Annotated in this window: 161 protein-coding genes, 4 tRNA genes, 1 rRNA gene and 1 pseudogene (1 of these 167 only partly in view); 86 read left to right on the plus strand and 81 right to left on the minus strand. The window is 30.0% G+C overall.

Annotation, left to right across the window (positions count from 1 at the left end):
* Positions 1-3,967 carry the 3' portion of an MBG domain-containing protein gene (locus tag C4S75_RS00890; RefSeq protein WP_105296429.1) on the plus strand. The gene continues 3,536 nt to the left of window position 1, outside the view, so 3,967 of the gene's 7,503 nt are visible here — the last part of the coding sequence; its start codon lies beyond the left edge, outside the window; its stop codon occupies positions 3,965-3,967.
* Between the two features lie 38 nt (positions 3,968-4,005).
* On the opposite strand, the gene lpxB is transcribed toward C4S75_RS00890, so the two are convergent.
* Positions 4,006-5,124, minus strand: coding sequence for a lipid-A-disaccharide synthase (gene lpxB, locus C4S75_RS00895; protein WP_105296430.1), 1,119 nt, complete (start codon positions 5,122-5,124; stop codon positions 4,006-4,008).
* Positions 5,125-5,323: 199 nt separating this feature from the next.
* Positions 5,324-6,103 carry an alpha/beta fold hydrolase gene (locus tag C4S75_RS00900; protein WP_105296431.1) on the minus strand — a complete coding sequence of 260 codons (780 nt, stop codon included), beginning with the start codon at positions 6,101-6,103 and terminating at the stop codon, positions 5,324-5,326.
* Positions 6,104-6,274: 171 nt separating this feature from the next.
* On the opposite strand from C4S75_RS00900, the gene cycA reads away from it, so the two are divergent.
* From cycA to glpC, 5 genes are all read left to right on the plus strand, one after another.
* Complete coding sequence (gene cycA / locus C4S75_RS00905; RefSeq protein WP_105296432.1) at positions 6,275-7,666, plus strand: D-serine/D-alanine/glycine transporter; 1,392 nt, start codon at positions 6,275-6,277, stop codon at positions 7,664-7,666.
* Positions 7,667-7,912: 246 nt separating this feature from the next.
* Positions 7,913-8,731 (plus strand): 1,4-dihydroxy-2-naphthoyl-CoA synthase, encoded by an 819-nt coding sequence (gene menB / locus C4S75_RS00910; RefSeq protein ID WP_105296433.1) that lies wholly within the window; start codon positions 7,913-7,915, stop codon positions 8,729-8,731.
* 583 nt (positions 8,732-9,314) lie between these two features.
* Entirely contained in the window at positions 9,315-10,976 is a 1,662-nt protein-coding gene (gene glpA / locus C4S75_RS00915) for an anaerobic glycerol-3-phosphate dehydrogenase subunit A (protein ID WP_105296434.1), read from the plus strand.
* On the plus strand, positions 10,966-12,246 hold the full coding sequence (gene glpB, locus C4S75_RS00920) for a glycerol-3-phosphate dehydrogenase subunit GlpB (RefSeq protein ID WP_105296435.1): 1,281 nt from the start codon (positions 10,966-10,968) through the stop codon (positions 12,244-12,246). The genes glpA and glpB overlap by 11 nt, the downstream gene beginning before the upstream one ends.
* Positions 12,227-13,441, plus strand: a complete 1,215-nt coding sequence (gene glpC / locus C4S75_RS00925) for an anaerobic glycerol-3-phosphate dehydrogenase subunit GlpC (RefSeq protein WP_105296436.1) — start codon at positions 12,227-12,229, stop codon at positions 13,439-13,441. Before glpB ends, glpC begins: the two co-directional genes overlap by 20 nt.
* Positions 13,442-13,508: 67 nt before the next feature.
* Here the strand turns inward: glpC and C4S75_RS00930 are convergent, their stop codons facing one another.
* A complete protein-coding gene (locus tag C4S75_RS00930) occupies positions 13,509-14,276 on the minus strand; it encodes a DeoR/GlpR family DNA-binding transcription regulator (protein WP_105296437.1) in 768 nt (255 codons plus the stop codon).
* A gap of 289 nt (positions 14,277-14,565) precedes the next feature.
* Here C4S75_RS00930 and C4S75_RS00935 point away from each other — a divergent pair, with 289 nt between their 5' ends.
* The 8 genes from C4S75_RS00935 to C4S75_RS00970 all read left to right on the plus strand — a co-directional run bounded on the left by C4S75_RS00935 (position 14,566) and on the right by C4S75_RS00970 (position 27,131).
* Positions 14,566-16,140, plus strand: a complete 1,575-nt coding sequence (locus C4S75_RS00935) for a glycerol-3-phosphate dehydrogenase/oxidase (RefSeq protein WP_105296438.1) — start codon at positions 14,566-14,568, stop codon at positions 16,138-16,140.
* A gap of 61 nt (positions 16,141-16,201) precedes the next feature.
* On the plus strand, positions 16,202-17,560 hold the full coding sequence (gene pgtP / locus C4S75_RS00940; protein WP_105296439.1) for a phosphoglycerate transporter protein PgtP: 1,359 nt from the start codon (positions 16,202-16,204) through the stop codon (positions 17,558-17,560).
* A gap of 320 nt (positions 17,561-17,880) precedes the next feature.
* Positions 17,881-19,107: a glycerophosphodiester phosphodiesterase family protein gene (locus C4S75_RS00945; RefSeq protein WP_105296440.1), complete on the plus strand. Its 1,227-nt coding sequence runs from the start codon at positions 17,881-17,883 to the stop codon at positions 19,105-19,107.
* A gap of 323 nt (positions 19,108-19,430) precedes the next feature.
* Positions 19,431-20,294, plus strand: a complete 864-nt coding sequence (locus C4S75_RS00950) for a hypothetical protein (RefSeq protein WP_105296441.1) — start codon at positions 19,431-19,433, stop codon at positions 20,292-20,294.
* Positions 20,295-20,414: 120 nt separating this feature from the next.
* Positions 20,415-21,722: a hypothetical protein gene (locus tag C4S75_RS00955; RefSeq protein WP_105296442.1), complete on the plus strand. Its 1,308-nt coding sequence runs from the start codon at positions 20,415-20,417 to the stop codon at positions 21,720-21,722.
* 128 nt (positions 21,723-21,850) lie between these two features.
* Positions 21,851-23,356 carry a glycerol kinase GlpK gene (glpK, locus tag C4S75_RS00960; protein WP_105296443.1) on the plus strand — a complete coding sequence of 502 codons (1,506 nt, stop codon included), beginning with the start codon at positions 21,851-21,853 and terminating at the stop codon, positions 23,354-23,356.
* 472 nt (positions 23,357-23,828) lie between these two features.
* The gene (locus C4S75_RS00965) at positions 23,829-24,578 is read left to right on the plus strand and encodes a hypothetical protein (protein WP_105296444.1); all 750 of its coding nucleotides are present in this window, start codon (positions 23,829-23,831) and stop codon (positions 24,576-24,578) included.
* Between the two features lie 177 nt (positions 24,579-24,755).
* Positions 24,756-27,131 (plus strand): hypothetical protein, encoded by a 2,376-nt coding sequence (locus tag C4S75_RS00970; protein WP_105296445.1) that lies wholly within the window; start codon positions 24,756-24,758, stop codon positions 27,129-27,131.
* A gap of 67 nt (positions 27,132-27,198) precedes the next feature.
* On the opposite strand, the gene C4S75_RS00975 is transcribed toward C4S75_RS00970, so the two are convergent.
* From C4S75_RS00975 to C4S75_RS00985, 3 genes are all read right to left on the minus strand, one after another.
* Positions 27,199-28,173, minus strand: a complete 975-nt coding sequence (locus C4S75_RS00975) for a D-glycerate dehydrogenase (protein WP_105296446.1) — start codon at positions 28,171-28,173, stop codon at positions 27,199-27,201.
* 67 nt (positions 28,174-28,240) lie between these two features.
* Positions 28,241-28,960, minus strand: coding sequence for a 3-ketoacyl-ACP reductase (locus C4S75_RS00980; protein ID WP_105296447.1), 720 nt, complete (start codon positions 28,958-28,960; stop codon positions 28,241-28,243).
* 19 nt (positions 28,961-28,979) lie between these two features.
* Entirely contained in the window at positions 28,980-29,963 is a 984-nt protein-coding gene (locus tag C4S75_RS00985; protein WP_105296448.1) for an aldo/keto reductase, read from the minus strand.
* A 581-nt stretch (positions 29,964-30,544) separates the two neighbouring features.
* Between C4S75_RS00985 and C4S75_RS00990 the strand changes: the two genes are divergently transcribed.
* Together C4S75_RS00990 and C4S75_RS00995 are read left to right on the plus strand one after the other, a co-directional pair.
* Positions 30,545-32,737: a glutamine synthetase III gene (locus C4S75_RS00990; RefSeq protein WP_105296449.1), complete on the plus strand. Its 2,193-nt coding sequence runs from the start codon at positions 30,545-30,547 to the stop codon at positions 32,735-32,737.
* 257 nt (positions 32,738-32,994) lie between these two features.
* Positions 32,995-34,632 carry a fumarate hydratase gene (locus C4S75_RS00995; RefSeq protein WP_105296450.1) on the plus strand — a complete coding sequence of 546 codons (1,638 nt, stop codon included), beginning with the start codon at positions 32,995-32,997 and terminating at the stop codon, positions 34,630-34,632.
* A gap of 80 nt (positions 34,633-34,712) precedes the next feature.
* Here the strand turns inward: C4S75_RS00995 and C4S75_RS01000 are convergent, their stop codons facing one another.
* The 4 genes from C4S75_RS01000 to C4S75_RS01015 form a co-directional block, all read right to left on the minus strand.
* Positions 34,713-35,657: a carbohydrate kinase gene (locus tag C4S75_RS01000; protein WP_105296451.1), complete on the minus strand. Its 945-nt coding sequence runs from the start codon at positions 35,655-35,657 to the stop codon at positions 34,713-34,715.
* 11 nt (positions 35,658-35,668) lie between these two features.
* Complete coding sequence (locus tag C4S75_RS01005; RefSeq protein WP_105296452.1) at positions 35,669-36,679, minus strand: LacI family DNA-binding transcriptional regulator; 1,011 nt, start codon at positions 36,677-36,679, stop codon at positions 35,669-35,671.
* A 19-nt stretch (positions 36,680-36,698) separates the two neighbouring features.
* A complete protein-coding gene (locus tag C4S75_RS01010) occupies positions 36,699-38,042 on the minus strand; it encodes a sugar porter family MFS transporter (protein WP_105296453.1) in 1,344 nt (447 codons plus the stop codon).
* Positions 38,043-38,502: 460 nt separating this feature from the next.
* The gene (locus tag C4S75_RS01015; protein WP_158254191.1) at positions 38,503-39,081 is read right to left on the minus strand and encodes a DUF4136 domain-containing protein; all 579 of its coding nucleotides are present in this window, start codon (positions 39,079-39,081) and stop codon (positions 38,503-38,505) included.
* A gap of 176 nt (positions 39,082-39,257) precedes the next feature.
* Here C4S75_RS01015 and C4S75_RS01020 point away from each other — a divergent pair, with 176 nt between their 5' ends.
* Positions 39,258-40,031 carry a threonine/serine exporter ThrE family protein gene (locus C4S75_RS01020; protein ID WP_105296455.1) on the plus strand — a complete coding sequence of 258 codons (774 nt, stop codon included), beginning with the start codon at positions 39,258-39,260 and terminating at the stop codon, positions 40,029-40,031.
* Positions 40,018-40,578, plus strand: coding sequence for a threonine/serine exporter family protein (locus tag C4S75_RS01025; RefSeq protein WP_105296456.1), 561 nt, complete (start codon positions 40,018-40,020; stop codon positions 40,576-40,578). The genes C4S75_RS01020 and C4S75_RS01025 overlap by 14 nt, the downstream gene beginning before the upstream one ends.
* Before the next feature lie 231 nt (positions 40,579-40,809).
* Here C4S75_RS01025 and C4S75_RS01030 read toward each other — a convergent pair whose 3' ends face one another.
* Positions 40,810-41,808: an acyltransferase family protein gene (locus C4S75_RS01030; RefSeq protein ID WP_105296457.1), complete on the minus strand. Its 999-nt coding sequence runs from the start codon at positions 41,806-41,808 to the stop codon at positions 40,810-40,812.
* Between the two features lie 522 nt (positions 41,809-42,330).
* On the opposite strand from C4S75_RS01030, the gene C4S75_RS01035 reads away from it, so the two are divergent.
* From C4S75_RS01035 to C4S75_RS01050, 4 genes are all read left to right on the plus strand, one after another.
* Positions 42,331-42,870: a hypothetical protein gene (locus tag C4S75_RS01035; protein ID WP_105296458.1), complete on the plus strand. Its 540-nt coding sequence runs from the start codon at positions 42,331-42,333 to the stop codon at positions 42,868-42,870.
* A 7-nt stretch (positions 42,871-42,877) separates the two neighbouring features.
* A complete protein-coding gene (locus C4S75_RS01040) occupies positions 42,878-43,222 on the plus strand; it encodes a hypothetical protein (RefSeq protein ID WP_105296459.1) in 345 nt (114 codons plus the stop codon).
* 46 nt (positions 43,223-43,268) lie between these two features.
* Positions 43,269-43,613 carry a hypothetical protein gene (locus C4S75_RS01045; RefSeq protein ID WP_105296460.1) on the plus strand — a complete coding sequence of 115 codons (345 nt, stop codon included), beginning with the start codon at positions 43,269-43,271 and terminating at the stop codon, positions 43,611-43,613.
* Between the two features lie 71 nt (positions 43,614-43,684).
* Positions 43,685-44,047 (plus strand): hypothetical protein, encoded by a 363-nt coding sequence (locus tag C4S75_RS01050; RefSeq protein ID WP_146105539.1) that lies wholly within the window; start codon positions 43,685-43,687, stop codon positions 44,045-44,047.
* Positions 44,048-44,366: 319 nt separating this feature from the next.
* Here the strand turns inward: C4S75_RS01050 and C4S75_RS01055 are convergent.
* The 10 genes from C4S75_RS01055 to C4S75_RS01100 form a co-directional block, all read right to left on the minus strand.
* Positions 44,367-44,440: transfer RNA gene (locus C4S75_RS01055), tRNA-Met, on the minus strand.
* 71 nt (positions 44,441-44,511) lie between these two features.
* Positions 44,512-45,456: a citrulline utilization hydrolase CtlX gene (gene ctlX / locus C4S75_RS01060; protein ID WP_221404041.1), complete on the minus strand. Its 945-nt coding sequence runs from the start codon at positions 45,454-45,456 to the stop codon at positions 44,512-44,514.
* Positions 45,449-46,369: a dimethylarginine dimethylaminohydrolase family protein gene (locus tag C4S75_RS01065; RefSeq protein ID WP_105296462.1), complete on the minus strand. Its 921-nt coding sequence runs from the start codon at positions 46,367-46,369 to the stop codon at positions 45,449-45,451. Before C4S75_RS01065 ends, ctlX begins: the two co-directional genes overlap by 8 nt.
* A gap of 109 nt (positions 46,370-46,478) precedes the next feature.
* Entirely contained in the window at positions 46,479-47,549 is a 1,071-nt protein-coding gene (locus C4S75_RS01070; protein ID WP_105296463.1) for a glycosyltransferase, read from the minus strand.
* Positions 47,550-48,098, minus strand: a complete 549-nt coding sequence (locus tag C4S75_RS01075; RefSeq protein ID WP_105296464.1) for a serine acetyltransferase — start codon at positions 48,096-48,098, stop codon at positions 47,550-47,552.
* A 1-nt stretch (position 48,099) separates the two neighbouring features.
* On the minus strand, positions 48,100-49,251 hold the full coding sequence (locus C4S75_RS01080; RefSeq protein WP_105296465.1) for a glycosyltransferase: 1,152 nt from the start codon (positions 49,249-49,251) through the stop codon (positions 48,100-48,102).
* The gene (locus C4S75_RS10220) at positions 49,248-50,270 is read right to left on the minus strand and encodes an acyltransferase (RefSeq protein WP_105296466.1); all 1,023 of its coding nucleotides are present in this window, start codon (positions 50,268-50,270) and stop codon (positions 49,248-49,250) included. Before C4S75_RS10220 ends, C4S75_RS01080 begins: the two co-directional genes overlap by 4 nt.
* Before the next feature lie 11 nt (positions 50,271-50,281).
* The gene (locus C4S75_RS01090; protein WP_105296467.1) at positions 50,282-51,418 is read right to left on the minus strand and encodes a glycosyltransferase; all 1,137 of its coding nucleotides are present in this window, start codon (positions 51,416-51,418) and stop codon (positions 50,282-50,284) included.
* Positions 51,419-51,431: 13 nt separating this feature from the next.
* The gene (locus C4S75_RS01095; RefSeq protein ID WP_105296468.1) at positions 51,432-52,358 is read right to left on the minus strand and encodes a glycosyltransferase family A protein; all 927 of its coding nucleotides are present in this window, start codon (positions 52,356-52,358) and stop codon (positions 51,432-51,434) included.
* 12 nt (positions 52,359-52,370) lie between these two features.
* Positions 52,371-53,537: a glycosyltransferase gene (locus C4S75_RS01100; RefSeq protein WP_105296469.1), complete on the minus strand. Its 1,167-nt coding sequence runs from the start codon at positions 53,535-53,537 to the stop codon at positions 52,371-52,373.
* Positions 53,538-53,797: 260 nt separating this feature from the next.
* On the opposite strand from C4S75_RS01100, the gene C4S75_RS01105 reads away from it, so the two are divergent.
* The 4 genes from C4S75_RS01105 to C4S75_RS01120 all read left to right on the plus strand — a co-directional run bounded on the left by C4S75_RS01105 (position 53,798) and on the right by C4S75_RS01120 (position 59,500).
* Entirely contained in the window at positions 53,798-56,035 is a 2,238-nt protein-coding gene (locus C4S75_RS01105; RefSeq protein ID WP_105296470.1) for a patatin-like phospholipase family protein, read from the plus strand.
* A 231-nt stretch (positions 56,036-56,266) separates the two neighbouring features.
* The gene (gene ybeY / locus C4S75_RS01110; RefSeq protein ID WP_105296471.1) at positions 56,267-56,683 is read left to right on the plus strand and encodes an rRNA maturation RNase YbeY; all 417 of its coding nucleotides are present in this window, start codon (positions 56,267-56,269) and stop codon (positions 56,681-56,683) included.
* Positions 56,684-56,729: 46 nt separating this feature from the next.
* Positions 56,730-58,598, plus strand: coding sequence for a tRNA uridine-5-carboxymethylaminomethyl(34) synthesis enzyme MnmG (mnmG, locus tag C4S75_RS01115; protein ID WP_105296472.1), 1,869 nt, complete (start codon positions 56,730-56,732; stop codon positions 58,596-58,598).
* 89 nt (positions 58,599-58,687) lie between these two features.
* A complete protein-coding gene (locus C4S75_RS01120) occupies positions 58,688-59,500 on the plus strand; it encodes a class I SAM-dependent methyltransferase (protein ID WP_105296473.1) in 813 nt (270 codons plus the stop codon).
* Positions 59,501-59,834: 334 nt separating this feature from the next.
* Here C4S75_RS01120 and pgk read toward each other — a convergent pair whose 3' ends face one another.
* From pgk to C4S75_RS01135, 3 genes are all read right to left on the minus strand, one after another.
* Positions 59,835-61,028, minus strand: coding sequence for a phosphoglycerate kinase (gene pgk / locus C4S75_RS01125; protein WP_105296474.1), 1,194 nt, complete (start codon positions 61,026-61,028; stop codon positions 59,835-59,837).
* Between the two features lie 1,203 nt (positions 61,029-62,231).
* Complete coding sequence (locus C4S75_RS01130; protein ID WP_105296475.1) at positions 62,232-64,055, minus strand: lysophospholipid acyltransferase family protein; 1,824 nt, start codon at positions 64,053-64,055, stop codon at positions 62,232-62,234.
* A 4-nt stretch (positions 64,056-64,059) separates the two neighbouring features.
* Positions 64,060-65,307 (minus strand): aspartate kinase, encoded by a 1,248-nt coding sequence (locus C4S75_RS01135; RefSeq protein WP_105296476.1) that lies wholly within the window; start codon positions 65,305-65,307, stop codon positions 64,060-64,062.
* A 255-nt stretch (positions 65,308-65,562) separates the two neighbouring features.
* Here C4S75_RS01135 and fbp point away from each other — a divergent pair, with 255 nt between their 5' ends.
* Together fbp and C4S75_RS01145 are read left to right on the plus strand one after the other, a co-directional pair.
* Entirely contained in the window at positions 65,563-66,573 is a 1,011-nt protein-coding gene (gene fbp / locus C4S75_RS01140; RefSeq protein WP_105296477.1) for a class 1 fructose-bisphosphatase, read from the plus strand.
* Complete coding sequence (locus tag C4S75_RS01145; RefSeq protein WP_105296478.1) at positions 66,560-67,030, plus strand: GNAT family N-acetyltransferase; 471 nt, start codon at positions 66,560-66,562, stop codon at positions 67,028-67,030. Before fbp ends, C4S75_RS01145 begins: the two co-directional genes overlap by 14 nt.
* Positions 67,031-67,109: 79 nt before the next feature.
* On the opposite strand, the gene C4S75_RS01150 is transcribed toward C4S75_RS01145, so the two are convergent.
* Positions 67,110-69,653: a TonB-dependent receptor domain-containing protein gene (locus C4S75_RS01150; RefSeq protein WP_105296479.1), complete on the minus strand. Its 2,544-nt coding sequence runs from the start codon at positions 69,651-69,653 to the stop codon at positions 67,110-67,112.
* Positions 69,654-70,001: 348 nt separating this feature from the next.
* The gene (locus tag C4S75_RS01155; RefSeq protein ID WP_105296480.1) at positions 70,002-70,496 is read right to left on the minus strand and encodes a metallophosphoesterase; all 495 of its coding nucleotides are present in this window, start codon (positions 70,494-70,496) and stop codon (positions 70,002-70,004) included.
* Positions 70,497-70,523: 27 nt separating this feature from the next.
* On the opposite strand from C4S75_RS01155, the gene truA reads away from it, so the two are divergent.
* From truA to C4S75_RS01175, 4 genes are all read left to right on the plus strand, one after another.
* Positions 70,524-71,273, plus strand: coding sequence for a tRNA pseudouridine(38-40) synthase TruA (gene truA / locus C4S75_RS01160; protein ID WP_105296481.1), 750 nt, complete (start codon positions 70,524-70,526; stop codon positions 71,271-71,273).
* Positions 71,263-73,026: an ABC transporter ATP-binding protein gene (locus tag C4S75_RS01165; RefSeq protein WP_185116729.1), complete on the plus strand. Its 1,764-nt coding sequence runs from the start codon at positions 71,263-71,265 to the stop codon at positions 73,024-73,026. The genes truA and C4S75_RS01165 overlap by 11 nt, the downstream gene beginning before the upstream one ends.
* A 200-nt stretch (positions 73,027-73,226) precedes the next feature.
* Positions 73,227-74,045: a 2,3,4,5-tetrahydropyridine-2,6-dicarboxylate N-succinyltransferase gene (locus C4S75_RS01170; protein WP_105296482.1), complete on the plus strand. Its 819-nt coding sequence runs from the start codon at positions 73,227-73,229 to the stop codon at positions 74,043-74,045.
* 14 nt (positions 74,046-74,059) lie between these two features.
* Positions 74,060-75,142, plus strand: a complete 1,083-nt coding sequence (locus C4S75_RS01175; protein ID WP_158254192.1) for a glycosyltransferase family 9 protein — start codon at positions 74,060-74,062, stop codon at positions 75,140-75,142.
* Here the strand turns inward: C4S75_RS01175 and C4S75_RS01180 are convergent.
* From C4S75_RS01180 to C4S75_RS01190, 3 genes are all read right to left on the minus strand, one after another.
* Positions 75,116-75,499 (minus strand): DUF423 domain-containing protein, encoded by a 384-nt coding sequence (locus C4S75_RS01180; RefSeq protein ID WP_105296484.1) that lies wholly within the window; start codon positions 75,497-75,499, stop codon positions 75,116-75,118. The two genes, C4S75_RS01175 and C4S75_RS01180, sit on opposite strands and share 27 nt — an antisense overlap.
* Positions 75,500-75,511: 12 nt before the next feature.
* The gene (nth, locus tag C4S75_RS01185) at positions 75,512-76,135 is read right to left on the minus strand and encodes an endonuclease III (protein ID WP_105296485.1); all 624 of its coding nucleotides are present in this window, start codon (positions 76,133-76,135) and stop codon (positions 75,512-75,514) included.
* Between the two features lie 268 nt (positions 76,136-76,403).
* The gene (locus tag C4S75_RS01190) at positions 76,404-77,273 is read right to left on the minus strand and encodes an AraC family transcriptional regulator (protein ID WP_105296486.1); all 870 of its coding nucleotides are present in this window, start codon (positions 77,271-77,273) and stop codon (positions 76,404-76,406) included.
* A gap of 171 nt (positions 77,274-77,444) precedes the next feature.
* Between C4S75_RS01190 and hemA the strand changes: the two genes are divergently transcribed.
* Positions 77,445-78,698, plus strand: a complete 1,254-nt coding sequence (gene hemA, locus C4S75_RS01195) for a glutamyl-tRNA reductase (protein WP_105296487.1) — start codon at positions 77,445-77,447, stop codon at positions 78,696-78,698.
* Between the two features lie 7 nt (positions 78,699-78,705).
* Entirely contained in the window at positions 78,706-79,623 is a 918-nt protein-coding gene (gene hemC, locus C4S75_RS01200) for a hydroxymethylbilane synthase (RefSeq protein WP_105296488.1), read from the plus strand.
* Between the two features lie 9 nt (positions 79,624-79,632).
* Here the strand turns inward: hemC and ribH are convergent, their stop codons facing one another.
* The 5 genes from ribH to C4S75_RS01225 all read right to left on the minus strand — a co-directional run bounded on the left by ribH (position 79,633) and on the right by C4S75_RS01225 (position 82,944).
* Positions 79,633-80,112: a 6,7-dimethyl-8-ribityllumazine synthase gene (gene ribH / locus C4S75_RS01205; protein ID WP_105296489.1), complete on the minus strand. Its 480-nt coding sequence runs from the start codon at positions 80,110-80,112 to the stop codon at positions 79,633-79,635.
* Positions 80,112-80,819, minus strand: coding sequence for a tetratricopeptide repeat protein (locus C4S75_RS01210; protein WP_105296490.1), 708 nt, complete (start codon positions 80,817-80,819; stop codon positions 80,112-80,114). The genes ribH and C4S75_RS01210 overlap by 1 nt, the downstream gene beginning before the upstream one ends.
* A gap of 37 nt (positions 80,820-80,856) precedes the next feature.
* The gene (aat, locus tag C4S75_RS01215; RefSeq protein ID WP_105296491.1) at positions 80,857-81,519 is read right to left on the minus strand and encodes a leucyl/phenylalanyl-tRNA--protein transferase; all 663 of its coding nucleotides are present in this window, start codon (positions 81,517-81,519) and stop codon (positions 80,857-80,859) included.
* 64 nt (positions 81,520-81,583) lie between these two features.
* Entirely contained in the window at positions 81,584-81,973 is a 390-nt protein-coding gene (locus tag C4S75_RS01220; protein ID WP_105296492.1) for a DUF3127 domain-containing protein, read from the minus strand.
* Positions 81,974-82,107: 134 nt separating this feature from the next.
* Positions 82,108-82,944 carry a flagellar motor protein MotB gene (locus C4S75_RS01225; RefSeq protein ID WP_105296493.1) on the minus strand — a complete coding sequence of 279 codons (837 nt, stop codon included), beginning with the start codon at positions 82,942-82,944 and terminating at the stop codon, positions 82,108-82,110.
* A 215-nt stretch (positions 82,945-83,159) separates the two neighbouring features.
* On the opposite strand from C4S75_RS01225, the gene C4S75_RS01230 reads away from it, so the two are divergent.
* The gene (locus tag C4S75_RS01230) at positions 83,160-83,927 is read left to right on the plus strand and encodes an alpha/beta fold hydrolase (protein ID WP_105296494.1); all 768 of its coding nucleotides are present in this window, start codon (positions 83,160-83,162) and stop codon (positions 83,925-83,927) included.
* Positions 83,928-84,023: 96 nt separating this feature from the next.
* The gene (locus tag C4S75_RS01235; protein WP_105296495.1) at positions 84,024-84,353 is read left to right on the plus strand and encodes an iron-sulfur cluster assembly accessory protein; all 330 of its coding nucleotides are present in this window, start codon (positions 84,024-84,026) and stop codon (positions 84,351-84,353) included.
* Between the two features lie 71 nt (positions 84,354-84,424).
* On the opposite strand, the gene C4S75_RS01240 is transcribed toward C4S75_RS01235, so the two are convergent.
* Positions 84,425-84,850, minus strand: coding sequence for a hypothetical protein (locus C4S75_RS01240; protein ID WP_105296496.1), 426 nt, complete (start codon positions 84,848-84,850; stop codon positions 84,425-84,427).
* Between the two features lie 393 nt (positions 84,851-85,243).
* On the opposite strand from C4S75_RS01240, the gene sufB reads away from it, so the two are divergent.
* The gene (gene sufB, locus C4S75_RS01245; RefSeq protein WP_105296497.1) at positions 85,244-86,698 is read left to right on the plus strand and encodes a Fe-S cluster assembly protein SufB; all 1,455 of its coding nucleotides are present in this window, start codon (positions 85,244-85,246) and stop codon (positions 86,696-86,698) included.
* Positions 86,699-86,783: 85 nt separating this feature from the next.
* On the opposite strand, the gene C4S75_RS01250 is transcribed toward sufB, so the two are convergent.
* From C4S75_RS01250 to C4S75_RS01260, 3 genes are read right to left on the minus strand one after another with little or no spacing between them, the layout of a single operon-like run.
* A complete protein-coding gene (locus C4S75_RS01250) occupies positions 86,784-87,692 on the minus strand; it encodes a ferric siderophore ABC transporter substrate-binding protein (RefSeq protein ID WP_105296498.1) in 909 nt (302 codons plus the stop codon).
* A gap of 3 nt (positions 87,693-87,695) precedes the next feature.
* Positions 87,696-88,100, minus strand: coding sequence for a biopolymer transporter ExbD (locus C4S75_RS01255; protein ID WP_105296499.1), 405 nt, complete (start codon positions 88,098-88,100; stop codon positions 87,696-87,698).
* Between the two features lie 3 nt (positions 88,101-88,103).
* Complete coding sequence (locus C4S75_RS01260; protein WP_105296500.1) at positions 88,104-88,799, minus strand: MotA/TolQ/ExbB proton channel family protein; 696 nt, start codon at positions 88,797-88,799, stop codon at positions 88,104-88,106.
* 134 nt (positions 88,800-88,933) lie between these two features.
* Between C4S75_RS01260 and hisE the strand changes: the two genes are divergently transcribed.
* On the plus strand, positions 88,934-89,503 hold the full coding sequence (hisE, locus tag C4S75_RS01265; RefSeq protein WP_105296501.1) for a phosphoribosyl-ATP diphosphatase: 570 nt from the start codon (positions 88,934-88,936) through the stop codon (positions 89,501-89,503).
* On the opposite strand, the gene C4S75_RS01270 is transcribed toward hisE, so the two are convergent.
* Positions 89,500-89,919: a dCMP deaminase family protein gene (locus C4S75_RS01270; RefSeq protein WP_105296502.1), complete on the minus strand. Its 420-nt coding sequence runs from the start codon at positions 89,917-89,919 to the stop codon at positions 89,500-89,502. The genes hisE and C4S75_RS01270 overlap by 4 nt on opposite strands.
* A 208-nt stretch (positions 89,920-90,127) precedes the next feature.
* On the opposite strand from C4S75_RS01270, the gene C4S75_RS01275 reads away from it, so the two are divergent.
* The 11 genes from C4S75_RS01275 to C4S75_RS10225 all read left to right on the plus strand — a co-directional run bounded on the left by C4S75_RS01275 (position 90,128) and on the right by C4S75_RS10225 (position 100,719).
* Complete coding sequence (locus tag C4S75_RS01275) at positions 90,128-91,444, plus strand: OmpA family protein (RefSeq protein ID WP_105296503.1); 1,317 nt, start codon at positions 90,128-90,130, stop codon at positions 91,442-91,444.
* A 554-nt stretch (positions 91,445-91,998) separates the two neighbouring features.
* Complete coding sequence (gene trpB, locus C4S75_RS01280; RefSeq protein ID WP_105296504.1) at positions 91,999-93,195, plus strand: tryptophan synthase subunit beta; 1,197 nt, start codon at positions 91,999-92,001, stop codon at positions 93,193-93,195.
* Positions 93,196-93,198: 3 nt separating this feature from the next.
* Entirely contained in the window at positions 93,199-94,590 is a 1,392-nt protein-coding gene (locus tag C4S75_RS01285) for an anthranilate synthase component I family protein (RefSeq protein ID WP_105296505.1), read from the plus strand.
* A gap of 6 nt (positions 94,591-94,596) precedes the next feature.
* Positions 94,597-95,148, plus strand: coding sequence for a cysteine hydrolase family protein (locus C4S75_RS01290; protein ID WP_105296506.1), 552 nt, complete (start codon positions 94,597-94,599; stop codon positions 95,146-95,148).
* Between the two features lie 7 nt (positions 95,149-95,155).
* Entirely contained in the window at positions 95,156-95,722 is a 567-nt protein-coding gene (locus C4S75_RS01295) for an aminodeoxychorismate/anthranilate synthase component II (RefSeq protein ID WP_105296507.1), read from the plus strand.
* A gap of 6 nt (positions 95,723-95,728) precedes the next feature.
* Positions 95,729-96,727, plus strand: coding sequence for an anthranilate phosphoribosyltransferase (trpD, locus tag C4S75_RS01300; RefSeq protein WP_105296508.1), 999 nt, complete (start codon positions 95,729-95,731; stop codon positions 96,725-96,727).
* A gap of 19 nt (positions 96,728-96,746) precedes the next feature.
* Positions 96,747-97,178, plus strand: a complete 432-nt coding sequence (locus C4S75_RS01305) for a hypothetical protein (RefSeq protein WP_105296509.1) — start codon at positions 96,747-96,749, stop codon at positions 97,176-97,178.
* Positions 97,179-97,187: 9 nt separating this feature from the next.
* Positions 97,188-97,970: an indole-3-glycerol phosphate synthase TrpC gene (trpC, locus tag C4S75_RS01310; protein WP_105296510.1), complete on the plus strand. Its 783-nt coding sequence runs from the start codon at positions 97,188-97,190 to the stop codon at positions 97,968-97,970.
* Positions 97,971-97,986: 16 nt separating this feature from the next.
* Positions 97,987-98,616, plus strand: coding sequence for a phosphoribosylanthranilate isomerase (locus C4S75_RS01315; RefSeq protein WP_105296511.1), 630 nt, complete (start codon positions 97,987-97,989; stop codon positions 98,614-98,616).
* On the plus strand, positions 98,609-99,382 hold the full coding sequence (gene trpA / locus C4S75_RS01320) for a tryptophan synthase subunit alpha (RefSeq protein ID WP_105296512.1): 774 nt from the start codon (positions 98,609-98,611) through the stop codon (positions 99,380-99,382). Before C4S75_RS01315 ends, trpA begins: the two co-directional genes overlap by 8 nt.
* Before the next feature lie 296 nt (positions 99,383-99,678).
* Positions 99,679-100,719, plus strand: coding sequence for a bifunctional transcriptional activator/DNA repair enzyme AdaA (locus tag C4S75_RS10225; protein ID WP_105296513.1), 1,041 nt, complete (start codon positions 99,679-99,681; stop codon positions 100,717-100,719).
* A gap of 51 nt (positions 100,720-100,770) precedes the next feature.
* Here the strand turns inward: C4S75_RS10225 and rnr are convergent, their stop codons facing one another.
* The 12 genes from rnr to C4S75_RS01385 form a co-directional block, all read right to left on the minus strand.
* Positions 100,771-102,924, minus strand: coding sequence for a ribonuclease R (gene rnr / locus C4S75_RS01330; protein WP_105296514.1), 2,154 nt, complete (start codon positions 102,922-102,924; stop codon positions 100,771-100,773).
* Between the two features lie 112 nt (positions 102,925-103,036).
* Positions 103,037-103,750 (minus strand): LrgB family protein, encoded by a 714-nt coding sequence (locus C4S75_RS01335; protein ID WP_105296515.1) that lies wholly within the window; start codon positions 103,748-103,750, stop codon positions 103,037-103,039.
* Positions 103,747-104,085: a CidA/LrgA family protein gene (locus tag C4S75_RS01340; RefSeq protein ID WP_105296516.1), complete on the minus strand. Its 339-nt coding sequence runs from the start codon at positions 104,083-104,085 to the stop codon at positions 103,747-103,749. Before C4S75_RS01340 ends, C4S75_RS01335 begins: the two co-directional genes overlap by 4 nt.
* A 180-nt stretch (positions 104,086-104,265) precedes the next feature.
* Positions 104,266-105,237, minus strand: coding sequence for a Gfo/Idh/MocA family protein (locus C4S75_RS01345; protein WP_105296517.1), 972 nt, complete (start codon positions 105,235-105,237; stop codon positions 104,266-104,268).
* Positions 105,218-105,985: a hypothetical protein gene (locus C4S75_RS01350; RefSeq protein WP_146105540.1), complete on the minus strand. Its 768-nt coding sequence runs from the start codon at positions 105,983-105,985 to the stop codon at positions 105,218-105,220. Before C4S75_RS01350 ends, C4S75_RS01345 begins: the two co-directional genes overlap by 20 nt.
* Positions 105,986-106,271: 286 nt before the next feature.
* Entirely contained in the window at positions 106,272-107,939 is a 1,668-nt protein-coding gene (locus tag C4S75_RS01355; RefSeq protein ID WP_105296519.1) for a hypothetical protein, read from the minus strand.
* A 601-nt stretch (positions 107,940-108,540) separates the two neighbouring features.
* Positions 108,541-110,676 (minus strand): S9 family peptidase, encoded by a 2,136-nt coding sequence (locus C4S75_RS01360; protein ID WP_105296520.1) that lies wholly within the window; start codon positions 110,674-110,676, stop codon positions 108,541-108,543.
* Positions 110,677-110,762: 86 nt separating this feature from the next.
* Positions 110,763-111,245, minus strand: coding sequence for a thioredoxin family protein (locus tag C4S75_RS01365; protein ID WP_105296521.1), 483 nt, complete (start codon positions 111,243-111,245; stop codon positions 110,763-110,765).
* 5 nt (positions 111,246-111,250) lie between these two features.
* Complete coding sequence (locus tag C4S75_RS01370) at positions 111,251-111,619, minus strand: DUF4296 domain-containing protein (RefSeq protein WP_105296522.1); 369 nt, start codon at positions 111,617-111,619, stop codon at positions 111,251-111,253.
* The gene (locus C4S75_RS01375) at positions 111,616-112,341 is read right to left on the minus strand and encodes a polyprenol monophosphomannose synthase (RefSeq protein ID WP_105296523.1); all 726 of its coding nucleotides are present in this window, start codon (positions 112,339-112,341) and stop codon (positions 111,616-111,618) included. The genes C4S75_RS01370 and C4S75_RS01375 overlap by 4 nt, the downstream gene beginning before the upstream one ends.
* A gap of 73 nt (positions 112,342-112,414) precedes the next feature.
* Positions 112,415-112,690: a barstar family protein gene (locus C4S75_RS01380; RefSeq protein ID WP_105296524.1), complete on the minus strand. Its 276-nt coding sequence runs from the start codon at positions 112,688-112,690 to the stop codon at positions 112,415-112,417.
* On the minus strand, positions 112,687-113,133 hold the full coding sequence (locus tag C4S75_RS01385) for a ribonuclease domain-containing protein (RefSeq protein ID WP_105296525.1): 447 nt from the start codon (positions 113,131-113,133) through the stop codon (positions 112,687-112,689). The genes C4S75_RS01380 and C4S75_RS01385 overlap by 4 nt, the downstream gene beginning before the upstream one ends.
* 80 nt (positions 113,134-113,213) lie before the next feature.
* On the opposite strand from C4S75_RS01385, the gene C4S75_RS01390 reads away from it, so the two are divergent.
* Positions 113,214-114,008 carry an RNA methyltransferase gene (locus tag C4S75_RS01390; protein ID WP_105296526.1) on the plus strand — a complete coding sequence of 265 codons (795 nt, stop codon included), beginning with the start codon at positions 113,214-113,216 and terminating at the stop codon, positions 114,006-114,008.
* 211 nt (positions 114,009-114,219) lie between these two features.
* Entirely contained in the window at positions 114,220-114,546 is a 327-nt protein-coding gene (locus C4S75_RS01395) for a YegP family protein (protein ID WP_055425503.1), read from the plus strand.
* Positions 114,547-114,650: 104 nt separating this feature from the next.
* On the opposite strand, the gene C4S75_RS01400 is transcribed toward C4S75_RS01395, so the two are convergent.
* A complete protein-coding gene (locus tag C4S75_RS01400; protein ID WP_105296527.1) occupies positions 114,651-115,835 on the minus strand; it encodes a pyridoxal phosphate-dependent aminotransferase in 1,185 nt (394 codons plus the stop codon).
* Between the two features lie 180 nt (positions 115,836-116,015).
* On the opposite strand from C4S75_RS01400, the gene rlmD reads away from it, so the two are divergent.
* The 15 genes from rlmD to C4S75_RS01475 all read left to right on the plus strand — a co-directional run bounded on the left by rlmD (position 116,016) and on the right by C4S75_RS01475 (position 129,817).
* Positions 116,016-117,422 carry a 23S rRNA (uracil(1939)-C(5))-methyltransferase RlmD gene (gene rlmD, locus C4S75_RS01405; protein WP_105296528.1) on the plus strand — a complete coding sequence of 469 codons (1,407 nt, stop codon included), beginning with the start codon at positions 116,016-116,018 and terminating at the stop codon, positions 117,420-117,422.
* A gap of 2 nt (positions 117,423-117,424) precedes the next feature.
* Positions 117,425-117,907: a DUF6452 family protein gene (locus C4S75_RS01410; RefSeq protein WP_105296529.1), complete on the plus strand. Its 483-nt coding sequence runs from the start codon at positions 117,425-117,427 to the stop codon at positions 117,905-117,907.
* Positions 117,873-118,553, plus strand: coding sequence for a DUF6048 family protein (locus C4S75_RS01415; RefSeq protein ID WP_146105541.1), 681 nt, complete (start codon positions 117,873-117,875; stop codon positions 118,551-118,553). Before C4S75_RS01410 ends, C4S75_RS01415 begins: the two co-directional genes overlap by 35 nt.
* A gap of 82 nt (positions 118,554-118,635) precedes the next feature.
* Positions 118,636-119,946, plus strand: coding sequence for a UDP-glucose/GDP-mannose dehydrogenase family protein (locus C4S75_RS01420; RefSeq protein WP_105296531.1), 1,311 nt, complete (start codon positions 118,636-118,638; stop codon positions 119,944-119,946).
* A gap of 14 nt (positions 119,947-119,960) precedes the next feature.
* Entirely contained in the window at positions 119,961-121,013 is a 1,053-nt protein-coding gene (rfbB, locus tag C4S75_RS01425) for a dTDP-glucose 4,6-dehydratase (RefSeq protein WP_105296532.1), read from the plus strand.
* Positions 121,014-121,021: 8 nt separating this feature from the next.
* A complete protein-coding gene (locus tag C4S75_RS01430) occupies positions 121,022-121,546 on the plus strand; it encodes a hypothetical protein (protein ID WP_105296533.1) in 525 nt (174 codons plus the stop codon).
* A 4-nt stretch (positions 121,547-121,550) separates the two neighbouring features.
* Positions 121,551-122,420 (plus strand): glucose-1-phosphate thymidylyltransferase RfbA, encoded by an 870-nt coding sequence (gene rfbA, locus C4S75_RS01435; RefSeq protein WP_105296534.1) that lies wholly within the window; start codon positions 121,551-121,553, stop codon positions 122,418-122,420.
* 13 nt (positions 122,421-122,433) lie between these two features.
* A complete protein-coding gene (locus C4S75_RS01440; RefSeq protein WP_105296535.1) occupies positions 122,434-123,294 on the plus strand; it encodes an ABC transporter permease in 861 nt (286 codons plus the stop codon).
* A 63-nt stretch (positions 123,295-123,357) separates the two neighbouring features.
* Entirely contained in the window at positions 123,358-124,623 is a 1,266-nt protein-coding gene (locus C4S75_RS01445; protein WP_105296536.1) for a polysaccharide ABC transporter ATP-binding protein, read from the plus strand.
* Positions 124,624-124,647: 24 nt separating this feature from the next.
* Positions 124,648-125,049 carry an FdtA/QdtA family cupin domain-containing protein gene (locus tag C4S75_RS01450; RefSeq protein WP_105296537.1) on the plus strand — a complete coding sequence of 134 codons (402 nt, stop codon included), beginning with the start codon at positions 124,648-124,650 and terminating at the stop codon, positions 125,047-125,049.
* Positions 125,046-125,531, plus strand: coding sequence for an acyltransferase (locus C4S75_RS01455; protein WP_105296538.1), 486 nt, complete (start codon positions 125,046-125,048; stop codon positions 125,529-125,531). Before C4S75_RS01450 ends, C4S75_RS01455 begins: the two co-directional genes overlap by 4 nt.
* Positions 125,528-126,634, plus strand: a complete 1,107-nt coding sequence (locus tag C4S75_RS01460; RefSeq protein ID WP_105296539.1) for a DegT/DnrJ/EryC1/StrS aminotransferase family protein — start codon at positions 125,528-125,530, stop codon at positions 126,632-126,634. Before C4S75_RS01455 ends, C4S75_RS01460 begins: the two co-directional genes overlap by 4 nt.
* Positions 126,635-126,648: 14 nt before the next feature.
* Positions 126,649-127,629, plus strand: a complete 981-nt coding sequence (locus tag C4S75_RS01465; protein ID WP_158254193.1) for a glycosyltransferase — start codon at positions 126,649-126,651, stop codon at positions 127,627-127,629.
* 307 nt (positions 127,630-127,936) lie between these two features.
* Positions 127,937-128,818 carry a glycosyltransferase gene (locus C4S75_RS01470; protein WP_105296541.1) on the plus strand — a complete coding sequence of 294 codons (882 nt, stop codon included), beginning with the start codon at positions 127,937-127,939 and terminating at the stop codon, positions 128,816-128,818.
* 66 nt (positions 128,819-128,884) lie between these two features.
* Positions 128,885-129,817, plus strand: a complete 933-nt coding sequence (locus C4S75_RS01475) for a glycosyltransferase family 2 protein (RefSeq protein WP_158254194.1) — start codon at positions 128,885-128,887, stop codon at positions 129,815-129,817.
* A 69-nt stretch (positions 129,818-129,886) separates the two neighbouring features.
* On the opposite strand, the gene C4S75_RS01480 is transcribed toward C4S75_RS01475, so the two are convergent.
* Positions 129,887-132,592 carry a leucine-rich repeat protein gene (locus C4S75_RS01480; RefSeq protein WP_105296543.1) on the minus strand — a complete coding sequence of 902 codons (2,706 nt, stop codon included), beginning with the start codon at positions 132,590-132,592 and terminating at the stop codon, positions 129,887-129,889.
* Between the two features lie 707 nt (positions 132,593-133,299).
* Between C4S75_RS01480 and C4S75_RS01485 the strand changes: the two genes are divergently transcribed.
* Positions 133,300-134,346 carry a glycosyltransferase gene (locus tag C4S75_RS01485; protein ID WP_105296544.1) on the plus strand — a complete coding sequence of 349 codons (1,047 nt, stop codon included), beginning with the start codon at positions 133,300-133,302 and terminating at the stop codon, positions 134,344-134,346.
* Positions 134,347-134,351: 5 nt separating this feature from the next.
* Here C4S75_RS01485 and C4S75_RS01490 read toward each other — a convergent pair whose 3' ends face one another.
* Genes C4S75_RS01490 through C4S75_RS01500 form a run of 3 tightly spaced genes read right to left on the minus strand, consistent with a single transcriptional unit; the run spans position 134,352 to position 137,736 of the window.
* Positions 134,352-135,350, minus strand: coding sequence for a glycosyltransferase family 2 protein (locus tag C4S75_RS01490; RefSeq protein ID WP_105296545.1), 999 nt, complete (start codon positions 135,348-135,350; stop codon positions 134,352-134,354).
* 9 nt (positions 135,351-135,359) lie between these two features.
* Complete coding sequence (locus C4S75_RS01495; RefSeq protein ID WP_105296604.1) at positions 135,360-136,667, minus strand: nucleotide sugar dehydrogenase; 1,308 nt, start codon at positions 136,665-136,667, stop codon at positions 135,360-135,362.
* 16 nt (positions 136,668-136,683) lie between these two features.
* Complete coding sequence (locus C4S75_RS01500; RefSeq protein ID WP_105296546.1) at positions 136,684-137,736, minus strand: NAD-dependent epimerase; 1,053 nt, start codon at positions 137,734-137,736, stop codon at positions 136,684-136,686.
* A 622-nt stretch (positions 137,737-138,358) separates the two neighbouring features.
* Between C4S75_RS01500 and C4S75_RS01505 the strand changes: the two genes are divergently transcribed.
* Positions 138,359-138,931, plus strand: coding sequence for a 5'-nucleotidase (locus C4S75_RS01505; RefSeq protein WP_158254195.1), 573 nt, complete (start codon positions 138,359-138,361; stop codon positions 138,929-138,931).
* 11 nt (positions 138,932-138,942) lie between these two features.
* Positions 138,943-139,875, plus strand: a complete 933-nt coding sequence (locus C4S75_RS01510) for a bifunctional UDP-sugar hydrolase/5'-nucleotidase (protein WP_105296548.1) — start codon at positions 138,943-138,945, stop codon at positions 139,873-139,875.
* Here C4S75_RS01510 and C4S75_RS01515 read toward each other — a convergent pair.
* Positions 139,863-140,522, minus strand: a complete 660-nt coding sequence (locus C4S75_RS01515; RefSeq protein WP_105296549.1) for a YggS family pyridoxal phosphate-dependent enzyme — start codon at positions 140,520-140,522, stop codon at positions 139,863-139,865. The genes C4S75_RS01510 and C4S75_RS01515 overlap by 13 nt on opposite strands.
* Positions 140,523-140,672: 150 nt before the next feature.
* On the minus strand, positions 140,673-143,138 hold the full coding sequence (locus tag C4S75_RS01520) for a glycoside hydrolase family 3 protein (protein WP_255410555.1): 2,466 nt from the start codon (positions 143,136-143,138) through the stop codon (positions 140,673-140,675).
* Between the two features lie 281 nt (positions 143,139-143,419).
* On the opposite strand from C4S75_RS01520, the gene C4S75_RS01525 reads away from it, so the two are divergent.
* Positions 143,420-143,719 carry a DUF3817 domain-containing protein gene (locus tag C4S75_RS01525; RefSeq protein WP_105296551.1) on the plus strand — a complete coding sequence of 100 codons (300 nt, stop codon included), beginning with the start codon at positions 143,420-143,422 and terminating at the stop codon, positions 143,717-143,719.
* A 157-nt stretch (positions 143,720-143,876) separates the two neighbouring features.
* Here C4S75_RS01525 and C4S75_RS01530 read toward each other — a convergent pair whose 3' ends face one another.
* Together C4S75_RS01530 and nadE are read right to left on the minus strand one after the other, a co-directional pair.
* Positions 143,877-144,620 carry a YebC/PmpR family DNA-binding transcriptional regulator gene (locus C4S75_RS01530; RefSeq protein WP_105296552.1) on the minus strand — a complete coding sequence of 248 codons (744 nt, stop codon included), beginning with the start codon at positions 144,618-144,620 and terminating at the stop codon, positions 143,877-143,879.
* Positions 144,621-144,812: 192 nt separating this feature from the next.
* Positions 144,813-145,601, minus strand: a complete 789-nt coding sequence (gene nadE, locus C4S75_RS01535; RefSeq protein ID WP_105296553.1) for an NAD(+) synthase — start codon at positions 145,599-145,601, stop codon at positions 144,813-144,815.
* A gap of 54 nt (positions 145,602-145,655) precedes the next feature.
* On the opposite strand from nadE, the gene C4S75_RS01540 reads away from it, so the two are divergent.
* The 3 genes from C4S75_RS01540 to hemB all read left to right on the plus strand — a co-directional run bounded on the left by C4S75_RS01540 (position 145,656) and on the right by hemB (position 148,121).
* Positions 145,656-146,672, plus strand: a complete 1,017-nt coding sequence (locus tag C4S75_RS01540) for a gliding motility protein GldB (protein ID WP_105296554.1) — start codon at positions 145,656-145,658, stop codon at positions 146,670-146,672.
* Positions 146,673-146,714: 42 nt separating this feature from the next.
* A complete protein-coding gene (gene gldC, locus C4S75_RS01545) occupies positions 146,715-147,041 on the plus strand; it encodes a gliding motility protein GldC (protein WP_105296555.1) in 327 nt (108 codons plus the stop codon).
* 102 nt (positions 147,042-147,143) lie between these two features.
* Positions 147,144-148,121: a porphobilinogen synthase gene (gene hemB, locus C4S75_RS01550; RefSeq protein ID WP_105296556.1), complete on the plus strand. Its 978-nt coding sequence runs from the start codon at positions 147,144-147,146 to the stop codon at positions 148,119-148,121.
* 168 nt (positions 148,122-148,289) lie between these two features.
* On the opposite strand, the gene C4S75_RS01555 is transcribed toward hemB, so the two are convergent.
* The 7 genes from C4S75_RS01555 to recJ form a co-directional block, all read right to left on the minus strand.
* Positions 148,290-150,464: a SurA N-terminal domain-containing protein gene (locus C4S75_RS01555; RefSeq protein ID WP_105296557.1), complete on the minus strand. Its 2,175-nt coding sequence runs from the start codon at positions 150,462-150,464 to the stop codon at positions 148,290-148,292.
* 154 nt (positions 150,465-150,618) lie between these two features.
* Complete coding sequence (locus tag C4S75_RS01560; protein WP_105296558.1) at positions 150,619-150,876, minus strand: hypothetical protein; 258 nt, start codon at positions 150,874-150,876, stop codon at positions 150,619-150,621.
* Positions 150,857-151,171 (minus strand): co-chaperone YbbN, encoded by a 315-nt coding sequence (locus C4S75_RS01565; RefSeq protein WP_105296559.1) that lies wholly within the window; start codon positions 151,169-151,171, stop codon positions 150,857-150,859. The genes C4S75_RS01560 and C4S75_RS01565 overlap by 20 nt, the downstream gene beginning before the upstream one ends.
* Before the next feature lie 24 nt (positions 151,172-151,195).
* A complete protein-coding gene (locus tag C4S75_RS01570; RefSeq protein ID WP_105296560.1) occupies positions 151,196-151,834 on the minus strand; it encodes a peroxiredoxin in 639 nt (212 codons plus the stop codon).
* Positions 151,835-152,201: 367 nt separating this feature from the next.
* Positions 152,202-152,831, minus strand: coding sequence for a 7-carboxy-7-deazaguanine synthase QueE (locus C4S75_RS01575; RefSeq protein ID WP_105296561.1), 630 nt, complete (start codon positions 152,829-152,831; stop codon positions 152,202-152,204).
* 50 nt (positions 152,832-152,881) lie between these two features.
* Positions 152,882-153,457 carry a nicotinate (nicotinamide) nucleotide adenylyltransferase gene (gene nadD / locus C4S75_RS01580; RefSeq protein WP_105296562.1) on the minus strand — a complete coding sequence of 192 codons (576 nt, stop codon included), beginning with the start codon at positions 153,455-153,457 and terminating at the stop codon, positions 152,882-152,884.
* A 9-nt stretch (positions 153,458-153,466) separates the two neighbouring features.
* The gene (gene recJ, locus C4S75_RS01585) at positions 153,467-155,179 is read right to left on the minus strand and encodes a single-stranded-DNA-specific exonuclease RecJ (RefSeq protein WP_105296563.1); all 1,713 of its coding nucleotides are present in this window, start codon (positions 155,177-155,179) and stop codon (positions 153,467-153,469) included.
* A 121-nt stretch (positions 155,180-155,300) separates the two neighbouring features.
* Between recJ and C4S75_RS01590 the strand changes: the two genes are divergently transcribed.
* The 4 genes from C4S75_RS01590 to C4S75_RS01605 all read left to right on the plus strand — a co-directional run bounded on the left by C4S75_RS01590 (position 155,301) and on the right by C4S75_RS01605 (position 158,657).
* Positions 155,301-155,792 carry a hypothetical protein gene (locus C4S75_RS01590; RefSeq protein ID WP_105296564.1) on the plus strand — a complete coding sequence of 164 codons (492 nt, stop codon included), beginning with the start codon at positions 155,301-155,303 and terminating at the stop codon, positions 155,790-155,792.
* A 121-nt stretch (positions 155,793-155,913) separates the two neighbouring features.
* On the plus strand, positions 155,914-157,272 hold the full coding sequence (gene pyrF, locus C4S75_RS01595) for an orotidine-5'-phosphate decarboxylase (protein WP_105296565.1): 1,359 nt from the start codon (positions 155,914-155,916) through the stop codon (positions 157,270-157,272).
* Positions 157,273-157,289: 17 nt separating this feature from the next.
* Entirely contained in the window at positions 157,290-157,856 is a 567-nt protein-coding gene (gene ruvC, locus C4S75_RS01600; protein ID WP_105296566.1) for a crossover junction endodeoxyribonuclease RuvC, read from the plus strand.
* Positions 157,857-157,868: 12 nt separating this feature from the next.
* Positions 157,869-158,657, plus strand: coding sequence for a hypothetical protein (locus C4S75_RS01605; protein ID WP_146105542.1), 789 nt, complete (start codon positions 157,869-157,871; stop codon positions 158,655-158,657).
* 41 nt (positions 158,658-158,698) lie between these two features.
* Here the strand turns inward: C4S75_RS01605 and C4S75_RS01610 are convergent, their stop codons facing one another.
* Positions 158,699-159,187 (minus strand): DUF4293 family protein, encoded by a 489-nt coding sequence (locus C4S75_RS01610; RefSeq protein WP_105296568.1) that lies wholly within the window; start codon positions 159,185-159,187, stop codon positions 158,699-158,701.
* A gap of 90 nt (positions 159,188-159,277) precedes the next feature.
* Here C4S75_RS01610 and rho point away from each other — a divergent pair, with 90 nt between their 5' ends.
* On the plus strand, positions 159,278-160,951 hold the full coding sequence (rho, locus tag C4S75_RS01615; protein WP_105296569.1) for a transcription termination factor Rho: 1,674 nt from the start codon (positions 159,278-159,280) through the stop codon (positions 160,949-160,951).
* Between the two features lie 146 nt (positions 160,952-161,097).
* Here the strand turns inward: rho and C4S75_RS01620 are convergent, their stop codons facing one another.
* The 3 genes from C4S75_RS01620 to C4S75_RS01630 form a co-directional block, all read right to left on the minus strand.
* Positions 161,098-161,670: a hypothetical protein gene (locus tag C4S75_RS01620; RefSeq protein WP_105296570.1), complete on the minus strand. Its 573-nt coding sequence runs from the start codon at positions 161,668-161,670 to the stop codon at positions 161,098-161,100.
* 131 nt (positions 161,671-161,801) lie between these two features.
* On the minus strand, positions 161,802-162,692 hold the full coding sequence (era, locus tag C4S75_RS01625) for a GTPase Era (protein WP_105296571.1): 891 nt from the start codon (positions 162,690-162,692) through the stop codon (positions 161,802-161,804).
* 29 nt (positions 162,693-162,721) lie between these two features.
* The gene (locus tag C4S75_RS01630) at positions 162,722-163,645 is read right to left on the minus strand and encodes an N-acetylmuramoyl-L-alanine amidase (RefSeq protein WP_105296572.1); all 924 of its coding nucleotides are present in this window, start codon (positions 163,643-163,645) and stop codon (positions 162,722-162,724) included.
* A gap of 135 nt (positions 163,646-163,780) precedes the next feature.
* Between C4S75_RS01630 and C4S75_RS01635 the strand changes: the two genes are divergently transcribed.
* The 3 genes from C4S75_RS01635 to C4S75_RS01645 all read left to right on the plus strand — a co-directional run bounded on the left by C4S75_RS01635 (position 163,781) and on the right by C4S75_RS01645 (position 164,051).
* A tRNA-Ser gene (locus C4S75_RS01635) sits at positions 163,781-163,865 on the plus strand.
* Between the two features lie 21 nt (positions 163,866-163,886).
* Positions 163,887-163,959: transfer RNA gene (locus C4S75_RS01640), tRNA-Pro, on the plus strand.
* An 18-nt stretch (positions 163,960-163,977) separates the two neighbouring features.
* Positions 163,978-164,051 (plus strand) — tRNA-Arg (locus tag C4S75_RS01645).
* Positions 164,052-165,266: 1,215 nt separating this feature from the next.
* Here C4S75_RS01645 and C4S75_RS01650 read toward each other — a convergent pair.
* From C4S75_RS01650 to C4S75_RS01665, 4 genes and pseudogenes are all read right to left on the minus strand, one after another.
* Positions 165,267-165,773, minus strand: a complete 507-nt coding sequence (locus C4S75_RS01650; protein WP_105296573.1) for a hypothetical protein — start codon at positions 165,771-165,773, stop codon at positions 165,267-165,269.
* Positions 165,774-165,930: 157 nt separating this feature from the next.
* A pseudogene (locus C4S75_RS10165) lies at positions 165,931-166,173 on the minus strand (JAB domain-containing protein); the annotation flags it as partial.
* Between the two features lie 208 nt (positions 166,174-166,381).
* Entirely contained in the window at positions 166,382-166,723 is a 342-nt protein-coding gene (locus tag C4S75_RS01660) for a hypothetical protein (protein ID WP_105296574.1), read from the minus strand.
* A 94-nt stretch (positions 166,724-166,817) separates the two neighbouring features.
* On the minus strand, positions 166,818-167,135 hold the full coding sequence (locus C4S75_RS01665) for a hypothetical protein (RefSeq protein WP_105296575.1): 318 nt from the start codon (positions 167,133-167,135) through the stop codon (positions 166,818-166,820).
* Positions 167,136-167,484: 349 nt separating this feature from the next.
* Here C4S75_RS01665 and C4S75_RS01670 point away from each other — a divergent pair, with 349 nt between their 5' ends.
* Positions 167,485-170,436, plus strand: a complete 2,952-nt coding sequence (locus C4S75_RS01670; RefSeq protein WP_105296576.1) for a class I SAM-dependent DNA methyltransferase — start codon at positions 167,485-167,487, stop codon at positions 170,434-170,436.
* A 1-nt stretch (position 170,437) separates the two neighbouring features.
* Positions 170,438-171,148: a hypothetical protein gene (locus C4S75_RS01675; protein ID WP_146105543.1), complete on the plus strand. Its 711-nt coding sequence runs from the start codon at positions 170,438-170,440 to the stop codon at positions 171,146-171,148.
* 20 nt (positions 171,149-171,168) lie between these two features.
* Here the strand turns inward: C4S75_RS01675 and C4S75_RS01680 are convergent, their stop codons facing one another.
* The 5 genes from C4S75_RS01680 to C4S75_RS01705 all read right to left on the minus strand — a co-directional run bounded on the left by C4S75_RS01680 (position 171,169) and on the right by C4S75_RS01705 (position 177,307).
* Positions 171,169-172,071: a PoNe immunity protein domain-containing protein gene (locus C4S75_RS01680; protein WP_105296578.1), complete on the minus strand. Its 903-nt coding sequence runs from the start codon at positions 172,069-172,071 to the stop codon at positions 171,169-171,171.
* 10 nt (positions 172,072-172,081) lie between these two features.
* Positions 172,082-172,870 carry a hypothetical protein gene (locus C4S75_RS01685; RefSeq protein WP_105296579.1) on the minus strand — a complete coding sequence of 263 codons (789 nt, stop codon included), beginning with the start codon at positions 172,868-172,870 and terminating at the stop codon, positions 172,082-172,084.
* Between the two features lie 16 nt (positions 172,871-172,886).
* On the minus strand, positions 172,887-174,218 hold the full coding sequence (locus C4S75_RS01690; RefSeq protein WP_105296580.1) for a PAAR-like protein: 1,332 nt from the start codon (positions 174,216-174,218) through the stop codon (positions 172,887-172,889).
* Positions 174,206-174,871, minus strand: a complete 666-nt coding sequence (locus C4S75_RS01695) for a hypothetical protein (RefSeq protein ID WP_105296581.1) — start codon at positions 174,869-174,871, stop codon at positions 174,206-174,208. Before C4S75_RS01695 ends, C4S75_RS01690 begins: the two co-directional genes overlap by 13 nt.
* Before the next feature lie 1,530 nt (positions 174,872-176,401).
* The gene (locus tag C4S75_RS01705; RefSeq protein ID WP_105296583.1) at positions 176,402-177,307 is read right to left on the minus strand and encodes a DUF5655 domain-containing protein; all 906 of its coding nucleotides are present in this window, start codon (positions 177,305-177,307) and stop codon (positions 176,402-176,404) included.
* A 594-nt stretch (positions 177,308-177,901) separates the two neighbouring features.
* Here C4S75_RS01705 and C4S75_RS01710 point away from each other — a divergent pair.
* A complete protein-coding gene (locus C4S75_RS01710; RefSeq protein WP_105296584.1) occupies positions 177,902-178,600 on the plus strand; it encodes an OmpA family protein in 699 nt (232 codons plus the stop codon).
* A 27-nt stretch (positions 178,601-178,627) separates the two neighbouring features.
* Here C4S75_RS01710 and C4S75_RS01715 read toward each other — a convergent pair whose 3' ends face one another.
* Positions 178,628-180,799, minus strand: a complete 2,172-nt coding sequence (locus tag C4S75_RS01715) for a helix-turn-helix domain-containing protein (RefSeq protein WP_105296585.1) — start codon at positions 180,797-180,799, stop codon at positions 178,628-178,630.
* A 301-nt stretch (positions 180,800-181,100) separates the two neighbouring features.
* Here C4S75_RS01715 and C4S75_RS01720 point away from each other — a divergent pair, with 301 nt between their 5' ends.
* A complete protein-coding gene (locus tag C4S75_RS01720) occupies positions 181,101-182,432 on the plus strand; it encodes a hydroxymethylglutaryl-CoA reductase, degradative (protein ID WP_105296586.1) in 1,332 nt (443 codons plus the stop codon).
* A 536-nt stretch (positions 182,433-182,968) separates the two neighbouring features.
* Positions 182,969-183,048, plus strand: a 16S ribosomal RNA gene (locus C4S75_RS01725); the annotation flags it as partial.

Raw genomic sequence — 183,048 nt, forward strand, 5'->3', positions numbered from 1 at the left:
AAATTTTAACGGTATTAAACTTAATGAGAAAGTTACTACTTACAATGGTGATAAACATAATAATGTTATCACTGTTTCAGATAAACTTCCCAACAATACCGAAATAAAATATGAATACGAAGGAGTTAAACATACTTCATATCCTAAAAATACAGAAGAACCGATCAATTCCGGTACATACAAGGTGACAGCCACTATAACAAACAGTAATTATAATACACTGATTCTAAACAACAGCCTTATAATAAACAAAGCTGAAGCAATTATTATAGCTGAAGACGAACAAAGTTTTATTTATGATGGTAATGAGAAAAATATAAGTGCCACTCTTAATCATTCGGAAAGCCAACTTCAATATTTCCCTAACAATACATATATTAATGCAGGAGACTATGAAATAAAAATTGAAGCTCCGGAATCAGATAATTACCAAAAGGCCAGTAAGAAAGTAATATTAAAAATTAAAAGGGCAAAAACTGTAATTACAGCCCAAAGTATACAAATATATACATATGATGGCAAGGAAAAAACTGTTACCGGCTCTATTAATCATAAGGAAACCACCATTGATTTTCATCCCCAAAAAGGATATATTAATGCCGGAGAATATTCAATAACATTAAAAACAAGACAAACCAATAATTATGAAGCAGCATCATTAGATGTAAAATTGATTATTGAAAAAGCACAATCCATAATTTCTGCCGATGATATACAAACATTTTTCTATAATGGTAAACAAAGAAACATTTCTGCAACTTTAAACCATAATGAGGCAGATTTAACCTTTAGCCCTCAAAAAGGCTTTACTGAATCAGGTTCTTATGATATTGTTATAAATGCACCCGCTTCAACAAATTATGAATCCGGTTCAAAGAAAGTTAAACTTATTATTAAAAAAGCGGAGGCTTTAATCACCGGTAACGAAATTCAAACATATACTTTTGATGGGACAGTAAAAAATGTAGTTGCTCAATTAAACCATGACGAAGCCACACTTACCTATTCTCCACAAAAAGGATATACAGATGCTGGCTCCTATAAAATTATCGTTAGTGCTCCTTCTACTTCTAATTATGAAGCTGTTACTAAATCCATAACTTTAAATATTAATAAAGCTGTTTCTTATCCATCAACGATTAAATTAGAAAGTAAAACATTTACTTATGATGGAAATCCACATAGTTTATTGGTTGAAGGTTATCCGGAAGGCACACAAATTAATTATGAAAATAATGATAAAATTAAAAGTGGAACATATACAGTTACCGCCACTTTGATACATAAAAATTACAAAGACGTTCAATTATTCGCTCAATTAATTATTAATAAAGCTCCTTCAATTATATCCGCTGAAGATTTACAAATTTTCACTTATGATGGTAAAGAAAAAGTTGTAACGGCTTCTCTAAATCATAATGAGACATCCTTATCTTATTTTCCACAACAAGGATACAGTCAGGCGGGTAAATATACAATTATCGCTAAAGCTGCCGAGTCTAATAATTATAAACATTCTTCAAAACAAATCGTTTTAAACATTGAAAAAGCTAATGCTGAAATTACGGCCGATGAGGTACAAACATTTACTTATGATGGAAATTTAAAAAAGATATCAGCTACACTTAATCATAATGAAACCGAATTAACCTTTTCACCGGTAAACGGATTTACAAATGCCGGAGAATATACAATTACCATTTCCGCTAAAGCAACTAATAATTATAAATCTGTTACTAAAACTGTAATTTTAAGAATTGAAAAAGCAGAGGCTTCCATTATTGCTGATGATACGCAAATATTTACATATGATGGTTCTGTTAAAAATGTAAAGGCTATTTTAAATCATAAAGAAGCTCATGTAACATATAGTCCTAAACAAGGATATACTGAAGTAGGATCCTATGCTATTACAGCTAATGCTCCTGAAACATCTAATTATAAAAAAGTTTCTAAGGAAATTACACTGAAAATTAATTATCCTAATAAATTCCCGGCTTCTGTGAAGTTAGAAAATAAATCTTTCACATACAACGGAGAACCTCATAGCTTAGTAATTTCCGGAATACCGGAATCTACCCAAGTTTCATATCTAAATAATGAACATATAAAGGCGGGCACATACTTGGTTACAGCGATATTAACTCATCCTAATTATGGTAAAGCAGAGTATACCGCAACCCTAACCATTAATAAGGCTAAGGCAATTATTTTCGCTGATGATGTACAATCATTTATCTATGATGGTTTAGTTAAGAATGTGACAGCTACCCTTAATCATACGGAAACTGATTTAATTTATTCACAAGGTTATATTAATGCCGGGGAATATACTATAACAGTGAGTGCGTCTGAATCTGATAATTATAAAGAAGCTTCTAAAATAATCACTTTAAAAATTGAAAAAGCTACTACATTAATTTCAACCGAAGAGATACAAACTGCCACCTATGATGGAACAGTTAAAAAAGTTAATGCTTACCTAAATCACAACGAAACAGCAATCAATTTTGTCCCTAATGAAGGAGGCTATATCAATGCAGGAACTTATAAAATTACCATTGAAGCTCCAGCCACTCAAAATTATAAGGCAGCATCCAAAACTGTAACATTAAAAATTAATAAGGCTGATGCTGAAATTATGGCTCCAGAATTTCAAACATATGATTATGATGGAACCGTGAAAAAAGTCACTGCCAGACTTAATCATGACGAAGCTGTAATTTCCTATGCACCTCAACAAGGATATACAGATATAGGAATTTATATAATTACGGCCAGTGCTCCTGAAACAACTAATTACAATAAAGTTTCAAAAGATATTAAATTAAAAATTGTCGCAACTAATTCATTCCCGGCTTCTGTCTTATTGGAAAGTAAATCGTTTATATATGATGGCAAACCACATAGTTTATCGGTTACAGGTATACCGGAATCAACTCAAGTTTCTTATGAAAACAATGGTCATACAAATGCTGGTTCTTACTTAGTTAAAGCTAAATTAAATCACCCTAATTATGGTTCTGCGGAATATACGGCTACTCTCACCATCGATAAAGCTCCGTCCATTATTTCCGGTTCTGATACGCAAACATTAACTTATGATGGTTCTGTAAAAAATGTGACAGCTACCCTGAACCATACAGAATCTAAATTAATTTATAGTCCAAAAGAAATTAGAAATGCAGGAGAATATGTTATTACCGTTTTTGCTCCGGGGTCTGATAATTACAAAGAGGCATCCAAACAAATAACTCTAATAATTAAAAAAGCAGTGGCAAACATTTCTGCTGATGAAACTCAAAAATTTACTTATGACGGTTCTGTAAAAAATGTAACAGCTAATTTGAATCATACGGAAACTAATTTAATTTATACACCACAGAGCTTTATTAATGCAGGTATACATAAAGTAACCGTAAGTGCTCCTGAAACTCAAAATTATTTGGAAGTATCTAAACAAATATCTTTAATAATTGAAAAGGCTAAGTCTGTTATTTCTGCTGATGACACACAAACTTTCATTTATGACGGTTCGGTGAAAAATGTTCAAGCCAATTTAAATCATACAGAAACTAATTTAATTTATTCCCCTCAACAAGGATATATTGAAGAAGGTTCTTATGATATTACCATTACCGCTAATGAAAGTTCAAATTATTTAGCTTCATCTAAAAATGTAAAACTAGTTATAAACAAAAATTCACTGGGTGTAGATGATATTACGGTAGAAAATGAAGAAATCAAAATAGCTCCGAATCCGGTTTCAACTATTTTAAAAATAGCTTTCTCAAAACCACTGGTTAAAAAAGAAGTAATAAGCATCTATGATCTAATGGGTAGATTAATTATGGAAACCAACATTGCTCCGGGAGAAAAAATTAAAGAAGTAGATTTTAACGGTTATTATTCCGGTGTTTATATTTTAAAATATAAAAACAAAGTATTCAAAATCGTTAAAGAGTAAAATAGTTTTCAAATAATTACAAAAAAAGGATTCCTAAATTAGGAATCCTTTTTTAATTCTTCAACTATCAGTTTAGCCGTTCGAGAAGAAGCTCCGGAGTCTCCCAACTTATGCCTGAGCTCTAAATAGTTCTTTTTAATTTTTGCTGCATTTTCAGGCTCCAATATTTTAGTTAATTCACTCTTTAAATTATTGTAATTTAAATCATCTTGGATAAGCTCGGTTACTACTTTTCGATCCATGATTAGATTAACTAAAGAAATATACTGTATATGCTTTATTAATCTTTTGGCTATTTCATAAGAAATTCTACTGCCTTTATAACAAACCACTTCAGGCACGTTCAGTAAAGCAGTTTCCAGGGTAGCTGTTCCGGAGGTAACTAAAGCAGCTTGAGATATCCTCAATAAATTATACGTTTGATTGGAAACGATCTTTACATGTGAATTCAAAAATTGTTGATAAAACTCTATTTCAATAGAGGGTGCACCTGCAATGACAAACTCATAAGATAAAAAATCTTTTTCCACCGATAACATTTGAGATAACATTTTTTTAATCTCTTGTTTTCTACTACCCGGTAGTAATGCTATTATGGGCTTATCCGAGAGACCATGCTCTTTTCTGAACTTATTTTGATCTAGTTCAGGTAATGAATTTAAAGCATCTAATAAAGGATGTCCCACAAAATCCACCGGATAATTATATTTAGCATAAAAATCTTTCTCAAAAGGAAGAATTACAAACATTCGATCAATATATTTTTTGATAATCTTTACCCTTCCGGATTTCCATGCCCATAATTGAGGAGATATATAATAAAATGTTTTTATCCCTAATTTTTTCACACTTTTACATATGCGAAGATTGAATCCGGGATAATCAATAAAGATCACACAATCCGGTTTATATGCTATTATATCTTTTTTACACAAGTTAATATTACCCAGTATTGTACCTAAATTGGCCACTACTTCAAGAAAGCCCATAAAAGATAAATCCTTATAATGTTTAACCATTATTCCACCTTGGGCTTGCATTAAATCTCCTCCCCAAAAACGAAATTCTGCGTTTTGATCCTCTTTTTTAATTTCTTTCATGAGGTTAGAACCATGTAAATCTCCTGAGGCCTCTCCTGCAATTATGTAGTATTTCATATTATTTAAAATTTAAGGTAGAAAATGTTCGAACCTTCCTTCTTACTCTTGTAAAGATACGTTCTTCTCCTTTCCAATAATCAATCTGCCTCCAACGTATTTTAAATTTCTCTTATACTAATTTTTAAAATCCTTAGATTAGAATGTACGTGTTAACAATTTCTTCTTATAACTTAAAAGCGGATAAAATCTTTATAAATTAAGATTGAAGAAAAGTGGTTACAGTTTCATAAAAAACCGTAGGATTATCTACTTGAACCCAATGCCCGGCATTAGGGATAACAACTGTTTTTTCATTTGGAAATTGTTGACGTATCGAAAATTCATCTTCCTTCAAAATATAATTAGAATTTTCTCCGGCAATAAATAAAGTAGGACCTTCATATTTTCCAAATGAAATTGTATTATTTATTAACTGATTGTATTTCTCTTTTAAGGTTTTTAAATTAAAACGAAAGTCGAAACGGTTATCTTCCGTTCTGTAAACATTTTTCATTAAAAACATTAGTATTCCGGCATCACTTATATGCTGAGATAACATATTTTCAACATCTTTTTTTTCATTTGCCTTTGAAAAATCAACGCTTTCCAATGCCTTGAAAATTTGCTGATGATGTGGAGGATACGCTTTAGGTGCCATATCAACAACTATTAATTTTTCAACAAGATCAGGGTGTTTAACAGCGCATTCCATTACAGCCTTTCCCCCTAAAGAATGCCCTAATAAAATGGCTTTATCTAATGAATAATGTTTCATGTAATTAACAATATCATCAGACATGGTTGTGTAGCTCATTTCATCTGAATGAAAACTCCTACCGTGATTACGTAAATCGATAAGGTGTACTTCATTTGTTTCAGAAAATTTTTTTCCTAAAGTCCCCCAATTGTCCAACATTCCAAATAAACCGTGAAAAATCAATAAGGGCATTTTTCCGGGATTTTCAAATATTTTTGAATTTAAGACGCGATTTTCCATTGAATTATCTTTTTTACAAAAATATGGATATTCTTAATATACTTAATTTCTAAATAGAAGTACAAATACATTGTAATTTATATGTGAAACTTCATAAAAAAATGTAATTTTATACTATATTTTATTAATAAAACAATCAATTATTACATAACTAAGAAAAAAATTGAATACATGAATAATTCCAACAATCAGTTAAAAAGGAGTTTAACTAACAGGCACATACAGCTCATTGCAATTGGAGGAGCTATCGGAACGGGATTATTTATGGGATCGGGAAAAACCATAAACTTGGCAGGTCCATCAATTTTATTGGTGTACATCATTATAGGTTTTATTTTGTTTTTTGTCATGAGAGCCATGGGCGAATTGCTCCTTTCCAATCTTAACTATAAATCTTTTGTCGATTTTACTACCGATCTATTAGGCCCTATGGCGGGTTTTTTTATGGGTTGGACTTATTGGTTTTGCTGGATAGTTACCGGAAGTGCTGATTTAATCGCTATTTCCGGATATGTAGAATATCTTTTTCCGAATATGGTTGCACCCTGGATTCCAGCCTTAGCTTGTATAATATTATTCTTATGCTTAAATCTGTTAACGGTTAAGCTTTTTGGAGAAACAGAATTTTGGTTTGCCATAATTAAAATTATTGCCATAATTTCCCTTATTGCAATCGGTATACTATTCATAATTAATCATTTCAAATCTCCATCTGGAGTAACAACCTCGCTTTCCAATATATGGAATGATGGCGGATTTTTCCCTACCGGTTTTACCGGATTTGTTGCGGGATTTCAAATCGCCGCTTTTGCATTTGTTGGAGTAGAATTGGTAGGAACGACTGCTGCTGAGACTAAAGATCCGGAAAAAACTCTTCCCAGAGCTATTAATGCCATCCCTGTTCGAGTTATTCTATTTTATGTACTTTCGTTAGCCGTAATCATGTCGGTAATGCCTTGGAGAACTATAGACCCCGACAAAAGTCCTTTTGTTGTTTTATTTTCTTTTGCCGGAATAACTGCTGCATTCAGTATTACTTATTTTGTAGTACTTACTTCCGCTGCTTCTTCTGCTAACAGCGGGATATTTTCAACCAGTAGAATGTTATATGGTCTTTCGTTAAGTAAAAAAGCACCTGTTTATTTCCGAAAACTTTCCAAAGCTTCTGTTCCTTCCTATGGGTTAACGTTCTCCTGCATCTGTTTGCTCCCTGCCGTACTGATTCTTTGTTATGGAAACGAAAATATAATGTATGCCTTTACATTGGTAACTACAGTTGCTACTGTACTTTTTATTTTTATTTGGTCTATGATCCTCATATCCTATATTTCATTTCGAAAGAGAAAACCCGAACTTCACAGAAAATCAAATTATAAAGTTCCCGGAGGTCTTTTATCCATTTATTTATCCTTATTGTTTTTCTTATTTCTCATTGTGGCTTTTTGGTTTAAAGAAGACACAAGACAGGCTCTCATTTTTACTCCTTTATGGTTTATATTATTGGGAATTTGCTACTCAATAATTCCAAAGCAAATAAAAAACCAGTGGAAAGCACATTTTTAGAATTTTATACCTTTCAGTAAGTAAAAAAGATTTTCTAAAATCAATCAGTTCAAACAATAATTGATCTTTACTAATCATTTAAGATTTTAAATTGTTTGTAGAGTTAAATTAAAAAGCGTTGTCCGTTATCCTCAAAATTGCCATAGTTTGGTGGTAAAACACAAGCAGCCTTAGTACTCATACTTTTATAATAGGTATTAAATACCTAAATTTGAAAAATATCAACGAAAATAAATCTAATACAATATGGCTAGAAATTGGGAAACCATAAAAGAATACTCTGATATTTTATTTGAATACTGGAACGGAATTGCAAAAATAACTATTAACCGACCGGAAGTTTATAATGCTTTCCGACCGGAAACCAATTTTCAAATGATTGAAGCAATGGAATATTGTCGAGAGCATCCCGAAATTGATGTAATTATTCTAACCGGAGCTGGAGATAAAGCTTTTTGCAGCGGAGGTGATCAAAATGTGAAAGGTGTTGGCGGCTACGTAGGAGAAGATGGAGTACCTAGATTAAATGTATTGGAATTACATAAAAAAATAAGGGAAATTCCTAAGCCGGTAATTGCTATGGTAAACGGATATGCTATCGGAGGAGGACATGTGCTTCATGTCGTTTGTGATTTAACAATAGCTTCCGAAAATGCTAAATTTGGACAAACCGGTCCGAAAGTTGGAAGCTTTGACGGTGGTTTTGGTTCATCGTACCTTGCCAGAAGTATTGGTCAAAAAAAGACAAGAGAAATATGGTTCCTATGTCAACAATATACCGCGGAAGAAGCTAGAGAAATGGGAATGGTAAATAAAGTTGTTCCTTTGGAACAACTTGAAGACGCCACCATAGAATGGTGTGAAATCATGCAACAACGAAGCCCAATGGCATTACGCATGATAAAACGTTGTTTAAATGCTGAGCTTGACGGTCAGCATGGTCTAATGCAATTAGCAGGAGATGCTACCCTTATGTATTATTTAATGGATGAAGCCCAAGAAGGTAAAAAAGCTTTCTTGGAAAAACGTAAACCCGATTTTAAAAAATTTCCTAAATTTCCTTAATAATTTTAAAAAAGTTCCTTGATTAAGGAACTTTTTTTATTTGAATATGAAAATTCTTCGTTTTATATCGTTCATTCAACACAATGTCATTTTAAAACTACAAGAATAATTTTTACTATTCGAAACCTTATTTTAAATGATGAAATAATTTCATTGATCTTCAAGTCTGTTAGTTCAATATGCTCTTATCTTTCATTTTATAATTGGTAAAGATATATACAAAAAAATACAGAGCTTTAAATCTATTTTATTTACCATCGTTAAAAAATCACTATTTCTCCCTTATAAAATTTTACCATTACTTACGTTTTAAAACCGCTTTTTCAGATAAAAACAAAAGTAATATTAGGCCATATTAGAAAATTTTTCTAAAAATTTTCATCATAATAATTCGTAAATAAATTTTAATTAATTAAAACTTTTACAATTAATTAAGTAATAATTAATCTAATTCACCAATCATATATTGATAAGAAAAAATTATCTTATCTGTTTTTTAAAAAAATGATTAATATCAGAATAGTAACTCCATATTGTTTCGTTTTCTTTCGTAATTTTGCTACTAAAATAAAACCAAACATTTGTGAAAACAGAATTATCTAATTCTAGTAAAACTAACACTTGGGATGTAATTGTTATCGGAGGAGGTGCGACCGGTGCCGGAACTGCCCGAGATTGTGCAAGGAGAGGATTGCGTACGCTTATGTTAGAGCGTCACGATATAGCTACAGGAGCTACGGGAAGAAATCACGGATTATTACATAGCGGCAGCCGTTATGCGGTTACTGATAGAGAATCCGCTGAAGAATGTATCAAAGAAAATATGATCTTAAAACGTATCGCCGGCCATTGTGTTGAAAAAACAGACGGTCTTTTTTTAACCTTACCGGAAGACGATATTGCTTTTCAATCTAAATTTATAGAAGCTTGTCATACTGCAGGAATTGATGCTAAGGCCATCGACCCTAAAGAGGCATTACGATTAGAACCATCTGCAAATCCATCCATAATCGGTGCTGTAATTGTACCGGATGGAACTGTAGATCCGTTCCGTTTAACTCTTTCTAATATAGTAGATGCTAAACAACATGGAGCAACTATTGAAACCTACCATGAAGTTTTAGGATTAATTAAAGAGCAGAACAGAGTCATCGGAGTAAAAGTTTATGATCATATAACCAAACAAGAAAAAAATTTATATGCTTCTGTGGTAGTAAATGCCGGAGGGATATGGGGGCAAAAAATTGCAGAATATGCTGATTTAAAAATAAAAATGTTTCCTGCTAAAGGATCGCTTCTTATTTTTGGACACAGAGTTAACAATATGGTATTAAACCGTTGTCGTAAACCTGCAGATTCTGATATCCTCGTACCCGGAGACACCATTTGTTTAATAGGTACAACTTCCACCCATGTTCCTTACGAAGAGATTGACAATATGTATGTTACTCCTGAAGAAGTAGACATCTTAATCCGTGAAGGAGGAAAACTATCCCCTACCCTGCTTCAAACCCGTATATTACGTGGGTATGCAGGAGTGCGACCATTAGTAGCTTCCGATGATGATCCTTCAGGACGTAATGTTAGCCGAGGCATCGTTTTATTAGACCATGCTACAAGAGATGGCCTGGAAGGTTTTATCACCATTACCGGTGGTAAATTAATGACGTACCGATTAATGGCTGAATGGGCTACAGACTTAGTATGTAAAAAATTAAATAATACAACTCCTTGTTCAACCGCAGAATCCAATCTTCCGGGATCTCAACAAAGTACTGAAGAAATAAATCAAAAAATGACTTCAGTACCAACTACCATACGTAAATCTGCAATTTACAGATTGGGAGATATGGCAGAGAATTTAAAAGCAAACAAGGTTACGGAAAATAGTTTAGTTTGTGAATGTGAGGAAGTATCTGTCGGAGAAGTTGAGTATGCTATTAATGAATTGCATGTTAACAATCTAATTGATCTTCGTAGAAGAACTCGTGTTGGCATGGGAACCTGTCAAGGAGAACTTTGTGCCTGTAGAGCAGCCGGATTAATGAACCATTATCAAGTTTTAAGCCCGGATAAATCTAAAGAAGATTTAACCATTTTCCTTAATGAAAGATGGAAAGGTATACGTCCTATTGCCTGGGGCGATACTTTAAGAGAAAGTGAATTTACCAGTTGGGTTTATGAAGGAGTATGCGGATTAGATATGACACAAGAACAAATTAAAAAAGCAAAAGATGAAATTTGATACAGTAATAGTAGGAGGTGGTTTAACCGGATTGGTTAGTGGAATTAGATTAATGCAGAAAGGGCAAAAATGTGCTATTATCTCTTCCGGACAAAGTGCTTTACATTTTTTTTCAGGTTCTTTCGATTTGTTAAACAATCTTCCTGACGGAACGCCTGTTAATAACCCGGAAGCTTCCCTATTAGAACTTTCTAAACAAGCGCCGAATCATCCATATACCAAAATGGGCGAATCTAAATTTAAAGAATTAGCCCAAGAAGCTAAAAATTTTCTAAATGGAATTGGAATAAAAATCCAAGGGTCTTCAACTAAAAATCATTATCGAATTACCCCTATGGGTATGATAAAACCCACTTGGTTAACCATGCCAAATTTTGCTTTTTTTGAAGATGGAAAATTTCCGATTAAAAAAGCGGCAATTATAAATGTTGAGGGATTTTTAGATTTTAATCCTGATTTTATTTCCGAAGCACTTGAAAAAATAGGAGTGGAAACTACCATCAACTATTTCAACTTACCGGAATTAAATACAATCAGAAAAAATCCAAGCGAATTTAGATCTACCAACCTGTCCTTTGTATTTGACAAAGAAGCTAACCAAAATCTCCTGGCTAAAATTCTCACTGAAAAAAGTCAAGGATGCGATGCTATTATTTTCCCTGATTGTATTGGTTTTAGAAATGCGGATGTATTACCTAAACTCATTCAAAAGATAGGAAAACCTATATATTTAATACCGACCTTCCCTCCTTCCCTAGTGGGTGTTAGTACTCAATTATATCTAAAAGATTATTTCACAAAATTGGGCGGTATTTTTATGCTGGGAGACAGCGTAACCCATGCCAACATTGAAGGAAATCAAGTTACCGAATTATATACACTCAACCACGGAAATATTCCATTTTCTGCCAAAAATGTAATACTTTCTTCCGGAAGCTTTTTTAGTCAAGGATTATTAGCTGATAGTAAACAAGTATATGAACCTGTATTTGACCTTGATACGGATTATTTACAAGATCGAGCAGATTGGTATAATAGTAATTTATTTGAAAAGCAAAATTATCAACAGTTTGGTGTTAAAACTGACGAAAATTTTCACGCTATAAAAAACGATATGCCTATCGATAATCTATATGTGGCAGGTGCCATTCTTAGTGGATTCAATCCATTAAAAGAAGGATGCGGTGCAGGTGTTTCCTTTTTATCCGCATTATATGTAGCTGAACAAATTTTAATCAAAGAAAAGACCTATGAACCTATTGCTCAATAAAAGTGAAAATAATTTCGAACAATGCATTAAATGTACGATCTGTACAGTGTATTGTCCCGTATCCAAAGTAAATCCCGATTATCCGGGGCCAAAACATTCCGGCCCTGATGGAGAAAGATTACGTTTAAAAGACCCTGAATTTTATGACGAATCTTTAAAATATTGTATTAACTGCAAAAGATGTGAAGTTGCTTGTCCATCTAACGTTAAGATTGGAGATATAATACAGATGGCTCGTATTAAATACAGCAAGAAAAAACCTATTTTAAGGGATGTAATTCTTGCTCACACGGACTTTATGGGTACACTGGCTACCCCATTTGCTCCTATTGTGAATGCAATGACTTCTTTCAATCCGGTTAAAAGCTTAATTGAGCCTATCTTAAAAATAGATAAGAGAAGAAGCCTTCCTAAATATTCATTCGGTACGTTCAGAAGTTGGTACAAAAATGTTGCTGAAGAACAAAAAAAATATCCAACACAAGTATCTTATTTTCACGGTTGTTATGTAAATTATAATAATCCGCAGCTTGGAAAGGATATGATCAAAGTTCTTAACTCATTGAACATAGGGATTCAACTTCTTGAAAAAGAAAGATGTTGCGGTATTGCTTTGATTTCAAACGGTTTTATAGATAAAGCTAAGAAAAACGCGACAATCGATGAAGCTGAAATTCGCAAATCCGTAATAGACAAAAAACTTCCGGTAATCACTACTTCTTCTTCCTGTACGTTTACTGTACGTGATGAACATTCTCATCTTTTGGGAGTAGATAATAGTTCCGTTAAAGATCAAGTAGAATTAGCTACTCGATATATTTACCGATTACTGAGTTCTTCTGACACTAAACTTAAGTTTAAAAATAAACCTTTAAAAATTGCGTATCATACCCCTTGTCACATGGCAAAATTAGGATGGACGTATTATTCCGTTGAATTGTTAAAACTTATACCAAATGTAGAAGTAACCGTTTTAGAATCTAATTGTTGCGGAATTGCCGGAACTTTTGGATTTAAAAAAGAAAATCACGAAGTTTCTAAAAAAATTGGAGATCCATTATTTAATCAAATTGAAACGGGAGGTTTCGATCTTGTTGCAACCGATTGCGAAACTTGTAAATGGCAAATTGAAATGTTTACCACTAAAAAATGTGAACATCCCCTTAGTATAATTGCCAATGCATTAGAGGGTTGATATTATATTTTCAGTAAAAAACCCTTATGAAAAATCATAAGGGTTTTTTTTATAAACAAATCAAAATTTATTTGGCAACAATTACTTCAATTCCGTTATCTTCTAAAGTGGTAAGATCTTTTTCCGTAATATCATTATCTGTAATTAAAACATCTACTTTATCCAGAGAACAAATCTGACCAAACCCTCTTTTATTTATTTTGGTTGAATCTGCCAATACTATGACTTTCTCCGATTGCTCTATCATTACTTTATTAAGATGGGCTTCTGTTGAATTGGAGGTTGAAAGACCAAAGTCCAGGTCTATGCCATCTATCCCCAAAAACAATTTATTACATGAAAATTTTTTTAATTCGGATTCCGCTAAAGATCCTATTACGGAAATGGAGCTTTTCCTTAGATTTCCTCCCAGCTGAATTACATCAATAAAAGAATCCTTACTCAATTCCATTGATACACTTAACGAAGAGGTAATGATCGTTAATTTTTCATACCCTGAAATGATTTTTGCTAAATAATATACCGTAGTTCCTGAAGCTAAAATAATAAAATCCTGATCGTTAACGAACTTAAGTGCAGCTTTCGCTATTTTTTGTTTTTGCATTACCTGCACGAATTCTTTTTCGTTAATATTTTTTTCGAAAGCATATAGAGGTTGCTTACTTGCTCCACCATGTGTTCTATATAAAAGACCGGTATTTTCCAAATATTGAAGATCCTTTCTGATAGTAACCGCCGAAACATTTAATTTTTCACAAAGCTCATTAACTTTAGTGAAATTATGCTCATCTAATTCATCGATAATAAGTTGCTGTCTTCTATTAAGCTTAATCATGATCAGAAATTTTTGAAAGTTTAAAGTTAAGAATAAAATCTAAATCTTTATTGCATTTTATCAATATGCCAATTAAATTATCATTAACAACTATATAGTCAATAAATTATTTTATTTTTATTCCATTAATTAACAGCCTGTACCTTTATTTTATCAAATTTTTAACTAAAATTTATAGGAATTTCAACAGAAAATTGTATATTAAAAAATTTCATACTGTTTCGTATTGTTTTTTTTGTAATTTTACCGACAACAGAAAAGAAGCAAAAAACAATTAAATTAAAACAAAATGAAACGAAGTGATCAATTATCAAAACTAAATACAAATTCTGAATGGGATGTAATTATAATTGGTGGCGGTTCAAGTGGTTTGGGAGCAGCTGTAGATGCAGCTACAAGAGGATATAAAACCGTTTTATTTGAAGCTCATGATTTTGCAAAAGCAACATCAAGTCGTTCTACAAAATTACTTCATGGAGGTGTTCGATATTTAGCACAAGGAGATATTGCCTTAGTAAAAGAGGCACTAAGAGAAAGAGGTCTTTTGGAAAGAAATGCCAGTCACCTTGCAAAAAAACAAGTTTTTGTTATACCTAACTATAAATGGATTGATGGTCCTTTTTACACCATTGGGCTAAAAATATATGATATGCTTTCGAAAAAACTTAGCTTAGGAAAATCCGAGCATATCAGTAAAAGCAAAGCGCTGGAAATGTTACCTACTGTGGAACCAAATGGTCTACATGGAGGGGTAATATATTACGATGGACAGTTTGACGATTCTCGTATGGCTGTAAATCTTGCCCAAACTGCTGTAGAAAACGGGGGAGCCATTTTAAACTATATGAAAGTAACCGGTTTAATCAAAGATGATAAAAACCAAATTACAGGTGTAAAAGTTAAAGACGAAATTAACGGTACCGAATACGAAGTAAAAGGAAAGGTAGTATTAAATGCCACCGGTGTATTTACTAATGATATTCTTAATATGAATGATCCTAATCATAAAAAAACAGTTGTTCCAAGTCAAGGAATCCACTTAGTATTAGACAAATCATTCTTACCGGGAGATAATGCTTTGATGATTCCTAAAACCAGCGACGGAAGGGTATTATTTGCCGTTCCATGGCATAACAGACTAGTGGTAGGTACCACAGATGTATTAGTTGATCATCCAAGTTTAGAGCCTAGAGCTTTGGAACAAGAAATTGAATTTGTACTTAATACTGCTTCTCAATATCTTGTTAAAAAACCTACTCGAAAAGACGTATTATCCATCTTTGCGGGACAAAGGCCATTAGCGGCTCCTGACAAAGAAGGAGGAAGCACTAAAGAAGTATCTAGAAATCATAAAATTTTAGTTTCAGAAACCGGATTATTAAGTATAATCGGTGGAAAATGGACTACCTTCCGACAAATGGCAGAAGACTTTATAGATAAAGCCATAGAGACCGGAAAAATTGACCGTAAAGCTTGTAAAACAGTTAATCTTTCCATTCACGGGAATATGCCGGCAGATCAAGTAGACAGAACCAATCATTTATATGTTTATGGTTCGGATATACCGGCTATCAAAAAACTTCAGCAAGAAAATCCTGAATATGCAGAAAAAATCCATCCAAACCATGACTATACAAAAGCTGAAATTGTATGGGCTGTTAGACAAGAGATGGCGCAAAAAGTTGAAGATATATTAGCCCGAAGAGTTCGACTATTATTTGTTGATGCGCGCGCTGCTATAGATGCAGCTGAATCGGTAGCAAAAATTATAGCTAACGAATTAGGATATGATGACAATTGGGTTGCTAAAGAAACTAAAGAGTTCCAAGATTTAGCCAAAGGTTATTTATTAGTTAATTACTAAAATAAGTTGTCTATCATTTTTTCATTAAAAAAATAATTAACTCTATTATAAATTTAAAAAAATGTCAAATTTTTTAGCTCCACCTAAGCCTATTGAACGTAAGCCGGAATCGGAAGTTAAATCTTCCTATACGCAATTGAGGCTTCAGGTCTTCATAGGAATATTTATAGGATATGCCGCCTATTATCTTGTTAGAAAAAACTTTTCATTGGCTATGCCTTATTTAGTTGAAATGGGTTTTTCTAAATCAGACCTCGGAATTGCCTTTTCATTCAATGCTACTGCGTATGGTTTATCTAAGTTCATTATGGGTGGTATTTCAGATAGAAGTAATGCAAGAAAATTCCTTCCTTTAGGATTAATTCTAGCTGCGGTTTCAACCATTATAGCTGGAACTTCCATAGGAATGTATAATATTACCGTAATGGCCGTTTTCCAATTTTTAGTGGGTTGGTTCGGGGGTATGGGTTGGCCTCCCTGCGGACGAGTGATGACTCATTGGTTTTCTGTTAAAGAAAGGGGAACAAAAATGGCTATATGGAATTTAGCTCACAATGTTGGTGGTGGATTATTAGGTCAGGTAACCAAATGGGGAATTCTTTTCGCTTCATCTCTTAGTATGAGTGTTCTAAGCTGGAAAGTAGGAATGTTTTGGTTTCCTGCAGGAATTGCCATCCTAATCGCTATAATTTCTTATATTCTTATTCGTGACAATCCTCAAGCATGCGGCTTGCCGAGCATTGAAGAATATAAAAATGACTTCCCTCCTAATTATTCTAAAGATTCCGAAAAAGTATTATCAACTAAAGAAATATTTTTCAAATACGTTTTAAATAACAAAATGCTTTGGTTCGTTGCATTCGCAAACGCCTTTGTTTACTTTATCCGATACGGAGTACAAGACTGGGCTCCTACCTATCTTTCAGAAGTAAAAGGATATTCCCAAAGTGATATCAGCAATGCCTATACCTATTATGAATTGGCTGCTATACCGGGAACCTTATTATGTGGTTGGGTTAGTGATAAGATATTTAAAGGGAAAAGAGCCATGACTACCATTATATTTATGTTATTGGTAATTGTATCAATAGTTGTGTATTGGCAAAATCCGGACAGTAAAATAGTTGATTTAATAGCGTTAACTTCAATTGGATTCTTTATCTATGGTCCGGTGATGTTAATAGGTGTTCAAGCATTAGATTTAGCTCCTAAAAATGCAGCAGGAACTGCTGCAGGTCTTACCGGTTTCTTCGGTTATTTTATCGGTACTTCATTACTTGCTAATATAGTTATGGGAAAAGTTGTTGAAACCCTTGGGTGGTCGGCAAGCTTCCAATTGTTAATTGGCAGCGGCATTTTATCCATTATATTTATGGCTTTCACTTACAAAAAAGAACAAGAATTGGATAAAAATAAATAACAATATAAAAATACATTCTTTTTCTGTTTTTAATAAGTTTTGATTGTGATAAAATTTTTTGGAATGGATTACAAATGGATGTATAAATCCATTACTGAATAAAAGCTCTGATTTAATTGAAAATTATTTGAAAAAATAATGATTGGTAAAAGATAAAACATGAGTTAGTTAAAAATTCTGTTTTTAAATATGATGTAAATAGAGCCACCAATAAAATTTTTCACAATCAAAACCTATTAGCATTGAAAAGAAATACTATCAAGTAGCAAGATATCTCAAAAATTAAATTCAAACTAAATTCACTTTTTTATAATAGTTATATGAGAAATAATAAGCTGGTTACATTAGCATGTTTAAGTATGATAGCTTTATCATGTAGTAGCGATGATAACGCATCCACAAACAGTAAAGAAGAAGTTCTTCATTTATCTCCTGAAATGCAAAAAGTAAGGGATTATGTTCCTGAAAATGCCGTAATAGGTCACAGAGGAACCTCTTATTGGGCACCGGAGTCTACAGAGTCCGCATATAGATGGGCACGAAATATGGGAGCCGATTATTTGGAAGCTGATCTTCAAATTACCAAAGACAGCGTAATTTTAGTAGTGCATGACAATGTACTGACCCGAACGTCCAACATAAAAGATATCTATCCGGACAGAGCAACTCAACCTGCCTCTACCTTTACTTATGAAGAATTATTAAAGTTGGATGCCGGTACTTGGTTTAACCATGATAAAAATACATCACCCGACAGAGCAAGACCAAGCTTCTCCTCTCAAAAACAATATATCAGCACCTTGGAAGACTTACTAATGTTTGCACAAGGAAAACGTTTAAAAAGAGATGCTAACGGAGAAAGAATTTGGAAAAAAACAAACGGAAAATATACTTTTGAATATGAAGATGACCCGGCAGATAATGGAAACAGACCCGGAATTTATATTGAAACTAAAGAGCCCAGCTTAAATCCCGGAATAGAGCGTGCATTAGTAAAGGAATTGAATCGACATGGATGGAACATTATTGAAAAACCGGCTACAGAAACCGCCCATTTCAAAAACGGTAAAGTAAATGTCGGAAATACCAATGGAAAAGTTGTATTACAGACTTTTTCTCATAATAGCTTACTGATTTTAAAAGATTTATTTAAAGGAAAAATTCCAACCGCTTTATTATTTTGGAAAGGTACCGGGCCGGATGATATACACGATGATCAACAAGCCACTTATATAAAACATATTAATTTCGGAATTGAAAATTTAGCACAGTTTATTGGTCCTTCTATTGCCGGAGGAACTCCACCCGACAATTGGCCGGAATTATTAAATCCTTGGCAAGCAGAATTAATACACCAATCAGGTATGAAAATACATCCTTATTCCTTTGATAATGAGGGACAAATGATTAAATATTTTTCTTTTTATGATGGAATGTTTACCAATCAATCGGATCTAACAATTCGTTTCTATCATGAAAAGCAACTCAGAGAAGGAGGACCGGCTTATCAAGATGCTAAAACTATATTGACAGATTTAGGCTACTAAACAAAAAAATTATAGGTTATTTTCAATTTTATTACTTCGATACAGTTTAAAAATTGTTTTCTTAAGAAGCTTAACAAAATTGAAAATAACCCTTTCATCAAACAGTAAAAAACTACTTATCAAAATTTTGCCTAATTAAAATTTTAAAATTAGATACGCGTCAATTGTTTACTATTACATTTCATTTTTTAATTAGATCCTACTAATAAAAATAATCTTATAAAAAAACACGAAGTAAAAAATCTAGCCATTAGTTAATCAATAAAAAATAAATAAGTCAAAACGAAAAATAAAATAAATATTAACATTACAAAAAAAAGATCATGAAAAAACTAATACTTGCACTATTAGTAGTTGGATTCACTTCCATGAATGCTCAAAAATTAGCAAAATCAGGGAGTAGCTACAAACTAAAAAAAGTTATTCCTGTTGAAGGAAGACAAGGTATTGCTATAGACAAAGATTACTACTATGTATCAAGCAGCACCGCTTTATTCAAATACGATAAAAATGGGAATCTAATTACAAAAAACGATAAACCATTTACCAAATTTGAAAAACAAGTAAATCATTTCGGAGATATCGATATTTATAATGGAGAAGTTTATACCGGAGTAGAATTTTTTGATTCAGGAGTTGTACGTAACATTCAAATTGCCGTTTACGATGCTGAAACTTTAGATTATAAATATTCTATAGACTTTGGAGAAATTGAACAACCGGAAGTTAGTGGTATTACCATTGACAGAAAGAACAACATTGCTTGGATGTCTGATTGGACTTCAGGATGGTATGTATACAAATATGATTTAAAAACTAGAAAATATATTGGTAAAGTTCATTTACAACCCTCTCCGCAATGGCAACAAGGGGTTTATCATATTGATGGAAAACTTTTAATAACTTCTGATGACGGGGATTCCGATATTCCGGAAGCAGATAATGTTTATATTGCTGACGTAAGCGATCCGAACCAAACTCGTGCTGTAGTTTCTTTATTTAGATCAATTCCTGAATTTAAAAGAGCCGGAGAAATTGAAGGTCTTTCAATTGATCCTGTAACCAATGACCTTGTTATCCTTAATAATAGAGGAGCAATCATTAAAATGGGTATGCCGTCCGGATTCTACCCCGGCTATGACAGAGAAATTCACGAATTGTATATTTTTGAAAAAACTAAAAAATAATTCTCTTTCGTTCCACTTATTAACATAATAAGATAAGGCAAAGCATTAAATACTAAATCTTTGCCTTATTTCAACAACTACATTACGAAGCAAATTAATTACTAAACAAAAACAACTAACATGAAATTTAAACGCAGTTTATCTCTTTTCTTTACGGCAGCATTTATTTTAGGCTATGGCCAAAAAGCCTCCCTGGATAAATTCCAACAAGACAGCGATTCTATTAAAAAAAGACCTTCACTTGTGGAACGTATGAACAGCGATAGCTCCCAGCTTTCTCAAGGTATTAAGTTAAATTTTATTAAAGAATTAACGGGAGGAGATGAAAATAGCTTTACTCCTACACTGAAATACGGAATCGGTATGGTTCTGGAAACTATTTACCAACAAGTTCCTAGTGAAAAAGGACCTCATAAAGAGGCAAATTCAAGCTATAATTTTCAACCGGCTGCATTCAAAATAGGATTCTTACATACAGATATGGCTATATCTCCTAAATTGAGCGCCAGCATAACTTGGAACCTACACGCAAGCAAAATTTCTGATGCTTTCATTAAATATAATTTCCATCCGTTGCTTAATTTACAGTTAGGACGTTTTAAAGGAGCCGGAAACAGAGCTGCTAATGAAACATCTGCTTATGACTTAGATTTAGCCGACTTTACTTATACATCTGAAAATCAAAGTGCAGCTCAAGGAGCACCTGATTTAAGACATTATGGTATTAACGTTTCAGGTAACGTTAAAAATTTTGTACGATATGCCTTCTTTTTGCATAATAGCGACAGCAATCGAGACAGATATTGGTCTTCATTCAACGATGGTCCATCGGAAGGACAAGGAAACCACGGTTTAGAATTTAAAAGCTGGGATGCATCCCTACGTTTTTTCCCTGTAAAAAATGTTGAATTCGGTGGTCATATGGGTGCTGTTAATCTTCCTGGAATGGGCTTTAAACAAGCTTGGGCTTATTCAGGGTTTTTATATTATATAAATCCTAACAAATACAAATTTAAATTTGATTACGGTACTTACAAAAATGTACGATTTACAAGCGTTGATGAAAATGGAAATACTATATTTGTAACCCCTAACAATATGGATTATACTAAACATGATTTTGTTAAAGTTAATAAGTTAGGTTACTCTTTATTAGCAGGATTTAATATTACTCCAAAAATTGAACCTGTTGCAAGATTTGAATATTTCAATCAAGGAAATAAAGATATTTCCGGATTTGACTATGAAAAGCTTTACTTATATACTGCCGGGGTGAATTTTTATTTATACCCTAACAGTCCAAGAATGGCAAAAATAACAGCGTTCTATCAGCATAGAGCGGAAACCGGTGGACCAAGCATTGCTAATGATTGGTTCGGGTTGAGTTACCAAATCGTATTATACAATAATACGAAAGGAGTTTTTTAACATAATAAAAAACATATAAAATTTAAAATACATTTAAAAAAAGATCTTTAAATTACTAATCATCCTATTTTAAATGTATTTTTTGTTTTATTTTATACGGACAAATTAAATAACTAAAATCAATAAAGATGAAAGAAAAATTCATTTTAGCTTTAGATCAGGGAACTACATCTTCCAGAGCTATTTTATTTAATCATGGAGGAGAAATAGTATCGGTTGCACAAAAAGATTATACCCAATACTTTCCAAAACCGGGATTAGTGGAACATCACCCTGAAGAAATTTGGTCTTCGCAAATGTCTGTTGCTGCCGAAGCAATAGCTAAAAAAGGTATATCCGGATTGGATATAGCTGCGATTGGTATTACCAACCAAAGGGAAACCACAATTGTATGGGACAGAGAAACCAGTGAAACCATTTACAATGCTATCGTTTGGCAAGACAGAAGAACTTCCAAATATTGTGATGAACTTAAAGAGCAAGGTTTAACTGATATGATCCGTGAAAAAACCGGTTTAATACTGGATGCTTATTTCTCAGGAACTAAATTAAAATGGATATTGGACAACGTTCCGGGTGCAAGAGAAAAGGCTGAGCAAGGAAAACTTTGTTTTGGTACAGTTGATACTTGGTTGGTCTGGAAACTTACCAGAGGAAAAATGCATGTTACCGACGTTTCTAATGCTTCTCGTACCTTATTGTTTAATATTCATACTTTGGAATGGGATGAAGATTTATTAAAATTATTTAACATTCCTAAATCTATGCTTCCTGAGGTTAAACAAAGCAGTGAAGTGTATGGTGAAACCTCCACTACTCTATTCTCAACAAAAATTCCTATTTCAGGTATTGCCGGAGATCAACAAGCTGCTTTATTCGGCCAATTGTGTACCAATAAAGGAATGGCTAAGAATACATACGGTACAGGGTGTTTCTTATTAATGAATACAGGTGAAAAACCGGTTTTATCTAAAAATAATTTATTAACTACTATTGCGTGGAAAATTAACGGTAAAACTTATTATGCGCTTGAAGGTAGTGTTTTCGTTGGTGGAGCGGTAGTTCAGTGGTTAAGAGACGGAGCTAAAATTGTTAAAACCTCTGCTGACACTGAAAATTTAGCTAAAACTGTTCCTGATAATGGAGGGGTATATTTTGTTCCTGCATTAACCGGTTTAGGTGCTCCGTACTGGGATCCCTATGCTCGTGGAGGAATTTTAGGGATTACCAGAGGTACTACCGATGGACACATTGCCAGAGCTACTTTAGAAGGAATTGCATACCAAGTGTATGATTTAATAAAAGCTATGGAAGCAGACTCCGGCGTTCATGAAATAGAACTTCGAGTTGATGGGGGTGCTTGTGCTAACAATTTAATGATGCAATTCCAATCTGATATTTTCGGATTTAATGTAATTAGACCTAAAACATTGGAAACAACCGCTCTAGGTGCTGCTTATTTAGCCGGATTAGCTGTTGGTTATTGGAAAAGCATTGATGAACTTCAAGCTCAACGATCTGTAGACCGTGTATTCACTCCTGAAATGGATAAAGATAAAGCCGAACATTATTTAAAAGGTTGGAAAAGAGCGGTAAGCAGAGTACTTAATTGGGTTGATGATGAAGACAAATAAAGTTTTCAGGCAAAAACTTTCATTTACTATAAAATTATAAAGAAGTAATTATATTAATTGCTTCAACAAGTTCTTAGCGTTGGTTTTTGTGATTTTTTGTAAAACTAATTACAATTAGAAACAGTAACTAACAATATAGTTTCTATGGATTGATTAATCATACCCGTAGCATATATAGATGGTTTTACTGATGCTAATTCTGAACCTAAATTTCAAATTTCTGGAGAATTCGGCATCTGTAAATCTATCTAAAAAATATATTATAATATTCAGAAAAGATTATTATCAGCTTTATAATAATCTCTAAAATATTTGTACTAGATATCCTATTTTTTTAATTTAATTGATACAAAAGTTTCAATATGTTTCCGAATAATTAGCAAGAAATTATATATTCCGATAGAATATTTATATTTTTACACTCAAATTTCAATGCTGATTTAAAATAAAAAACAAACTAAAATCCATTAATATGAAAAAAATTCTTATTTTACTTACACTTCTTATATCTTCCATTTCATTATATAGTCAAGAAATAGAAAGATTAGATTTCAATCTTAGTTTACGATCCAACCACTTTTGGAGAGGTATAACTGTTACAGACGGTGCTATGGCCGACGTTGACATAAATTATGCTTTAGATCATAAAAAATATCTAAAATTGGGAGTTTGGGGCGGTATAGGTCTCGGGGATACAAACGGACAACACTATCATGAAATTAATTATTATTTACACTATAGTACGGGAAAATGGGGTGTCGGTGTATGGGATGTATTCAATTCTACCGGAAGATTAAAAGATGCTAAAGATAATGACATTTGGAATTATGATCACAAAACAACCGGACATCGATTTGATTTCAGAGGATATTTTGTTTTCTGTGACAGCTTTCCTTTAAAACTGGATTATGGAACTTCTTTTTACGGAGCAGACAGAAATGAAAAAGGAGATCAAAGATGGTCTACTTATACCGGACTAAATTATCCTATTATAAAAGGTAAAGTGGTGGATCTAGATATATTCTGCGGTGCTGCTTTTGGTCTTGCAGGAAAATCTAGCTTTTATGGTAATGAAAAACACGATTTCGACATTGTAAATGCAGGAATTACAGCTTCTAAAGATGTTACGGTTCTTGGATATAAATTACCTGTTTCTGCCACAGCCATGTGGAATCCTTCTCGCAAAGAAGCAAGAGTCCAAATCGCCACTTCTTTATTTTAATAAATATTTTTAATTCAGATATAAAAAAAGCCGGTTTATAATAAATCGGCTTTTTTAGTTATTAAAATACTTTAAACCATTTTTGTATAAAAAATAATTTTATAAATTTACGTTTTCAGTACAAGCTAAAAATTCGGATTTTTTAATCAATTGAAGCAAAAAAGATTATTTCTATAAATGCAAACATCTATAAGAAGCAACTTAGTTCTATTATTTTTTCTCTTTTATTCTCAACATCTTTTCTGTCAAATACACATTAAAATTGTAAATATTGAAACCAATCTACCTGTTGAAAAAGCTTTTATTTTCAATGAATCAAATCGCCTGTTAGGGTTTACCAATGCAGAAGGAATGATTACTTTAGATAGTAATATAAATAAAATAATCATTCGTGTTGATGGTTATTTGCCTAAAATTGAAATGATTGGCAAACTGGATAAAACTATTTATTTATTTAAAAAAATTAAAAAAAAGAATGATCCTAAGGCTGTATCTATACTAAAAAAAGTATGGGAAAACAGCAGTAAAAATAATGCAGATCATCTCAATGCATATAAGTTTGATTCGTATGTGAAATTTACTTTAGACATGCCTTCTGATTCCGTTACTTATATTAATCATCCTAAAAGAAAACTGGATACTTTAAACAATAAATTAAAAGGATTTTTAGAAAAAAGCATGGTTTTTATTGGTGAAAGAACTATGCTTTATGAATATGATAAAAAATATGGTAAAAAAGCCATTGTAACAGCTTATAAAGCAGGAGGATTTAGTAATCCGCAATTTTTTAATTTTTCCATTGCAAAATCAATGGTTAATGATTATCCTGAAATGCTTAAGCCCAGGGAAACGCAAGGAACAATATCCCGATTGGTAGACAGTGTCTATATTAACAACAGAAAAACATATGTTATCTATACCTATTCTCATGGAAAAAGTGAAGCTCAATTTTACAAAAATCTAACTGTATTTGTAGATTCTGAATCGTATGCGCTCGTAAAATTAATTGGCAATAATTCTAAAATCTCCAATATATACTACGAAATAACTTATGCTCCCTATGAAGGAATTTGGTATACAGAAGATGAATATATGAAGACAGAAATTTTAAGCAGTAATTTTATCAAAAAAATAAATAAACTACTGCCTAAGGGATTGCATTCTATAACTCGATTAACTACTACGGCAACCATAGATTCTCATGTAACTAATTTCACCAACGATGTTTCTTATACTGCTAACGACTTCAAAGGATATGAATATGTTATCTCAAAAGAAGTTTCCCACAATGCAGATGAAAAAATTTCAGCACTGCGAGATGATTCTTTAACTCATCGAGAAGCTACAACTTATAATGAATTATACCGAATATCAAAAGAATACAAACTGGAACCTAAATTACGATTTTTAAGAAAACTTACCGAGGGGGATCTGGAACTGGGATTTTTTAATTTTGATGTATACAGTATATTCAGTCATAACCTGTATGAGTCTTTCCGTTATCAACTAGGAGGACATACTAATCATAAATTCAGTAAAAACGCTCGAATTGGAGGATATATAGCTAAAGGGACACGAGATGAGGAAGTTAAAGGAGGTGCAGATGTAACATTTTTTGTTAATAAGCACCAAGGTGGAGAATTATCCATTAAAGCAGAAACCGATGTGCTGCCGGTGGGAAGAACCAAAATTAAGTATTTAACTCCAAAAGATGAGCTTACGGCTAAAACCAATAATATTTATAACGGTGATTATTTTAGCTATAGGAAAGTAGAATTATCATATCAACAAGATTTTTTAAAAAATATTGATATTACTTTTGCGGTTGATTTCCAAAGACAACGGGTGAATTTTCATTATAAATTTAAAGATTACGATGAAAGTACTTGGTTTAACTATGTAAATACGGCCATACGTTTACGATATGCTCCCAATGTAAAATATATCGAATCGAATAATGGAAAATATACATTACAAGATAAGCCTCCTTATTATTATTTTACTTATGCTAAATCTTGGAAATTATTTGAAAACAGTACAGGTATTCATCGTTTATACCTCTCGGCTTTATATACTTTTTTGTCCAAATTAGGTAAAACTGAAATTATCGGGAATATAGGAGCCACTTTCGGAGATACTCCTATTATGAATTCTTTCGAGGGCAACGGGGTTGCGAAACACGGAAACAGTATTTGGGGTAGATTTGCTTTTAAAGGCTTTCAAAGTTTTGAAACTATGAGACCTTCCTCCTTTTTTTCAGATAGATTTATTTCTTTTCAATTTACCCACCATTTCCGTCCTTTACGCGTAAGTGAATTTAAATCTTTACATTTTGCCGTATTATACAATGGTCTTATAGGATGGATGCCGAATAAAGACGTTCATTCGCTTTTTGAATTCGATGTTCCTAAAGATTATTACCAGGAAGTTGGTTTTGAAGCAAATAAGCTATTATTAGGCCTGGTAGGTGTTGGCGTATATGCTCGTTTAGGTGCTTATAAAGTTGGAAATTTAGATCAAAATATGTCTATCAAGTTAACTATGGAATTATAAATTTTCAAATAAATACATATTGATTTTACAAGCTCATATACTACTATAAATCAATATAATATTTTAATTATTTATATACTTCGGGATTAACAACGCATGGTAATTTTTCTCCTTTTAAACCGGCAATAATATTTTTAGCACACAAAGCCGACATCGCATTTCGTGCTTCTATAGTTGCTGATCCGATATGAGGCGTAACCGCTACATTTTCCATGCATAATAAAGGGTTATCTGCTTTCATGGGTTCGGGATCTGTTACATCTAATCCGGCTCCCCAGATTTGACCTTCTTGAATCGCCTGTATTAAATCTTTTTCATTAACTATAGGACCTCTGGCCGTATTTATTAAAATAGATGTTTTCTTCATTTTTTTAAATGCTGAGGCATTAAAAATACCTTTATTTTCATCTGTTAAAGGCGCATGTAAACTTATTACATCCGATTGTTCCAATAATTCCTCAAAAGAAACATAATGCGCTCCTAATTCTTTTTCGGCTTCTTCTTGTTTATGCCTATTATTATAAAGTATATTCATTTCATATGCATTTTTACATTTTTGAGCCATTTTGATTCCTATACGTCCCATTCCAAATATGCCTAAGGTCTTTCCATTCAATTCTTGCCCTAAATATTCTACTGATAAAAAACCGGGCTTCCAATTTCCTTCGATTATTCTTCGATAATTAAAAAAAGCTTTTCTGGAAACATTCAACAGTAATAAGAAAGCAATGTCTGCCGTTGCATTACTGAGAACATCCGGGGTATTTCCCACAGGTATGCCCAAATGTGTGGCTGCTTGGATATCGATATGATTATAACCAACTGAAAATGTGGAAATAACTTTCAAATTTGTAACTTCTTTAAAAAAACTTTCCGGCACAGGAGACATCACATTTATATATGCGTCGGATTGTTTACATTTATCTATTAATTGTGCAAGGGTAATAGGTTCCGAATTTGTCCACATTTCGACCTCATAACCTGCCTTTTTCAGCATGTCTACTCCTACTTCCGGTATTTTGCCGGATATAAATATTTTCATCTATTTTTAATGTTAAAATAATAAAGTCCGGTACTATTAGCCGGACTTTATCTATGGATTTATAATTTTAAGGATTGGTTGACCATAAAGATGCATTTGCCAACAAGGCTCGTTTATTTAACTTAAGAATATCAACCACTAATTCTGCAAAATCTTCCGGCTGTAAAACTTTTTCCGGATTTCCATCCGTAATTTTTAATAATTTTACAGACATGTCTGATGCAATGGTACTTGGTGTAAGAGTTGTAACTCTTATGTTGTGCTTCCTCATCTCATACATCAATGATTCCGACAAGGATATTAAACCGGCTTTTGAAACACTATAGGCTGAAGTGTTTGCTCCTCCTTTTAAACCTGCCGTGGATGAAACATTAATGATATCTCCTCCTTTTTTTTCAATCATTGCTGGCAAAACTGCTCTTGACATGAAATAAGGTCCGAAGAGATTGGTTTGTACAATATTTTGCCACTGATCAACAGGCATATCTAAAAAACTTTGAAATGCTGAAATTCCCGCATTGTTGATCAAAATATCAAAGGATCCGAAACTGTTTTGTAATTTTTCCATTTCCTTTTCAACTTCTTTTTGATTGGAAACATCAAAAATTGAATATGCAGCTTGTATTCCTTTTCCTTCTAATTCCTTTACAGTTTCCTTAACTGTTTTTTCATCTCTTCCTGTAATAGCTACATCTACCCCTTCAGCAGCCAGAGCTAAAGCCACTGCTTTTCCTAATCCTCTGTTTCCACCTGTAACTATTGCTTTTTTACCTGTCAGTTTTTCCATAATAATTCTTTATATGATTTTATAATTTTGCTAATTCAGAATCGATAAAATCCATTTGTTCTTTGCTGATTTTTACTTCAGCAGCTTTTGCATTTTGTTTTGCTTGTTCTGCATTTCTTGCTCCGGCCAAGGCTATGGTAATACCCGGTTGTTCAGCAGTCCATTTTAGTACTAACTGAGCCAGGGTTGCTCCTTGATCATCCGCAATATGTTTAATTTTAGCCAAGAAATCATCAATTCTTTTAATACTATCCGGTTGGTACATCTTCATGTCCCTTCTAGCATCTCCTTCTTCAAATTTATGATCCGGTTTAATTTTTCCGGTTAATAATCCTCTTTCCATTGGACTATAAGCTAAGATAGACTTTTTATTTTTAATACAGTAAGGAACTATATCTTTTTCTATTTTACGGTTTAACATGCTATAAGGTACTTGATCGGAAAGTATTTTGCATGCTTTATTTGCTGCTTCAATTTGAGATGTGGAGCAATTACAAACGGATGCATGACGTACTTTTCCTTGCTCGATTAATTTTGCAACTGCTTCAAACGTTTCTTCAATGGGTGTAACGGTTTCCGGCCAGTGCAGTTGATATAGATCTATATAATCGGTTCCTAAACGTTTTAAACTTTGTTCGCATTCATAGATAACACTTTCCTTTCCTGCATATTTATATATATCGATATCTTTTCCTGAATTGTCTTTACTATGCATGGCTAAATCTCCTTTAGCTAAATCCCAACGCATTCCAAATTTAGTTAAAATTTGAACTTTATCTCTAGGAATTCCTTTAATAGCTTCTCCTACTATAGATTCACTGGTTCCTTGTCCATATATAGGAGCTGTATCGATAGATGTTATTCCTGCATCGTGAGCTGATTTGATTGCTTCAACGGCAACTTTTCTTTCTGTTCCTCCCCACATCCAGCCTCCGGCAGCCCAAGCTCCAAAAGTTATTACCGATAAAGATAAATCTGAATCGCCTATTTTTCTATGTTCCATGTTTTTTAGGTTTTTGATTAATTTTAATTATTGTTGTTATTTTTATCTTTTTAATCTTATCTTTTATAAGATTTATTTAAAATTATTAATGAAAATATTATACCAACGCAAGATTTTATAAACAAAAATTTTACAATTATCCAGTTTTTATAATTATTTTAAATATTCTATCTTTTCAATTCTGTTTCTCTAATTTTATTTCATATAAAAACCGTATTAAAATATTTTATCCACAATACAGTGAAAAATTTATCCATTCGTAACATATTACAAGTTAACTATTTATTCATAAATTATTTTTCTTTCTTTTATTATTCTTAATAGAGCCCGATAAATAATAAATGAATATAAAATAATTTATTTTTTTTATACATTTTGTTTTTATGACATTCTCATATTAAAATACTTATTACTTGTTTATTTTATTTTATTTATTAAAATTGAAGTTTTTTTTTGATAATATGTTAAGAATTCAATGAATGATTTTTAATAAAATTCTTTTAATTGTATGTAAAAAATGAGGGTTATTTGATTTATTTTAATATTATAATTATATTTACCCTCTAAAAAAAATACCTTTTATGTCAACATTACGTTTTTATGCTTTAAAAAGGCTTCCTTATTTACAGCCTAAACATATAGAAATTCCAAAAAAATTATCTGAGCTATATTGCGAAAATGTCTTTTCAGAATCCACCATGCGTGAATATCTGACTAAAGAAGCTTATCAAAGCATTTTAGATGCGATAAAATATGGAAAGAAAATCACAAGAGAAATTGCAGATCAGGTTGCTGTTTCCATGAAAGAATGGGCTATGTCTAAAGGTGCTACCCATTATACACACTGGTTTCAACCTTTAACGGGAGAGACAGCTGAAAAGCATGATTCATTTTTTAATCCAATTGGAGAAGGTCGAGCCATTGAAAGATTCAGCGGTTCTTTATTAATTCAGCAAGAACCGGATGCTTCCAGCTTCCCTAATGGTGGAATACGTAATACATTCGAAGCAAGAGGTTATACCGCCTGGGATCCTACTTCACCTGCTTTCATTATTGATACAACGTTATGTATTCCTTCTATTTTTGTTTCTTATACCGGTGAGACTTTAGATTATAAAACTCCACTATTACGAGCATTACAATCGGTAGATGAAGCTGCTACTGAAGTATGTCAAGCCTATTTCGATAAAAATGTAACCAAAGTTTATTCTACTTTGGGTTGGGAACAAGAATATTTTTTAGTGGATTCTTCACTTTTTCAAACCCGTCCGGATTTAGTTCTAACAGGAAGAACTCTTCTAGGTCACGCTCCTGCTAAAGGACAACAACTCGAAGACCATTATTTCGGATCTATTCCAACTCGCGTAAGAAATTTTATGAAAGAGTTGGAAATTGACTGTATGAGATTGGGTATACCTGTAACAACCAGACATAATGAAGTTGCTCCGAATCAATTTGAATTAGCTCCATTATTTGAAGAAGCTAACTTAGCGGTAGATCACAATTCATTATTAATGGATGTTATGAAAAAAGTAAGCCGCAGACACGGTTTAAGCATTTTATTTCATGAAAAACCGTTTGATGGTGTTAACGGAAGCGGAAAACATAATAACTGGTCGCTTTCAACAGATACCGGAGAAAACTTATTGAGTCCCGGAAAGAACCCTAAGAAAAATCTCCAGTTCCTTACTTTTTTCATCAATACTATTAAGGCTGTTCATGACTATGGTGACTTATTACGTTCTTCAATTGCATCGGCTGGGAATGATCACAGGTTAGGTGCTAATGAAGCTCCACCTGCTATTATTTCTATATTTATTGGATCTCAGTTAACCGCTGTTTTAGATGAGTTGGAAAAAGTTACTAAAGGAAAACTTTCCCCGGATGAAAAGACTGATTTAAAATTAAATATTGTCGGAAAAATCCCTGAACTATTACTTGACAATACAGACCGTAACAGAACTTCGCCTTTTGCATTTACCGGAAATAAATTCGAATTCAGAGCTGTCGGATCTCAAGCTAATTGTGGTGAGCCTATGACCGTTTTAAACACTATAATGGCTTATCAATTACAAAAATTCAAAAAAGAGGTTGATGAATTGATTGCTAAAGGACTTAAAAAAGATGAAGCAATATTTAATATTCTTCGTGACTATATTACTGAATCAAGATCTATATTATTTGAAGGAGACGGTTATAGTGAAGATTGGGTTAAAGAAGCGGAAAAAAGAGGATTGGAAAATAAAAAAACTACTCCTGAGGCATTAAAATTTGAACTAAACAAAAAATATATTGAGCCATTTGAAAAGCTAAATATTTTATCTCATAAGGAAATTGAAGCCAGAAATGAAATCAAATTGGAAAAATATTCTAAAATGATCTCAATTGAAGCAAAGGTATTAGGAGATATGGCTCGTAATCACATTGTCCCTGTGGCTGTTGATTATCAAACTAAATTGATTGAAAATGCAAAAGGCTTAAAAGATATTTTTGGTGAAAATGAAATGAAATCCATGTGTAAAGAGCAATTGGATCTTATTAAAAATATCTCTTCTCATATTACTGAAATTAAAAGCGGGGTTGATAAATTGTTTAAAGAAAGAGACAAGGCCATCGCTATTTCAGATCCTGCTAAACAAGCTGAAACTTTTTGTAATAAAGTTAAGCCTTTATTTGATAAAATCAGAGAACATTCTGATGCATTGGAAATGCTGATAGACAACGAAATGTGGCCATTAACAAAATATAGAGAATTACTTTTTACGTTAAGATAGGCTAAATTGATTTAATTTTCAATAAATATTTATTATAGAGAGGGTTGAAGAATTATCAACCCTCTTTTTTTAATCTTTTTCTAAATATTTCTCTTATAAAATTATAAATATAAACCACTATTGAAAAAAATGTTTTTTCTTTATTTATAATGATTATAAATTTCGTACTAGTCTTTAAAAGCGGTAAATGTCATGTTTTATAAATCTATTAATCTATAATTTTAGCGCTGTTAAATTTATAAAACTAGGCTTACTATATGGCAACACCGGATTTTAAGTATCAAGAAACTTTTGAACAAGGAAAAGATCTTACAGAATACTATTTACTAACTAAAGATTATATCTCAACCTCTACATTTGAAGGAAAAGAAATTCTTAAAATAGAACCGGAAGGTTTAACTTTGCTGGCTCAACATGCATTTCATAATGTTGAATTTTTACTTCGTCCGGAACATCAAAAACAAGTAGCAAGTATACTATCAGATCCGAGCGCCAGTGAAAACGACAAGTTTGTGGCTCTTACTTTTTTACGAAATTCCGAAATCTCAGCTAAAGGAATTCTTCCTTTTTGTCAAGATACCGGAACAGCGATTATTATGGGAAAGAAGGGCCAACTGGTATGGACCGGTGGAAATGATGAAGAAGCTTTATCTAAGGGAGTATACAATACTTTTACATCTGATAATCTGCGTTATTCTCAAAATGCTCCTTTAGACCTATATAAAGAGGTGAATACAGGAACCAATCTTCCCGCTCAAATTGATTTATATGCAGTAAACGGACAGGAATATAAATTTTTATTTGTTGCAAAGGGAGGAGGTTCGGCAAATAAAACTTATTTATATCAAGAGACTAAAGCATTATTAAATCCCGATAAATTATTTCCTTTTTTAGTAGAAAAAATGAAATCGTTGGGTACTGCTGCTTGTCCTCCTTATCATATTGCTTTTGTAATTGGAGGAACATCGGCTGAAACTAACTTGAAAACAGTTAAGCTTGCTTCTACTAAATATTATGATAACTTGGCAACATCAGGAAATGAAGGCGGGCGTGCTTTTCGGGATCTTGAAATGGAAAATAAGCTATTGAATGCCGCTCGTGAATTAGGGTTAGGCGCACAATTCGGGGGTAAATTTTTTGCACATGATATCAGGGTTATACGACTACCAAGACACGGAGCATCTTGTCCGGTTGGAATGGGTGTTTCTTGTTCTGCCGATCGAAATATTAAAGCAAAAATAAATAAAGACGGTATTTGGATTGAAAAATTGGAAGATAATCCAACCCGATTAATTCCGGAACAATATCAAAAGGCGGGAGAAGCCGGAGGTGTTAGGATTGATTTAAATCGGCCGATGAAAGAGATTCTTTCCGAATTGTCCCAATACCCTGTTTCTACTCGTCTATCTTTAACCGGAACTATTATTGTAGGACGGGATATCGCTCATGCGAAACTGCAAGAAAAATTGGACAATGGAGAAGAGTTACCTCAATATATAAAAGATCACCCTATTTATTATGCCGGGCCGGCTAAAACACCTGCCGGGTATGCTTCGGGATCTATGGGGCCTACTACTGCCGGAAGAATGGATTCTTATGTGGATTCTTTCCAATCCCATGGAGGGAGCTTAATTATGATTGCAAAAGGAAACAGAAGCCAACAGGTTACAGACGCTTGTCATAAATACGGCGGTTTTTATTTAGGAAGTATAGGGGGACCTGCTGCAATTCTTGCACAAACGAATATTAAACATTTAGAATGTTTGGAGTATCCTGAACTGGGAATGGAAGCTATTTGGAAAATAGAGGTTGAAAACTTTCCTGCTTTTATTCTCGTGGATGACAAGGGTAATGATTTCTTTCAACAGATAAAAAATACTTCGTGTAACTGCTAATTAATTTTATCTTTATATTTAAAAAGCAGCTTATATTATTAAGCTGCTTTTTATCTATATAGAGAAAATATTAGTGTATGCTAATTGATTGTTTGATCTTCTATAAAAGTGTTACTGTTTATCGATTTGTCCTGTTTGAATTTTTGGAATTCTTCTAAATCATATACCGGACATGCTCCTATGTGATTGGTTATAAAAGCCCCCAAAGCTATTGCTTCTTTCATAGCATCTAAATTTGAGAACCCTTGAGCTCTTTTAGCTAAAAATCCGGCCAGAAAAGAATCACCACTACCGACTGTATCTTTTATTTCAACTTGTATGGCTTCTGAATATATATATTGATATTGATCACAATATACAGCTCCTTTACTTCCTTTGGTTACAATTAGTCCATCTAAAGAGAATGTTTTACGAATATATTTTACGGCATCTTCTTCAGATGTATATTCTTTCCCCACCCATTCTAACAAAAGCCTTAATTCTGCCTTATTCATCTTTACTAAATCAGCTTTTTTCATAAAATCGATAATCGATTCTTGAGAAATATATGGAGGTCGTAGATTGATGTCAAAAACTTTATATGGCGCAACTTCTATTAATTTTGCCAAAGTGTTTTTGGATAAATTATTTCTGCTTCCTAAACTTCCAAATACAAATCCTTGTGAATTCTTTACTAAATTTTCATATTCATCTTTCCATTCTATAAAATCCCAAGCTACGGGTTCTACAATGGTATAATGAGCTTCGTTATTTTTATCTATTTCTGCTATTACAGTACCTGTGTTGTATTTTTCGCTTATCTGGCATTCTTCTGTCGGAATCGCTGCTTCTTGTACTTTATTAAGCAATTCTCTGCCTAATTCATCATTTCCAACACAACTAATCATTCTTCCATCAACACCCATTTTATTAAGATGATATGCAACATTAAATGGAGCTCCTCCTATTTTCTTTCCTGATGGGAATATATCCCATAATATTTCTCCAAAACAAATGATGGGCTTCGTATTCATATTATTTTTCATTATGTATCTTATTAAGAAGATTGTTTTATTATTAATTTGGAGTTGTACACTCTCGGTTTGAATTTTAAATTTTTATCTTCAATCATGCCGGTAATTATTTCTACAGCTTCTTTGGATATTTCATACAAAGGTTGTTTTATATGACTTACCGGTACTTTAAAGATGTCAAAGGCTTCTGATTCATCAAAGGTAATTAGTGCTAATTCTTCGGGTATTCTTATGGTTAACGTCATTAATTTTTTAAGTCCTGCCAATGCTAATTTATTTGTTGCAAAAAATAAGGCATCAATGGGTTCTTCTTTTGATAGTAATTCATCTATAGCATGGGAAACTTCTATATCTATTTTCGCTTCATTAATGTATTTTATATTTTCTGATTTAATAGTTAACCCTCTATCCAACACAGCTCTTTTATAGCCATTTACTCTTTCATTTATATGAATTAATTCCGTTTGAAATGATAGTATGCCTATATTCTTTTTTCCTTTTTTTATTAAATGTTCTGTGGCTTGATAGGATGCTCCGTAATTATTAGTAGTAATTACGGGTATTTCCATATTATTAGTAAAATATCTGTCTATTAAAACTATCGGAGCATTGGTTTTAGCTAAATCCAATATATACTTTTCTGAGCCTTCTACCGGTAGAATTATAAAACCATCCACCTGTCTGGTAAGAAAAATATCTATTAATTGCTGCAATTTTTCTGCGTTTTCATCGGAACTTCCAATTAATATTACATATCCTTTGTTGCTTATCTCATCTTCAATAATCCTTGCAATTTGAGAAGCGAACGGGTTGGCAATATCTGCAACCAACAGAGCAATGGTATGGGTTTTTTTGGCTTTAAGACTTCGCGCTATGCTATTGGGTCGGTAATTAAGTTCTTTAGCTGCATTTTTTATTTTTTCTGCTGTTAGTTTACTTATTCTATCGGTATGACGACCGTTCAAAACATATGAAACCAACGCAGTCGAAACTCCTGCTTTTAAAGCAACATCTTTAATTGAAACTCTTTTCATAGTAATTGTATTTTATAGCTTAGTCAATAAGTCCTAATTCTTTTTCAATTTGTTCTAAAGATTTTCCTTTAGTTTCCGGAATCCAAAATTTAACAAAAATAAAGGCAATTACAGTAAATATTCCAAAAATGCCAAATAATGCACTGTCTCCTAAATTTGCTCGTATAATTGGTGCAAAATATACCGTTAAAAATGTACATCCCCAGCTAACTGCAGTTGAAAAAGACATTGCTAATCCTTTGATTCTATTAGGATAAATTTCTGATATAATTACCCACATTACCGGAGCAAAGGATGCAGCAAAAAAGGAAATATATCCTAATAAGGCTATTAAAACTCCCACACTATTTTTTTCAGGTTGCAAGAAAGCATATGTCAAATATCCTAAAGAAACAGCCATTCCAAAAGCTCCCCATAATAAAAGAGTTTTACGACCTTTAGAATCCACTAATTTCAAGGCAACTATAGTCATTAATACATTTACAATTCCCACGATCATGGATTGAAGTAAAGCTGTATCTCCACCTACTCCGGCAGAACGGAAAATATCCGGTGCAAATATTAATACAGCATTTATACCGGTAATCTGCTGGAATGCTGCTATAAGGGTTCCTATTGCAACTATTTTGCCAGTCTTTCCGTTAAATAATTCTTTACTGCTGGCTTTTTCTTTGTTCTTTTCAGCATTTATGGATTTTTCCATTTCAGGAAGTTCGTTTTTCACATAACTCTCTCCTCCTATTTTATTAAGAATTTCTACGGCTTCGTCTTTTTTCCCCTTAGCTAAGAGCCATCGCGGACTTTCCGGAAATGAGAATACTAAATATAGTAAAAAAATGATTCCGAATAGGGCCGGGACTCCCAACATATACCTCCAACTTTCTTGACCTAAATTAATCAAGAAATAATCAAAAACATAGGCTAAAAAGATACCGATGGTTATTGCAAATTGATTGAATGATACCAATGTTCCTCTTTTATTGGCCGGGGAGATTTCTGAAATATACATGGGGCCTACTACTGAAGTTGCTCCTACAGCGAAACCGGAAAGAACCCTGAAAATAGTTAACCCTATAAAGCTGGTTGCAAAAGCACAACCTAAAGATGAAATTATATATATGATTGCTGTAATAATCATAACATTTTTACGACCGTATTTTTCAGCAATGCTACCGGTGAAAAAAGCTCCAATTAAGCAACCAATCATTAAAAAACTGGCAACCGTACCTAATCCGCTATCGCTTAAACTGAAATCTTGCTTTATGAGATCATTGGCTCCGGCAATTCCTGCCATATTTAAACCAAATAATAGACCTCCGTTTACTGCAACGAAAGTAATCCAATATAGATATTTTGTATTCATATTACATTTATGTTTGTGGTTTCATGCAGTAAAATTATATCATTTAATCGATTAAATGATTTTATTTGAAATGAGTTATATCATATTAAAGAATGATAATATTTTTATAAGTGTGGAGATTGATAGTATGAAATTATATTTCTTATTTTTTCAAATGATTCAAAAATAATTTTATTAAATGTAAACGAAAATGAATTCTTAAATTTAAATATTGTTAGTTAAAAAAAATGATTCTATAACTTTAAAAAGATATCTAGTTTGGAAAATATAAATCTTTTATCTTTCTTAATCTGCTGTTTAAACGTTTAAACATTTGCTACAGACTTAAACATACTTTATAATTCTTATATGTTAAAGCATCATACAAACTTACTTAAGAAAGCTATATATTAACCTAATAATATAATTCTTTGTACTAGTCCTATATATTTATATAGGGTGATATATCATTAAATTTAAACTAATTGTAATAGTTAGTTTTGCTTGGTTTGGATTTTCTAATTTTCTTAGGCGGATATTTCTTAAACAACAAATTAATTGATGAATTATAAAAAGAAGTTCTAGAAGCGGTAGAGGTATTAAAAGGTTTAGAATCTACAACTTTTGATGTCCAAACTAAATTCTTAGTTTTTGCATCATCAAAATCGATTTTAAACGAATAATTAACAATTTTATTATTATTTTTTATGGGAATATCTACATTAGTACCTAATCCAAACCAACCACTTCCTCCTCCAATTCCTAAATTGACCGAACTGTTGGCAGGATGTGTAAGTTGGGTATAAACTTCCACGGCTACATAAACATCGGGGTTATCAACATCTTTTATTAAACCTTTGGAAAGCAACACCGCATCCAGGTTTTTCATAAAATTTGTACTGTCTATTTTATTATTAAGTTTTACTTTATTATCTGCATAATAATTATAGGTTTTTACTGTAGAAAAATTATATCCTGAATCATAATCTACTGATAAATTATTGGTTTGACATGAAACCAATATAATTAATAAAATAAATAACAGCCAATGTGATTTCATATATTTATATAATTTACATTCAACATAAGTTAACAAATTTACTAATATTTTAATCATGTTTTACTTGCCTATCTAAATTATGTGCCTTTTATGTGATTGTTATCAGGTTTACGTTATTTTATCTCAAAACTCTACTTCCTTGTTATAATTTTACACCTGTTAATTAATACTTCTTTATGACTGATACTTCAATTGAAATAAAATTTGTAAGTGAAGTTATCTCAGATATTGCTATAAGCCTTATCATGAATGGTGCAAATACTTCGCGAACATTAAAAAATACGCAAAGAATAGCCGGGGCTCTTGGTTATGAAGCTGATTTATTTTTTTCGTTATCAGGCGTTGTACTTAGCGTGAGAGATAAGAAAACTCATGTTATGCATACTATAGTTCGTGCTATACCTCATATTGGAGTAAATTTTGAAATTGTTTCCGAGATTAGCATATTATCATGGAGAGTGATTCATGAACAAATGAATGTTAATGCCGTTAATGAACAATTTAATTCTATAAAGAAAATTAATCATTACCCGAAACCCGCCATTTGGTTTTTTGTAGGACTTGCCGGAGCCAGTTTATGCAGGATTCTTAATGGTAGTTGGATTGAGTTTTTTATAACTTTCCTTGCGACTGTTTTGGGAATCCTTTCCAGACAATTTTTAACTCAAAAAAAATTCAACATTTTTATAATTTTTACTATTGCTTCTTTTACTGCCGTATCTGTTGTGAATATTTTTAGATTAATCACCGGCCTTGATCTTAAAAGTGCTTTTGCTGCCAGTGTTTTATTTTTAATACCGGGTGTGCCTTTGATTAATTCTTTCATAGATATTTTAGAAGGATATGTTACTCAGGGGATTGCCAGGGGCATACACGGATCAATGTTAATTTTTGTTATCGCTATGGGCCTATTTTTATCATTATTTTTATTTGGATATGGATTTAATTAATTTTTTTACCGTTTGTGAGAATGTAACTATTTGGGAAAAAATATTTTGGTCTATGTGGGTATCCATAGGCTTTGCCGTTATATTTAGAACGCCTTACCGTTCGATGTGGGTGGTGGCTTTGTTAGGAGCTATGGGGTTTAGCTGCAGAGCTGTTTTATTACATTATTTTGTAAATCAAATTGTATTTTCAAGTTTTGCGGCTGCCAGCTTAGTAGGTATATCCGGCGTTTATTTCGCTCATAGAGTACACACCCCTCCTATTGTATTTACGATTCCCGCTGTCATTAATATTATTCCCGGTAAAATGGGTTATGAGTTTATGATTTCTTTGATCGAGGTTATGACTTTAAAAGAAGGAGAACCTCTGCAATTTAATTATTTAGTAGAAATGCTTGAAAAAGCTACTCGTACAGGGTTTACTTTATTATCACTTGCATTTGGTGTTGTTTTTCCTTTATTAATTTTTAAAACCAGATCAGTTAAACAAACTAATCTCAATCAATTATTATTTAACAAGCTGGTTCATATTAAGAAGAAAAATGAATAAATGATTTGTTAAACAAATTGAAAGTCTTATGATATAAAAGATTATTTAACTGAATATATTTATAATTTATCTCCATATACTTAATTGAGTTATAAAGAAAGTGAAATTCAACCATTTAATTTTTTAATTAATTATTTTTCAATTCGTTTTTGTTAGTTTAATACTATTTAGTAAAAAAAACAATCATATAAAACTATATGATTGTTTTTTATAATATCTTTTATTTATTAATTATCTTTTTATTTTTTGAAACATCATTTCAATTAATTTCAACGGATTCATTATTAATTGTATAATTTTTAGCTTAGTTAAAAACAAACATACTAAAGTAATTGTTATAGCTGCTAAAATATCAACTACAAGTGGTATATGACTGAAATGTTTTGTAACTATCCCCCAATATACAGGATATACGATCATAATATGTAATAAAAGGATACCCAAACTAGCGGAACCAAATTTATAGAAGGTATCCGGAATAATATTAAAAAATGCTGCAGAACTGAATATGGCAAAAACAAGAAAAATCAACCTTTGAATCAATCCATCGGTAATGGTAGGAAATACACTATAGGAATATCCACCAAATGTGGTGAATGCATGATAGCTTGTTCCATATAAACAAACCCAGATACCAAAAATCGTGAAAAATAATACGGAATATATTTTTTTAATATTTTTTATTCTAGACCAGATATCTTGTGGGGCATAATATCCTACAAAAAAATGGGGTATAAAAACCAAGATTCTTAGTGCAGAAACATAATCAGGATGTAATATAGGATCTATTTTTATGAATCCAACAGCTAAAGAAATAACAATTGAAATTAGTAAGCTTGCCCATGCCGGTATATTAAACTTTTTTATTAGTATTATAAAATATCTCCAAAGTATTAATCCCGCAAGATACCAGAGCGGACCTATGGGTAATAGTATATATCGTACGATATTGAAATGACCGGCAGCCATGGATGGGATTGAATAAAAAAGCTGAAATAAATAATATACCAAAACAAAACCTAAGAAGAATTTTTTAAACTTATCCCATGTTAAATTTTTTGAGAAATAACCTGAAATAATTATAAATAAGGGTATTGTAAAGGTTGAAGAAAAAATGTAAATCAAAAGTTTGATTTTAGATGTAAATAAATCATATTCACAGGTATGTGCTAATACAACAAAAAATATTAAAATGAACTTAGCGGAATCTAAAGATTTATTCCTTTCCATAAAAAAATAAAATTATTTAATAATAAACTATTTGTATAATAAATGCAATTTAAAATATAATGATCTGTTTATAAACATATAGATCCGAGTGTTAATTATAAATTTAAATGTTCTTAAAATTTATAAAAATCCCCAACTTCATATAAATAAAAATTTAACTTTATTTACCGACCTTTCCAAAAGTTCAAAGCTTCTATATTTTTATAAAATTGGTCAAATATACATATAAAATGTTAATGCAATTCATACAATATTCATGAGTGAAAAGTAATGATAAAAATCACTTAAACAAATAAAAATCAAAAAATTGTTTATTTTATATTAATAAAATATATATTTTTACATTATATTTAAAACTAATCATACTATGAATTATATTTATTTTTATATAAGATCAACACCATTTGTTGTTAATTTTTTTTATTTCTTTTTCCCTCAACTCCTATCTTTTCTCAAAAAAAACAGTGGCAACTAAGTACTGGAGGAAACCAAATTAATTATACCGACCTTGAACCTATTGAAGTGGTAGGTAATAATTCCTTTTTACCGGATTATATATCCGGTGCATACCATAATGCAGTAGCAAGTGGTCAATATGGAAGATATAGCCCTTATAAGCCGGATGCATTTAGTTTCAGCTTGGGATTTTCTTTTCAAGGAATCTTTGGAGAAGCAAGCTTAAGTATTGGAATTGCAGTAGCCAACGATGATGCGGCTTTAGTTGTGGAAACTGGAGGTGGTCTGGGAATAAAACTGAGCATACCGGGGGTAAAAACCGGGGCTCAATTTGCTTTTCATGATAACTATGGGGATAATAAAGATGTTTTAAAAGGTCTTTCCGGAACGGATGTTAGCTGGGGAGGCTCCTTTTTGGTAGGAGGTGTTTATTCAACGTCTGTATTTAATGAAGATGGTAAACTTAAATATGATCCAAGCGGAGTACGAACTATTGGAATAAATGCCGGATTGGGGTTCGGAGCGGGTGTTGCTGTTTCTAAATCCGAAACTTTTAGATTAAGCAATGGTATTCGTCAGTTAAGTAATTGGTTTAACAATAAATAAAAAGATAATGAAAAAGATAATTATTTTATTATTAGGAATTAGTCTATTAAGTTCTTGCTTAAAACCTGATTGTGAAGGGATAGTGGATTTTTACAGAAAACAAGAATGTACTATAATTTTAGAAAAAGAACCTTCAACAAGTCAAGCTTATTTAGATTTATATGGAGCGGATATGAATACAGGAAAACCCTGTCATTGCAAAGATAACGGTCGTTGGTGGTCAACATTTAGTGATAATATGTCTGTAGGAGATACTTTAATTAAACGAAAAGGGGAATTAGTTTTTTATATTCATAAAAAAGATACTATTTTAAGTTTTCCTTGGAGATGTGAGGGTAAAGTGTATCAATAAATTTTATTGCAACTATATTAAAATGGTATATTGCACGTTTTTTATGATGAAAAAGATAATTATTTTATTATTGGGAATTAGTTTATTATGTTCTTGTTTAAAAATTGATTGTGAAAAAAATGCTGATTTACATAGAGATGAAGAATGCATTATGATCTTAGAGAAAGAGCCCTCAACAAGTCAAGCTTATTTAGATTTATATGGAGTGGATATGAATACGGGGAAACCCTGTCATTGTAAAGCTAATGGGCGTTGGTGGTCAACATTTAGGGATAATATGTCTGTAGGAGATACGTTAATTAAACGAAAAGGGGAATTAGTTTTTTATATTCATAAAAAAGAAACTATTTTAAGTTTTCCTTGGGAATGTGAGGGTAAAGTTTATAAATGATGAAATATTTAAGTCTAATATATTTATTGTTTTTGGTTACTTCATGTACATTTATCCATACTAATAATAATATGGATAAAAAGGAAGCAGAAAAAATATTAAAAGTATATTTTTATAACCTTGCTTACGAATCTGTTACATCTAATGACAGCTTATATAGTATTGATTTTTATACAAAAATATCGAAAGATAAACTGCATAAAATCCACAACTCATTGAAAAATAAATTGGGAAATTTGATTGATTATAAACTAGATAAATGGGAAACCAGAGTTGTAAGCGGAACCCAATCTTATTCAGAGTATGGATTTGTTTATACGGTAATATATGAGAAAGATTCAGCAACTGAAATTTTTAAATTAAAAAAAGATGATAAAGGGAGAATAAAAATATATTATCATGATATATCTTCTTTAGCCTTATTAAATGATTAAAATTTCATTAATAATAAAAAAATCATTATTTAAAAGTAAAAAGTTTTTATAATTTTTACATCCTATTCTTTGTCCTACAGATTTAACGACTCAATTTCTTCGTTGTGGAATAGACTATAGTCATAAGATATCTAAAGAGTAACTTTAATAACAAATTTATGGGAAGTAAATCATTCTATTAAAAATAAAGGAAAATTTACTATAATAGGATTTATTTACAGAGCTTATTTAGATTTCAATAATGAATGAAAATAAAGGATAATAGGAAGGTTTCTTATATAAAAAACCCTCATAATTCTATATGAGGGTTATAATTTTGTAGCGAGGAGCAGACTTGAACTGCCGACCTTTGGGTTATGAATCCAACGCTCTAACCACCTGAGCTACCTCGCCAATTAATTCGAGGTGCAAATATAACGGGATTTCATTAATTTACAAAATTATTTAATCTTAAAAGTCGATTTTTAACTTTCTGCTTTAGGCAAAAATATTTCTGCTAACATACATCGTACGCCACCGCCGCCGTATTTTTCAATTGTGGGAATATCAAACACCAATATTTGACTGTATTTATTTATGGCATTAATTTGGCCTGCATTCAAGGATTGGTAGGCTGTATTGGACATTACTAAAAATCTTTCTTTTTTATCGTTTTCCAGTTGTAAGGTATTTCCTAAAAAATGATTCATTTGTTCTTCTGAAATGATAATCACCTCCTTTTTCGTAGTTTGTAAAAAGTCTATTACTAGTTTTCTTTCTTTAACATCTTGGATGGATTCTTTACAAATTATGGCGAAATCTTCTGCTACGCTCATCATTACATTGGTATGATACACCGGGTATCTTTTACCATTTTTTTCTTGTGTAGAATGAAAAACTACAGGTGAGAATTCCAAATCTTCACAAAACTCTATAAAAAGCTCTTCATTGGTTCTTTCTGAAATGGCAGCATAAGCGATTTCATTAGTACGATCCAATACCATGCTTCCGGTTCCTTCTAAAAAAATATCTTCCTCTTCAGCCCGACTATAATCTATTATTTCATTAATTATAAATCCTTCCTTCTCTATACTATCCAATATATCTTCTCTTCTTTCTACTCTTCTATTTTCAGCATACATAGGATAAAGCACAACTTTACCGTCTGAATGGAAAGAAATCCAGTTATTTGGAAAAATTGAATCCGGTGTATGCGGTTGCTCCGTATCTTTAACAACCAAAACATTTATTCCGAATTTTCTAAGTTTTTCAACCATATTTCTGAATTCTTCCTTTGCTTTTTCTTGAATAGATTCTACAGAAACTGAATCGTTTTGTTGGAAGAAATTATTTTTTGCTGTTTGATAATTATACCCAAAGGAAACGGGTTCTATCATCAATACGGTATTTGTTATCTGCTTATTACTCATTTGTACGTATTAAAGGTAAGGTGGAACATCTTAGAAGGCCTCCCATTTTTGAAATTTCATGGTATGGAACTTTTTCTACTTTTATATTCCATTCGTTTTCCATAAAATTATTAAGTCTTTCAAATTTATTTTCCGAAATAACCACTTCCGGTGAAATGGAAAATACATTAGTATTCATGTAATACAATTCTTCGTCAGTTACTTCAAAGACATTATTTGTGCCAAAAAAATCAAGTAAGAAATGATAATCTTTTTCATTTGCAAAACCTCCTTTGTAAAGAATAGCTTTATCTTTTCCAACAGGCATAAAGGTGCAATCGAGATGTAAAATTCCGTTTCTCGGATTTTTATCATCTTTTTTTAACGGTAAATTTATAAAGGTTTTAGTAGGAAATAAATCTTTTAAGTAATCTATAGCATATTGGTTTGTTCTCGCTGTTTTAATATTCGCAAAGTCTTTTCCTTCATAAGCTCCGCAAAAAACTACCTCATTATGAGGTATAATATCCCCTCCTTCAACTTTTGCTTTTTTAGGAAGATTATAAATATTCTGAAAATATATGGATTTGAATATTTCTTTATAAGCATAGAGTTCTTCTGCTCGATCTGCAATCATATTAGATATAATGATCTTATCTTCTATAACAAAGGCTACATCTCTTGCAAATACTTGGTTATAATCTTTTAAAATTTCGGGAGATAAAACCGTAACATCATATTTTTGAAGGGCTTTTTTAAATTCCTTCATTTCGTGTATTACGTCTTCTTCTATAGGGTAACTGTTGTTTTTTACATTTTCATAAGACTTTGCATCATAAGTTTCATTTAGTTCCGGTGTTTTTCCCATAGAACAGGGTTGACCTAGAACAACCACTTTCAGCTTTGATGTTTCATTTTTTATGTTGAGCTGCATAATATTTCATCTAGTTAATTGATTAAAAAAAATCAAAGTTAGTTCAAATTTACAGAAAATTTATTTTTAAGGAGTTTCACTGTTTATTAACGGGCTTTATTCGTCTAAGTTAGTTTTTATTAGCTTCCAAAATTTTTTCATATTGGTAAATGATCTTATCTTTTGAAAATCTATTTTTTATGGAATTTTTTATACGATTTTTATCGTATTTCTTAATTAATGTTATTTTTATCTCCTCTGCAAAATTTTTATGATCTTCAATGGAAATAATTCTTCCGTTGACATTTTCTTCAATTATTTCATTAATTCCTCCTTTACAATTATTTGCTAATGAAAATGTTCCGGTAGCTCCTGCTTCTAACAATACATTGGGAAAACCTTCATATCTGGAAGAGAGGATAAATAAATCTGCATTTTTTAAATATGGATAGGGATTAGTTATTTTTCCTAAAAATTTTACATTCTTAATTTGTAAAGAATCTTTTAATTCTATCAATTTTTCTTTATCGTCTCCCTCTCCTATGATATATAAAAATATATTTTCATTTTTTAGGTATGAAAAAACTTTTAATAGATTGTCAAAGCCTTTACGATAGGAAAGATTGCCGATAGCCACTACATTTTTATAGCCTTCGAAAAATGGAAAATTCATAGATTCGAGTGATTTTGCTTCAACTGCATCTACATCCACCGGATTATTGATTTTTATAATCTTTTTCTCACGTATTTTTAGGTTGTTTATAAGATCATATTTCATATCATCACTCTGTGCAATGACGGTATCAAAATTATTGTAAAAACGATAAAAAAATCTTATTTCCGGCCGGGTTACATGTTGGGAAACTATATTGGTTTCTCTTGCTATAAAACGTATTTTCGGAAAAAAGGGTATTATGGGTGCTAAATAGGCCGATACTTCACCCCATCCGCCAAAAACAATATCGGGTTTTAATGTTCTAAGTACCTTAATTATGGGAAAAAATGCATTTCTTATTCGAGACGTTTTTATATCTATAATTTCAATATTTTTATCTAAAAGCTCAAGATAATATCCTTCTTTCCTCATTAAAAGGAGCTTTGGAGTAAATTTATTTTTATCCAAATTATTTATAAGCAAAGTAATTATTCTTTCTGCCCCGCCCATATTTAAATCCGGAAGTATAAATAGTATAGTTTTCATTTACACTTTATTGTTAATATATCCTTCGGTTGCTTTTTCATTGGGTTGTATTTGAGCTACATTTCCAATTACAATTGAATTATCGGGAATATCTTCCGTAACATAGGCATTGGGCGCGATCAAAACATTATTTCCTATTTTTATATTGCCTACAAGTACTGCATTAGTACCTATCCATACTTCATCTCCTATAACAGGTACTCCTGCTTTTTTGCCTCTGTTCGTTTTTCCTATGGTAACTCCGGGAGCTATATTGCAGTTTTTGCCAATTTTTACTTTGGGATTTATGATAACTGTTCCCCAATGACCGAGGTAAAAGCCTTCTCCAATTTGTGTTTCCGGATATATCTGAAATCCATATTTAGTTTGGTAATGATATAAAATCAATCGATATAAAGTTCCTAATATCGATTTTTTTGGATATACGGATGCTTTTCTTAAAAAATATATATACCGAAAATTGGGATTTATTAGAGCTTTTCCTAAAAATTTCCCCGGCCATTTTCCGTATATTCTGAAATAATCTTTTTGTATTAAAGAGTTTGACATTTTATAAATTGTCTAAAATAGTTGTTAATCGGGATACAGCATTCTCTAATGTAAAGGGTAATTCCTTGTTGTTCATTTCTTGTACATATTTTTGGGTGATTTCGGGTTGTGTTAAAAATTGTTTCATTCCGGTATAAATCCCTTCTTCAGAATTTTCAACGATTTTTCCTAATTTTCCTTCTTGCAATATTTCGCTGACTCCGGAAACATCCGTAGCTATTATCGGCTTTTTCAACGTTAATGCTTCAAATAAAACGGTTGGATATCCTTCATATCGTGAGGATAAAATAAAATAATCAGCATTTTTAAAAAATGGATATGGATTTTCTTGATAACCTACCATTTTTACTGTATCATCCAAATTCAATGATTTAATCAAAGTATGGATATTTTTAAAATCATACCCGTCTCCTACTATATAAATTTTATGCTTATATCCTTCTTGTAAAAGCCTTTTATGCATTTTTATAAGTCGGTCAAAACCTTTCTGTGGAAAAACTGTACCAACAGCTACAAAAATCTTTTCATTCTTTTCTTTTGTAAAAGTAAAGTTAATATCTTCTTCTGATTTTTTTATAATTTCTTGAGAATCAATTGGATTATAAATTCTAATTAGTTTTTCTCTGTCCTCTCGGGTTGTGGCTAATTTTTCGAATCCGGATTTAATTTTTTCAGATATTACCCATATTTTATCTGCTTTAAAAAAATTACTTAATTTTTTGGTTGTATATTCTGATATGCTGAACAAATCATTATGAACCCAAACTACCTTTTTTGAGGTTTTTATTGGACTTTTTAAAACTTCTTCCAACAGTCTGTGATTGGCAATAAGCTCTATATCATAATTTTGTTTTTTTAAAATAAATTTATAAAGTGCTATAGGAAATAATTTCAACAGTTCTTCATAGGATCTTCTAAAAGCTTTAACGGGTATTTCCCAAGGTTTGTTTGTTGTTATCATTTCTCCTTTATGTAGATGATATACTGAGACCCAAGAGGGAACGTCTTTTAAATATTTTCCTGATTTAAGATTTAATAACAGATCTATTTCATATTTATTTTCGGGTAAATTTTTTAAAAATGTTACTAAAACTTTTTCAGCTCCTCCATGACGTAAGGATCCTATTCTAATAAGTATTTTCTTTTTTTTCATCTTAACTTTAAAAAATTTTTTAATTCATTTGAAAGTTTTTTTTCAATTAGATGATAAAGTATATATGAAAATAATATTATGCTTAACATCATTAAAATGTAGAAAAAATAATTTAATAAATCAATTTTAAATATTCCCGGAAAAATATCAAAATGCTCCTTCAATAAATTTGGAATAAATGGATGAAATAAATATAAAGAATACGATATATTTCCTAAGAAATAAAGCGCATTTAGATTTATTTTTATTTGAGAAAAATCAAAATTAATTACGCTATATACGATGAATGTAAAAAAAAGTAATAATCCTATTTTATTATTTATTTTAACATAATTGAATAAAAATAAAATCAATATAAACATTGATACAACAATTAATACCAATGAAATATGAAAATTAGTTATTATAATTTTATTTCTAAATAACCCTAATAATACTCCTACCAAAAAGTAATTTAGCTGAAAGCTTGAAATCATATTTAGATAACTATTTTGATATTTAAAGTGTTGTAAACTTATAAATATCATAAAAAATATAAGCAAAACTTTATATTTATAATGCCCAAATAATAAGCTTATTGCAAATATCAAGTAAAAAAACATTTCATAGTTTAAAGACCATCCTAAATATAAAATAGGGAATTCATTATACGGAATAAACATTATGGATTTTATAATTTTAATAAATACATTCCAGTTAAAAGAATCAATAAATATAATATACCAAACTATTGTTAATATAGTATACAAAGGAGCAATTCTAATTATTCTTTTCTTTATAAATAATTTTGAATACTTATATTGACTTTGTAAAAAATTATCTTTTGTGGTATATATCATTATAAATCCACTAATGATAAAAAATAATTCTACTCCATACAAACCTTTTGCAAATAAAAAATCTCCTAACTTACTACTATCATTTAAATTAATCCAATAACGTGTATGAAATCCACATACAAGCAATGATGCTAAACCTCTTAAACATTGAACATAGTATAATAATTTCTTATTTTCCATTTTGAGATTAGTTAGTTTTTATCTAAAAGAATTTTCCATGTTGAAATAATGCTGTCCTTTTTCCACTTTTTAGATTCTTCATAAGAAGATTTATTTAATTTTTTTAACAACTCTTCATCAGTTATTAATAATTGAAGCTTATTTGTAAAATCTTCTTTATCATGATGCTTTATTAGAAAACCATTTTTATTATTTACTATTGAAGCAGGACCAAATTCACAATCATAAGAAATCAAAATATTGCTACAAAACATAGATTCAACCAGTACCAGACCAAAAGCCTCAGATTCTGATGCTAGTACTAAAATTTTACTTTTCATCATATAGTTACACACCTCTTCTTTTGTCTTATTTCCCAATATCCCTATATGTGAATGAGGATGATCTTTTACATAATTTTCTAAATAACTTTTTTCAGGTCCTTCTCCGATTATTTTAAAATTCCACCCTTCTTTTTCTTTTAAATTAGAATATATTTCCACTAGTTGCCTTATATTTTTTTCAGGATGAAGCCTTCCGACAAATAAAATGGTATTTTCTTTTTCTTCACAACATATAAATGGCATATTCTCAAAAGGATCACCTATGAGGTTATAAATTAAATAGCTGTTAGGATTTATCTTTTTATAATGTTCTTCGGATTCTTTATTTATATAAATAATTCCTTTTAAATTTTTGTAATATGGTCGCATAAGGGTATTCCAAAATAAACCTCCCATCTTATAGTTTATGTGTTCCCACGCCCATGTTTTCTTATTTATTCCTTTAATGGTGGACAACATGCTTGAAAGCGTATATCTGCAAGAAATTATGGTATCATAATTCTGTTGGTTTTTTTTTAACCATTTTTTTAAAAGGCAATATACTCCGTATTGATAAATATAATTTTTAATGTTTTGTTTCTTTGGCAACCACGAAAAGTATTTGTTAATTAGTACCATTGCCTGAAATGATTTTGTATTTCCAAAAGAATTTAAAACCACTGACTTGATTTTAGGGTTTAAATCGTATAGAAATACCTCATTTCCATCCAAACATAAAACCGTTATATCGAACTTAGTACATAGTTCATTCATTAAATTAGTTAAAACGGTTTGTACTCCTCCGGATTTACCTAGTGAATAGGTTATAAACAATAACTTTTTCATTTTTTTATTACAGCTATCTTTTATTTATAAAATAATATATATAGCTAAATGGCAATGTTAAAACACTCATGGTCTTAATTAAAGGATTATTAATGTCTGCGATATTTGACGCTAAAGATCTTTTATTTAAAAAGGAATAAAATTGAAATCCGATTAAATTTCTAAGCAAAGTTTTAGGATATGAAAATAACTGATAGCTATAATTGTTTAGCATGGCTCTATATCCCTCTCTTAATCCGAAAATATTTTTCCCCTTCCAACGGGTATTGGAAACCGATTCTGAATCGTTATCGTCTTTATGATAAGTACGAATTATCTTATTAATAAATTTTGTTTTTAACCCTTTTGCATCGTAAATGGTAAAGAAAACACTTTGAGGAATATAGCCTTTATTTTCATAAATTAAATAATCAAATTTATCCAATTCTCTTTGATAACTTTTTGTTATAAAAATACCATTTTTATCTCCCTTTACTTTGTATTTATATCGCATTTCTAAAATAGAACCTATAAATCCGTTTTCGGGGAAAAAACTTCCTACTAAATTTCCTTCCGTATCTGCTGAATGTCCAATTACTCCAATATATTGATCTTGATTTTTAATGCTGCAGACTTCTTCATACAATATTTCAAATGAATTTTCAGGCCAACTATCATCTGAATCAATAATTACAAAATAAGGTGTTTTTACCTTCTTAATTCCTTCAAATACGGTAATAAATTTATGACGATTTTTTCCTTTATAGTATTCAATAGGAATACTATTTTCATCTATATATTTTTGCACCAACTGACTGGTCGAATCCGTAGAACCATCATCCATAATTATCCACATAAATTGTTTAAATGATTGTTTTTTTAGTGATTCATAGACTCTATCGAGCGTATGAGCCCTATTATAAGTGGGTGTTATTACTGTTATTACGGAATTTTTTTCCATTCATTGATTTTTTTACTTTGTTAACAGCTTTTCTATTTCTTTATATATAGTAACAGGTGAAAAATTTTCTTTACATTTTTTATTATTTTCGATAAAGAATTGCACTTTTTTTGGGTCAGACAACAAAATTTTCATTGCTTCGTATAGGGCTTGTTCATTCTTACTTGGAATGAATATACCATTTTCTTGGTCGACCATCATTTCTCTAATTCCTCCAACATCGGTAGTTATAATCGGCTTTTCCAATATAAGACTTTCTGCAATAACTAAAGGATACGCTTCTGAAAATGATGGAAGTATAAAATAATCTGCTTCTTTAATCAACGGGTAGGGATTACTATGTTCTCCCAAAAATATAAATGTTTCTCCTATACGATATTCTTTTACTTTTTTTAGTAATTCTTCTTTATATTCTCCCTCTCCAACGAGATATATTTTATGATATAATCCATCATCAATAAGCTTTTTATGGGCTTCAATTAAAAGTTGATAACCTTTGCCCGGTTTTATTCTTCCAACTGATATAAATGATTGTATTGAATCATTTTTGTGTGAACTGATTTTTATATTTGGTTTCAGCTTGGATTTAGCTATGATATCTTCAACCTCTATTGGATTATAAATAATCTTAGCATTTGCAGCTATCTGATCATTAAAACTTTTTGCACTTTCCATAGTTTGTTGTGAAACATAAACCATGGTATTAAATCTCAAAAATTTAGCTACAAATTTCTCTTTATTTCCATTTATGGTAATATTTTTTATATCACCATGCATCCAACCTATTTTTTTGGATTTTCGATTAGGACTGTTTAAAACATCATCGTAATTATAATGGAAAAAAGCTATTTCAACATCTTGATCATAGAGTTTTAGATTTTTATATAATAATCGAGAAAATTTTGAATACAATTTTAATTTTGCAGCCCTAGTGATTAATTGGAATTTTTTTATAAAAGAATTTGAATTCATAAATTCTCTTCCTTTTCCTATATATTGAACTTTAATGGATTCCGGTATTTCCTTAATTAATTCTCCTTGATATAGATTCAACAATAAAGTAATATCAAAAATATTCTTATCTAAATGATTTAAAATATTTAGCAAGACTTTTTGAACACCTCCGGTTTCCATGGATCGGATTCTAAAAAGAATTTTAGTTTTCTTTACTTTTTCCATTTATATAAGTAAAATATAATATATAGATAAATCTATTTTTAATATTTTTTTAATTATTTGTTTTAATCGCTATATCTCAATTAATAGTTATAAATTTTAAATTCATTATATATGAATAGTACCATCTTTCCTTTTAAAATAGATTTTAAAAATAAATGTAATACTAAGTATATTTTTAAGTAAATCTAAAAAAAACTTACCAATTCTTTCTATTTTATTATTACTTATATAAATTACATGTTTTTAATATATTTGCTATTATGAAATTTTGTAAAAAATACTTATTATTTTTTATTTTACTAATAGGAAATTTATTTTACGGTATAAATAGAGATTCAACTTTTATATCAATTCAGGATTCTTTAAATCGTAGACCCAAAGTAGGCTTAGTTCTTAGTGGCGGAGGTGCTAAAGGGTTCGCTCATGTAGAAGTTATAGAAGCTATTGAAAAAGCAGGAATTAAAATTGATTATATAAGCGGAACCAGTATGGGTGCCATAGTGGGTTCGTTATATGCTGCAGGGTATTCTCCTAAAGAAATGAGAAATATCATTAAAAGCATTGATTTTAACGAACTTTTTTTACAGGACAGAAATCGAAATTTTATTCCATTTTTTGATAAATCTTACAGAGAAAAATATATTTTGACTTTACCCATCTCCAATTTTAAAGTAGTTTTTCCATCAGCTTTAAGTAAGGGACAAGGACCTTTAATGCTTTTAACTAATTTATTGTACAATGTTCATGATATTCATGATTATTCTAAACTACCGATACCTTTCTTATGCATAGCAACTAATTTAGAAACCGGTGACGAAGAACAAATGGAAAAAGGTTTTCTTCCTCTCAGTGTTTTGGCTAGTGGTGCTTATCCTTCTCTTATCGAACCGGTTAAAATTGATGATAAAACCTTAATTGACGGTGGAATTGTTAATAATTTTCCTTCCCGAGCGTTACGAGATAAAGGCATGGATATCATTATCGGAGTTGATTTAGGTAATGGTTTACAAAAAGCGAATGAAATTAAATCTATATTAAATATTATTAGTCAAATTATAAGCTATCGTATCAATATTAAAACGGATTTTGAAAGAAGTTATGTAGATTTACTAATTCGACCCGATGTAAAGAATTATGATGTAACCGATTTTGATAAAAAGGATTCCATTTTGTATAAAGGAAAACTAGCCGGAGAAAAGGCGTTTCCTGAGCTATTAAAAATTGCAAAATTACAAGGGTTTGATACTATCAATAGACCGAGAATACAGGAACTACCTTCCGAAAAAAATTTGTTTATTACCAAACTTTCCATTATTGGTAATTCTTCTAAAGATTCTGTTTATATAAAAAGAAAATTAGGTTTGAAATTACCTCAAAATACCTCTATTACCAAATTAGATAAAGGAATTTCTGCTTTATATTCTACGGGAAATTATAATCGGGTTTTTTATGAGCTAACTTCTGAAAATTTTAATGAAAATCAACAAGTTAACTTATATCTAGATAAAAAAGATAATAATTCCATAAAATTTGGAATCCATTATGATGATGTATATAAAACTTCTCTTTTAGCTAATGTTACTTTAAATAAGCTTATATTAAATAATTCCAATTTATCCATTGATGTAATTTTTGGAAATAATTTCAGAACTAATATAAATTATTTTATAGACAATGGAATATTACCAAGTATTGGATCTAATACGACTTTTAATTCTTTTAATTTTAATTATTCCGATATAAAAAGAAGTGAATATTCATTTAATCGCATTCGATACTTTAATCAACAACTATATCTACAGTCTACCTTAAATGAAAAATATGCTGTTGGTACCGGTATAGAATATAGTTACATGCGCATCTCTCCTTTTTCCTATGATCGAATTAACGAAGTAGATCACAAAAATTTTAATAAAGACGAGAGTTTTTTTTATAATCCTTATTTTTATATAAAGGCTGATACTAGAGATAACTCTAACTTTCCTTTTAAAGGTTTTAAACTAGATGCCTCTGCTAAATATATATTTTATTCTAATGCTCCTAGTTTTGAAAAGTTTTCCACAATTAAAACTCAATTAAGTTATTCAATCCCCTTCGGACGTCGATTGGCTTTAGAAAATCAACATTTTTTAGGAGTATCTTTTAATACGCCTTCTTTACAATACAAATATTTTAACGGTGGTTATTTTGAACAAGATTTCTTAAATTTCAGTAAATTTTTAGGATTACCATTTGCCTATAAATCCGGTGATCAACTATTCTCATTATATTCTTCTTTAAACTATAAAATTTTAAAAAATCATTATGTAAAAATATATGCAGACATGGCTAACGTTGAAGATGAATTTAAAGATATAAGATATTTTAAATACAAATATTTTAGTTATGGAGTAGGATATGGATATGACAGTCCTTTTGGACCTATTAACTTATTATACACATTTTCTACCAATCAAAACAAAGGTGTTTTTAGTGTTGGTTTAGGATATTGGTTTTAACAAAATTGTTACCTATCATTTTTTTCAATCCTATTTTTGTATAATTACTTTATTTAAAAAATTTTTATTCTTTATAATCATTTTCTCTTAATTTATACAGAAAGTATACTTGTTATTAAATGTAAAAGTTATTATAAAATTTAATAGTATTAGTAAATAGTATGAAGAATTTTATTATATTAAAATTTCAGAATTTAAATATTAATTTAGCTAAGTAGAAATTAACAAAAAATGATAAATTATTTTTCAAATAATGATTTTATTTTAAAAAATAAATTAAAAAGAAAAAAGTGGTTAAAAGAAGTTATAGAACAAGAAGCCTGCCGTGTAGGAGATATAAATTATATTTTTTGCTCTGATGAACAATTATTAGAAATTAATATTCAATATTTAAATCATGATTATTACACGGATATAATTACGTTTGATTATAAAGAAAACCAATTAATTTCGGGTGATATATTCATTTCCACAGACAGAGTTAAAGAAAATGCAGTAATTAATAATGAAGACTTTGATCATGAATTAAACCGTGTTTTAGTTCATGGAGTTCTGCATATCATCGGGTACAAAGATAAATTGGAAAAGGATATTGAACTTATGAGAAAAAAGGAAAATACTTATATAGACTTATATAAAAATTATTAAAAATTAATTATAAAAAAATTTTGTTTCACGTGAAACATCTGTTAAAATGATATTAGAAAAATACGATGTTATTGTTGTAGGTGGTGGACATGCAGGTTCAGAAGCTGCCGCTGCTGCTGCCAATTTAGGCTCAAAAACACTACTAATTACCATGAATCTTCAAACTATTGGTCAAATGTCTTGCAATCCGGCTATGGGAGGTATTGCAAAAGGACAAATAGTTAGAGAAATCGATGCTTTGGGCGGTTTATCAGGTATTGTTACTGATAAAACTATGATTCAATTCAAAATGCTTAATTTATCTAAGGGACCTGCCATGTGGAGTCCAAGAGCACAATCCGATCGAATGAGATTTTCGGAAGAATGGCGATTACAATTAGAAAGCATTCCAAATCTTGATTTTTTTCAAGACATGGTTGTTGAATTATTAACAGAAAATGATCAAATTATTGGTGTTAAAACCTACATGGGAGCTGTTATTTATTCAAAAGCTGTAATATTAACTAATGGAACTTTTCTAAATGGTTTAATCCATATTGGAAACAAACAGTTCGGCGGAGGTAGAATGGGTGAAAAAGCCGCATTTGGAATCACTGAAAATCTAGTTAAATTAGGATTTGAGGCCGGTAGAATGAAAACAGGAACACCTCCCAGGGTAGATGGTAGAAGCATAGATTTCTCAAAAATGGAAGAACAAAAAGGAGATATTGATCCACAAAAATTTTCCTATACTAATACACCTAAACTCGACAAACAAAGAAGTTGTTATATTACCTATACTAATGTAAAAGTTCATGAAGTTTTACGTGAAGGATTTGAAAGATCTCCTTTATTTAATGGAACAATTAAAAGTACAGGTCCAAGATATTGTCCTTCGATCGAAGACAAAATTAACAGATTTGCAGATAGAGAAAGACATCAAATATTTGCTGAACCGGAAGGCTGGCAAACTGTTGAATTCTATATCAACGGATTTAGTACATCTTTACCGGATGATATTCAAATTAAAGCTTTACAACTAATCCCGGGATTTGAAAAAGCTAAATTTTTCAGACCGGGTTACGCTATTGAATATGACTACTTCCCTCCTACTCAATTAAAAAATACATTAGAAACAAAAAATATTAATCATTTATATTTTGCGGGACAAATTAATGGTACAACGGGTTATGAAGAGGCAGCAGCTCAAGGATTGATGGCCGGTATTAATGCTTCACTTAAAATTCAAAATAAAGAGCCGTTGGTTCTTAAGAGAAATGAAGCGTATATTGGAGTATTAATTGATGATCTTATTACCAAAGGAACTGAAGAACCTTATCGAATGTTTACCTCACGTGCAGAATATAGAATGAGCTTAAGACAGGATAATGCCGATGAACGATTAACGCCATTAAGTTATACACTTGGTTTAGCATCATTTGAAAGAATGCAAAATTTAGAAAAGAAAATTAAGCAAACGAATAATTGTATAGATTTTATAAAATCAAAATCCATAACCAAAGAAGAAACTAATCCAATTTTACTACAAAAAAATTCAACTCCTATTTCTCAAACTGTAAAAGCTGACAGTATATTGGTTAGACCTAATATATACTTAAAAGACTTGGAAAACATATCCTCAATAAATGATTATATCAAATCAAATCATTTTTCGAATGAGGTTCTTGAACAAGTAGAAATTAAAATTAAATATAAAGGCTATATTGACAAAGAACTTGAAAATGTTGAAAAATTAAATAGATTAGAAAATATAAAAATTCCTTCAAATTTTGACTATTCAAAATTAAATAGTATATCTACTGAAGCTAAACAAAAACTAATGAAATTCAAACCTGAGACTATAGGTCAAGCCAGTAGAATAAGTGGCGTATCTCCATCCGATATAAATGTTTTATTAATTTACATGGGTAGATAATATAAAGTTATAAATAAATGTTCCACGTGGAACATTTATTTATAATCCTAAATATTTTACTATATGATATTATATATACAAAATTGAAAATGAAAATTAAAGATCACTTTTTATCTAATGAAATTTTTGAAATTCAAAAATCTGAATATACCGATATTTTAAAAACTACCCAAATACCTGAAGTTCTTTCAAAATATTATGAAAGTGAAAAATATTTATCCCATTCCAAAGATCAGTCCTTAAAATCAAAAATATATTTATTAATTCAAAAATTGAATGAAAAATATAAATTAAAGATTATTAATAAATACAAAACGTCCGGAACATTATTAGATTATGGTTGTGGAGATGGAACCTTTCTAAAATTCATAAAAGATAAAAATTTTTCAATACTTGGTTTTGAACCAAATATAAAAGCAGCTGAAACAGCTAAATCTAAAATTGGTGAAAATCTTATAACAACTTCTTTAGATTCTGTTGAAAATAATTCTTTAGATGTCATTACACTTTGGCATGTATTAGAACACATCCCTAATCCGGAAAAAATCCTGTCAAAACTAAGATTAAAATTAAAAAATAATGGATATATAATAATAGCAGTTCCAAATTACAAATCTTTTGATGCTAAATTTTATAGAGAATATTGGGCGGCCTGGGATGTACCTAGACATATATTTCATTATTCTAAAAAAGGTGCCATTGATTTTTTTAATAATAACAAGTTTGAAGTAATTCATACGTACCCCCTACCGTTTGATAGTTTCTATATTTCTTTAATCAGTGAAAATTATATGAATAATCCTTTAGGAATTTTTAGATTTCCATTCATTGCTGCCTTATCAAATTTAAAAGGAATGAATGATGGTAATTATTCATCTGTTATTTACATTTTAAAAAAATAAAATTTTCACAAAATTTTTATTTTCAAATCAATAAGTAAGAAAGTTTAAAAGAGGATAATTTGTAATAGTAGATGTTTAAAACTTTAAATATTTATTAAATAAATCTATAAAAATAATATTTTTGATATAAATTACTGAATATTATATTTTATATTTCTAAAAATATAAATTTATTTATACAAAAATATATTTATTTTTAAAGATTTTATGTATTAAAATTTTATTAGAGCAATAATAAAATTAAAATTACTTATGAATAGTTATTAACATATAAAAAAAGAAGCTTAAAATATCAAGCTTCTTTTTTTATATTGTATAATGCTAGATTTTGATATTAATCATTTAAAATAGCTGCTACTCCGGGTAATTCTCTACCTTCTAATGATTCAAGCATTGCTCCTCCCCCGGTTGAAACGTAACTAACTTTATCAGTATAATTATTTTGTTTAACAAATGCTACACTGTCACCTCCTCCAACTAAGGAGAAAGCTCCTTTCTTAGTGGCTTCACCAATAGCATCTCCAATAGCTTTAGTACCAACGGCAAAATTTGGCATTTCAAATACTCCTAAAGGTCCGTTCCATAATATGGTTTTTGAAGCTAAAATAACATCAGAAAATGTTTTAATAGTTTTAGGTCCAACATCCAAACCTTCCCATCCGTCAGGAATATCATTAGTATCGACTACTTTTCTATTTGCATCATTTGAAAAGTCATCACCTATAACAGAATCTTCCGGAAGATATACTTTTACACCTTTTTCTTTAGCTTTTTTAAGTATATCAAGTGCCAATTCTTGTTTATCATCTTCACAGATAGAGTTTCCGATCTTACCTCCTTGAGCTTTAATAAAAGTATAGGTCATTCCTCCTCCGATTATTAAATTATTAACCACCGGAAGGATGTTTTCTATAATAGTAATTTTAGAAGAAACTTTAGAACCTCCTAATATAGCCGTAACAGGTTTTTCGCCTGTTTTAAGGACTTTTTGAATAGCATCAAGCTCTTTGGCCATCAAAAGACCAAAACATTTGTTAGAAGGGAAGAATTTAGCAATAATAGCAGTAGATGCATGAGCGCGATGTGCAGTACCGAATGCATCGTTTACATAAATATCACCTAGTTTGGCTAATTCTTTAGCAAATCCTTCATCTCCTTTCTCCTCTTCATTGTGAAAACGTAAATTTTCTAACAATAAAACTTCACCGGGTTTTAATTCTGCTGCAGCTTTTTCGGCTTTAGGTCCTACACATTCATCAACGAACTTAACAGGAACACCTAAAACTTTTGATACCTCATCAACAATGTGTTTTAAAGAATATTTATCTGTAACCTGACCTTTGGGTCTGCCTAAATGCGTCATCAATATTACAGAACCTCCATCTTTCAATATTTTATCTATAGTTGGCTTAGCAGAAACAATTCTTGTATTATCAGTAACCTTAAGATTTTCATCTTGAGGAACATTAAAATCAACTCTAATTAATGCTTTTTTTCCATTGAAATTGAAATCATTAACTGTCTTCATAATTTTTACTTATTTTTCTTACAAATATACCTTCATAAAAACGAAAAGAGAAATTTTGAAACCTGAATTTTTTCCACAATTAATTATTATTTATATATCTTTTTTTAATTAATTAAATAAAATTTAAAGTAATAGTAATAATAGACCTGTTAATATGTTAATAACTTTGAAATAGTGAGTTATTAATATTTCTAAATATGATATTAACAAAATTTATTGAAAATAAATAAGTATAAATCAATAAACTAAATCACTTATCAACAATTTTTAGAAGTTATTAATAAAGTGTCTGTTTAAAAAGTAACTGTTATTAAACTTATCAAAAGGAAGGTAAAATTCATTTTTAAAAAGTTTTATAAATATTTGGAAAAATCTTAAATCTTTATAAATGGAAATTGTAACTCTTGAAGCAAAATTTTTTGTTTAAAAATGTTAACAATAATTTATTTAAATTGTTAATATTGTTTTAACTTATTGAAAATTTAAGAGTTAATAAAAATAATTTTTAATAATAATTATATAATTTTATTGATTTACAGTCAATTATATAATTATAGGAATTTTTGAAATAAATTAAGTTATTAACATATTTATTAATTAATTCATAATTAAGTATTTATATATGTATTATTTTGTAAAATATTAATAGTTAATATATTATATTAGGTTAAAATTTATAAGTATAGTTTAGAGTTTAAAAGATTTCTGTAGTTACAAAATTATATTTTAAAATTTTACACTATAAATAACTCTAACATTAATTATATTTATTTATTTAAATAAAATCAAAATAATCATTAAAATATAAATTTTTACATTACTAATGATTAATTATGCATACAATTAATTATTATTTTATGATAATAAGATATAATTATTTTAATTTTAATTTATCGTATTTTTTAATTTACGAACAGTTATCTATTGGGATAATTATTATAAAAGAAAATATAGAAAAAGCCTTTAAATAAGCTTGTAGACAGGCTCAATATTAGTAAAGGATTGAAGAATGTGAAATAATCTAAGTATAGAAATAAAAAAAGGTAAATAATAGCTATTTACCTTTTTAAAATAGTAGATTAAATTTTTATAAAAAGTTCAACATTCGTAAGGTGTTGAAAATCTAAGTATAGTGTACTTTAATAAAAGCAATTAGTAATCTTGTTTCAAATGAATGGTTATAAACTTGTTAACAATTGTTTATTATTCTTCCTTTTGGTTTTTTTTGTCCATAGAATCTAACTCCTCTAACACCGGATTAATAGTACTATCCGGGATATCACTAATTCTAATATACATCAATCCGTCAATGGCATCATTAAATTTAGGGTCGACGTTAAAAGCAATAACACGAGCGTTTTGTTTTAAATATTTTTTGATCAATACGGGAAGTCTTAAATCGGGCTCAAGTTCATCAATTAACTTGTCAAATTTATTAAGATCATTATCCGCAGCATCAAAGAATAAATCTTTTTCATTGGATTTCAGATGAACTTTAAATTCATTTTTTGAATGTACATATTGAGCAACATAAGAATCAAAATAATGAGAACGCATAAATTCAACCATTATCGATTTAGAAAAGTTGGAAAATTGATTGCTTATACTTACACCACCTACCAGGTATTTATAATGCGGATTTCTTAAGCAAACATGTACAATTCCTCTCCATAAAAGTAATAAGGGCATAGGTTTTTTTTGATATTCACTGGAAATAAATGCCCTACCCATTTCAATGATTTTTTTAAAGAAAGGATGTACTTCCGAATCATATTCGAAAAGAGAAGCAGTATAAAAACCTTTAATTCCGTATTTTTCATAAATCTCTTTTCCCAATCCCATACGATAAGCACCCGCGATAAGTTTATTTTCTTTATCCCATAAAAATAAGTGATGATAAATTTGATCGAATTCATCCAGATCAAAAGGTTCGTTGGTTCCCTCTCCCACTTCGCGAAAACAAATTTCTCTTAATCGGCCAATTTCCCGTAAGATATTAGGTATTTTTTCAGGTTTAGCTAAATAAACTTCATATTGAGAATTGGAAAATAGTTCACAATCAATTTCTTTTAAAAGCTCAACTTCTTTTAAGATTAATTCATGAGGTGTCTCTTTAATAATAGGCTTAACTTCATTGGAATTAGCAGACTTAGTCATTGCTGAAACTGAAAGGAACTTTATATTTTTAAATGGATTCTTAACCGTAGTATAGAATGATTTAAGCATATATACCTTATTCCTTAAAAAATTACCGTAAGACTTGATATCCGTATATTCATCTTGCTGTTTAACTGAAATAGGTTTACCGATTCGTATTTTAATAGGCGCTTTTCTTTTTCTAACCAATTCTCTAGGCAGCATTGCAGTCTGTAAATCCGGATGAATATTAGACATTTTGTAAAACAACTTACTGTTTCTCGCATGAAAATATACAGGAATTACGGGTACTTTAGCTTTTTTCAAAAGTTTTAAGGCACTTTCCACCCACTCTCTGTCTTGATATTTTTTGGTATCCGGGTAATAATGAGAAACTTCACCGGCCGGGAAAATTATTACACAGTGATTATCTTTTAGGACACGCAAAGTTTCAATAAAACCTTTTTTGCTGTCAAAAGTATCTTTTCTGGTTTCAAAAGGATTAACAGGAATAATAACTTTTTTTAGAGGTTCAATTTTTTGCAATAAAAAATTAGTCATTATTTTAAAATCCGGACGAATTTCCGAAACAATTTTCATTAAAATTATGCCATCTAATCCTCCTAGAGGGTGATTGGAAACAATTATAAAAGGTCCCTTTTCAGGAATTCTTTTTAAATCTTCCTCATGAATTTCGTAGTTAATTTTTAGATGTTTTAAAACTGCAGTAAGAAATTCATTGGTAGGTAAATCTTTATTTTCAGTACAAAATTTATTTATATGACCAAGTTTTGAAACATTCATAAGGGTCCATGCTATACCCTTTCCAATAAAACCAAATTTCTTAAGGTTTAAAGTATTTTGTATATCCTCTAAGGTGACTAAACTCATATTGTTATTCTTTTACAATTGCTTGGTAAGTTTGTTTTACCAATTGTTCTAATAAAACTGTTTTTCCTTTTTTAAAATTATTTCGTATTTTCTGTGAACTATTCGTTATCGTAAATAGACGCACATTTTCTTCTAATGTTACATTAAAAGAATTTGCGAGTATATTCAGTAAAATGTTAATTGAATTAAATTTATCTTCAATAACCAGTGAAACTGAACAAGCTGAAACCTTGATCATGTTAGTTTTAATATTCAGTTCAGTAAGTTGTTTGAAGAGTATACAAAGAATATCTTCCAGATTATAAGTAAAATAAATGGAAGAAATAGTAAGCAAATGTACATTTAATTTTTGTATGAAACAAGAAACGCTCGGATCTCCCTTAACTCCTTTCGTAATATAAGTGCCATGATTTTCAAGTTCTAAAAAAGAACGAATGTTCAATGGAATCTCACCTTTATACAAAGGAAAGATAGTTTTCGGATGAAGGATAGATGCTCCAAAAAATGACATATCCATAGCTTCTTCATAGGAAAGATATTTTAATAATTGAGCGTTTTCATAGTAGTCAGGATCTCCGGTCATAATTCCCGGAACATCTTTCCAAATGGTAACACTTTCAGCATGTAAACAATAGGCAATTATGGCAGCAGAATAATCTGATCCTTCCCTTCCCAGAGTTACAGTAAAATTGCCGGAATTAGAAGCTAAAAAACCTTGAGTAACATATGTTTGAGAAGTATCAAAATTTTCAAATTGTTTTTGCGTACGTTCCCAATTTATAGTCCCTTCCCTATAATTATCATCAGTTTTTAGATAATTTCTACTATCAATCCAAGTATTGGTAATTCCTGAATAATTTAAAAAAGAGCTTAAAATTCTGGATGAAATAATTTCACCAAAACTTACCGTTTGATCGTATAAGAAATTAAAATTATCGGATGTATTGTTCGTTAGTAAAGATCGCAAATTTTTAAAAATATTCTTAATATCGTTATAAACTTCCGTATAATTAGAAAATAATTTTTTAACTATTTCTAAATGCTCCTCCTCTATTCTATCTATTAATATTTTATACGTATCATTATTTTGAAAGTATGCTTGAATAACATCTTCTAATGCGTTAGTCGTTTTACCCATGGCCGAAACAACAATAATGGTTGATTTGTATCCGGTTTGGTTTAAAACTTTTAAAATAGCACGTACATTTTTTTCATTTTGTACTGAAGCACCTCCAAATTTATAAACTTTCATAAATGATAGTTATATATTTTCAATATATAAAAAACACATTTTCCCATAAATAAATTTTGTGAAAAAAGAATTTTTACACAGCGGGAATTTACGTATTAATAGACTTAAAATTTATATTATAATGATAAACAGTACAATAAGTATTTTAAATATTAAAAGACCTTCAGCAAATATATGACAAATCTGCATATTACTTATAAAGTACAACCAAAAATCAATATATTTGGAACATTCAAAAAACTAAATATATAAAATATGAAATCGAAGAGCTCACAGACTTTAGGCGAATTTATAATTGATAAACAGGCAGATTTTAAATATTCTTCAGGAGAGTTGTCACGCCTTTTAGGAGCAATAAGATTAGCCAGTAAAGTTGTTAATCAGCAAGTTAATAAAGCTGGGCTCGTTGATATTATTGGAGCAATTGGAAATCAGAATATACAAGGTGAAGAGCAACAAAAATTAGATGTGTTTGCCAATGATGTATTTATTGGTGCCTTAAAAAATAGAGAAGTCGTTTGTGGAATTGCTTCCGAAGAAAATGAAGACTTCATCAGTATAAATTCTAAAGATAATTCACATAACAGTAAATATGTGGTATTAATTGATCCTTTAGACGGATCTTCCAATATAGATGTAAATGTTAATGTAGGAACTATTTTTTCTATTTATAGAAGAATTTCGGAAGATGGACCCGTTACATTGGAAGATTTTTTACAACCCGGAAATAAACAGGTAGCAGCCGGATATATAGTGTACGGTTCATCTACAATGTTAGTTTATACAACAGGTAACGGTGTAAATGGTTTTACTTTAGATCCGGCTTTGGGAGTGTTTTATCTTTCACATCCTAATATTAAAATACCTGAAGATGGAAAAATATATTCCGTAAATGAAGGAAATTATCTTAAATTTCCTCAAGGAATTAAGAATTATATAAAATATTGTCAAGAAGAAAAAGAAAATAGACCGTATACTTCCCGTTATATCGGATCTTTAGTTTCCGATTTTCATAGAAATATGTTGAAAGGAGGCATTTACCTATATCCTTCCTATTCACAAGCCCCTAAAGGCAAATTACGATTGTTATATGAATGTAATCCTATGGCATTCCTTGCGGAACAAGCAGGAGGAAGTGCCAGTGATGGTTTTACACGAATATTGGATTTAAATCCTGTTGAATTGCATGAAAGAACACCATTTGTTTGTGGTTCAAAAAAAATGGTTGAAAAAGTAGAAAAATTTATGAAAGATGCCCAAGAGTAGCACTCATCCCTATGATTATGTTTTAAAAAAATTTGATCAACTTACTTTAGACGAATTGTATAACTTATTACGATTAAGAAATGAAGTATTTATAGTCGAGCAAAAATGTTCGTACCAGGATTTGGACTATAAAGATTATAAAGCGCATCATTTATTACTGTATAAAGGAGAACAATTAGTTGCTTATTCCAGGATTTTTCCTGAAAAAGTTTCCTTTAATGAAGCTTCCATTGGAAGAATTATAGTTTGTAAGGAATATCGTTCTACCGGATTAGGGAAAATTTTAATGGAAAAATCCATTGAATCTTTATTTACACTTCATGGTAAACAACCGATAAGAATCGGTGCTCAATATTATGCAGTTCCATTTTATAAAAAATTTGGATTTGAAACTGAAGGAAATATTTATTTTGAAGATCATATTGAGCATATTGAGATGGTAAAGAAAGAAAACTAATATTCATAAAAAAAGTAAAAATTAAAGGCTGATAATATTTAAATTATCAGCCTTTTTTGATTTATATAAAATTGAGTATTTATTTTAACGGAACGGAAGGTAACAACTTGTTAGAATTTGAATTAGTATCATCTTCAATAATTGTATTTTCCTTTTTAATATTACGGTTTTTATCAAAACTGTAAGATAATTTAATATAGAACAATTGATCGCTGTCTCTACTATAATAATTGGTTCTTAAATTAAAATTATTAATATCAGAATTAAACTTAGTAGGACCCAATATATTTTGAATACCTAAAGAAGCCTTAATAGTTTTGTTACTAAAGGATCTTGAAAGTTCTATATTAGAATAACGGAAAGGTTTATAGGATTTGTAAATTTCAAAATATCCCTTATCTGTACTAGATAAAAAGAAAGTGGTTAATTTAAAATCTTTCGGAAGGATTAATTGAGCATATATTACATAAAACCACATAGGTTTTACTTTATCTAAATACGGATAATCGTTTACTTTGTAGTAATTATACATTCCATAAAGGTAAATGAAATTCATTTTATCCATATTCATAGGCTCGTCAAAGAATTTTTTACCCATGGTAACCAATTTAAAAGGTATAGGAATACCTACCCATACGTTATAGTTTTTCATGCCGTGAAATGTACGAGTAGTTTGATTTACGGTTAATGAATTGTCTTCAGTCTCGTAATACAGCATATTTATATTTTTAGAATACGTGTAGTTGAAAGAGATTTTCAAATATCTCCATGCACTTAAAGACACTTCATAGTTATCGTAATAATCCGGCTTAAGATGTAAGTTTCCTTCCGAAGTATTGAATTCGTCAAAATAGTTGGTTAAATTCGGATCCATATTAGAATAGGAAGGAGGCATCATACTCTTTCTGTAGGTAGCATTAAAATCCAGCGTAGGATTAAATTTATATAGTAAACTAAAAGATGGGAAAAACTTTTCAAACGTATATTTAATATTTTGATCAGTAGTTTTTACTTTATTTTTAAATTCTAAATTTTCATAACGAACCCCTGCAGTCAAATCCAATTTTTCAAATTTTTTGCTTAATTCTCCATATAAAGCATATTGATTTTCATCGTATATAAAATCCCTGAATGAATTATAATCCGGAGTTTCCAGTATAGAAGAAGAAGTATTTAAAAGATTATATTTTCCGTTACTGGTATATTTAGTATGAGAATACTTTCCACCGGTATTCATTTTTATTCCTACCTTATTAAAAGAAAATTCAAAATTAGGATTCACTTGAAAATAATCGGATTTATAATCAATATCATTTACAGAATATTTATAAACACCCTCATTATTCTGAATACTGTTATTTGTTGAATTTTTATTAAAGTGTTTATAAGATGCCGTTATATCAAACAAGTTTCCTAATGTATCTAATTTAACCTTATACTTTGTGGTTAATTCATGATTGGTGTTATCTTCCGAATATTTTGAATTATTTAAAAGATTAATTGGTTCAATATCGTTAGAGCTCAAAGATTCACCCGTATAATGATTACTGTTATCAGTATAACTTAAGTTATAATTGATCAATAAATTACTGTTTTTGTTAAGGCGAATATTTGAAGAAGGTCTAAAATAATAAAAACGATTATATTTATTTTCAATATTCTTTTGATCAAAAATAATGGAAGGAGAGAAAGAAGTAAATTCCCTTTTATAATAGGTAGTTTTATCGTTTTCCCTATAATTATAACCACTATTTAATTGTAAGGATACACTTTTTAAACGACTATTTAAACTAATAGAAGGAGATACCCGGTTGTTCTTGTTAAATTGGTAATTTAAAGAAGCAGATCCGTTTATTCCTCGCAATGCCCTACCATTAGTAATAATATTTATAATACCACCCCCTGTTTTAGCATCGTAAGAAGCTCCCGGGTTGGATATAATTTCAATTTTTTCAATAGCATTTGATGGTAAACTTTGTAATAAATTTTCTAAGTCTCCACCCGTTAGACCTGTCGGGATATCATCAATATAAATAGTCATGGACTTACCATTTACGGTAAGATTTCCACCATATCCCTTGATAACCCCCGGAAGTTTTGTTAAAGTTTCTTGTGCACTTCCGCCGGAAAGTAAATCATTATCCTTTATCGTATAAGTAGTCTTGTTAGCTTCTAATTTAATAAATTTCTTACGTGCCCCGGTCACTGTTACCCCCTCAATTTCTTTTTCAGCAGATTTGGAAGGTTTCTGAATTTCTTCACTAATTTCGGGATACATACGTGTTAGATAAACTTCACCTAAATATAGGGTATCTTTACTTTGTTTAGTAATAGTAAAATCAAGATATTGTGATTCATATTCAGGTACTGAAATATAAATTCGAAAATTACCAGAAATTTTAGTTATTGCATAACTATTGAAACACTTTGTAGAAACTAAACTTTTGAGGTCTTTATAACCGGAACTATTTTCATATTGGAATATAAAATTTTTCTGTAAGTTAACATCAACACAGGAATTTTTTTCTTTATCTATAATTTTAAAAGCTACTACAACTTTTGATTGAGCAACACCTAATAAAGGGAGCATTATTAAAGATAAACGAATAACAGATCTTATCATAAACTGAATTTGGCAGAATAATTTTTAAACATTAGTATCATTTGATATTAATTATGTTACGTTAAATACTGTAAAATATTTAATCATAATCAAAAAATTTGCCTAAATGTAACAACAAAATTCGTTATTTTAAATCAGCATATAGAATATCATTAATATATTATAATTTAAATAATAATATTAATATTAGTTAATTGTTATAAATTTAATAATCATTTAGGAAAAAAATAAATTAAATTGAAGAAATATTTAGGTGAGTATTACTAGAATTGTTAAAGATTAAATTTCGAAATTTTTTGAATTTTACTGTTTAAAAGGGACGTTAAGTCAATAAAACATAAAAACAAATCATCTAGTAAATTCAATAACTTCTAAATTCTGTATAGTTTCCTGATTTATTTCAAATCGTAACATAGTCCTTACCTTATGAAATCCATAGATTCCTATAGCACCCGGATTCATATGAAGTAAATGAAGTTTTTTATCATTCATAACTTTTAAAATATGTGAATGACCGCAAATAAAAAGTTTAGGAGGATTCAATTTTATTTCTTCGCGTATGATTGGTGCATATTTACCCGGATAACCGCCAATATGGGTCATCCATACATCCACTTTCTCACAAAAAAAACGTAGATTAAGAGGGAATTCTTTACGAATTTCTGTTCCATCAATATTTCCATAGACCGCTTTAAATACAGGAACCGTTTTTTTTAAAGTTTCGGAAACCTTTATATCACCAATATCACCTGCATGCCAAACCTCGTCTGCTTGGGAAGCATATTCCAATATACGATCATCAATATAAGAATGGGTATCGGAAAGCAATAATATTTTTCTCACTATTTTTGTAGTAAATTTACAATAAAATTGCGTTATTTCATTCAATTTTCATACGATGGTACTCAGTATTACGGGTATCAGAGACAGCCAAAACATATATCAGTACAAGAAAAATTAGAATCGGCATTAAGTCGATTACTTAGAAAAGAAATAAAAACAATTGGAGCAGGAAGAACTGATACGGGAGTTCATGCAGCTGAAATGTATGCTCATTTTGAGTGGGAAGAAGAATTGCCTGATCAATTGGTTAGAAAATTAAATTCTTTATTGCCTTCGGATATTTCCATAAAAGCAATATTCCGAGTTAAAGACTCAGCACATGCACGTTTCGATGCAACGGAAAGAATTTATAAGTATAGAATTTCTACCCTGAAAAATCCTTTTAAACAGCAATTCCATGCTCAATTTCTTTTTTATCAGTTTGATGTAGATAAAATGAACAAAGCTGCAAAAGTATTATTTGAATATAAAGACTTTACCAGTTTTTCAAAACTACATTCGGATAATAAAACGAATGATTGCTATATTTACCAAGCAGAATGGAAACAATATGAAGATGAATTAGTCTTTACCATTGCTGCCAATAGATTTTTGAGAAATATGGTTAGAGCAATTGCAGGGACTCTCATGGATGTTGGCAGAGGAAAAATTGATGAAAAGGAATTTAGAAACATAATTGAAAAAAAAGACCGTAAATTTGCTTCCACTTCAGCACCTGCTAAAGGTCTTACTTTAGTGAAAGTTAACTATCCTCAGGATATATATTATGAAACATAAAAAAGAAAAAAACGTAAAAGCAGGTCAAGCACTTTCTCGATTAATGGAATTGGGAAGTAAATATCCTGTATGGTTTTATTCTACAATTTTTATAGCATTGGCGTTAGCATATGTTTCCTCTTTCCGTCCGGTTGTAATAAGTCATGCAATAGATGTTGATATTATTAAAAATAAAAATTTTTCAAATTTATATCATTCCCTTTTGCTTATTTTTTTATTAATGTTGACTGAAGTTGTATTACAATTTTTTTTAGTCTATGCTTCTAACTTTGTTGCTCAAAATGTGATTCGTAGCTTACGAATAAAATTATACAAAAAGCTCATTTATTTTAAATCTTCTTTTTTCGATAAAACGCCTTTAGGGGTGTTAGTCACTCGCTCTGTATCCGATATCGAAACTATTTCAACTATATATACCGATGGAATTTTAATGGTTTTAGGAGATATTCTTCGTATAATTTTTGTGGTAATAACTATGTATTGGATTAATTGGGAATTAGCAACCATAGCATTGTTCATTTTCCCGATAATGACTATTATAACCCGAATATTTCAAAAAGCCATAAAAAAAGCTTTTTCAGAAGAAAGAAATCAAACAGCTAATCAAAACAGCTTTGTTCAAGAGAGGCTGTCAGGAATGACCATTGTTCAAGTATTTAATCAACAGAAAAAAGAATATAAAAAGTTTTTTCAAATTAATCAAAAATTAGAAAAAGCCTATCTTAAAACAGTTTTCTATTTTTCACTTTTTTTTCCTGCTGTAGATATTATTACCGGTATTGCCATTGGTGTCATGATATGGTATGCAGGTTATAACGCATTAACGGCACACAATATATCACCGGGTGTAGTTATAGCTTTTACTACTTCCTATGTGAACATGCTGGTGAGGCCCATGAGGCAAATAGCAGATCGCTTTAATACCATTCAAAGAGGTATTGTTGGAGCGGAACGAGTTTTTACCGTATTGGATTCCAATCATGAAATATCAAATAAAGGAACTGTAAAAAAAGATATCATTAAAGGAGATATCATTTTTGACCATGTGTCATTTTCATATGTAAAAGGAGAAAATGTTCTTAAAGATCTTTCATTTACGGTTTCCGGTGGAGAAAAAGTAGCAATTGTTGGAGCTACCGGAGCAGGAAAATCAACTATTATAAATTTATTAAGCCGTTTTTATGAAATTTCGGGAGGGCATATATATATAGACGGAACGGATATAAAATCGTATGAATTACACAATTTACGGTCGCACATCGCTGTTGTATTACAAGATGTATTTTTGTTTAATGATACCATTTTAGAAAATATCACTTTTGGAAATAAAGATATAACCTTAGAAGAAGTACGCAAAGCTGCAAAAGAAATTCAAATAGATGATTTTATAATGAGCCTTCCCAATGGTTACGGCTATGAAGTTAGCGAACGGGGAGCTTCCATCTCTTTAGGTCAACGACAATTGATTTCCTTTTTACGAGCTTATTTATATAACCCTTCTATTCTGGTGTTAGATGAAGCAACTTCATCTATAGACACTAAATCAGAGGAATTAATACAAAAAGCCACCGATAAGATTACTAAAAATCGAACTTCCATTATTATTGCTCATCGTTTAGCTACCATACAGAATGCGGACAAAATTATCGTATTAGATCATGGGAAAATAGTTGAAATGGGAAACCATAATTCCTTGTTACAACAAAAAGGGTACTATAGAAAACTTTACGAAGCCCAATTTTCCCAAACTTAAAATTAATACCCATTATAAATTTTTAATATTTTCCGGCTAATTATGTTTATACATTACTATTTGTTTTAATAAAAATGAATAAAAATTTAGCTAATACTAATTTTTACCTTTACTATATTTCTAAAATATGTGTGTATACATGTAAATAAACGTAAAAAACAATTATAAAAATTGTTAAATTTGTTGTATAAACAAAAAATATGAAAGATTTACAACAAACTATTGAAAAAGTTTGGAATGACCGTGCATTATTATCGGATATAGAATATCAAAAAGCAATTCGAGAAGTAATAGAATTGTTAGATTCAGGAAAACTAAGAGTAGCACAGCCGTTAGAAGATGGAAAATGGCAAGTAAATGAGTGGGTTAAAAAAGCGGTAGTATTATATTTCCCTATACAAAAAATGGAAACCTATGAAGTAGGTATTTTTGAGTATCATGATAAAATTCCTTTAAAAACAGGATATGCTGAAAAAGGAGTTCGTGTAGTACCTCATGCAGTTGCAAGAAAAGGAGCATATATTTCCAGCGGAGCGATCTTAATGCCTTCTTATGTTAATATAGGTGCTTATGTAGATGAAGGTACTATGGTAGATACTTGGGCAACAGTAGGAAGTTGTGCACAGATTGGTAAAAATGTACATTTAAGCGGAGGTGTTGGTATTGGCGGTGTTTTAGAACCTTTACAAGCGGCACCGGTTATTATTGGAAATAATTGCTTTATTGGTTCACGTTGTATTGTTGTAGAGGGTGTACATGTTGATGATGAAGCGGTTTTAGGAGCAAACGTTACCTTAACTTCTTCTACTAAAATAATTGATGTTTCAGGAAGTGAACCTAAAGAATACAGAGGATATGTGCCTCCACGTTCAGTAGTAATTCCCGGGTCTATAACTAAAAAATTCCCTGCAGGAGAATATAACGTAAATTGTGCCTTAATTATAGGAACTAGAAAAGAAAGTACAGACAAGAAAACATCGTTAAATGATGCTCTTAGAGAGCATAACGTATCTGTTTAGATATTAATCATATAGTGAAAGCGCTATTAATACAATATAACAATGTGGGAGAAGTATTACTCTCCAGTGTAATTCCTAATAATCTAAAGAAAATCTATCCGGATATTAAGATAGATTTTCTTTGTTATAAAAAATATATTGGAGTTATACAGAGAAATCCTAATATTGACCGTATAATAGCTATAGATACGGAGCATATACGTTCCGTACTTTTTGTATATAAATATATCCAGTTAGTAAGAAGTGAAAAATACGACATACTTATTGATATGTCGCAGAATTTTAACAGTATCTTGCTAACCCTATTTTCAAAAGCAAAGAAAAAATACAGTTTTTCCAATCCTTTATTGGATAAATTTTATGATAAAACCGTTTCTAAAGTAGAAGAACCAATTACTCAAACGTGTACTTTATTGGAAGATCGTTTAGTAATCTTACAAGAATTTCTAAAAGATAACCCTATACCTATCGATCCGTTAGCTAAAATATATCTAACTGAAGATGAAATTGAGGACGCTAAAGAAAAAATGATAAATGCAGGCATACATTTTAAACGACCGGTAATTATGTTGGGTGTTTTGGGTTCAAACATACATAACACTTGGACGATGGGTAATATGGCAAAACTTATAGATTTTATATGGGCAAATTATAGAGCCGATTTATTATTTACCTATTTGCCATCGCAGTATAAACAAGTAAACGAACTGCTATCTTTACTAAATTCCAATACCAAAGTATTTGTTCAGCCGGTAGGAAAAACGATACGTGAGTATGCCGCTTTTATGCAAAATTCCACTTTATTTATTGGAAATAGCAGTAGATTTGTAATTACGGCAAAAGCCCTGCAAAAACCTACTTTCACCATTTATCCTCCTTATATTAGTAGAAAAGATATTGCTTGTTATGAAAATACTAACTTACACCAAAGTGTTCATTTACACGACTTTTCTCCCAGGCTATACGAAGACTTTTATCAAAATGAATTAAAAAATGACTCTTCTAAATTTTACTTGATGTTGTCATATGAATTTGTAATAGTAAAAGTTAGAACGTTTTTAAAAGAGCATTTAATTACTTTTAATAAAATAAAATAATAAACAAGCCCATCCTATGATCATAAATGTTCCTCCAATGGGAGTTACAGGGCCTAAAAAACGTAAATTGATATTCCAATAATCAGAAAAAGCTAATAGATAAATACTAAAAGAAAATAGAAATGTACCTATAATCATTCCCCATCCGGCCCATTTTTCCAAACCGGAGCTAAACGATAGAGAAAAGCCAATAATTAAAAGAGCCAATGCATGATACATTTGATATTTAACACCCGTTTCAAAGCTTACTAATTTTTCAACTGAAAGCATTTTTTTAAAAGCATGAGCACCGAATGCTCCTAAAATAATGGAAATTAAACCATATAAAGCCCCTGCAACAAGAACAATATTTTTCATAATTTTAATTAACTAATTTTCTAATAAATATTTGGTTATATAATCTTTTTCTAAACTCCAGCCTCTAGCCGGTGAATATTCCCGACCGTAAAAAATAATTTGAATGTGTAAGATATTCCATAATTCTTTAGGAAATAACCGTTTAGCATCTTTTTCTGTTTGTTCAACATTTTTTCCGTTGGTTAATTTCCATAATTTCATAAGTCTGTGAATGTGTGTATCAACAGGAAATGCCGGGTGTCCAAAACCTTGACTCATGACAACGGAAGCGGTTTTATGACCCACGCCGGGTAAGGCTTCTAACTCCTCAAAACTTTCCGGAACTTCTCCGTTATATTTTTCTACCAAAATAGTAGAAAGTTTATGAATATTTTTGGATTTAGTATTCGATAAACCAATTTCTTTTATATATTCTTTGATTTTCCACTCAGGCAATTCAGCCATTTTAAAAGCATTGGGAGCAACTTTGTAGAGAGCAGGTGTAACTTCATTAACCTTCTTATCCGTTGTTTGAGCAGAAAGTAATACGGAAATTAATAAAGTAAATACATCTTGATAGACTAACGGAGCAATAGGGTTTGGATAGAGCTTGTTTAACTCCGTTATTATGTACTCTACTTTTTCCTTTTGTTTCATTAAAGCATATAAATTATAATCTAAAAATACTAAATTTTAAATTAGGTTGATGTTATAGAGAAATAAAATTTCTATTTGTATTGAAAATGCAAAGAAATATATGCCTTATAAGCATTTAATAATTTATTATGTATTTGGATTGAATTATTTGGAGAAAATTTAAATTATCGTCACATATAAAAATCGTGATTACGATTTGTTAGAAAAAATTTATATCCAAATAAAGAGAATTTTAAAATAAACGTCTGTTTCAATTATGAAAATATTGTTATTTCATCATCCATTGCTTGGGAGTAATTCCATATTTTTTCTTAAATGCCTCTATAAAATGACTAGGATTTTCATATCCTAAATCATAAGCGATTTCCTGCACCTGTTTAACTTTCAAGTTTAATTTTTCTTTTCCGATTTCTAATTTTGTATCCAGTATAAAATGAGAAATAGATTTCCCGTATATTTTTTTAAAACCTTCTTTTATTTTATATTCACTTAAATTAGTAGTTTCAGAGAGTTCTTTTAAAGTAGGTGGAGAAGCTATATTCTCCATTAAGACCTCTTTTATTTCATAAATCTTACGAATGAATTTCTCATCTTTTATAGGTAAATGGTATGAAGAAGTAGAGGTATTTGAAGAAAAATAATAAAGTAAGAATTCATGTAATTTCAATGTCAAATAATGATTTTCAAATTCTTGATCCAAGGTAAAATCTTCCAGTTGTGAAATAATTAACTTTTCTTGGATGCTTAAAGGTTTTTCATGATAAAATTTAGTATAATTGTTTTGAATGAGTAAAGGAATTTTATCTTTATGTTTGGAAAAAATATCTTCCAGTTTTTGAATAGCTATTACAAAAATAACCAGCTTTGATTTTTTTGATAAACTGATATTAATGGGAATATCTATTTCAGGATGAAAAAGAAGTAAGGAATTCCCTTCATTCATAACACGTAAAGATTCATTTTTAAAATGAAAAGAGGCTCTTCCTTTAGTACAAAGATAAAATTGCACAAACCGTTTGCCAACAGGTTTGGAAATAGTATCAGTCAGAATAGTATAATTATCTATCTGAGCCATATAAATATCCGATCCAATTTTATTTTCTCTAATTCTACTTTTAAAGGTATTTTTTAAATCCATTAACAAATTCTTTATCTATCAATTTACAACCACAAAATCATGATATTTATCATGTTAATTAACTATTTAGATTGGTTCTAAAATTGTAAAAATTTACTTTTAGAGGTATTTTTTTATAAATATAGGTATTTTCTCCATACATGTACTCATAAATTTGCTTCTACAAAATATATGAAAAAGCTTCAGCCTAATAATATTAAAAACTTTTATGCAATAAGTTTGAGCTTTGTAAAGGCAGATACAGAAATTAGAGGAAAATTTAGTTTTTTTCCTGAATTTGTGGGAGAGTTTTCCAACAAAATTATCTCCCTGTCGGATGCTCATATTTTCATACTATCCACATGTAACCGTACAGAATTATATTTTCAAACAGAAAACCCGGATTATGTAATTGATATATTTTGCAAGCAAATAAAAGTAGATTCTACTGAATTTATAAAGTATATAACCGTTTATAGAAGAGAAGAAGCCATTAAACATTTTTTAAGAGTTTCAGCCGGTTTAGAAAGTCAAATTATAGGTGATTTTGAAATCATATCTCAAATAAAAACATGGTTTAAAAGATTTAAAAAACATAATTGTACTAATGCTTTTTTGGAAAGATTACTAAACACAGGTATTCAAACCTCAAAAAAAATTAAATATACAACTTCAATAAGTACAGGAATTACGTCTATGTCTTATGCAGCAGTGCATTATATCTTAACTCATTTCACTCAACTATCAGAGAAAAAAATTACCTTGATAGGCACAGGAAAAATTGGTAAAAACACTTGTGAAAATTTAATAAAACACATCAATAATCCTAACATAACAGTACTTAACAGAACCTTTTCTAAAGCGCAAGAAGTAGCCCAAACATTCAATCTAAAGGTGGTAAACTATGAGCAAATGCATGAACAGGTTATTAATTCAGATATTGTTATTGTAGCAACCGGGGCATCGAAACCCATAATTACAAAAAGAGATTTACACTCTAATCAACCCATAACTTTAATTGATTTATCCATCCCTTCCAATGTTTGTTTATCTGTTAAAGAATACAATCATATAACCTTAATAAATGTTGATGATTTGTCCCAAAAAATCAACGAAACACTGGAACTAAGAAATAAAGAAATTCCTATAGCAGAAGGGATTATAGATGAAATGATAAATGAATTTATAATTTGGTCTGAAAATAGAAAATATGCGCCGATCATTCACGCTTTCAAATCAGATTTAGAGAGAATTAAAGAACATCAATTGAAAACATTAAAAAAAGATCAGATGGTAGTTTCAGAAGAACAAACAGAATTATCAAATCGTTTAGTACAAAAAATTACCAACAGACTAGCTAACTATCTTATTACTAACCCTGAAAAAGCAGATGACACCATAAATTTATTTACGGAAATGTTTCAACTGCAAGAATATAAATTATAAAATATTTATGAGCCCTATTCGTATTGGAACACGAAACAGCCCATTAGCAATGTGGCAAGCGTTAAAAGTGCAAAAGAAAATTAAGGAATTAGGTTTTCAAGCTGTAATTGTACCCATTACTTCACATGGAGATAAGAATCTCACACAACCTTTGTATCAAATGGATATTATTGGTGTTTTTACAAGAGATTTGGATATTGCACTTTTAAATGATAAGATAGATGTTGCTGTTCACAGTCTCAAGGATGTACCTACCTTATTACCGGAAGGAATACATTTATCAGCAGTTCTAGAAAGAGATTATGAAGCAGATGTTTTAGTTAGAAATCCGAATAAAATAGACAAACTAAGTTCTTATGAAAATTTATATTTAGGAACAGGCAGTTTAAGAAGGAGAGCCTTTTGGAAAGCAAAATATCCAGAAGTAACATTTGGAAATATACGCGGAAATGTACAAACCAGATTATCAAAATTAGATTCAGAAGGTTTTGATGGAACTATTTTTTCACTTGCAGGAATAAAGAGATTGGGTTTACCTTTGGATTATGAAGTATTGGATTTTATTATTCCGGCTCCTGCACAAGGTGTAGTAGGCATTACCTCTTTAGAAAAAAACAGAGAATTAACAGAATTGGTAAGAAAAATTAATCATAAGGATACTCAAATCTGTATAGATATTGAAAGGGATTTTTTAAATAGCATTGAAGGAGGCTGTACAGCGCCCATAGGAGCTTTAGCCAAAATTAAAAATAACCAAGTATATTTTAAGGCAGGAATAGTTTCTTTAGACGGGACTAAAAAAGTACTTCTAGATGAAAGTTTTCCAATTTCAGAATCATTTGAAAAAGGAAGAATACTTGCCTTAAAAGCTAAAAAAATGGGCGCTGAAGAGATAATAAACGAAATTAAAGCCTATAGAGAATAAGTAATAAAATTACTTATTCTTTAACTCTGCCATTCGTACTGCAACTACTCCGGCTTCTACCCCTTTATTTCCTAATTTTCCACCACTACGATCTAAAGACTGTTGTACATGATCATCCGTAAGTACACAAAATACTACCGGTGTATCCATGTGTGTATTTAAATACGTAACACCATCCGTAACAGTTTTACATACATAATCAAAATGAGCCGTTTCGCCTCTTATAACGCATCCTATTACAATAACTGCATCATAAAGCTTTGTATTACATAGTTTGGTTGCACCGTATACTAATTCAACAGATCCGGGTACGAATATAGAATCAATATCAGATTCTTTAGCACCTAAATCAAGTAAAGTATCAACAGCTCCTTTGTGTAAGTTATAAGTAACTTCAGAATTCCAATCTGAAATAACAATACCGAAACGATAGGCTCCGGCATTGGGTAAATTTTCTTTATTATAGATAGATAAGTTTGTTGTTGCCATTATTGTTTTCCTGTTGCGTATTTAAGTCTTTCGATATATGCGTCTACTTCTCCTGAAGCATCTACATCCGGAAATTTATCTTTAATATTTTGAAAAAATTCTAAAGCTTTTTCGTTTTGGTTTAAAGACATAGCCAATATACCGGCTTTTTTACTGAATTGATAAACAGTGGCTGCATTTGAACTTTCATTAGCAGCTTTAGTCATATAATTTAGTGCTTCATCTGTGTTATTAAGTTCGGCATAAGTATCAGCAATAGCGCCATATTTAACGGCTTTTAAATCTTTGTCAGAAGTATCAAATTGGTTAAAATGATCCAATGCATTTTGATAGTTTCCTTTTTTAAATTCGGCTATTCCGGCATATAAATGCGCAAATTTTCCTGCTTTTGTAGATCCATATTCTTCAGCGATGTCAATAAAACCGGAAACTCCACTGGATTTTCCACCTAATGCCTGATCTGTTTTTCCTTCATCATATAAATTTTGAGCGTCTACCAGTAAATCGGAGGCCTCAATATTTTTTGGAGTTACTACATAATTATCATAAATAACATATCCTAAAACTGCGATAATTACAATAGCAAAAAAAATACCTATTGGTTTTGCATACTTTTGTAAGAATTTTTCACCATCTAAGGCAGAAGTATTTAAAGAATCTAAAATTTCTTTAGTTGCGTAATTGTGCTTTCCTTTATGTTTTGACATGTGTCTGAATATGTTTTTAGTGCGCTAAAATAGGCATTTATAAATTGAAATCCAAATTTTTAATGGCCTCGCATTCTAAGTAGGTTTTGAATTTTTCCCGTGATATTTCAACGGCTCCAAGTTGTTCCAGATAAGAAGAATAAATTTGACAATCAATAATTTTATATTGATGGGAATATTTTTGGGTAAAATAGGTAAATCCGCATTTTGAAGCATTACTGATTTTTGAAAACATACTTTCTCCGCAAAATACGGTATGTAAATCTATACCGTAAAATCCTCCCACCAAATCATGGTTTTTCCAAACCTCAACACTTTTTGCCAATCCCCTTTCATGCAAGTTACAATAAGCATGGAACATTTCTTCGGTAATCCAAGTTCCTGCTTGACCTGTTCTTTTAATGGAAGCACATTGTTTAATTACTTCAGGAAAACATTGGTTTTCAGTAAATTCAAAATACCCCTGATTAAGTAATTTCTTAGTTGATTTAGAAATTTTTAAATTTCTTGGATAGAGTACAAATCTGGGATCCGGAGACCACCATTGTATAATTTCCTTAGGATTATACCAAGGAAAAATCCCCGATTTGTACGCCAGAAGTAATCTTTCCGGTGTTAAATCTCCACCTATGGCAAGAAGTCCGCTTTCATCAGCCAAAGAGATATCGGGAAATTCTAATTTTTGTGTTAACAAGTACATACGTAAAAAAAAAGCACCTTTTTTAGAGGTGCTTGAATAATTTTAAAATATATGAGTATTTTATTTAAAACGGTAAATCATCATCCTCTTCTTCTTGCATACTTGGAGCAGATGGTGCAGGAGATATATGTGCGGAAGGAGGAACCATAGGATTATCTTGTCCCATTCCGGAAGAAACAGGCATTAATTTTTCAATTCTCCAGCCGGTTATACTGTTGAAATATTTAGTTTCACCTTGTGGATTAACCCATTCACGGCCTCTGATATTAATTGATACTCTTACATCATCTCCTACATTAAAAGAATTAATGATATCTACCCGATCTCCTAAAAGCTCTATTAATATATGCTGAGGATATTGTTCTTCCGTAGTTAACACTACTTCTCTTTTTCTGAATCCGCTATCAAATGTTTGAATATCAGATATTAATTTTATTCTTCCTGCTATTTCCATATCTACTGTTTTTAGTTTAGAATACAAAATTAAAAAATAATTTTCAGCGAAAAAAAAAGATATTACCGGGTTTTTAATAAAAAGAAAAGGATCCCAAAAGGGATCCTCGTTTATTGTAAATCAAAGAAAAGTATTTATTTTACTTTTTGATCCATTAATTGCATAAATTGATCTAGTTTAGGAAGAATTACAATTTCAGTTCTTCTGTTAACTGCTTTATTTTCAGGATTTGTGTTAGGAACTTTTGGTTGATATTCTCCGTGACCTCCGGCAAGTAATCTGGCAGGATCCACTCCAAATTTAGTTTGTAACATTTTAACAACTGAGGTTGCTCTCATGGCGCTCAAATCCCAATTATCTCTTATACAACCTGCAGCTGAATTTTTAAATTGATCATTGTCAGTATATCCTTGAACTTGAACATCATAATCTTTGTAATCATTGATAATTTTAGCTACCTTTTCCAAAACATTTTCTGCAGTTGGAAGCACATCATAACTACCGGATTTATAAAGCATTTTATCTGATAATGAGATGAATACTACTCCTTTTTGAACTTGAACGTCAACATCGCTGTCATTTAAATTATCTAAAGAACGTTTTAATTTATTAGATAAAGCAAGATTTAAAGAATCATTTTTTGCACGAGCTTCTGTCAAACGTTTAATATACGCATTAGATTCATTAATTTGACTAATTAATTTGTCTATATTAACAGTTCCGGCTTTTCCGGTAGCCATACAGTCGGCTAAATTTTGTTGTAATACGTCATTTTGTTTACGTATCAAATTCATTTGTTCTTCCAAAGATTTGTTTCTCTCTTTTAAAGATGTGATCGAACGATCTTTTTCAACATTTCTTTCTAGACAAGATTCATAATTAGCTTTTGCCTGTTCAAATTCTTTTCTACTTACACAAGACATTGCTAATAAGCCAATAGAAGATAGCAATGCTAATTTAAAAATTTTCATATCTTTTATATTATTATATTTTATTAAAAAATCTGTAAAAAAACAATCAAACAAAAAGTAGGTCGATAAAGGCTACTCAGGATAATTTTAATGGTAAAAATAGTAAATTAAAATTAAAAATGGTATAAAAAATGACATAAAAAATTGAAAACAAAGGATTTTTAAGTTGCTTTGTAAAAAATTGTACTTTTGTATTTATTAATGCTTATAATAGTATGCTATACTACAGAGATAAAGGAAAAGGTAAAGTTATAGTTTTTTTACACGGTTTCTTAGAAAATTCAAGAATGTGGAGGTTTTTTCAAAATAATTTATCCAAGAAATACAGAGTTATAGCCATTGATTTACCTGGTCATGGAAGATCTTCTAAAAAAACAAATGAAGTCAACAGAATGGAAGATATGGCCAAAAAAGTAAACAATGTTTTGGAGCATTTGAAAATAGATGATGTAATAATTATAGGTCATTCGATGGGAGGATATGTAGCATTGGCCTTTGCAGATTTATATAAGTATAAAGTTTCAGGATTGGGATTATTTTATTCTACCACATTACCGGATGATGAAATAAAAAAAGAACAAAGGTTAAAAGCTGCCGAAGTAGTAGTTAAAAATCCTAAAGAATTTTTCCGTTTATCAATTCCTAATTTATTTGCTCCTGAAAATGTGCCCCTTATGCAATCAGAAATAAAAACAGCAATTTCTTGGGCTAAACACGCTTCTTTAACAGGGATATCAGCTGCTTTAAAAGGCATGAGGTTACGTAAAGATAGGACGGATGTTTTAAGGAATTTAGACAAACCCATATTACTTATTTTGGGTAAATATGATGCTGCAATTAAAAATTCCGAATTAATAAATAAATTAGAAGGTACAGAACATCTTTCTATTTTTGAGATTTCTACCGGACATATGGGAGCATTAGAAGCACCTGAAGAATGCTTAGAAATTATGGAATTCTGGTTAAATCAAAATTTTAATTGATATCATTATTACAATTACTTATATATAGTGTAAAATGAGTAAGAATTATTATTTGTAATTTTGCAGTATTGTAAACCTATTTATTTGTTTAATAGTATGATAAAGGTATCGCAAGAAGCAGAAAAAAAAATCATTGAATTGATGAAAGAAAGTGGTTTTGACAGTACTAAAGATTTTGTAAGAGTAGGAGTTGCAAGCGGTGGGTGTTCGGGATTGTCATATAAGCTGAATTTCGATCACAATCAAAACCCTGAAGATAAAGTCTTTGAAGATAAAGGAATTAAGATACTGGTTGATAAAAAATCCTTTCTTTATTTAGTAGGGACTACCTTAGAGTATTCCGGAGGTTTAAATGGAAAAGGTTTTGTTTTTAACAATCCCAATGCTCAAAGAACCTGTGGGTGTGGAGAAAGTTTTGCTGTTTAAAAGAATAAAAAAGTATAGAAAAACCCTTCTTTTTATAAAGAAGGGTTTTTTATAGCTATTAATTTTTACCCTTATTTTTTCATTACTTCAGCAGCCATACTATCTAACTTTCTTACGTAATCATAAAATTTATTTAATTCTTTAGGGTTTGAAGATAATTCTTCACTTATAATTTTTCTAGTAATAATTAATTTTTGATTTTTCTTGGTAAGCTCTGTTAATTTATTAATATCTTTTGCATCGGCAGCATTAATATATTGATCAATATACGCTTTATAATCTACCAAAAACTTTTGTATTTTAGCGTCTGAAAATTTAGGAATGTCTTGGTTTAAAATTTCACTTACTGTGTCCGTAGATATGTCAATTGGTTCTTCCTTTATTATATTTGAATTGGATTCCGTTATTTGTTGATTTTCAGTTGTTTTTTGGTCGTTTTTACAAGATTGAAAAGTAATTGTATTAACAATAAATAAAGATAAAATTATTTTCTTCATATAAAAATTTATTTTCGGCTAATGTATAAAAAAATGATTCAAAATTTATAAAAAGATACTTATTAGTAGTTTTATGAAATATTTATTATAATTTACTATTTATTTATTTTTAATAATTTATAATTAGTCTAATATATAATTAATTTATAATTTTAATTTTAAGTATTTATATTTTTATTAAATATTTTTTTAAATTAATATAGCTTAATAAAATACTTGATTTTATTCTATTATTCAAAAACCATCTCTAGTTTAAAATTTAAAATTCCATTATTTAAAAAATCTATCAATGTGTATTTATAATGTTTGATAAACTCAGTATTTTTGCACATAGAAGCAATCTAAGTTTAATAAAGATGGCTGAGCTGTCTTCGAATCAAATCAATTGATAAAATGAGCAGAGCAAAATATACAGAAGAAGAATTACGGTTAGACCTTGAACAAAAAGATTATGAATATGGTTGGACCACGGATTTGGAATATGAAGATTTCCCTACCGGATTAAATGAAGATATAGTTCGTGAAATTTCCAAAAGAAAGAATGAACCGGAATGGATGTTGGAATGGAGATTAGACTCTTTTAAATTATGGAAAGAAATGAAAGCTCCTCATTGGGCTAATGTTACTTTTAAAGAGCCTGATTTCAATAGTATAAGATATTATGCGGCACCTAAAAAGAAAAAAGAATTAACGAGTTTAGAAGAAGTAGACCCGGAATTATTGAATACTTTTGACAAGCTAGGCATTCCGTTAGAAGAACAAAAAAGATTAACAGGAGTAGCAGTAGATGCGGTAATAGATAGTGTTTCAGTTAAAACAACCTTCACAGAAACATTGGCTGAAAAAGGAATTATTTTTTGTTCTATTAGCGAAGCCATTCAAAATCATCCGGATTTAGTTAGAAAATATTTAGGAAAAGTAGTGCCTAAAAGCGATAATTTTTATTCTGCTTTAAATTCGGCAGTTTTTTCAGATGGATCGTTTTGCTATATACCAAAAGGAGTGAAATGTCCGATGGAACTTTCTACCTACTTTAGAATTAATCAATCCGGAACCGGTCAATTTGAAAGAACACTTCTAATAGCCGATGAAGGAAGCTATGTTTCCTATTTGGAAGGATGTACAGCACCTCAAAGAGACGAAAATCAATTACATGCAGCCGTTGTTGAATTAATCGCTTTAGACGGAGCAGAAATAAAATATTCAACTGTACAAAATTGGTATCCGGGAGATAAGGATGGTAAAGGAGGTATTTATAACTTCGTAACCAAAAGAGCTCTTTGCGAAAAAAATGCTAAAATTTCTTGGACACAAGTTGAAACGGGTTCTGCTGTAACATGGAAATATCCATCCTGTATTTTAAAAGGAGATAATTCAATTGGAGAATTTTATTCAATAGCAGTAACTAATAATTTTCAACAGGCAGATACAGGAACAAAAATGATTCATATTGGAAAAAATACACGATCAACAATTATATCAAAAGGAATTTCTGCAGGTAAATCACAAAACAGCTATCGAGGATTAGTTAAAGTTTTACCTCAAGCAGATAATGCAAGAAATTTCTCTCAATGTGATTCTTTGCTGATGGGTAATAATTGTGGAGCTCATACCTTTCCCTATATTGAAATAAAAAATAAATCTGCCCAAATGGAACATGAAGCCACAACCTCCAAAATAGGTGAAGATCAGATTTTTTATTGCAACCAGCGAGGTATTGATACTGAAACTGCAATAGCTTTAATTGTTAATGGATTTAGTAGAGAAGTACTTGATAAGCTTCCTATGGAATTTGCAGTAGAAGCAAAAAAATTATTGGAAATTTCTTTAGAAGGTAGTGTTGGATAAAAGCGTTGGATAAATATATTGTTCAGTAAAAAAAAACTTTCTATACCATAGAAAGTTTTTTTTTGGTTATTTTTTCAACTATTTTTTAAAAATTGATTTTATACGTGCCGGTTACCGATCGAGTACCTGCATTACCTTTTACGTATTGTTTAATCCATTTAATGCCTGTATTCAATAAACAAGTATTATTTATCCCTGACTTTCGACTAACAGAAATAACATTTCCATTTTTATCAAGAGTATAGGAAAAAATAATAGTTCCGGAACCATTGCAACTATGTTCGGGAACTTTTCCGCCTCTTCCCATAGTACCCGGAATGAAGCTGACTAATTTTCTTCCGTTTCCAATTCCCTCTCCACCGCTTCCGTTTCCTCCTGTTTCTACTCCTTGGTTTTGACCCGGTCTTCCTCCGGTCCCTTCACCGGTGGAAAATGTTCCTGTTCCTTTACCTTTTATTAAATTTCCTAGAGCGGCATTTCCTTTGGGATTACCTCCTGTAGAACTCTTATTTCCTACACCTGCTACTGTTTTGGATTTAGTTTTATTTGGGATAGTTTTTGAGTTAATTTTAGTTACAGGTTTGGTTTTATCCTTTTTCTTAGTTACCGTTTTTTTAGCAGGTTCGGGAACAATATCTTTGGTTTCGTTCTGATTGGCTAAAATAGGTTTGTTTTCTTCTTCTTGTTTTGAATCTTGGGAAGATTTATCTTCAAGATTTGTTACTGATTGTACTTCTCCACCTTCACCCGATAAAACATCTTGATCAATAGGCTCTTCATCCCCTAAACCCACTTCATCAGTTCCAAAATTAGCACCCATATCATCCATATCAAAGTTTATATCAATATAAGCAGGGGGAGTCATAGTTAAAAAAACGGTTTTATAAGTTAAAATAAATGATAATATGGCGACTGAAATTATTAGAGTAATAATACCGCTAATTAACTTCTCCTTTTTATTATCATAATACTTAATTTTATAACTATCACTCATAGCTTATTTTTCCTCTTGGGTATGCGGATTCGTCGCAATTAAAACTTTGTATTTATTTCTATTGGCAATATCCATTAAAAAAACAACATCTTTGTGTAAAGCCTCTTCATCTGCTGCAATAACAAAAGTAGGAGATGGATTGGCGTTAAATATCGTTTTTAAGGTGGGCTCGATTTCGTTTTTAGCTATTAATTTTTTATTTAAAAAATATTTTCCATTCATAGAAACCCCTATATAAACTCTTTCAGCGGGCATTTCCTGTCCTTTGGCAGTTGGCAATTTTATATTTAAAGCAGACTGGTTTGCAGATGCAGTAAGCATAAAAAATGTAAGTAATAAAAATATTACATCTGTTATGGATGCCATGCTGAATTCCGGAGTAACTCTATTTCTACTTCGTAATTTCATAAATTAATGAGTAACAGGTTTGTTTAATATATCCAGAAAATCAATAGCGGTAAGCTGTAAAGCATGTACACTTCTATCAATACGAATAACCAAAATGTTATAGAATAAATACGCCAATAAACCAACAATTAATCCCGCAGCAGTATTTGCCATGGCAGAATAAATACCACCGGCTAACATTTGAGCGCTGGCTTGATCTTGTGCGCTGGTAGCAAAGAAAGCAATGATCATTCCGATTACCGTACCCAAAAAACCTAGCATGGGAGCGGCTCCTGAAATAGTACCTAAAACACCTACATTTTTTTCCAATTCAAAGATTTCCAACTGAGCTGTGTTCTCAATAGCATCACTAATATCCCGGGTAGGTTTACCAATTCTCATTAATCCTTTATAAAGCATTCTAGCTTCAGGGGTATGAGTTCTTTTGCATAAATCTAAGGCTGCGTTGATATTACCCTGATGAATAAGATCTTTAATATCGTTAAGAATGGAAGAATTTTTATTGGAAAACTTTTTTAAGGTTAGAAAACGTTCAAAGAAAATATAAAGAGAAAGCATGAAAAGCAAAAAAAGGCAGATCATCACAAATATACCTATAGGCCCCCCATGTGTAAACATTTCTAAAAGGGAAAATTGTTTTTCATTAATTTCTCCACTTTGTGCAAGTATTTTTTCTGCGGTCTTTAAAGAATCATTCATATAAATCCTTTTTTGTATAAAAGTTTTTTAAATTATTTGTGCAAAGGTAGGAATTATTGTTAGTCTTTTCTTAAATATAATCATATAAGATTAGAAGTAAAATAGTATCTTCGCATTGTTAATTCTTAAAATGAATGAGAGATACTAACACTAGTAAAGAAAAAGAATTTATAGCTGTCATTCAGGATAATAAAACAGGCAAGGTTTTAACGTCCGGTCTAAGCACCTATGCCTTGCTAAAAAAAACTCAGGCAGAAAAAAAAATTTATTTAGTTGGTGATTCTTTTGATGATTTATACACAGCAGAAGAATTTTTATGGAACAAAGATAAGACCGTGATATTAATCAAAGTTAAAACCAACAAAGATTCAGATAAATATTTACAAACGACGGATTTCTTGGAGGAAAATAGAAATTCCTATTCCTATTTAAGTATTTTAGAAAAAAAAATAGGAAAAAGCATAAAAGGAGAAAAGCAAAATACACATATTACTACTGTTTTAAAAAAAGGTAAATCCAAAATTGCGCAAAAATTTGGAGAAGAAGCAGTAGAGTTGGTAATTGAAGCAGCTAAGGAAAACGATAAATTATTTAAAGATGAAGCCGCAGATGTTTTTTATTATTATCTGATATTGCTGCAGGAAAGAGGATTTTTACTAGACGATATTTTAAAGCAATTAAAGCTACAACGAAGAAAAATTTAAAGTTCTTCCTCCTTAATCTGTTCAATTTCGATTCCTGCCTCCCTTAAAAAATCAATGCCACTCGTATCAGAATATTCATTGATATATACCAAACGCTTGATACCTGCCTGATGAATTAATTTGCTGCATTCGCGACAAGGAGAAAGAGTAACATAAAGAGTAGCTCCTATACAGGATTGTGTAGATGCAGCCACTTTAAGGATGGCATTGGCTTCAGCATGCAAAACATACCATTTCGTAGTTCCCGTTTCGTCCTCGCATATATTTTCAAAACCCGTAGGAGTACCATTATATCCGTCAGAAATAATCATACGGTTTTTTACAATTAAAGCTCCCACCTTCTTTCTTTCACAATAAGATAATTTACCCCATTCTTGAGCCATGCGTAAATAAGCAATATCATATTTTGTTTTCATAAGCTAAAAATACATTTTTTTACTAAAAGGCTTGACTTATTTATTGATACTTTTTTATTTTTTTAACAATTATTAAAAAGGGAAATACAGATATATAAAAAAAGTATTTATGAATAATTTAAATTATTTGGAATAATTATTGTCATAAACAAAAGATAAAATATGTTATAATTAAATAATAATACATTTAACACGGAAAAATTTTGTTATGGAAAATCTATTAGATTCATTAAAGAAAATTATTACACCCGAAGCTGTTTCTAATATATCTTCAGAATTGGGAGAAGATACAGGAAAAGTTACATCAGCAATAAAAACAGCCGTTTCCAGTTTATTCGGTGCAGTTCTAGAAAAAGGTAATGATAATAAGTTAGAAAATATATTGAAACAAGCGGGAAATATTCCTTCCATTTCTAATGTAAAAGGATTGTTTTCCGGACAAGCAGATGCTGAAACACAAAAATTAAGTTCGGGCTTTTTAAATAATCTTTTTGGAGATAAATTAGGAAACTTTTCTTCTCTGATATCTTCTTCATCAGGCTTAAAAAGTGAAAGTACTACCAAACTAATGGGAGTTATATCACCATTAGTAGCAGGATTTTTAGGACAAAAATTATTAGCAGGAGGAAATTTCAAAGGCTTATTAGGACAGATAAATTCAGAAAAAAATGGTTTTTTATCATCAATACCTTCAGGTTTAGCCGGTATTTTAGGAGTTTCTTCACTATCAGGATTAGGAGATTCTTTTCTTAACAAAGTTTCATCTCAAACTAAAGAAACTGCAGAAAACGTAAAAGAAAAAGTAGAAGATACCTATCATGAATATAAAGATAAAATGGAAAAACATTCCGGTGGCGGTTGGTTAAAATGGCTTATCATATTTTTACTTGCGGGTATTCTAATCATTTGGTTATTTTCTAAAAATGGATGTTCTAAAGGGAAAGGTACTACAGCTCCGGTAAACGATTCCATCCAAAAAGTAGAGCCTAATGCAAATAATAGAGACACAGTTTCAGCTAATAGTACTAATCCAACAGATCATAAAATAAAAGAATTACTTCCGATTACTTTGCCAAGCGGAACAGTTATCAATGCTTTTCCCGGAGGAATAGAAGACAAAATGGTCAATTTTTTGCAATCCGATGAATATAAAAATGCTACCAACGACGATTTAAAAAATAAATGGTTTGATTTTGATGCCATCAATTTTGAATTTGGAAGCGGAACAAAATTAACGCCTGAATCGGAAACACAAGCAAAAAATATTGGAATTATACTTAAAGAATTTCCTGATGCAAAAGTTAAAATTGGAGCTTATACCGATAAAAAAGGAAATGACCAAGATAATTTAAAATTGTCACAAGAAAGAGCAAATACTGTAAAGGAAATATTTATTAAAAATGGATTTGGAGATAGAGTTGATGGTGCTGAAGGATATGGATCCAAATTTGCAACAGTTGATGCAAACGCATCCGATGAAGAAAGAGCTAAAGACAGAAGAATTTCTTTACGTTTTGAAAAATAAAATTTAGACAATTAATTTAAAAAAACTATTATATAACTGTAGCAATAGGATAAATACGTAAAAATCTAATAAATAAAAGTAAAACCTTAAGAATTCTATTCGTAACCCATTCTTTATTTTATATAAATGAATGGGTTTTTCTTTTTATTTATTTCTTGTAATTTAAGAATAATATCTACTATCTGTAAACTCAGTACATAGTTAAATAGTCAATTTAAATGCAGAACAAGAACAGAATATATAAAGTATATCACACTATTTAATCACGCTCATAATTAAATAATAATCTAAATACAAATTAAATAAAAACATAAAATCGGTTGAAATATTTTGTATTATAAAAAGATAATTAGTATTTTTGTTAAAATAATTAAGAAAAGTGAAAACAATATTTTTAAATAATATATCTTGGTGGTGGTGCTCTCAGCTTCAATAGCCGTGGGCAGTAAGGTATATTATTTTAAATAAAATAGTAAAAGAATAAGAAAAACCTACCGTGTTCACGGTAGGTTTTTTTGTTTTTTGAAATGATTAATTACATAAAATGAAAAAAAATGAAGAATGCATATAGTGTAAACCAAGAAGGTTACTATGGTGAATTTGGAGGAGCTTATATTCCTGAAATCCTTTATGAAAATGTGGAAATTCTAAAAAACAATTATTTAAAAGTATTAAATGACCCAAAATTTCAAAAAGATTACCACGATTTACTAAGAGATTATGTTGGAAGGCCTTCACCTTTATATTTGGCAAAAAGACTGTCTCACGAATACGGATGTAAAATCTACTTAAAAAGAGAAGATTTAAATCATACCGGAGCGCACAAAATCAATAATACAATAGGTCAAATATTATTGGCGCAAAGAATGGGTAAGACCCGAATTATTGCTGAAACCGGAGCGGGTCAACATGGAGTTGCCACGGCTACAGTTTGTGCATTAATGAATATGAAATGCGTAATTTACATGGGAAAAGTGGATGTGGAAAGACAAAAGTTGAATGTTGAAAAAATGCAAATGTTAGGAGCAGAAGTACTACCCGTGACGAGTGGAAATATGACCTTAAAAGATGCAACTAATGAAGCAATTCGCGATTGGTGTTCTAATCCGAAAGACACCTATTATATTATAGGTTCCACCGTAGGACCTCATCCTTATCCGGATATGGTTGCTCGTTTACAATCAGTCATCAGTGAAGAAATTCGCAAACAACTTTTAGAAAAAGAACAAAGAGAAACCCCCGACTATTTGATAGCATGTGTAGGAGGAGGAAGCAATGCTGCCGGAACCATCTATCATTTTTTAAATGAACCTTCGGTAAAGATTGTTTTAGCTGAAGCAGCTGGAAAAGGATTAAACTCCGGAGAATCTGCTGCGACTATCCATTTAGGAAGATTAGGAATCATTCACGGAAGCAAAACTTTACTCATGCAATCAGAAGATGGACAAATAGAAGAACCATATTCTATATCGGCCGGATTGGATTATCCGGGAGTTGGTCCCCTTCATGCCCATTTGTCTAAAACCAAACGTTCGGAAGTTCTGGCAATCACAGATGAAGAAGCTTTAGATGCAGCCTTTGAATTAACAAGATTAGAAGGTATAATTCCCGCCATTGAGTCGGCACATGCCTTAGGCGTATTGAAGAAAAAGAAATTTAAAAAAGAAGATATTATTGTGATCTGTCTATCGGGAAGAGGAGATAAAGATATGGAAACATACATAAAAGTTCAGAAAAAACGAAACGAATAAGATATGAAAATACAGGTAAAAACTAAGAAATTATTAGCAGACCTACAAACTCCTGTAGGGATATATTTAAAAATAAGGGATGCTTTTCCTGAATCTGCTTTACTCGAAAGTTCTGATTTTCATGGTGGAGAAGACAGCTCGTCTTTTATTGCGATGGATCCTTTAGCTAAATTTAAAGTAAAAGACTATGTAATTACAACGGAAATAAACGGGCAAACTAAAATCAAAAATTTAGAACAACCTTTAGTCAACGAATTGGGTGATTTTATTAAAAGCTTTCAATTACAGGGAGAGAATCCTGCTAAAATTAATGGTTTTTTTGGATATACTTCCTATGATAGTATTCAATATTTTGAATCGGTTGATCCTAAAAATAAAAAATATGAAAATGCGGATATTCCTGAATTATTTTACATTTTTTACCGATTTATATTAGTTATTAATCATTTAAAGAATGAATTAACCATTGTTGAAAATATTCCCGAAGGAGAAAAATCAGATATTCATCAACTAGAAGCCTTATTGCAAAATAATAATTTTGCTTCCTATAATTTTAAGATCAAAGGAGATGAAAAAAGTTTTATTTCCGATGAAGAATTTATAGAGTCTGTAAAAAAAGGGATTGCACATTGTAAAAGAGGAGATGTCTTTCAGATAGTACCTTCACGGTGTTATTCACAAGCATTTACCGGCGATGATTTTAAAGTATATCGAGCGTTACGATCTATTAATCCGTCTCCCTATCTTTTTTATTTCGATTTTGGTTCTTTTCGAATATTCGGATCATCTCCCGAAACGCATTGTAAAATAAATAAAGGACGAGCATATATTGATCCTATAGCCGGAACTTATAAAAGAACCGGAGATGATGAAAAAGACAGAAAACTTTCAGAAAAACTCTTACAAGATGAAAAAGAAAATGCAGAACATGTTATGTTGGTAGATTTAGCAAGAAATGATCTGAGCCGAAATTGCCATGAGGTCCAATTAGAGTTTTTTAAACGAGTACAGTATTTTTCACATGTGATACATTTAATTTCCCGTGTGAGTGGAATTGTGGATGAAAATAAAAACAGTATTTCTGTATTTGCAGATACATTTCCTGCAGGAACCTTATCCGGAGCACCCAAAGTTAGAGCCATGCAATTGCTGCACGATATAGAAAAGCATATGCGGGGAATATATGGAGGATGTATCGGGTATATTGGTTTGGACGGAAATTTAAATCAAGCAATTACCATCCGGTCATTTTTAAGCAAAAATAATGTATTGTATTATCAAGCAGGGGCGGGCGTTGTATCCAAGTCAAATCCTGAAGAAGAGTTGAAAGAAGTAAATAACAAGTTAGGAGCGCTTAAAAAAGCAATTGATCTGGCAGAAATTTTAAAAAATTAATTATATATGAAAGCTTTACTTATTATAGATATTCAAAATGACTATTTTGAAGGAGGAAAAAATCCTCTAAATAATTCTATACAAGCTTGTGAACAAGCAAAAAACATTTTAGAAATGTTCAGAAAAGAACAATGGCCGGTAGTCCATATACAACATGTATCTTCAAGGTCAGATGCAACTTTTTTTCTTCCTCATACTCAAGGGGTAGAAATACATTCCCATGTCAAGCCGAAAGACGAAGAAAGAGTCATCATCAAGAATTTTCCTAATAGCTTTATAAATACAGATCTTCAAGATGCTTTAAAGAAACTTAAAGTTGATGAACTTGTAATTTGCGGAATGATGACCCATATGTGTGTGGATGCAACTACAAGAGCAGCTAAAGACTTAGGTTATACTTGTACTTTGATAGGCGATGCTTGTGCAACCCGAGATATTGAAATTAAGGGAGAAAAAATACAAGCTAAAGAAGTTCAAAATTCATTTTTAGCAGCCTTAAGTTATTACTATGCCGATGTACAAACGGCTAACCAATTCTTAAATTCATGTTCTAAGTAAATATACAATGAAACTATTGGTTTTAGATAATTATGATTCATTTACCTATAATTTGGTTCACTTAATCAAAGAATTGAATTATACGGAAGTAAATGTATTTAGGAACGATCAAATCACGTTATCAGAAGTAGCAGACTATGATAAAATAATATTATCACCGGGCCCGGGAATACCTTCCGAATCAGGAATATTGCTCTCATTAATCAAACAATATGCTCCCACTCATTCCATTCTGGGGGTGTGCTTAGGAGAACAAGCTATAGGAGAAGCTTTTGGTGCTAAATTGACCAATTTAGAAGATGTGTATCATGGAGTTGCAACGAAGATACGAATAATAGATGAAGACTATATATTCAAAGGTATTTCTGAAGAAATGGAAGTTGGGAGATACCATTCGTGGATTGTAGATAATCAAGATTTTCCGGATGAACTTCAAATTACGGCCGTCGATCATGATAATCAAATTATGGCTATAAAACATAAGCATTATGATGTTCACGGAGTTCAGTTTCATCCTGAATCCATACTTACCCCGAAGGGCAAAAGCATTATAAAAAATTTTTTAGAAAATTAAGTTGATATGAAACAACTATTAAACAGACTCTTTGAGCATCAATATTTAAACCGAGAAGAAGCGAAAGAAGTACTGACTAAAATGGCCGCGAAAGAATATAATGAATCTCAGATTGCCGCTTTCATAAGCGTTTTTCTTATGAGAAATATTAGCATCGATGAATTTTTCGGTTTTAGGGATGCCCTTATGGATTTATGTACGGATGTTTCATCATTAGCCGCATATGATCCTATAGATATCGTAGGTACGGGAGGGGATAATAAAAATACGTTTAATATTTCTACTCTTTGTTGTTTTGTGGTAGCCGGTGCCGGATATAAGGTTGCAAAGCATGGAAATTATGGCGCGACTTCTGTTAGCGGAGCTTCCAATGTGATGGAACAACACGGAGTTAAATTTACTGCAGATATCGGTAAACTTGAACGATCATTAGATCAATCCAATCTGGCTTTTTTACATGCTCCTTTATTCAATGATGCCATGAAGGTGGTAACACCCATAAGAAAAGCATTAGGAGTTCGTACATTCTTTAATATGCTGGGACCTGTAGTAAATCCAATAAAACCTAAAAGAAATGTATTAGGAGTCTTTAATCTTAAAATGTCTCGCTTATATTATTATATCTATCAAAATACCGATTGTAATTATACGGTTGTACATAGTTTAGACGGATATGATGAAATATCCTTAACCGATAATTTTAAAGTGGTTACCCATTTAGGGGAACATATCTATTCTCCCGAAGATATCGGTTTGGAAAGATGTACGCAACCGGAGTTGGACGGAGGAAAAACACCTGAAGAAGCTTCAAAAATTTTTGATAACGTTTTAAATAATCAAGCAACCAAAGCCCAAAAAAATGCTGTGATAGCTAATTCGGCTTTTGCCATACACAATATAAATCCCAAATTAACTATTGAAGAATGCATCAATCAAGCAAGAGAGTCTTTGGAAAGCGGAAAAGCGAAAAAAACCTTTCAAAAGTTTTTAAGCCTGAATAATTAGGTTTAATAAAATAAAAAAGATGAAAAAATTAATACTTATAACATTTATTTTGTGGAATCTAGTATCCTATTCTCAAATAAAAGAAAGAGATCAAAACTTAATTGGATTTTGGCAAGGTACAGAAAAAGGAACTCGAGAAGAAGGAATACGTAACTATTGGATCAAGCAACGGAATATTGACGGAACTTTTCTTTTGTTGCAAATTCAATTGTTGGAAGGAACTGAAGAAAGAGCGATTGTAGATAAAGGGGAATGGTGGACGGAAAAAGGTAATTATTATGAACTTCATTTTACCAGTAAAACAATTGACACCTATTTTTATTATTTTCCTGATCAACAACAAGTTCAGTTTAGAAGAGGAGAAATAAATAGAGATTCTGTTGATTTAGATGATGAATTTGTAGAAAAAAAAGTAGTTGATAAGGATAGTAACTCATTCATTGAACCATAAAAGAAAAATATGCCTACTATTTTAGATAAAATTATTGATTGTAAAAGGATTGAAATTGAAAAATCAAAAAGGAAAATTTCAATTAAAGATCTGGAAAATAAAATACAAAATGTAAAGAAAAGACAATCGTTTAAAGAATCCTTACAAAGATCTTCAACCAGTATAATTGCAGAATTTAAACGTCGATCTCCCTCGAAAGATTGGATTTTTAAAGATGCAAAAATAGAACAAATTATACCTCTTTATTCTGAAAACGGAGCAAGTGCAATATCCATTCTCACCGATACTGATTTTTTTGGAGGTAATTTGCAGGATTTGGTTAATGCAGAAGCCATTACACAAACTCCTCTTCTTCGTAAAGATTTTATGATTGATGAATATCAACTTTTTGAAGCTAAAGCTTACGGGGCAAGTGCTATATTGTTGATAGCCGCTGCTTTAACTGTTGAAAAAACTAAAGAATTGGCAAAACAAGCTAAAAATCTTGGGTTGGATGTATTGTTGGAATTGCATCATAAAAAGGAATTAGATTATATTAATGAATGGGTAGATGTAGTAGGAATTAATAACCGAAATTTAAAAACCTTTGTTACGGATGTACAAGTTTCATTTGACATGGTTAATAAAATACCCCCTGAGTTTTTGAAAATTTCTGAAAGTGGAATATCTTCTTCTCAAACCGTAAAAGACCTAATGCTAGCCGGATATAAAGGATTTTTAATGGGTGAAAATTTTATGAAAACCAATAATCCAGGTAAAGCTTTACAAGATTTCATTGAAGAACTTACATAATCATACCAATTAATAGATGAAAATTAAAGTTTGTGGGATGAAATATCCTGATAATATTGAGCATCTTTCTCTAATACCTATAGATTATATGGGATTTATATTTTACCCGAAATCCTTACGTTATATAGATAAAATACTCCCCGAAACCATTCTTTCACAAACTAAAGATATTTTGAGGGTAGGGGTCTTTGTTAATGAAAAAATAGAATTGATTTTCAGTAGGATTGAAAAATATAAGTTGGATGTTATCCAACTTCATGGATCGGAACATCCAAAATATTGTTCAGATCTCTTAAGAAGTTTTCCTAATATAAAAATAATTAAGGCTTTTAGCATATCATCTCCTAATGATTTGCACAGTACAAAAGAATATAACTCAGTTTGTGACTTCTTTTTGTTTGATACTAAAAGCACGCAATATGGAGGTTCAGGGAAAAAGTTCGATTGGTCGTTGATGGATTTTTATGCAGGTGAACTTCCTTTTTTTTTAAGCGGAGGTATTTCAATGGAAGATGTAGGGAAAATTAAAGAAATAAAGCATCCGAAATTATATGGTTTGGACTTAAACAGTAAGTTTGAAATTGAACCGGGAAGAAAAAATATTGAATTAATAAAAGAATTTATAGAAGAAATAAACTATGAATAGAATAAAGCAATTATTTAATAAAAAACAGAAAGACATTCTTTCCATTTATTTTACGGCCGGATATCCGAATCTTACCGATACAGGTAAGATCATAAAAGAGCTTGAAAAAAACGGCATAGATTTAATAGAAGTGGGTATACCCTTTTCAGACCCTATGGCAGATGGGCCAACCATTCAGGAAAGCGGCACGTTGGCTTTGAAGAATGGAATGAATTTAAAATTGCTTTTCGAACAAATTAAAGAAGTGAGAAAAGAAGTTGAATTGCCGTTACTATTAATGGGATATTTAAATCCAATTATGCAATACGGAATTGAAAATTTTTGTAAAAAATGTAAAGAAGTCGGTGTAGATGGAACAATTATACCTGATTTGCCTTTTAATGATTATAGTACAAAATATAAATCGATTTTTGAAACTTATGATATAAAAGTTATAATGCTTATAACTCCCGAAACATCAGAAGAAAGAATTCGCTTGATTGATGAAAATACGGATGGATTTATATATATGGTTTCATCTGCCTCAACAACGGGAGCGCAAAAAAGTTTTGATGATAAAAAAGTAGAATATTTTCAAAAAATTAATTCCATGAAATTGCGTAACCCTCGTTTAATAGGGTTTGGTATTTCTAATAAAGCTACTTTAGAAGTTGCACAATCTTATGCTAACGGCGCTATCATTGGAAGTAAGTTCATTACCTTGTTAAAAGATAATAATACAATAGAAAAAGCGGTTCAAGAATTAAAAAATACTTTAAAAACTTGATGGGTTTTTTAGTTTTTAAGTGTTTGTTAATACCCTTTATCTTTTCATGGGAAAAATATATGTTCATTTTTCGGTTGCAGTACAATCTCCGTCGGAACTAATTTTATCGAAAAATTATTTTAAAATAATTTTTAAATCGTAAGAGTATTTTTGTTTATCCTTATAATATTAGGGATTTACATAGAAAACGGGTAGATTATATCTGAATTTAATGGGTTTCATCCTATTTTTTTAATATATAAGATGTTTAATTATAAAAAGGATATAAAAAATACTTTTTCCATGGATCAAAAAAAATATTTTACAAAGCCTTATTAGAAAGGGATAGTTCATTTGAAGGAACTTTTATTGTTGGTGTTAAAACTACCGATATATTTTGCCGTCCTACCTGTTCTGCACGAAAACCTAAATTTGAGAATGTTGAATTTTTTACTTCGACTAAAGAAGCTTTAAGTAAAGGGTATAGAGCATGTAAAATATGTCATCCTATGGAAAGGAATGGTGAAACGCCGGAATATATTCATAAATTATTACAACATTTGGAAGACAACCCCAATATTAAATTAAAAGACTTTAATATAATGAATATGGGAATTGAGCCAATAAAAGTTAGAAGGTGGTTTCTTAAAAATCATGGAATTACTTTTCATATGTATCAAAGAATGTATAGAATAAATGAGGCATTTAAAAAATGTAAAGAGGGTAATAATATCACACAAATTGCCTATGACTCAGGATTTGAATCGTTGAGCGGATTTAATGAAACTTTTAAAAAAATTACAGGAATTACACCTAAAATGAGTAAAGAAAAACAATTAATTAATCTTACCCGATTGGCAACCCCTTTAGGAACTATGATTGCTTGTGCCTCAGAGAAAGGCATATGTTTGTTGGAATTTTCGGATCGTAAAATGTTAGAAAGAGAATTACAATTAATATCAAAGCGTTTTAATACTTCTATTGTACCAAGTGAAAATAGTTTATTTAAACAATTAAAACAACAATTAGACTCTTACTTTGAAGGTACTTTAAAAGAATTTACAGTTCCATTAGACTGGGTTGGTTCTGATTTTCAAAAAGAGGTATGGAAGGTCCTTCTTCAAATACCTTATGGCAAGACTTCAACTTATGCCATTCAAGCAAAACGTATCGGTAAGCCCTCTTCTGTTCGAGCGGTTGCAAATGCTAATGGTATGAATATGATTTCTATATTGGTTCCTTGTCATAGGGTCATTGGTTCGGATGGATCTTTAACAGGTTATGGAGGAGGACTGTGGAGAAAGAAAAAATTATTAGAGTTAGAAGCAAAAGGTTCGTTACAATTAAAATTGTTTTGATATAAGCAAAAAACAGACTATATAGTACAATTGGTTAATAATTTATTCTTATCAATTCTCAATAAGTTCAAAATCTAATTGTTTCTTTTCAAGATTAGCTTTTATAACTTTAATAAATACAGTATCTCCCAACTGATATTGATTGCCGGTTCTTTGTCCAATAATAGAATAGGTCTTTTCATCATAGCGATAATCATCATCCCGTATATCTCTTGTTTTAATCATTCCTTCGGTTCCGAATTCTTTAATTTCTACATAAATACCATATTCGGTTACTCCGGTAATTACTCCCTCAAAAGATTCACCTAAGTGTTTTTCCATAAATTTAACCTGCATGTATTTAATACTGTCTCTTTCAGCATCGGCGGCTAATTTTTCCATATTGCTGCAATGTTTTGCCATATTCTCGATAATTTCTTTGTTTGCAGACGGTTTTTTGTCTAGAAAATCTTGTAAGAGACGATGGGCAATTACATCAGGATATCGGCGTATGGGAGAAGTAAAATGACTGTAATAATCGAAAGCTAAACCATAGTGACCGACATTTTCGGTTGAATATTTTGCTTTTGACATAGTACGGATGGTAAGCGTTTCAATCATATTTTCTTCGCCTTTACCTTTCACGTCGGCAAGTAATTTATTGATGGATTGATAGGTTTTATATTTATTGGTTATATTTATATCATAACCCAAAGTATTCACAAATTGTTTAAGAGAGAGTAATTTTATCGGATCCGGGTCGTCATGAATTCTATAAATAAAAGTTCGATCGGTTGGATTCCCTTTTTTATTGGTACTAACATATTCGGAAACTTTTTTATTGGCCAGAAGCATAAATTCTTCAATTAAATGATTGCTGTCTTTTCCAATTTTAAAATAAACTCCTACGGGATTTTTATTTTCATCTAAGTTAAATTTTACCTCTATTTTGTCAAAAGAGATTGCACCTTTGTTCATTCGGTCCTCTCTAAGTAGCTTTGCCAAATTATTAAGGGTGTGTATTTCTTCTTCAAAATCGCCCTTTTTTCCCTCAATAATCTCTTGGGCTTCTTCATAAGTGAATCTTCTGTCCGAATGAATAACCGTTCGTCCAAACCACTGTTTTTTTACTTGTGCTTTCTCATCCAATTCAAATACGGCGGAAAAAGTATACTTATCTTCTTTAGGACGTAAGGAACAAACATTATTGCTTAAAACTTCAGGAAGCATTGGAACGACTCTATCGACTAAATACACAGAAGTTCCTCTTAAATAGGCTTCTTTATCTAATAGGGTTCCCGGTTTTACATAATGGGAAACATCTGCGATATGAATTCCGATTTCCCAGTTGCCGTTGTCTAACTTTTCGATAGAGAGTGCATCATCAAAATCCTTGGCATCAATAGGGTCAATGGTAAATGTAGTGACAGTACGCATATCTCTTCTTTTAGATATTTCATCCTCTAATATGCGTATATCAAGTTTTTCCGCTTCTTTTTCAACTTCATATGGAAATGTATAAGGTAACCCATATTCACTTAAAATAGCATGGATTTCAGTTTCATTTTCTCCCGGATCTCCTAATACTTCAACAATAGATCCCGTAGGACTGTCTTCTTTATCTTGCCAATCGAGGAGTTGAACCACTACCAGTTGACCGTTTTTTGCACCGTTGAATTTATCTTTTGGTATAAAAAAATCAGTGTGAACGGAAGGTTTATTAACTACTGCAAATCCAAAATTTTTGTTCGGAGAATATTCAAATTTTGCAACAAATTTTGTTTTGTAACGTTCCAGGATTTCAATTACTTCTCCTTCCGGTTTTCTGTTTTTAAATTGATGGACTATAGCTTTTACCATGTCATTTTGTAAAGCTTTTCCTGTTTTTCCTTTCGGTATAAAAATATCTTTTTCAAGACCGTCGACAATTAAATAGGCATTACCATTCTGACTGAAATCAATTTTTCCGGTAACGGATTCTTTTATGGAATTGATTTGATATTTTCCGGTTTTTATTTCTGTTAGTTGTTTCTCAGAAACCAAACTTAAAAGTCCTTGTATTACAAATTCTCTTTGTCTGGGATTTTTGTAATCCAATATTGTGGATATTTGTTTATAATTGTATTGTTTATTCGGGTTTTTTATAAAGATGTTAAGTATATTTCTTTTTAAATTTCGTAGTTTCTCTTTATGTTTAGTAGAAATTATTCTCTTTTTCTTAGTCATAATATATTTTAAAATTTATTTAAATATTCGCCTTTTTCATAAAAACTTATCAGATAAATTTATATTAATAAGTAATTATTTATTGTTACAAAAAGTTAACCACAACGAATATTTATCCAATCGAATTTAATAGTTGGATTAAATACGGAGTTAGTATAGGAGCAAATATAGCAGTTAGTACACCATTTAAAGCCATTCCAAGTGCTCCGTAAGCGCCAAATTTTTCACCGTTTTTAACAATTTCCGCTGTACCTATAGCATGAGAAGCAGAACCCACAGCTATTCCGATTGCTTTGTGATCTTTAATTCCTAATTTAGTTAGGAATCCCCATCCAAACAGGGCACCGACAAATCCGGTAATGAAAACAATTGCAATAGTAAGAGACGGAATGCCTCCCAGTCCTTTTGATACCTCCATTGCAATAGGCGTTGTTACTGATTTTGGAGATAATGAATAAGCTATAATGTCTGAAGCACCTAAAATTTTTGCTATAACAACCACGGAAATAATTCCCGAAAGACTTCCCGCTATCATAGCGATAAAAACTCTTATATAACTGCCTTTTAAATGTTTTATATACAAATAAAGCGGTAGACCCAAAGTTACCACGGATGGTCCCAGCCAAAAAGAAATTAAAGAGGTATTATTGTTATAATCTTCATACGAAGTATGTGTCACTTTTAAATAGACAATCAATAAGATTATAGAGGTTATACCCGGATGAAGTATTTTATATTTAAATTTAGTAAACAACAAATTACATAACCAAAAAACCAGTAAGGTTAACGTTATATGAAAAAGAGGAGTATCTAAAAATTCCTTCATTCTTTTTTCTTTCTAATAAGTAAACTTACAGTTAATAACACGATAAAGGTACTAAGTATAATGGATATTAAAATTGCTAACCATTCCTTAGAGATTAAGTCCCATTGGGAAGCTAATCCAACCCCTAAAGGTATAAATAAAATCAGCATATTATTTAAAAAGAAAGTAGCCACTTCTTTTATATCTTCCACTTTTATGATATTCAATTGTAAAGATACAAGTAATAACAGCATACCTATTATGCTTCCCGGTATCTTTATTTGCAGGATGAAAACTATTAATTCACCAATAAAATACAACAGTAATATAATTCCTAATTGTGAAATTAATTTCATATAGCAAAATTACTATATTAAATACAAATCAAATATTATTTTTCATAAGATATTTAATCAAAAAAATAATTTTTAAGTAAAAATTCAAATTTTGATTTGTATTTTGATAAAATTACAATAAAATATTTTATAGATTGGAAATAATTATTCCTTTACTAATTTATAAATAAGCCTATTTGTTTAGGCTAAATAGCTAGACGCTTTATCAATAAAATCAATAGTTTCAATCGAATTTTCAGCATCTAAACAAGATGAGGTTGAATTTTTTAACGAGTGTACTATTTCTTTATATAACAATTTATGAAGCGGTTCTTTAGGTAAATCAATACCTTTAAAAAAGCTCTCTTTTACATTATAATGTACTAGTTGATCCAAATATTGGCCACCAATTTTTATTGTTCCTTTTTCTGCAATGATAGTAATTGATGATTCAAAGTTTTTTTCGTAGGTAGAGATGGTGTAACACATACTTCCCAGTGTCTTTCCCGATTTAAATTGTAAAATTCCACTATCGGGGAATTCAATTACGTTTTGATGCGTATAATTGGTAGTTAAATTGCTTATTAATTCAATTTTTCCCAACAAATAATGTATTATGTCTATGAAATGAGAAAATTGCGTAAACAGTATTCCTCCATCTAACTGTTTTGTTCCACGCCATGAATCTTTTTTATAATAGCGGTTATTTCTGTTCCAAAAACATTCAATATTTATAAGAAAAATTTCACCTAAATAATGATTGTCAATTAAATTTTTGACATGATTTATTATATGTGAAAAACGTAATTGCAAAGAGGTAAATAATCGAACATTATTATTCTTTGCAATAGTAATTAATTCTTCAATTTGGAATTTATGAAATGTAATGGGTTTTTCCACCAACACATTTTTAGATAATTCCAGGATTTCTTTCGTTTGTCTATAATGGTAACCGTTAGGTGTTGCAATTATGTACAAATCAATATCAGGGAAAATAATATGGCATTCTGATATACTTTGAAAAATAGGGATATTTTTATTTTCCAAAACAAAATTATCCGTATCTATCAAAGCAACTACATTTAAATTTTCATTATGTGATATATTTTCAAAGTGTATTTTTCCTATATGGCCGTATCCTATAATAGCTATTTTAAGAATGTTTTTTTTCAAATTTATTTAAATATTTTACAAATTGAATTAATAAAATTACAGCTATTGAAAATATTAGACCCGCTAATGCGAAAGTAAGAGTATCACGTTTATAAAATAAAGATTTACTATTTACTAATTGTGGCTCAGAAATTAATGATATTACTTGAGATTCTTGAACTTTTTCAACTTCAATTTCAGCTAATGATTTGGTTATTTCTAAGGATTTATTAAGTAAGTCTTGTTCAACGTTTGTCTTTGATTCTCCATTTAATGATATGGAAGAGGAAACTTTAGTTTTGTCTCCTTTAGCTATAGATAATAATAAGGTATCAATTACTTTTAAATCTTTTTTATATAGATTGCTTTTAATATCCAGAGAATTTAAATTAGCATCTTTAATTTTTTTATAAAAAATATCATTTTCAATGGGATCTATAATTTTACTTTTGATTTCATCAGGTGAAAGTTTTTTTAAAGATGTAATGTATACAATATGATTAGGATAATCTGTATCTACCAAAAGTTTTCTGAAATCCTCTATTTTAAATTGTCTTGAAAAAATAGTATCATTTTTATAAAAATCTGAATTTTTTTGTACATAACGGTAGAAAATATCTAGTTCGCTTGTAAAAGTTTTTATGGGACTGATCGAAATTGACTTTAAATCCTTGAAAAATGCATTATCCAATTTTCCGCATGATTGATTATATGAATTAATTTGTTGGTAAAGTTTGGACGCACTTTTAAAATTAGGAGCTAAAATCATTTCATAATTATAATAGCTAGGTAAAACTCTTTTATTGAAATATCCTACTAAGCCAAATATTATTACAGTAATTACTATTATGAAAAAATATCTTTTTAATAAAATAAAAAACCATAAAAGGGGTGTTATAATATTCTTCCAAAAAAAATTAAGAGTAGAATAAAAAAAATTTTTAAAGATGTTTTTAAAATAATCTAAGAGACTTATAAAATCATGATCTGGATTTAAATTTTTATTATTTTCCAAATTTAAATTTTTATTTTCGTTATCCATTTATTTTATATAATTAATTCTTAATAGTTAAAATTTGCTCAAGTATCTTTTGAGTGATCAAATACGTAGGTTTTATACCGGTTAAACCCAATCCTCCGGAGGCCAATGTACTTCCGGTTTCTAAAGGGTTATCTGAGGCATAATAAGCATATCTTAATTTTACGTTTTCACCTATATGATGACGTATTTTAGATGCTACTTGAATAGCTTTTTGATAATGTGCTCCCTCCATTTCTAAACCGATGGCTTTCCAAGATGTTTGCATAAAATAAGTCAAAACATTTTTATTTTGTAAAGAAGTACCTAATACGGTAATCATGGCTCCTTTATAAGCGTTAATATTATATCCCTCAAAATCTTTTAAAGAAAGTTGGTTATGAAAAGGGTAGTTATCTGCTGTCCCTTCAAATATATGGGCAGTTGGAATCATAATATCGCCTTTATTTCCAACTAAAATTCCGGCTTTACCTAAGATAGATATTGAGTCAACATTTAGCTTTAATTTTTCTTTCGCATTATTTATTGGCCTTAATAATTCGTCCATTATCTCAAAAGCCTGTTCTCCGAAAGCATAATCGAAAACAATTAAAATGTCTTCTTTGTTTATGTTTTTAATATTTTTAAAAGGTGTGTTTTTAAAATTTATTTTAGATAGATCGAAGATTTGAACGTCAATATTTGATCCGCTGGTATCTTTACTGTATATCATGCCATTTTTTTGAGCATAACTTTTTACAGAATCAACTAAATCTAAATTTTTACTTAAATCTTCATACATTTTTAATTCTTCATCTGCATGAAAAGTCTTATTTAAAGAATCAAAAGCATACAACATATTTTTCACACTATGCATATTGGAGCTTATAATGTGAATTTTTTTATTTATTAACTTATTTTTAATTAATGTTTTTTTAACATTTTCCGCCCATTTTTCACCAAATAAATGATGACCCACTCTTTCCTTCAAAATGGAGCTGAAAAATATTTCTCTTCTTCGAATCCCTAATTCGTCTTCTTTACTTACCCTTCCTAAATTGTAAATAATCTTTATAAAACGGTCAGGATCATTTGTTTCTTGAAAGTTTTTATAAGCAGTAATTACTTCATCAAAGCTTCTGCCCAGCATGGTGGCTATGTGGGCTAAAATTACCTCTCTTTCTTTTCTTTTTAAAGGTTCAGAGCTTAAGGCTGCATTTTCAACAGATATCCAGATTCTTCCTACTTTTCCGTTAAAATCATGAGTTCTTTTTCTAATTTTATCGGCTTCATTGTATAAAAAAGTAAGGTGAGTAAGGATGTCATAAATTTCGGATCTTCCTAATAAAACTTCAATGTTCATTTGATGCTCATCCACCCGATAACAAGTTCTCCTTCTTTTTTTAGGATAGATAGGGGTAAATGATGATTTGTCTAACCCTTCATTGGAGGTTAAAAATATAAATGAACATTCTTCAATACCTTGGGGGAGCCTATCTAAAACATAGTTGAGCCCATTAAGTTCAACTTTATCCGGATCAGCTATTGATCCATATATTTCCGGATTTAATTTTAATAAATAGTTTCTTAATTCAAGTCCTGAAGTACCCGTTGGTTTGAAGCCACCTCGGTTAAAAAGATGACGCATGGTAATATATAATCTTTCAATTACATCTGTCGATTCTCTGGCTTTATATATTGTCATCTTGATAATTTTTTAAACAAAGATAATACATTCTTTTATTTGGTATAGGGATTAATAATTGGACGTAACCCTTTATAGAAAAAAGATTTCCGTATTAGTTATAATATAAATTAGAATAAATATTTAAATAAGTTGTTTGTATTAATATAATAATATTAAAATAACTAATGTATCAGAAAATAAAATTCAATCATATTGCTCTTTTGTTGGTTTAAAAATTTATATTAAAATAAAATATTAAATAATTAGTATAAAGGAAAAATTAATAAGAGGTATAAAGTATAAATTATTTTATTTTATCACAAAAATAAAGCCAAAGTATATTTTGCGTATCTTTTTTGAATATTTTAGCTAAAATTTATAAATTATATTGTCTCGTCATAAAAACTGTAACTACAGCATTATAATTGATTTTATTTATTTGTAATTAAATCTTTGAATTTCTTAATATGGATTAATAAATTATATTTTGCCCTTAAGCTCATAAGATAAAGAGTAGTGAATTTTCTTTATTATTCTTGTGAAATTTTATTTGATACAATTCAAAAAAGTACTAAAAACATATATGTATCAACAGTAAATGTTAATATTTAAAGAATTCTTACAGATTTGATTTAATGTAATCAGTCATTTTTTGATATAAATGATATCGAGTATTTCCGCCATATATTCCATGATCTTTATCAGGATAAATAGCTGTATCAAATTGTTTTCCATTTTCAATAAGAGCTTTGATCATTGCTGCAGAATTTTGAAAATGTACATTGTCATCTGCCGTTCCATGAATAATTAAAAATTTACCCTGTAAATCTTTTGCAAAGTTTACAGGTGAATTTTCATCATATCCTGTTGGATTTTCTTGTGGAGTTTGTAAAAATCGTTCGGTATATATAGTATCATAGAATCTCCAATTGGTTACCGGCGCAACAGCTATTCCCATTTTAAATAATCCATTAGACTTTGTCATACATAGAGAAGTTAAATAACCACCAAAGCTCCAGCCCCATATTCCAATTCTGTTAGAATCAATAAAGGATTGGGTTTGCAACCACTTTGCAGTAGCAATTTGATCTTCAAGTTCAAGTTTACCTAGCTGTTTATATGTTGATTTTTTAAAGTTTTCCCCTCTTCCACCGGTTCCTCTACCATCAACGGAAACAATTATATATCCTTCTTGCGCAAGCATTTGGTGCCACCAATAATTGAGTGAATCCCAAGAATTAGTTACCGTTTGAGATCCGGGTCCACCGTATACATACATTAAAACAGGATATTTTTTATCAGGACTGAAATTTATAGGTTTAATCATGTATGATTTTAACTTAATCCCATTTTTAGTAGGAATTTCAATAAATTCTAATTTTTGAATTTCTTTCTTATTGGCATAAGATACTAAGAACGAATTATCTTCCAGAGTTTTTAATATAGATCCGTTATTATTCCTCAATGTAAATACAGGAGGTGTATTTGCTGTACTAAATTGATCGATGAAATAAGAAAAATCAGTACTAAAAGAAGCATTATGGGTTCCTGTTTCATCCGTTAAAATTTTCTGTTTACCGGTTTTGATGTTAACGGAGGCTACTATCCTATTGCTAGATCCTTTTTCATTGGATTGAAAGTATAAGAGGGAATTTTTATTATCCATTCCATAAATCCGAATTACGCCCCAATTCCCTTTAGTAATAGGTTTTACTAATTGTCCTTTAGCATTATAAAGATATAAGTGATTGTAGCCGTTTTTTTCGGAGTTTAAAATAAAACTTCCATCGGCTAATAAATTAATATAAAGTTTGTCAGTTTCAATCCAAGTAGTGGATGTTTCCGTTACTAATAATTGAGTGTTAAGATTGGCTGGGTTTATTTTTAAAACAGTAATTTTATTTTGAAAACGATTGGAAGTTATTGCGAATAAATCTCCATTGGGTGAGAATTTAACATTTATAATATAATAGTTTTCGTAATTAGATAAAGAAACCGTATTAATTTCTTTTTTATCTAAATTATATAACTTTAAGCTAACAATAGAATTGTCTTCTCCTGCTTTTGGATATTTGTAAATGAAATGATCGGGATACAAATAGTTTTCATATAATGGAATATCAACTTCTTTAACATGAGATTCATCAAAATGTATAAAGGCAATATTTTTTCCGTCCGGCGACCATTCAAAATTTCTGACATGAGCAAACTCTTCTTCATAAACCCAATCTGAAATTCCATTTATGATTTTATTCTTTTTTCCATCATGCGTAACTTGCGTTATTTGCAATGAGGGAAATTCTTGATAATAGATATTATTTTCATAAACAAATGCTATTTTAGTACCATCGGGAGAAAAAATAGGTTCTTGTATGGGCTTTTTGTTGAAAACCTCAAAAAATGATTGGGTTTTTATGTTATACAGAGTATAAATTCCCGATTTTGAGCGTCGATATATTGGAAACGATTCATTTTCTAAAAGCAGATAATTTTCATCGTTATTAAATAAATAATCGGAATATGTACCCGAAATGATCGTATTTATTTTATCAAAGGTTTCATAGGAATATTTTTCAATACCATTTTTAGTTAGAATAGTATATTCTTTACCATTTTTTAAAGATTTTATTCCTGAAATGGTTTTTGGATAAAATTTACCGCTCCATATTTCTTCTAATGTTATTTTTTGAGCATTAATATTTACTACGAATATGCATAAAATTATAGATAACAATATATTTTTGTCAAATCTCATAAAGATCATATTTAAAATTTAGAATAATAAATAATAGCTTTTATTAGCTAACATATGCTTTTAATAATAAACGAAAGTACCTTCTATTAATTATTGATATTGGGATCAAGGGCTTTTGGCGACCAACCATTTAAAAATTTTTCAACTTTTTTAACGTCATATCCTGAATTGTTGTCTTCTAAAAAATCAGATTGCTGCGTATGAATTCTTTCACCTTTTTCATTTAAGATTACGAATACCGGAAAACCAAAACGTTGAGGATATCCTAACTTAGCTAAAATAGACTCATTTTTATTTTCTTTTGAATAATTTAAATGATATACAATATAATTTTCCGTTAAAATATTCTTTATAATATCGTTATTTTGAGTTAGAGTATTGAATCGAATACACCAGATACACCAATTTCCACCGATTTGAAGTAAAATAAACTTATTTTCTTTTTTAGCTTCACTAATACAAGAATCAATTTTTTGTTGAGCATGTTCATCAGGATTATATATTTTTTTATCTTGTGAAAATACTATTGAGACAAAAAATATACATAGAACTAAAAATTTGATTTTCATTTTTATCAAGGGTTTTCGGGTGATTCTTCTTCTTTTAATTGTTGTTGTTGATCTTTAGTTAATTTACTTTTAAGATTATCAATAACTTTATCATATATATGCTGTAAAGCATTTACGTCTGTATAATAATATATGTAACTGTTTTGAAAAATTTCTTTAGTGGTATGATGAGCCTTAAATATAGAAACGTATGTATCAAAAGCAGTTTCTTGATCCAATGGAAGATTGGTTGGAGTTTGTTTATATAAATATATGTCACTTAAAATTGCAATCATATCCTTTTTAGAGAGCAGATGATCAGGTTTTTCAAGAGGATGTTGACAAGAAAAAAGCAATAAAGACAGACTAATAAACATATATAAATAAAGCCTCATAATTTTCCTAATAAAGACATAAATTTCATTTTAATTACTCCGAAAACAGCTTCACTGATGATGGCTCCACTCATCTTCGATTTTCCTTTAGTTCGGTCTGTAAATATAATAGGAATTTCAACAATTTTAAATTTTTTACAATACGCTCTAAATTTCATTTCAATTTGAAAGCCATATCCTACTAATTCCACTTGATCTAGAGGTAATTCCTCCAATACTTTTCGAGTGAAACATACAAAACCGGCAGTAGAATCATTAATGGGCAATCCGGTAATCAAACGCACATATTTGGAGGCAAAAAAAGAAAGTAGTACCCGATTCATCGGCCAATTAACTACATTAACTCCCTGGCAATAACGAGAACCAACAGCTAAATCTGCTCCATTTTTACAAGCCCGATACAGTTTAATTAAATCATTCGGATTATGTGAAAAATCAGCATCCATTTCAAAAATATAATCATATCCCATTTGCAATGCCCATTTAAAACCATGGATATAGGCTCTTCCCAAGCCGTTTTTAGTACTTCGAACTTCTAAAAAAAGACGATTGGAATATGTTGGGATTAAGTCGGCAACCGTCTCTCCTGTGCCATCAGGAGAAGAATCATCTACAATCAATATATCGAAATCCTCTTCCAGGCTAAACACACATGAAATAATATCTTCAATGTTTTCAATTTCATTGTATGTAGGAATTATGACTAGTTTTTTATCGGACACAGTATATTGTTTTTAATAAAGTAAATTTATGTTTCTAGCAACATTAGCAACAAAGGTAATCCAAAATTATAAGTTAGTTGGATAAAAAATAAGAAAACACGAGTTCTCTATCAGTTTCTTTTTCAGCTTCTTCAAATAAGGCAATTAATTGTTTAAACTTTTGGAGTTTATCTAAATCTAAGTTTTGAAAAATAATTTTTACAGGCAATTCAATAATACCGGTAAGCGTATCCCAAAGTCCGTCCAAGTTATTAGCCGTATGAGGATTAAGTCCGAATTTTTTTTGAAAAACTCGGTAAAATTTAGGTAAAGAAGAAATAGAGTCAAAATCAAAAGAAACTGTTTTCATCTTTGTTGAAAAGTCTTATAATGGTCATAAGTTACAAAAATTAGTCCATCATTCGAAAAAATAACACGATCGGCACCTCTCATTCCGCACTTATAATTCAAATCGGCTTCCGTCCATTTTCTTCCCTTTTTGGACGGAATCTTATTTTCTCTGTTTTTAAATATATCACCGCCAATTACTTTTCCCGGGAGTATTTGACATAAATTACCTTTTTCGGGTTTCCAACCGGCTTTACGCGCATCTAATCTTTTAATATAATAATTTGGTAAGGAATGATGTGTTTTTATATAATTTATAATAATATCTTCTGAACTTAGCTGTTCTATATTAAATTGCCCAAGATTTAATTTTTTAGTTGAAAGGTTATAACTAAGGATTAAGGAAATTATTACTAAAACACTAAAGAAAAGACTATAAAAAAAGGATTGTTTTTTAATTTTCATGCTAATAATTCAAATATAAGTAATAAAATTATCTAAATAATGAATAAGTTTTTTTACTTTTGCCAAATTTCTTTTATATCATGTATATAGAAAGTAATAAAAATCCAAAAATAAAGAATTTAGTAAAATTATTAGAAAAAAGTAAAGAAAGGAAAAGTCAAAGGAAATTCATTGTTGAAGGCAAAAACGAAAATTTTTTCGCCTTAAAAAATGGTTTTGTTCCTATTGAATTTTACATACAACCACATATTTTTCAAGATTCTATAACACTTCCTTCTTCCGCTATAAAATATGAAGTATCACAATCTGTTTATGATAAGATCGCTTATAGGAAACAATCTGAAGGCATACTGGGGGTTTATGAATATAAGACCTATGAATTAGACCAAATAAAATTACCGGATCGCCCATTTATCCTGATTATTGAATCAATTGAAAAACCGGGTAATCTTGGGGCAATATGCAGGTCAGCAGATGCGTTTGGTGTAGATATGGTTGTAGTATGTGAAGAAAAAGCAGATCTATATAATCCCAATGTACTACGGTCATCGGTAGGAAGTTTTTTTAATATTCCTATTATATCAACAAATAATGCAAATATATATGATTTTCTTATAAAAATGGATGTACCAATTTATGCTACTTATATGACTGAAACCTCAAAAATTATACAAAATGTTGATTTTACAGAATCAGCTGCAGTCATATTTGGAACAGAGCATTCCGGTATTTCTGATTTTTGGAAAGATAAAATAAAAGAAAATATACTAATTCCTATGAAAGGACAAATAGATTCATTAAATGTAAGCAATGCAGTTGCAATTGTTTGTTATGAAGTGGAAAGACAAAAAATCATGTTAAACAAGCACTTATGAAAATAATATTTGCAAACTTTATGTGTATTATGTCATAAAAATATATTATTCTTGTTCTTTATTAATTAGAACTTATATCTTTGTATGAAATTGTTTAGAAAAAGAGAACATTGTTACTCTATTATTTGTTGAAAAAAACAAGAATATTGTAATATAGTTGGATAAATAACACTAAAAAGCTTAATAAAGTAAGACTAAAATTTGTACAACTATGTTTGAAATTTTTAAAGACAAATCAGGTGCTTTTCGATTTAGACTGAAAGCAAAAAACGGGCAAATTATCCTGGCAAGTGAAGGATACACCCAAAAAACAAATTGTCAAAAAGGTGTTAGTTCTGTAAAAAGAAATTCCAAAAACGAAGATCGTTTTGAATTGAAACAGTCCACTAACAAAAAATGGTTCTTTAACTTAAAAGCCGGTAACGGACAAATAGTAGGAACCAGCGAGCTTTATGACAATGAAACTAATGCTAAGAATGGTGTAAAATCAGTAATGAACAATGCCCCGACAGCAGAAACGGTTGATTTATCTAAATAGAAAAATTGACCGGAGCCTATATAAATTAGGTTTGAATATTTACTAAAAATAAAAGCTGTGAATTTTCACAGCTTTTATTTTTTATAACTAAGAAATGATTTTTTTTACGATAGGGTATTTTTGATTCTTTTTAATGCTTCAATAAGATCTTCTTCAGAAGCCGCATACGATAATCGTATGCAATTACTGTCTCCAAAACATACACCACCCACTGTAGCTACATGTGCTTTTTCTAATAATAATAAAGCAAAATCATCGGAATTTGTAATCTTATGTCCTTGAATAGTCTTTCCAAAATAAAAAGATACATCAGGAAAGAAATAAAATGCTCCGGCCGGTTTATTAACTTTAAATCCCGGAATTTCATGCAGTAAATTGTATACAAGCTCCCTTCTCTTTTTAAAACCTTCAATCATATAATTAATAACCGAAGGATCAGCTTCAATAGCTGTTATAGATGCCATTTGAGCAATACAATTTGCCCCTGAGGTCATTTGTCCTTGAATTTTATCACAAGCATCAGTAAGCCATTTTGGGCCTCCTAAATATCCAATTCTCCAACCTGTCATAGCATACGATTTAGATACGCCGTTAATTGTTACAGTCTGATCAAAAACTTCAGAAAATTGAGCTATACTTTCGTGTTTTCCTTCATAATTTATATATTCATATATTTCATCAGAAATAATAATTACGTTAGGATGCTTTTCTAATACCTTAGCTAAGGCATATAATTCCTCTTTAGTATAGACGGTTCCCGAAGGATTACATGGAGAGCTGAATAAAAACGCTTTGGTTTTTGGAGTTATAGCATTCTCAAGCTGTTCGGGGGTGATTTTAAAATCGGTGTCAATGGTAGTAGTTACCACAATATTTTCCCCACCGGCAAGTTTAACCATTTCATAATAGCTTACCCAATAAGGAGCAGGAACAATTACTTCATCCCCATCATTAATGATCGAAAGCAATACATTAATAATAGACTGTTTTCCTCCGGTGGAAACAACTATTTGATCGGGTTTATATTCTAAATTATTGTCTCTTTTAAATTTATTAGCAATAGCTTTTCTTAATTCAAGATATCCGGGAACGGGGGTGTAAGATTTAACACCATCATTAATCGCTTTGATGGCAGATTCCCTTACAAATTCAGGAATTTCAAAATCAGGCTCTCCCAAAGTCAAGCTAATAACATTGATTCCTTGGGCTTTTAATTCTCGAGCTTTGTTAGACATTACAAAGGTTTGAGAATAGCTAAGACGATTAACGCGATCGGATAATAAATTCATTGTGGACTAATTAATTTTGTATTGTTTTTCAAAACTCAAAAATACAGTATTTTTTTAGATTAAAATAGTTTTATAAGATAAAAATATGAAGAGTATTCAGTTCAAAATCAGTAAATATAAACTCTTTTTATAGAATACATTTTTTGTGTATTTTTGTAATCTTATTTTATATTCTGTAATTTGAGAAGAAAAAAAAATATACAAATCCCCAATTTAGAGCTTACTACTGCCGGAGCTAAAGGGGTTGCGATAGGAAAAACTGAAGAAGGAAAAACAGTATTAGTAGGGTATGCCGTACCGGGAGATGTAGTTAATGCCCTGGTAATTAAGTCTAAAAAAAATTATTACGAAGCTAAAGTTTTAGATTTTATTAACTATTCTTCTGATCGAGTGGATCCCGAATGTATGCATTTTGGAATATGCGGAGGGTGTAAATGGCAAAATCTTTCTTATGAAAAACAATTAGAATATAAAGAGAAAGAGGTTTACAATAATATAAAAAGAATTGGAAAAATTGATAATTTTCAAGAATTAACCATTGTCCCTTCAACGGATAAGTATTTCTACAGAAATAAAATGGAATTTTCCTTTTCTAATGCTCGATGGTTGACATCTGAGGAAATACAATCCGATATAGATATTGAAGATAAAAATGCGTTGGGCTTTCACATACCCCAACAATGGAATAAAGTATTAGACATTAAAGAATGTTTTTTACAACAAGAACCTTCAAATAAAATCAGAAATTCTATTAAAGAGTTTGCTTTAAAGCATAAGATGGAATTTTATGATTTTAAAGAACAAAGCGGATTTCTTAGAACATTAATGATTCGTTCAAACTCTAAAAATGATCTAATGGTTTTGCTACAGTTTTTTAGAGAGGATGAACAAAATATTAGCAAAATGTTGAACTATATTCGCGAAGAATTTCCTGAAGTAAAAACGATTCTTTATGCAATAAATTCTAAAGGAAATGACAGCTTATATGATTTGGATGTTAAAATATTCCATGGAAATGGTTTTTTAACGGAAGAGATAGAAGGACTAAAATTTAAAATTGGACCCAAATCATTTTTTCAAACCAATTATAAACAAGCCGTTAAATTATATGAAATAGCAAGAGAATTTGCTGATTTAAAAGGCGATGAAGTAGTGTATGATCTTTATACAGGAACAGGAACCATAGCGCAATTTATTTCTCGTAAAGCAAAAACTGTGGTCGGTGTAGAAGCGGTATCCGAGGCAATAAATGCTGCGAAAGAAAATGCTGAATATAATAATATTAAAAATTGTCGTTTTTATTGTGGAGATATGAAAGATATATTCACGGAAGAGTTTATTCATGAAAACGGTCATCCGGATATTATTGTTACCGATCCGCCGAGAGAAGGAATGCATAAAAATGTAGTAGAAACTATATTACGCATAGCCCCCCAAAAAATAGTTTATGTAAGTTGTAATTCAGCAACACAAGCTAGGGATCTGGAGTTGATGAAAGAAAAATACAAGGTTGTAAAAGTTCAAGCTGTAGATATGTTTCCACAGACTTATCATGTTGAAAGCGTTGCGCTTCTTAAACTAAAATAAAAATGTTTCAAAAAAAAATAAATATACTATTCGTCCTATTCTTTATAGGTTTACTTGTTTTTTCCTGTGTAGATGATGATGTTTGCGACAAAGTTACTACACCGAGATTAACTATAGAATTGGATAGTTTAGGTAGTAAATATAAGAAAACCCGATTATATGTTGACAGGAAAATGCCGGATGGTTCTGTACATTCTGAAGGTGTCTTTATTGGAAAAGACAGTATTCAATTACCTTTAAATTCTTTATCCGACGAAACTGTTTTTTATTTATATGATACACTGCATACTCCGGATTCAAGTAAAAATATTATTACAATAAAATACCTGACTGATCAGCAATTTGTTTCAAAGGCATGTGGATTCAAGGTAATATTTAATGAGGTAACTTATGATGCAACTGCGCTTACAACTATAAAATCCATAACAGGTCAAACTAATCAAATTTATAATGAATCCTCTACGAATTTACGTATTGCTTATTAGTGTATTTCTGGGTATATATGCTCATTCCCAAACTAAAAGCAACGATTCTATTTCGGTAAAAAATCCAAAGCATCAACTATTTATAGGAGTGGATTTATTAAATCCGGTTGCTGGTTTTTTTGCAGATAAAAAAAATTATAGTAGTTTTATCGCTTATAAAATTAAAAATAGGTGGTTGGCTGTTGCCGAAGTAGGGTATGAAAAAAATATTTATAATAAAAATAACTGGAATATAGATGCAAAAGGAGTTTTTGGAGAAATAGGAATAAATTATATTTTAACTAACAACTATGAAAAATCAGGCGAAGGGTTTTATATAGGAGGAAGATTTGGTTATTCCCCCTTCAAGCAAAATGTAAAAAAATATCCTCTTAAGGGAATGAATCCCGAAGGACAAATACAAATAATTGGAGAAGGTTCTTTACCGGAAGCAAATGTAAGTTCCGGCTGGTTAGAAGCAGTTGCAGGAGCTAAAGTTCAAATTGGAAACTCACCGTTTTATATTGATTTCATGGTTCGTCCTAAATTTCTATTGTTTTCCAGCAAACAGAAAAATGTAGACAATTTAGTTATTCCCGGGTATGGAAAAGATAAGGGATCGGCAAATATATCTCTTTTCTGGGGGATATCTTATAAATTATTTTAAACCTATTGAAAACCTATTGTATTACTAATAGATAAAATAATTAATAAAATATAAATTATATTTTTGTAAAATATTTAAATATATGAATATTACAATTGTTGGTACAGGATATGTAGGACTGGTTTCAGGAACATGCCTTGCAGATTTGGGACATAGTGTACATTGTGTTGATATAAATGAAGAAAAAGTTTCCTTGATGAAAAATGGGCAAGTACCCATTTATGAGCCACAATTAGAAGAAGTATTTCTGAGAAATATAAAAGGAGGTCGTTTGTTTTTTACCACGGATTTGAGTGAAGCAATGCGAGTTTCAAATGTAATATTTTTAGCCTTGCCAACTCCTCCTGGAGAAGATGGTTCAGCGGATCTGTCTTACGTACTGGAAGTTGCCGGTCAAATAGGAGATCTAATGACTGAATATACCTTAATTGTAAATAAAAGTACGGTTCCGGTAGGTACAGCTGAAAAAGTCAAAAACCTGATAAAATCAAAAACACAAGTACCTTTCGATGTAGTTTCAAATCCGGAATTTTTACGAGAAGGATACGCTGTGGAAGATTTTATGAATCCTGAAAGAGTAATTGTGGGAGCTGGTTCACAAAAAGCATTTGAAATAATGGATAAAATTTATTTGTCCTTAACTAATGCCGGTGCTAAAATGATAAAGATGGATGAAAAATCTTCTGAGTTAACAAAATATGCTTCCAATTCTTTCTTAGCCACCAAAATCACCTTTATGAATGAAGTAGCTAATTACTGCGAAAAGGTAGGAGCAGATGTTGATAAAGTACGATTAGGTATGGGGTCGGATGAAAGAATCGGGAATCGATTTTTATTTCCGGGTGTAGGATATGGAGGGAGTTGTTTTCCCAAGGATGTAAAAGCTTTAATTAAAAGCGGAAAAGAAGTTGGATATACTTTTGAAATTTTAGAATCTGTAGAAGAGGTAAATCAAAGACAAAAAACCATATTAGTGCCTGAAGTCGAAAAATATTTAGGTGATTTAAAAAATAAACAAATAGCAATTTGGGGGTTAGCTTTCAAAGAAAATACGGATGATATTCGGGAAGCTTCCTCACTTGAAATAATTAACATGCTTCTGGATAAAGAAGCGAAAGTAAAAGCATACGATTCGATTGCTGTCAATAATGTAAAAAAAATATTAGGCAATAAAATAGAATATGCCAACAATATGTATGAATGTGTAGAAGGAGCAGACGCTTTAATTATTGTAACAGAATGGGGTGAATTTAGACATCCTCATTTTGATATTTTAGAAAAAAAGATGAATAATAAAGCTATTTTTGATGGAAGAAATCTTTATAATGTAGATGAATTAGAAATTCATGGCTTTTATTATAAAAGTATTGGTAGGAAATTAATAAATGGATAGATAATTTTAAATAAATGAAAAAATTAATAATTACAGGAGGAGCCGGATTTATCGGATCTCATGTAGTCAGAAGATTTGTAAATCAGTATCCGGAATATAAAATTTTAAATTTAGATGCATTAACTTATGCAGGTAATTTAGAAAATTTAAAAGATATAGAAAATAAGCCTAATTACCAATTTTTAAAAGCCGATATAACTAACGAAGAACAAATAAAAGAAATATTTTCAGAATTTCAACCGGATGGAGTAATACACTTAGCCGCAGAATCTCATGTAGACAGGTCCATAACCACACCTTTGGAATTTGTAAAATCTAATGTTATAGGCACGGTTATTCTTTTAGATGCTGCAAAAAAAGTATGGAATAATAATTATGAGGGTAAAAGATTTCATCATGTATCCACCGATGAAGTGTATGGTACATTAGGTGAAACCGGTTTTTTTACTGAAGAAACAAAATACAATCCTCATTCCCCTTATTCGGCTTCGAAAGCCTCATCAGATCATTTTGTAAGAGCATATACAGATACCTATGATTTACCGGTGGTAATTACCAATTGTTCAAATAACTACGGTCCAAATCATTTTCCGGAAAAATTTATCCCGTTGTTAATTCATAATATTATTAATAATAACCCATTACCTGTATATGGTGATGGAAATTATACCCGTGACTGGTTGTATGTAATTGACCATGCCATAGCTATTGACCAGGTTTTTCATAAAGGAAAAAACAAAGAAAATTATAATATAGGAGGTTTTAACGAATGGAAAAATATTGATTTAGTTCACTTATTATGTAAATTGATGGATAAGAAGTTAGGAAGAAAAGAAGGAGAAAGTGCTAAATTAATAACTTTTGTTAAAGATCGTCCCGGACATGATTTACGTTATGCTATTGATGCTACTAAAATAAACAAAGAGCTAGGATGGAAACCTTCCGTAAATTTTGAGGAAGGATTAACTAAGACTATTGATTGGTATATGGATAATCAAGATTGGTTAAACCACGTAACCAGTGGCTCATATCGAAAATATTATGATGAACAATATGATTTAACGTAATACCTATCATGAGTAAAATAAGTGTATTTATTTTTTCGTTGTTATTTATAATAAATTCTTGTACACAAAGTAAGGAAAGTAAAAAACAAACAACTAATACCTATCAAAAAGAAGGATTATCTATTAATTTACCTTTACATTGGAAAGTTAAAAACGATTATTTCAAAGAAGGAGTTAGATATCTTGAATTAGACAAATACACTAATTACAAAATAGAAAGTACCATAGCGATTAGCATTTTTAATAAGAAATTATCTGCCGACTCTATAGTAAGTGATCAAATCAATCAACTTCAATTTTTTTATCAAAAAGTAAATTTTAAAGTTACAAGCAAAAATAAATCAACCCATCTTGGTAAGTTTAATTGGATAACTACCTATTACGAAGCCGATGATACCAGAGACAAAGTTTACGGTGAAGTTGGGGCTATGCACTATGAAGATAAAACAATTACTTTACAAATAGTTGAAGATAAAAATAATACTGATAGGTCGGATTATAATGTTATGTTTAATACATTTATAATAAAATAATTATATGAAAGGAATTATATTAGCTGGAGGATCCGGAACACGATTATACCCACTTACCATTGCAGTAAGTAAACAACTTATGCCTGTTTATGATAAGCCTATGATCTATTATCCATTATCGGTTTTAATGGATGCAGAAATTAAAGATATATTAATTATTACCACACCTCATGATCAAGAGGCATTCAAAAAATTGTTAGGAGACGGTTCAGATTTCGGATGTAACTTAACTTATGAAATCCAACATACGCCGAACGGTTTAGCTCAAGCTTTTGTTATAGGTGAAAAATTTATAGGAGATGATTCGGTGGCATTAATATTAGGAGATAATATTTTTTATGGAGCAGGTTTAAGCCAATTATTGAGATCCAAAACCAATCCAAAAGGAGCTATAGTTTTTGCTTACCATGTAAATGATCCGGAAAGATATGGGGTAGTTGAATTTAATGAAGATATGAAAGCTATATCCATAGAAGAAAAGCCATTAAATCCAAAATCAAACTATGCAGTACCGGGATTATATTTTTACGATAATCAAGTAGTAGAAATAGCAAAAGAATTAAAGCCGTCAGCTAGAGGAGAGTATGAAATTACAGATGTAAACAAAGTATATTTAGAAAACGAAGAGTTGGAAGTTGGAGTTATGGACAGAGGTACAGCTTGGCTGGATACCGGAACTTTTGATTCTCTTCATGATGCTACGGAATATATACGTGTAATTGAAAAACGACAAGGTATAAAAATTGGATGTATTGAAGAAACTGCTTATAAGAGAGGATTTATTTCTATTGAAAAATTATATGAGATTGCTAATAAATATGGAAAAAGCGGGTATGGAGAATATCTTAAAAATATTACCTATTATAAACGTTAGTGCTTATTATTAAATGGAAGAAACTCAGAAATGGACTGAAAATATAAGTGCAAAGCATTCTTTATTAGATTTTAAGCTTAAAGAAATTTGGGATTATAGGGACTTATTAGTTCTTATGGTAAGGAGAAATTTTGTTGCTAACTATAAGCAAACCATTCTAGGTCCCCTTTGGTTTTTTATAAATCCAATTATAACTTCTTTAATGTTTACGGTTGTTTTTGGGGGGATTGCCGGTATAAAAACAGATGGAATACCGGGTATTTTATTTTATTTATCGGGTTTAACTCTTTGGAATTATTTTCAAGATTGCTTAACAGGAACTTCATCAGTATTCAGAGATAATGCAAGTATTTTTGGAAAAGTATATTTCCCTCGCTTAATCATGCCTTTGTCAATAGTTATCGGTAATTTATTGAAATTTTTAATTCAATTTATTTTATTTCTGATATTTTTGTTTTATTATATATTTAAAGGAGTTCATCTTCAAACAAATATATATGCTATTTTACTTCCTATTTTACTTGTTCTTATGGCAGGTATAGGACTAGGTTTAGGTATGATTATTAGTTCCATGACAACTAAATACAGAGATTTATCCTATTTATTGTCATTTGGAGTGTCATTACTTATGTATGCTACTCCAATCATTTATCCTATATCCATGATTTATAACAAACTTCCCGAAAATTTTCATTGGTTAGCTATGATTAATCCTATTTCACCGATTATAGAAGCCTTTAAATACGGCTTTCTAGGAGAAGGAGTTTTGAGTTGGGGAGGCTTATTATATAGTACTCTATTTGCTTTTTTTAGCATATTTTTTGGTATTATAATTTTTAACAAAGTGGAAAGAAGCTTTATGGATACTGTTTAATTGATGCATAAATTATTATATTTATCCAAAAATTTATAAAAAGTATATTCATTATTTTCCAATATGAATCTAGCAATAAAAATAGAAAATATTTCAAAACTATATAGATTAGGTCAGGTAGGTACCGGAACTTTGCAGCAGGATTTTAAACGATGGTGGTGGAAAACAATAGGCAAGGGTGATCCTTTCGCTAAAATAGGGGAAACGAATGATAGAACGACAAAAGGTTCTTCAGATTTTGTGTGGGCATTGAAAGAGGTTAGTTTAGATGTTAAGCAGGGTGAGGTCTTGGGTATTATAGGAAGAAACGGAGCAGGAAAATCTACCTTATTAAAAATATTATCCAAAACTACTTCTCCTACTTCAGGATTTATTAAAATAAATGGTAGAATAGCCTCTTTATTGGAGGTGGGAACCGGGTTCCATCCGGAATTAACCGGAAGAGAAAATATTTTTTTAAATGGGGCTATTTTAGGAATGACTAAAAGAGAAATTCGATCCAAATTTGATGAAATTGTAAATTTTTCAGGTGTTGAAAGATATATAGATACTCCGGTAAAAAGGTATTCCTCCGGCATGTATGTACGATTGGCATTTGCTGTTGCAGCCCATCTAGAGCCGGAAATATTAGTTGTAGATGAAGTATTAGCTGTTGGAGATGCTGAATTTCAAAAAAAATGCCTAGGAAAAATGAAAGATGTAAGTGTTAATGATGGAAGGACCGTACTATTTGTAAGCCATAATATGGCAGCTATAAAAACACTATGCAACCAGGGGGTGGTTATGCAGCATGGAGGCGTATCTTATATGGGAGGGGCTTTGGAATCCGTTGAATATTATCAAAAATTAAATAATGTTCCATCATCTCTTGAACATAATGGAGATATTGATTCCGCACCGGGAAATGAAAATATAAAGATATTAAAGTTTACTACTCAACCTGTGAAAGGTAATTATTTAACAATTTCTTCAGGATTAGAATTTGAATTAGTATTTTTTAATAATAAACAAGGCATAAATTTAGATGTTACTTTTGAATTAAGAAATTCTGATGAGATCGTTATTTTTCATACAGGAGAGTTAGTGACAGTGAATAAAGATTCCAAAAAAGGAATTTATATAGTTAAAGGCCATATAGAACCCAATTTATTAAATGCCGGAGTTTATAAATTTAACTTAATATTTGGGGAAGATCAAAAATACCCATTATATATTCAAAACGAGGTAATTCAATTTGAAATATTAAATGAATCATTGGGCTCAAATAACAATTTACTACCGGGAGTAATTCGTCCGGATCTTAATTTTTCGAATAAGTTTTATGGATAAAAATGAAAAACCGAATATTATATAATGAATAAGCCGCATATTATAGAATTATCAAAAATAGGATCTTCAGCTTTAGGATATATCACAGTTGCTGAAGAAAATTTAAATATTCCTTTTAAAATTAAAAGAGTATATTGGACTTATTTTACCCCTCAAGATGTGCAGAGGGGAGGGCATGCTCATAAAGAACTTGAGCAATTAATATTTGCTGTTTCAGGAACAATTGAAATTACTACTGAAGATATATATGGAAATATAGATACATTCCTCTTAGATTCTCCTGAAAAAGGATTGTATATTCCCATTAAAGTTTGGGGTGATATTAAATTTTCACATAATGCGGTCTTATTATGCTTGGCATCTGACTATTATAAGGAACAAGATTATATAAGAGATTATGAAGATTTTAAAAAATTAACAAAATGATTAAAATTCATCCAACATCGGATGTACAAACTCATAATATCGGGGATAATACTTTCATTTGGCAGTTTTGTGTTATATTAAAAAACGCAATCATCGGTAATAATTGTAATATTAATTTTAATGTTTTTATAGAAAACGATGTTACAATTGGAAATAATGTAACCATCAAATCGGGTGTTCAGATTTGGGACGGAGTCACTATAGAAGATGATGTTTTTATTGGTCCCAATGTTACCTTTACTAATGATTTAATACCCCGTTCAAAGCAATATCCTAGTGAATTCCAAAAAACAATTATAAAAAAAGGAGCATCTATAGGGGCAAATTCAACCATAATTGCAGGACATAGTATTGGAGAATATAGCCTAATTGGAGCAGGAAGTGTGATAACGAAAGATATTCCCCCCTATACGGTTTGGTATGGCAATCCCGCAATTCAACAAGGCATAATATCAAAAGAAGGTAAGATTCAAAAATTATGATAAAATTTTTAGACTTGAAAAAAATCAATCTTCAATTTCAAAAAGAAATCGAAGATGAAATTATAAAAGTATATCGATCAGGATGGTATCTTTTAGGAGAAAAAGTTAAAGAATTTGAAAATAATTTGGCAAAATATATTGGAGTAAATGAAGCAATAGGAGTTGCCAATGGATTGGATTCTTTACGATTAATAATTAAAGGTTATAAAGAATTAGGAATAATAAATGAAGGGGATGAAGTAATCGTTCCTGCCAATACATACATAGCTTCGGTTTTAGCTGTTTCAGAAAATGGATTGATACCAATTTTTATAGAACCTGATGAACAAACCTTTAACATAGATATATCAAAAATTGAAGAAAAGATAACCCCTAAGACTAAAGCAATTATGATTGTCCACTTATATGGACAAGCTGTGTTTTCCAATGAATTAAAATTATTGGCACAAAATTATAATTTAAAAATTATTGAAGATAATGCTCAAGCAATTGGAGCAGAATGGGAAGGTATTAAAACAGGAAACTTAGGAGATGCTTCAGGCTTTAGCTTTTATCCGGGAAAGAATTTAGGAGCTTTAGGAGATGCAGGAGCAGTATGTACCAATGATACTGAATTAGCGCAAACTATAAGAACTTTGGCTAATTACGGATCACAGAAAAAATATGTGAATAAGTTTCAAGGATTAAATAGTAGGTTAGATGAAATACAAGCTACAGTTCTTAACCTAAAATTGAAATATAATGATCAAGAAAATCAGAAAAGGAGAGAGGTTGCTAATTATTATTTAAACCATATTAAAAATCCTAAGATTGAATTACCTAAAATTGAAAATTGTCTTCAAAATCATGGGCATGTATGGCATATATTTGTAATTAAATGCAAACAAAGAGAAGAATTACTAGAATATTTATCAAAAAATAATATTCAAACTTTAATTCATTACCCTATACCACCTCATAAACAGGAAGCTTATTCAAACTTTAATCATTTACAATTACCAATAACAGAAAAATTAAGTAAAGAAATTTTAAGCATTCCCATTTCACCTGTTTTAACTCAAGATGAAATAAAAAAAGTAGTTGATCAAATAAATCAATTTTAAGTTATAGGCTTGTTGTGGATAAAGAATTACCATTAGTTAGTATAGTAGCTATCAATTATAATAATAGTAAGCATCTAATAGAAACTTTAGATAGTATTGATCAGCAAACATATAAGAACATTGAATTAATAATTGTTGATGATTTTTCCACAGATGATAGCGTAAAAAAAATAGATCAGTGGTTGTTCACTTATAATAAACCATTTCAATTTATAAAGCATACAGAAAATAAAGGAATTTGTAAAACTATTAATGACGGATATAAAGTTGCCAAAGGGAAATATATTTCATCGATAGCAACAGATGATCTCATGTTGCCTAAAAAAACCGAAATCCAAGTACAATTATTAGAGAATACAGATGATCGTCTAGGAATGGTTTTTTCTGATGTTTATCTTATGGATGAAGACTCTAATCCTATAGAAGGTAAATTTATTGAAAAATATAAATCAAATGTATTTCATATAAATTCCGAAAATATATATGAAGAATTATTAAAAGGAAATTTTATACCGGCTATGTCCATAATGATTAAAAGTGATATTTTATCTAAAATTGGCTATTTTGATGAAAACTTAAATTATGAAGATCTTGATATGTGGTTAAGAATAGCTGAAAAATATAAAATACAATATTCAGAATATATTTCAGCTAAATATAGAATTCATAAAAATAGTATTACACAAAAGTTATCTAGAGATAGATGGGCTGTGGATGATATTAAAATATATAATAAACATAAAAATAATTCCCCAATTGCTAAATATTTTCTTAATAAATTAATATATGATTCATTCATTAAAGATAATAATGATGTATATAAGTTTTTGAAAAATAATAAAATAAACAAACAGATAACTTGTATGAGTAAAATATGGGGAATGAATTATCTATCACATAGAAAAAAAATAGATTTGTATAATAAAACAATGAGTATATATAAATATTATTATAAGCTCATTGCTTTTATGAAATATCAAAAGTGTCTCATTTAAATTGGCTCGTTATTAATTTGAAAATAATTCATTAATAAAATAAATTCCATAAGTTTATCAAGTGTAAAAATTTTTTTCTTAACTATCTATAAAATAAAATCAAGAATTACTTATTTAAAAATTAATTATATCTTCAATAATAAATTCAAATCCAAGACTTAAATACATATATATAAATTAAATTAGAAAGATAAAGTTATACCAATATGGTAAAATAATTTTTTCAATTCAATTTGAAAAAAATTTAATAAACCTTTATTTATAATTAATAAAAATTTCATACATATATGATAAACGAAAATTACGAATGATATCAATAATAGTTTCCTCATATAATAATAAATGGTTTCAATCATTTAGTAAAAGTGTTAATGAAACTATTGGAGATAATATTATCTATGAGATTATAAATATTTGGAATCCAAAATTAATGGGAATATGTTGTGCATACAATCAAGGAGCTCAACAGGCTAAATATGAAAATTTACTTTTTATTCATGAAGATACCATATTTATAACCAAAAATTGGGGAAATAAGTTACTGAACTTATTGTCAGATAAAAACATTGGAGTTGTTGGAGTTGCAGGTTCTACTTATGTGCCCAATGTTCCGGCTTTTTGGTGGGGAATAAAAGAAGTTTGTTTTTTTAATTTAATACAATCAGATGCAAACGATGAGAATGTGTTAACTTACAGATTAGATGACAAATACGGAAATAGCAAAAAAGTTTATTCGTTAGATGGGGTTTTTTTGGCTTGCAGAAGGGATGTATATTCAGAATTTCCATTTAATGATAAAATAAAAGGATTTCATGGTTATGATATAGATTTTTCATTGAGAGTTGCTTCAAAATATATTAATATTGTTACAGGAGAAATATTAATTAAACATTTTTCATATGGTAATTTGTCTAAAGAATGGTTTACAGAACTAATAAATATTCGGTCAAATTATTCAATACCTAAGGAACAAAAAAATAATAAAGAATATGAATTAAATAAATATTATGTATTTATAAGTTATTTATATAAATACAAAACACCTTTTTTTTGGTCATTAAATAAACAAATAAAATATTTAAACTTACAAAAGTTGGGAGTAAAAGGTTATATGATGGTAATTTTCAAAATTATGAAATATGTTAAATTCTCTTTAATTAGAAATTTTAAATTAACAAAATCTAGTTAAGAAATGCCTATTTCATAATTATTGAAAATTTTATATTAAAAATTTTTCATGCATAATAAAATTAAAATGAATAAAAATATTTTTGCTATAGTTGTTATTTTTAATGGAATGCAAAAAAAATGGATTCAAAAATGTTTTGATTCATTACTAAAATCCACTTTAAAAATAAATATTATAGCCATTGACAATGTATCGACAGATGGAAGTGTTGAATTCATTAAGAAAAATTATCCATCTGTTGAACTTATTGAAAATTATTCAAATGAAGGTTTTGGGAAAGCTAATAATATGGGAATTAAAAGAGCATATGAACAGGGAGCTGATTACTATTTCTTATTAAATCAAGATGCATGGGTTGAAGAAAGCACAATTGAAATTTTGATTAATAATTGTATAAAATATCCGGACTATGGAATTTTAAGTCCAATGCATATGAATGGAGAAGGAAATTTGATTGATAAAGGGTTCTTTAATTGTATAAATCCTTTAAAAAGCAGATATCTTTATTCAGCATTAAGCACACCTAGAATAAATAATGAATTAATTTATAATTTCGATTTTGTACCGGCAGCCTGTTGGCTGCTTCCCAAAAAAACTATAGAAAAAATTGGAGGTTTTAGTCCAACTTTTTATCACTATGCGGAAGATGATAATTACGTTCACAGAGTACGTTATTTTTCAATGAAAGTGGGTGTAGTGCCTTCAGTTAAAGTTTATCATGATAGGGAAGAAAGATCTCCTCATGTATATTTTGATGCATTACTAACAAAATATAAAAGAAAAGTTTTATTAAATATTTCAAATCCAATGTTAAAAGGAAATAGAAAGTTTGTTGAATACAGATTACTTTTAGCAGATCTATTTAGAGCATTTCTTTTCTTTGATAAGAAATCAATCAGACTAATATTTGATAAGTTTAAAGTTTTATTAAGAATAAATGAGAAAGATATTTTAATAAATAAAAAAGTTTCAGAAAAAGAAGGAATGAGTTTTTTGTAATGATTTTACATTTCTATAGTATAAAGCTAAAAAAATCGGGTTATTAACCCGATTTTTTTGTCCTAATAATTAATTTTTTATAATTTTTTTAGTTATTACTGTTTGATTTGAAATAACGTTAACAATATAAATACCTGAAGGCTGAGTTTGTATGTCCACATAAATTTCGTTTATTCCATTGAATTTTTTAGAATAAATAATACCTCCGTTTATATTAGAAATTTCAATAGACCCTTCGGATATATTTCCTAAATTAATACTAAATAAGCCATTGTTTGGATTGGGATATACATTAATCTGAGGTTCTGTAGTTAAATAATTATTAAAAGCAAAGTTTGCTTTTTTACCACAAGCAACCAAATCTGCATTCTTAATAAAATCTTTCCACTGATCAGCTTCTGCGTAAGCACATGTATTTGCAATTAATCTTGTACTAGTTGTGTTAACAGATTTAAATACTTCTTTTCCTAATCTTGGCGGAGTTGGGTTATTGCTAATTATTTTTTCAAAAGTAGTATTTCCCATAAAAGCTGAATTACCAATATAATTAACAGTTGAAGGGATCACAATTTCTTTCATTTTGGCATAAATAAATGCTTTATCTTCAATAGTTTCCAAAGCTGGAGGTAGAGTTACACTACCCGTAAATTGTGAAAACGTTAGAGTGGAGATTTGTTTTAGGTGCTGAGGTAAAATCACGTTTCCTGTAAAAAGGGTAAAACTTCCAGAGTTTGTTCCTGGATTAGATGAAAATGTATTTAATTGACAATTTTTAGAAAAATCTAAAGTTTTATTTTCAGTTAGATTTAATTTTTCGAATGCTCTCTCCTTTATTTCTGTTAATATAATTGATTTACAAAAATCAAGTCTATCTATATTAGCATAATAGAAAGTTCTATTATCAATAACTCTTAAAGCTACAGGAAGGCATACACTTCCGTTAAACTTAGAAAACATATAACTATAAATTCTAGTCAAATTTATTGGTAATATGACATGCCCGGAATAATTTGAGAAAGCTCCTGAAGCAGAATTATGATGAGAAGGAAAAGACTTTAATTTAAGATTTTTAACAAAGTTTAATGTTTTATCTGTTGTAATTTGTAGGCCTTCAAAAGCATTATCTTTAATTGTATTTAAATTAGGGGTACTGAAAAAATCCAGTTTATCGACTTTAGCAAATAAAAAAGCTCTGTTCTCAATAGTTTCCAAAGCTGCAGGTAACGTAACACTACCGGTAAATTGAGAAAACATAAGATTAGGAATTTCTTTAAGGTTAGGGGGTAAAATAACGTTTCCATTAAAAGGAGTAAAAGCTCCGGAATTTGTACCGGAATTAGAAATGAAAGATGTTAACTTTAAATTAGTTGAAAAATCTAAAGTATTATTATTGGAAGTAATTTGTAAAGATTCAAAAGCTCTGTTTTTAATTGTATTTAAATTAGGAGTATTGGAAAAATCAAGTTTATCGATTTTAGCAAATAAGAAAGCCCTGTGCTCAATAGTTTCTAAGGAAGAAGGTAACGTAACGCTACCGGTAAATTGAGAAAACATAAGATTAGGAATTTCTTTAAGGTTAGGGGGTAAAATAACGTTTCCATTAAAAGGAGTAAAAGCTCCAGAATTTGTGCCGGGATTGGATATGAAAGAAGTTAATTTCAAATTTTTGGAGAAATCTAAGGTATTATTATTGGAAGTAATTTCTAAAGCTTCAAAAGCTCGGTCTTTAATTGTACTTAAATTAGGAGAATTAGAAAAATCAAGTTTATCAATTTTAGAGTACATAAAAGCCTTGTGCTCAATAGTTTCTAAGGCATAAGGTAAAATAACGCTACCCGTAAATTGAGAAAACATAAGATTTGAAATTTCTTTAAGATTAGTTGGTAAAATTACGTTTCCAACAAACCCTGTAAATGGACCAGCGACAGCGTTACCATAAGGCAGAAAAGAATTTAATTTTAAATTTTTAGAAAAATCTAAAGTATTGTTGGTTTTAGTTAAAGTAAGTCTTTCGAATGCAGAGTAATTAATAGTATTTAAATTAGGTGAATTAGAAAAATCAAGTTTATCAATTTTAGAGTATATAAAAGCTTTGTGCTCAATAGTTTCTAGAGCTGCAGGTAAAGTAATGCTACCGGTAAATTGAGCAAACATTAGATTTGATATTTTTTTAAGGTTAGTCGGTAAAATTACGTTTCCTACAAATCCAGTAAAAGGACCTGCAACAGAACTACCATATGGCAAAAAAGAATTTAATTTTAAATTTTTAGAAAAATCTAAAGTATTATTGGTTGTTGTTAAAGTTAGCCCTTCAAATGCAGAATAATCAATCGTATGTAAATTAGGAATATTAGAAAAATCTAGTTTATCGATTTTAGCAGCTAAGAAAGCCTTATGTTCAATAGTTTCTAATGCAGAAGGTAAAGTAATACTTCCTGAATATGAAATGAAAGTGTTGGAAGGTATTACTTTAAGAGTTGCAGGTAATGATATATGGCCTTTGAAATTAGAAAAAGCCCCTTTTGGTAGATTGTTGTCTGATAATTTTACTTTAGTTAAATCCAAATTATTAAGAGCGGACATTTCCCGTATCGTTTTAATGTCTTCATTACTTATTGAACCTGTTAACTTAAGGTGAGTTATTTTACTTTTATCAGAAGTAACTAATTGGGATAAGGTTCCGGGTGATTTAACATCTAACTCTTTATAAACTTGTGCATGGCAAACTGCTCCTATTAAGAAAATAGAAAGCATAAAAAAAATAAATTTTTTCATAATAATTAATTTTATTAAAATGTATTTGAATACTTTTTTATTTGATTATGATAATATTATAATCATAAGAGGATACCCATTATTAGATTGTTAATGGGTGTAAAAAGATATTGATATGTATTAGCATAATATTTCATTTGTGTTAGTTTTAGTTAAATAAATCAGTAAATTATTAATGTGCACATATAATAATTACATTAGTATATGAAACAAAATTAATAAAAATATTTATACTTTAATCGCAAAAATAAATATAAATTTATATTTAAAACGTAAATAAATTGTTTATAGGCATACACTTATAATAATTAAAATACTTGTAATCAATAATTTAAAAGTTTGGATAAAAATATTAGCAATAAAAACATTAATTAATAAATATAAAATAAAATTAAGCATAAGAAGCTAATAATAATTAGTTGTATTTAAATTTAGAGTTTTTATTTATTAGCTATAGAAGATAAAACTTAATTTAAAAAAATTAAAAATGCAATAAATGCAATTCATATTTTGAAATAAATGATTTTAGAGAAGAGATAGTTACTAAAACGATTATTTATACTAAGATAATAAAAACAGAAACTTGAATTTTTCTAATTTTGTATGATTAAATACTAATAATTTTTTATAATCCTTTAAATAATTATAACAAAGAATTTAGAATATTTGTTTCAATATTCATCGAAATAAATTAATTTTAATTACTCATGTGCCAACCTTTAGTATCAATAATAATTCCCACTTACAATGTTGAAAGATATATTGAGCAAGCAATAGATAGTATATTAAATCAAACCTATCCAAATTTGGAAATACTTGTTATTGATGATTGTTCTACAGACAATACAGTACAAATGGTGAAGAGTAAATATTCTAAAAATCAAAAAATTAGATTATATGAAAAGTCACAAAATTTAGGTCCATCAAATTCTCGAAATATTGGAATTAAACAAGCAAAAGGAAAATATATAGCTTTGTTAGATGGAGATGATTATTATATTCAAGATAAAATAGAAAAGCAGGTTAGGATACTGGAAAGAAATCAAGATTTAGCTCTTTGTTCTACTTTTTTGAAATGCATTGGATTAAAAAACAATGTAATAAAATTTAAAATTAATCACTCAGATATAAAAGATCAACAATTGCTAGGCTGTCCCATTGCTCATGCAGCTGTTATGTTCAGGGCAACTTTTTTAAAAGAAAATAATTTATTTTATAATGAAAATTTAAGATTTTCAGAAGATTATGAATTATTTATCAGGATGATTGAAAAAGGAGGCAAATTTTTAACAATTCCTGAAGCCCTCTATGTATATAGAATTACAGGAAACCAAGCATCATTTAAAAAATCAGATGATAAGATTTTAAAAAATGAAAAGCAATGGGAAATTTCTAAAAACATACATTATCAAGTCTTAAGCAAATTAATTGATGAAAATTCAGAATTGTATGATAAAAAATTTGTAGACGCTTTATTAATGCATCAAGTGATAAGAAATTATGATGATCTGAAGCTATTTATAGATTGGGCAAAAAAATTAATTGAATATAATGAAAGTATAGAATGTCCATTTAGTTCAAAATTTTTAGAAAACACATATAAAAATAGTGTACTAGGATATTTTCTTGCTCAAAAGAGATTATCCTGGAATATTTTATACCAATATATATCAGTTTATCCGTATTGTGCTAAATTGGATCTAACCTATCAATTTAAATATATTATAAAATGTCTTTTATTTCTAAAACATTAAAAAAATTATTTTCGTTCAAATCTCCATTTAAATAATTTATATCCAATATTGACCGGTAAGTTTTGAAAAAGATTTTTCTTTTTTTGATCTAATGAATAAAAAGAAGAAAAGTAATCTAGAAAAGATAATGAAGGTGCTTTTTTTAATCTTTTATAATTCTGTTTCCAATAAGCAATATCCTTTTTCATACATTTCCATTGCATGGTAAGAGTAATTTCTTTAAATGAGATAATATGCTTAAGCATATATTTTTTCCTTATTGGATTAGCTTCTTTAAAAGCTCTTGTAAAATATTCAACTATAGTTTGATGATTTTCAAAATTTCTTTTAGTTTTATTAAAAATAATAGATTCATTGTGAAGATAATAAAAATAGGTTGATTTATGTAAAAAACAAATACTGTCTAGCTTCAATGCCGTATGAAAAGACCATAACTCGTCCTGAGAAAATAAATCTTTTACAAAATAAATTTTATGTTTTCTAAAAAAGTCAACTTCAATAAGTTTATTACAAGCACTTACTGACCAAGAACCATTACAAAAATATTCAAAGATACTATCGTTTCCTTTAAGGGAAGTAAGGGAGTGATTAAAAGGAAATATTTTATATTGAGTTTTTTTGAATGTATTAATTGCGGATATTTCACCTACTGCAACAGTAGACTTCGTTTTAGTAATCAACGTTACTAATTCCTCAATACACTCGGGAACAATTTCATCATCACCATCCAAAAAAAATAAATATTTACCCCTTGCATGATCTATACCTGTGTTTCTAACTATGGAAAGCCCCTGATTGGTTTTGTGTTCTATAATTCTTATTTTTTCAGGGTGTTGAGATTGAATCTTTTTAATAACATTTAAACTATTATCTTTTCCTTTATCATCCACCAATAGTATTTCTATATTAGGATAGGTTTGATTCAATACAGAATTAATGCTGCGACCAATATATTTTTCACAATTGTAAACGGGAATAGAGACAGTAACTAATGGATATGACATAAAAATTAATTATAATCGAGCATCAACAATTTTTTTGTCTAAAAAAGATTTGCAATCGTAAATTACAGCATTATCTTTACAATACTTCTTAATATTCATTTCTTTAAATTCTTGGTGTGGTACGGCAAGAATTATTGTGTCGAATTTCATGGAATTCGGAATTTCATTAAATATATCTAAGCCATATTCATGCTTAACCTCTTTAGGGTTTGCTAAAGGATCGCAAATAGTTATATTCAAATCATATTCATCCAAACATTTAACTATATTAACCACTTTAGTATTTCTAACATCCGGACAATTTTCTTTAAATGTAATACCTAAAATTAAGATGTCTGAATTGTTTATAATAATATCCTTTTTAATCATTAACTTAATTACTTCGGAAGCGATATAATAAGGCATCGAATCATTTAATCTTCTTCCTGCGAGAATAATCTCGGAATGATATCCTAATTCCATGGCTTTTTGGGCCAAATAATAAGGGTCAACGCCAATGCAATGCCCACCTACCAGGCCGGGTTTAAACGGTAAAAAATTCCATTTAGTTCCGGCAGCCTCTAAAACTTCCGTCGTATCGACACCTAATAAATTAAAAATTTTTGCTAATTCATTAACAAAAGCAATATTAATATCCCGTTGTGAATTTTCAATTACTTTTGCTGATTCGGCAACTTTAATACAGCTTGTCTGATAGGTACCTGCGGTTATAATGGAAGAATATAAATTATTTACAAATTCTGCAACCTGAGGAGTAGACCCGGAGGTCACTTTTTTAATATTTGTGAGAGTATTAATTTTATCACCGGGATTGATTCTTTCAGGAGAATATCCTGCAAAAAAATCACGATTGTATGTTAGCCCTGAAATTTTTTCAATAATAGGTACACATTCTTCTTCCGTGCATCCCGGATAAGTCGTAGATTCGTAAATAACAACATCACCTTTTTTAATTACTTTCCCTACAGTGGTACTAGCAGAATGTAAAGGGGTTAAATCAGGTCTGTTGGATGAATCTACAGGAGTAGGTACGGTTACGATGTAAATCGTTGAATTTTTTATGTCATCCAAATCCGAAGTAGGATAAAATCCGTTTTGGTTTTCTAAATCTTTTGCGGATTTAACTATAACATTTGAAATTTGTTCAGAAGATACCTCTCGAGTAATATCTTTAGATTCAATTAATTGTTTTATTCTTTCGGTTGAAATGTCAAATCCTGTTACCTTATATTTTTTTGCAAATTCCAAAGCTAAAGGAAGTCCGACATATCCAAGACCTATTATACTTATTTTAATATTTTGAGGAGAAAAAAGCATTGTGTCGATTTTTAATTTAAATTGAATAAAAATTTCTATACCATTCAATGAAATTTTTAATTCCCTCCTTTACGGATACTTGAGGTTTATAATTAAAATTTTCAATTAAATCAGTAACATCAGCATAGGTAGCAGGAACATCTCCGGGCTGAATAGGCAGTAAATTGATTATTGCTTTTTTACCCAATTCTTCTTCTATAGTTTTAACAAAGGACATAAGTTCCACAGGTTTACTATTTCCTATATTATAAATTTTATAAGGAGCAGATGAAGACGAAGGGTCCGGATTAACAGGGTCCCAGTTTGAGTTGCCTATTGGCGGATTGTCATTAACCTTTATAATTCCTTGAACAATATCTGAAATGTAGGTAAAATCACGTTGCATTTTTCCATAATTATAAACATCAATAGGTTTATTTTCTAAAATGGATTTAGTAAAGATAAATAAGGCCATATCGGGTCTACCCCACGGACCGTAAACGGTAAAAAAACGCAATCCGGTGGTTGGGATTTTAAATAAATGGCTATAGGTATGTGCCATCAGTTCATTGCATTTTTTACTGGAGGCATATAAACTTACCGGATGATCAACATTATCTTTAGTTGAAAAGGGCTGTTTTTCATTTAGACCATATACGCTGGAACTACTGGCATAAGTTAAATGCTTGATAGAAAAATTCCTGCAACATTCTAATATAGTAAGGAATCCGGTTATATTTGAATCAATATAGGCTTGAGGATTGACTAAAGAATATCTAACCCCGGCTTGAGCAGCAAGATTAATTACTTTATCGAATTTTTCTTCTTTAAATAAATTTTCTATATTATTTTTATCTTCAAGACCAAGTTTGATGAATGAAAGATTTGAATATTTGGAACTCTTAATCAGTTTATTATATTCAATATCGGATTTATCAAATCCACAATTTTTTAATCTTCCATATTTAATAGAGACGTCATAATAATCATTGATACTATCGAGACCAATTATCTCATCATCTCTATTTATTAAAGACATTACTAAGTGATAACCGATAAATCCGGCAATTCCTGTAACAAGGATTTTCATTCAGAATTTTTTTATAACAAAATACAAATTTAAAAATTTTTATTTTGATAGTTTGAGTGTCTCATTAACTTTGAGTGGATAGTATAGAAAAAATGAATAAGATATACCTTACAACAGATCATGCTCTCAAATAATTCAGCACTAAAAAAATTTTCAAACTCATGGAATTCTTAAAATAAAGGGTCATACATACTTGGTATATAGTAGTTTAATGCTTAAGATTATTTGTCACTGATGATAAGTTTATAGTAATGCGTATGCAGTTGATGAAATAAATGCAAAAGATTAAATTTAAGATCCTTTTTTTAACGTGGAAAATTTGATTGAAAAGATGCAAAAAAAAGAAAGCTTGGAAGTGGAATCAGAAATAAAATTTTACTGAATTCATTGCAGGTTAAATAAAATTTATCTAACTTTCAATTAGTTCGATGAAAAGGTTATGAAAGCAATAAGACACATATTCTTATTAAGTTTTATATTACTAATACTGATACATTGTAAAACAAATAAGGTAAAAGAAGTACATCAAATACATCTTAATAAAAAGATTACTGATTCAATTAAATCGGATTCACAAATTATAAATTTCATTTATCCATATAAAAAACAATTAGATTCAATAATGAATCAACCCATTAGTTATGCCAATGTAGACTTCACCAAAGCAGGATACTCCAGCAACGAAGGTAATCTATTAGCAGACTTAGTATTGGAATATGCTAAAAAGTATGCTAAAACAAACAATAAACCTGAACCCGATTTTTGTTTGTTAAACAGCGGCGGAATCAGAACTATAATCCCTAAAGGAGTAGTTACTGTTGAAAATATATTTGAAGTATCGCCCTTTGAAAATGAAATGGTCCTTTTACAATTAGATGAATTTCAAATGAAAGAAATGTTTGATTATTTAAGAATTGAAAAAAAAGGACATCCATTGGCAGGAATAAAATTAGTATATAAGAAAGATAAATTGATTTCTGCACAAATTGAAGGTAAAGATTTTGATCCGACAAAAAAATATTGGGTAGTTACCATAGATTATCTAATGAATGGCGGAGATAGAATGAATTTTTTTATGAAATCGGATGCTCAAGAAATTACTCATTTAAAATTACGAGACATTCTATTAGAGCAGGTAAAAAATTACAAAGTATTGCCGGACATTAAAGATCAAAGATTAGTATTTGAAGATTAAAAAAAATTCAAATGAAAAGAAGAGATTTTATCAAAACAGCTACTTTAGCCGGAGGAGCTTTAAGTTTTCCCTCCCTATCATTTGCTTCCCGTATATTACATTCAGACAAAAAAATAACCATAGTACACACCAATGATCAACACAGTAGAATAGACCCTTTTCCGGCGACTTATACCAAAAATCCCAATCAAGGAGGTTTTGCCAGAAGAGCAACTTTAATAGATGCTATACGAAAACAGGAACCACATGTATTATTATTAGATTCGGGTGATGTTTTTCAAGGAACTCCTTATTTCAATTTTTTCGGAGGTGAATTGGAGTTTAAATTAATGTCAACCATGGGATATGAAGCTTCAACTATGGGAAATCATGAATTTGATAATGGATTAGAGGGGTTTAAAAAACAACTGCCACATGCTAAATTTGACTTTCTTTGTTCAAACTATGATTTTAGCAATACGCTGTTGGAAGGATTAACCAAAGATTATAAAATCATAAAAAAAGGAGGCATTAAAATAGGATTATTTGGGTTAGGCGTTGAATTAGCCGGATTGGTAGAAAAAAAGAATTATTTAGAAACTAAATATCTGGATCCTATAGAAATTGCACAAGATCGAGCAAGAATGCTAAAAAAAGAAAAAAGGTGCGATTTAGTAATTTGCCTTTCTCACATAGGATATAAATATCCTAATTTTCCCGATAAAATTTGCGATGTAAAATTGTGTCAGCAAACAACGAATATAGATTTAATACTTGGAGGCCATACTCATACCTTTTTTAAAGAACCGGAAAAATATCTAAACAAAGAAGGCAAAGTAGTATTGCTCAATCAAGTGGGATGGGCCGGTTTATTATTAGGCAGAATTGATTTTCTCTTTACTCAAGACAATATGTTAAAAGAAATAGCTTACCAAACAATTCCTGTAAAAAATTATACCGTATAATTTCTTTTTCCAAATAATTTAGACCCAATTCTAACCATATTACTTCCGCACTTTATAGCAATTAGATAATCATCCGACATGCCCATGGATAAAATCGATAGACTATATTCATTTTGATGGGTTATATAAAAATCGTGAAGAGAAGAAAATTCATTTTCAATTTGAGCTGTGTTATCAGTAAATGAAGCCATACCCATAAGACCAAGAATAGTAACATGTGGAAACATTCCATCCTTTTTAAGCTTAAGTATTTCAAGAGCCGAATCGAAAGTTAATCCATATTTAGATTCTTCTTGGGCTATTTTTATTTGTAATAAAACAGAAATCGGGCGATTGTTTTTTACCGCCTCTTTTTCAATAGTATCAAGCAATTCCAAACGATCCATAGAATGTATCAGATGAACAAAAGGAGCAATATATTTTACTTTATTCTTTTGTAAATGCCCAATTTGATGCCAGCGAATATTTTTAGGCAATTGATTATATTTTTCAACCAATTCTTGAACTTTATTCTCACCGAAATCGATTTGTCCACACTGATACATTTCTTCAATTTCCTTTGCAGGATGAGTTTTTGAAACGGCTATTAATTGAACATTAGAGGGTAGGGTTTCTAAAGTTGTTTGTAATGAATCTTTTATAGACATGGGTTGAAAATATATTTTTACAAAGGTTAAAAGTACTAATAAATTTTTTGATAAAATAATGGGAGAAATATAGTATATAAAAAAGAGCGGAAAATATTTTATTTTCCGCTCTTTTAAATTAATATGACTTTAAAAATAATGGATTTTGATTTATCTATTAGATTTTAAATCTTGAAAATTAAGGTCATTATTTAACACATTGTTTACTTTTTCAACAATTAACTTATTTGGTAATGAAAAATTAGATACTTGCTTAGTGTTAGTAAGAGATGAGTTAAACTCAATTTTATAGATTCCTGCATCAGCAATCCATGCAGAAGCCAGAGGATTAAAAGAAGCTAAGTCTTTGGGTTGAAGTTCAAAAAATACCACTTGAGTTTCTCCCGGTTTCAATATTCTGGTTTTAGCAAATCCCTTTAATTCTTTTGTTGGTTTATCTATATTCCCATTAGGAGTTGAGAGATACAATTGAACAACTTCTTTACCCGCAACACTTCCGGTATTTTTAACTTTAAGAGAGATTAAAAGTTTTTGATTAAATTCAGCGGAACTCAATACAGGTTCAGAATAGTCAAACTTTGTATAAGATAGACCATACCCAAATTCATAAGATGGAATAACATTAAATGTGTTAAAATATCTGTATCCCACATATATGCCTTCCTTATAAGACACGTCAGTTGGTTTTTCCGGCGGAACTCCGTCAAAATTAGAAGAAGAAGAAACATCTGTATATTTAACAGGTAGGGTTTGAGTTAATTTTCCGGATGGATTCACAGCTCCTGAAAGTACATCAGTTATAGCATAGCCGCCCTCTTGACCCGGAAGACTTGCCCAAACAATAGCGTCTACTTTATCTTTCCAGCTGGAAGTTTCAATAGCGCTTCCTGAATTTATTATCACAACCACTTTTTTATTTTGTTGATGAAATGCTTTTGAAACTTCAGAAATTAAATTTTGTTCTTTTTCGGAAAGATCAAAATCATCAGGAATTTTTCTGTCTCCGGATTCACCCGCTTCTCTTCCAATGGTAATGATCGCAATATCATTTTCTTTAGCACTGTTTTGGATCGCTTTTTCCTTAATGGTCGGCTGAGTTAAAGTTGGTAAGATAGCGAGTAATTTTTTCTTTAATTCCTCAGTTTTAGCTAATTCTTCTTTAACAAACTGAGAATAGGTTTGATTTAAATTTTTATCAATCACATAACCGTTATCTTCTAATCCTTTAGGTAAAGAAATTACATATGCTTTATTTACATTTCCACTTCCTGTTCCTCCTGCTATAATATTATATGAACCACTTCCAAATAAGGCAATTTTACTTCCTTTATTTAAAGGTAAAGCCGCTTGTTCATTTTTTAATAAAACCATACCTTCTGAAGCTGCTTTTCTGCTTAAAAGTGCATGGGCTTTGAAATCCGGATTATTAGTTGGTATATAACCGGCTACCCGTGGAGATTTATAGATCATTTCCAATACATTTCTCAAGCAATTATTTACATCTTCAATAGAAAGACGTTTAGTTTCAATGTATTTTTTAAGGGTTTCAAATTGTACTTGCGTACCCGGCATTAATAAATCATTTCCTGCATGTATTTGCTTTGCAAATATGTTTTCATCATAAGAATCTTTACTTATTCCATCATGGCTGGTATCGCTTACAGCAGATACATTAGCATATCCACCAAACCAGTCTGTAATTACCGCACCTTTAAAGCCCCATTCGTGACGTAAAATAGTAGTTAATAAGTCATAACTTGCCGAAGTGTAAGTCCCGTTAATTTTATTGTAAGAAGACATAATGGTTGCCGGATTAGATTCTTTAACAGCGATTTCAAATCCGCGTAGGTAAATTTCTCGTAACGCTCTTTGGGATAGATGAACATCTAAGTCCATTCGGTTATTTTCACTATTGTTTGCGGCAAAATGTTTTAAAGATACCCCCACACCGTTTTTTTGAATTCCTTGAGTAATCGCAGAAGCGAATTTACCGGCTATTAAAGGATCTTCTGAAAAATACTCGAAATTACGCCCGCACAAAGGGTTGCGAATAATGTTCAACGCCGGAGCCAATTGAATATCCGAGCCATATTTTAAGGCTTCATCTCCAATAGCATCTCCTACTTCTTTTGCTAATTCTGTATCCCAAGTGGTTGAAATAAGGGCCCCTACAGGAAATCCTGTGGCATAATAAGTTCTTGTTTCTCCTTTTCTTTTATAAGAAATGCGGACACCTGCAGGACCATCGGTAAATATTACCGCAGGAACGCCCCATTTGTCAATGGGTGTAGTTGAACCTGCTGATCCGGGAATAAGGTAGCTTGGTATTGTGACTCCTTTAGGGTCTATAGCTTCAAATCCTTTCAACATTTCAAATCCAACCATTCCCGTACCCAAGAGTAAATGTATTTTGTCATCAACAGATAAACGAGAAATCAAATCATTGATTCTTTCATAATCCGACAGTCGAGTATCTTCGTAAGGTTGTAGTTTTCCATCTTTGTTCCAATCAGAAAATTTTTGATTATTAACAACGATTTGAGGATAGGTTTGCGCCTTACTGAGGTTAAATGCACAAAATCCGGCTAATGCATATAATACAAATCTTTTTTTCATCATATTATTTTTTTTTCTCATAAGGTACAAATTATTTATTATATATTAACATAGACATGATATAAATTAGGTGTTATGTGCCTTGCTATTGTTATATAATATTTAATAATTGATATACAATAAGATATATATTCTGATTTTATATAATAAAAAAGATGAAATTGATCTAAAGATGTATTCACATATAGTAGTATTTAAATAAAAAGATAATACGAACCATTTATGTAAATGCGAAAATTATCTTGATAAATGATTATTTTTGTACAAGTAAAGATAAGCAAATGAATAAAAAAAAGTTAGAAAAATATTTTAATTTAGCTTGTTATGCAGAATGCATAAGTTGTTTCTTACTTTTTTTAGTAGCCATGCCCTTGAAATATTTTTTTCATTATACCTTATTTATGATTCCGACGGGTATGATACACGGTTTATTTTTTACCGCATATATTATATTGGCGATTTTAGTTAGAAAGCATTATAAATGGGATGATGAAGATTTTGTATTTGTACTAATGTCAGCCTTTTTCCCGTTTGCAACACTATGGGTCGAAAAAAAATTAGCTAAAATCAATCGAACATAAGCTAACCAATTTTAGATTTTCAGTTTTAGAAATTAACTAATAATTTAAAATTGTTTAAGTTATTATCAATTATTTAACAGGAATACGATAGGTATAAAGAATAAAAAGCTTCTTATAAGCATAAGAAACTTTCTATTTTTTATATATGTAAAAAATTCTAATTTACAGCGTTTTGCAATTCTTCTGTAATTTCCATATTATGAAATACTTGTTGAACATCATCATCATCTTCAAATTTTTCAAGCATTTTCAAAATAGTTTGTGCCTGTTCTAACGGAAGAGCTTTTGTATTGTTTGGCAACCTTTGTAATTCCGCACTCTTAGGCTCTATACCTAATTCTTCAAATTTATGATTTATAGAACCAAAATCTTCAAAAGAAGAGGTTATAATTACTTCATTTTCATCTTCTTCAATTTCTTCGGCTCCTGCGTCAATCATTTCTAATTCAAAACTGTCCCAATCCATAGTAAGATTTGACTTATCTAAAGTAAAAATCCCCTTTCGATCAAAAATAAATGTAAGTTCTCCATTTTTTCCCAGATTTCCTTCAAATTTGTTAAATATAGCACGAACATTGGCTACAGTTCGGGTAGGATTATTAGTAGTACATTCTAAAAAAATGGCAATTCCTCCCGGTCCATATCCTTCATAGGTTATTTCGTCATATTGTTCTGCATCTGCCCCTGAAGCCTTTTTAATCGCTCTTTCTACATTGTCTTTTGGCATGTTTACACCTTTAGCATTAAGTAAACAACGACGAAGTGCCGGGTTAGATTCAGGGTTAGGACCACCGGCTTTAACAGCTATTGCAATTTCTTTACCAATACGGCTGAACTGTTTTGCCATTTTGTCCCATCTGGCTAATTTTGAAGCTTTTCTATATTCAAATGCGCGTCCCATAATCAAGTTTAATTTCTAAAACAAAAATAATAATTGAATGAGTTATAGAAAAATAAATTATTATTTTTTAAATCTTTTTTACAAGTTTAACTATTTGATGGTTTGTTCTTTTTTTACAACTAATGCATAGATAAAACTAAGAACAATCAATAGTATAGTAACCTTGTAGTAAAATAGTATCCTTTACAAAGGTTAATCAAGTAATTCTTTAGGAATTTTACAAACCGGAATAGGATTAATTTTATGTTGAGCAAGTTTGTTTAATCGATCATAAATTTCGAAAACTTCACGATCTCTTCCTGTAAAATCAGAAGCTTTATGATTTTCATGAACATTCATTGCCCATTCCAGTTCCGGATAGGAAGCTCCAATTTGGTCTTCATCAGATCGGTCATCAGTCCAAAGACCATCGGTAGGTTTCGCCTTCTGTATAGACTCGGAAACATGTAATTCTTTGGCTATTTCAAATACCTGACTTTTTAAAAGGTCGGCAATAGGGCTGATATCAACTCCTCCATCTCCATATTTAGTAAAAAAGCCGATACCAAAATCCTCTATTTTATTACCTGTTCCACAAACCAATAAATTGTTGAGTCCTGCATAATAATATAAGGCAGTCATACGAAGACGAGACCGAGTATTGGCTAAAGATAAATTGTTTTTTTCATGAGATTCATCCGCTTCTAAATCAGATTTTAAAGCCTCAAAAGTGTTGGTGAGATTTATAGTTTTTCCGGTAACATTTGTATAGTGTTCAGTGAGATATTTTATATGTTCTCTGGCTCGCGTAACTTGGTCTTCCGGTTGATGAATAGGCATTTCTAAAACTAAAACGGGTTTACCGGTTTGTGCAGCTAATGTAGAAACTACAGCGGAATCTATTCCTCCGGATACTCCTACAACAAATCCTTTTGCCCCACTATTTTTGAGATAATCGTTTAACCAATTAACAATATAGGAAATTACTCTGGTTGTTTTCATAATATTGTATCTTTGCGCGTAATATTATATATTTAAAAATCAAGTGTAAAGATAATGAAGATTATTAAATATCTTACAGTATTGTTACTAGTAATAAGCTGCACTCATAAAAGCAATAAAGAAGATTTGAATAAGAGGTGGAAAGTAGAGGTTAGCGAGATACAAGAACCTATTGAAATTCATGATATAGCAAAAGATTTTTACAATTTAGATATTTCAATACCGGATTTTAGAAAAAAATATCCTTTTTATTTGAGTCAAAATACCCCGGATTCCCGATTTGAAAAAGATCGAAGGGATAGTACAGAACTCAATATATATTCTGAAATAAAGAAAAAAGTTTCTAACGATAGAATTAAAGCTGAATTAGAGAACCTATTTAAGCATATCAAATATTATTATCCGGAATTTAAATCACCCACAGTGTATTTATATTCATCATTTACCTCAGACTACTTGAATCCGATTACTTATATTCCACAAAATAATTTTTTACTTATTGCTACAGATTGCTTTTTAGGCTTTGGTAATAAATACTATAATATGATGAATATAGATAAATATATCCAGAGAACAATGAGCATGGAATATTTTTCATCAAAAACGGCAAAAGAAATAATTAAAGGAATGGCAATAGTTCCGCGAGAGACGAACAGCCAATCTTTTGTTTCACAAATGATTTATCAAGGTAAAATTTTAGTTTTGGAAGATGCCTTTCTGCCTGAAGTAAAAGATTGTTATAAAATAGGATATTCCCAAGACCAGATAAATTGGGCGAAAACTAACGAATATGAAATATGGAATTTCTTTATTGAAAGTAATTATGTGTTTAGTGATGATATTTCTTTATCTGATCGGTTTTTATCGTTAGCACCTTTTTCTAAATTTTATACGGAGGTAGACTCTCAAAGTCCGGGGAGAATAGGTTGTTGGACCGGATGGCAAATTTGTAGAAAGTACTTACTTGAAAATCCTCAAGTAAGCCTACAAGACTTTATTAAAAATCCTAACCATGAGCAAATATTTGCCAAGTCCAAATATAAGCCTCATCCTGAGGTTGATACACACTAATATTTAAAGATACAAAACAAAGTAATATTTTAATAGTAGCTAATGAAAGAAACTGAAATAAATTTTAATATACAATTAGATGAAAACCATATACCCGAAAAAATTGTATGGGCAGCCCCGGACGGAGGAGTAATCGGAGCAGAAAGTAAAGCTATTTTATTATCTGTTTGGGATGATAAAGTTAAAGAAGCTTTAAGGATTGATTTATGGACCAAAGAAATGCCTGTTGATGATATGAAGCGTTTTTTTCATCAAGTATTGCATTCTTTAGGAGATTCTTATCAGAGAGCCACAGATGAGGAAGAAATTGCAGAAGAAATAAGAAAATTTGCAGAATATTTTGCAGATAGAAGTGGTATAAAAATGTAATATAATTTTTTAAACTGAATAAGATTTTATCTTATGGGTTTTTACCAAATTCATTTAAATTATACCTTTTTAAGGTCAACTATTAACACGAAATAACAAAAAATGATACTATACAATAGAAATAGAAGATTAAGATCAACTCAAGCCGTAAGAGATTTAGTAAGAGAAACGATTTTAACTACCGATGATTTTATCATGCCGATATTTATTGCAGAAGGAGAAAATATTAAAGAAGAAATTTCTTCTATGCCGGGAATATATCGCCAATCATTGGATTTAACAATTAAAGAGGTTAAAGAATTATGGTCTTTGGGAGTTAAAGCGGTGAATATTTATGTAAAAATCAATGAAAATTTAAAAGATAATACAGGCAAAGAAGCATGGAATAAAAACGGCTTAATGCAAAAATCAATCAAAGCCATGAAAGATGCTGTACCCGAAATGGTAATTATGCCGGACGTCGCTCTTGATCCTTATTCAATTTACGGACATGACGGAATTGTTGAAAACGGTAAAATTGTAAATGATGCAACCGTGGATGCATTGGTAAAAATGAGCCTAAGCCATGCAGAAGCAGGAGCAGATTTTATTGCTCCAAGCGATATGATGGATGGAAGAGTTGCAGCAATTAGAGAAGCATTAGAAGAAAATGGATTTGATGAAGTAGGTATTATGAGTTATGCAGCCAAATATGCCAGTTCGTATTACGGTCCTTTTAGAGATGCTCTGGACAGTGCTCCCGGATTTGGAGATAAAAAAACCTACCAAATGGATTACGGTAACAGTAAAGAAGCTATCAATGAAGCATTGAAAGATATTGAAGAAGGTGCAGATATTGTTATGGTAAAGCCGGGACTTCCTTATTTAGATATAGTCTCTAAATTAAATGAAATAGTAGATGTGCCTATTTCGGTATTTCAGGTTAGTGGAGAATATGCCATGATTAAAGCGGCTGCAAAAAATGGATGGTTGGATAATGATAAAATTATTATTGAAAGCTTAACATGTATAAAAAGAGCAGGCGCCAGTCTTATTTCTACCTATTTTGCTAAAGAAGCTGCTAAACTATTGAATCGATAAATTGTAAGTAATAAATATTTTATAAGAAGCCTCTTTTATTTCGATAAGAGAGGTTTTTTATTTACATTACTAAAATAATTAGCTCGAAAATTGTTTGAGGAAGTATCACTAAAAACAAAAAAGCATACTTATAACTAAGTATGCTTTTTTTAATATTTATTGTCTAAATTATTTTTGTTGTTGATTTAACAAAATACCTCTATAATCGGTAATATCTGACTCTTGAACTAATGATCTTAAAAGTAAAGAAGGCATTTGTTGAGCATATTGACTCATTAAAGAGGTTTTAAGCTGTTTTTTGTCTCCAACTTGTCCTTTAGTAATCGATTTAGTTACAATTACATAAACTCCGCTTTTTCCTTCAATAGCTTTTGAGGTAACTCCTTGTTTCAACCCAAATGCAGCACCACCCACCTTAGGCTCAAATTCTCCGTTTACTGATGGATTATCAAAACTTATTGAAGCATTGCTTTTTGTAGTTTTAAATTCAGTTGCTAAGTTGTCAAGTGATTTGTTTCCTGAATTTACTTTTTCAGCAATTACCTTACCCAGCTTTTCATTCCTTACCTCAGTTTCAATTTCATCTCTAACTAAAGAAGGATCTGCTAACCCTTTGCTAAATAAAGATGAAACTCTGGCTACAATATAACTTTGGTCACCGGTAGTGAATACTTCAGTATCACCAAGTTTTCTTTTAGAATCAAACGCCCAAGCAATAATATCAGAATCTTTATCTGTGTGTAATCCGTTCAACATAGAACCAAAACGTACTATGCCTCGTTGCTGTTGAGGTTTATAGTTAGATTTTTTAGCGAAATCAATAAATTCTCTAGATGACTTTCCTTGAATGGATTGTATGAAATTGGTTGATTGTTTACGGGCAGTTTCGATAGTTTCCTCAGAAGGTTTAATTTCTTTCGCAAGATCTGCTAATTTATAAACAATTTCATCCGGTTTCCTTTGAGATATCATTAATACCAAATATCCCTGTGGAGTTTCAATAACTTCTGCTTTATTTGTAGGAGAAGTTTCTAAAAAACGTTGTAATTTTTTATAAGGAGCAGGAAAATCTTGAGCTGTTGTTAACTTCATTTCACCATTATTGGAGGAAGCCGTCGGATCGTCTGAATATTGAGAAGCTAATTTTGTAAAATCATTAGGATTTGCATTTAATTTTGCCGCTAGTTCATCCGCTTGTTTTTTTGCCTGATCCTTATTTCTGGCGGTTTTAGGCTGGATTTGCTGAGCTCCGGTGTAACTTATTAATATATTTTTAGCAGTTACCGAATCCGTATTTTTTTTAGCTATTAATTTAGATAATACATAATATCCATTATCTTTATAAGCATTAGAAATTTGTCCGATAGAAGCATTTTTTACCCAAGTTTGTATGTTTTGTGGCAATTGCTTTTCGCTTCTGTATTGAGAGATAAAAGGTTTATCTGCAATTTGTGCGGTATTTAACTCGCTGATATATAGTGAATCATTTTTAACCGAACCAAATGCTTGAATGGTATCCCCTTCAATAATGGATTGAGACAATAAGGCATTTAACGAATGTAATGTGTTATTTTCATCGGAAAGAGTAGGTTTTGCAGAGAAATATACAAAATCTAGCGTTCTGTTTTCGTCTATTTTATATAAAGATTTATGTTTTTCAATATAAGCTTTTAAATCTTCATCTGTGACCTTAACAGGGTTTGATTTCTGATATGTATTATAATCGATTTTAACGTATTCAATATCTGCAATATTGGATTGATTTTGTGCTAAAAGTTCAATTTCCTTGTTATTGGTTAACATTCCGGAACCGTAAGTCCCTAAATATTGTTTACCCATTGCTTGATAACCAAAATTCTTTTTTAAAGTCATCATAGTTTGGAAATATTCTCTGTATTGCGGAGAGGCATTTTGGCTTTCTTCCATTTTTTGGAATTCATCCTGAATCAATTTGGTATTAATATTTCCACTTTTATCTTTAAATTGAGGATTGTTAAATAAAGGAGAGGATTTGGCCATATTCCAAATCATTTTATCAGTTAAAATTAATCCTGAGGCATTAAATTTTTGCTCAATTAATTTTTGTTCAATTAACGAATTCCAAACTTGTCCTTCAAGTAAATTTTCCGGATATTGCCCTTGGTACTGAGAAGAAAGAAGACTAAGTTGACTATAATATTCCTGGCGAGAGATCGCTTCTTTGTTTACTTTTCCCAAAACATTGGGATCTTTCTTGCCAATTCTGCTCCAATCAATTCCACCTAATAAAAATAATAATAATGCTACAGCAACAAAACCTATTAATAACCCGTTTCTTTTTCTTATTTGTCCAAGAATAGCCATTTATTCGTAATTTAATTTATTTTAATTTACGAAATTACGGTTTCGACATGAAATATGAAAATAATATTTACCTTAATAGTTCATTTTTAAAAATAAAAAAACCTCACAAGAAAAATCTTGCAAGGCTTTTAAAAATTAAATTTAAAAGTATAGACTATTTATCAATTGATCCGAGGACACGTTTCATAAATGCATTTAAAGCATTTTTTTCATCCATACCCTCTTTCATTAGCTTATTAACTTCAATAGCTCCGTACATATTAGAAAGCACTTCTCCTAAAACATCTAATTCTTCATCTTTCAAACCCGGAGCTTTCGTTAAGTTCTCTAAGGTTTCAATCGTTTCATTGATATAATCTTCATCATTATTTTCAATGAATTGAGTTAAATGTTTAATTATGGGTAACTTCATTTACTAATTCTTGTAAAGGTTCTATTTTATTTGTTTGTATTTGATTAACCAGTTTTCCATCTTTAAAAGAAGCAAAAGTCGGTAAGTTGGTCACATTTGCTAATTTTCTGGATTCAGGAAATTTTTCTGCATCAACAATTAAAAAAGGAATGGTGCTGTTTTCTTCGCCAATTTTTTTAAATTTCGGCTTCATAATTTTACAGTTTCCACACCATGAAGCTGCATACTGAACGAGAACAATCGGAGATTCTTTGATAATTTCGCTTAAATTATCTTCTTGTAATTCTTGTACCATTTTTTTGTTTTTTTTAAATTATGATTAATGAGAAGATAAATAATCCGATACTCCTTTACGATTGGCATTCATCGCATCTTTTCCTTCTTCCCAGTTAGCCGGACATACTTCACCGAATTTTTGAACATGAGTATAGGCATCTATAAGGCGTAAATATTCTTGAACATTTCTTCCTAATGGCATGTCATTAATACTTTCATGGAAAACTTTTCCCTCTTCATCAATTAAAAAGGTTGCTCTGTATGCAACATTGGATCCTTTCAATACCACAGTTTCATAATCCTCATCATATTCGGAAGATTCAATATCTAAAATTCCTAAAATATTAGAAAGATTACGTGTTGTATCTGCTAAGATTGGATAAGTAACTCCTTCTATACCGCCATTATCTTTAGGGGTATTTAACCAGGCAAAGTGTACTTCGTTAGTATCACATGAAGCTCCTATAACTATAGTATTTCTTTTTTCAAATTCAGGTAGTGCTTGTTGAAAAGCATGAAGTTCCGTAGGACAAACGAAAGTAAAATCTTTAGGATACCAAAATAATAAAACCTTTTTATTTTTTTTAGTTGCCTCCTCAAAAATATTGATCTTTAAATCATCCCCCATGTGATCCATGGCATCTATTGAAATGTTTGGAAATTTTTTACCTACTATTGACATAATTTTATTGTTTTGTTTATCAAAATATTATTTCATTTTTTACATTTCAAAATTAGTCAATAAAACAAGGACCCTACGTTGTGTAAGCATAATTCTTTTTTATTGAAGAATAAAAAAAAACTATATACATAAAAAAATTTCACGATAACTTCCCGGATTTTTTATTAAGATAGTAAAAAAAATTAATTTATCCTATTAAATGATATAAACACAAAAGGATGAATTAATTAAAAGATATTAAAATCTGATAGTAGTCGGTTATAAAGACATGATTCTGCTAATTCTAATAAAGATTAAAGCATTGAAAACTAAAAAATGTAGTGCAGAAGGGGGATGATATAGGATTAGACTTTATCAATTGCTGTTATTAGGGAATGTTTAAATATTTATGAGTTTGTAAAGAAACATGCCATTTAGAGTTTTTCATCACATAATCAATGATTTTTGGAGTAACTTTATTCCTATTACTCCATTCAGGTTGTAAATATAAAATGGCATTATCATTTACTTTAGAAGCCTGTTCTTCCGCAAAAATAAAGTCATGATTATTATAAACAATTACTTTTAATTCGTTTGCTTTTGCATACACACTTTCGAGAGGAAGGGCTGTTTTTTTAGGAGACAGACATATCCAATCAATATGTCCCGATAGTGGATAAGATCCCGAAGTTTCGATATGTATTCTGCAACCCAAATTTTTTAATCTGGATGTTAAGGGCTCTAAATTCCACATTAAAGGTTCCCCTCCGGTTAAAACAATGGTTTTCGATTGGGAAGCAGCCGTTTCGGCAATTTTATCTACAGAACTAACCGGATGAATAGAAGGATTCCAACTCTCTTTTACATCGCACCAATGACACCCTACATCACAACCGCCTATTCTTATAAAGTATGCAGCCGTACCGGTGTATCTACCTTCTCCTTGAATGGTGTAAAAATGCTCCATAATAGGTAATGATAGACCGGATTCTAAATCCATAGTTATACTATCTTCCATTTACTTATAATTTTTTAGCAAAAACAATTTGCAAAATTACAAAAAAGTAATTATTTATAAAGATTGCTTCCATCAATATAATTGAAGACTTCAGGAGGGAGCATGGGACGAACATTTTTATGTTCTTTAATCATGGAGCGTATTAAGGTAGAAGAAATTTCAATGATGGGAGCGGAAATTTTATGAATATGAGGATGGTCCATAGTTTGTTCATTCTGAATACGGTTCATTCGAGGATAAACAAATAAGGAATGATATTTTAAAATTTGTTCATAATTTTTCCATTTATGAAATGAATTCAAATTATCTTCTCCCATTAGTAAAACAAAATCATAGGATGGATATTTTTCTTTAAGTACAACCAACGTATCAATGGTATAGGAAGGTTTGGGTAAAGTAAATTCAACTGAAGAAGATCTAAAATGGGGGTATTTTTCAATGGCAAGGTTTACCATTTCCAATCTGTGATGATCTTTTAACAAAGTAGATTTATTTTTGAAAGGGTTTTGTGGAGTTACAACAAACCAGATTTGGGTAAGGTCTGAATTTTCAATGATATAATTTGCAATAATTAAATGTCCTATATGAATAGGATTGAATGATCCGAAAAATAAACCTACTTTCATTCAACAAAGTTACAAATCCTCATAAAATTTAACATCTTTAATTTGAAGTTGATAAAAAGTTTTGCCTTGCCAATAATTTTCATATAAAGTGAATACCATATCAAAAGGATATTTTTCAAATTTAGGCAAAAGATGACCCATTTTAAAGGCAATAGCTTCAAATGAATTTTTAATGGAATCTTGGAAAACAATAATTTTTAAATGGGAACGATCTTTACCCATAAGCGTATAATCGCCTCCAAAATGTACATTTTTGGCTAAAAATACAGGACGCAAATTAGCAGGGCCAAATGGAGCAAAATAACTGATTAGTTTGAAAAAACGTTTATTTATTACGGATAGAGATATTTCTTCATCTATTTCAATAGTAGGCGTTCTTTGACTTTCCTTAATCGTTTCTTTAACAACAGATTCAAATTTTTCTTTGAAGGGTAAAAAATTCTCTTTTTTTATTGAGAGTCCTGCAGCATACATATGCCCCCCAAATTGTTCCAAATACTCAGAGGTTTTTTCCAAAGTTTTATAAATATCAAAACCGGTAACACTTCGAGCAGAAGCAACCAGGTCTTTATTTTTTCCCTCTGTAAAGACTAAAGTAGGCCTGTAATATTCTTCAATTAATCGGGAAGCGACAATCCCAATGACCCCTTTGTGCCATTTGCGATTAAAAACAATGGTGGAATAAGTACTGGTTTGACCTGTTTTTATAATTTCTTGAATGGCTTCGGAAGTGATATTGGCATCAAGCTCTCGACGTTCGTTGTTAAGCTCATTAATTTGAGTATAGATCTTTCGAGCTTCAATGTCATTAGTTGTAATAAGTAGCTTTACAGCATTACTTGCGTGGCTGATTCTTCCTGCAGCATTTATTTTAGGAGCTATTCCAAATACAATATTATTAATTGAAAAAGCTTCACGGGTTTCTTTGGGTAAAAAAACCTTTAAACCTACTCTGGGTTTTTCCAACAATTGTTTCAAACCAAATGCAGCTAAAATTCGATTTTCACCGGTTATCGGAACAATATCGGCAGCGATACTGATAGCTACTAAGTCTAAGTAGGGAAATATATCTTCTTGTGGAATTTGTTTTTGGAGGGACAAAGCTTGAATAAGCTTAAAGCCAACTCCACATCCGCTTAAAAATTTATAGGGATACTTGCAATCTGATCTTTGCGGGTCTAAAATAGCAACCGCTTCCGGAAGAATTTCATCCGGCAAATGATGATCGCATACGATAAAATCAATGTTTTTATCTTTTGCATAAGAGATCTTATCTTTTTCTTTAATTCCGCAGTCTAAAGCAATTATTAAGGAAAAACCATTAGCGGCGGCAAAATCGATGCCCTGATAGGAGATGCCATATCCTTCTTCATATCTATCCGGTATATAATAATCGATATGCTTATAAAAAGAATTAAGAAAAAGATACATCATTGCCACAGAAGTAGTACCATCCACATCGTAATCTCCATAAATAAGTATTTTTTCATTAGTATTTATGGCTTTTTCGATTCTTTCTACAGCAATATTCATGTCCTTTAAAAGAAAAGGGTCATGAAGTTGATCAAGCGAAGGTTTAAAAAAAGTTTTAGTTTCATCAAATGTAGAAACACCTCGTTTTAAAAGAAGGCTGGTAATTTCCACAGGAAATCCCAGTTCTTCAGCTAGTTTTTGGGCTTTATTTGGATCAGGTTGAGGTAAAATTAACCAACGATTTCGCATAGTTTACAAATGTATATAATTTTAATAAATATGAGTACTTTGATTTTATCTTTTATAATTATGGAAAATTGGCTAAAAAAAGAATGAATGTTTTTATATATTTGATTAAAAATAAAATATAATGGAAAAATTAAGAATTTTATTCTTTTATGTATGGCTGTTTAGCTTATACTCTTGTAATCCGGGGCCCGGAAAATTTAATGACAATTTAATGGAAAATTTGAATAGAGCAGACAGGGAATATACCACCTTTTATGCTTTGGTTGAACAGCACCCTGATACCGGTGACTTTGTTTCCGTCACCAAAAAAGGAAAAGTAGCTTCTGAAGAACTGGAAAAATTAATCAACAAAATTAACGGCTATGAAATACCCAAAGATGGGGATGATTTAAAAAACTTATGTGAAGAGTATATCCATAATATGATTACATCGATAAAAGGATTTACTTCAAAAGAAAAATTAACAAAAGATCAATTTGAAAAAGCTCTGGAAGACATGGATGTAAATGAAGTTAAATTAAATGAAATTGACGGTAAAATTGTAGAAGCCCAAAAATCATTTGCCAACAAAAGAGGGTTTGAGTTGAAAGATTCATCATCAAATAAAAGATAAATATGGATAAATTTTATTATTGTTACCAAAGTGTTAAATAGTTAAGGAATTTAATTTCTCTTAGTTTTTTACAAACACTTAAATTTATTAATTTATTACCTTTGCTTAAATCAAAAGAAAGATGATTAACAAAGAAAAATTTTTACTCAAATCTTATGAACTGGGAATAATAAAATTTGGTGAATTCACTTTAAAAAGTGGGATTCTTTCTCCTTTTTACGTTGATTTACGACCATTAGCCTCCAGTCCGGAATTACTAAGCGAATTGTCACAACTTTTATTGGCTATGCTAAAAGATTGTAGGCACGAACTTATTTGCGGTGTTCCCTATGCGGCTTTACCTATGGCTACGGCGATGTCTTTAGCATCTAAAGTGCCATTAATTATAAAAAGAAAAGAGAGTAAAAATTACGGGACGAAAAAAATGTTGGAAGGAATCTTTAAAGAAGGACAACGTTGCGTACTCGTGGAAGATGTAATAACAAGTGGGAAAAGTTTGCTTGAAACGATAGAAGAGGTAGAAAAAGAAGGACTAAAAGTAAAAGATATTGTTGTAGTATTAGATAGGCAACAAGGAGGTAAAGAATTATTGGAAAGCAAAGGATATCATGTTCACACTTTATTCAGTATTGAAAATGTAATTGATATTCTGTACAATCATGATTTTTTAAATCAATCACAGGTTGTTAAAATTAAAGACTTTCTTAAAGAAAAACCAACGGTACAATTAAGTGCTCCTCGATTAACCTATGAGGAAAAATTAAAATTACAGAATCATTCGGTTTCTAAGAAGCTGATCGAAATTGCATTATCAAAAAAAACCAACTTAATTGCTTCATTAGATACCCATAAATCTGCAGAAATTTTAAAATTAGCGCATCAAATAGGAGATTCCATTGTAGCTGTTAAATTGCATTCAGATATAATTTCAGACTTTACTGAAAATTTTATACACGAATTGAAAGAGATTGCTGCAGCTAAAAACTTTTTATTATTCGAGGACAGAAAATTTGGAGATATTGGTAATACACAACATATGCAGTTTACCGGAGGAATTTATAAAATCTCAGAATGGGCAGATTTAATAACTTCTCATGTTATAGCCGGAGAAGAAAGCTTACAAGTATTTGGTGAAAAAACCGGAGTAGTAACTATTGCAGAAATGTCGTCAAAAGGAACTTTAACAGATGAAAACTATAAGTCGAAAGCGATCGAAATTTCAAGTAAAGTTTCCAATGTAATAGGATGTGTTGCCCAATCCAAACTACCTTCTGCTTTATTGTTGTTCACTCCGGGGGTAAATTTAACAGAATCAGGAGACTCCAAAGGTCAGCAATTCAATACTCCTGAAAAAGTATTCTCCGATTATCATACAGATTTTATTATTGTCGGCAGAGGCATTTACGGAGCAAAGAATCCGGAAGAAGCTGCCAAGAAATATAAAGAAGAAGGCTGGAAAGCCTATTTAAAGAATTGTTAAGACTACATTATTAAAACATTTTGACGGAAAGAATTATAATAGGAATCGATCCCGGAACGAATGTTATGGGATTTGGGGTTATTAGTGTAGTGGGTAATAAAATGAAGCTGTTGTGCATTGATGAGCTAATTCTTAAAAAGGTTGAATCCCATGCATTAAAGCTTAAAAAAATATTTGATAAAACCTTATCGCTGATTGATACCTATCATCCGGATGAATTGGCAATTGAAGAACCCTTTTACGCTAAAAATGTGCAGTCTATGTTAAAATTAGGCAGAGCGCAAGGTGTGGCTATGGCTGCCGGCTTACTAAGAGAAATTCCTATTACAGAATATTTTCCAAAAAAAGTTAAAATGTCAATAACAGGAAACGGTAATGCATCCAAAGAACAAGTTGCAGGAATGTTAAAAACTTTATTGAATTTAAAAGATTTTCCTACTCGATATTTGGATGCTTCCGATGGACTGGCTCTGGCAGTATGCCACTTTTTAAACAGTAGAGCTCCCTCATCCGCAAATACTTCAAAATCATATTCGGGGTGGGATTCCTTTGTAAAAAATAATCCAAAAAGAGTGGGCAGTTGATAAGGCCGTGAAATGAAAAAATCGATTGAAAGATTTTTAATTAAAACTCAATTGTGGGTTTCTTTCATGATTTCATTATTATGTCTATTTTTTGGAAGTTTAAATCACTCCGTAAATTACAACAGAATTGCAATAATTTTTTTTTCTGCCTTAGCTGCTTATAATTTTATTTGCTTTCAAAATACTTGGTCGCGAAATATCTTAAAAAAACTTTCTTTTCATATTTCATTCATCAGTTTAATACTTGTGGCTTTTATAGTATGTAAGGAAAAAGATTTACTACAATTTTTTCATATTGCATTTATTGGAAGTATTGTAATCATGTATAATTCGGATTTTATAAAGATTCCATTCAGAAACATTCCTTTATTAAAAATTTTTATTATATCATTTGCATGGGCCTATGCGATTCTATATATAGGAAATTCGGGTAATCGTAATACGTTTGCAGAATTTTTAATTCTGTATTTTTTTATCATAGGTATAACTCTGCCTTTTGATATTTGCGACATGAAAAAAGATGTTATTTGTACAATACCCAACTATTTAGGAATACGAAAAAGCAAAGGTATTGCTTGTATATGTTTATTTCTATCTGCACTAGTTTTTGCTTTGACTTTTTATAAGCAAGGCGATTTAATCTATGTGACAGCATGGGAAGTGGTGTGTATAATCAGTATGGGTATGGTAGTATTTATGGGAAAAACACATCAATTTTTTTACACCCGTTTTTGGATGGAAGCTTGTTCTGCTTTACCCATAATTATTATATGGTTGCAAAAAATAAGAGTCGTTTTATAAAATAAAACGACTCTTGCACTCATTAAAAGTTGTTATGAGTTTTAACGGAATCTGTCTACAGATTTTATGAGCTTTTCATCCTTATTGATGTACTTATTTGCCATGGCAAGCAGAATAATCAGCAGGACCGGGACGAGTAGCTCAACACCTTTCTCAGGAAGTATAGTACTTCCTCCAGATGAATTTAGCAAATCATAAACCATAAAACCGATCAACAATACGTTTATAATTATATTTATATAATTAATTTTTTTTTGAACATTTCTGCTTTTAAAGCAGAATAGGGAAATAAAAGCTAACAATCCGATGAGGAACAAAAGGAACATATCTGTTAAATCATTAGGAATGAAATCGGTTATATAACCGACAGCAAATCCTAGTATACCGGCTAATGATAGATAAATACTTTGAATTCTTTGGATCAAAATTTCGCTTTTTTGAACAGCAAATGTATAAAAAATTAGCGTTTTAATAAAATATTTTGTAATATTGCTGAATAATCTACTAAAGATTAGTGCATTATTTTTCATAAAGTTACCACTTTATTCTTTTATAAAATAATCAAAATCAATATTTTACGTAATTTTCGAGTAATTTTAAAATCATACTAAACATAACTTATGTTTGAGGAACAAAAGCTTAAAGCAATGAAAGTGGCTGATTTGCAGTCTATTGCTAATGAATTAAAAATTAAAAGTTCAGGATTAAAAAAATCAGAATTAATTGAATTAATTTTAGCTCATCAAAACAAACAAACACACCACAATGAGTCGGAAAAATCTACCGATGAAGAGCCTATAATAACGGAAAAAAGACAAAGAAAAAGAATACCTGCTAAACAACAGCAGAGAGATACTTTATTATCTAAAGAGGAAGTGGTTGAAAATAAAGGTTCCCAAGATGATGACTCACTAATAGATGATGACGTTCAAAAAGAAGTTTCGGAAAATGATGAAGATTTTAAAATTGATATTCCGGTTTACCGAAAGCCGCAAGTTATATTAAGAAAAAGTGCAGACAGCACTCATTTTCAAAAAACTACAGTTTCTAAGGATGATAAAAAGCTTTTTGATGAAGAGCCTAAAACCAATTATCAAAGCCCGAAGAAAAACAATACTAAGGAATATGCTAACAGACCGCATACCAATGGTAATAAATATCGTTCCTCCGATTATGAATTTGAAGGTATTATAAAAACAGAAGGAGTTTTAGAGATCACTCAGGACGGATATGGTTTTTTACGTTCTTCTGACTTTAATTACCTTTCATCTCCCGATGATGTGTATGTTTCTCCTTCACAAATTAAGCTTTTTGGACTTAAGACCGGAGATACTGTTACCGGAGAAGTTCGTCCACCGAAAGAAGGTGAAAAATTTTTCCCTTTAGTTAAAATTATCGAAATAAACGGAAGAGATCCTTTATTTGTTAGAGATCGAGTATCATTCGAGCATTTAACTCCCTTATTTCCTGAAGAAAAATTTAAATTAGCAGGTAAAGGAGCTACTTTGTCAACTCGTGTGGTAGATTTATTCTCACCTATTGGAAAAGGACAAAGAGGAATGATCGTTGCTCAACCTAAAACAGGTAAAACAATTTTACTTAAAGATATTGCCAATGTAATTTCCATAAATCATCCGGAAGTTTACATGATTGTATTATTGATTGACGAGCGTCCGGAAGAGGTAACCGACATGCAAAGAAGCGTCAAAGGAGAAGTAATTGCTTCAACTTTTGATGAATCAGCCGAAAAACATGTAAAAGTTGCCAATATTGTTCTGTCTAAAGCTCAAAGAATGGTGGAATGTGGACACGATGTAGTAATATTGTTAGATTCCATTACCCGTTTGGCACGTGCTTATAATACGGTTTCTCCGGCATCCGGTAAAGTACTTTCCGGAGGAGTAGATGCCAATGCACTTCATAAACCGAAACGTTTCTTTGGAGCAGCAAGAAATATTGAAGGTGGAGGTTCTCTTACCATTATTGCAACGGCATTAATAGATACAGGATCTAAAATGGATGAGGTAATTTTTGAGGAATTTAAAGGTACCGGTAATATGGAGCTTCAACTGGATAGGAAAATTGCCAATAAACGTATTTATCCGGCTATTGATTTGGTTTCGTCTTCAACACGTCGTGACGATTTATTATTAGACCCGGTTTCTCAACAAAGAATGTGGATATTAAGAAATCATTTAGCAGATATGAATCCATTGGAAGCTATGGAGTTCTTAAAAATGAGATTAGACCGATCTCTTTCCAATGAAGAATTCTTATTAACGATGAATCAATAAAAATAGCTAATAAAAAATATAAAATATAGAAGATAAAAAGGCTGTTAATTTAACAGCCTTTTTTATTAATAAAAATCTAAAACTAGGATAGTTATATTTGAAATTTGAAAAAGTTTTTTTATATAACAAATATAAGCTAAAATTAATTATTTCATAAATTTAGAACGACTTCTCATTTGAGGGTTGATCATATTGCTTCTCGAAATATTTACTCTTTTCATTTGTTCTTTCATCATTTTAATTTGATCTCCCAGCATGTTGGAAGTATCTAATTTTTTAGCTTCACTTAAAAAACGTTCTGCCTCATTTTTATTACCTCTCATCATAGCTCCTGCCGCCAAATTTAGTGTAGCCAATGCGCGATCGTGTTTGAAACTTAAACCGTAATCTAAAGCTGTTTTCATATACGATTCGGCCTTAGCAGCATTGCCTTGAGCCTCAGTAATCCCCATAAGATAGTTATAATATCCGTATTGTTTTCTTACTAATTGACTTTTCACATTAGTAATTTTGTCCAACCAGGAACGAGCACCTACAAGATCTTGTTTTCTCAATTTCCAAAAAGCCAATAAAATATATTCGTTTCTGAAAAATAATAAAATAGGCAGGGCAGAAAGAATAACCAATAGAATTCCTAATCCTATTTGACGATTAAACATCAGATAAATGCCCAGTCCGATTATGAGGGCTGCAATAACAAGTTTTATATATTTATTCATGGTAAAGTCTTCAAATTTCGACAAAGGTAACAATAAGTGTTGAAAAAATCAGGATTAATAAGAATGTGTAAAGTACTTTTAATGAAAATAGCACAAAAAAATAAGTTAACCTATCAACCAGTTATTTAATCTTATTTATTTGTATATCCGAAATTTTTTAAATCCCGATCATTGGATCTCCAATCTTTTTTTACTTTGACATAAAGGTTGAGGAAAATCTTTTTATTAAAAAATTTTTCTAAGTCTAGCCGAGCTTCCGTCCCTACTTTTTGAATTTTTTGTCCTTTATGACCGATAAGAATGCCTTTTTGTGTATTTCTTTCTACATAAATAGTCGATTCAATACGGATAATATGATCTTCTTCTTTAAAGCTTTCGGTAACGACTTCTACAGAATAAGGAATCTCTTTTTGATAATTGAGCAATATTTTTTCCCGAACGGTCTCGTTTACAAAAAAACGTTCCGATAAGGTGGTAAATTGTTCTTTATCATAATAAGGAGGCATTTCCGGCAATAAGCTTTTAATTTTTGGAAGAATTAATTCGGTATTGAGAGAATGTAAGGCAGATATAGGAAGAATTTCTGCATTTGGTAATTGGTTATGCCAAAATGCAACGCTTTCTGATATTGTTGAAGCATCTTTAGCTTTATCAACTTTATTTAGTAATACAATAACAGGTATTTTTACCGAATTTAATTTTTTAACTAAAAATTCAGAAGGATTTTTTTCTTCGCCAAATTCTGTGATAAATAAAATCAAATCAGCATCTTCAAAAGACTCTTTTACAAAATCATTCATTTTTTCCTGCAATTCATAAGCAGGATTTTGTATGATTCCGGGGGTATCGGAAAATATAATTTGTGTATTTTCATCGTTCCAAATTCCATATACTCGATGACGGGTAGTTTGTACTTTTGGAGTTACAATAGATAGCTTTTCTCCTATTAATTGATTTATCAAAGTGGATTTTCCTACATTGGGTTTACCTACAATGCTGACAAATCCTGAGTGGTGTGACATGAAATTAATTTTTTGATAAAATTATAAAGTTATTTAGTATTGGAACGATATTTTTTATTCAAGGCTTGTAAAATAGCCCAAGTTTCAGCATCTACATTGCCATCAGCCTTTTCAGGTCTGAAATGCCATTGAAATGCACGGATTGTTAGATATGTATTTTTGTCCCATTCTCCGGTTAAATCTATTTTATAACCGTATTTTTTAAGTGCTTTCTGAAATTCCAATGGAGAACTGTAAGGGTAGGTATCCGGAATATATTGAGTCAAATAATACTCTTTGTCATACTCCTCATACCAAGCTCCAATTCCGTACTGAGTATATAACTCTTTCCAAGGAAACATAGGTCCGGGATCTTGTTTTCTTAACGGGGCTATATCACTGTGCCCCACAACATTCACTGGGTCAATCTCGTAACGATTAATAATGTTCTTGGATAAAGTCGCAACTTTCTTAATCTGATATTTTGGAAAATAAGTAAATACCAAAGAATCTTTTATTTTGGTATATCCTTTATTTACTATTTCAATACCTATGGAAGTATCATTTAAATTTTCTGTACCATTCCATGAGCTCACTCCCGCATGCCAGGCTCTTTTGTCCTCACTAACTAAGATATCAATGGTATCGTTCGGCTGGTCGGTGATTAAATAATGAGCGCTTACTTGCCCTTTTTTAGCCAATATCTTAACGGAGGTTGGATAATCTGAAACTGTATAGTGCAAAACCAAAAATTTAATTCTTTCATTAAATGCAATGGAAGGGAAATTTTTTTGAGAAATAACATATTCCGGAAGGTTGGCTTCGGTTATGATGTGATATTTAGGATTAGCATGGGTTATATATACAGTATCTCTAATAACCTTGCTATCAACGATAATCTTTTTTTGTGATCCACAGCTTACTAAGAGGAAAAGTGTACAACACAAAATGTTGAATTTTATTATTTGTATCATTTATTTTATTATATAATAACAAAGTTAAAAAACAGTAAAATAATTATAAGTCAAAAATTTTAAAAAAATACTTGCATATGTAAAATCTTACATTTACTTTTGCACTCCAAATTAGTTGGAATTCAGACTAAATTTGGAGAGTTGCCGGAGTGGTTAACGGAGCAGTTTGCTAAACTGTCGACAGGAAACTGTCGCGTGGGTTCGAATCCCACACTCTCCGCATTAACACACAAGGTATATTCGGGGTGTAGCGCAGGTGGTAGCGCATCTGGTTTGGGACCAGAGGGTCGCAGGTTCGAGTCCTGTCACCCCGACTTGATAAATCAGAAAGGGGTCGCGTAGCTCAGCTGGATAGAGCATCTGCCTTCTAAGCAGACGGTCAAAGGTTCGAATCCTTTCGCGATCACAATCTTCAAGAGTAGTTTATTACTCTAAAAATATTATTAGGCCTCTGTAAATATTATTTATAGGGGTTTTTTATTCGTAAAGGTTAAATCCAATTCCCCAATTTTTTGCTATTTTATACTGAATTTGTTTTTTCAATTCTTTCCCTCCCTTCAATTTTGAGGTAGAACATTTACTTTTATAAAACATCTGTAACAAAATCTATTATTATAATTAAATGTTGTAAAAAATACAAATTATCTTGTAAGACAAATCAATAATTCGAAAATGTTTAACAATACTAATATAGTCAGATACTTTTCAGAAACAGCCAAATATTTCAGTAAGATTAATGAAAATTATTAACGTAACATATATTTGAAGTTCAAAGAAAAAGTAAGTAGATTGAGCTAATCTCTATAATAAGGTTAATATATATTATACTAATAACCTTAAATACTATAACCTAGATATATCTTACTGACTACTAAAGCCTATATAAAGAAAGAAAAACTGCTATGACAAAATTGAGTAAAAAAAATTGAACCTGGCAGATTACAACTAAAATTTATCTTATTCATACAAAGAAAACATACTTCGTACAAGAATCTTACAACTTCTGGTGTAAGGAGATACAAGGCAGGAACTCGTAAGTCAAGGACACTAACAGAAACTAATATGTTTGTAATCATTCCAGTATTTAAAGGGAAGAATGAAAGATGACCATAGATAAGACAAGTAAAATGTTTTGATAATGGAGTTTTGGTTATACTTATAAAATGATAAACGATCGGAAAAATGAAAAAGTGAAAATTTTAATGATTGGAATTAGGATTTTTGCTTAAAATGGTAGGAATAGATTTTGAATCCTAAACCTAGTGATTGATTTGAGTCGGAATATCAAAATTTAGCTTTTAAATCTTTGATTTTATGGGTTTATTTTCGGTTTAAGATGGGGGAGCTGAAAGTGGATTAAAATAGCTTGTTTTGATTAAATATAAAATCTGAAAAATTTACCAATGAATTGAATAATCAAATTTTTATTATTCTCTAACCAGAACATAGGAAAATAGGAAAACCTTAATCTGGCAGATTGTAAATCAGATTTTTATGAATGTCGTTTTTCTTATATTTTTATTTTACTTAGGTTTTTTCATAACAAGTAGGAGATAATACTAGCCCTACTACTGACACCAGAACCATTGCCGAAAATTTGGGAGTAGATGTAATGTAATTGTTAATTTTCAAAAACACATTCGGGAAAACATTGTATTAGTATTTGATAAGTACCTGAATAATCAAAAATAAAAAAAATTATATTTTTATTCTTATTAAGATATATTTCATTATTATATTCAAAATGTTTTTTATATAATTCTGATAATTGAGGATTTTCAATTTTATCAGAAATATTAATAATGTCATTTTTTATATTATTGAAATAAGTATTATTTAATGTTAAATATTGTATATCAGTTAATTTTGTGCTGTTATTACGAAATACAATTTCTACAATCTCATTATTTTTATCCAATCTTTTTGTGATGAATTTATTAGATCCAAGACTAATAATTGTAAAACCTTCCTTTATTTCTTTTACTTTAGTGAATTTATTAAAAGTATTAAGAGTTTCTTTTTCAGTTTGATTCTGACTTATAGCATCTATAGCATTTATTATTGAAAACTCTTGAGAATAGATAAAAATATGAATTAATAGTAAAAAAGGGAACAATATTTTTTTCATCTAGATTAGATTATTCTTTTCAAAAATAACAATAAAAGTGTTATTAATACTCTCTCTTAAATTTTTATAATTAACTATATCACACTTTCACTATAAATACTTTATCTTCTGGTTTTAATAATCTTCAATAAACCAGGAAGGAAGAAAGTTATATTTTTCACAAGAAAAATCCCTTATCAGCAAAACTAAAATAAGATTCTTTGGTTATTACTAAATGGTCTACAAAAACTAAATCCAGTAATTTACAAGCTTGTTGTATTTTCTCAGTTAAAATCCAATCACTTTTAGAAGGATTTGCATTGCTACTAGGATGATTATGTATAACTACAATAGCGGAAGCATTAGTTTTTAAAGCAGTACTAAGTATAAGCCTTATATCTACACAACAAGCAGAAATCCCTCCTTTAGCTAAACTCTAATATCTTAATACTATACTAGTTCTATTTAAATACAATACTTTTACCTCTTCCTGTAATTCAATAGTTTTTAGATTCCAAGTGGATAGGGCTAAATCATATAATTGAGTACTATTCTCTATTTTTATTTTCTCCTGGTTTATATTAGTATAGGAGACTTTGATTTCTGATACTTTCTAAAATGATAATTCTTTATTTATCGGTAGTTAAGGCTAAAACAAATTCTACATCCTCAGAATGAGTGATTTCTCCATTATGTAACATTTCCAGTAGCTCTTCTTTATATCCTTCTATTCCTTTATAAGGAGTAGTATAAAATAGCTCTAACTTTCCTTTATTTGTGGCTAAGACTTGATATTCTGTATTGGTTATAAATACCATTCCATTATAATGATTAAACATAATAGTAACATCTTCCTCTACAAAGGATTCAGGTAGTTTATATTCACTATAAAGTGTTAAGAGTTCTATAGCTAAGGCTAATTCTCTATACCCAAAGTTTTCTAGATTATTAAAGGTAGATAGTGATGACATATAAAATAATATTAAAAAAGTACGTCCACTTTTTGTAGAACTTATATAATAAGAATACAAAAAATGGACGCACTAAAAATTAAACGGTTAATTCTTAATTCAGGGAAAATGTATGATTCTCGGTTAATTCTTTTTGAATGTAGGGAGAAGGATTTGCCTTGTGAATAGTAGATTGTTTTTGTGGTGCTGTTGGATTATTTGAACCAGGAAGATAAGTATATCGGTGAGTAAGAAGTAAAACTTCTCCTGTATCTTTTACGGTATATTCATAAGGTTCACATTCCTGTTTTTCTATCTTTCCTGGTATTTCTGAACCGATTAAAGTTTGACAAGTCAATTCATCAAAAGTGCAGGATAAATAAGCTTTTTTAGCCGTTGCATAATAATTTCCAGTTTTCTGACTTAACAGCATTTCTATTCCACCAGAGATTTCTAATACAAAAATGGAAGTTCTGTCTTACCTTTTTCTTTCTTTGTGGTTGATAATTTTTACCATTGATTTATGTTTTTGAGTTAGTAGTCACCACCAGGAAACAAAAATCCATAGGAAAAAGATTCAGCTTTCATCTTGAATTTTTATACAGTCTGGAAATTGTTTTGTTTCCTATATAAGTGGCGGGGGAGGTTTTCCCTTTAAAATTAGTGGGGGTATTTAGAACAGGTGGTTAAAGTTCTCATAATTTGTTATGAAAATTTTTTATTATAAAGAAGAAATATATATATTACAATGTATACTTTTGTAACTTAGAGAATATTATATAATGTTGAACATAAAAAAAGATTTAAATACAGGTTTTCAATACCTTGGCTTTGATAGTGAAATTGAAGATGTTCTCTTTTTATGTGATTCTATTAATTCAATTGAAGATTTATCTATTAAATTTCATTTGGAAAAAGCAATTAGTTTTAAAGCACTAGGAGTTTTTTTTAGAAAAGAATTGGATAAATATAAACCTCAAATATATATTTATGATTATACAGGTGGAAAATTATATGATGAACAGGAACTAACTGATATACAAAAGAAAATTTGGAGTAGTGGAATTGTTCCTTTAGTATGTATATTTTCAGATACAGAAGTAAAAATACTTGATTGTACAACGCATACTAAGGATAATGAACCTACTTATTTATTTAACCATTTATTCAATTCTATTAATGCTCATAAGATATACAATGAACAATTTGCTATAAAAATAAAAACAGGTGTTTTTTGGGAAGAGGAAGATAATAAGCGTAGATTTAAGTTCAGTAACTCTGCTTATGATATTTTAATTAAATGGATAAAAGAACTAAAGAATGAATATATTCAGAGTTTTAAAGAGGAACAAATTGTAAAAAATTCTGAACAAAAAGAAAAAGAAAAAATTCTAAACAAAGTTATTGTTCAGTCAATTCTAATTAAATATTTAGAAGAAAGACAAGATGAAAATGGTAAAAGATTATTTCATGACAAGTATTTTAATGAGTTTGAAAATGCTAAAAACTTTTCAGATGTATTAAAAAACACCTCTCATTTTATTAGTTTATTAGAAAAGCTGCATAAAGATTTTAATGGTAATTTATTTGAATGGAGTGAAAGTGAAAAAACAATATTGCAATCATTAAATCTTTCATTACTTTCTTCAGCTTTGGGAGGATATGAAAATCCTAATTTTAAAAATCAACTTGCATTACAGCTAATTAGATATTATGAGTTTAGTTATGTTCCTGTAGAATTAATTAGTAGATTATATGAAGAGTTTTTAGGTGAAAATAAGAAGGAAAACGGATTGTTTTATACTCCTTCTCATTTAGCTAAACTATTAATCGATGAGGCTATGCCTTTAAAGGATTATTCTAAAATTAATTTGCAAAACTATAAATTACTTGACCCTGCTTGTGGTTCAGGAATTTTTTTAGTTTTAGGATTCAAGAGGCTTGTTCAATGGTGGAGATTACAGAATGAATTAAAAAAACCATCACCTGAAATTTTAAAACTTTTACTTAAAAATGTATTTGGTACCGATAAAGAGGAACAAGCTACAAAATTAGCAGCATTTAGTTTATGTTTGGCTCTTTGTGACGAATTATCACCAATGCAGATTATTTCTGATTTAAGATTTGATGATTTAACAGATTCAAATATCTTGTTCACTGATTTTTTTATTAATGAACTGATAGTACCTGAAGTTGAAAATGAAATAAATATTCACAATATTCAAAAAGATAATTTCAGTAAAATAGAAAACCTAAAATTTGATTTAATTATAGGTAATCCACCATTTTTTAGAGGAGGAAAAATAAAAAATGTAAAGAATAACTTTTGGAAGTGTAAAATTGGTGAATATTTTGTAGAAATTCCATCTAAACAAATCGCATTAAAATTTTTAATATCTTCATTAAAATTTTGCAAGGATAATGGAATTGTAAGTTTAATTCAAAAATCTGCTAACTTATTATATAATCCTACATCTCATAGCTTCAAAAAAGCATTATTTAAAAGTGAAAATGTACTTCAGGTTTTAGATTTTACCCCTATTTATGAGAAAAATTTATTATGGGATAATGGCGCAAGAGTTGCAGCTTGTTCTATTTTTATTAAAAAATCTCCCATAGATTATAATAGAAATATTCTTCACGCTCTTATTAGACCTTCTAAACAAACTAAAGAGAGGCTATTCTTTGAGATTGATGATTATGACTTACATTTCATAACAAGAAATGAAGCTATTGAGAATAAGTTTATTTGGAAAATAAATTTACTTGGAGGTGGTAGATTAGTTAGTTTAGTAAATAAATTATCTCAACAGTCAAATTTAGATAATTATTATAATTTAAATAAAGATGAATTATTTGTTGGAGAGGGCATTGTAGGAGGAAAAACATTACCCAACAAAGCTTTTGAAAAATCTCAAATTTCAGTTGAGTTTGCGAATGATGAATATAATATATCATACGAAAATTTAAGGGATAAATATATATTTAATACTCCTAATCTTCTGATAAAAGAAGATATTACACTTCCAAATACTTTAAATAAAAAGAAATTGAAATTTTCTAATGAGATAGTTGGATTTTATTCTAAAAAAGAAGAATTGATAAACCCTATTCAAATTTCAATCATTGAAAATAAAGAATTAATCAAATGTTTTTTAGTTTCTACAAGTGGGAAAGCTTTTATAAATAAAGATACTGTCATTACAAAAGAAGACATAATGAATATTCCTTTTCCAATGGAAAATTTACAGTTGTCTGATATTGATAAAAATATTATTAAAGATGTAAATAAATTTTATATAGAATACCTTTCTAAAAGATTAAATTCTAAGATGTTATTATCAATCCCATTAGATGATATAAAACTTATGATAAATAACTACGGAGATGAATTTGTTAAAATACTTAACTCTGTATATCAATTAGATAATAAAAAATTTAGATTAAGTAATGTAATAACACTTTTTGATCATTCATATATTATTACTATTTTCAAATATGATGAAAAAAATCAAAAAATAACATTTATTAAAAATAATACATCAATTAACATAGAAGAATTAACCCTTCACAAGATTTCTGGGTATCTTAGCTCAACAAGGGTTGTTAGACTATATGATAAAGAAGATACAATTATTATTATTAAACCTAATCAATATAGATATTGGTTACCTTCTATTGCATATAGAGATGCAGATAAATCATTAGTTACACTCTTAAATGCTGGTTATTAATATGATTGCAGATGATTTATCTAATAATGTTCAATTCGCAGGAAATCATAGCTTTCCAAAGAACGCAATTGTTGATAAGATTATCATATCTATAAAACAAACACATCAATGTTTTATAGAAACATTGAATACCTTAAATACTTCCCAGTTGAATGAAGACGAGTTGACTCAAATATTTGTGAAACAAAACTCTGTGCAATTACAATATATGGAATTAACATCTATATATGTTGGAGTTCAATATAGAGAGATATATCAAAAAAATACAAAAGGAATACCAGATATTTATTATTCTTTATTAGAACAAGGAATAGAGAATATACCCAGTTTTATTATGGAGGCAAAAAGATTACCCGCTCCAGGCTCAAATAGAGAAAAAGAATATGTTTTTGGAAAAACTAAAAACGGTAATCCTAATGGAGGAATTGAAAGATTTAAATTAGAAAAACATGGTTTAGGGTTAAAAGAATGTGGTATTTTGGGATATATTGAAAAAGAAGATTTTAACTATTGGTTCACTCAAGTAAATAATTGGATAACTGAACTTTCAAATGATTCAAAAAATGATTGGAATATAAATGAAACCCTTAATTTTATTGAATCAAATACTTCCTCAAATTATTATTTATCAAATGTAAATAGAAATTCAGATCTTCTTAAATTACATCATTTTTGGATAAATATTAAATCTTACTCAAAAGCTGAAATATAGAAATAAACTAATTTGGGGATTCACTCATTCAAAAAAGTAGGTTTCTTCGGTTTATTTGTGTCTTTGTCTTTCCAATGAACAAAATCATAAGGATAAAATTGATTATCTCTTAAAATACCATCATCTAAACCTTTTATTTTCACTAAAGCTCCTGCTTCCCAACACCAATAACCATAGAAGTTTCTGCCATTTTCAAATTTATGCGTATTGTATTCATAATCTAAATTTTCTAAAGTATAATAATATTTATCCAAGTAAAGTTTGAGTTTTTTTACTGCTTCATTTTTGTTTTCCTCTTTTATGATTTCAGAAAGTAATTGCAAAGATTTACTATCAGGCACTTGCAATTCTTCTCCTATAGGGTAATCAGGAAGTTGAGTATTTAGTAAATAATCAATAATAAAGTCGGAAAAGTTTTTTTCTTGCATTACTTTTCCTAGTTCTTCAAAGTATTTTTTATCAATATCGGCAAGTATTCCTAAAGACAATGCATTAATTAGGTCCATAAAGTCCATATCTCCTCCATCTGAATAATCTATATCAGGAGTCCAAAAATTGGTTACAGTTTCCATAAGTAAAGCACAATCCGTAAATATGGTTTTTACCCCATCTCCCCTGCTATATTTAGCTCGGATAAGTTGAGAATATTTTATATTGAAACTGGTAAAATAAGCAGAAAAATCAAAATCAGGTTTATTAATAGCTTTATCTTCGTCATATTCCTGTTTCATTTGGATAATCCGTTTTTGCACCTTATCAATCTGTTTAGTAAAAAAAGCATTACTTCCTATAATTTTATCTCGAACCCCTTCTTTATCTTTGCTGTCTAGTATCTGTTGTTGTTCCTGCTGCATCCTTTCTTTAAATGCTTGGTTAGGGTCTTTTCCGCTAAAAGCATTTTTCAAATCTTTCCAAAAACTCATTGCATTTAATTTATTTAGTTATTTTATATGAAATGTAAAACATACAAAGACTTAAAGGTAACAATATAAAAGTTTTTACTTCATGATTTTTTTCTTTACCAACTAGGATAAAAAAGAAAGCTAATGATGCTCCAGCTAATATAGTAGTAATTAAAGGTAATTGTTTTTGAATAAAATTTTGTACCTTGTATTTTATTGTTCTTTGTTTTTTCTCCCATATATGCTGTTCTTCTTTCCATTGTTTTTCAGTTTTTATTATCCAATTATTATAGGTTTTAGAATATAATGCAAATTCTTTTTCATAATATCCTACAATAAAGATAAGATTTTTATAATGTTCACAATATAATTTATTTTGTTGAATAGGCTGTATTGACTCTAATAGAAATTGTATCGTTTCATCTGCATTATTGCTAGCCTGAAAAAAATCAAAGATATTAATTAGAATAAAATTGTCTTTATTTTCAGGAGATATAAACTTAATAAAGTCTTTATATAGAGGTAAATAATCAGGGTATAATTTGTAAATATAATCTATCCCTTTTTCTGTATTTCTTCTAAAATTTTCTATTCCTATCTCTAACTCAAAATAAGGTATACTTTCATCTGATTCATTAAAAATTTCATATTCTCCTTCCGATAATTTTTCAACATATTCCAATTTAGGTTTAAGTTTATTTATTACCTCTTCGTTAAGAAGAGTAACCCAAAATAAAGGTAAAGTAGCTCCTCCTTCAAATTCAAAATATTTTTCTGAGGAAATATTTCTATTGGAATATAATAAAGGTCTGTAACTCATGTTATTTTTATTAATTTTAAAACCAACTGGCGATCCATTTTCCTGCTCCACTACCTGCAATCGCACCAATAGCTCCTCCAACTACACCCCCAACCGCTATACCAACGGGACCACCTAAAGCTCCTATAGTTGCTCCAATTTTAGCCCCTGCAATACCTCCTACTAAAGCCCCCGAAGCACCACCTATAGCTTTTTTAGTTTTATCTCCTACTTCTCCTTCTTCCTGGTAAGCAGAATAAATATTGTAACCTTCAAAAACAATACCCACCACGATTAATCCCCTACCTGTAACTTTTCCTACTTTAGCAATGGTATGAGCATTTTGGGTAAACCATCGATTGGCAGAGGCAACCCCATTATTAGCCTGTATATTCCGCCCTACATTGTTTAAAAAATTGATAGCTTTACTACTTCCTTTATAAGTATTAGCAGCTCCTACATTTACTGGATTTCCTGTAGTTCCATTAGGATTTAATTGATACCGTGTTATATTTCCATTAGGTTCTACTTTGGTAATGACTTTTTGGAGTTGAGAGGAATTTCTTCTCATTTTGTTATCTATTCTACTAGCATCTGTTTCGGGTAATGATCCTTCTAGCCTTTTTTGAATCCACCTTGTACTTCCCTGTCTACCTCCTGACTGTGTTTTTGTGCTTCTAGTATTGGGTTTTCCGCTTCCACTATCAAACTTGGTCTCATCTATTATATCCATACCGCTTTTAGGATCATAAGCGGTAATATCAATAGGCTTCATTCTTGTATTTGGGATATTGCTTCCTATGGGGAGTTTGTTCCGTATTTGATACCCTTTTGCTCTATAGTCTAGCTTATTTTGCATTTCTCCAAAATCTCCCTTTATTTTACTAGAGTTTGGGTTATTTAGATGTCTATTTTTATATACTTGATTCCGTAAAGCATCTATTCTAAATTTTTGAGCAATGGTAATTCCTTGTTCATTTCCAATAGCTAATCCTAAAATCCAATGTTCTGGTTCTTTTAAAGATTCTGCCATTTCTTGTAAAATGCTTTGAGGTGTGTCAAAGTCAACAGTTATTTTACCTCCTTTTTTACACAGGAGACAAGCATTTTCAAATACAGGTTTAAATCCATTTATTTTAAAACCAACTTGACATTTATCCCAGTATATTGGTTCATATTTACATGTTTTGCCAATTTTACAAGTGCCAAAAGGTGTGATATTTTCATTAGGTACTACATCTGCTTCGGTTACCCATTTTTGCCCATATAAATGTCCGGTTCCATTATGAGTTACTTTAATCTGGGTAATTAGAGAGCCTTTATCACAGGTAAGAAAACTTTTATCAGGTACATGTTTTAGATTTCCCATAATTCTAAGTTTAAAGTCTTTTTATGTTCTTCTTGCTCAACCAAATTTGTGTGATGAGCAATAATAATATAATATAAATCAGGAACAGCAGTTTCTAAATATAAAGATGATTCTTTTATTTGCTCTTGTTCATTAAAAGAAAATATTTCTTCTAAATCAATATTTAAATCAACTTTAAGATTATAGGTGTGTGTAATATCTCTAATTAATTGAATGAAATCTTTTTGTTTAAATAGTTCTTTATTTAGTACAGCAGTATTGGTAATCTTGTTATTTTCTTTTTTAGATTGTAATTTAAGTTCTAAATCTAATTGTCCGAAGAAATTTTTTAAAGATAATGAGTTTTCTGTAAGTTCTTTTACATTATAATACCCATGAAATAGGGTTCTAAGAAAACTATATCCAAAAAATTGTTGTTCAAATTCTTGTTTATTATAAAATATTTGTTCTGTGTTTTCTATTAATTGATGACTTCCCTTCTGAGTATATTTTTTAGTAAGAAAACTTTTAAATTCTGATTTCCATTTATTTTGAAGTTCTGAAATATTTTCTATTGATATAATATTTCCATATAAATCTGTTTTAAGCAATAGTCTGTTTTGTAATAATTCTAAATCTTTTGTCCATTGATGGATTAGGGCTCTCCCTTCCATTTTTTGATCAATGAGTATATATTCAAAAGTTAAACTATTTTCAGTTTGTTTTAAACAATTCAGTTTAAATTAGCGAAAGTGTCTAAATTCAGTAATTTTCTTGCCTAAAATAACTCTATTGGCACTTACAGATTGATAATGACTATTTTTTAAATGTAATTGCATAAAAATAAAAAAAAACTTTATTTTATAAATATAAATATTTTTTCTTATTGTTGGTTAAAAAAATAAAAAATTAATAGAAAGGTAAATTATACAAAAAACAATGTGATAGGAATAATATTAGGATTAATTATTGCATTTATTGTAATAATTAGATCAGTTGAAAATGTTATCAAAAATGATTCTATTTTCAATAAAATTCAAAAAATACATTTAAAAAGTAAATTATATATCAGATATTTCATAATCAACTTTTAAAACGGCATCAAAAGGAATTTTACTAAAAAGTATTCAATTATTAATTTATTTTTTCATTATTCTATATTTTTCTAGTTTACTTATTTGGGTGATAAGTAATGAAATAGGGAGATTAAATATCTCTTTTATGAAACAAGAATTTAATATTTTAATGATAATATTTTTTATAACATTATTTCTTAAATATGGTTTAGAAACTGATTGGATAAAATTTAAAAAACAGGTAAAAAAAGAAATTATTAAGATATTAAATTTACTAATAATTAAAATTGTATTTATTCTTTGGATATTATTTTGGAGTGTATATTTTTCTATTTATTATATAATTAATAAGAAATTTGATGTTTCAGATAATGTGCTATTATGGAAATCCATAGGTCTTTTTTTACCTCCTATTTTAGCAATATTTATATATTTTATTTTTTTGTTCTTATTTTGGATATCAACAAGAAGTATTTCATTTATTTTATATAAAATATTACAAAAAATATTTAAAATTTCTGAATACTTAAATAATGAACAACCTTTAAAACCTTTTTTATTGATGTTGCAAGTAGTAATTTTAGTATTATCTCCTATAATAGCATTTCTTATAAATATATTTTCAGGAAAATAATAAACTTACCCCAAAAAAGATGCAGGGTGAAAAACTAACACAAAAACTAATCATATAAATATCTACAAATCTATTTTCGATACTTTTTATAAAATTTTAAAAAGCCAGGAGAAGAAGTTTATTGTTTTAGAGAATTTGAAGGAGATTCAATAATATTAGTAGGATTTTGTATTACTAATCAAGTTTTCTTAACACGAATTTGTTGGAGTATGAATATATCTCCCATTGGTTGAATTGTTTTGAGGATTAGTTAATTGAAGTAAGAAATGCTTTCGCTTTTCATATTCGTTATGTAGTACTTGTTGGTATTCAGGATATTGTTTATATAAAACAACTAATTCAGAAATGGAATTAACAGGTTGAATTTTCTCTCTGACTAAATTTATGGTAACCTCTTGGGATTTTTCATATAAATACTATTAAATAATTATGTAGAGCAGGTTAGATAATATCATAAAAAAATGATATCATAAAAAAATTAGATATATTATAATCTATAAAGCCTGTTTTATTAAACTCATAATATATTCTAAGTTATGCGTATCCTCAACAATAAGTTCATAATCCCCATTTCCCCAATGTCCAACTTTAGATACATCTCTCGTCAATTTTTTAGGATCATCTAATTCTCCACTTTTCTTATTTATAAAAATTTTCAACCCTTTTTTTAATAGTACAATATCTGCAATATTTTTATCTTTTTTGAAAGCAATATATAGTTTTTTAGGCTCTGTTTCAATATTAGCAGGAAGGTTTAAAATTGCATTTTTATACATTTCGTATAATTCTTTAACCTCTTCGGATTTATGATCCAAATGATCCTCTTCTGTAAATACTTTTATTGCGTTTGTTACTTTTGATATTTTAGAGTTTCTGTCACTTTGTATCTGTTTAATACTAGGAGCTGATTTCGATTTTTTTATCGGATTTATTATGAGACTATTATTTTCATAACGTTTAATCTCCCATAATTCTATAGCTAAATCCTTAAAATTGGAAGATTGTTTTTGAAATTCGGTAAAGAAAGGGGAAACAAATATAATTCGGCTCTGCGACCAATCCACCTCATTCCTTTTAATGGAATGCTTTTGGGTTTCATTATATTCGACAATAAAATCAGCTTTATACTCAAGCATCAGATTAAGATAAGAAACGCCTTGGTCTATAATACTGTAATTCCGTTCTCTTTTATACTCAATGATAACAAAGGCTTTGCTTTCCATGTCAAAAGCAAGGGTATCAATCCGGCTATTTTTAATCGTAAATTCCGATTTAATATACTTTAATCCTGTTAAGATTTCCATATTATTTTCAAATAATAATTGAATTTCCTTTTCCAAATTAAAAGGCTTTTCTTTTAGTTCAGACAGTTGGTTTTTATTTTGAGAAAGTACGAACATAAAAATCAGTTTTAATAGTTAAGGGATAGATATTTACATATGTCTCTGAAATACGATAAGGTATTTTTTGCTTTTTTATTCCCATATTTATATATTGTTGGAGCACAAAACCGCTGTCAAAGCATTTTTATAGTCGGGCTTGACTTCTTAAGTTTTAAGAATGCCTATTTATTCTAATGAAATTCATATTTGATGATTAATTTGTAGACTTTTCCATTTATATCGGATAAATATTTGAGAAATAAGTCTAAGGAATATTGTTTCACATCAACAAGCTTTGTCCCGCATTCGTCGTCCTTATGAAATATTATAATATTAAAGATCTGTTTAAACATGCAATGTAATTTTCTACAAATTTAGTTTTTAAAATTTAAAAATTTATCTATACTTTATCGTATTTTTTATAAATGTATTTGAGAGTAACAAATTACTTAAATTTAAGCTAAATTAAATAGTATATGTAGCCTAAAAATAGTTAAGAATAACTTGAACAAAAAAATCATTTCTTAGATTATCTTAATTAAAATATGAATGTAAATTTACCTTCTTAATAAAGAATACTTTGAGTTAATTTTTTTACATTAAATAATTAATATGAATAAAAATTTATATAAATCCCTGGTAAACTTTTTAGGAGCTTTAACAATTGTTTGTACTATAACAAGTTGTGAATGTGATAGAGATAAAAAAGAAGAACTAATAAAACAACAGGCAGAAAAAGAAAAATTAGAAAAAGAACAATCGGTTGAAGCGGATAAAATTGGTACAGTCATTCAAGGTACTTTAGATCCTGCAACAGGAAATTTTATATATGAAACCGGGGATATATTTACCATAAAACTTCCGAACGGAGAAGAAATTTTCGAAATAGGAAACAATTCAACCGAGGCTAAATTGTTTAATTATCTAAAAGATTCAACTCTAAATATAAGTGAAGACAAAACCAAAGGCTGGATTACATTAGATCGAGTATATTTTGATACAGGTAAAACCACTTTAACTACAGAATCAGGAAAACAAATAAAAAATTTAGCACAAATTTTAAAAGCATTTCCTAAAGCTAAAGTTAAAATTGGAGGATATACTGATACTACCGGATCAGAAAAAACTAATAAAAAAGTTTCAGAAGATAGAGCAAAAATCGTTCAAGAAGAATTAATCAAATCAGGAGTACAAAAAGAAAGAATATCATCTGAAGGATATGGATTACAGCATCCGGTTTGTAAAGCTAATGATACACCTGAATGTAGGGCACAAAACAGAAGAGTAGATATACGCGTACTTGAAAAATAGAATTCAATTACTCACAGTATTGTTTATTTATATCCCTAAGTCGCTTCGTACAAATTTAATTTCGTCGTAAGAAACGTTATCTCCCAATGATTCCTTAATAAGTTTTAATTCTTTAGTATTTAACTCAGCTAATTTTTTTTCAATCAAAACATACTTTTCCTCAGAGATGAAATCATATACAGATACTTTATTTTTAGAAATCAATTTAGCTACATGATTGCTAATGGTAGAAACCGTCAAATTTCTAACTTTGGCTACCTCTGTAAGATTTTTTCCTTCTTGCAAAAGGTGTAAAGTTAAATCAACCGTGTCTTCCTTTTTATCGGCTTTTGAAAAAGTTTCAGAATCAGAAGTAAAAATATATTCTTTATATGTAATTCGTTGATCAATAAGATTCGTGGAAAGTATAAATTTTGTTTTAATTTTGATATCATTTTCAAATTCACAAATGAATTTAAGATATTGAGAAATTCTTGATTTATTTTTATAATCAAGATAATGAGTTTGCAAAGGTTTCCAAACTTTAAGAAAAAGCTCATCAGCAAAATATTCAACAGCGTCTTTAGCCCTCATTTCAATAGTTCGCCATATTTCCTCTTTATTGGTAGTTGTTGACGAATTAAAACGAGAAAGAATATTTCGTTGAAATTTTTGATTGATTAACAAAAGAAAATGTAAGCACTCATCAATAGAAGTAATTAAATCCAAAACCTGTTGTTTATCAGGAATAGATTTTTCAATAGTCATTTTGCGCCAATCCTGAATTCTATAAGTTAAAGAAAGAACCGATAAAGATTTAAAAAGAGTTTCAAGTCCAAAATTATATTTCTCTTCGTTAAGAGTATTTTCTAACTCATGCACATTCCACATTTGATTTTGAAATTCATTTATCTTAGTATCCTGAATAATATTATGATTTCTTATAATAGATTTTAAAATAATTCCCTCCAAAGTTCGGCACCTGCTTAAGGCAACATAAACCTGGCCGGAAGCAAAAGATTTTCCTGCATCAACAATAACTTTATCAAAAGTTAGCCCTTGACTTTTATGGATGGTTACAGCCCAAGCAAGTCGAATGGGAAATTGAGAAAACGATCCTAAAACTTCTTCCGTAATCTTGCCCGTTTCAGGATCAATACTATATTTTATATTTTTCCAAACTTCATGTTCCAATAAAAAGGATTCTTTTTGATTTTCAAATCGAACATAAATTTCAAAATCTTCAATTTTTTCAATAATACCGATTTTTCCGTTGAAATACCTTCTGTGGCCGGAGCTGTCATTTCGAATGAACATGATTTGAGTGCCCTCTTTTAATACCAATTCCATATCAGTGGGATATGAGGTTTCAGGAAATACACCATCTACAATAGCCTCAAAAAACTTAATAGGTTTATTGAGTTTTCTTAATTCATTCTCATTAATGGAAGTAGCAATAGAATTATGAGTTGTCAAAGTTATATAACCGGGTTCCTTCGGAATAAAATCAGGATCATATCTTTCATGAAGTAATTCAAAATCAATAGAATCAAAATCCTGGTATCGAATAGCATTTAATAAATTTATAAAAACAGGATCATCTTGCCTGTATACTTTTTTGAATTCAATACATACAGGAGGATTGTTTTGCAAAACTAATGCATCAAAGAAAAAAAGGCTTTTATAATAATTCTTTAAAAGGTTCCATTGTTCCTCTTTTATTACAGGAGGCAATTGATACATGTCTCCAATCATAAGTATTTGTACGCCTCCAAAAGGAGCTGCATTTTTCCTTGTGTATTGCAAAGACCAATTAATAGCATCAAGAATATCCGCACGCAACATGGAAACTTCATCGATAATTAATAATTCAACCTCCGAAAATAATTTTCTCTTATCCTTATTATACCTAAAATGTTGATGAAGTTCTAATTTAGTGATAGCAATATTTCGATCAATCCATCCGTCATTAACAGGAATAAAACTTGTAAGAGGAAACCCGAATAAAGAATGTATAGTAACCCCTCCCGCATTAATAGCTGCTACTCCCGTGGGAGCAACGATAATAGTGTTTTTTCTAGTAGAATTTTTCAATTCCTTTAAAAAAGTGGTTTTACCCGTACCCGCCTTTCCGGTTATAAAAATGTTTTTGTTAGTATAGTTGGCTAAATCAAAAGCTAATTTTTGTTCAATATTGACTGCAGTGGATGAGTTTTCCATTTACTTTTAGGTTTTAATACAAATATATACTAAAAGTTTAAAAAAATAAATATAAAAAAGTAAACAAAATAGAGGATTTTAATTCTAAAATTAAAAAATAATTTAAAAAGAGTAAAATGTATAAAAAAATATTCAAAAAAATATAATTTGATTACTTATACTATATATAAAAGATTGTTCATCTAAGAATGTTACTAAACTATACTATTAAAAAAACAAAATGTCATGAACAATAAATGTAAATAATTACGATATATAATTATAAATTTTACTTTTGTTAAAGACTTAATCAAGTAATAAGATGAAAAGTAAAATTATTGAAGGGTTTTCTAAACTAAATAAAGAACAAAAAATTAACTGGCTAAACCAACAATACGGAGGAGGTTCAGGAGATTTAAAAAATATATTAGAACAGTATTGGAATCACAACGATGATTTGCAAAAACTACATGATGAATTTACAGAAAACACTATAAGCAATTTTTACCTTCCCTATGGTATAGCTCCCAATTTTTTAATAAATGATGAAATATATGCCCTGCCCATGGCTATAGAAGAAAGCTCTGTAGTAGCGGCTGCTTCCAAATCGGCTAAATTTTGGTTAGATAAAGGAGGATTTAAAACGAAACTTTTAGGAAATACTAAATTAGGACATATACACTTTATATATAAAGGAGAAGGAAGTAAATTATTACAATGGTTTAACACCCATTTAAAAGAAGAACTCATTAAACAATCGAAGGATCTCACTAAGAATATGCAGATGAGAGGAGGAGGAATTGTGAATATAGAATTAATAGATAAATCGAACGAGCTTGAAAACTACTATCAGATAAAAGGTTCTTTTAATACACAAGATAGTATGGGTGCAAACTTTATAAATTCATGCCTCGAACAATTTTCAACAACATTTAAAACAGAATTTCAAAAATCCAATATATTTAATGAAGAAGAAAAGAACAGCCTGCAGATCATTATGTCTATACTTTCCAATTATACCCCCGATTGTATGGCAAGAGCAGAAGTAAGCTGTAAAATAAAAGACTTAAAAGACGACAGCGGGATGCCTTCGGAGGAATTTGCCTGGAAGTTTAAACAAGCTGTTGAAATAGCAGAAGTAGAACCTTATAGAGCAGCTACTCACAATAAAGGAATTATGAATGGAGTTGATTCTGTAGTAATAGCCACAGGGAATGATTTTAGAGCAGTTGAGGCATGTGCACATACCTATGCCTCTCACACAGGGAAATATACCGGTTTAACTCATTGTGAAATTAAAAACGATCAATTTCGTTTTTGGCTTGATCTGCCTATATCCTTAGGAATAGTTGGAGGCTTAACGAAGCTTCATCCATTAGTAATAGCATCCTTACAAATATTAAATAATCCCTCAGCAGAAAAACTTATGCAAATTGTAGCAGTTGCTGGACTGGCTCAAAATTTTGCTGCAATACGATCATTAATTACAACAGGAATTCAAAAAGGACATATGAAAATGCATCTTACCAATATAATAAATCAATTGGGAGCAACGGAAGAAGAAAAGAAGGAAATACTCAATATATTTAAAGAAAAAACAATATCACATCATTTAGTAGCTGCAGAACTGGAAAGAATCCGTAAAGAACAATAACGTTAAATAAAAGATACATAAAAAAAGTATTAATAATAAAGCGTATTAACAATACATACATATAAAAAAAGTACTTGAATAAAATCAATAGCGTATACGAAGTCAAAACAGATAGTATACAACCTATAAAGATGATAAACTAGAAAAGAAGAAGAACAAACCAAAAAGCTCCAATACGAATGATCAGGAGAGAAGCAGGAATAAATAGAAAAAATAGAAAAAAAAATTAAAAAATTTTTTTGAGGTTAAATATTTGATATACAGTATATTGATGATAAATTATAAAAAAAGATTAAAAAAAGATTACAAAAAAACTTGCGGGGAAAGAAAAAGTAGCTATCTTTGCACCCGCAAGTCAGGAACAACGAAAGAGAAAAACAGAAGAAGAGAGACCTGAGAAGTGCAAAAGATCGTTGAAATAGAAAGTTTTTTAAACAAAGCTTACGAAAGATAAAAAGTAGCAAAACACAACCTGGAAGAAGAGAGATTCTTTTGAGTTAGGGAAAAACCTTGAGATTGATAATAATAAAGAAATTACAATGGAGAGTTTGATCCTGGCTCAGGATGAACGCTAGCGGGAGGCCTAACACATGCAAGCCGAGGGGTATTTTGGAGC

Origin of the sequence: Apibacter sp. wkB309 (genome assembly GCF_002964915.1) — a bacterium.
GTDB lineage: Bacteria > Bacteroidota > Bacteroidia > Flavobacteriales > Weeksellaceae > Apibacter.

Coding starts and splice junctions, on each gene's coding strand:
- C4S75_RS01360 (WP_105296520.1), bottom strand. CDS start 110,676: ATGAGATTTGACAAAAATATATTGTTATCTATAATTTTATGCATATTC.
- C4S75_RS01070 (WP_105296463.1), bottom strand. CDS start 47,549: ATGAAAACTATACTATTTATACTTCCGGATTTAAATATGGGCGGGGCA.
- C4S75_RS01685 (WP_105296579.1), bottom strand. CDS start 172,870: ATGAGTTACAGACCTTTATTATATTCCAATAGAAATATTTCCTCAGAA.
- glpC (WP_105296436.1), top strand. CDS start 12,227: ATGAACCTATTGCTCAATAAAAGTGAAAATAATTTCGAACAATGCATT.
- C4S75_RS01705 (WP_105296583.1), bottom strand. CDS start 177,307: ATGTTCGTACTTTCTCAAAATAAAAACCAACTGTCTGAACTAAAAGAA.
- C4S75_RS01365 (WP_105296521.1), bottom strand. CDS start 111,245: ATGAAAATCAAATTTTTAGTTCTATGTATATTTTTTGTCTCAATAGTA.
- C4S75_RS01000 (WP_105296451.1), bottom strand. CDS start 35,657: ATGAAAAATAATATGAATACGAAGCCCATCATTTGTTTTGGAGAAATA.
- ybeY (WP_105296471.1), top strand. CDS start 56,267: ATGATAAATTATTTTTCAAATAATGATTTTATTTTAAAAAATAAATTA.
- C4S75_RS00900 (WP_105296431.1), bottom strand. CDS start 6,103: ATGGAAAATCGCGTCTTAAATTCAAAAATATTTGAAAATCCCGGAAAA.
- hemA (WP_105296487.1), top strand. CDS start 77,445: ATGAAAAAGCTTCAGCCTAATAATATTAAAAACTTTTATGCAATAAGT.
- C4S75_RS01030 (WP_105296457.1), bottom strand. CDS start 41,808: ATGGAAAGGAATAAATCTTTAGATTCCGCTAAGTTCATTTTAATATTT.
- C4S75_RS01620 (WP_105296570.1), bottom strand. CDS start 161,670: ATGAATAAATATATAAAACTTGTTATTGCAGCCCTCATAATCGGACTG.
- C4S75_RS01560 (WP_105296558.1), bottom strand. CDS start 150,876: ATGAAGTTACCCATAATTAAACATTTAACTCAATTCATTGAAAATAAT.
- C4S75_RS01295 (WP_105296507.1), top strand. CDS start 95,156: ATGAAACTATTGGTTTTAGATAATTATGATTCATTTACCTATAATTTG.
- C4S75_RS01100 (WP_105296469.1), bottom strand. CDS start 53,537: ATGGAAAAAGTAAAGAAAACTAAAATTCTTTTTAGAATCCGATCCATG.
- C4S75_RS01530 (WP_105296552.1), bottom strand. CDS start 144,620: ATGGGACGCGCATTTGAATATAGAAAAGCTTCAAAATTAGCCAGATGG.
- C4S75_RS01120 (WP_105296473.1), top strand. CDS start 58,688: ATGAAAATTAAAGATCACTTTTTATCTAATGAAATTTTTGAAATTCAA.
- C4S75_RS01210 (WP_105296490.1), bottom strand. CDS start 80,819: ATGTCAAAACATAAAGGAAAGCACAATTACGCAACTAAAGAAATTTTA.
- C4S75_RS00955 (WP_105296442.1), top strand. CDS start 20,415: ATGAAATTTAAACGCAGTTTATCTCTTTTCTTTACGGCAGCATTTATT.
- C4S75_RS01350 (WP_146105540.1), bottom strand. CDS start 105,985: ATGATTTTAGCTCCTAATTTTAAAAGTGCGTCCAAACTTTACCAACAA.
- C4S75_RS01255 (WP_105296499.1), bottom strand. CDS start 88,100: ATGAAATTACGAAGTAGAAATAGAGTTACTCCGGAATTCAGCATGGCA.
- C4S75_RS01190 (WP_105296486.1), bottom strand. CDS start 77,273: ATGGATTTAAAAAATACCTTTAAAAGTAGAATTAGAGAAAATAAAATT.
- C4S75_RS01495 (WP_105296604.1), bottom strand. CDS start 136,667: ATGCTTTTTTCTCCTCAAAATATTAAAATAAGTATAATAGGTCTTGGA.
- C4S75_RS01315 (WP_105296511.1), top strand. CDS start 97,987: ATGAAAATTAAAGTTTGTGGGATGAAATATCCTGATAATATTGAGCAT.
- C4S75_RS01340 (WP_105296516.1), bottom strand. CDS start 104,085: ATGAAATTAATTTCACAATTAGGAATTATATTACTGTTGTATTTTATT.
- aat (WP_105296491.1), bottom strand. CDS start 81,519: ATGTACTTGTTAACACAAAAATTAGAATTTCCCGATATCTCTTTGGCT.
- C4S75_RS01515 (WP_105296549.1), bottom strand. CDS start 140,522: ATGTCTATAAAAGATTCATTACAAACAACTTTAGAAACCCTACCCTCT.
- nadE (WP_105296553.1), bottom strand. CDS start 145,601: ATGAAAACAACCAGAGTAATTTCCTATATTGTTAATTGGTTAAACGAT.
- C4S75_RS01080 (WP_105296465.1), bottom strand. CDS start 49,251: ATGAAAAAAAAGAAAATACTTATTAGAATAGGATCCTTACGTCATGGA.
- C4S75_RS01430 (WP_105296533.1), top strand. CDS start 121,022: ATGAGTAAAATAAGTGTATTTATTTTTTCGTTGTTATTTATAATAAAT.
- hemC (WP_105296488.1), top strand. CDS start 78,706: ATGAGCCCTATTCGTATTGGAACACGAAACAGCCCATTAGCAATGTGG.
- C4S75_RS00990 (WP_105296449.1), top strand. CDS start 30,545: ATGTCAACATTACGTTTTTATGCTTTAAAAAGGCTTCCTTATTTACAG.
- C4S75_RS01105 (WP_105296470.1), top strand. CDS start 53,798: ATGAAATTTTGTAAAAAATACTTATTATTTTTTATTTTACTAATAGGA.
- pgtP (WP_105296439.1), top strand. CDS start 16,202: ATGTCAAATTTTTTAGCTCCACCTAAGCCTATTGAACGTAAGCCGGAA.
- C4S75_RS01250 (WP_105296498.1), bottom strand. CDS start 87,692: ATGAGTGATAGTTATAAAATTAAGTATTATGATAATAAAAAGGAGAAG.
- C4S75_RS01660 (WP_105296574.1), bottom strand. CDS start 166,723: ATGTCATCACTATCTACCTTTAATAATCTAGAAAACTTTGGGTATAGA.
- C4S75_RS00985 (WP_105296448.1), bottom strand. CDS start 29,963: ATGGAACATAGAAAAATAGGCGATTCAGATTTATCTTTATCGGTAATA.
- C4S75_RS01690 (WP_105296580.1), bottom strand. CDS start 174,218: ATGGGAAATCTAAAACATGTACCTGATAAAAGTTTTCTTACCTGTGAT.
- C4S75_RS01675 (WP_146105543.1), top strand. CDS start 170,438: ATGATTGCAGATGATTTATCTAATAATGTTCAATTCGCAGGAAATCAT.
- C4S75_RS01075 (WP_105296464.1), bottom strand. CDS start 48,098: ATGTCAAACTCTTTAATACAAAAAGATTATTTCAGAATATACGGAAAA.
- C4S75_RS01555 (WP_105296557.1), bottom strand. CDS start 150,464: ATGGCTATTCTTGGACAAATAAGAAAAAGAAACGGGTTATTAATAGGT.
- C4S75_RS01415 (WP_146105541.1), top strand. CDS start 117,873: ATGAATCCTCTACGAATTTACGTATTGCTTATTAGTGTATTTCTGGGT.
- C4S75_RS00945 (WP_105296440.1), top strand. CDS start 17,881: ATGAGAAATAATAAGCTGGTTACATTAGCATGTTTAAGTATGATAGCT.
- C4S75_RS01025 (WP_105296456.1), top strand. CDS start 40,018: ATGGATTTAATTAATTTTTTTACCGTTTGTGAGAATGTAACTATTTGG.
- C4S75_RS01575 (WP_105296561.1), bottom strand. CDS start 152,831: ATGGAAGATAGTATAACTATGGATTTAGAATCCGGTCTATCATTACCT.
- C4S75_RS01065 (WP_105296462.1), bottom strand. CDS start 46,369: ATGCAGCTCAACATAAAAAATGAAACATCAAAGCTGAAAGTGGTTGTT.
- C4S75_RS01275 (WP_105296503.1), top strand. CDS start 90,128: ATGGAAAATCTATTAGATTCATTAAAGAAAATTATTACACCCGAAGCT.
- C4S75_RS01485 (WP_105296544.1), top strand. CDS start 133,300: ATGTGCCAACCTTTAGTATCAATAATAATTCCCACTTACAATGTTGAA.
- era (WP_105296571.1), bottom strand. CDS start 162,692: ATGTCACACCACTCAGGATTTGTCAGCATTGTAGGTAAACCCAATGTA.
- C4S75_RS01240 (WP_105296496.1), bottom strand. CDS start 84,850: ATGAAGAAAATAATTTTATCTTTATTTATTGTTAATACAATTACTTTT.
- C4S75_RS01165 (WP_185116729.1), top strand. CDS start 71,263: ATGAAACATAAAAAAGAAAAAAACGTAAAAGCAGGTCAAGCACTTTCT.
- C4S75_RS00970 (WP_105296445.1), top strand. CDS start 24,756: ATGCAAACATCTATAAGAAGCAACTTAGTTCTATTATTTTTTCTCTTT.
- C4S75_RS01170 (WP_105296482.1), top strand. CDS start 73,227: ATGAAAGATTTACAACAAACTATTGAAAAAGTTTGGAATGACCGTGCA.
- mnmG (WP_105296472.1), top strand. CDS start 56,730: ATGATATTAGAAAAATACGATGTTATTGTTGTAGGTGGTGGACATGCA.
- C4S75_RS01695 (WP_105296581.1), bottom strand. CDS start 174,871: ATGGAAGGGAGAGCCCTAATCCATCAATGGACAAAAGATTTAGAATTA.
- cycA (WP_105296432.1), top strand. CDS start 6,275: ATGAATAATTCCAACAATCAGTTAAAAAGGAGTTTAACTAACAGGCAC.
- C4S75_RS01010 (WP_105296453.1), bottom strand. CDS start 38,042: ATGAATACAAAATATCTATATTGGATTACTTTCGTTGCAGTAAACGGA.
- rfbA (WP_105296534.1), top strand. CDS start 121,551: ATGAAAGGAATTATATTAGCTGGAGGATCCGGAACACGATTATACCCA.
- C4S75_RS01220 (WP_105296492.1), bottom strand. CDS start 81,973: ATGGAAATAGCAGGAAGAATAAAATTAATATCTGATATTCAAACATTT.
- C4S75_RS01450 (WP_105296537.1), top strand. CDS start 124,648: ATGAATAAGCCGCATATTATAGAATTATCAAAAATAGGATCTTCAGCT.
- trpB (WP_105296504.1), top strand. CDS start 91,999: ATGAAGAATGCATATAGTGTAAACCAAGAAGGTTACTATGGTGAATTT.
- C4S75_RS01670 (WP_105296576.1), top strand. CDS start 167,485: ATGTTGAACATAAAAAAAGATTTAAATACAGGTTTTCAATACCTTGGC.
- C4S75_RS01005 (WP_105296452.1), bottom strand. CDS start 36,679: ATGAAAAGAGTTTCAATTAAAGATGTTGCTTTAAAAGCAGGAGTTTCG.
- C4S75_RS01090 (WP_105296467.1), bottom strand. CDS start 51,418: ATGAAAAAGTTATTGTTTATAACCTATTCACTAGGTAAATCCGGAGGA.
- C4S75_RS01260 (WP_105296500.1), bottom strand. CDS start 88,799: ATGAATGATTCTTTAAAGACCGCAGAAAAAATACTTGCACAAAGTGGA.
- C4S75_RS01455 (WP_105296538.1), top strand. CDS start 125,046: ATGATTAAAATTCATCCAACATCGGATGTACAAACTCATAATATCGGG.
- C4S75_RS01285 (WP_105296505.1), top strand. CDS start 93,199: ATGAAAATACAGGTAAAAACTAAGAAATTATTAGCAGACCTACAAACT.
- C4S75_RS00935 (WP_105296438.1), top strand. CDS start 14,566: ATGAAACGAAGTGATCAATTATCAAAACTAAATACAAATTCTGAATGG.
- fbp (WP_105296477.1), top strand. CDS start 65,563: ATGAAATCGAAGAGCTCACAGACTTTAGGCGAATTTATAATTGATAAA.
- C4S75_RS00965 (WP_105296444.1), top strand. CDS start 23,829: ATGAAAAAAATTCTTATTTTACTTACACTTCTTATATCTTCCATTTCA.
- C4S75_RS01370 (WP_105296522.1), bottom strand. CDS start 111,619: ATGAGGCTTTATTTATATATGTTTATTAGTCTGTCTTTATTGCTTTTT.
- C4S75_RS01305 (WP_105296509.1), top strand. CDS start 96,747: ATGAAAAAATTAATACTTATAACATTTATTTTGTGGAATCTAGTATCC.
- C4S75_RS01605 (WP_146105542.1), top strand. CDS start 157,869: ATGAAAAAATCGATTGAAAGATTTTTAATTAAAACTCAATTGTGGGTT.
- C4S75_RS01480 (WP_105296543.1), bottom strand. CDS start 132,592: ATGAAAAAATTTATTTTTTTTATGCTTTCTATTTTCTTAATAGGAGCA.
- C4S75_RS01565 (WP_105296559.1), bottom strand. CDS start 151,171: ATGGTACAAGAATTACAAGAAGATAATTTAAGCGAAATTATCAAAGAA.
- C4S75_RS00980 (WP_105296447.1), bottom strand. CDS start 28,960: ATGGAAAAACTGACAGGTAAAAAAGCAATAGTTACAGGTGGAAACAGA.
- C4S75_RS01445 (WP_105296536.1), top strand. CDS start 123,358: ATGAATCTAGCAATAAAAATAGAAAATATTTCAAAACTATATAGATTA.
- C4S75_RS01045 (WP_105296460.1), top strand. CDS start 43,269: ATGAAAAAGATAATTATTTTATTATTGGGAATTAGTTTATTATGTTCT.
- C4S75_RS01665 (WP_105296575.1), bottom strand. CDS start 167,135: ATGCTGTTAAGTCAGAAAACTGGAAATTATTATGCAACGGCTAAAAAA.
- C4S75_RS01355 (WP_105296519.1), bottom strand. CDS start 107,939: ATGACAATATATAAAGCCAGAGAATCGACAGATGTAATTGAAAGATTA.
- C4S75_RS01590 (WP_105296564.1), top strand. CDS start 155,301: ATGGAAAAATTAAGAATTTTATTCTTTTATGTATGGCTGTTTAGCTTA.
- trpA (WP_105296512.1), top strand. CDS start 98,609: ATGAATAGAATAAAGCAATTATTTAATAAAAAACAGAAAGACATTCTT.
- C4S75_RS01230 (WP_105296494.1), top strand. CDS start 83,160: ATGCTATACTACAGAGATAAAGGAAAAGGTAAAGTTATAGTTTTTTTA.
- gldC (WP_105296555.1), top strand. CDS start 146,715: ATGAAAGAAACTGAAATAAATTTTAATATACAATTAGATGAAAACCAT.
- pyrF (WP_105296565.1), top strand. CDS start 155,914: ATGATTAACAAAGAAAAATTTTTACTCAAATCTTATGAACTGGGAATA.
- hisE (WP_105296501.1), top strand. CDS start 88,934: ATGAGAGATACTAACACTAGTAAAGAAAAAGAATTTATAGCTGTCATT.
- C4S75_RS01145 (WP_105296478.1), top strand. CDS start 66,560: ATGCCCAAGAGTAGCACTCATCCCTATGATTATGTTTTAAAAAAATTT.
- C4S75_RS01710 (WP_105296584.1), top strand. CDS start 177,902: ATGAATAAAAATTTATATAAATCCCTGGTAAACTTTTTAGGAGCTTTA.
- C4S75_RS01630 (WP_105296572.1), bottom strand. CDS start 163,645: ATGATACAAATAATAAAATTCAACATTTTGTGTTGTACACTTTTCCTC.
- C4S75_RS01040 (WP_105296459.1), top strand. CDS start 42,878: ATGAAAAAGATAATTATTTTATTATTAGGAATTAGTCTATTAAGTTCT.
- menB (WP_105296433.1), top strand. CDS start 7,913: ATGGCTAGAAATTGGGAAACCATAAAAGAATACTCTGATATTTTATTT.
- C4S75_RS00975 (WP_105296446.1), bottom strand. CDS start 28,173: ATGAAAATATTTATATCCGGCAAAATACCGGAAGTAGGAGTAGACATG.
- ribH (WP_105296489.1), bottom strand. CDS start 80,112: ATGGCAACAACAAACTTATCTATCTATAATAAAGAAAATTTACCCAAT.
- C4S75_RS01395 (WP_055425503.1), top strand. CDS start 114,220: ATGTTTGAAATTTTTAAAGACAAATCAGGTGCTTTTCGATTTAGACTG.
- hemB (WP_105296556.1), top strand. CDS start 147,144: ATGATACTATACAATAGAAATAGAAGATTAAGATCAACTCAAGCCGTA.
- C4S75_RS01720 (WP_105296586.1), top strand. CDS start 181,101: ATGAAAAGTAAAATTATTGAAGGGTTTTCTAAACTAAATAAAGAACAA.
- C4S75_RS01130 (WP_105296475.1), bottom strand. CDS start 64,055: ATGAGTTTAGTCACCTTAGAGGATATACAAAATACTTTAAACCTTAAG.
- C4S75_RS01420 (WP_105296531.1), top strand. CDS start 118,636: ATGAATATTACAATTGTTGGTACAGGATATGTAGGACTGGTTTCAGGA.
- C4S75_RS01015 (WP_158254191.1), bottom strand. CDS start 39,081: ATGAAATCACATTGGCTGTTATTTATTTTATTAATTATATTGGTTTCA.
- C4S75_RS01270 (WP_105296502.1), bottom strand. CDS start 89,919: ATGAAAACAAAATATGATATTGCTTATTTACGCATGGCTCAAGAATGG.
- nadD (WP_105296562.1), bottom strand. CDS start 153,457: ATGAAAGTAGGTTTATTTTTCGGATCATTCAATCCTATTCATATAGGA.
- C4S75_RS01470 (WP_105296541.1), top strand. CDS start 127,937: ATGATATCAATAATAGTTTCCTCATATAATAATAAATGGTTTCAATCA.
- C4S75_RS01610 (WP_105296568.1), bottom strand. CDS start 159,187: ATGAAAAATAATGCACTAATCTTTAGTAGATTATTCAGCAATATTACA.
- C4S75_RS01020 (WP_105296455.1), top strand. CDS start 39,258: ATGACTGATACTTCAATTGAAATAAAATTTGTAAGTGAAGTTATCTCA.
- C4S75_RS00950 (WP_105296441.1), top strand. CDS start 19,431: ATGAAAAAACTAATACTTGCACTATTAGTAGTTGGATTCACTTCCATG.
- C4S75_RS01520 (WP_255410555.1), bottom strand. CDS start 143,138: ATGAAAAAAAGATTTGTATTATATGCATTAGCCGGATTTTGTGCATTT.
- C4S75_RS01475 (WP_158254194.1), top strand. CDS start 128,885: ATGAATAAAAATATTTTTGCTATAGTTGTTATTTTTAATGGAATGCAA.
- rho (WP_105296569.1), top strand. CDS start 159,278: ATGTTTGAGGAACAAAAGCTTAAAGCAATGAAAGTGGCTGATTTGCAG.
- C4S75_RS01390 (WP_105296526.1), top strand. CDS start 113,214: ATGTATATAGAAAGTAATAAAAATCCAAAAATAAAGAATTTAGTAAAA.
- lpxB (WP_105296430.1), bottom strand. CDS start 5,124: ATGAAATACTACATAATTGCAGGAGAGGCCTCAGGAGATTTACATGGT.
- C4S75_RS01400 (WP_105296527.1), bottom strand. CDS start 115,835: ATGAATTTATTATCCGATCGCGTTAATCGTCTTAGCTATTCTCAAACC.
- C4S75_RS01715 (WP_105296585.1), bottom strand. CDS start 180,799: ATGGAAAACTCATCCACTGCAGTCAATATTGAACAAAAATTAGCTTTT.
- C4S75_RS01235 (WP_105296495.1), top strand. CDS start 84,024: ATGATAAAGGTATCGCAAGAAGCAGAAAAAAAAATCATTGAATTGATG.
- trpD (WP_105296508.1), top strand. CDS start 95,729: ATGAAACAACTATTAAACAGACTCTTTGAGCATCAATATTTAAACCGA.
- C4S75_RS01650 (WP_105296573.1), bottom strand. CDS start 165,773: ATGAAAAAAATATTGTTCCCTTTTTTACTATTAATTCATATTTTTATC.
- C4S75_RS00995 (WP_105296450.1), top strand. CDS start 32,995: ATGGCAACACCGGATTTTAAGTATCAAGAAACTTTTGAACAAGGAAAA.
- C4S75_RS00930 (WP_105296437.1), bottom strand. CDS start 14,276: ATGATTAAGCTTAATAGAAGACAGCAACTTATTATCGATGAATTAGAT.
- C4S75_RS01570 (WP_105296560.1), bottom strand. CDS start 151,834: ATGTCAATAGTAGGTAAAAAATTTCCAAACATTTCAATAGATGCCATG.
- C4S75_RS01225 (WP_105296493.1), bottom strand. CDS start 82,944: ATGAAAATTTTTAAATTAGCATTGCTATCTTCTATTGGCTTATTAGCA.
- C4S75_RS01540 (WP_105296554.1), top strand. CDS start 145,656: ATGAAGATTATTAAATATCTTACAGTATTGTTACTAGTAATAAGCTGC.
- C4S75_RS01380 (WP_105296524.1), bottom strand. CDS start 112,690: ATGAAAACAGTTTCTTTTGATTTTGACTCTATTTCTTCTTTACCTAAA.
- C4S75_RS01490 (WP_105296545.1), bottom strand. CDS start 135,350: ATGTCATATCCATTAGTTACTGTCTCTATTCCCGTTTACAATTGTGAA.
- recJ (WP_105296563.1), bottom strand. CDS start 155,179: ATGCGAAATCGTTGGTTAATTTTACCTCAACCTGATCCAAATAAAGCC.
- ctlX (WP_221404041.1), bottom strand. CDS start 45,456: ATGAGTAATAAGCAGATAACAAATACCGTATTGATGATAGAACCCGTT.
- C4S75_RS01460 (WP_105296539.1), top strand. CDS start 125,528: ATGATAAAATTTTTAGACTTGAAAAAAATCAATCTTCAATTTCAAAAA.
- C4S75_RS01335 (WP_105296515.1), bottom strand. CDS start 103,750: ATGAAGGAATTTTTAGATACTCCTCTTTTTCATATAACGTTAACCTTA.
- rnr (WP_105296514.1), bottom strand. CDS start 102,924: ATGACTAAGAAAAAGAGAATAATTTCTACTAAACATAAAGAGAAACTA.
- glpK (WP_105296443.1), top strand. CDS start 21,851: ATGAAAGAAAAATTCATTTTAGCTTTAGATCAGGGAACTACATCTTCC.
- C4S75_RS01510 (WP_105296548.1), top strand. CDS start 138,943: ATGAAAAGAAGAGATTTTATCAAAACAGCTACTTTAGCCGGAGGAGCT.
- pgk (WP_105296474.1), bottom strand. CDS start 61,028: ATGAAGACAGTTAATGATTTCAATTTCAATGGAAAAAAAGCATTAATT.
- C4S75_RS01180 (WP_105296484.1), bottom strand. CDS start 75,499: ATGAAAAATATTGTTCTTGTTGCAGGGGCTTTATATGGTTTAATTTCC.
- nth (WP_105296485.1), bottom strand. CDS start 76,135: ATGAAACAAAAGGAAAAAGTAGAGTACATAATAACGGAGTTAAACAAG.
- C4S75_RS01525 (WP_105296551.1), top strand. CDS start 143,420: ATGAATAAAAAAAAGTTAGAAAAATATTTTAATTTAGCTTGTTATGCA.
- C4S75_RS01135 (WP_105296476.1), bottom strand. CDS start 65,307: ATGAAAGTTTATAAATTTGGAGGTGCTTCAGTACAAAATGAAAAAAAT.
- rfbB (WP_105296532.1), top strand. CDS start 119,961: ATGAAAAAATTAATAATTACAGGAGGAGCCGGATTTATCGGATCTCAT.
- C4S75_RS01440 (WP_105296535.1), top strand. CDS start 122,434: ATGGAAGAAACTCAGAAATGGACTGAAAATATAAGTGCAAAGCATTCT.
- trpC (WP_105296510.1), top strand. CDS start 97,188: ATGCCTACTATTTTAGATAAAATTATTGATTGTAAAAGGATTGAAATT.
- C4S75_RS10220 (WP_105296466.1), bottom strand. CDS start 50,270: ATGGAAAATAAGAAATTATTATACTATGTTCAATGTTTAAGAGGTTTA.
- C4S75_RS01385 (WP_105296525.1), bottom strand. CDS start 113,133: ATGAAAATTAAAAAACAATCCTTTTTTTATAGTCTTTTCTTTAGTGTT.
- C4S75_RS01095 (WP_105296468.1), bottom strand. CDS start 52,358: ATGGAAAAAAATTCCGTAATAACAGTAATAACACCCACTTATAATAGG.
- glpB (WP_105296435.1), top strand. CDS start 10,966: ATGAAATTTGATACAGTAATAGTAGGAGGTGGTTTAACCGGATTGGTT.
- C4S75_RS01410 (WP_105296529.1), top strand. CDS start 117,425: ATGTTTCAAAAAAAAATAAATATACTATTCGTCCTATTCTTTATAGGT.
- C4S75_RS01680 (WP_105296578.1), bottom strand. CDS start 172,071: ATGAGTTTTTGGAAAGATTTGAAAAATGCTTTTAGCGGAAAAGACCCT.
- C4S75_RS01505 (WP_158254195.1), top strand. CDS start 138,359: ATGAATCAACCCATTAGTTATGCCAATGTAGACTTCACCAAAGCAGGA.
- C4S75_RS01500 (WP_105296546.1), bottom strand. CDS start 137,736: ATGAAAATCCTTGTTACAGGAATTGCCGGATTTATCGGTTATCACTTA.
- C4S75_RS01150 (WP_105296479.1), bottom strand. CDS start 69,653: ATGATAAGATCTGTTATTCGTTTATCTTTAATAATGCTCCCTTTATTA.
- C4S75_RS01290 (WP_105296506.1), top strand. CDS start 94,597: ATGAAAGCTTTACTTATTATAGATATTCAAAATGACTATTTTGAAGGA.
- sufB (WP_105296497.1), top strand. CDS start 85,244: ATGAGCAGAGCAAAATATACAGAAGAAGAATTACGGTTAGACCTTGAA.
- C4S75_RS01050 (WP_146105539.1), top strand. CDS start 43,685: ATGGATAAAAAGGAAGCAGAAAAAATATTAAAAGTATATTTTTATAAC.